Annotated in this window: 194 protein-coding genes, 4 tRNA genes, 1 pseudogene and 1 riboswitch; of the genes and pseudogenes, 115 read left to right on the forward strand and 84 right to left on the reverse strand. The window is 72.4% G+C overall.

Going from position 1 to position 224,578, the window contains the following annotated elements:
* The first annotated feature begins 198 nt into the window (after positions 1-198).
* Positions 199-1,284: a hypothetical protein gene (locus tag ACFQ9Z_RS30905; protein WP_383026556.1), complete on the forward strand. Its 1,086-nt coding sequence runs from the start codon at positions 199-201 to the stop codon at positions 1,282-1,284.
* A gap of 180 nt (positions 1,285-1,464) precedes the next feature.
* Here the strand turns inward: ACFQ9Z_RS30905 and ACFQ9Z_RS30910 are convergent, their stop codons facing one another.
* From ACFQ9Z_RS30910 to ACFQ9Z_RS30930, 5 genes are all read right to left on the reverse strand, one after another.
* Positions 1,465-1,794 carry a hypothetical protein gene (locus ACFQ9Z_RS30910; protein ID WP_383026559.1) on the reverse strand — a complete coding sequence of 110 codons (330 nt, stop codon included), beginning with the start codon at positions 1,792-1,794 and terminating at the stop codon, positions 1,465-1,467.
* Positions 1,795-2,099: 305 nt separating this feature from the next.
* Positions 2,100-2,306, reverse strand: a complete 207-nt coding sequence (locus ACFQ9Z_RS30915) for a hypothetical protein (protein ID WP_383026563.1) — start codon at positions 2,304-2,306, stop codon at positions 2,100-2,102.
* 308 nt (positions 2,307-2,614) lie between these two features.
* Positions 2,615-3,307, reverse strand: a complete 693-nt coding sequence (locus ACFQ9Z_RS30920) for a DUF6882 domain-containing protein (RefSeq protein ID WP_383026566.1) — start codon at positions 3,305-3,307, stop codon at positions 2,615-2,617.
* 557 nt (positions 3,308-3,864) lie between these two features.
* On the reverse strand, positions 3,865-4,242 hold the full coding sequence (locus ACFQ9Z_RS30925) for a hypothetical protein (protein WP_383027145.1): 378 nt from the start codon (positions 4,240-4,242) through the stop codon (positions 3,865-3,867).
* Positions 4,243-4,321: 79 nt separating this feature from the next.
* Positions 4,322-4,735: an ATP-binding protein gene (locus ACFQ9Z_RS30930; protein WP_383026569.1), complete on the reverse strand. Its 414-nt coding sequence runs from the start codon at positions 4,733-4,735 to the stop codon at positions 4,322-4,324.
* A 214-nt stretch (positions 4,736-4,949) separates the two neighbouring features.
* On the opposite strand from ACFQ9Z_RS30930, the gene ACFQ9Z_RS30935 reads away from it, so the two are divergent.
* Both ACFQ9Z_RS30935 and ACFQ9Z_RS30940 read left to right on the forward strand, forming a co-directional pair.
* Positions 4,950-5,264, forward strand: coding sequence for a putative quinol monooxygenase (locus ACFQ9Z_RS30935; RefSeq protein ID WP_383026572.1), 315 nt, complete (start codon positions 4,950-4,952; stop codon positions 5,262-5,264).
* A complete protein-coding gene (locus tag ACFQ9Z_RS30940) occupies positions 5,245-6,483 on the forward strand; it encodes a helix-turn-helix domain-containing protein (RefSeq protein ID WP_383026576.1) in 1,239 nt (412 codons plus the stop codon). The genes ACFQ9Z_RS30935 and ACFQ9Z_RS30940 overlap by 20 nt, the downstream gene beginning before the upstream one ends.
* A gap of 84 nt (positions 6,484-6,567) precedes the next feature.
* Here the strand turns inward: ACFQ9Z_RS30940 and ACFQ9Z_RS30945 are convergent.
* From ACFQ9Z_RS30945 to ACFQ9Z_RS30955, 3 genes are all read right to left on the reverse strand, one after another.
* Positions 6,568-6,643: transfer RNA gene (locus ACFQ9Z_RS30945), tRNA-Arg, on the reverse strand.
* Between the two features lie 45 nt (positions 6,644-6,688).
* Positions 6,689-8,305 carry an IclR family transcriptional regulator C-terminal domain-containing protein gene (locus ACFQ9Z_RS30950; RefSeq protein WP_383026579.1) on the reverse strand — a complete coding sequence of 539 codons (1,617 nt, stop codon included), beginning with the start codon at positions 8,303-8,305 and terminating at the stop codon, positions 6,689-6,691.
* A gap of 315 nt (positions 8,306-8,620) precedes the next feature.
* A complete protein-coding gene (locus ACFQ9Z_RS30955) occupies positions 8,621-9,898 on the reverse strand; it encodes a M6 family metalloprotease domain-containing protein (RefSeq protein ID WP_383026584.1) in 1,278 nt (425 codons plus the stop codon).
* Positions 9,899-10,157: 259 nt separating this feature from the next.
* On the opposite strand from ACFQ9Z_RS30955, the gene ACFQ9Z_RS30960 reads away from it, so the two are divergent.
* Positions 10,158-10,802, forward strand: a complete 645-nt coding sequence (locus ACFQ9Z_RS30960; RefSeq protein WP_383026587.1) for a TetR/AcrR family transcriptional regulator — start codon at positions 10,158-10,160, stop codon at positions 10,800-10,802.
* A 264-nt stretch (positions 10,803-11,066) separates the two neighbouring features.
* Complete coding sequence (locus tag ACFQ9Z_RS30965; RefSeq protein WP_383026590.1) at positions 11,067-12,605, forward strand: MFS transporter; 1,539 nt, start codon at positions 11,067-11,069, stop codon at positions 12,603-12,605.
* A gap of 40 nt (positions 12,606-12,645) precedes the next feature.
* Here the strand turns inward: ACFQ9Z_RS30965 and ACFQ9Z_RS30970 are convergent, their stop codons facing one another.
* Positions 12,646-13,155, reverse strand: a complete 510-nt coding sequence (locus tag ACFQ9Z_RS30970) for a MarR family winged helix-turn-helix transcriptional regulator (protein WP_383026593.1) — start codon at positions 13,153-13,155, stop codon at positions 12,646-12,648.
* Between the two features lie 129 nt (positions 13,156-13,284).
* On the opposite strand from ACFQ9Z_RS30970, the gene ACFQ9Z_RS30975 reads away from it, so the two are divergent.
* On the forward strand, positions 13,285-14,097 hold the full coding sequence (locus ACFQ9Z_RS30975) for a dioxygenase (RefSeq protein ID WP_383026596.1): 813 nt from the start codon (positions 13,285-13,287) through the stop codon (positions 14,095-14,097).
* A gap of 13 nt (positions 14,098-14,110) precedes the next feature.
* On the opposite strand, the gene ACFQ9Z_RS30980 is transcribed toward ACFQ9Z_RS30975, so the two are convergent.
* A complete protein-coding gene (locus ACFQ9Z_RS30980) occupies positions 14,111-14,653 on the reverse strand; it encodes a GNAT family N-acetyltransferase (RefSeq protein ID WP_383026600.1) in 543 nt (180 codons plus the stop codon).
* A gap of 203 nt (positions 14,654-14,856) precedes the next feature.
* Here ACFQ9Z_RS30980 and ACFQ9Z_RS30985 point away from each other — a divergent pair, with 203 nt between their 5' ends.
* On the forward strand, positions 14,857-15,855 hold the full coding sequence (locus ACFQ9Z_RS30985; protein ID WP_383026603.1) for an RNA polymerase sigma factor RpoD/SigA: 999 nt from the start codon (positions 14,857-14,859) through the stop codon (positions 15,853-15,855).
* A gap of 491 nt (positions 15,856-16,346) precedes the next feature.
* The gene (locus ACFQ9Z_RS30990) at positions 16,347-17,060 is read left to right on the forward strand and encodes a TetR/AcrR family transcriptional regulator (protein WP_383027148.1); all 714 of its coding nucleotides are present in this window, start codon (positions 16,347-16,349) and stop codon (positions 17,058-17,060) included.
* 35 nt (positions 17,061-17,095) lie between these two features.
* On the opposite strand, the gene ACFQ9Z_RS30995 is transcribed toward ACFQ9Z_RS30990, so the two are convergent.
* Positions 17,096-18,061: a helix-turn-helix transcriptional regulator gene (locus ACFQ9Z_RS30995; RefSeq protein ID WP_383026605.1), complete on the reverse strand. Its 966-nt coding sequence runs from the start codon at positions 18,059-18,061 to the stop codon at positions 17,096-17,098.
* A 62-nt stretch (positions 18,062-18,123) separates the two neighbouring features.
* On the opposite strand from ACFQ9Z_RS30995, the gene ACFQ9Z_RS31000 reads away from it, so the two are divergent.
* The 6 genes from ACFQ9Z_RS31000 to ACFQ9Z_RS31025 all read left to right on the forward strand — a co-directional run bounded on the left by ACFQ9Z_RS31000 (position 18,124) and on the right by ACFQ9Z_RS31025 (position 24,388).
* Positions 18,124-19,647, forward strand: coding sequence for an MFS transporter (locus ACFQ9Z_RS31000; protein WP_383026609.1), 1,524 nt, complete (start codon positions 18,124-18,126; stop codon positions 19,645-19,647).
* A gap of 267 nt (positions 19,648-19,914) precedes the next feature.
* Positions 19,915-20,676 carry a DeoR/GlpR family DNA-binding transcription regulator gene (locus tag ACFQ9Z_RS31005; RefSeq protein WP_383026612.1) on the forward strand — a complete coding sequence of 254 codons (762 nt, stop codon included), beginning with the start codon at positions 19,915-19,917 and terminating at the stop codon, positions 20,674-20,676.
* Positions 20,673-21,620, forward strand: coding sequence for a 1-phosphofructokinase (gene pfkB, locus ACFQ9Z_RS31010; RefSeq protein WP_383026615.1), 948 nt, complete (start codon positions 20,673-20,675; stop codon positions 21,618-21,620). The genes ACFQ9Z_RS31005 and pfkB overlap by 4 nt, the downstream gene beginning before the upstream one ends.
* A complete protein-coding gene (locus tag ACFQ9Z_RS31015; RefSeq protein WP_383026618.1) occupies positions 21,617-21,877 on the forward strand; it encodes a hypothetical protein in 261 nt (86 codons plus the stop codon). Before pfkB ends, ACFQ9Z_RS31015 begins: the two co-directional genes overlap by 4 nt.
* The gene (locus ACFQ9Z_RS31020; protein ID WP_383026621.1) at positions 21,874-23,994 is read left to right on the forward strand and encodes a fructose-specific PTS transporter subunit EIIC; all 2,121 of its coding nucleotides are present in this window, start codon (positions 21,874-21,876) and stop codon (positions 23,992-23,994) included. The genes ACFQ9Z_RS31015 and ACFQ9Z_RS31020 overlap by 4 nt, the downstream gene beginning before the upstream one ends.
* Before the next feature lie 112 nt (positions 23,995-24,106).
* Complete coding sequence (locus ACFQ9Z_RS31025; RefSeq protein ID WP_383026624.1) at positions 24,107-24,388, forward strand: hypothetical protein; 282 nt, start codon at positions 24,107-24,109, stop codon at positions 24,386-24,388.
* A gap of 77 nt (positions 24,389-24,465) precedes the next feature.
* Here ACFQ9Z_RS31025 and ACFQ9Z_RS31030 read toward each other — a convergent pair whose 3' ends face one another.
* The 4 genes from ACFQ9Z_RS31030 to ACFQ9Z_RS31045 all read right to left on the reverse strand — a co-directional run bounded on the left by ACFQ9Z_RS31030 (position 24,466) and on the right by ACFQ9Z_RS31045 (position 29,200).
* Positions 24,466-25,212 (reverse strand): DUF6227 family protein, encoded by a 747-nt coding sequence (locus ACFQ9Z_RS31030; protein WP_383026627.1) that lies wholly within the window; start codon positions 25,210-25,212, stop codon positions 24,466-24,468.
* A gap of 157 nt (positions 25,213-25,369) precedes the next feature.
* Positions 25,370-26,590: an Ig-like domain-containing protein gene (locus ACFQ9Z_RS31035; RefSeq protein WP_383026630.1), complete on the reverse strand. Its 1,221-nt coding sequence runs from the start codon at positions 26,588-26,590 to the stop codon at positions 25,370-25,372.
* 263 nt (positions 26,591-26,853) lie between these two features.
* Positions 26,854-27,894, reverse strand: a complete 1,041-nt coding sequence (locus tag ACFQ9Z_RS31040; protein WP_383026633.1) for a P1 family peptidase — start codon at positions 27,892-27,894, stop codon at positions 26,854-26,856.
* Between the two features lie 67 nt (positions 27,895-27,961).
* On the reverse strand, positions 27,962-29,200 hold the full coding sequence (locus tag ACFQ9Z_RS31045; RefSeq protein ID WP_383026636.1) for a low temperature requirement protein A: 1,239 nt from the start codon (positions 29,198-29,200) through the stop codon (positions 27,962-27,964).
* Between the two features lie 91 nt (positions 29,201-29,291).
* On the opposite strand from ACFQ9Z_RS31045, the gene ACFQ9Z_RS31050 reads away from it, so the two are divergent.
* The gene (locus tag ACFQ9Z_RS31050) at positions 29,292-29,468 is read left to right on the forward strand and encodes a hypothetical protein (RefSeq protein WP_383026639.1); all 177 of its coding nucleotides are present in this window, start codon (positions 29,292-29,294) and stop codon (positions 29,466-29,468) included.
* Positions 29,469-29,541: 73 nt separating this feature from the next.
* Here ACFQ9Z_RS31050 and mscL read toward each other — a convergent pair whose 3' ends face one another.
* The 6 genes from mscL to ACFQ9Z_RS31080 form a co-directional block, all read right to left on the reverse strand.
* Positions 29,542-30,018 carry a large conductance mechanosensitive channel protein MscL gene (gene mscL, locus ACFQ9Z_RS31055; RefSeq protein ID WP_383026643.1) on the reverse strand — a complete coding sequence of 159 codons (477 nt, stop codon included), beginning with the start codon at positions 30,016-30,018 and terminating at the stop codon, positions 29,542-29,544.
* A 138-nt stretch (positions 30,019-30,156) separates the two neighbouring features.
* Positions 30,157-30,681 (reverse strand): hypothetical protein, encoded by a 525-nt coding sequence (locus ACFQ9Z_RS31060; RefSeq protein WP_383026645.1) that lies wholly within the window; start codon positions 30,679-30,681, stop codon positions 30,157-30,159.
* A 299-nt stretch (positions 30,682-30,980) separates the two neighbouring features.
* A complete protein-coding gene (locus ACFQ9Z_RS31065) occupies positions 30,981-31,814 on the reverse strand; it encodes an S-methyl-5'-thioadenosine phosphorylase (protein ID WP_383026650.1) in 834 nt (277 codons plus the stop codon).
* Between the two features lie 100 nt (positions 31,815-31,914).
* Entirely contained in the window at positions 31,915-32,223 is a 309-nt protein-coding gene (locus ACFQ9Z_RS31070) for an FmdB family zinc ribbon protein (RefSeq protein WP_383026653.1), read from the reverse strand.
* 67 nt (positions 32,224-32,290) lie between these two features.
* Positions 32,291-33,589, reverse strand: a complete 1,299-nt coding sequence (locus ACFQ9Z_RS31075; RefSeq protein WP_383026656.1) for an MFS transporter — start codon at positions 33,587-33,589, stop codon at positions 32,291-32,293.
* 281 nt (positions 33,590-33,870) lie between these two features.
* Complete coding sequence (locus ACFQ9Z_RS31080) at positions 33,871-35,382, reverse strand: potassium/proton antiporter (protein ID WP_383027151.1); 1,512 nt, start codon at positions 35,380-35,382, stop codon at positions 33,871-33,873.
* Between the two features lie 202 nt (positions 35,383-35,584).
* Here ACFQ9Z_RS31080 and ACFQ9Z_RS31085 point away from each other — a divergent pair, with 202 nt between their 5' ends.
* Complete coding sequence (locus ACFQ9Z_RS31085; RefSeq protein ID WP_383026659.1) at positions 35,585-38,440, forward strand: penicillin acylase family protein; 2,856 nt, start codon at positions 35,585-35,587, stop codon at positions 38,438-38,440.
* Between the two features lie 62 nt (positions 38,441-38,502).
* Here the strand turns inward: ACFQ9Z_RS31085 and ACFQ9Z_RS31090 are convergent, their stop codons facing one another.
* Positions 38,503-39,123, reverse strand: coding sequence for a 5-formyltetrahydrofolate cyclo-ligase (locus ACFQ9Z_RS31090; RefSeq protein WP_383026663.1), 621 nt, complete (start codon positions 39,121-39,123; stop codon positions 38,503-38,505).
* Positions 39,124-39,218: 95 nt separating this feature from the next.
* On the opposite strand from ACFQ9Z_RS31090, the gene galU reads away from it, so the two are divergent.
* The 7 genes from galU to ACFQ9Z_RS31125 all read left to right on the forward strand — a co-directional run bounded on the left by galU (position 39,219) and on the right by ACFQ9Z_RS31125 (position 44,907).
* Positions 39,219-40,130 (forward strand): UTP--glucose-1-phosphate uridylyltransferase GalU, encoded by a 912-nt coding sequence (gene galU, locus ACFQ9Z_RS31095; protein ID WP_383026667.1) that lies wholly within the window; start codon positions 39,219-39,221, stop codon positions 40,128-40,130.
* The gene (glp, locus tag ACFQ9Z_RS31100) at positions 40,127-41,449 is read left to right on the forward strand and encodes a gephyrin-like molybdotransferase Glp (protein WP_383026672.1); all 1,323 of its coding nucleotides are present in this window, start codon (positions 40,127-40,129) and stop codon (positions 41,447-41,449) included. Before galU ends, glp begins: the two co-directional genes overlap by 4 nt.
* 114 nt (positions 41,450-41,563) lie before the next feature.
* Positions 41,564-42,076, forward strand: coding sequence for a cyclic pyranopterin monophosphate synthase MoaC (moaC, locus tag ACFQ9Z_RS31105; protein WP_143631129.1), 513 nt, complete (start codon positions 41,564-41,566; stop codon positions 42,074-42,076).
* Positions 42,073-42,588 carry a molybdenum cofactor biosynthesis protein B gene (locus tag ACFQ9Z_RS31110; protein WP_383026676.1) on the forward strand — a complete coding sequence of 172 codons (516 nt, stop codon included), beginning with the start codon at positions 42,073-42,075 and terminating at the stop codon, positions 42,586-42,588. Before moaC ends, ACFQ9Z_RS31110 begins: the two co-directional genes overlap by 4 nt.
* 20 nt (positions 42,589-42,608) lie before the next feature.
* Positions 42,609-43,235 carry a GNAT family N-acetyltransferase gene (locus ACFQ9Z_RS31115; RefSeq protein ID WP_383026680.1) on the forward strand — a complete coding sequence of 209 codons (627 nt, stop codon included), beginning with the start codon at positions 42,609-42,611 and terminating at the stop codon, positions 43,233-43,235.
* A 185-nt stretch (positions 43,236-43,420) separates the two neighbouring features.
* The gene (gene glpR / locus ACFQ9Z_RS31120) at positions 43,421-44,743 is read left to right on the forward strand and encodes a gephyrin-like molybdotransferase receptor GlpR (RefSeq protein ID WP_383026684.1); all 1,323 of its coding nucleotides are present in this window, start codon (positions 43,421-43,423) and stop codon (positions 44,741-44,743) included.
* Positions 44,744-44,833: 90 nt separating this feature from the next.
* Positions 44,834-44,907 (forward strand) — tRNA-Ala (locus ACFQ9Z_RS31125).
* Positions 44,908-44,956: 49 nt separating this feature from the next.
* Here ACFQ9Z_RS31125 and ACFQ9Z_RS31130 read toward each other — a convergent pair.
* Positions 44,957-45,433, reverse strand: a complete 477-nt coding sequence (locus ACFQ9Z_RS31130) for a GNAT family N-acetyltransferase (protein WP_383026687.1) — start codon at positions 45,431-45,433, stop codon at positions 44,957-44,959.
* A gap of 67 nt (positions 45,434-45,500) precedes the next feature.
* On the opposite strand from ACFQ9Z_RS31130, the gene ACFQ9Z_RS31135 reads away from it, so the two are divergent.
* Entirely contained in the window at positions 45,501-46,340 is an 840-nt protein-coding gene (locus tag ACFQ9Z_RS31135) for an exodeoxyribonuclease III (protein WP_383026693.1), read from the forward strand.
* Here the strand turns inward: ACFQ9Z_RS31135 and ACFQ9Z_RS31140 are convergent.
* On the reverse strand, positions 46,324-46,944 hold the full coding sequence (locus ACFQ9Z_RS31140; protein WP_383027155.1) for a MerR family transcriptional regulator: 621 nt from the start codon (positions 46,942-46,944) through the stop codon (positions 46,324-46,326). The two genes, ACFQ9Z_RS31135 and ACFQ9Z_RS31140, sit on opposite strands and share 17 nt — an antisense overlap.
* A 188-nt stretch (positions 46,945-47,132) precedes the next feature.
* On the opposite strand from ACFQ9Z_RS31140, the gene ACFQ9Z_RS31145 reads away from it, so the two are divergent.
* The 4 genes from ACFQ9Z_RS31145 (at position 47,133) to ACFQ9Z_RS31160 (ending at position 50,862) form a co-directional block, all read left to right on the forward strand.
* A complete protein-coding gene (locus ACFQ9Z_RS31145) occupies positions 47,133-48,662 on the forward strand; it encodes a flavin-containing monooxygenase (protein WP_383026696.1) in 1,530 nt (509 codons plus the stop codon).
* Positions 48,659-49,615, forward strand: coding sequence for an alpha/beta fold hydrolase (locus tag ACFQ9Z_RS31150; protein WP_383026701.1), 957 nt, complete (start codon positions 48,659-48,661; stop codon positions 49,613-49,615). Before ACFQ9Z_RS31145 ends, ACFQ9Z_RS31150 begins: the two co-directional genes overlap by 4 nt.
* Entirely contained in the window at positions 49,612-50,496 is an 885-nt protein-coding gene (locus ACFQ9Z_RS31155; protein WP_383026704.1) for an SDR family oxidoreductase, read from the forward strand. The genes ACFQ9Z_RS31150 and ACFQ9Z_RS31155 overlap by 4 nt, the downstream gene beginning before the upstream one ends.
* 87 nt (positions 50,497-50,583) lie before the next feature.
* Entirely contained in the window at positions 50,584-50,862 is a 279-nt protein-coding gene (locus ACFQ9Z_RS31160; protein WP_383026707.1) for a hypothetical protein, read from the forward strand.
* A gap of 410 nt (positions 50,863-51,272) precedes the next feature.
* Here the strand turns inward: ACFQ9Z_RS31160 and ACFQ9Z_RS31165 are convergent, their stop codons facing one another.
* Complete coding sequence (locus ACFQ9Z_RS31165) at positions 51,273-54,587, reverse strand: S41 family peptidase (protein ID WP_383026710.1); 3,315 nt, start codon at positions 54,585-54,587, stop codon at positions 51,273-51,275.
* A 196-nt stretch (positions 54,588-54,783) separates the two neighbouring features.
* On the opposite strand from ACFQ9Z_RS31165, the gene ACFQ9Z_RS31170 reads away from it, so the two are divergent.
* The 6 genes from ACFQ9Z_RS31170 to ACFQ9Z_RS31195 all read left to right on the forward strand — a co-directional run bounded on the left by ACFQ9Z_RS31170 (position 54,784) and on the right by ACFQ9Z_RS31195 (position 60,328).
* Positions 54,784-55,383, forward strand: a complete 600-nt coding sequence (locus ACFQ9Z_RS31170; protein ID WP_383026713.1) for a TetR/AcrR family transcriptional regulator — start codon at positions 54,784-54,786, stop codon at positions 55,381-55,383.
* A 122-nt stretch (positions 55,384-55,505) separates the two neighbouring features.
* Positions 55,506-57,710 (forward strand): MMPL family transporter, encoded by a 2,205-nt coding sequence (locus ACFQ9Z_RS31175; RefSeq protein ID WP_383026717.1) that lies wholly within the window; start codon positions 55,506-55,508, stop codon positions 57,708-57,710.
* Positions 57,711-57,860: 150 nt separating this feature from the next.
* On the forward strand, positions 57,861-58,373 hold the full coding sequence (locus ACFQ9Z_RS31180; protein WP_383026721.1) for a YbaK/EbsC family protein: 513 nt from the start codon (positions 57,861-57,863) through the stop codon (positions 58,371-58,373).
* Between the two features lie 172 nt (positions 58,374-58,545).
* Positions 58,546-59,436 (forward strand): NAD(P)-dependent oxidoreductase, encoded by an 891-nt coding sequence (locus tag ACFQ9Z_RS31185; protein ID WP_383026725.1) that lies wholly within the window; start codon positions 58,546-58,548, stop codon positions 59,434-59,436.
* A 127-nt stretch (positions 59,437-59,563) separates the two neighbouring features.
* Positions 59,564-59,989: a PPOX class F420-dependent oxidoreductase gene (locus tag ACFQ9Z_RS31190; protein WP_383026729.1), complete on the forward strand. Its 426-nt coding sequence runs from the start codon at positions 59,564-59,566 to the stop codon at positions 59,987-59,989.
* Positions 59,990-60,052: 63 nt separating this feature from the next.
* Positions 60,053-60,328: a DUF1876 domain-containing protein gene (locus ACFQ9Z_RS31195; RefSeq protein WP_383026732.1), complete on the forward strand. Its 276-nt coding sequence runs from the start codon at positions 60,053-60,055 to the stop codon at positions 60,326-60,328.
* Positions 60,329-60,341: 13 nt separating this feature from the next.
* Here ACFQ9Z_RS31195 and ACFQ9Z_RS31200 read toward each other — a convergent pair whose 3' ends face one another.
* From ACFQ9Z_RS31200 to ACFQ9Z_RS31215, 4 genes are all read right to left on the reverse strand, one after another.
* Positions 60,342-61,511, reverse strand: coding sequence for a serine hydrolase domain-containing protein (locus ACFQ9Z_RS31200; RefSeq protein ID WP_383026735.1), 1,170 nt, complete (start codon positions 61,509-61,511; stop codon positions 60,342-60,344).
* Positions 61,512-61,642: 131 nt separating this feature from the next.
* Positions 61,643-62,407 (reverse strand): energy-coupling factor ABC transporter ATP-binding protein, encoded by a 765-nt coding sequence (locus ACFQ9Z_RS31205; protein ID WP_383026739.1) that lies wholly within the window; start codon positions 62,405-62,407, stop codon positions 61,643-61,645.
* Positions 62,395-63,156, reverse strand: coding sequence for a cobalt ECF transporter T component CbiQ (cbiQ, locus tag ACFQ9Z_RS31210; protein WP_383026743.1), 762 nt, complete (start codon positions 63,154-63,156; stop codon positions 62,395-62,397). The genes ACFQ9Z_RS31205 and cbiQ overlap by 13 nt, the downstream gene beginning before the upstream one ends.
* A 1-nt stretch (position 63,157) precedes the next feature.
* On the reverse strand, positions 63,158-64,210 hold the full coding sequence (locus ACFQ9Z_RS31215) for an energy-coupling factor ABC transporter permease (RefSeq protein ID WP_383026749.1): 1,053 nt from the start codon (positions 64,208-64,210) through the stop codon (positions 63,158-63,160).
* A gap of 148 nt (positions 64,211-64,358) precedes the next feature.
* Between ACFQ9Z_RS31215 and ACFQ9Z_RS31220 the strand changes: the two genes are divergently transcribed.
* Complete coding sequence (locus tag ACFQ9Z_RS31220; RefSeq protein WP_383026752.1) at positions 64,359-64,697, forward strand: SsgA family sporulation/cell division regulator; 339 nt, start codon at positions 64,359-64,361, stop codon at positions 64,695-64,697.
* 25 nt (positions 64,698-64,722) lie between these two features.
* Here the strand turns inward: ACFQ9Z_RS31220 and ACFQ9Z_RS31225 are convergent, their stop codons facing one another.
* From ACFQ9Z_RS31225 to ACFQ9Z_RS31240, 4 genes are all read right to left on the reverse strand, one after another.
* Entirely contained in the window at positions 64,723-66,378 is a 1,656-nt protein-coding gene (locus ACFQ9Z_RS31225; RefSeq protein WP_383026757.1) for a penicillin-binding transpeptidase domain-containing protein, read from the reverse strand.
* Positions 66,379-66,473: 95 nt separating this feature from the next.
* The gene (locus ACFQ9Z_RS31230) at positions 66,474-68,102 is read right to left on the reverse strand and encodes a penicillin-binding transpeptidase domain-containing protein (RefSeq protein WP_383026760.1); all 1,629 of its coding nucleotides are present in this window, start codon (positions 68,100-68,102) and stop codon (positions 66,474-66,476) included.
* Positions 68,103-68,261: 159 nt separating this feature from the next.
* Positions 68,262-68,795, reverse strand: a complete 534-nt coding sequence (gene cpt / locus ACFQ9Z_RS31235) for a chloramphenicol phosphotransferase CPT (protein ID WP_383026763.1) — start codon at positions 68,793-68,795, stop codon at positions 68,262-68,264.
* A 162-nt stretch (positions 68,796-68,957) separates the two neighbouring features.
* Positions 68,958-70,706, reverse strand: coding sequence for a dolichyl-phosphate-mannose--protein mannosyltransferase (locus ACFQ9Z_RS31240; RefSeq protein ID WP_383026766.1), 1,749 nt, complete (start codon positions 70,704-70,706; stop codon positions 68,958-68,960).
* A gap of 105 nt (positions 70,707-70,811) precedes the next feature.
* On the opposite strand from ACFQ9Z_RS31240, the gene rsmI reads away from it, so the two are divergent.
* From rsmI to ACFQ9Z_RS31295, 11 genes are all read left to right on the forward strand, one after another.
* Positions 70,812-71,663: a 16S rRNA (cytidine(1402)-2'-O)-methyltransferase gene (rsmI, locus tag ACFQ9Z_RS31245; protein ID WP_383026769.1), complete on the forward strand. Its 852-nt coding sequence runs from the start codon at positions 70,812-70,814 to the stop codon at positions 71,661-71,663.
* Between the two features lie 126 nt (positions 71,664-71,789).
* The gene (locus tag ACFQ9Z_RS31250) at positions 71,790-73,355 is read left to right on the forward strand and encodes a N,N-dimethylformamidase beta subunit family domain-containing protein (protein WP_383026772.1); all 1,566 of its coding nucleotides are present in this window, start codon (positions 71,790-71,792) and stop codon (positions 73,353-73,355) included.
* 298 nt (positions 73,356-73,653) lie between these two features.
* Entirely contained in the window at positions 73,654-74,061 is a 408-nt protein-coding gene (locus ACFQ9Z_RS31255; RefSeq protein WP_143631184.1) for a hypothetical protein, read from the forward strand.
* Between the two features lie 47 nt (positions 74,062-74,108).
* A complete protein-coding gene (locus tag ACFQ9Z_RS31260; protein WP_383026776.1) occupies positions 74,109-74,987 on the forward strand; it encodes a TatD family hydrolase in 879 nt (292 codons plus the stop codon).
* A 131-nt stretch (positions 74,988-75,118) separates the two neighbouring features.
* Positions 75,119-76,489 (forward strand): ubiquitin-like domain-containing protein, encoded by a 1,371-nt coding sequence (locus ACFQ9Z_RS31265; protein ID WP_383026781.1) that lies wholly within the window; start codon positions 75,119-75,121, stop codon positions 76,487-76,489.
* A 49-nt stretch (positions 76,490-76,538) separates the two neighbouring features.
* Positions 76,539-77,444, forward strand: a complete 906-nt coding sequence (gene rsmA / locus ACFQ9Z_RS31270; protein WP_383026784.1) for a 16S rRNA (adenine(1518)-N(6)/adenine(1519)-N(6))-dimethyltransferase RsmA — start codon at positions 76,539-76,541, stop codon at positions 77,442-77,444.
* Positions 77,441-78,364, forward strand: a complete 924-nt coding sequence (locus ACFQ9Z_RS31275) for a 4-(cytidine 5'-diphospho)-2-C-methyl-D-erythritol kinase (protein ID WP_383026787.1) — start codon at positions 77,441-77,443, stop codon at positions 78,362-78,364. The genes rsmA and ACFQ9Z_RS31275 overlap by 4 nt, the downstream gene beginning before the upstream one ends.
* Before the next feature lie 60 nt (positions 78,365-78,424).
* Positions 78,425-80,230 carry an ABC-F family ATP-binding cassette domain-containing protein gene (locus ACFQ9Z_RS31280; RefSeq protein WP_383026792.1) on the forward strand — a complete coding sequence of 602 codons (1,806 nt, stop codon included), beginning with the start codon at positions 78,425-78,427 and terminating at the stop codon, positions 80,228-80,230.
* A 270-nt stretch (positions 80,231-80,500) separates the two neighbouring features.
* Positions 80,501-82,264 (forward strand): PQQ-binding-like beta-propeller repeat protein, encoded by a 1,764-nt coding sequence (locus ACFQ9Z_RS31285; protein WP_383026795.1) that lies wholly within the window; start codon positions 80,501-80,503, stop codon positions 82,262-82,264.
* Between the two features lie 67 nt (positions 82,265-82,331).
* The gene (locus ACFQ9Z_RS31290; RefSeq protein ID WP_383026798.1) at positions 82,332-84,206 is read left to right on the forward strand and encodes a PQQ-binding-like beta-propeller repeat protein; all 1,875 of its coding nucleotides are present in this window, start codon (positions 82,332-82,334) and stop codon (positions 84,204-84,206) included.
* 230 nt (positions 84,207-84,436) lie between these two features.
* Entirely contained in the window at positions 84,437-85,123 is a 687-nt protein-coding gene (locus ACFQ9Z_RS31295) for a LuxR C-terminal-related transcriptional regulator (RefSeq protein WP_383026801.1), read from the forward strand.
* Positions 85,124-85,410: 287 nt separating this feature from the next.
* Here the strand turns inward: ACFQ9Z_RS31295 and ACFQ9Z_RS31300 are convergent, their stop codons facing one another.
* Both ACFQ9Z_RS31300 and ACFQ9Z_RS31305 read right to left on the reverse strand, forming a co-directional pair.
* The gene (locus tag ACFQ9Z_RS31300) at positions 85,411-85,764 is read right to left on the reverse strand and encodes a hypothetical protein (protein WP_383026804.1); all 354 of its coding nucleotides are present in this window, start codon (positions 85,762-85,764) and stop codon (positions 85,411-85,413) included.
* 21 nt (positions 85,765-85,785) lie between these two features.
* A complete protein-coding gene (locus ACFQ9Z_RS31305) occupies positions 85,786-87,477 on the reverse strand; it encodes a sodium:solute symporter family protein (protein WP_383026808.1) in 1,692 nt (563 codons plus the stop codon).
* 197 nt (positions 87,478-87,674) lie between these two features.
* On the opposite strand from ACFQ9Z_RS31305, the gene galT reads away from it, so the two are divergent.
* The 4 genes from galT (at position 87,675) to ACFQ9Z_RS31325 (ending at position 91,600) form a co-directional block, all read left to right on the forward strand.
* Positions 87,675-88,736 carry a galactose-1-phosphate uridylyltransferase gene (gene galT, locus ACFQ9Z_RS31310; RefSeq protein ID WP_383026811.1) on the forward strand — a complete coding sequence of 354 codons (1,062 nt, stop codon included), beginning with the start codon at positions 87,675-87,677 and terminating at the stop codon, positions 88,734-88,736.
* On the forward strand, positions 88,733-89,695 hold the full coding sequence (gene galE / locus ACFQ9Z_RS31315; RefSeq protein ID WP_383026814.1) for a UDP-glucose 4-epimerase GalE: 963 nt from the start codon (positions 88,733-88,735) through the stop codon (positions 89,693-89,695). The genes galT and galE overlap by 4 nt, the downstream gene beginning before the upstream one ends.
* Positions 89,695-90,849: a galactokinase gene (gene galK / locus ACFQ9Z_RS31320; RefSeq protein WP_383026818.1), complete on the forward strand. Its 1,155-nt coding sequence runs from the start codon at positions 89,695-89,697 to the stop codon at positions 90,847-90,849. The genes galE and galK overlap by 1 nt, the downstream gene beginning before the upstream one ends.
* 70 nt (positions 90,850-90,919) lie before the next feature.
* Positions 90,920-91,600 (forward strand): adenosylcobinamide amidohydrolase, encoded by a 681-nt coding sequence (locus ACFQ9Z_RS31325; RefSeq protein WP_383026823.1) that lies wholly within the window; start codon positions 90,920-90,922, stop codon positions 91,598-91,600.
* Positions 91,601-91,976: 376 nt separating this feature from the next.
* Here the strand turns inward: ACFQ9Z_RS31325 and ACFQ9Z_RS31330 are convergent, their stop codons facing one another.
* A complete protein-coding gene (locus ACFQ9Z_RS31330; protein WP_383026826.1) occupies positions 91,977-92,420 on the reverse strand; it encodes a GNAT family N-acetyltransferase in 444 nt (147 codons plus the stop codon).
* Positions 92,421-92,696: 276 nt separating this feature from the next.
* Here ACFQ9Z_RS31330 and ACFQ9Z_RS31335 point away from each other — a divergent pair, with 276 nt between their 5' ends.
* Complete coding sequence (locus ACFQ9Z_RS31335) at positions 92,697-93,470, forward strand: LuxR C-terminal-related transcriptional regulator (protein WP_383026829.1); 774 nt, start codon at positions 92,697-92,699, stop codon at positions 93,468-93,470.
* A gap of 54 nt (positions 93,471-93,524) precedes the next feature.
* On the opposite strand, the gene tamR is transcribed toward ACFQ9Z_RS31335, so the two are convergent.
* The gene (tamR, locus tag ACFQ9Z_RS31340) at positions 93,525-94,022 is read right to left on the reverse strand and encodes a MarR family transcriptional regulator TamR (protein ID WP_069780386.1); all 498 of its coding nucleotides are present in this window, start codon (positions 94,020-94,022) and stop codon (positions 93,525-93,527) included.
* A gap of 89 nt (positions 94,023-94,111) precedes the next feature.
* Here tamR and ACFQ9Z_RS31345 point away from each other — a divergent pair, with 89 nt between their 5' ends.
* Positions 94,112-94,924: a trans-aconitate 2-methyltransferase gene (locus ACFQ9Z_RS31345; RefSeq protein ID WP_383026832.1), complete on the forward strand. Its 813-nt coding sequence runs from the start codon at positions 94,112-94,114 to the stop codon at positions 94,922-94,924.
* 68 nt (positions 94,925-94,992) lie between these two features.
* Here the strand turns inward: ACFQ9Z_RS31345 and ACFQ9Z_RS31350 are convergent, their stop codons facing one another.
* Positions 94,993-95,670, reverse strand: a complete 678-nt coding sequence (locus tag ACFQ9Z_RS31350; protein WP_143631221.1) for a TetR/AcrR family transcriptional regulator — start codon at positions 95,668-95,670, stop codon at positions 94,993-94,995.
* Complete coding sequence (locus ACFQ9Z_RS31355) at positions 95,667-96,674, reverse strand: acyl-CoA desaturase (protein ID WP_383026835.1); 1,008 nt, start codon at positions 96,672-96,674, stop codon at positions 95,667-95,669. Before ACFQ9Z_RS31355 ends, ACFQ9Z_RS31350 begins: the two co-directional genes overlap by 4 nt.
* Positions 96,675-96,978: 304 nt before the next feature.
* On the opposite strand from ACFQ9Z_RS31355, the gene ppc reads away from it, so the two are divergent.
* Positions 96,979-99,711: a phosphoenolpyruvate carboxylase gene (ppc, locus tag ACFQ9Z_RS31360; protein WP_383026838.1), complete on the forward strand. Its 2,733-nt coding sequence runs from the start codon at positions 96,979-96,981 to the stop codon at positions 99,709-99,711.
* A gap of 71 nt (positions 99,712-99,782) precedes the next feature.
* Here the strand turns inward: ppc and ACFQ9Z_RS31365 are convergent, their stop codons facing one another.
* The 8 genes and pseudogenes from ACFQ9Z_RS31365 to ACFQ9Z_RS31400 form a co-directional block, all read right to left on the reverse strand.
* Entirely contained in the window at positions 99,783-100,502 is a 720-nt protein-coding gene (locus tag ACFQ9Z_RS31365) for a hypothetical protein (RefSeq protein WP_383026841.1), read from the reverse strand.
* 136 nt (positions 100,503-100,638) lie between these two features.
* On the reverse strand, positions 100,639-101,142 hold the full coding sequence (locus ACFQ9Z_RS31370) for a hypothetical protein (protein ID WP_383026844.1): 504 nt from the start codon (positions 101,140-101,142) through the stop codon (positions 100,639-100,641).
* Positions 101,143-101,194: 52 nt separating this feature from the next.
* On the reverse strand, positions 101,195-101,797 hold the full coding sequence (gene pth, locus ACFQ9Z_RS31375; protein ID WP_383026847.1) for an aminoacyl-tRNA hydrolase: 603 nt from the start codon (positions 101,795-101,797) through the stop codon (positions 101,195-101,197).
* 70 nt (positions 101,798-101,867) lie between these two features.
* Entirely contained in the window at positions 101,868-102,467 is a 600-nt protein-coding gene (locus tag ACFQ9Z_RS31380) for a 50S ribosomal protein L25/general stress protein Ctc (RefSeq protein ID WP_383026850.1), read from the reverse strand.
* Positions 102,468-102,675: 208 nt separating this feature from the next.
* Positions 102,676-103,656 carry a ribose-phosphate diphosphokinase gene (locus ACFQ9Z_RS31385; protein ID WP_383026853.1) on the reverse strand — a complete coding sequence of 327 codons (981 nt, stop codon included), beginning with the start codon at positions 103,654-103,656 and terminating at the stop codon, positions 102,676-102,678.
* Positions 103,657-103,797: 141 nt separating this feature from the next.
* Positions 103,798-105,246, reverse strand: coding sequence for a bifunctional UDP-N-acetylglucosamine diphosphorylase/glucosamine-1-phosphate N-acetyltransferase GlmU (gene glmU / locus ACFQ9Z_RS31390; protein ID WP_383026856.1), 1,449 nt, complete (start codon positions 105,244-105,246; stop codon positions 103,798-103,800).
* A 131-nt stretch (positions 105,247-105,377) separates the two neighbouring features.
* Positions 105,378-105,453 (reverse strand) — tRNA-Gln (locus ACFQ9Z_RS31395).
* Positions 105,454-105,460: 7 nt separating this feature from the next.
* A pseudogene (locus tag ACFQ9Z_RS31400) lies at positions 105,461-106,352 on the reverse strand (hypothetical protein).
* A 166-nt stretch (positions 106,353-106,518) separates the two neighbouring features.
* On the opposite strand from ACFQ9Z_RS31400, the gene ACFQ9Z_RS31405 reads away from it, so the two are divergent.
* Positions 106,519-107,820, forward strand: coding sequence for a sensor histidine kinase (locus ACFQ9Z_RS31405; protein ID WP_383026859.1), 1,302 nt, complete (start codon positions 106,519-106,521; stop codon positions 107,818-107,820).
* Positions 107,821-107,869: 49 nt separating this feature from the next.
* Here the strand turns inward: ACFQ9Z_RS31405 and ACFQ9Z_RS31410 are convergent, their stop codons facing one another.
* Positions 107,870-108,364 carry an SUKH-3 domain-containing protein gene (locus ACFQ9Z_RS31410; protein ID WP_383026862.1) on the reverse strand — a complete coding sequence of 165 codons (495 nt, stop codon included), beginning with the start codon at positions 108,362-108,364 and terminating at the stop codon, positions 107,870-107,872.
* A 79-nt stretch (positions 108,365-108,443) separates the two neighbouring features.
* Positions 108,444-108,956 carry a YwqJ-related putative deaminase gene (locus ACFQ9Z_RS31415; RefSeq protein WP_383026865.1) on the reverse strand — a complete coding sequence of 171 codons (513 nt, stop codon included), beginning with the start codon at positions 108,954-108,956 and terminating at the stop codon, positions 108,444-108,446.
* A 262-nt stretch (positions 108,957-109,218) separates the two neighbouring features.
* On the opposite strand from ACFQ9Z_RS31415, the gene ACFQ9Z_RS31420 reads away from it, so the two are divergent.
* The 3 genes from ACFQ9Z_RS31420 (at position 109,219) to ACFQ9Z_RS31430 (ending at position 114,212) form a co-directional block, all read left to right on the forward strand.
* A complete protein-coding gene (locus ACFQ9Z_RS31420; protein ID WP_383026870.1) occupies positions 109,219-110,211 on the forward strand; it encodes an SMI1/KNR4 family protein in 993 nt (330 codons plus the stop codon).
* A 10-nt stretch (positions 110,212-110,221) separates the two neighbouring features.
* Positions 110,222-113,074, forward strand: coding sequence for an SUKH-4 family immunity protein (locus ACFQ9Z_RS31425; RefSeq protein WP_383026873.1), 2,853 nt, complete (start codon positions 110,222-110,224; stop codon positions 113,072-113,074).
* Positions 113,075-113,276: 202 nt separating this feature from the next.
* Positions 113,277-114,212 carry a cellulose-binding protein gene (locus tag ACFQ9Z_RS31430; RefSeq protein WP_383026876.1) on the forward strand — a complete coding sequence of 312 codons (936 nt, stop codon included), beginning with the start codon at positions 113,277-113,279 and terminating at the stop codon, positions 114,210-114,212.
* 31 nt (positions 114,213-114,243) lie between these two features.
* Here ACFQ9Z_RS31430 and ACFQ9Z_RS31435 read toward each other — a convergent pair whose 3' ends face one another.
* Both ACFQ9Z_RS31435 and ACFQ9Z_RS31440 read right to left on the reverse strand, forming a co-directional pair.
* The gene (locus tag ACFQ9Z_RS31435; RefSeq protein ID WP_383027159.1) at positions 114,244-115,824 is read right to left on the reverse strand and encodes a cation acetate symporter; all 1,581 of its coding nucleotides are present in this window, start codon (positions 115,822-115,824) and stop codon (positions 114,244-114,246) included.
* 53 nt (positions 115,825-115,877) lie between these two features.
* Positions 115,878-116,276 carry a DUF485 domain-containing protein gene (locus tag ACFQ9Z_RS31440; RefSeq protein WP_383026879.1) on the reverse strand — a complete coding sequence of 133 codons (399 nt, stop codon included), beginning with the start codon at positions 116,274-116,276 and terminating at the stop codon, positions 115,878-115,880.
* 608 nt (positions 116,277-116,884) lie between these two features.
* On the opposite strand from ACFQ9Z_RS31440, the gene ACFQ9Z_RS31445 reads away from it, so the two are divergent.
* The 5 genes from ACFQ9Z_RS31445 (at position 116,885) to ACFQ9Z_RS31465 (ending at position 126,258) form a co-directional block, all read left to right on the forward strand.
* On the forward strand, positions 116,885-117,673 hold the full coding sequence (locus tag ACFQ9Z_RS31445; RefSeq protein ID WP_383026882.1) for an ABC transporter ATP-binding protein: 789 nt from the start codon (positions 116,885-116,887) through the stop codon (positions 117,671-117,673).
* Positions 117,670-120,249 carry an ABC transporter permease gene (locus ACFQ9Z_RS31450; RefSeq protein ID WP_383026886.1) on the forward strand — a complete coding sequence of 860 codons (2,580 nt, stop codon included), beginning with the start codon at positions 117,670-117,672 and terminating at the stop codon, positions 120,247-120,249. Before ACFQ9Z_RS31445 ends, ACFQ9Z_RS31450 begins: the two co-directional genes overlap by 4 nt.
* Before the next feature lie 222 nt (positions 120,250-120,471).
* Complete coding sequence (mfd, locus tag ACFQ9Z_RS31455; protein ID WP_383026889.1) at positions 120,472-124,029, forward strand: transcription-repair coupling factor; 3,558 nt, start codon at positions 120,472-120,474, stop codon at positions 124,027-124,029.
* Between the two features lie 536 nt (positions 124,030-124,565).
* Complete coding sequence (locus tag ACFQ9Z_RS31460; RefSeq protein WP_383026892.1) at positions 124,566-125,348, forward strand: HNH endonuclease family protein; 783 nt, start codon at positions 124,566-124,568, stop codon at positions 125,346-125,348.
* Positions 125,349-125,514: 166 nt separating this feature from the next.
* Positions 125,515-126,258, forward strand: a complete 744-nt coding sequence (locus ACFQ9Z_RS31465; protein ID WP_383026895.1) for an N-acetyltransferase — start codon at positions 125,515-125,517, stop codon at positions 126,256-126,258.
* 24 nt (positions 126,259-126,282) lie between these two features.
* Here ACFQ9Z_RS31465 and ACFQ9Z_RS31470 read toward each other — a convergent pair whose 3' ends face one another.
* Positions 126,283-127,035 carry a hypothetical protein gene (locus ACFQ9Z_RS31470; RefSeq protein ID WP_383026898.1) on the reverse strand — a complete coding sequence of 251 codons (753 nt, stop codon included), beginning with the start codon at positions 127,033-127,035 and terminating at the stop codon, positions 126,283-126,285.
* 250 nt (positions 127,036-127,285) lie between these two features.
* Complete coding sequence (locus ACFQ9Z_RS31475) at positions 127,286-127,987, reverse strand: hypothetical protein (protein ID WP_383026901.1); 702 nt, start codon at positions 127,985-127,987, stop codon at positions 127,286-127,288.
* A 189-nt stretch (positions 127,988-128,176) separates the two neighbouring features.
* Between ACFQ9Z_RS31475 and ACFQ9Z_RS31480 the strand changes: the two genes are divergently transcribed.
* From ACFQ9Z_RS31480 to ACFQ9Z_RS31550, 15 genes are all read left to right on the forward strand, one after another.
* Entirely contained in the window at positions 128,177-130,246 is a 2,070-nt protein-coding gene (locus tag ACFQ9Z_RS31480) for an N-6 DNA methylase (protein WP_383026904.1), read from the forward strand.
* A gap of 147 nt (positions 130,247-130,393) precedes the next feature.
* The gene (locus ACFQ9Z_RS31485) at positions 130,394-130,990 is read left to right on the forward strand and encodes a hypothetical protein (RefSeq protein WP_383026908.1); all 597 of its coding nucleotides are present in this window, start codon (positions 130,394-130,396) and stop codon (positions 130,988-130,990) included.
* A 38-nt stretch (positions 130,991-131,028) separates the two neighbouring features.
* The gene (locus ACFQ9Z_RS31490) at positions 131,029-132,522 is read left to right on the forward strand and encodes a protein kinase (RefSeq protein ID WP_383027163.1); all 1,494 of its coding nucleotides are present in this window, start codon (positions 131,029-131,031) and stop codon (positions 132,520-132,522) included.
* Between the two features lie 122 nt (positions 132,523-132,644).
* Entirely contained in the window at positions 132,645-133,472 is an 828-nt protein-coding gene (locus ACFQ9Z_RS31495) for a glycoside hydrolase domain-containing protein (protein WP_383026912.1), read from the forward strand.
* Positions 133,473-133,618: 146 nt separating this feature from the next.
* Positions 133,619-134,266 (forward strand): SurA N-terminal domain-containing protein, encoded by a 648-nt coding sequence (locus ACFQ9Z_RS31500; RefSeq protein WP_383026916.1) that lies wholly within the window; start codon positions 133,619-133,621, stop codon positions 134,264-134,266.
* 121 nt (positions 134,267-134,387) lie between these two features.
* A complete protein-coding gene (locus tag ACFQ9Z_RS31505) occupies positions 134,388-135,356 on the forward strand; it encodes a nucleoside triphosphate pyrophosphohydrolase (RefSeq protein WP_383026919.1) in 969 nt (322 codons plus the stop codon).
* A gap of 168 nt (positions 135,357-135,524) precedes the next feature.
* Positions 135,525-136,823, forward strand: a complete 1,299-nt coding sequence (locus tag ACFQ9Z_RS31510; protein WP_383026922.1) for a cytochrome P450 — start codon at positions 135,525-135,527, stop codon at positions 136,821-136,823.
* A gap of 148 nt (positions 136,824-136,971) precedes the next feature.
* On the forward strand, positions 136,972-138,015 hold the full coding sequence (locus tag ACFQ9Z_RS31515) for a transglycosylase family protein (RefSeq protein WP_383026925.1): 1,044 nt from the start codon (positions 136,972-136,974) through the stop codon (positions 138,013-138,015).
* A gap of 175 nt (positions 138,016-138,190) precedes the next feature.
* A riboswitch (cyclic di-AMP (ydaO/yuaA leader) is annotated at positions 138,191-138,363 on the forward strand.
* Positions 138,364-138,367: 4 nt separating this feature from the next.
* On the forward strand, positions 138,368-139,075 hold the full coding sequence (locus tag ACFQ9Z_RS31520) for a transglycosylase family protein (RefSeq protein WP_383026929.1): 708 nt from the start codon (positions 138,368-138,370) through the stop codon (positions 139,073-139,075).
* Between the two features lie 339 nt (positions 139,076-139,414).
* On the forward strand, positions 139,415-140,722 hold the full coding sequence (gene eno, locus ACFQ9Z_RS31525; RefSeq protein WP_383026932.1) for a phosphopyruvate hydratase: 1,308 nt from the start codon (positions 139,415-139,417) through the stop codon (positions 140,720-140,722).
* 122 nt (positions 140,723-140,844) lie between these two features.
* Positions 140,845-141,321 (forward strand): septum formation initiator family protein, encoded by a 477-nt coding sequence (locus ACFQ9Z_RS31530; protein ID WP_383026936.1) that lies wholly within the window; start codon positions 140,845-140,847, stop codon positions 141,319-141,321.
* 85 nt (positions 141,322-141,406) lie between these two features.
* Positions 141,407-141,946: a DUF501 domain-containing protein gene (locus ACFQ9Z_RS31535; protein WP_383026939.1), complete on the forward strand. Its 540-nt coding sequence runs from the start codon at positions 141,407-141,409 to the stop codon at positions 141,944-141,946.
* Entirely contained in the window at positions 141,943-142,899 is a 957-nt protein-coding gene (locus ACFQ9Z_RS31540; protein ID WP_383026942.1) for an exopolyphosphatase, read from the forward strand. The genes ACFQ9Z_RS31535 and ACFQ9Z_RS31540 overlap by 4 nt, the downstream gene beginning before the upstream one ends.
* A 513-nt stretch (positions 142,900-143,412) precedes the next feature.
* Positions 143,413-144,792 carry an NAD(P)/FAD-dependent oxidoreductase gene (locus tag ACFQ9Z_RS31545; RefSeq protein WP_383026945.1) on the forward strand — a complete coding sequence of 460 codons (1,380 nt, stop codon included), beginning with the start codon at positions 143,413-143,415 and terminating at the stop codon, positions 144,790-144,792.
* A 212-nt stretch (positions 144,793-145,004) separates the two neighbouring features.
* The gene (locus tag ACFQ9Z_RS31550; RefSeq protein ID WP_383026948.1) at positions 145,005-146,294 is read left to right on the forward strand and encodes a class I SAM-dependent methyltransferase; all 1,290 of its coding nucleotides are present in this window, start codon (positions 145,005-145,007) and stop codon (positions 146,292-146,294) included.
* A 66-nt stretch (positions 146,295-146,360) separates the two neighbouring features.
* Here ACFQ9Z_RS31550 and ACFQ9Z_RS31555 read toward each other — a convergent pair whose 3' ends face one another.
* Together ACFQ9Z_RS31555 and ACFQ9Z_RS31560 are read right to left on the reverse strand one after the other, a co-directional pair.
* Positions 146,361-148,889, reverse strand: coding sequence for an ABC transporter permease (locus ACFQ9Z_RS31555; protein ID WP_383026951.1), 2,529 nt, complete (start codon positions 148,887-148,889; stop codon positions 146,361-146,363).
* Complete coding sequence (locus ACFQ9Z_RS31560; RefSeq protein WP_383026954.1) at positions 148,889-149,689, reverse strand: ABC transporter ATP-binding protein; 801 nt, start codon at positions 149,687-149,689, stop codon at positions 148,889-148,891. The genes ACFQ9Z_RS31555 and ACFQ9Z_RS31560 overlap by 1 nt, the downstream gene beginning before the upstream one ends.
* A 394-nt stretch (positions 149,690-150,083) precedes the next feature.
* On the opposite strand from ACFQ9Z_RS31560, the gene ACFQ9Z_RS31565 reads away from it, so the two are divergent.
* The 3 genes from ACFQ9Z_RS31565 to ACFQ9Z_RS31575 all read left to right on the forward strand — a co-directional run bounded on the left by ACFQ9Z_RS31565 (position 150,084) and on the right by ACFQ9Z_RS31575 (position 152,490).
* Positions 150,084-150,170 (forward strand) — tRNA-Leu (locus tag ACFQ9Z_RS31565).
* A 153-nt stretch (positions 150,171-150,323) separates the two neighbouring features.
* Positions 150,324-151,499, forward strand: a complete 1,176-nt coding sequence (locus ACFQ9Z_RS31570; RefSeq protein WP_383026957.1) for a 4-hydroxybenzoate 3-monooxygenase — start codon at positions 150,324-150,326, stop codon at positions 151,497-151,499.
* Between the two features lie 145 nt (positions 151,500-151,644).
* The gene (locus ACFQ9Z_RS31575) at positions 151,645-152,490 is read left to right on the forward strand and encodes a Bax inhibitor-1/YccA family protein (protein ID WP_143631299.1); all 846 of its coding nucleotides are present in this window, start codon (positions 151,645-151,647) and stop codon (positions 152,488-152,490) included.
* 110 nt (positions 152,491-152,600) lie between these two features.
* On the opposite strand, the gene ACFQ9Z_RS31580 is transcribed toward ACFQ9Z_RS31575, so the two are convergent.
* On the reverse strand, positions 152,601-152,831 hold the full coding sequence (locus ACFQ9Z_RS31580) for a DUF4287 domain-containing protein (protein ID WP_383026960.1): 231 nt from the start codon (positions 152,829-152,831) through the stop codon (positions 152,601-152,603).
* Between the two features lie 99 nt (positions 152,832-152,930).
* On the opposite strand from ACFQ9Z_RS31580, the gene ACFQ9Z_RS31585 reads away from it, so the two are divergent.
* Positions 152,931-153,242 carry a hypothetical protein gene (locus ACFQ9Z_RS31585; RefSeq protein ID WP_174266280.1) on the forward strand — a complete coding sequence of 104 codons (312 nt, stop codon included), beginning with the start codon at positions 152,931-152,933 and terminating at the stop codon, positions 153,240-153,242.
* A gap of 25 nt (positions 153,243-153,267) precedes the next feature.
* On the opposite strand, the gene ACFQ9Z_RS31590 is transcribed toward ACFQ9Z_RS31585, so the two are convergent.
* The 3 genes from ACFQ9Z_RS31590 to ACFQ9Z_RS31600 all read right to left on the reverse strand — a co-directional run bounded on the left by ACFQ9Z_RS31590 (position 153,268) and on the right by ACFQ9Z_RS31600 (position 156,835).
* Positions 153,268-154,068, reverse strand: a complete 801-nt coding sequence (locus ACFQ9Z_RS31590) for a hypothetical protein (RefSeq protein ID WP_383027167.1) — start codon at positions 154,066-154,068, stop codon at positions 153,268-153,270.
* A gap of 282 nt (positions 154,069-154,350) precedes the next feature.
* Positions 154,351-155,571 (reverse strand): acetyl-CoA C-acetyltransferase, encoded by a 1,221-nt coding sequence (locus ACFQ9Z_RS31595; protein WP_360661883.1) that lies wholly within the window; start codon positions 155,569-155,571, stop codon positions 154,351-154,353.
* Positions 155,572-155,815: 244 nt separating this feature from the next.
* Positions 155,816-156,835 (reverse strand): SGNH/GDSL hydrolase family protein, encoded by a 1,020-nt coding sequence (locus ACFQ9Z_RS31600; protein WP_383026965.1) that lies wholly within the window; start codon positions 156,833-156,835, stop codon positions 155,816-155,818.
* Positions 156,836-156,995: 160 nt separating this feature from the next.
* On the opposite strand from ACFQ9Z_RS31600, the gene ACFQ9Z_RS31605 reads away from it, so the two are divergent.
* Positions 156,996-158,387: a cystathionine beta-synthase gene (locus ACFQ9Z_RS31605; protein WP_383026967.1), complete on the forward strand. Its 1,392-nt coding sequence runs from the start codon at positions 156,996-156,998 to the stop codon at positions 158,385-158,387.
* A gap of 381 nt (positions 158,388-158,768) precedes the next feature.
* On the opposite strand, the gene ACFQ9Z_RS31610 is transcribed toward ACFQ9Z_RS31605, so the two are convergent.
* A complete protein-coding gene (locus tag ACFQ9Z_RS31610) occupies positions 158,769-159,200 on the reverse strand; it encodes a hypothetical protein (protein ID WP_383026971.1) in 432 nt (143 codons plus the stop codon).
* Positions 159,201-159,430: 230 nt separating this feature from the next.
* Between ACFQ9Z_RS31610 and ACFQ9Z_RS31615 the strand changes: the two genes are divergently transcribed.
* Positions 159,431-160,294, forward strand: a complete 864-nt coding sequence (locus ACFQ9Z_RS31615) for a MurR/RpiR family transcriptional regulator (RefSeq protein WP_383026974.1) — start codon at positions 159,431-159,433, stop codon at positions 160,292-160,294.
* A gap of 97 nt (positions 160,295-160,391) precedes the next feature.
* Positions 160,392-160,976 (forward strand): hypothetical protein, encoded by a 585-nt coding sequence (locus tag ACFQ9Z_RS31620; protein WP_383026977.1) that lies wholly within the window; start codon positions 160,392-160,394, stop codon positions 160,974-160,976.
* A 27-nt stretch (positions 160,977-161,003) separates the two neighbouring features.
* Here ACFQ9Z_RS31620 and ACFQ9Z_RS31625 read toward each other — a convergent pair whose 3' ends face one another.
* The 5 genes from ACFQ9Z_RS31625 to ACFQ9Z_RS31645 form a co-directional block, all read right to left on the reverse strand.
* Positions 161,004-161,378 (reverse strand): hypothetical protein, encoded by a 375-nt coding sequence (locus ACFQ9Z_RS31625; protein ID WP_143631312.1) that lies wholly within the window; start codon positions 161,376-161,378, stop codon positions 161,004-161,006.
* A 10-nt stretch (positions 161,379-161,388) separates the two neighbouring features.
* On the reverse strand, positions 161,389-161,889 hold the full coding sequence (locus tag ACFQ9Z_RS31630; RefSeq protein WP_383026980.1) for a roadblock/LC7 domain-containing protein: 501 nt from the start codon (positions 161,887-161,889) through the stop codon (positions 161,389-161,391).
* 34 nt (positions 161,890-161,923) lie between these two features.
* Positions 161,924-162,751: a transcriptional regulator gene (locus ACFQ9Z_RS31635; protein WP_383026983.1), complete on the reverse strand. Its 828-nt coding sequence runs from the start codon at positions 162,749-162,751 to the stop codon at positions 161,924-161,926.
* Complete coding sequence (locus ACFQ9Z_RS31640) at positions 162,748-163,137, reverse strand: hypothetical protein (RefSeq protein WP_383026986.1); 390 nt, start codon at positions 163,135-163,137, stop codon at positions 162,748-162,750. Before ACFQ9Z_RS31640 ends, ACFQ9Z_RS31635 begins: the two co-directional genes overlap by 4 nt.
* A gap of 179 nt (positions 163,138-163,316) precedes the next feature.
* Positions 163,317-164,690 carry a diaminopimelate decarboxylase gene (locus tag ACFQ9Z_RS31645; RefSeq protein ID WP_383026989.1) on the reverse strand — a complete coding sequence of 458 codons (1,374 nt, stop codon included), beginning with the start codon at positions 164,688-164,690 and terminating at the stop codon, positions 163,317-163,319.
* A gap of 139 nt (positions 164,691-164,829) precedes the next feature.
* Between ACFQ9Z_RS31645 and hutU the strand changes: the two genes are divergently transcribed.
* The 4 genes from hutU to hutI all read left to right on the forward strand — a co-directional run bounded on the left by hutU (position 164,830) and on the right by hutI (position 170,409).
* Entirely contained in the window at positions 164,830-166,494 is a 1,665-nt protein-coding gene (hutU, locus tag ACFQ9Z_RS31650; protein ID WP_383026991.1) for a urocanate hydratase, read from the forward strand.
* A gap of 134 nt (positions 166,495-166,628) precedes the next feature.
* A complete protein-coding gene (locus tag ACFQ9Z_RS31655; protein ID WP_383027171.1) occupies positions 166,629-167,831 on the forward strand; it encodes an allantoate amidohydrolase in 1,203 nt (400 codons plus the stop codon).
* Entirely contained in the window at positions 167,828-169,180 is a 1,353-nt protein-coding gene (locus ACFQ9Z_RS31660; RefSeq protein WP_383026995.1) for a formimidoylglutamate deiminase, read from the forward strand. Before ACFQ9Z_RS31655 ends, ACFQ9Z_RS31660 begins: the two co-directional genes overlap by 4 nt.
* Positions 169,181-169,233: 53 nt before the next feature.
* On the forward strand, positions 169,234-170,409 hold the full coding sequence (gene hutI / locus ACFQ9Z_RS31665; RefSeq protein ID WP_383026998.1) for an imidazolonepropionase: 1,176 nt from the start codon (positions 169,234-169,236) through the stop codon (positions 170,407-170,409).
* Positions 170,410-170,664: 255 nt separating this feature from the next.
* Here hutI and ACFQ9Z_RS31670 read toward each other — a convergent pair whose 3' ends face one another.
* Together ACFQ9Z_RS31670 and ACFQ9Z_RS31675 are read right to left on the reverse strand one after the other, a co-directional pair.
* Positions 170,665-172,215, reverse strand: a complete 1,551-nt coding sequence (locus ACFQ9Z_RS31670) for an RICIN domain-containing protein (protein ID WP_383027001.1) — start codon at positions 172,213-172,215, stop codon at positions 170,665-170,667.
* Positions 172,216-172,492: 277 nt separating this feature from the next.
* Complete coding sequence (locus ACFQ9Z_RS31675) at positions 172,493-173,386, reverse strand: RNA polymerase sigma factor SigF (RefSeq protein WP_383027003.1); 894 nt, start codon at positions 173,384-173,386, stop codon at positions 172,493-172,495.
* A 247-nt stretch (positions 173,387-173,633) separates the two neighbouring features.
* Here ACFQ9Z_RS31675 and ACFQ9Z_RS31680 point away from each other — a divergent pair, with 247 nt between their 5' ends.
* Both ACFQ9Z_RS31680 and ACFQ9Z_RS31685 read left to right on the forward strand, forming a co-directional pair.
* Positions 173,634-174,011 carry an STAS domain-containing protein gene (locus ACFQ9Z_RS31680; RefSeq protein WP_143631343.1) on the forward strand — a complete coding sequence of 126 codons (378 nt, stop codon included), beginning with the start codon at positions 173,634-173,636 and terminating at the stop codon, positions 174,009-174,011.
* Between the two features lie 281 nt (positions 174,012-174,292).
* Entirely contained in the window at positions 174,293-174,853 is a 561-nt protein-coding gene (locus ACFQ9Z_RS31685) for an ATP-binding protein (RefSeq protein WP_383027008.1), read from the forward strand.
* A gap of 520 nt (positions 174,854-175,373) precedes the next feature.
* Here the strand turns inward: ACFQ9Z_RS31685 and ACFQ9Z_RS31690 are convergent.
* Positions 175,374-176,912 carry a peptide MFS transporter gene (locus ACFQ9Z_RS31690; protein ID WP_383027011.1) on the reverse strand — a complete coding sequence of 513 codons (1,539 nt, stop codon included), beginning with the start codon at positions 176,910-176,912 and terminating at the stop codon, positions 175,374-175,376.
* A 490-nt stretch (positions 176,913-177,402) separates the two neighbouring features.
* Here ACFQ9Z_RS31690 and ACFQ9Z_RS31695 point away from each other — a divergent pair, with 490 nt between their 5' ends.
* Together ACFQ9Z_RS31695 and ACFQ9Z_RS31700 are read left to right on the forward strand one after the other, a co-directional pair.
* Entirely contained in the window at positions 177,403-178,080 is a 678-nt protein-coding gene (locus tag ACFQ9Z_RS31695) for a response regulator transcription factor (RefSeq protein ID WP_351664697.1), read from the forward strand.
* A 42-nt stretch (positions 178,081-178,122) separates the two neighbouring features.
* A complete protein-coding gene (locus tag ACFQ9Z_RS31700; protein ID WP_383027014.1) occupies positions 178,123-179,394 on the forward strand; it encodes an ATP-binding protein in 1,272 nt (423 codons plus the stop codon).
* A gap of 98 nt (positions 179,395-179,492) precedes the next feature.
* Here ACFQ9Z_RS31700 and ACFQ9Z_RS31705 read toward each other — a convergent pair whose 3' ends face one another.
* The gene (locus tag ACFQ9Z_RS31705; protein WP_383027017.1) at positions 179,493-179,999 is read right to left on the reverse strand and encodes a GtrA family protein; all 507 of its coding nucleotides are present in this window, start codon (positions 179,997-179,999) and stop codon (positions 179,493-179,495) included.
* Positions 180,000-180,181: 182 nt separating this feature from the next.
* On the opposite strand from ACFQ9Z_RS31705, the gene ACFQ9Z_RS31710 reads away from it, so the two are divergent.
* From ACFQ9Z_RS31710 to ACFQ9Z_RS31720, 3 genes are read left to right on the forward strand one after another with little or no spacing between them, the layout of a single operon-like run.
* A complete protein-coding gene (locus tag ACFQ9Z_RS31710; RefSeq protein ID WP_383027020.1) occupies positions 180,182-181,342 on the forward strand; it encodes a 5-(carboxyamino)imidazole ribonucleotide synthase in 1,161 nt (386 codons plus the stop codon).
* Entirely contained in the window at positions 181,339-181,863 is a 525-nt protein-coding gene (purE, locus tag ACFQ9Z_RS31715; RefSeq protein ID WP_383027024.1) for a 5-(carboxyamino)imidazole ribonucleotide mutase, read from the forward strand. The genes ACFQ9Z_RS31710 and purE overlap by 4 nt, the downstream gene beginning before the upstream one ends.
* Positions 181,864-181,868: 5 nt before the next feature.
* Positions 181,869-183,056 (forward strand): dipeptidase, encoded by a 1,188-nt coding sequence (locus tag ACFQ9Z_RS31720; protein WP_383027027.1) that lies wholly within the window; start codon positions 181,869-181,871, stop codon positions 183,054-183,056.
* A 109-nt stretch (positions 183,057-183,165) separates the two neighbouring features.
* Here the strand turns inward: ACFQ9Z_RS31720 and ACFQ9Z_RS31725 are convergent, their stop codons facing one another.
* Positions 183,166-183,567, reverse strand: coding sequence for a VOC family protein (locus tag ACFQ9Z_RS31725; RefSeq protein ID WP_383027030.1), 402 nt, complete (start codon positions 183,565-183,567; stop codon positions 183,166-183,168).
* 16 nt (positions 183,568-183,583) lie between these two features.
* Positions 183,584-183,940, reverse strand: a complete 357-nt coding sequence (locus ACFQ9Z_RS31730; RefSeq protein ID WP_383027034.1) for a VOC family protein — start codon at positions 183,938-183,940, stop codon at positions 183,584-183,586.
* Positions 183,941-184,055: 115 nt separating this feature from the next.
* On the opposite strand from ACFQ9Z_RS31730, the gene ACFQ9Z_RS31735 reads away from it, so the two are divergent.
* Entirely contained in the window at positions 184,056-184,589 is a 534-nt protein-coding gene (locus ACFQ9Z_RS31735; RefSeq protein WP_383027037.1) for a CGNR zinc finger domain-containing protein, read from the forward strand.
* A 99-nt stretch (positions 184,590-184,688) separates the two neighbouring features.
* Here ACFQ9Z_RS31735 and ACFQ9Z_RS31740 read toward each other — a convergent pair whose 3' ends face one another.
* A complete protein-coding gene (locus ACFQ9Z_RS31740; RefSeq protein ID WP_383027174.1) occupies positions 184,689-186,032 on the reverse strand; it encodes a UDP-glucose dehydrogenase family protein in 1,344 nt (447 codons plus the stop codon).
* A 180-nt stretch (positions 186,033-186,212) separates the two neighbouring features.
* Between ACFQ9Z_RS31740 and ACFQ9Z_RS31745 the strand changes: the two genes are divergently transcribed.
* The 3 genes from ACFQ9Z_RS31745 (at position 186,213) to ACFQ9Z_RS31755 (ending at position 188,785) form a co-directional block, all read left to right on the forward strand.
* The gene (locus ACFQ9Z_RS31745; protein WP_383027040.1) at positions 186,213-187,370 is read left to right on the forward strand and encodes an acyl-CoA dehydrogenase family protein; all 1,158 of its coding nucleotides are present in this window, start codon (positions 186,213-186,215) and stop codon (positions 187,368-187,370) included.
* 165 nt (positions 187,371-187,535) lie between these two features.
* Entirely contained in the window at positions 187,536-187,898 is a 363-nt protein-coding gene (locus ACFQ9Z_RS31750; protein ID WP_383027044.1) for a four-helix bundle copper-binding protein, read from the forward strand.
* Between the two features lie 71 nt (positions 187,899-187,969).
* Positions 187,970-188,785, forward strand: coding sequence for a class I SAM-dependent methyltransferase (locus ACFQ9Z_RS31755; RefSeq protein ID WP_383027047.1), 816 nt, complete (start codon positions 187,970-187,972; stop codon positions 188,783-188,785).
* On the opposite strand, the gene ACFQ9Z_RS31760 is transcribed toward ACFQ9Z_RS31755, so the two are convergent.
* Positions 188,782-190,077 carry an LCP family protein gene (locus tag ACFQ9Z_RS31760; RefSeq protein WP_383027050.1) on the reverse strand — a complete coding sequence of 432 codons (1,296 nt, stop codon included), beginning with the start codon at positions 190,075-190,077 and terminating at the stop codon, positions 188,782-188,784. The two genes, ACFQ9Z_RS31755 and ACFQ9Z_RS31760, sit on opposite strands and share 4 nt — an antisense overlap.
* 119 nt (positions 190,078-190,196) lie before the next feature.
* Between ACFQ9Z_RS31760 and ACFQ9Z_RS31765 the strand changes: the two genes are divergently transcribed.
* Entirely contained in the window at positions 190,197-190,745 is a 549-nt protein-coding gene (locus ACFQ9Z_RS31765) for an acyl-CoA thioesterase (protein WP_383027053.1), read from the forward strand.
* 113 nt (positions 190,746-190,858) lie between these two features.
* Here ACFQ9Z_RS31765 and ACFQ9Z_RS31770 read toward each other — a convergent pair whose 3' ends face one another.
* Positions 190,859-192,244 (reverse strand): LCP family protein, encoded by a 1,386-nt coding sequence (locus tag ACFQ9Z_RS31770; RefSeq protein ID WP_383027056.1) that lies wholly within the window; start codon positions 192,242-192,244, stop codon positions 190,859-190,861.
* A gap of 286 nt (positions 192,245-192,530) precedes the next feature.
* Between ACFQ9Z_RS31770 and ACFQ9Z_RS31775 the strand changes: the two genes are divergently transcribed.
* A complete protein-coding gene (locus ACFQ9Z_RS31775) occupies positions 192,531-193,559 on the forward strand; it encodes a glycosyltransferase family 2 protein (protein ID WP_383027059.1) in 1,029 nt (342 codons plus the stop codon).
* Positions 193,560-193,627: 68 nt separating this feature from the next.
* On the opposite strand, the gene ACFQ9Z_RS31780 is transcribed toward ACFQ9Z_RS31775, so the two are convergent.
* The 4 genes from ACFQ9Z_RS31780 to ACFQ9Z_RS31795 all read right to left on the reverse strand — a co-directional run bounded on the left by ACFQ9Z_RS31780 (position 193,628) and on the right by ACFQ9Z_RS31795 (position 199,542).
* Positions 193,628-195,223, reverse strand: a complete 1,596-nt coding sequence (locus ACFQ9Z_RS31780; RefSeq protein WP_383027062.1) for an LCP family protein — start codon at positions 195,221-195,223, stop codon at positions 193,628-193,630.
* 177 nt (positions 195,224-195,400) lie between these two features.
* Positions 195,401-197,170 carry an LCP family protein gene (locus ACFQ9Z_RS31785; protein ID WP_383027067.1) on the reverse strand — a complete coding sequence of 590 codons (1,770 nt, stop codon included), beginning with the start codon at positions 197,168-197,170 and terminating at the stop codon, positions 195,401-195,403.
* Positions 197,171-197,403: 233 nt separating this feature from the next.
* Entirely contained in the window at positions 197,404-198,582 is a 1,179-nt protein-coding gene (locus ACFQ9Z_RS31790) for an LCP family protein (protein WP_383027070.1), read from the reverse strand.
* Positions 198,583-198,786: 204 nt separating this feature from the next.
* Positions 198,787-199,542, reverse strand: coding sequence for a TIGR03089 family protein (locus ACFQ9Z_RS31795; RefSeq protein WP_383027073.1), 756 nt, complete (start codon positions 199,540-199,542; stop codon positions 198,787-198,789).
* A gap of 128 nt (positions 199,543-199,670) precedes the next feature.
* Between ACFQ9Z_RS31795 and ACFQ9Z_RS31800 the strand changes: the two genes are divergently transcribed.
* Positions 199,671-201,011, forward strand: a complete 1,341-nt coding sequence (locus tag ACFQ9Z_RS31800) for a peptidoglycan recognition protein (protein ID WP_383027177.1) — start codon at positions 199,671-199,673, stop codon at positions 201,009-201,011.
* Positions 201,012-201,179: 168 nt separating this feature from the next.
* On the forward strand, positions 201,180-202,262 hold the full coding sequence (locus tag ACFQ9Z_RS31805) for a sugar phosphate nucleotidyltransferase (protein WP_383027076.1): 1,083 nt from the start codon (positions 201,180-201,182) through the stop codon (positions 202,260-202,262).
* Positions 202,263-202,539: 277 nt separating this feature from the next.
* Here the strand turns inward: ACFQ9Z_RS31805 and ACFQ9Z_RS31810 are convergent, their stop codons facing one another.
* From ACFQ9Z_RS31810 to ACFQ9Z_RS31825, 4 genes are all read right to left on the reverse strand, one after another.
* Positions 202,540-203,568 carry a DNA-3-methyladenine glycosylase family protein gene (locus ACFQ9Z_RS31810; RefSeq protein ID WP_383027079.1) on the reverse strand — a complete coding sequence of 343 codons (1,029 nt, stop codon included), beginning with the start codon at positions 203,566-203,568 and terminating at the stop codon, positions 202,540-202,542.
* Positions 203,569-203,650: 82 nt separating this feature from the next.
* The gene (locus tag ACFQ9Z_RS31815; protein WP_383027082.1) at positions 203,651-204,964 is read right to left on the reverse strand and encodes a coenzyme F420-0:L-glutamate ligase; all 1,314 of its coding nucleotides are present in this window, start codon (positions 204,962-204,964) and stop codon (positions 203,651-203,653) included.
* Positions 204,961-205,914: a 2-phospho-L-lactate transferase gene (gene cofD / locus ACFQ9Z_RS31820; RefSeq protein ID WP_383027085.1), complete on the reverse strand. Its 954-nt coding sequence runs from the start codon at positions 205,912-205,914 to the stop codon at positions 204,961-204,963. The genes ACFQ9Z_RS31815 and cofD overlap by 4 nt, the downstream gene beginning before the upstream one ends.
* A 33-nt stretch (positions 205,915-205,947) precedes the next feature.
* Positions 205,948-206,454: a cysteine dioxygenase gene (locus ACFQ9Z_RS31825; RefSeq protein ID WP_383027089.1), complete on the reverse strand. Its 507-nt coding sequence runs from the start codon at positions 206,452-206,454 to the stop codon at positions 205,948-205,950.
* Between the two features lie 669 nt (positions 206,455-207,123).
* Here ACFQ9Z_RS31825 and ACFQ9Z_RS31830 point away from each other — a divergent pair.
* The 3 genes from ACFQ9Z_RS31830 to ACFQ9Z_RS31840 all read left to right on the forward strand — a co-directional run bounded on the left by ACFQ9Z_RS31830 (position 207,124) and on the right by ACFQ9Z_RS31840 (position 212,756).
* The gene (locus tag ACFQ9Z_RS31830; protein WP_003975777.1) at positions 207,124-207,387 is read left to right on the forward strand and encodes a WhiB family transcriptional regulator; all 264 of its coding nucleotides are present in this window, start codon (positions 207,124-207,126) and stop codon (positions 207,385-207,387) included.
* A gap of 213 nt (positions 207,388-207,600) precedes the next feature.
* On the forward strand, positions 207,601-211,251 hold the full coding sequence (locus ACFQ9Z_RS31835) for a glycosyltransferase (protein WP_383027099.1): 3,651 nt from the start codon (positions 207,601-207,603) through the stop codon (positions 211,249-211,251).
* Entirely contained in the window at positions 211,248-212,756 is a 1,509-nt protein-coding gene (locus ACFQ9Z_RS31840; protein ID WP_383027102.1) for a DUF5719 family protein, read from the forward strand. The genes ACFQ9Z_RS31835 and ACFQ9Z_RS31840 overlap by 4 nt, the downstream gene beginning before the upstream one ends.
* 102 nt (positions 212,757-212,858) lie before the next feature.
* On the opposite strand, the gene ACFQ9Z_RS31845 is transcribed toward ACFQ9Z_RS31840, so the two are convergent.
* Positions 212,859-213,242, reverse strand: a complete 384-nt coding sequence (locus tag ACFQ9Z_RS31845) for a metallopeptidase family protein (protein WP_383027107.1) — start codon at positions 213,240-213,242, stop codon at positions 212,859-212,861.
* Positions 213,243-213,676: 434 nt separating this feature from the next.
* On the opposite strand from ACFQ9Z_RS31845, the gene ACFQ9Z_RS31850 reads away from it, so the two are divergent.
* The 8 genes from ACFQ9Z_RS31850 to ACFQ9Z_RS31885 all read left to right on the forward strand — a co-directional run bounded on the left by ACFQ9Z_RS31850 (position 213,677) and on the right by ACFQ9Z_RS31885 (position 222,052).
* A complete protein-coding gene (locus tag ACFQ9Z_RS31850) occupies positions 213,677-214,051 on the forward strand; it encodes a DUF3499 domain-containing protein (protein WP_216856618.1) in 375 nt (124 codons plus the stop codon).
* Positions 214,052-214,210: 159 nt separating this feature from the next.
* Complete coding sequence (locus tag ACFQ9Z_RS31855; protein ID WP_383027113.1) at positions 214,211-215,575, forward strand: phosphomannomutase/phosphoglucomutase; 1,365 nt, start codon at positions 214,211-214,213, stop codon at positions 215,573-215,575.
* Positions 215,576-215,717: 142 nt separating this feature from the next.
* On the forward strand, positions 215,718-215,888 hold the full coding sequence (locus ACFQ9Z_RS31860) for a Trm112 family protein (protein WP_014673093.1): 171 nt from the start codon (positions 215,718-215,720) through the stop codon (positions 215,886-215,888).
* 85 nt (positions 215,889-215,973) lie between these two features.
* On the forward strand, positions 215,974-217,101 hold the full coding sequence (locus ACFQ9Z_RS31865) for an SIS domain-containing protein (protein ID WP_383027118.1): 1,128 nt from the start codon (positions 215,974-215,976) through the stop codon (positions 217,099-217,101).
* Between the two features lie 133 nt (positions 217,102-217,234).
* Complete coding sequence (gene manA, locus ACFQ9Z_RS31870) at positions 217,235-218,386, forward strand: mannose-6-phosphate isomerase, class I (protein ID WP_383027122.1); 1,152 nt, start codon at positions 217,235-217,237, stop codon at positions 218,384-218,386.
* A gap of 132 nt (positions 218,387-218,518) precedes the next feature.
* Positions 218,519-219,499, forward strand: a complete 981-nt coding sequence (locus ACFQ9Z_RS31875; protein ID WP_383027125.1) for a cation diffusion facilitator family transporter — start codon at positions 218,519-218,521, stop codon at positions 219,497-219,499.
* A 306-nt stretch (positions 219,500-219,805) separates the two neighbouring features.
* Positions 219,806-221,263, forward strand: a complete 1,458-nt coding sequence (gene ahcY, locus ACFQ9Z_RS31880; protein WP_383027129.1) for an adenosylhomocysteinase — start codon at positions 219,806-219,808, stop codon at positions 221,261-221,263.
* Positions 221,264-221,437: 174 nt separating this feature from the next.
* Entirely contained in the window at positions 221,438-222,052 is a 615-nt protein-coding gene (locus tag ACFQ9Z_RS31885) for a hypothetical protein (RefSeq protein ID WP_383027133.1), read from the forward strand.
* A 31-nt stretch (positions 222,053-222,083) separates the two neighbouring features.
* Here the strand turns inward: ACFQ9Z_RS31885 and ACFQ9Z_RS31890 are convergent, their stop codons facing one another.
* Positions 222,084-223,094: an RDD family protein gene (locus ACFQ9Z_RS31890; RefSeq protein ID WP_383027137.1), complete on the reverse strand. Its 1,011-nt coding sequence runs from the start codon at positions 223,092-223,094 to the stop codon at positions 222,084-222,086.
* A gap of 143 nt (positions 223,095-223,237) precedes the next feature.
* Here ACFQ9Z_RS31890 and ACFQ9Z_RS31895 point away from each other — a divergent pair, with 143 nt between their 5' ends.
* On the forward strand, positions 223,238-224,245 hold the full coding sequence (locus ACFQ9Z_RS31895) for a stage II sporulation protein M (RefSeq protein WP_383027142.1): 1,008 nt from the start codon (positions 223,238-223,240) through the stop codon (positions 224,243-224,245).
* The last annotated feature ends 333 nt before the right edge of the window (positions 224,246-224,578 follow it).

Consider the following 224,578-nt stretch of genomic DNA (forward strand, 5'->3'; position numbering starts at 1 on the left):
GTCGGCCGACATTTCATCAACAAGACAGCTCGCACGTCGGTCAGTTGGCGGGTCAGACCGCCTCGGGCGGCACCACCGACATCCTCACAGTCAGCCGTGGATGTCACCCCGGACGTCTGTCCGGCTTCACCTCGTCTGCCGCTTGGCTGGTCAAGGTGACGACTCTCGACGGACGATCACCCCTGCTAACGTCCCCTCGTGCCCTCGGATATACAGCGCCTGGTCAACGAACTCGTCACACAGATGAAGTCCGGCTCTGCTCCCGCCTACCGAACCGCGATAAAGCGGCTTGCGGATACCGCTCGGGCGGGAGGCCCCGAGAGCCTAACCGCCACCGTAGAAGCCCTCGCGCCCTTGCTGCCGCGTCTAAGCGGGGACTTCGCCAAGACCGCGGTTCTGGCCGGCGCCTGCGTCGAGTGGGGCGCTTCCCCCATGGCTCTCGCCGACGTGCTGCCCAAGCGTGCCTCGGAAGCCATGAAGTTCAACGAGCTGGTGCCGAAATTCTGGGACAAAGCAGCACGCGGCCGGTCCCTGCCCGAACCAGTAAGCGACAGCGCCCACCAACTGGTCCGGACGCTGACCGGACTACCCCGGTGGCACCGGGGCGTCAGCAAGAACACGATGACTCATATCGCCATGTCCTGGTTCGACATGGAGGATTGGCTTAAAGCCCTGATCACCGTAATGGCGGACGCAGGTTTCCGCGCGGCCGTCCCCCGCGACGTCAAGGCCCAGCTGCGCGAACACGCTGGCGCGGTCGCCCACCGGTCCCAGCGAGCTGCTTGGGCCGGCGCGCTGGCTGCCGTTCTTGACGACGAGCCGCTGGTCGTCATCGACCCTCGCGCACGCAGGGGATACGCCCTCACGATGAGTGGGATCGGGGACAACGGCCAGTTGCACATCCTCCTTGCGGATCGGCTCGTTGGGGATCCCGGACTAGGCATGGTCACTGGAGAACGCCCCGCGCGGTCCTGGGTCGAGGCGGCGACGGGCGGCGACCCCCACCTCGGCCCCGACAATCCAGCGATCCGCTGCTTCCGCCTCTTCGACGGTCAGGGAAGCTACATCAGCCCAGAAGGTATGCCAGCCGACATACACCCTCTCGACGGCACCCGCGTCCTCGTCCTGCATCCGCCGAACGGCACCTACGGCCTGACCGTGGGTCGAGTGTTCGAGCACATGATGCCAGCCCTCCGCTTCGACCGGATTCTGGAAGCGGCCGAGACACAACACTGGCTCGCCCGTCTGGCTCCCGCCGTTGAGAACGACCTGATGGCTGACTAGACACCGCTTGTGCCCTGGTCCCGCATATACCCGGCGTGCGTCTGGCACGGCCTCTTCGTCCCGAAGCAACTTGGCTGGGGGCTCTGCCTTGGGCTGGTTTGGGTCCCAGCTGCGCTGATGGTCCGCAGACGTTCGTGTGCGTCCGCCGCTGTTCGTCGGCATTGTCACGCAGTTAGACACTCATGCCTGTTGCGCAGCTTGCTTCGCCGCCGCGTTCCGGGCGTGAGCCTCGCGTCGCAGTCGGCGTTCGTAGTCCGCGATCTGGCGGGCTACGGGGACACTGATGGCAGTTCGGATCAACCGTTCGTTTTCACGATCCACCAGGAAAGGGCCGTTGCCTCCCAACCGAGGGCGCTGCCCGCTCTGACCGTCCCGGACTGCCCCCCAGTAGAAGATCCACCCGAACGGCAAGGCCTCCACGCGCAGGATCTGAAGGTCGTACGCGCTGTGGCTCCGCACGTCGTCGATCTCGGCAAGCACCAGTCGGCGCGCGTCCTCCTCGGTCAGCATTATCCGATGATGGCATGGCGCCTTCACGTGCTGGCTCGCGTACACCCGCTTTAGGAGCGAGGTTGGGGGACCTTGGGCTTGACCTGGGACTCCCTGCCTTGGGCGGTGTAGGGCCGTGCGCACCCTGGGCAACCTCGTTTCCCCGTGAGTCCCCGCCCGTTCTGGCACGGAAGTGGCACGCCCCGCGGCCTCCTCGATGCGAACTATGGGCACGGTGGTCGCTGAGGTCTGCCGGGCACGTCAGACGGTCGCTCAGGGCCCGTGGCGGTGAGGGCTGGTTGCTGTACTTCCCTGCTGTACGGCCTCTAGGCGCGGTCGCGCTGCGAACGTATCTGCCGGTAGATCCCGTGGCACGCGAGCAGCATCATGAGTCCGGCACCGAGTGGCCAGAACAGAGATGCGCCCTCCTGGTGCATCTCCACGCCCACCGCCAAGAGGTTCGCGGAGACGATGAGGCTCAGATAGGGCATCGCCTTGTCCGCCGGTCCGCCATCCCTGAATGGGTTCTCCATGCTCGCCCTCTCTGCCTATGGCGAGCGGAACTGTACCGCGCGGGCGGTGGAACGGCTTTGGGCTGGAGTTTCAATGACCGAGTCAAGGCGATGGGCGCCACCCCACGGTGAGGACGGTGCCCGCACGAGGTGGAGGCTTTGAGGTCTGGCCTCATCCTTATCAGGTCGATCACAGGGGTCTGTCAACATCGGCCAACGGCCCTTGCGCCTCGGCCGATCGTTCACTGAGGTCCGGCGCTGACCGCTGCGGTTCGTGCTTGTTGGTGTCAGCCGCTGGTGTCAGCCGCCGGACGCCGCCTTGACAAGGTTCAGCGCCTGCTCGCCGTAGCGTTGATCGCCGCGATCCGGCCAAGTGCATCGAAGGTGATCTCGGCTGTGCTGCCGTCGGGCAAGTGTCCGTGGATCCGGTCGGCTGCTACCTCGACGTGCACACCATGGTGAGCGAAGTAGCCGATCACCACATCATGCGCGGAGTGCTGCAACACTCCCGCGCCGGTCAGCAGAAAGCGCGGCATGGTGATCGGGTCCAGCGCCGCAGGCTGGATCTGCGGGTCGTCCGGGGCGAAGTAGACCCGAGTCCCGGGTCCAGCCGATTCCCCTATGTAGCCGGGTGCGCCCAGCACACCCATCCCGATGAGCGCGAGTGTCTCAGCGGCCAGGCGCGGATCACCGAAACCTGACAATTCCACACCCGGGTTTTGAAGTTCGGGCACGCCGTTGTCGCGCCCGAACTCGGCGATCCGCTCGCTGGCGGCCACCACCGCACTCCCACCCAGGCCTGGATTGGCCCATCCCCAGAGCCAGGTCTGCTCGGTGAGGTCGTAGGTGCCAAGGAGTCCGACCCGCATCGTGAGGTCAGCGCGCTGGTACACGCATTGGTCCAGGTCGGCAGTCCACGGGCCGCGCGACAACTTGTGGCCCAAGGCCTCGAGTTGCTCGGCTCCCCAAGCGGCGTGACGCTCGGCGGTACGAAGAAAGGCGTCGCTGAATGTCGATATCACGGGGGGAACTCTAGTGATCTCGTTCCGCGAGCGTCGGCCCCATACGTGATCGCCGGTAACGCTGCCCACGTGAGAGCCGCGATTTCGCAACGACGAAGGCTCCGCCTGCACCATCCAGAACAACCCACCACTCACCCCAGCTCCCATCCCGTCTGCCGTCGACCCACACACCGTGGAGCGGGCGTGGTCCATGGCGTCCAGGTGGAGCGCGCCACTGTACGAACGACCTGGACGCCATGGGCCGCGTCTGCTCGGCTCTGCCTGGGTCGATGGCAGACGGGATGGGAGCTCCCCGCGCACGCCACACTCGGCCGGCACACGCGAACGGCGCCCCTGCCATCTCGGAGCCTGAGCGCCCCCGCCGGAGGCTGCTTTGACCGCTGCCGCACTATGCAGTGATCGACTCATGGCCTCGGCCCTATCCACATGTGGGCGGGCGTCGGCGCAGCCGGGGCGGAGCGGGCCGAAGGCAGGAGCGGCGCCCCGAGCGGAGCCGGGAAGCCCGCCCGGCGGAGCGGAGCGCAGCCGGGGCTTGAACCAGTAGAGAAAGTTGTAACTCAGTCGGTCGTGTGGGGCTTGAAGGCGTATGCGCACTGCGGGAGTTCGACGCCCTGACGGTGCAAGAGCTGCAAGAAGATCACCGGCCGGATCGTCCACGTGATGCGCACGTCCTCATGAGTGACTGACACCGTGCAGGGCTCGCGGCGTAGGAGTGCTCGTCTGGTTTCGATGCGGCCGTCATACAGCCACTCCCATGCAGCGTCCGACGCGTCTGCGTCGAGGGCCGAGGAGATGGTTCGGAGGGTGACTGCCACCCATCGGTCCGCCTGAGGGGCCATGTAGGCATCGAACGATGCCACCAGCGCCGGCCGTTGCTGCTCGCTGAGGCTTTCCGTCCAGCATTCACACCAGTAGCCGCGTCGGGGTTGCTTCATCAGCACGGGTGGCCTCCTGCCGTGGCTCTGCGGCTGCCGTGGGCTTCCACGAACGTGCTGTGAGCGTCCAGCTCGGTGGTCAGGAACACGGTGCCGACTCCCTGAGACTCGCGTGAGCACGGAGTTCGGCCGTGACCGTGCGGCCGCAGTCGTCACCCTGGACCGTCACGTTGTCGGCGAGCGCGACGACCAGGCCCAGTCCGCGGCCGTGAGTGGCGTTGAGGGGCGGGTGCTGCACCTCGGGAACGGTCTCCGTGTGGCCGCCATCGGCTACCGCGACCGTGATCGTCTGTTCAGAGACGGTGAGGCTGACGTGGAAGGAGCCGGCGCCCTCGCCGCTGGCTGTGTGTGTCACGGCATTGGTGCCGAGTTCGGTGACGATCAGCTCGGCGTCTTCGGAGCGAGGGTGGCCGTTCAGGGTGGCGCGGGTCCATCGGCGCGCGGAGCTGAGTTCCCGGGGGTCTCCAGGGAAGGTGCGACCGTGGGTGGGCATGGCGTCCTCCATGGCGGTGACCTGCTGTCTTCCGTGCCAGCGATGCCGACCGGCTGACACAGACCCATGCAGAGCCGTACAATTAGTACTAGCACCGTACTGAATGTGTGCGTACCGAGAGTGCGGGATCGTACTTTTCGTGCGAGCGGTCGGCGCATAGCGTTCGCCGGGTGGTCTGGTGCTGGCCTGAAAGCCGATGGAGAGGGGACCCCGCATGTTCGGACTGATGGTGCGTTTCACCTGCAAGGACGAGGCGTCGGCGGCTGCGTTCGACGGCCTTGTGGCGCGGACCGGGGAGCTGATCCGGGCGAACGAGCCCGGGACGGTGATCTACACGGTGCACCGCGTTGACGGACGCCCGCTGGAGCGCGTGTTCTACGAGCTGTACCGGGACAGGGGTGCCTTCGAGGAGCATGAGTCGAAGGACTACGTGCGGGCCTTCCTGTCCGAGCGGGACCAGTACCTTTCCGCCACGGAGGTTGACCGTCTGGACTTCATGTCCGGCAAGGGTGTGGACGTTGAGCACTGAGTATCAGAAGGCTCTTGGTCGCAAGATCGCCTTCCATCGCAAGCGGCGTGGACTGTCGCAGAAGGAGTTCGCGGGCCTTCTGGGGCGATCGGAAGCGTGGGTGTCCCAGGTTGAGCGGGGCGTGCGACGTATCGACCGGATGACCGTGCTGGAAAAGGTCGCCGAGGTGCTGGAGGTGCCGGTCGCGGAGCTGGCGGCCGAGGCGCCCATCGTCGCCTCGGTGGCAGAGGGCGAGGCGCCGGGTGCGAGTCGGCTGCGGCTGGTGCTGAGTGCCGCGCATTCGCTCAAGGCGGTTCTCGACCGGCGAGACGCATCTCCTGACGTGCCGGCGCTTCGGGCCGAGGTCGACCGCGCCTGGTCGCTGACACACCAGGGCAACTATGCCGACCTGGCCGAGCTGCTCGAAAGGCTCGTTCCGCGGCTGGAGTCGGCCACCCGGTCTGTGCCGGAGGAGGATCGTCCCGAACTCTTCCAACTGCTGGCGGTCATGTACCACACGTGCAGTGGTGCGCTCGCGAATCTGGGGGAGCCCGAAGTGGCCTGGATTGCCGCCGACCGTGCTGTGGCCGCCGCCGAGCGGGCCAACGACCCGCTGCTGATGGCCGCTGGTGAGTTCAGGCTCTCGATCGTCTTCCTCGGTGCGCGTCACTTTGACCAGGCGGCGCAAGCGTCGGGAAGTGCGGCTGATGCCCTGCAGCCGCTGGCGGAGTCCGGGAAGGTCGAGGCGGTGGCACTGCGAGGTGCGCTGACCTTGCAGCGGGCGGTCGCTGCCGCACGGTTGAACCTGGCCGATGAGGCGTACGACTTCCTTGGTGACGCTCGCGCGATGGCCGATCAGGTCGGTGATGGGCGCAATGACTACAACACCGAGTTCGGTCCCACCAACGTCGGCCTGCATGAGGTGGCTGTCGCGGTCGACCTCGGAGACGCCGGCGTCGCCCTTCGAGCTGCGCAGGCCGTCGACGCGTCGGGCCTGTCCGCAGAACGCCAGACACGCTTTCAGGTCGACGTGGCCAGGGCCTATGCCCAGCGCCGCCAGGTGGCCGACGCGGTCTCGGCACTGTTCAAGGCCCGTGAGCAGTCACCGGAAATGGTGCGGTCCCTGCCGATGGTCAAGCAGCTCGTGGCGGACCTCCTGATCATGAGCCAGCCGCCGTCCGAGGAGTTGCGGGCGCTGGCAGAAGAGTTGGGTGTACCCGAAGTACGGGCTGGCATCTGAAGTACTGGGCAGTACTTGGAGACCCTTGGTGTCAGAAGTGGATGTCAAAGGCCCCGGACCGTGATCGGTCCGGGGCCTTTGCGCTGGTGCCCCCGGCAGGATTCGAACCTGCGACACCCGCTTTAGGAGAGCGGTGCTCTATCCCCTGAGCTACGAAGGCGCTGTACTCGGTCCACAGGGTACCGGATCAGGGCGGGGCCGTGGTTCAGGACGGGGGGACGTGGGTGAAGCGGGATGCGGTGTGGAGGTCCGTCTGGATGTGGTCGGCGGTGGTGCGCAGGGCGGGGAGCAGGTCCGTGACGCAGTTCTCCAGGGAGCGGCGGGCCGCGTGCGTGGCCACGTTCACCGCGGCGACCACCCGGCCGGTCCGGTCGCGTACCGGTACGGCGATGGAGCGCAGGCCCGACTCCAGTTCCTCGTCGACGAGGGCGTAGCCCTGGGCGCGGACCTCGGTGAGGGCCGGGGTCAGGTGGCCGCCGGCGTCGGCGAGCAGGACGCGGCCCAGGGAGGTGCCCGTGGCCGGGAGGCGTGCGCCGACCGCGATGTCCACGGTGAGGACCCGGCTCGTGCCCGCGCCGGCCGTGTACTGGATCTCCGTCCCGCTGCCCGGCGCCAGGACCGCCAGCGCCGTCGGCTCGTGGAGCAGGTCGGCGAGGGCTCTGAGGTGCGGCTCGGCGAGGCGGGGGAGCGTGGTGCGGGACAGGGCCGGGAAGCCCAGGTCCAGGACGCGGGGCGTGAGGGTGAAGGTGCGGGGGTCGGGGCCGGTGGCCACCAGGCCCAGGTGCTCGTAGGTGATCAGCGCCCGCCGGGCCGTGGCCCGGGCCAGGCCGGTCGCCCGGGCCACCTCGGTCAGCGGCAGCGCCGAGCGGCCCTCGCCGAACGCGGTCAGTACGGTCAGCCCCCTGGCCAGGGACTCGATGAACTCGCGGCCCAGTTCGTGCTTGGACGCCGTCGTCCAGGTCGCGAGGCCCGAGGGCGCCGGGCCCGGCTGCGGCGGGGGCGCCTGGCGCAGGTCGGCCTCCATGGCGGCCACCGCCGTGCGCAGGCGGGGCAGCAGTGTGCTGCGCAGGGTGGCCGCCGTGTGCCGGCTGGTGTGGCTCACCACGCTCGCCACGCACGCCGACCGGCCGGTAGCCGGGTGCCGCACCGGAACGGACACCGCGACCAGGCCCGGCTCGATCAACTGGTCGTCCACCGCCCAGCCGTGCCGGCGGGCCTGTGCGGCCCGGGTCTCGAAGTCCTCTGCGCCGGGGACGGGTTGGGGCGGGACGGCGGGGAAGGACGTGTTCGCCGGGTCGCCGGTCCGGCGGGTGCTCCAGCGCGCCCAGTCCGCCTGGTCCCACTCGGCCGCGAACAGCGCGCCCGGTGCGGTACGTTCGGCCGGGAGCAGGTCGCCGATGCGGAAGCTCACGGACATCGCGCGGCGGCGGGGGGCCTGGTGGATGAAGCGGATGCCGTCGAGATCGGCGACCGCCAGGGACACCGACTCGTCCAGCTCGTCGGCGAGGGCGTCGGCACGGGCGTCGAGCAGGGCGGGCAGGCGCAGCGCGGCCAGGTAGGCGTTGCCCAGCTCCATCACGCGGGGGGCGAGGACGACGTCCCGGCCGTCGAGGCGGACGTATCCCATGCGGGCCAGGGTGGCGGTGATCCGGTCGACCGTTGACCGGGCGAGCCCGGTGGCCCGTTCCAGCGCGCTGGGGCTGAGCGTCCCGCCCGCATCGGTCAGCTGCCGCAGTACGGCGATCCCGCGGATCAGCGGCGCGACCGCCTCGGCCGGCGGGCCGGGCACGGCATCCTGGTCCAGTGCGGTCTTCGGGGGCATCGGGTCGGTTCTCCGGTCCGGTACGGCATACGGCGTGCGGGAACGCCTACGGTAAACCGCCCGGTGCGGTGCGGTGCGGTGCGGTGCGGTGCGGTGCGGTGCGGTGCCCCTGAGGTGGGGTAAGGCGTGTTAGGTGCGGTGCGCGTGAGGGTGGGGTGCGCGTGAGTGCGGTCTGCGTGAGGTGCGGTGGGGTGCGCTGCCTGCGCGTGGGGCGGGCGGGGTGTGGAGTGCGTCGCCGTAGTGCCTGTGTCTCGTGTGCGGCGTCTGTGCGGTGCCTGGCCCGCGTCGGGGTGTGGCCGCTTCCCGCCGGTCCCGCTACCGCCGGGTGACCCGTATCTTGAAATCCCCGTCGCTCCCCGTGGCCCGTACCTCGACCGTGATCCTGTGCTTCGGGTCCTTGAAGGACTGGCCGCTGGCGAACGGGGCGTCGGAGAGTTCTGCCTGGACGTTGGGGCTGCGGGTGCAGCCGCCGCTGTGGCGGTGGGCGTCGTAGACCGTGATCGGGCCGCGTCCCGTGTCCACGGTGGCGTCGACCTTGTATATGAGGATGCCGGGCTCGCACACGGCCTCGTCGTTTCCCCCCGGCGCGCGCAGTTCCAGGGCGTACGCGCTCCGCCCGTCTATCGGTATCAGCACCAGCTTCCCGCCGCCCGGCCGGTACAGCGGTGTCAGGGTGTAGTCGGTGCGGCCGGGGCGGGCCGCGCAGCCGACCTGGGCGGCGTCCAGCCAGCCCAGTTTCCACTTGTGCCAGCCCAGGAGGTCGTTGTTGGCCCCCCAGTCCTCGCTCATGATGTCCCAGTGGCCCACCGCGGAGCCGCCCTCCTGGGTGTAGAGGTCGGGCAGCCCGAAGGTGTGGCCGTTCTCGTGCGGCAGTACCCGGTAGCCCGTGCGGCCGTAGGAGCCGGAGCCGTCGTCCTGGCGGGAGTAGATGAAGGACGCGTTGGCCACGACGACGCCGTCGGCGACCGGGGCGTCGGAGTTGCCGGCGAAGGTCACGGACAGCACCGTGTCCAGGGCGGAGGGGCCGGCGTTGGGGGTGACCAGCACGTTCAGCAGGTCGTACGAGCGGAAGTCCACGTCGGGGTCGGCGGTGGCCACCATGTCCTGCACGAGCTGGCGGTAGCCGGGGTCGAAGGGCGCGCCGCGCTCTATGCCGTACGCCTTGAACGGTTTCGGCATGCGCAGCCAGCCGGATATCGGGGTCTCGGGGCGGTAGTCGAGCCGGCCGTACGACGCCGTGCGGAACCACTCCTGGGTCTGGGGGAAGAACTCGTGGAAGCGGTCGAGGGCGCTGCCCTTCCCGGGGGCGTCGGAGAAGTCGATCATCAGGGTCAGGGCGCGGACCGTGCCGGTGGAGCGGGAGTAGCCGACCGGGGTGGGGACGCCCTCGGTCATCTGCACGTCCATGCCGCCGCGGATCATGCAGGGGGAGAGTGCGGACGAGCGGACCAGTCCGGCCGGCCCCGCGATGGAGGACGCCGTCAGCTGCCCGGTGCCGGCCGACGTGCTGACCGCCAGGGTCAGGACGGTCACCGAGGTCAGGGCGACCGCCCGGCGCGGGCGTATGCGGCGGCGGGGCGACGGCGGCTGCATGCATGGACCTCCCGCTCCACGGCAGCCGCGGGTTCGGACGACTGCACCCTTGTGATCACCCTGGGTGGAGGGGCCTGAGGGCGCGCGCTGGAGGAGCCGATCGTGGGAATCCCGGCGGCGGAAGGTGTGAGCCAGGTCACGGAGAAGTTTTGGGCGCGGGGGAAATAACCGGGGACCCGCTCCCCGTTTAGACCTGTGTCCGCGCGAAACGGGGAACCATTCCCCGGATCGCGAGAGTCACCCAGACCAGGAGTACGCCGTGCAGACCTCCCTCCCCGCACCGCGCAAGGTGTCCCGGCCTCGCGCCGACGCCCTGCGCAACCGGGAGCGGATCGTCACCGCTGCCCGGGAGATGTTCGTCGAGCACGGCCCGGACGTGCCGTTCGACGAGATCGCCCGCCGGGCCGGCGTCGGCAATGCCACGGTGTACCGCAACTTCCCGGACCGCGACGCCCTCGTCCGCGAGGTCGTCTGCTCGGTCCTCGACCGGACCGTACGGGTCGCCGAAGAGGCGCTGTCCGAGAGCGGCGACGCGTACGAGGCGCTGGAGCGCTTCGTGCACGCTTCCGCCGACGAGCGGCTCAGCGCCCTGTGCCCGATGGTCACCAGTACGTTCGACCGGCACCACCCCGACCTCGAGGCCGCCCGGGAGCGCGTCGAGCGCATCGTCGAGAGGCTCATGGACCGGGCCAAGGAGGCCGGGCTGCTCCGCACCGACGTGGGTGTCGGTGACCTGATGGTCGCCGTCGCCCAGCTCAGCCGGCCGCCGGCCGGCACCGCCTGCTGCAGCGTGGACCGCTTCGCCCACCGCCATCTTCAGCTCTTCCTGGACGGGTTGCGGGCTCCGGGCCGCTCCGTCCTGCCGGGTACGGCCGTCACCATGGAGGACCTCCGCCAAGCCTGACCGACCAGATCAGCCCTACCGATCAGCCCGGCCCATCAGGCCCGACCGATCAGCCTGACCGACCAGATCAGCGCGACCGATCAGCCCGGCCGACAGGTCGGGCGGACCAGCCCGACCGATCGCCCCGGGGCCGCGCGCCGGCCCTGGCCCTCAGCACGCACAGCACCCCAAGCACTCCGAGCTTCCGGCCGTCGCCGTCGCCGTCGCCGCGCCGTCCGATACCTACGTCTTTTTCCGTCACGAAGTCCCGAAGTGGGTACCTCCATGTCCGAAACAGCCCTCAAGGCTCCCGGCGTCACCGCGCCGCGCGGTGACGCCAACCGCTGGAAAGCGCTCGTCTTCATCGCGCTCGCCCAGCTGATGGTCGTCCTCGACGCGACCATCGTGAACATCGCCCTGCCCTCCGCCCAGACCGACCTGGGCATATCCGACGGCAACCGGCAGTGGGTCGTCACCGCCTACGCCCTCGCCTTCGGCGGTCTGCTGCTCTTCGGCGGCCGCGTAGCCGACCTGTGGGGCCGCAAGCGCGCCTTCGTGCTGGGTCTGGGCGGCTTCGCCGCCGCCTCCGCGCTCGGCGGCGCCGCCACCACCGGCGCGATGATGTTCGGCGCCCGCGCGCTGCAGGGTGTCTTCGGCGCCCTGCTCGCCCCGGCCGCGCTGTCCCTGCTCGCCGTGATGTTCACCGACGCCAAGGAGCGCGCCAAGGCGTTCGGCATCTACGGCGCGATCGCCGGCGGCGGCGGCGCCGTCGGTCTGATCCTCGGCGGCTTCCTCACCGAGTACCTGGACTGGCGCTGGACCTTCTTCGTCAACGTCCCGTTCGCCATCGTCGCCGCGCTCGGCGCCTGGTTCGTCATCCGCGAGCCGGAGGGCGGCCGCAACCGCTCCCCGCTCGACGTCCCCGGCGTGGTCCTGTCCAGCCTGGGCCTGTTCGCGCTCGTCTACGGCTTCACCCGCGCCGAGTCCGACGGCTGGGGCGACACCGTGACCGTCGCCATGTTCGTCGCGTCCGCGGTGCTGCTCGCCGCCTTCGTGCTGGTCGAGTCCCGGGTCAAGGCGCCGCTGCTGCCGCTGCGCGTGGTCACCGACCGCAACCGCGGTGGCATCTACCTCTCCCTCGGCCTCGCGATCATCGGCATGTTCGGCCTGTTCCTCTTCCTGACCTACTACCTGCAGGTCGTGAAGGGCTACTCGCCGGTCAAGACCGGCTTCGCGTTCCTTCCGATGGTGGCGGGCATGATCACCGGCTCGACCCAGATCGGCACCCGGCTGATGACCCGGGTCCCGGCCCGGCTGCTGATGGGCCCCGGCTTCCTGGTCGCCGGGTTCGGCATGCTGCTGCTGAGCCGGATGGAGATCGGCTCCTCGTACGCGACGCTGCTGCTGCCCGCGATGGTGCTGCTGGGCCTGGGCATGGGTACGGCGTTCATGCCGGCCATGTCCCTGGCCACCGCCGGGGTCGAGCCCCGGGACGCCGGTGTCGCCTCCGCGATGGTCAACACCTCGCAGCAGGTGGGCGGCGCGATCGGCACCGCCCTGCTGAACACCATCGCCGCGTCCGCGAAGACCTCGTACATCGATGACCACATCGCCGGTGCGGCCACCAAGCCCCAGCAGCAGCTCGTGGGACTGCAGGGCATGGTGCACGGCTACGGCACGGCGATCGGGTTCGCCGTCGGCATCCTGGCGCTCGCCGCGCTGATCGCCTTCACCTTCGTCAACGCCGGCCGCCCGGGCTCCGCCCCGGTCGCCTCCGGCGAGGGCGTCGAGGACGAGGTGCCGGTGCCGGTGGTGGCCCACTGACCGGCCGGACACCGGCCCGCCCGGGGTTCCACCGGGTGGGCTAGCGGAGCCAGGGCAGGTCCGCACCCGCTTCGTCGGGCTGGAGGCCCTCGGCGACGATCTCCATGATCTCGCCGAGGGTCTTCTGCTGTTGCGGGGACAGCCGCTCGAACAGCGCCTGGCGGACAGCGGCCACATGGCCGGGCGCGGTACGGGCCAGCACCTCGGCGCCCTCGTCGGTGAGGACGGCGAACTGCCCGCGCTTGTCGGAGGGGCAGTCCTCGCGGCGGACCCACCCGCTCTTCTCCAGCCGGGCGATGGCGTGGGACAGCCGGGAGCGCGTGATCTTGGACTTCATCGCCAGCTCGGTCATCCGCAGCCGGCGGCGCGGCGCCTCGGCCAGGCCGACGAGGAGGCCGTAGTAGATGTGCGGCATGCCCGCGTCACGCTGGAGCTGCCGGTCGAGGTGGTCCTCGAGCAGGGTGGTGGCGTGCAGGTAGGCGCGCCAGACGCGCTGCTCCTCGTCGGTGAGCCAGCGATGCCGGCCGGCGGAGTCCGTTGCCGTGTTCATGTGTCCCACTGTACGAGGCATCTCCTTGAAACTTGAACAAGTCGGTCGTACGCTGTACTCGTAAAGCTTGAGACTTAAAGCACCCTGCGCGGTGCGTCTCACAGGGACCGAGTACCGGGAGCCGCCGCCATGTCCGCCGCACCGCAGGAGACGTCCGCTGCCGGGCGGGAGCGCATGCCCGCCCTGTACCTCAGCCACGGCGCCCCGCCGCTCGCCGACGACCCCGTGTGGCCGGGCCAGCTCGCCGCCTGGTCGGCCGGTCTGCCGCGCCCCAAGGCGATCCTCATGGTCTCCGCCCACTGGGAGGAGGCCCCGCTCGCCCTCGGCGCCGTCGAGACCGTCCCCCTCGTCTACGACTTCTGGGGCTTCCCCGAGCACTACTACCAGGTCAGGTACGCCGCCCCCGGCGCGCCGGAACTGGCCGAATCCGTGCGCAAGCTGCTGCGCGCCCCCGGCATCCCCGTCCAGGACATCCCCGACCGCGGCCTCGACCACGGCGCCTACGTGCCGCTCGTCGAGATGTTCCCGGCCGCCGACATCCCGGTCCTGCAGATCTCCATGCCGACCCTCGACCCGGTCCGCCTGATGGACATCGGCCGCAAGCTCGCCCCGCTGCGCGACGAGGGCGTGCTGATCGTCGGCTCCGGCTTCTTCACCCACAACCTGGCGGCCCTGCGGCACGTCGGCGCCGGCGTGCCGACCTGGTCCGCCGAGTTCGACGACTGGGGCCGCCGCGCCCTGGAGAGCCGGGACTGGGACACCCTGCTGGACTTCCTCCACAAGGCCCCGGCCGGCCGCTACGCCCACCCGCGCACCGAGCACTTCGCCCCGCTCTTCGTCACCATGGGTGCAGCCGAGGCGGGCGGCGAGCTCGACGCCCAGAAGTCGGTGATCGACGGGTTCTGGATGGGGCTGGCCAAGAGGTCGCTGCAGTTCGGGTGAGCGCGCGCAGGAGCTACGAGGAGCCGGGAACGGCCTGGCCGAGGTCCTTCTCGTACCAGGCCACGTCCCAGTAGCGGCCGAACTTGCGGCCCACCTCCCGGTAGGTTCCGACGTGCCGGAAGCCGAAGCGGGCGTGCAGCCGCCGCGAGGCCTCGTTCGGCTGCGCGATGCCGGCGTAGGCGCGGTGCAGATCCTCACCGTCGAGCGCCTGGAAGAGGGCGCCGTAGAGCAGGGTGCCGACGCCGCGGCGGCCGGCGTCCGGGGCGACGTACACGGTGGTCTCCACCGACGTGGAGTACGCGGGCTTCGCGCGGTAAGGGCTGGATGTGGCGTACCCCAGAATTCGCTGTGAGCCCGCCGCCGTGGCAACCATCAGGCGGTACGGACCGTCTACCGGGTGGGAGAGCAGCCAAGGGCGGCGCTCTTCCGCGGTGAAGACCGCCGTGTCGAATGTGATGGCCGTCTCACGCACGTAGTGGTTGTAGATCTCCGTGAGGACGTCGAGATCCTCCTCGACCCCCGGCCTGACCTGCACCTCTTTGTGTGCCGACGGCATCACGCCTCCCCGTGTGGCCGACAGGGTACTGCATGATCAGAAAAATTGAGGGGTGGGTTGGGAATTCTGTCCGGATTCCAGTCGTTGTTTCCCTCGGATGCAGGGCACTCGAGGAGAGTCCCAGGAGACAGATCCGAGACATATCCGTTCGATGCCGAGCGTTCAAGGACCACCCGCCAGCCCACCATCGCAAGGGAGCACGCATGGCAACCCGTGCCGTCGCCCGTCGTAAGTCCGCCACCGGCGAGACGGCCGACTCGGCAGGCAGTGTTCGCGCCCACGCCGGCGAGATCGCCGATCGCGACCTGGTCGGCATGTACCTCGACGAGATCGCGCGTACGCCGCTGCTCGACGCCGCCAAGGAGGTCGAGCTGTCCCAGACCATCGAGGCGGGTGTGTTCGCACGGCAGGTCCTCGACGGCGAGGAGGAGTCGAAGTCGGACGCCACCCGCGAGGAACTGCAGGCCCTGGTCGACGCCGGTGAGCGGGCCAAGGACGTCTTCATCCGGTCCAACCTCCGCCTGGTCGTGGCGGTGGCCCGGCGCTACCCGCGCAGCGGCCTGCCGCTGCTCGACCTGATCCAGGAGGGCAACGCCGGCCTGGTGCGCGCCGTCGAGAAGTTCGACTACCGCAAGGGCTTCAAGTTCTCGACCTACGCCACCTGGTGGATCCGGCAGGCCATCACCCGTTCCATCGCCGACCAGTCCCGCACGATCCGGCTCCCCGTCCACCTGGTGGAGGAGCTGGGCCGCATCCGCCGTGTCCAGCGCGAGTTCAACCGCGAGCACGGGCGCGAGCCGGAGCCCGCGGAGATCGCCGCCGAGCTGGGTTCGACGCCGGAGCGCGTGACCGACGTGCTCGACTGGTCCCGTGACCCGGTCTCCCTGAACATGCCGGTGGACGACCAGGGCGAGACCCAGTTCGGCGACCTGCTGGAGGACACCTCGGCGGTCTCCCCGGAGCAGTCGGTCCTCACGCTCCTGCGCAGCGAGGAACTGGACGACCTGATCGGCCGCCTGGACCAGCGCACGGCCTCCATCATCAAGATGCGGTACGGCATCGATGACGGCCGCGAGCGCACGCTGACCGAGGTCGGCAAGGAGCACGGCCTGACCCGCGAACGCATCCGGCAGATCGAGAAGCACGCGCTGCTCGAACTGAAGAAGCTCGCCCGTGACACCGGGTTCGACGCGGCGGCCTGACCGGCCGGCGTACGACCGCGCGTCCGGTGGCGAAAGACGGCGCAAACATGGCGCGGTACCGTCGCTTCAACTCCGGGGCCGGAGGGAAAAACCCTTGCGGGCCCAGGAGTCGGACGCGAGGACCGAGGGACCGCACTCCCAGCGCAGTATCCACCCCCACATGTCGCACGACGAGCACGTGACAGGCAGCACCGTACTCACCGCGTCAATCCAGTGAGCCACGTTCCGACGTCATCCCCCCCGGCGTCGGAACATTCCAGAGCCGGGCTCCGGCGCCTCCCCCCCCCAGGCGCCGGGGCCCGGCTTCGTGCTGGATCGGCGGGCCACCCCGTACCTGAACCCCGGGGTGGCCCGCTCGAATGGCAGATTCTGCCACACCGGCATAGCCTGCCGAGGTGAGCACCCCCAGTAACACCGGTAACACCGCCCACCAGCCTGTTTCCGCCACCGCCCCCATGTCTCTGACCGAGCGACGCAAGGCGGAGACGCGCATGGAGATCGCCCGCGCGGCGGCCGCGCTCTTCGTGCGCCAGGGTCTGCGCGCCACCCGCGCGGAGGACATCGCCCAGGCCGCGGGCATCGCGCCGCGCACCTTCTACCGGTACTTCGCCTCCAAGGAGGAGGCGGTGGCGCCGTTGTACGCCGCGGGCGCCGAACTGTGCATCGAGGCGGTGCGGGACGCCCCGGCCGGCCTGTCGCTGCCGGAGGCGATCCGCCACGCGGTCGAGCACACCCTCGGCCCCGGCAAGGGGCTCTCGGAGGCCTCGTGGGAGTGGGTCCGCACCCTCATCCACCTGGCCGACGCGAGCCCCGCCCTCGGAAAGGTCTGGGCCGAGGTCTGCCGGACGTCCGAGTACGCGCTGGCGCAGACACTGGCGGAACGGCTGTCGCGCACGGGGGCCACGGGGTCCGCCGGAGCCACAGGGCCTGCCGGAGCCACAGGGCCTGCTGGAGCCGCGGGGTCCGCGGGGCCCACGGGATCAGCGGGGCCCGTGCGAGCCGCCGGGGACAACGTTGCCCAGCCGACGGCGATCCCCGCGCATCTCCGTCTCACGGCGGCGGTGGCCGGGGCGGCGATCCGCGTGGCCGTCGAGTCCTGGGCCGCCACCACCTCCGCGCCCACCGGCCCCGACGGCCCGGCGACCCTGGCCCTCCAGAACCTGACGGCCCTGGAGAACTACGCCTGGCCCGAGAACCCGACGTGACACCGGGCACGGCCCCACCAGCAGAGGGACCCCGCTCACCCCGCCCCCGCCCGGCTCAACCGCCCGCCCAACTCCCGTACACAAGCAACGAGTTCCTCCGGCCCCCGGACCGCGAACTCGCACCCCGCCATAGCCAGCCGTAGCGCCAGCCACTCCACCGGCTCCCCGCTCGTCCCCCGCACCACACACCCCCCGCCGTCGTCCGCCTCCGGCACCCCGGCCCACTCCGGCAGCCGCGCTGCCACCTCCTGCGCCGCCCCGGCGAACCGCACCTCGAAGGCGTAGGTGTCCTGGGTCCGCCGGATCGACCGCCGCAGGTACTCCGCCGCGTCCCCCTCCGGCAACTCCCGCGGAGTGAACCGCGCTCCGGTGGCGAACGGCTCCCGTACCCGGTCCACCCGGAACGTCCGCCAGTCGTCCCGCCCGAGGTCGTACGCGACGAGGTACCACCGCCGCCCCGTCGACACCAGCCGGTGCGGCTCCGTCAGCCGATGCGACTCGCCGCCCTCCTTGTCCCGGTAGGCGAACCGCAGCCGCTCCCGCCCCGCGACCGTCGACGCCATCACGGTCAGCGTCCCCGGCGCGATGCTCGGCCCGTCCCCGCTGGTCAGCGGCGTCGTGGCGGCCTGCAGCGTGGACACCCGGTGGCGCAGCCGGGCCGGCAGCACCTGCTCCAGCTTCGCCAGCGCCCGCACCGACGCCTCGTCCACCCCCTCCACCGCGTGTCCGGCCCCCGCCCGCAGCCCGACCGCGATCGCCACCGCCTCCTCGTCGTCCAGCACCAGCGGCGGCATGGCCTTGCCCGCGACCAGCCGGTACCCGCCGTCGGCGCCCTTCGTGGCCCGCACCGGATAGCCCAGTTCCCGCAACCGGTCGATGTCCCGCCGCACGGTCCGGCGGGACACGTTCAGCCGGTCCGCCAGCTCACCGCCGGGCCACTCGCGCGGCGTCTGCAGCAGGGACAGGAGCTGGAGGAGCCGGGCCGGTGTGTCCGTCGTCATGCCTGTGAGGATGCCGCAGAACTAGGACACGATCTGACCTACTGGGGTCCTAGCTTGGCCGCATGACCACCACGGAACAGACCCTCGGTGCCGGGCAGGCCCCGGTCCGCCCGGCCCCGGCCGACCGCCGCCGCTGGTACGCGCTCGCGATCGTGATGACGGCGGCCTTCATGGACCTGGTCGACGTCACGATCGTCAACATCGCCATCCCCTCGATCCAGCAGGACGCGGGAGCCTCGTTCGGCCAGATCCAGTGGATAACGGCGGGCTACGCCCTGGCCTTCGCGGCCGGACTGATCACCGGCGGCCGGCTCGGCGACATCCACGGCCGCAGGCGGCTGTTCCTGATCGGCATCGGCGGCTTCACCCTGGCCTCCGCCCTGTGCGGCTTCGCCGCCGGTCCGGAGATGCTGGTCGCCTCCCGCATCCTGCAGGGCGGCATGGCGGCCCTGATGGTCCCGCAGGTCCTGTCGATCGTGCACGCCACCTTCCCCGCCCGTGAACGCGGCAAGGTCTTCGGCCTGTTCGGCGCGATCGTCGGTCTGGGCGCGGTCTCCGGCCCGCTGCTCGGCGCCCTGCTGACGGAGTGGAACCTGTTCGGCCTCCAGTGGCGGCCGATCTTCCTGATCAACCTGCCGGTCGGCGTCGCCGCCCTCCTCCTGGGCCGCCGCTTCATCACCGAGTCGCGGGCGCCGAAGGCACTGAAGCTGGACCTCGTCGGCGTCGCGCTGGTGACCCTCGGCCTGCTGATGCTGCTCTACCCGCTGACCCGCGGCCGTGAGCTGGGCTGGCCGCTGTGGGGTTACGCGTGCATGGCCGGGGCGGTCGGCGTCTTCGCGGCGCTGGTGGCCTACGAGCGGCGCAAGGCGGCCCGTGACGGCTCGCCCCTGATCGAGCTGTCGCTGTTCCGGGTGAAGAGCTTCGCCGCCGGCATCGCCGTGCAGACCGTCTTCGGTGTCGCGCTCGGCATCTTCTTCCTGGTCTGGACGCTCTACATGCAGAGGGGCCTGGGCTGGAGCCCGCTGCGGGCGGGCCTGACCGGTGTGCCGTTCTCGCTCGCGGTGTCCACGGCGGCGGGGGTGTCGGTGCAGAAGCTGGTCCCGCGGTTCGGCCGGGAGGTGCTGCGGGCCGGCGCGCTGGTGATGGCCGTGGGTGTGCTCCTCTACATCTGGGAGTCGCACCGCTACGGCCTCGCCATCGCCTCCTGGCAGATGGCCCTGCCGCTGGTCGTGATGGGCGCGGGCATGGGCCTGATCGTCGCCCCGCTGACGGACGCGGTGCTCTCCGAGGTGCCGCGGGAGCACGCCGGGTCCGCCTCCGGCCTGATCAACACCGTGCAGCAGATGGGCAACGCGCTCGGCCTTGGCCTGGTGTCGGTCGTCTTCTTCGGGGTGATCGGCGACCGGCTGACCCCCGCCCAGGTGGGCCCCGCCTTCGTACACGGTTTCCAGCACGCCCTGTGGTGGGTCGCCGGGATCCTGGGCGCGATCTTCCTGCTGATGTCCGCCCTGCCGAAGCGTCCGGCGCAGCACGTGGAAGGGGCCGCCGCCGCGGTGGGGGAGAAGGAGCGCGAGCTGGTGGCCTGAGCCGCGGCGGCGAGGAAGGGCCCGGCACCGACCAGGCGCCGGGCCCTTCACCGTGCGGTCCCTGCCTGGCGGTCCCTGGCAGGGGTGCGGCTCCTGCCAGGGGTGCGGCCCCCTACCCGGCGTGCGGCCCCCGGCCGGCGTGGGCCGGACCTCGCGCAGAAGTCCGTTCGTGCCCGATTGCCGCCCGAACTTGTTTACTTTGCTGAAAACCGGGCGTAGCCTCAAATTGAAACCACACGTTCGGGCATGAGGTGGAGGCAAACGGGCATGTACGCACCGGAGCGGCAGCAGGAGATCCTCCGCCTCGCGCGCGACGGCGGCCGGGTGGACGTGCTGTCGCTGGCCGAGGAGTTCCAGGTGACGGCGGAGACGATCCGCCGCGATCTGAAGGCGCTCGACCGGGCCGGCCTCGTCCGCCGCGTGCACGGCGGAGCCATTCCCGTGGGCCGCCTCGACTTCGAGCCCGATCTCACCGAGCGCGAGTCGACCGCCGCCGGCGAGAAGGACCGCATCGCCAAGGCGGCCCTCGCCGAACTGCCCGCCGAGGGCACGGTGATCCTCGACGCCGGCACGACGGTGGCACGCGTGGCCGCCGCGATCCCGCTGGAGTCCGCCCTCACCGTCGTCACGCACAGCCTGCCCATCGCCGCCCGCCTGGCCGACCACCCCGGCATCCAGCTCCACCTGGTCGGCGGCCGGGTGCGGCACCGTACGCGGGCCGCCGTGGACGCCTGGGCGCTGCGCGCGTACGGGGAGATCCGCGCCGACGTGCTGTTCGTCGCCGCCAACGGATTCTCCGCCGAGCACGGACTGACCACCCCCGACCTCGCCGAGGCCGCGGTCAAGCGCGCGGCCGTCGCCGCCGCGCGCCGCGTGGTCCTCCTCGCCGACTCCGCCAAGCACGGCCAGGAGCACTTCGCCCGCTTCGGCGGCCTGAGCGACGTGGACCTGCTGATCACCGACAGCGGGCTGAGCCAAGAAGACGCCGGCGTCATCGAGCGCGGCGGCACGGAAGTAGTGCGCGCATGATCCTCACCGTCACCCCCAACCCGTCCCTCGACCGCACCTACGAGGTGCCCTCCCTGGAACGCGGCGACGTCATCCGCGCCACCGGTGAGCGCATGGACCCCGGCGGCAAGGGCGTCAACGTCTCGCGCGCCGTGGCGGCCGCCGGCCGGCGCACGGTCGCCGTCCTGCCCCTGGGCGGTGCGCCGGGCGCGCTGGTCGCCGAACTGCTCGACGCCCAGGGCATCGAGGTCGCGCCGGTGCCGGTCGCCGGGGCCACTCGTTCCAACATCGCGCTGGCCGAGGCGGACGGAGTGCTGACCAAGATCAACGCACCGGGCCCCGACCTGTCGCCCGCCGAGCAGGAACTGCTCCTGGACACCGTCCGCGAGCAGTCGCGCGACGCCGACTGGATCGCGTGCTGCGGCAGCCTCCCCCGTGGGCTGGCGCCCTCCTGGTACGCCGATGTCGTCACCCGGGCGCACGCCGGGGGCGCTCGCATCGCCCTGGACACCTCGGGGCGCGCGCTGCAGGAGGCGCTGCGCGCCCGGCCCGACGTGGTGAAGCCCAACGCCGAGGAGCTCGCGGAAGCCGTCGCGCGCCCCCTGGCGACCGTGGGCGACGCCCTGAAGGCGGCCGAGGAACTGCGCGGGATGGGCGCCGGCGCCGTGCTCGCCAGCCTGGGCGCCGACGGCCAGCTGCTGGTGGACGGCACCGGCGCCTGGTTCGGCAGCGCGCGGGTACGCTCCGTCCGCAGCAACGTGGGCGCGGGTGACTCCTGCCTCGCCGGTTTCCTGATCGCCGGCGGCAGCGGCCCGAGGGCCCTCGCCTCCGCAGTCGCCCACGGCGCCGCCGCCGTGCAGCTCCCCGGCAGCGTCATGCCGGCCCCCGCCGACCTGGACCCGGCGGCGGTCACGGTCACGGCCGACGTCCCCGTCGACCGCGAACTCACGGAGCCGGTGTCATGACCGCCTTGACGCTCCGCTGCACCCGCCCCGGCGGCAGGCACCTGGGCGGCAGCCCCCGGCCCAGCCACCCGGACCTCCCCGCCCCGACCGGGCCCGAACGGCAGGCCGCTCCGGCGTCCGCCGCGGCGGTCCCCCGGAGCCACGGCCTGCCCGGCCCCCGCTCCACCCGTCCCGAAGCCTCCCCCGACCGCACCCCCGTCCCCACCCTCGCCCACCCCACTCCCCGGGCGATACGCGTGCATTGGAGCCCGCGATGAGCGACATGATCACCGCGGACCTGGTCGACCTCGACCTGTCCGCCGACACCAAGGAAGCGGCGGCGCGCGCACTCGCCGAGCGCATGGTGGCCCTCGGCCGGGTGACCGACCTGGACGGCTTCCTCGCCGACGTGGCCGCCCGCGAGGCGCAGATGCCCACCGGCCTCGACGGCGGCATCGGCATCCCGCACTGCCGCAGCGGCCACGTCACCGAGCCGACGCTCGCCTTCGGCCGCAGCGCCGCCGGCATCGACTTCGGCGCGCCGGACGGCCCCGCCGACCTGATCTTCCTGATCGCCGCCCCGGCCGGCGCCGACGACGCCCATCTGACGATCCTGTCGTCGCTGGCCCGGCAGCTCATGAACGCCGAGTTCACCGACGCGCTGCGGTCGGTGGGCGCCGCGGACACGGCGGCGGCGCTCATCCGCGGTGACCGGGCGCCGGGCGACGTGACCCCCGAGGACACCGCCGCGGCGCCGGAGGCGGCCTCCTCCGGCGCCGCGGCGGGCAGCACGCCGGCCCCGGCGGACGCCGGTGCGCCGGCCCCGGCGGCCGCCGCGGCACCCGCATCCGCCCCCGGCACGGGTTCCGTCCCGGACGAGCCCGCCGGGCAGCGGCCCTTCCGCATCGTCGCCGTCACCTCCTGCCCGACCGGCATCGCCCACACCTACATGGCGGCCGAGTCGCTGGAGAACGCGGGCCGCGAGGCGGGCGCCGAGGTGGTCGTGGAGACGCAGGGCTCGGCCGGCTTCACCCGGCTGGACCCGGCGGTGATCGCGGCGGCGGACGGCGTGATCTTCGCGCACGACGTCCCCGTGCGCGACAAGGACCGCTTCGCGGGCAAGCCGACCGTCGACGTCGGGGTGAAGGCGGGCATCAACCGGCCCGGCGAACTCATCACCGAGGTGCGTCACAAGGCCGCGCGCGGCGAGGTCACCTCGGCCGCCCCCGCGGGCACGCCCGTCGAGCGGACCGGTGACTCGGGCGAGGGCTACGGCACCAAGCTCCGCAAGTGGCTGATGAGCGGGGTCAGTTACATGGTCCCGTTCGTCGCCGCGGGCGGTCTGCTGATCGCCCTCGGCTTCGCGATCGGCGGCTACAAGATCAACAAGGCGCCCTCGGTGATGGACCACTTCGTGTGGACCCAGGGCGACAGCTGGGGCGCCCTGCTGTTCCAGATCGGCGGCGTGGCCTTCGCCTTCCTCGTCCCGGTCCTGGCCGGCTACATCGCCTACGGCATGGCCGACCGCCCCGGTCTCGTGCCGGGCTTCGTGGGCGGGTCCATCGCGCTGACGATCAACGCGGGCTTCCTCGGCGGCCTCGTGGCCGGTCTGATCGCCGGCGGGGTGGTGATGGCGATCCAGCGGGTCAGGATCCCCGCGGCACTGCGCGGCATCATGCCGGTGGTGGTGATCCCGCTGATCTCCTCGGCGATCGTCGGATTCCTGATGTTCGTCGTGATCGGCAAGCCCATCGCCTCCGCGCAGAAGGGCATGACCGACTGGCTGACCGGCCTCACCGGCACCAACGCCGTCCTGCTCGGCGGGCTGCTCGGCCTGATGATGTGCTTCGACCTGGGCGGCCCGGTGAACAAGGTGGCCTACACCTTCGCCACGGCCGGCATCGCGGTCGCCGACCCGAGCGACTCCGCGATGAAGATCATGGCCGCCGTGATGGCCGCCGGCATGGTCCCGCCGCTGGCGATGGCCCTGGCCACGACCGTACGCGGCAAGCTCTTCACGCAGACCGAGCGCGAGAACGGCAAGGCCGCCTGGGTGCTGGGCGCCTCCTTCATCTCCGAGGGAGCGATCCCGTTCGCCGCGGCGGACCCGCTGCGGGTCATCCCGTCCGCCATGGTGGGCGGCGCGCTCACCGGCGCGCTGTCGATGACCTTCGGCGCCACCCTGCGCGCCCCGCACGGCGGCATCTTCGTGGTCCCGCTGATCGGCAACCCGTTCTTCTACCTGATCGCCGTCGCGGCCGGCGTCTGCGTCAGCGCGGCCCTGGTCGTCGTCCTCAAGGGCATGCGCCGGCCGGTTCCCGGGACCACCGCCGACGACACCGCCGCCGGTCCCGCCACGGCGGCCCGGGAGAGGAAGCAGGCGGTCGCCGCCTGACGGGGAGCGGGCACCTCTTGTCCCTTTGATGCGCTGTGAGTTGTTCACGGCACCTGCGAGATACGTCACGGTCCGGGGCCGAAGTCCCGGGCCGTGGTGTCTACTGGGGGACATGCCTGAGCACGCCTCGACACTCCAGCTGACCGGCGCGGCCGTCCTCACCGCCGCGGGCGTCGTCTGGGCCGTCATCGTGATGCGCCTGCTGCGCCGCTTCCGTTTCGAGGCAGCCGCCGAACGGCGCCGGGCCTTCGCCCTCCCCGTGCTCCCGGTCGTCCCGGCTCTCCCCGCCCTCCCGGACCAGCCGCAGGCCGGGCCCTCCCGGGAGTCCGTCGAGCTGACCCCGGAGGAACAGGACGCCTTCGCCGGCCTGGTACGGCGACTCGGCGGCCGCTGAGGGAGGCCGGCGCGGCCGGACCGCCGGGCCCGGGCCTTCCGTGCCGGGAAGCCGCGGACCCGTGGTGCCGGCGGGCCTCAGACCTGTCGGGCCGCCCGCCGCTCCATGGCGTCCCGGGCCGCGTCCTGAGTCGGGTAGACCTCGCACATGTGCCGCCCGTCCGGCGTCGCCGTGTGCTCCACCTCCCACAGGGAGACCTTGCCGCCGTCGGGCAGCAGGAACGCGTGCTCGTACAGCGCGAAGCTCAGCTGCGCCCGTCCGGCCCGGCCGGGGCGCCCGAAGGCCTGCGTGATCTGGTGCGCGGACGCCGTCGCCAGCAGGGCCGCCACATCCGCTCCCGGCCGGTCGGGGTTCTCCGCGCGGCGCAGCAGCCGGCGCGCGTGGTCCGCCGTGTCGTCCGGGGCGTACACGGGCCGGGGTTCGGGTATCGCGGACAGCTGCGTCACCACGGGCAGTTCGAAGTCCGGCGCCTCCGGCGGGAGCGTGAGCCGGCCGGTGGCGGTGTGCAGCTCCTCCTCGTCGACGTAGACCTCGTGCTGCGCCTCGCCGCCCGGCGCGGTGTTGTGCACGAGTTCCCACAGGGTCACCGCCGAGCCGTCCGCGAGCAGCCAGGTGTGCCGGTAGGTCTCCCGGTGCAGCCCCGCGCTGTGGTGGGCGGAGTGCAGGGAGCTGTCGTGCGCCAGGGCGCATTCCAGCAGCCGGAGCACCTCGTCGGGCAGCTCGAAGGAGTTCAGGGCGCGGCCGAGGAGCCGCGCGAGGTGCTCCTCCGGAGACTCGGGCGACTCGGCTGGTTCGTACGCTGCCGTCTCGTACGGAACGCTCAAGGTTTCTCCCGGCGTTGCTGCATGTCACCTAGTGGGTGCATACCGTAGCCCCTCGGTCGGACATCTTGTCCCCGATCCGAGAAAACGTATGTCTTGAAAACGCGAAAGCCGCGCGAAAAGTTCCCGCGCGGCCCCACGTACCGTCAAAACCCGCCCGTCACGCGGCACTTCCCGCGGTCCAGTCGCTCCACGACAGGTTCCAGCCGTTGAGGCCGTTGTCCGGCGCCACCGTCTTGTCGGGGGAGTTCTTCACTATCACGACGTCGCCGACGAGCGAGTTGTCGTAGAACCACTTGGCCGTGGTGTCGCCCTGCGCGCCCTGCACGTCCGCGAGGCCCACGCAGCCGTGGCTGGTGCCCTCCCGGCCGAACGGCGGGTTGCCCTTGTTGTACCAGTAGTTGCCGTGGATGAACGTGCCGGACGAGGTCAGCCGCATGGCGTGCGGCACGTCCGAGATGTCGTACTCCCCGCCGAAGCCGACCGTCGAGCCGTTCATCCGGGTCTGCACGAACTTCTCGGAGATCACCATCTGCCCGTTGTACGTGGTGTGCTGCGGGCTGCCCGCCGAGATCGGGAGGGTCTTGACCGTCCGGCCGTCCCGCACCACCGTCATGGTCTGGGTGCCGACGTCCACCGTCGAGACCTGTGAGCGCCCGAGGGTGAAGGTCACCGTCTTCTTCTGCACGCCGTAGACGCCGTTCGCGCCCCGCACCCCGTCCAGGTCGATCCTCATCGTGACCTTGGAGCCGGCCTTCCAGTACTCCTGCGGCCGGAAGTCCAGCCGGCGGTCCCCGAACCAGTGGCCCACGACCTGCTGACCGCTGCTGGAGGCGACCGTGATGTGCGACTGCACCGCCTTGCGGTCGGTGATCGACTTGTCGAAGGTGAAGGACACCGGCATGCCCGCACCGACCGTGGTGCCGTTGTCCGGCGTGTAGGTGCCGATGAAGCTGTTCGCCGAGGAGACGGTGGTGAAGATGGAGTTGGCCGCGGCCGTGCGCCCGTCGCCGTCCTTGGCGGTCGCCGCTATCCGGTACTTCGTGCCGCGCTCGAGCTGCTGCTTCGGCTGCCAGGTGTGGCCGTCCGCCGAGATCGCGCCCGGCACCGCCTGGCCGGACCCCGACACCGTCATCTTCACGTCGGTCAGCCGCCCGTCGCTGACCTTGACGCCGGTGGCGTTGATGGACGCGCCGGTCGAGCCGTCCTCGGCCGAGATCACGATGCTGGCGGCCGACGTCGTGGCCGGGCCCTTGCCGTCCTTCCCGTCCTCGCCGGCGGCGCTGGCGTCGCCGCCGCACGCCGTCAGGGTGAGGGCGCCGACCATCAGGGCGGCACAGGCCCCCAGTACGCGCCGCGTTGCGATGTCCGGCCTAGTCACGGGCTGCTCCCAGTTCGTGTGATGTGCTTGATCCGTTGCAGTGCGTGGGAGAAGAGCTCACCGGCGCCGGAGAGGTTCCCGCCGGACGCCCGTTGAGGTCACCCGGTGACGAAACCGCGACAATCCGCACCTGGAAGTCACGCTCGCGCGGCCCCGCCGCCGGCACGGCCGCGCCCGCCAGGGCCTGCTGCGACAGTGGCCTCCGCCGCGCGACGCCCGGCACGGCCGACCTTCGCGCGACGAGGCCACTTCCCGGACCTGCCCTAGGCGCCCGGCGCCCGCCGTCCGCCGTACAGCTCTCCGTACGACGGCCACGCTCCGCCCGGCCCCGAGAACGGCTCGGCGGCGCGCACGGCCCGGACGATGGCGCGCGTGACCGCGTCCGCGCCGGCCGCGAGGACGCCGTTCAGGTCCAGCGGGCGCCCGCCGAGCGGGCGGGCGCCCGTCGCCAGCGCGAACACCGTGTCGCCGTCGTGCAGCAGGTGCACCGGCCGCACGGCCCGCGCGATGCCGTCGTGCGAGGTGCCCGCCAGCTTCTGCGCCTGCGCCTTGGTGAGGTCCGCGTCGGTCGCGACCACCGCGAGCGTCGTGTTGAGCGGCGCGGGAGCGTTCCGCGTCGCCGCCTCCGCGAGGCGTCCGCGTGCCGCCTCGTGCACCCGCGCCTCCGGGTACTCCACCCGCCCCTGGAACAACTCCCCGTAGAGCACCCCCGTTCCGGGATCGGCCACGGACCCCACGGAGTTCACGACCACCAGCGCGGCCACGGTCACGCCCGAGTCCAGGACCGTGCTCGCGGTGCCCACCCCGCCCTTCAGCCCGCCCGCCACGGCGCCGGTACCGGCCCCGACCGACCCCTGTGCCACCGGGGCGCCCGGAGCGTTCGCCGCGGCGGCCTCCACCGCCGCCCGCCCCGTCGCCGCGTCCGGACGGGCCCGGAAGTTCCCGCCCCGGCCCAGGTCGAAGACGCAGGCGGCGGGCACCACCGGCACCACGTGCGCCGGATCCGCCCCCACCGGCACCCCGCGCCCCCGCTCCTCCAGCCAGGCCATCACCCCGGACGCCGCGTCGAGCCCGTACGCGCTGCCGCCGGTCAGCACCACGGCGTCCACCCGCTGCACCATGTTGCGCGGGTCGAGGGCGTCGGTCTCCTTGGTGCCGGGGCCGCCGCCGCGCACGTCCACGGCGGCGACGGCACCGCCCTCGGGAGCGAGGACGACCGTGGTGCCGGTGAGCCAGCCGTCCCCGACGCGGGTGGCGTGCCCCACCCGCAGTCCGGCGACATCCGTCAGAGCGTCGACTGTCATGCGGGCCAGTGTGTCCCACCCCGGCCCGGGTGCGGCCGCAGGCCGGGCGGGCCCGGGCGCGGCGGGGTCAGGCGGCCGGGGCGGTGGCGCCCGCCTCCCGCGCGCGGGAGGCGTGGCGGGCCGTCAGGGTCACCCCGGCCGCCACCGAGGCCGCGGACACCAGCCCCGCCGCGAGCACCGCCCACTCGCCCAGGAAGGTGCAGCAGATCACCAGCAGCGCCGTGACCGGGAGCACCAGCTGCTGGCTGATGCCGGCCTTGAAGTGCCGCGCGTGCAGCGCCCACACCGTCAGCAGGTACAGCGCGGTCGGCAGCGTCACGGCCGCCGAGGCGGACAGCGTCGAGATGTGCGCCTTGCCGACCGTCTGCTCCACCGCCACCTCGAGACCGGCGCCGATCGCGGCGGCCGAGGCGAAGATCAGGTAGTGGCCGTAGCCCCACAGGAACGCCTGGGCGCTGGAGCGCAGATGGCCGTGGATGGGCACCGCGAAGTAGATCCACCACGCGGAGAAGACGATCAGCAGGCCGCCCGCCGCGATGGGCAGCAGTTCACCCAGCGCGTCGTGCTCGTCCACCGCCGACTTGACGGCGACCGTGGCCGCCGCGACCGTCTCGCCCAGCACGATGATCGTGAACAGGCCGTAGCGCTCGGCGATGTGGTGCGCGTGCCAGGGCGTCCCGTGGTCCTTCTCCGCGTAGACCGGCACGCACAGCTCCGCGACGGCCATCACCAGGAACACCCAGAGCCGGGCGGGTTCGGGCAGCAGCACCAGTCCGAGCCAGCCGACCTGGCACAGCAGCACACCGCCCGCGTATCTGAGCGCCGTGGTCCGCTCCGCGCCCTCGGCCGCCCCGGCCGCCCTCAGCCACTGCGCGGTCATCGCGAGCCGCATGATCGCATAGCCCAGCCAGACCACCAGGTAGTCGTGGCGCTCGAACGCCGGGGCGACGCCCGCGGCCAGCACCAGCACACCGGCGATCTGCCCCAGGGTGACGACCCGGTAGAGCGCGTCGTCGTTGTCGTACGCCGAGGCGAACCAGGAGAAGTTCATCCAGGCCCACCAGATGGCGAAGAAGACCGTCGCGTAGTTCACGATCCCCTCGGCCACGTGCCCCGCGGTCCCCGTGTGCACGAGCTGGGCGCCCGCCTGGGCGATGGCCACGACGAAGCACAGGTCGAAGAGGAGCTCCAGCGGAGAGGAGACCCGGTGGGCCTCTTCGCGCCCGCGCGCGGTGAGCCGGCGCAGCAGCCCCTGGGGCTGCCGTGCGCCCGGTGGAGCGGGCGGTGGAGCGGAGCTCGGCATCATGTCTCCCAGGACAGCAGAAATCGGGGACGGAAGCTTGTGAACGGAGTCACGAGCGGGGGAGGGCGGCGGATCGGGGCCGTACCCTTGAGGCATGAGCAGCACCCCCGAGCCTGAGGAGCGCGAGCCCAAGGCCGCGCTGATCTTCGACGACCCGCTGAGCCGGCAGAGCTCGGACGACACCGACCGCGGGTGGGGGGAGCGCACCGACGGCGACAGCGCCGCCGACCTGAGGCGCTTCCTCGACGAGAAGCCTCCGCACCACATCTGATCCCCCGGCGGCCCGGCCGTCCGCGGCTGCGGGCAGTGCCCCGCCGCCGTCCAAGTCGCCCTGTAAGGCGCCGCTAGCGCACGTCGCGCCCCGCCGAGCGCTGCGCGACCAGCGTGTCGCGGATCTCCTTGAGCACCTCCAGCTCGGTCACGTCGATGACCTCCTGCGTGCCCTCGCGCGCCTTCTTGCGGGCCTCCTGCCGTGCCAGGTACTTCGCCATCGGCAGGACCATGAGGAAGTAGACCACCGCCGCGGTGATCAGGAAGCTGAGCGTCGCCCCGGCGACCGAGCCCCACATGATCGGCACACCGCTTCTCACCGACCCGTCCGCGTTCACCACGCACGGTGCCTTCAGGCAGGAGCTGTAGTGATCGAGGTTCTTCGTGCCGATCGCCCCGACCAGCGGGTTGATGAGCCCCCTCACCACCGCGTTGACGATGTTCGTGAACGCGGCGCCGATCACCACCGCGACCGCGAGGTCGACGACGTTCCCGCGCATCAGGAAGGCCTTGAAGCCCTGCCAGACGGTGGGTTCCTTCTTCTCGATCACCTCGGGGGCACTCCTCACGTGCACAGGGCGCGGAACGAAACGCTCCGCAACCTACGGCACGGTGGGGTCCCCATGTCCAATTCCGCAGCTTGTCCCAATGTGGGAAGAACCGACTGAAGGCACAACGGGTCGCACGGCTCAGCACAGCGTCACCGCCAGCCGCGCCGTGGCGCTCGCGCCGACCAGCCCCGCAGCGGCGGACCGCGGCACCGACAACACGACCAGGGCCCCGTTCTCGGCCGCTTCCGCCAGGGGCTCGGGCACCTCGGTCACCCGGACCCCCCGCACGAGCACCCGGGCGGCGCCCCCGGCCGACGTGTCCCCGGCGGCGATGACGTCCACCCGGTCGCCGGGCCGCAGCAGCCGCACGGTCGCGGCGTCGGCGATCCGCACCGGTGCCGTCACCGGATCCGGCGCGCGGGAGGCCGGTACGGAACGGGTGACCGGATGCCCACGGGCCCGGTCGACCCGGTGCGGCTCGCCCGCGGTCCGCGGACCCGCCGCCACCAGCGCCGCCGCGGTCACGACGAGCCCGGCCGCCAGGGCCCGCCCGCGGCGCCGCACCAGCCGCTCCAGCCCGCACCGCCCGCCGCCCACCCGCACCGGGGCGAAGGGCGGCACCTCACGAGTCGCCGGGGCGTCGGTGCCCAGCGGGCGGGGCATCCGGACGGCCGGCGGCGGGGCCGGGGAGGGCGGGGACAGGGGAGAGGGGGCGCAAGGAGCTGGGTAGGACGAGGCCAGAGCCATGGGGATCACCGCCGGCGACGAGGGAATCGGCTTGCGGTGCCACGATGACGCCTCGCGCCGGACCCTGCCGGCGCCGGTGGACGGACGGCGGACTGTGGACAACTCGCCCACCCGCACGGGTGATCGGCGCCGGCACCGTCCAGCGCGGCCGGCATCGTCAGCGCCGGGCACCGTCAGCGCGGCCGCACCGTCCAGCGCCGGGCACCGCCGTCAGCTCACGGCAGTTCGAAGCCCGGGTCCATACCGCCCAGCGCGTTCACGCACAGACAGTCCCGCACTCCGGTCTCCGGCAGCGCCGCCACCGCGTCGAACAGCACTTCCCGCAGCCGGTCGACGTTGGCCGCGAACACCTCGAGCACCTCCTCGTGCGAGACGCCCTCACCGCTCTCCGCACCCGCGTCCAGGTCGGTGACCAGGGTCAGCGAGGTGTAGCAGAGCTCCAGTTCACGGGCGAGCGCCGCCTCGGGATGACCGGTCATGCCCACCACCGACCAGCCCTGCGCCCGGTGCCACAGCGACTCGGCCCGGGTCGAGAAGCGCGGCCCCTCCACCACGACCAGCGTGCCGCCGTCCACCGGTTCCCAGTCCCGGCCGCGTGCCGCCTTGAGCGCGGCGGCGCGCCCGGCGGGGCAGTACGGGTCGGCCATGGACACGTGCACCACGTTGGGCACGGTGCCGTCGGGCAGCGGCAGCCCGTCGAAGTAGGTCTGCGTCCTGGACTTCGTACGGTCGACGAACTGGTCCGGCACCAGCAGGGTGCCCGGTCCGTACTCGGGGCGCAGCCCGCCCACCGCGCAGGGTCCGAGCACCTGGCGGACGCCGACCGAGCGCAGGGCCCAGAGGTTGGCCCGGTAGTTGATGCGGTGCGGCGGCAGGTGGTGGCCGCGGCCGTGCCGGGGCAGGAAGGCGACCCGCCGGCCGGCCAGCTCACCGAGGAAGAGGGAGTCGCTGGGCTGCCCGTAGGGGGTGTCCACCTGGACCTCGGTCACGTCCTCGAGGAAGGAGTAGAAGCCCGAGCCGCCGATTACGCCGATCTCTGCGTTCGCCATGACGAGCAGATTAGCCGCCCGCGGCGGGGCGGGAGACCCGGTGTCCGGGCACGCCGAAGGCCCCGCCGTCACTGGACGGCAGGGCTCGGGGAGTGGGTGCTCAGGCCGCGGAGCTGCTGGTGGAGCCGGACGACGACGTCGACGAGGACGCCGACGAGGCCGGCTTCGCGTCGGACGAGGAGCCGGCCGACGACGAGGACGACTTCGACGCCGGGCTGCTGCTCGACGAGGAGCCGCGGGAATCGTTGCGGTAGAAGCCGGAGCCCTTGAAGACGATGCCGACCGCGGAGAACACCTTCTTCAGGCGGCCACCACAGGCGGGGCACTCGGTCAGCGCGTCGTCGGTGAACTTCTGCACCGCCTCGAGGCCCTCGCCGCACTCGGTGCACTGGTACTGGTAGGTCGGCACTGTCTTCCTCCTGGCACTCTCACTCGATGAGTGCTAACGACAGTCCATAGTGACGTATTCCCCGGGATCAGTCCACCGTGACGGGGACTCGGTGACCGACGCCACGTGCGACCGTAAGGCTCTGCGGCCGGGTGGCCAGCCGCGAACGCAGGACCACCAGGGTGATCAGCGCGAGCACCGTGCCGGCCATCGGCACCAGGAACCCGGCGCCGTCCCACAGCCGGTCCTCCAGCTGGCCGGCGACCGTGACCGCCGCGGCCTGGCCGAGCGCGACCGCGCCGGTCAGCCAGGTGAACGCCTCGGTCCGGGACTCGGCCGGGACCAGGCCCTCGACCAGCGTGTAACCGGTGATCAGGGCCGGTGCGATGCACATGCCGACCAGCAGTCCGAGACCGGCCAGCGGCAGCGCCGAGTGCGCCGTCCACAGCGCGGACGCGGTCAGCGCGAGCGCGGCGTAGCCGAGGACCAGGCGGCGCTGCGGCGCGGCCTTCCAGGCGATCGCGCCGCAGACGATGCCGGAGAGCATGTTGCCCGCGGCGAAGACGCCGTACAGGACGCCGTTCATGCCGGGCTCGCCGATCGACTCGGTGAAGGCGGCCAGCGAGACCTGCATGCCGCCGAAGACCGAGCCGATGCCCAGGAAGGTCACGACCAGCACGCGCACGCCGGGCACGCGCAGGGCGGATTCGTGCCGTACGCGCGCGTGCCCGCTCCCGGCGCCCACCGATGGCTGCGTGCTCCGGCTCGCGGCGAAGAGCAGGCCGCCGACCAGGGTCAGCGCCGCCTCCGCGACCAGGCCGGCGGAGGGGGTCACGGCGGTGCACAGCGCGGTCGCGAGCAGCGGCCCGAAGACGAAGGTCAGCTCGTCCGTGACGGACTCGAACGCCGCCGCGGTGGACATCAGCGGGGAGCCCTGGAGCTTCACGCCCCAGCGGGCGCGCACCATGGGGCCGACCTGCGGCACCGAGGCGCCGGTCGGCACGGCCGCCGCGAACAGCGCCCACAGGGGCGCGTGCGCCAGCGCGAGCGCCGTCAGGGTCAGGCCCGACAGCGCGTGCACCAGGACACCGGGGATGAGGACGGCGCGCTGTCCGTAGCGGTCGGCGAGGCGGCCGCTGTAGGGGGCGAACAGCGCCATGGAGACGCCGGTGGCGGCCGCGGCGGCGCCGGCGGCGCCGTACGAGCCGGTGGTGTGCTGCACCAGCAGCACGATGGAGATCGTGAGCATCGCGAACGGCTGGCGCGCCGCGAAGCCGGGGAGCAGGAACGTCCAGGCGCCGCGGGTGCGCAGCAGCTGTCCGTATCCGGGGCGGGGCGGCGCCGGCGAGGTCTTCTCCGGGTCGGTGGTGGTGACCGTGGGTCCCACGGCCCGTGCCTTTCTGCCGCCTGGTAGCGCGGGTCCCGTGCGGGTCCGGGCGCCGAGAGCTGTCCTCTTGCGCGGAACTGCGGTAGATACCGGCGCCCACGATGGGTGGGGGCGACCCGGCCGCCATACGGTCGCGCCAGCTCTGCGTCAGGCAGAGTTGGTTCGATCAGGGTGCGCCTTCATCCTACAGGGATCACCGCCCGTCCGGCCTGTGAAAACGCGCACCACCCGGGCTTGTCGCCTGGGATCGGTGGCGGTGTGAACCGATACGGAACCCGCACTCAGCGGGAGCCGCCCGCCCCGGACCCGTCCGTGCCCAGCCAGTCCGCCAGCTTGCCGCCCTGCGTGACCGCGCGCAGCCGCCGTTCCGCGGCGTCGCGCACCGGGTCGGTGGCGACCACGAGGAGCTCGTCACCGTGCCGCAGCACGGTCGTGGGCAGCGGGACGAACGACTTGCCCTCGCGGACGACGAGCGTGACGGCGGCGCCCGGCGGCATCCGCAGCTCGCTCACCTCCACGCCGTGCATCCGGGAGCCCTCGGCGACCGCGAGCGACAGCAGATGGCCGCGCAGCCGCTCCAGGGGCGCCGACTCGATGCCGAGGTCGGAGGCCTCGCCCTGCTCGCCCAGGCGCAGCTTGCGCGCCAGCCAGGGCAGGGTGGGGCCCTGGATCAGGGTGTAGACGACGACCAGCACGAAGACGATGTTGAAGATGCGGCGGCTGCCCGCGACGCCGGTCACCATCGGGATGGTCGCCAGGATGATGGGCACGGCGCCGCGCAGCCCCGCCCACGACATCAGCACCTGCTCCTGCCACGGCACCCGGAACGGGGCGAGGCTCAGCACCACGCTCAGCGGGCGGGCCACCATGGTCAGCACCAGCCCGATGACCAGCGCCGGCCAGATGTCGTCGCCCAGGTCGTGCGGGGTGACGAGCAGACCGAGCAGGACGAACATGCCGATCTGGGCGATCCAGCCGAGCCCCTCGGCGAAACCGCGGGTGGCCGGCCAGTGCGGGAGCCGCGCGTTGCCGAGGATCATCGAGGCCAGGTAGACGGCGAGGAAGCCGCTGCCGTGGGCCAGCGCGCCGGCCGCGTAGGCCGTGACCGCGATGGCCATGACGGCGATCGGATAGAGACCGGAGGCGGGCAGCGCGACGTGCCGCAGGCCCCAGGCGCCGAACCAGCCCACCGCGAGGCCCACGGCGGCGCCGATGGCCAGTTCCAGGGCTATCTCGCCCACCAGCACGTACCAGTGCTCGACCGGGCCGGCCGCGGCGAAGGCGACGACCAGGATGACCACCGGGGCGTCGTTGAAGCCGGACTCGGCCTCCAGCGTGCCCGTCACGCGCGCGGGCAGCGGGATGCGCCGCAGCACCGAGAAGACCGCCGCCGCGTCCGTCGACGACACCACGGCGCCGATGATCAGCGCCATCCGCCAGTCCAGGCCCACCAGGTAGTGCGCGCCCGCCGCCGTGACGCCGACGCTGATGCCCACCCCCAGCAGGGCCAGCACGGACGCCGACGGCAGGACCGGCCGGATCTCCTTCCACTTCGTGCCGAGACCGCCCTCGGCGAGGATCACGACCAGGGCCGCGTACCCGATGACCTGGGTCAGGGCCGCGCTGTTGAAGCCCACGTGACCCAGGCCGTCCTGGCCCATGACGACGCCGATCCCCAGGTAGACGAGCAGGCTGGGGAGCCCGCTGCGCGAGGAGATCCGGACGGCCGCCACGGCGACGAGAAGGACGACGGAGCAGACGAGCAGGAGCTGGTTGAGGTGGTGAACGTTCAGCGGCGGTTCCTCCCCTTGGTTCTCCGGTTACTTCGTTACCTTACCTAACTCTTGACGCTTTCTTGACGCTTGCCAGGGCAAGATCGAACGTCCGTGCGTGCCGGTTCCCGACTCCGCGTCAAGTGCGATCGGGCCCTGCGCCTATGGTTGCTCCAGCACTCCAGGACCGCCTGCCGCTCGCGTTAGGACAGCAAGGACAGCGATGCCCCCCAACACCACCGCCACAACGGGTGACACCGCGACGACGGGTGTCGCGCCCAGTACGTCCGGGAGGAAGAAGGGGCGTAAGGCCAAGCTCCTCGTGCTGGTGCTCGTCCTGGCCCTCGTCGGCGGCATCGCCTACGGGTCGTACTGGTCGATCAGCACGGTCCGCGCCTCCTTCCCGCAGACCAAGGGCTCGATCACGCTCGACGGCCTGTCGGGCCCCGTCGACGTCGAACGGGACGGCAACGGCATCCCGCAGATCTACGCGTCCTCCGACGAGGACCTGTTCATGGCGCAGGGCTACGTCCAGGCGCAGGACCGGTTCTACGAGATGGACGTGCGCCGCCACCTGACCTCCGGACGCCTGTCGGAGATGTTCGGCAAGAGCCAGGTCAAGAACGACGAGTTCCTGCGCACGCTCGGCTGGGACCGGGTCGCGAAGCAGGAGTACGACTCAAAGCTGTCGGCCTCCACGAAGAAGTACCTCCAGGCCTACGCCAAGGGCGTCAACGCCTACCTCAAGGGCAAGGACGGCGCGGAGATCTCCCTCGAGTACGCCGCCCTCGGCTTCACCAACGACTACAGGCCCGCCCAGTGGACCCCGGTCGACTCGGTCTCCTGGCTGAAGGCGATGGCCTGGGACCTGCGCGGCAACATGCAGGACGAGATCGACCGCGCCCTGATGACCAGCCGCCTGGACGCCCAGCAGATCGCCGATCTCTACCCGGAGTACCCCTACAGCCGCAACAAGCCGATCGTGCAGGAGGGGCAGTACAGCGAGCTGTCCCGGGCCTTCCAGCAGAGCGGCGCCGCGGCCGGCTCCCAGGGCACGACGGGCACGGGCACGGCAGGCACGGGCACGACGGGCACGGGCACAGGCGGAACCCAGGGCACCACGGGCACGGGGACGGCCCGCACGGGCACGGCCGGGACGCAGGGCACCGCCGGCTCCGCCCTCACCAGCCAGCTGGAGGGCCTCTACAAGGTCCTGGACAACGTTCCCGCCGCCGTCGGCGTGAACGGCCAGGGCATCGGCTCCAACTCCTGGGTGGTCGCCGGGAAGTACACCATCACCAAGAAGCCGCTGCTCGCCAACGACCCGCACCTGTCGGCGTCGCTGCCGTCCGTCTGGTACCAGATGGGCCTGCACTGCCGCAGCGTCTCGGCCAAGTGCCAGTACGACGTCAGCGGCTACACCTTCGCCGGTATGCCCGGTGTGATCATCGGCCACAACGCGGACATCGCCTGGGGCATGACGAACTCCGGGGTCGACGTCAGCGACCTGTACCTGGAGAAGCTCTCCGGCCAGGGCTACCTGTACGACGGCAAGGTGCGGTCCTTCAAGACCCGCGAGGAGACCATCAGGGTCGCCGGCGGTGCGGCCAAGAAGATCGTCGTGCGCCAGACCGCCGACGGGATGCCTCTGCTGTCCGACCGCGACGACGAACTCGTCCAGGTCGGCCGGCGGGCCACGGTCAACACCGCGGCCCCCGACCGCGGCGACGGCTACGGCATCGCCCTGAGGTGGACCGCGCTCGACCCGGGCACCTCGATGGACGCCGTGTTCGCCCTCGACAAGGCGGCCGGCTGGAGTGACTTCCGCGCGGCGGCCGCCCTGTTCGACGTGCCCTCGCAGAACCTGATCTACGCCGACACCAAGGACAACATCGGCTACACGCTGCCCGGCAGGATCCCCACGCGCTCCTCGTCCACCGACGGCTCCGTCCCGGTGCCCGGCTGGGACGCCAAGTACCGCTGGACCGGCTTCATCAAGCAGGACGAGCTGCCCTACGAGTACAACCCCGAGCGCGGCTACATCGTCACCGCGAACCAGGCCGTGGTCGACAAGGACAAGTACCCGTACACGCTGACCACCGACTGGGGCTACGGCACCCGCAGCCAGCGCATCACCGACCTGATCGAGTCCAAGATCAAGGACGGCGGCAGGATCTCCACCGACGACATGCGCCAGATGCAGATGGACAACAGCAACCAGATCGCCAGCCGCCTGGTGCCCAAGCTGCTGAAGATCAACCTGGACGACAAGTCGGTCCGCGACGCCCAGAAGCTGCTGGAGGGCTGGGACTACACCCAGGACGCCGACTCCGCGGCCGCCGCATACTTCAACGCCGTCTGGCGCAACATCCTCAAGCTCGCCTTCGGCAACAAGCTTCCCAAGGAGCTGCGCGTCAAGGGCCAGTGCCTGTGGGTCGACAAGACCGACAGCACCGGGCCGGTCGACGACGACGGCAAGGTGCGCGAGTGCGGTGAGCGCGACGCCGACCAGGCGCAGCCCGACGGCGGCGACCGCTGGTTCGAGGTCGTGCGCAAGCTGATGGACAAGCCGGACAGCGACTGGTGGAAGACGCCCGAGCGCGGCACGCGTCCCGCGGCGACCGACCGTGACACCCTGTTCGCCCGCGCCATGATCGACGCCCGCTGGGAGCTGACCTCCAAGCTCGGCAAGGACATCGACACCTGGAGCTGGGGCCGGCTGCACCGCCTGTTCCTGAAGAACCAGACGCTCGGCACCGCGGGCCCCAAGGCCCTGCAGTACGTCCTCAACCGCGGTCCCTGGAAGCTCAGCGGCGGCGAGGCCACCGTCAACGCCTCCGGCTGGAACGCCGCCGGCGGCTACAACGTCGTGTGGGTCCCGTCCATGCGGATGGTGGTCAACCTCGCCGACCTCGACAAGTCCAAGTGGATCAACCTGACCGGCGCCTCCGGGCACGCCTTCAGCGCGCACTACACGGACCAGACCGGCAAGTGGGCCAAGGGCGAGCTGCTGCCCTGGGCCTTCTCGGACGCGGCGGTCGGCAAGAGCACGAAGGACACCCTCGTCCTCAGGCCGTGAGCCACTGACGCACGAACGGCCCTCCACGCGCGCGTGGAGGGCCGTTCCGCGTACCAGGGGTTCTAGGCCCCAGTGAAGCGGCGCACGCCCGACGGCGTCACCACCGCGTGCACGGGCCGGTCGTGGGCCTCGGCCGGAACCCGGTCGACCACCTCGGCGTCGTAGAGCAGCACCACCAGCGCCGGCCCCGCGCCCGCGCGCTCCAGGCGCGCGAGCACCCGGTCGTACGACCCTCCGCCGCGCCCCAGGCGCATCCCGCGCGCGTCGACCGCGAGCCCCGGCAGCAGGACGACGTCCGCGCCGGTCACCGCGGCCGGGCCGAGACGCTCGCCGGCGGGCTCGAACAGGGCCATTTTTCCGCCATGTTGAATCCGCGCGAGGGAGCCGGGACCGGTGTACTCGCCCCAGTCCAGGTCGTTGTCGGGCAGGAGCGCGGGAAGCAGCACGCGCACGCCCCGCGCGCGCAACGCGTCCAGCAGCGCGAGCGTGCCGGGCTCCCCGCCGACGGAGACGTAGGCTGCCACCATGCGCGCGTCCGCCAGTTCCGGCAGCTCCAGGGCGTGCCGGGCCAGCGCGTCGGCCGCCGCCCGGACGACATCCTCCGGCAACCCGTTCCTCACCGCGAGGAACCCCCGCCGCAACGTTCGCTTGTCAGGCTCGGCCGCGCGTCCGTCGTGTTCCACTGGTCGTTCTGCACCCTTCTCTTAATCTGCTCATATGAGGGCCAATTGGCCGGAGCCGCGGATTCCCCGCAAAGGCACCGGATAAGGTTGCGGCCATGACTCAGGCGCACCCCAGGATCAGCAAGGCTGTCATTCCCGCAGCAGGCCTCGGCACCCGGTTCCTGCCGGCCACCAAGGCCACTCCCAAGGAGATGCTGCCGGTCGTGGACAAGCCGGCGATCCAGTACGTGGTCGAGGAGGCCGTGTCGGCGGGGCTCGACGACGTCCTCATGATCACGGGACGCAACAAGCGTCCCCTCGAGGACCACTTCGACCGCAACTACGAGCTCGAATCGGCGCTCGAGAAGAAGGGCGACGCCGAGCGGCTCGCGAAGGTGCAGGAGTCCAGCGACCTGGCCACCATGCACTACGTGCGCCAGGGCGACCCCAGGGGCCTCGGCCACGCCGTGCTCTGCGCGGCCCCGCACGTCGGCCAGGAGCCCTTCGCCGTGCTCCTCGGCGACGACCTGATCGACCCCCGAGACCCGCTGCTCCAGCGCATGATCGAGGTCCAGGAGCAGCACGGCGGCAGTGTGATCGCGCTCATGGAGGTGGCGCCCGAGCAGATCCACCTCTACGGCAGCGCGGCCGTGGAGGCCACCCCCGACAGCGACGTGGTCAAGGTGACCGGACTGGTCGAGAAGCCCGACCCGGCCGATGCCCCGTCCAACTACGCGATCATCGGCCGCTACGTCCTCGACCCGCACGTCTTCGACATACTCCGCAAGACCGAGCCCGGCCGCGGCGGCGAGATCCAGCTCACCGACGCCCTCCAGCAGCTCACCGAGGACGAGAAGGTCGGCGGCCCGGTGCACGGCGTCGTCTTCGAGGGCCGCCGCTACGACACCGGCGACCGTGGCGACTACCTGCGTGCCATTGTCAGACTGGCGTGCGAACGTGAGGACCTGGGCCCGGACTTCCGGACCTGGCTCCGCAGTTACGTAGCCGAGGAGATGCAGCAACGTTGAGCAGCGCCGCGACCCGCCCCGCCGGCCCGGACGACCTGTGGTCGGTGGACGACCACCTGCAGGACATCCTCGGCAGCATCCGCCCCCTCGAACCCATCGAGCTGCAACTGCTCGACGCCCTGGGCTGCGTCCTCGTCGACGACATCACGGTGCCGGTCTCCCTGCCGCCGTTCGACAACAGCTCCATGGACGGGTACGCGGTGCGGGTCGCGGACGTCGAGGGCGCAAGTGAGGAGTTCCCGGCCGTCCTCGAGGTCGTCGGCGACGTCGCGGCGGGCCCGGGCGTGCCCGTGCGGATCGGGCCCGGCCAGGCCGCCCGCATCATGACCGGCGCCCCGCTGCCGCCCGGCGCCGAGGCCGTCGTCCCCGTCGAGTGGACCGACGGCGGGCTCGGCGCGGGACCCGTCACCGGGATGCGGTCGCGCAGCCTGGCGCCCGAGGGCGCCGAGGGGCAGGTGCGCGTGCACCGGCCCGCCGAGGCACGCGCGCACGTGCGGGCCAAGGGCAGCGACGTGAAGGCCGGCGCCCTGGCCCTGGAGGCCGGCACGGTCCTCGGCCCGCCCCAGATCGCCCTGCTGGCGGCGATCGGCCGGGGCACGGTGCGGGTCCGCCCGCGCCCGCGCGTGGTCGTGCTGTCCACCGGCAGCGAACTCGTCCAGCCCGGCGAGGCACTGGCCAACGGCCAGATCTACGACTCCAACAGCTTCGCCCTCACCGCGGCCGCCCGGGACGCCGGAGCCATCGCCTACCGGGTCGGCGCCGTCGCCGACGACGCCGACGTCCTCCGGTCCACCATCGAGGACCAGCTCATCCGCGCCGACCTGCTGGTCACCACCGGCGGGGTGAGCGTCGGGGCGTACGACGTCGTCAAGGAGGCGCTGTCGTACGCCGGGGACGAGGACGAGCCGGGCAGCGGGGTGGAGTTCCGCAAGCTCGCCATGCAGCCCGGCAAGCCCCAGGGCTTCGGCTCCATCGGCCCCGACCACACCCCGCTGCTGGCCCTGCCCGGCAACCCCGTCTCGTCGTACGTCTCCTTCGAGCTGTTCGTCCGCCCGGCCATCCGCACCCTGATGGGCCTGGACGACGTCCACCGGCCCCGGGCCAGGGCCACCCTCACGGCGGACGCGCCGCTGCGCTCGCCCAAGGGGCGGCGGCAGTTCCTGCGCGGCAGCTACGCCGACGGCAAGGTGACCCCCGTGGGCGGCGCCGGTTCCCACCTCGTCGCGGCGCTGGCGCACGCCGACGCGCTGATCGTCGTCCCCGAGGACGCGGACTCCGTCGAGCCGGGCGCCGAGGTCGAGGTCGTGCTGCTGGGCTGAGCGGCCCCCAGGGGTCCTGGCCCGGTGCCCGGTCCGGCTTGGCGGTACCGTGTCGCGCACAGCAGGCCCGTGCGACCGCACCGCCACGGGCCCGGACCGGGAGCGCCACACAGCATGACTGAGCCTTCCCGGGGGGACACCCCCGGAGCCGCCGCACAGGACCGACTGACGCACATCGACGAGGCGGGCGCGGCCCGCATGGTCGACGTCTCCGGCAAGGACGTGACCGCCCGCACCGCGCGCGCGAGCGGCCGGGTACTCGTCTCGCCCCGGGTGGTGGAACTGCTGCGCGGCGAGGGCGTCCCCAAGGGCGACGCCCTGGCCACCGCGCGCATCGCGGGCATCATGGGTGCCAAGCGCACCCCCGACCTCATCCCGCTGTGCCACCCGTTGTCGGTGTCCGGTGTGAAACTGGACCTGTCGGTCGCGGACGACGCCGTGCGGATCGAGGCCACCGTGAAGACCACGGACCGCACGGGCGTCGAGATGGAGGCCCTCACCGCGGTGACGGTCGCCGCGCTCACCGTGATCGACATGGTCAAGGCGGTCGACAAGGGAGCGGTCATCACGGACGTACGCGTGGAGGAGAAGACGGGCGGCAAGTCGGGCGACTGGGGCCGGGCATGAGCGGCGGAACGTACCGCGCGCTGGTCGTCACCGCCTCCAACCGGGCCGCCGCCGGGGTCTACGAGGACAAGGGCGGCCCACTGATCGCCGAGGCCCTCCGGGGTCTCGGGTTCGCCGTCGACGGGCCGCGGGTCGTGCCCGACGGGGACCCCATGGCGGCGGCGCTGCGGGAGGCCGTGGCGGCCGGCTACGACGTGGTCGTGACCACCGGCGGCACCGGCATCTCGCCCACCGACCGCACACCCGAGGCGACCCGCCTGGTGATCGACCGCGAGGTGCCCGGCATCGCCGAGGCCGTCCGGGCGTTCGGCCGGGAGAAGGTGCCCACCGCCGCGCTCTCCCGCGGGCTGGCCGGGGTGGCGGAGCGGACGCTGATCGTCAATCTGCCGGGTTCCAGCGGTGGGGTCCGGGACGGGCTCGCCGTCCTGGAGCCGCTGCTGGTGCACGCCGTCGACCAGCTCCGCGGCGGTGACCACCCCAGACCCGGGACCGGCACTGGGGGTGCGAGCTGAACAGCGCGTCCTGGCCCGTCGTGCTGGCGGACGGCGATGTCGTCCTCCGGCCGATAAAGCTGCGCGACCAGCGGGTCTGGCGTGAGGTCAACCGGCGCAACCGGGACTGGCTGCGCCCCTGGGAGGCCACCATCCCGCCGCCCACACCGAGCGGGCCGATCACCCACCGGCCGACGTACCGGCAGATGGTCCGGCACCTCAGGTCCGAGGCCAACGCGGGCCGGATGCTGCCGTTCGTCATCGAGTACCAGGGGCAGCTCGTCGGGCAGTTGACGGTCGCCGGGATCACCTGGGGGTCGATGTGCTCGGGGCACGTCGGGTACTGGGTGGACGAGGCGGTGGCCGGGCGCGGGGTGATGCCGACGGCGGTCGCGCTCGCGGTCGACCACTGTTTCCGCACCGTCGGCCTGCACCGCCTCGAGGTCTGCATTCGCCCGGAGAACCGGCCCAGCCGCCGGGTCGTGGAGAAACTCGGATTCCGCGAGGAGGGGCTGCGGCCGCGTTATCTGCACATCGACGGGGCCTGGCGCGACCACCTCGTCTACGCGCTCACGGCGGAGGAGGTGCCCGAGGGGCTGCTCGGGCGCTGGCAGCGGGCACGCTCCGGGCGGGGGCGGCACGAGAACACCCCTCGGAATCCCGCCTGACCCGGAAATTGAATATGTGTTCGAAATTGATCGCCGGGTGACCCTTCCGGGGTCATTCAATTCGCGACTTCCGTGGTCCACTGATCGCATCGGTCGCAAAAAAAGCTCGAAATATCAGCCTGATCGTGCGACACACCGCTCCAATTGGCGGATGGCCTCACGCAAACCCCTCTACCGTGTGAGACGTGAGCAGCAGCGGCCTCATCTACGCAGTCATCGTCGGGGCCTGGGCCGCCTACTTGGTGCCGATGTGGCTCCGTAGGCAGGACGAGCTGAACGAGGCCCGTCCGACGGAACGCTTCAGCACCGCCATCCGGCTGCTGTCCGGACGGGCGGGCATGGAGCGCCGGTACGCCAAGGACCTGCGGGCGCGCTCCACCCAGGAGGGGGAGCCGGACGCCGGTGAACCGGACGCCGTCACCGACTCGGTGGACGTCCGGGCCTTCGCCATGCCTCCGACCCGCCGTCAGGTCCACGCCGAGACCGGGCCCGAGCAGGCGGACCCGGCCGAGCAGGCGGACCCGGCGGAACCGGCACGCGACCGGCCCGACGGTCAGGCGCCCCAGTCGTCCACCTCCCCGCCCAGGTCCGCCGCCCCCGCGTCCGGCTCCGCGACGGGCTCCGTGTCCGTGCCCGCGCAGGCGCAGGCGCAAGGGGAGGCACAGGCCCAGGGGCAGGCGCGGGTGCCCGCCCCCCGGAACACGGCCTCGGCGCAGGCGGCCGCAGCGCGTGCCCGGCGCTCGAAGGTGCTCGCGCGCCGTCGGCGCACCACCGTGATGCTCTTCCTCGCCTTCACCGCCGGCGCCATCGTCGCCGCGGTCGGCGGCCTCGCCTTCCTCTGGGCGCCCGGCGTGCCCGCGCTCATGCTCAGCGGGTACATCGCCTACCTGCGCATCCAGGAACGCCGCCGGTTCGCCTACCAGATGGACCGCCGCCGCGCCGAGGACGCCGCCCGCAGCCTGCGCGAGCGTCAGCCGCGCCGGCGCGCGCCCCTGGACGCCGGCCCGGCCGCCGGCGAACCGGACGAGGAGCCGGCCACCGCGACCGACCCCGGCATGTCCGCGCTCGCCGCCGACCGCCGCGCCCTCGTCGAGCAGACCGACCACGCCGAGTGGGTCGACCAGCAGCGCGAGCGGCAGCGCCGGCCCGGCCAGGGCGACAGCTGGGACCCGGTCCCCGTGCCGCTGCCCACCTATGTGACCGCACCGGTCGCGCCCCGGGCCGCCTCCGGGGTCGACCTCGGCGCGCCCGACACCTGGAGTTCGGCGCGCTCCGGCCCCCTGGTGCCGGAGCAGGACGGCGCCGCTCCGGACGCCGGGGCGGACCGGCCGGCCGCCGCCGGGGGCGGGCCGGGGGACGGTCGCGGCGACTCCGTCCCGCACGCCCGGACCCACTCGCGCGGGACCGCCTCCGGGCCGGCCGCCGCGCGCCGGACGCGGGACCGCGGACGCACCCCGCTCTTCGACCAGTACGAGGACGGCGACCGTCCGCGCGCGGCCAACGAGTGACAGCCGTCACCCCGGGAAGTCCGCCCTGACCAGTCAGGGAACGGATTTCCAAGCACCCCGACGGGGATGCTAGAGTTTCACTCGTTGCAAGGGCCTGTGGCGCAGTCCGGTAGCGCACCTCGTTCGCATCGAGGGGGCCAGGGGTTCAAATCCCCTCAGGTCCACGCATCATGAAGCCCCAGTCGGCGAAAGCCGACTGGGGCTTCATCGTGTTCACAGCCGCTTCGCGTAGCAGAGGCTCTCCTCGTGGTGGCGGTAGTAGCCGAACTTGGCGCAGGGCTCGTAACCGCTCGACGTGTACAGGGCGATGGCCTCCGGCTGCTTGGTGCCGGTCTCCAGGACCATGCGGACGCGGCCGGCCATGCGGGCGTCCTCCTCCAGGGCCGCGAGGATGCGCCGTGCGAGGCCCCGGCCGCGCATCTGCACCACCACGAACATGCGCTTGAGCTCGGCGTCGCCGTCCTCGTTGCCCTCGCCGTTGCTGTCCTGGCTGCGCCAGCCGCCGGTGGCGACCGGCCGGTCGCGCTCGTCGTACGCGATCAGGTACGCGCCCCTGGGCGAGTCGAAGTCGGTGGCGTCGAGCACCGTGGCGTCGCCGCCGTCGCCGTAGCGCAGGTGGTACTCGGCCTGGACCTCGTCGTTGAGCTTGACGGCGTCGGGGTGGTCGAAACGGACACGACGAATATTCATACTGGGCATCGTACTTCTATGCATAGGGGAAGACTGACCTCGACCAGTGTGCCGGTAACCTGCCCTGGTGCTGACTGTGACCTCGGTGAACGTGAACGGACTGCGGGCCGCCGCCAAGAAGGGCTTCGTGGAGTGGCTGGCCCGGACCTCCGCGGACGTGGTCTGCCTGCAGGAGGTGCGCGCCGAGCCGCACCAGCTGCCGGAGGAGGTCCGGCAGCCCGACGGCTGGCACGTGGTGCACGCCCCGGCCGCCGCCAAGGGGCGCGCGGGCGTCTCCCTGTACACGCGCCGCGAACCCGACCGCGTGCGGATCGGCTTCGGCTCGGCCGAGTTCGACGGCAGCGGGCGCTACGTGGAGGCCGATCTGCCCGGTGTCACCGTCGCCTCCCTCTACCTCCCCTCCGGCGAGGTGGGCACCGAGCGCCAGGACGAGAAGCTCCGCTTCATGGGCGAGTTCCTCGCGCACCTCAAGGAGCTGCGCGAACGGGCCGCCGCCGACGGACGGCACGTGCTGGTCTGCGGTGACTGGAACATCGCCCACCAGCAGGCCGACCTCAGGAACTGGCGCGGCAACACCAAGAACTCGGGCTTCCTCCCGGAGGAGCGCCAGTGGCTCACCCGGGTCCTCGCCGCCGGGGACGGCGGCTACGTGGACGTCGTGCGCGCCCTGCACCCGGACGCCGAGGGCCCGTACACGTGGTGGTCGTACCGGGGGCGTGCCTTCGACAACGACTCCGGATGGCGGATCGACCTCCACGCGGCCACCCAGGGGCTCGCGGACCGGGCGGTCAAGGCGTTCGTCGAGCGCGCGGCCACGCACGCCGAGCGGTGGAGCGACCACGCGCCGGTGACCGTGGTGTACGACCTCCAGACGCCCGCCGGGGGCCCGCTCAGCCCCGCTTGCTGATCCGCCGGTCCAGGGCCAGGGAGAGTTCCGCCTCGACGACGCTGCGGGCCAGGGGGCGCAGGCGGTGGAGGTCCTCCTCGGGGGCGTGGCGGAGGATCATGTCGGTGAAGAGGGTGGCGAGGGCGTCGGCGTGTTCGCGGACGCGCTTGCCGGCCGCCAGGACCTCCGCCAGGGGTATGCCCTCGCGGACCAGGGCGGAGGAGACGTCCAGCAGGCGGCGGCTGATGTGCACGATCTCGTCGCCGTCGGTGCCCAGGTAGCCCAGGTCCATGGCGGCGGCCAGGTTCTCCGGGGTGACCTCGCCCTCGAAGCGGGCGGCGAGTTCCTCGGGGGTGAGGCGGACCGGCTCCTCCTCGGTGGGGGCGCCGACGCCGAGGAGGTCGGCGACGTCGCGGCCCTGGTCGAGGGCCTCGGCGAGTTCCGCGATGCCGGTGAGGGTGTGGCCGCGCTCCAGCAGGGCTGCGATGGTGCGCAGGCGGGCCAGGTGGTGGTCGTCGTACCAGGCGATGCGGCCCTCGCGGCGGGGCGGCGGGAGCAGCTTGCGTTCGCGGTAGAAGCGCAGGGTGCGCACGGTGATGCCGGCCAGGCGGGCCAGTTCCTCCATGCGGTACTCGCGCGCCGCGCCGCCCTGCTCGTCCTCGTGTCCGCCGTCGTCCGTCACGGTCGCAGCCTATGTTGTACCGCCGGTAACTTTCCCTTTCCCGCCCCCTACCGCTCGGTACGCCGCTGCTCTACAGTCCCATTGCGCCAGTGTTCACTGGCAGAGTCAAGGCGATGCGTGGAGGCTTCGGGATGGCCGAGCACGAGCATGTACGGGTGGCGGTGATCGGGTCCGGTTTCGGCGGACTCGGGGCCGCGGTGCGGCTGCGCCGCGAGGGGATCACCGACTTCGTCGTCCTGGAGCGGGCCGACAGCGTCGGCGGCACCTGGCGGGACAACAGCTACCCCGGGTGCGCCTGCGACGTGCCCTCCCACCTGTACTCCTTCTCCTTCGCGCCCAACCCCGACTGGCCGCGCACCTTCTCCGGGCAGCAGCACATCCGCGCCTACCTGGAGCACGTCACCGACCTCTTCGGGCTGCGCCCGCACATCCGCTTCGGCGCCGAGGTGAAGGTGATGCGGTGGGACGGCGAGCGGCTGCGCTGGGAGATCGAGACCGCGCGGGGCACGCTCACCGCCGACGTCGTGGTCTCCGCCACCGGGCCGCTGTCCGACCCGAAGATCCCCGAGATCCCCGGGCTGGAGTCCTTCCCCGGCAAGGTGTTCCACTCGGCCCGCTGGGACCACGACTACGACCTGCGGGGCAAGCGCGTCGCCATGGTCGGCACCGGGGCCTCCGCCATCCAGATCGTGCCCGCCATCCAGCGCCAGGTCGGCCGGCTCACGCTCTTCCAGCGCACCCCGCCCTGGGTGATGCCGCGCATGGACCGCGCCATCAGCGCGGCCGAACGCCGGCTGCACCAGGCGCTGCCGTTCACCACCCGGCTCAGGCGCGGGGTGCTGTGGGGCATCCGGGAGCTGCAGGTGCAGGCGTTCACCAAGCACCCCGACGAACTCGGCCTGGTCGAGCAGCTCGCCAAGCGGAACATGGGCCGCGCCGTGAAGGACCCGGCGCTGCGCGCCAAGCTGACCCCCGACTACCGCATCGGCTGCAAGCGGATCCTGCTCTCCAGCGAGTACTACCCGGCGCTGGCCCGGCCCAACGTGGACGTGGTCGCCAGCGGGCTCAGCGAGGTCCGCGGCTCCACGCTGGTCGCGGCCGACGGCAGCGAGGTGGAGGTCGACGCGATCGTCTTCGGCACGGGCTTCCACGTCACGGACATGCCCATCGCCGAGCGTGTCGTCGGGGCGGAGGGCGTCACGCTCGCCGAGACCTGGAAGGGCGGCATGCGGGCGCTGCGCGGCGCCTCGGCCGCCGGGTTCCCGAACTGGATGACGATCATCGGACCCAACACCGGCCTCGGCAACTCCTCGATGATCCTCATGATCGAGTCCCAGCTCAACTACATGGCGGACTACCTGCGCCAGCTCGACGTGCTCGGAGGCCGCGCCGCCCTCGACGCGCGGCCCGCCGCCGTCGACGCCTGGAACCACAAGGTCCAGGAGCGCATGAAGCGGACCGTGTGGAACACCGGCGGCTGCACGAGCTGGTACCTCGACCCGAGCGGCCGCAACACCACCATCTGGCCCGGTACGACGGCGGAGTTCCGGCGCGCGACCCGGCGGGTCGACCTGGCGGAGTACGAGGTCGTCCGGCGGTCCGGCGCCTCCGTCGCCGACGCCGGCCCCGTGACCGGGCGGCAGAGCGAGGCGGCCGTATGAGCCGGACCACCGCGACGGCCTCAGGACCCTACGCCCCGCCGGTCCCGGCCCGCACCCTCACCGTCGTCTCCGCCGACGGCGCCCGGCTGCACGCCGAGGTGCACGGCCCCGAGGACGCCCCGCCCGTCGTCCTCGCCCATGGCTGGACCTGCTCGACCGCCTTCTGGGCGGCGCAGATCAGGGAGCTGGCGGCCGACCACCGGGTGATCGCCTACGACCAGCGTGGGCACGGCCGCAGCCCGGCGAGCCACGCCTGCACCACCGAGGCGCTGGCGGACGACCTGGAGGCGGTGCTCGCCCGGACCCTGGCGCCGGGGGAGAAGGCCGTCGTCGTCGGCCACTCCATGGGCGGGATGACGGTCATGGCCGCCTCCGCGCGCCCCCGTTTCCGCGAGCACGCCGCGGCCGCCCTGCTGTGCAGCACGGGCAGCTCCCGGCTGGTCGCCGAGGCGCGCGTGGTGCCGCTGCGCGCCGGACGGGCCCGCACCTGGCTCACCGGGCGCGTGCTCAGCTCGCGCGCCCCGCTCGGCCCGGTCACGCCCCTGGCGATGCGCGTCCTCAAGTACGGGACCATGGGCGCCGGTTCGGCGCCGCACATGGTGGAGGCCTGCGCGCGGATCGTGCACGCCTGCCCGCGCACCGTGCGCCATGCCTGGGCGGGCGTGCTCGCGGCGCTCGACCTCGACCACGGGGTACGGCAGTTGCGGGTGCCCACCGCGGTCGTGCACGGCGCCGCCGACCGGCTCACACCCGTCGCGCACGCCCACGCGCTGGTCGCGGCCCTGCCGCGGTGCCTCGGTCTCACCGAGCTGCCCGGCGTCGGCCACATGTCTCCCGTCGAGGCCCCGGAGCAGGTGACCGGGCGGATCCGGGAGCTCGTCACCACCTACGTCACGGGGAACGCCCCCGACTCCCACCCCAACGTCGTGCAGCAGATCAAGGAGGGCGCATGAGCAGGGTCAGCCTCGAGGGACAGGTCGCCGTCGTCACCGGAGCGGCGCGCGGCGTCGGCGAGTTGCTCGCCCGCAAGCTCTCCGCGCGCGGCGCCAGGGTCGCGCTGGTCGGGCTGGAGGAGGACGCGCTCAAGGAGGTCTCCGGGCGGCTGCACGGCGAGAGCGCCCACTGGTACGCGGACGTCACCGACCACGAGGCGATGAGCCGGGTGGCGCGGGAGGTGAAGGCGCGGTTCGGCAAGGTCGACATCGTCGTCGCCAACGCCGGGGTGGCGACCGGGGGGCCCTTCATCGACTCCGACCCGGAGGCGTGGCGGCGGGTGATCGAGGTGAACCTGATCGGATCGGCGGTGACGGCCCGCGCGTTCCTGCCGGTGCTGGTCGAGAGCCGGGGGTATCTGCTGCAGATCGCCTCGCTCGCCGCCATCACCCCGGCGCCGATGATGTCGGCCTACTGCGCCTCCAAGTCGGGCGTGGAGGCCTACGCGCACAGTCTGCGGGCCGAGGTCGGCTACCAGGGCGTCCGGGTCGGCGTCGGGTACCTGTCCTGGACCGACACCGACATGGTGCGCGGCGCCGACCAGGACGACGTCATGCGGGAACTCAGGCAGCGGCTGCCGTGGCCGTCGAACAAGACGTACCCGCTGGGCCCTGCGGTGGACCGGATCGTCGCCGGCATCGAGCGGCGCTCCGCGCACGTGTACGGGCAGTGGTGGCTGCGCGGCATGCAGGGTGTGCGCGGGTACCTGCCGGCGCTCATCGGCACCGTGGGCCAGCGGGAGATGCGGCGGTTCGCGCCGCGGCTCCAGGGGATGCGTTCCGGGCTCGTCGGCGCAGGTGGGGAGGCGGACGAGGCAGCCCGGGCTACGCTGCGTAACTGATCGACATGCGCAGCGTGTTGGGCCGTGTGAATCTGGTCGAGGCCCCACCCGGGGGCCAACCCCCACCCACTTCGGGAGTGAACCCACATGGGTATGAAGGACCAGTTCACCGAGAAGACCAGCGAGAAGGTCGGCCAGGCCCGCGAGAAGGTCGGCCAGGCCCGGGAGAAGGCCGGCCAGGCCACCCGGGAGAAGGCCGGCCAGCGCGGTCCGCAGCAGGGCCAGCGTGGTCAGCAGCAGGGCCAGCACGGGCCGCAGCAGGGTCAGCGAGGCCACCAGCAGCCTGAGCGGGGCCGCAACATGCGCGACATCGACGACTCGCAGCGGGAGATGGACGACCGCTTCGACGCCGACTACGACGCGTAGCGCTGCGCTCGGCTCCGGCCGGGTCGGCAGCTTGGGGTGCCCTCCGAGGTCTTGGGGGGCACCCCTCCCTCTGTTGTTCTGGGGGCGGGGTGTTGGGGCGGTGTGCTGGACCGTTGGCGTTGGCGTTGGCGTTGGCGTTGGCGTTGGGGGCGGGGGTGTCGGGGGTGGGTTGTCGGGTGCGGGTAGTCGGGTGCGGGTTGTCGGGTGCGGGTGGGTGGGGGCTGGTCGCGCAGTTCCCCGCGCCCCTTAAAAGATCGCGCAGTTCCCCGCGCCCCTTTGGGCCGCGCTTCGTTCCCCGCGCCCCTTTGGGCCGCGCTTCGTTCCCCGCGCTCCTTTGGGCCGCGGTTCGTTCCCCGCGTCACTTGAAAGATCGCGCACGCGTCCCTTGGGGGGCGCGGGAGTGCACGCTTCTAGGGCCTCGGTGGGAGGGGCGGGCGGGGGGCGCAGGGGACGTCGCTGTAGTCCGGGGGGGGGGCGGCGGGGTTGGTCACTAGGAGTTCCAGGGCCAGTTGGACCGCTTCGTCGAGTTGGGCGTGGCGGCCTTCGGCCCAGTCCAGGGGGGTGCGCAGGACCTCCAGGTCCGGGGTGACGCCGTGGTTCTCCACGGACCAGCCGTAGGCGTCGAACCAGGCCGCGTTCATCGGCACCGTGATGACCGTGCCGTCGCCGAGCCGGTGCCGGCCCGTCATGCCGACCACGCCGCCCCAGGTGCGCTGCCCGACGACCGGCCCCAGCTTCAGCAGCTTGAAGGCGGCGGTGATCATGTCGCCGTCGGAGGAGGTCGCCTCGTCGGCCAGGGCCACGATCGGGCCCCGGGGCGCGTTCGAGGGATACGACACCGGCTGGGCGTTGCGGGTCAGGTCCCAGCCGAGGATCGTCCGGCTGAGGGTTTCGACGACGAGTTCGCTGATGTGCCCGCCCGCGTTGCCGCGCACGTCCACGATGAGCGCCGGCCGGGAGACCTCCATGCGCAGGTCCCGGTTGAACTGGGCCCAGCCGGAGCCGCCCATGTCGGGGATGTGCAGGTACCCGCACCGGCCGCCGCTCAACTCCCGCACGACCTCCCGGCGTTTGGCCACCCAGTCCTGGTAGCGCAGCGGCCGCTCGTCGACGAGCGGCACGATGGCGATCCGCCGGGGCCGCCCCGGCTCGCCCGGCGGCGGGGCGAAGGTCAGCTCCGTCGTCGTGCCGCCCGACCCGGCGAGCAGCGGGTAGGGCCCGGTGAGCGGATCGACGGGACGGCCGTCGACGTGGGTCAGCAGGGCGCCCTCGCGGATGCCCGTGCCGGCCAGCGGCGAGCGTGCCTTGGAGTCGGAGGAGTCGCCGGGCAGGATGCGCTTGACCGCCCAGCCGCCGTGCCGTTCCACCAGGTTGGCGCCGAGCAGGCCCTGCCAGCGCTGGTAGTGGGACGGGCCCTCGTTGCGGCGGGCGGCGGTGACGTAGGCGTGCGAGGTGCCCAGTTCGCCGAGGACCTCGCGCAGCAGGTCGGCGAAGTCGTCGGGGGAGGCGACCTGTTCGACCAGGGGGCGGTACTGGTCGAGCACCGCGTGCCAGTCGATGCCGCACATCCCGGGGTCCCAGAAGTATGCGCGGATGAGCCGGCCGGCCTCGTCGTAGGCCTGGCGCCACTCGGCGGGCGGGTCGGCGTGGTGCACGATGCGGCGCAGGTCGATCCAGACGGTCGTGTCGCCGTCGCCGGTCTCGGTCGACGGCACCGCCCGCAGGTCGCCCTCGTCGACCACCACCAGCCGGGTCCCGTCCCCGCTCACCGCGAACCAGTCCATGTGGTCGACGAGTTCGGCCTTCTTCGCCTTGGCGATGTTGAAGTACTCGAGCGTCGGCCGGCCGCTGATGTCGGCCGGGTTGGCGAAGGTCTCGCCGAGCGCCCCGGAGATGGGCCAGCGCAGCCAGACCAGGCCCCCGCCGGCCACCGGGTACAGCGCGGAGTACTTGGAGGCGACCACCGGGAACGGCGTCACCCGGTTCTCCAGACCCTCCACCTCCACCGTGACCGCGCCGCCCTCCCCGCCGCCCTCGTCCTCGAGCGGGTCGAGTCCCCCGGCGGCCGGGCGGCCCTCGGGGTTCAGGGCGAACGGGGAGGGCGTCGCCGAGGAGAGCGGGACCAGATAGGGGCGGCAGCCCAGCGGGAAGGACAGGTCGCCGGTGTGGACGTCGTACACCGGGTCGAAGCCGCGCCAGGACAGGAAGGCGAGGTAGCGGCCGTCGCGGGTGAAGACGGGGTTCTCGTCCTCGAAGCGGCCGTTGGTGACGTCCACGATGTGCCGGTCCTTGATGCGGGCCAGCTTGATCTGCCGCAGGGTGCGGCCGATCCCCGGGTGGGACCAGGTGATCCAGGAGCCGTCCGGGGAGAAGGCGAGGTCGCGGACGGGCCCGTTGTCGGACCGGATCAGCTCGGTGACCAGGCCGTCCGGGACGGCGGCCGCCGCCCCGCCGCCGGGGTCCCCGGAGTCCGCCGGACCCTCGGCGGCGCCCTCGCCGGCTGCCTCCTCCTGCGCGTCCCCGACGTCGATCAGCAGCAGCCGTCCGTCGTGGGAGGCGACGGCGAGCCGTTCGCCCAGCGGGTCGGAGACCATCTCCAGGACCCGGCCCAGCTCGCCCCGGGCGAGCCGGCGCGCGGCGCGGTCGCCGGAGGCCCGGGGCAGCCGGGCGATCTCGACGGCGTCCTCGCCCTCGGCGTCCGTCACGTACGCCACCTGCCCGGTCGTGCCGAGCATCTCCGGCAGACGGACCCGGACCCCGGGAGTGTCGGTGATGGTGCGGGACGGGCCGTCCCGGTGCGTGAGCCAGTACAGGCTGCCCCTCACCACGATCGCGCTGGCCCGTCCGGTCTCGTCCACGGAGATGCCGTCGACGTTCAGGGCGGCGGGCACCTGGTGCCGGCGGCGCCCGGCGCGCGGCCCGTCCAGCCGGATGTCGAGCCTGCGCGGCACGGCGTCCGGGGCGAAGTCGTCCACGAGCCACAGGTCGCCCGCGCACTGGTAGACCACCCGGGCGCCGTCGGTCGAGGCGTGCCGGGCGTAGAAGGCGTCGTGGTCGGAGTGGCGGCGCAGGTCGGAGCCGTCGTAGGCGCAGGAGTAGAGGTTGCCGACGCCCTCGTGGTCGGAGAGGAAGGCGATCCGTCCGCCGACGAACATGGGCGAGTGCAGGTGCCCGCCGATGTCCGGCAGCAGCCGCCGGCCGTGCAGCCAGAGCCGGCCCATGGCGCCGCCCCGGTAGCGCTTCCAGGAGGCCGGCTCGTGCGGCGGGGTGCCGGTGAGCAGCAGGCTCCGGCGTTCGCCTTCGATGTCGGCGACCTGGATGTCGGAGACCGGGCCCCAGGGCAGTCTGCGGCCGGGCGCGCCGTCCGTGGTCAGCTTGTAGGCCCAGGTGAAATAGGAGAAGGGCTCGCCGTGGGAGGTGACGGCGAGGATGTCGCCGTCCGGTGTCCAGCCGCAGACCCGGGTGTCGGCGCTGCCCCAGTACGTGAGCTGCCGCGACGGTCCGCCGTCGACGCCGACGAGGTGGATCTCGGGCACGAGGCCGCGCCAGGAGGCGTAGGCGATGCGGCCGCCGTCGGGCGAGAAGCGGGGGTGGCCGCACTTGGCGCGGTCCACGGTGAGCCGCCAGGCCCGGCCGGGGGTGCCGAGGGGGGCCAGCCAGAGGTCGTCCTCGGCCACGAAGCACAGCTGCTCGCCGTTGAGGTGGGGAAGGCGCAGATAGCTCACCCTTCCCATGCTTTTCCGGGTACGGGGGCCCAGCAACCGGAGCCGACCGGAAGCGCCCCGGCTCCTTATGGGAATCCGACAGGCGTGACCCAGCACACGAACGAAACCGTTTCGTTTCGCTTGGGGCCGGGGTACATTCGTCGTGTACGAAACCGTGTCGTTCCAAGCGGGCAGCCGCACCGGGAAGGTGAGAGACATGACTGAGGCCGCAACCGCGCGTCGCAGTCGGATCACGCCCGAACGCGAGGCCGAGTTGTACGCGGCCGTGCTCGGCCTGCTCCGCGAAGTCGGCTACGACGCCCTCACCATGGACGCCGTCGCCGCTCGCACCCGGTCCAGCAAGGCCACCCTCTACCGCCAGTGGGGCGGCAAGGCCGAGCTGGTGGTGAAGGCCATCCGGCACGGCAAACCCGACCGGATCGGTGAGATCGACACGGGCACGCTCCGTGGCGACCTGCACGCACTGGTACGGCTCGAGGACGACTGCACCATCGAGCAGAACTCGGCGCTCATGCGGGGCGTCGCCATGGCGATGCACAACAACCCCGACCTGCGCGAGGCCTTCCGGGCCCAGCTCGTGGAGCCGGAGATCTCCGGCTTCCACCAGGTGATCCGGCGCGCGATCGACCGGGGCGAGGTCCGCCCCGACTGTCCCGCGCTCGACTTCCTGCTGCACATGATGGTCGGCGGCTTCGCGACCCGCGCGCTGCTCGACGACCAGCCGCCCACCCGGGCCTTCCTCACCTCGTACATCGACGCCGTGGTCCTCCCCGCCCTCGGCGTCACCCCAGCCTGATCAGCTTGATCATCCCCTGATCGCTCTCCCCGCAAGCCCACCATCTGACGTCACCGCTCACGTCGTCGGGCTGATCGCCCCTGCCCTGATGAACCCCACGACCTGACCGGGAGTACGCCCTCGTGGCCACGTTCCTCTACAAACTCGGCCGGCTCGCCTTCCGGCGACGGCACTTCGTCGCCCTCGTATGGGTCGCGCTGCTCACCCTCGCCGGGGTGGGCGCGGCCTCCGCGCCGCCCGCCGGCAGCACCTCGTTCTCCATCCCCGGCACGGAGGCCCAGAAGGCCTTCGACCTGCTGGAACAGCGCTACCCCGGGATGAGCGCCGACGGCGCCACCGCGCGGGTCGTCTTCAAGGCGCCGGACGGCGAGAAGATGACGGACAAGGCGAACAAGGCGGCCGTGAACCAGGCGGTGAAGGAGCTGAGCAGCGGCTCCGAGGTCGCCTCGGTCGCCGACCCCTACGCCGGGCACGCCGTCAGCAAGGACGGCACCGTCGCGTACGCCTCGGTGAAGTACAAGGTCTCCGGCATGGAGCTGGAGGACTCCGCCAAGGACGCCCTGAAGGACGCCGCGCAGAACGCGCGCGACACCGGCCTGACCGTCGAGATCGGCGGTGACGCGCTGACCGCGACCCCCGAGACCGGCTCCAGCGAGGTCATCGGCATCGCGATCGCCGCGGTCGTCCTCGTCATCACCTTCGGCTCGCTGCTCGCGGCCGGGTTCCCGCTGCTGACCGCGATCATCGGCGTCGGCATCGGCGTCTCCACCATCACCGCGCTGGCCAACGCCCTGGACCTGGGCTCGACCACCTCCATCCTGGCCTCGATGATCGGCCTCGCCGTCGGCATCGACTACGCCCTGTTCATCGTCTCCCGCTACCGCGCCGAACTCACCGAGGGCCGCGAGCGCGAGGACGCGGCCGGCCGGGCCGTCGGCACGGCGGGCTCGGCGGTGGTCTTCGCCGGCCTGACCGTCGTCATCGCGCTCGTCGGCCTCTCCGTGGTCAACATCCCGATGCTGACCAAGATGGGCGTCGCCGCCGCCGGCACGGTCGCCATCGCGGTGCTGATCGCGCTCACCCTGATCCCGGCGCTGCTCGGCTACGCGGGCCGCAGGATCAAGCCGGCCGGCGAGAAGAGCAGGCTGCTCGGCGGAGGCCGGACGCCGAAGAGGCCGGGCCGCCCCAACATGGGCACGCGCTGGGCGAGCTTCGTCGTGCGCCGCCCGGTCGCCGTGCTGCTGCTCGGTGTGATCGGCCTCGGCGCGGCGGCCGTCCCGGCCGCCTCCCTGGAGCTGGGCCTGCCCGACGACGGCTCCCAGCCGGTCTCCACCACCCAGCGCCGCGCCTACGACCTCCTCTCCGACGGCTTCGGCCCCGGCTTCAACGGCCCCCTGATGGTCGTGGTCGACGCCAAGGGCAGCGACCACCCCAAGGCGGCCTTCACCGAGGTCGGTGACGAGATCAAGGGCCTGAAGGACGTCGTCACGGTCACCCCGGCCACGCCCAACAAGGCGGGCGACACCGCGACGATCACCGTCGTCCCCGACTCCAAGCCGTCGTCGGTCACCACCGAGGACCTGGTGCACGCCATCCGCGACAAGGGCGCGGACATCACCTCCGCCACCGACGCCAAGGTGCTGGTCACCGGCTCCACGGCGATGAACATCGACGTCTCGCAGAAGCTGAACGACGCCCTGCTGCCCTACCTCGCCCTCGTGGTCGGCCTCGCGTTCCTGCTGCTGATCGTGGTGTTCCGCTCGATCCTGGTCCCGCTGAAGGCGGCCCTCGGCTTCCTGCTCAGCGTGACGGCCGCCCTCGGCGCCGTGGTCGCGGTCTTCCAGTGGGGCTGGCTGTCGGGCCTGACGAACGTGGAGGAGACCGGCCCGGTCATGTCGATGATGCCGATCTTCATGGTCGGCGTGGTCTTCGGACTCGCGATGGACTACGAGGTGTTCCTCGTCACCCGGATGCGCGAGGCCTACGTCCACGGGGAGAAGCCCCAGCAGGCCGTCGTCACCGGCTTCAAGCACGGGGCGCGCGTGGTCACGGCCGCCGCCGTCATCATGATCGCCGTCTTCTCCGGCTTCATCGGCTCCAGCGAGTCGATGGTGAAGATGATCGGCTTCGGCCTCGCCGTGGCCGTCCTCTTCGACGCGTTCGTCGTCCGCATGGCCGTCGTCCCGGCGGTGCTCGCGCTGCTCGGCAAGCGGGCCTGGTGGCTGCCGAAGTGGCTGGACCGGGCGCTGCCCAACGTGGACGTCGAGGGCGACGGACTGCGCACCGGCGCGGACCGCGACGCGGGCAAGGAGCTGGTAAGCGCCTGACGTACCGCTTCTCGTGAAGACCGGCCGGTGAGGGTTCCGTGGGGACGGGGCTGCCCTCACCGGCCTCTTCCGTTCACCGCGGAGGGCGGGCGCGCCGGCCGGTGACAACCCGTTCGCGCGCGCCGTGCGGGCGCCGCTAGCGTGCGGGTCATGACGACAGCAGCCACTGACGCCGAAGAATCCGGAGCCCACCCCCGTTTCGCCGAGGCCCTGCGCGCCCTCGGCCTCGACGAGGTGCTCGCCCGCGCCCGCCGCTTCCCCGAGGGCACCCGGACCGCCGCCGAGGCCGCCGCGGCGGTCGGCTGCGCGCTGAGCCAGATCTGCAAGTTACTGGTCTTCGCGGCCGACGGGACGCCCGTCCTGGTCCTGATGGACGGGGCCTCGCGGGTGGACGTGGATCGGGTGCGCGCGGAGCTGGGAGCCGCGAAGGTCACCCGGGCCGACGCCGGCCTGGTCCGCGAGACCACCGGGTACGCCATCGGCGGCGTGCCGCCCTTCGGGCACCGCACCCGCACCCGGGTCCTCGCGGACCGCTCGCTGCTCGCGCACGAGGTGGTGTGGGCGGCGGCCGGGACCCCGCACACGGTCTTCCCGATCGAGCCGCGGGCACTCGTCGCCCACGCCGGCGCCGACCTGGTGGACGTGCGCGAGCGGACCGGGTGACGCCGCCGGTCACCACCGGCGCCCAGCTCCCCGCCGGCCGTGGCGTCGGACTGATGCCGCGGGCCGGAGAGGGTGGATAAGGAACGGCCCGGAGTGGAGACCCGTACGAAGACGACCGGGGACCACGAGGATGGGAACCCGGGGACACGAACCGTACGACAGGGAGCCGTCCATGACCGACAAGCCGACCGTCGCCGTGCTGGGCACCGGCATCATGGGTGCCGCGATGGCCCGCAACATCGCCCGCGCCGGACTCGGCGTCCGGGCCTGGAACCGCACCAGGGAGAAGGCCGAGCCGCTGGCCTCGGACGGCATCCGGGTCACCGGCACGCCCGCCGAGGCGGTCGAGGGCGCGGACGTCGTGCTCACCATGCTCTACGACGGCGGCACCGTCCTGGACGTCATGCGCGAGGCGGCGCCGGGGCTGCGCTCCGGGGTCTGCTGGGCGCAGTGCACCACCGTCGGCACCGAACTCGTCGCCGACCTGGCCCGGTTCGCGGGTGAGCACGGGCTGGTGTTCTACGACGCCCCCGTGCTCGGCACCCGCGAGCCCGCCGAGGCCGGTCAGCTCACCGTGCTGGCCGCCGGACCGGAGGAGGGCCGCGACACGCTCGCGCCCGTCTTCGACGCGGTCGGCGTCCGCACCGTGTGGACCGGCGACGACGGGGCCGCGGGCAGCGCCAGCCGGCTGAAGCTGGTCGCCAACAGCTGGGTCCTCGCGGTCACCGCGGCGGCCGGCGAGGCGCTGGCCCTGGCCAAGGCGCTGGACGTGGACCCGCACGACTTCTTCGGCCTCATCGAGGGCGGACCGCTCGACATGGGGTACCTGCGGGCCAAGGCCGCCCTGGTGCTGGAGGACAAGCTGAAGCCCGCCTCCTTCGCCGTGGCCACCGCGGAGAAGGACGCCCGGCTCATCGTCCAGGCGGGCGAACAGAGCGGCGTACGGCTCGACGTCGCCGCGGCGGCCGCCGAGCGGTTCGCCCGGGCCGCCGCCCAGGGCCACGCCGACGAGGACATGGCCGCCGCCTACTTCGCCAGCTTCGACGACGAGCCGGCGCGCTGAGGACCGCACCCGCAGCCGAGACCGGCACAGACCGGCCGAGGCGAACACCGTGAACACCGGCAGAGACCGGCCGAAGACCGACCGAGACGAACACCGGCCGAGACCGACGAACACCGAGGAGAGCACCATGTCGAAACCCCCGCTGCCGCCCGAGGCCCAGGAACTGCTGCGCCGCCCCAACCCCTGTGTCATGGCCACCGTGCGCTCCGACGGGGCGCCCGTCACCACGGCCACCTGGTACCTGTGGCAGGACGACGGCCGGGTGCTGGTCAACCTGGACGAGGGCCGGGTCAGGCTGCGCCACCTGCGCCGCGATCCGCGCATCAGCCTCACCGTCCTCGCCGACGACGACTGGTACAACCACGTCACCCTGATCGGGCGGGTCGCGGACCTGCGGGACGACGAGGACCTGACCGACATCGACCGGCTGTCGGAGCACTACACCGGCAAGCCCTACCCGGAGCGGTCCAGGCCCCGGGTCAGCGCGTACATCGAGGTCGAGCGCTGGCACGGCTGGGGCGAGTTCAGGGACAGCGACCAGGCCTCCACGTGACGTTCCGCCCGTGCGGGAGCACCCTGGAACCAGCGGGAATCACTGGTTCCGGAGGTGGCCGACATGATGAGCACCACGGTGGGATGGCACGTCGAGCTGGAGTTCCAGGAAGACGACACGCGCACCCGGGCGGCCGCCCTGGTGCGCCTGCCCGACGGCAGCGAGGTACGGGCGCACGGGCACGCCAGCCGGCACAACGTCGACTCGAACCAGCCCCGGGTGGGCGAGGAGATCGCGGGGGCCCGTGCTCTCAACGAACTGGCGATGCAGTTGCTGACCAAGGCGCACGGCGAGATCGACGCGGAGTCCGGGCGGAGCTCGCACCCGATCCACGTGTGACGCGGACGGCTCCTCAGCCGAGCGCCGACAGCCCCGCACGCACCGCCCGGACCAGCGCCTGCGCCCTCGGATCCGCCGTCACGCTCTTGCGGAAGCCGTTGGTCACGTAGCCGAAGGCGACACCGGACTCCGGGTCGGCGAAGCCGAGGGAGCCGCCGCGGCCCGGGTGGCCGAAGGAGCCGGGCGACAGCATCGGGGCGGCGCTGCCGTGCAGCATGGGGCCGAGGCCGAACCGGGTGCCCACCACGAGCACCCGGTCCGGTCCCGCCGACCGCTCGGCGCGGGCCAGTTCCACCGTCGCCGGGGTGAACAGCCGGGTGCCGCCGTCCACCTCGCCGATGAGCGAGGCGTAGAAGCGGGCCAGGCCGTCGGCGGTGGCGATGCCGTTGGAGGCGGGCAGGGCGGCCGCGCGGTAGGCGGGCTCGTTCTCGTCCGGCAGCGGGGTGATCGCCGCGAAGGCGCGGCGGGTGAGGGAATCCGGGTCGGCGTAGGCCTCGGACACGGCCCGCTTGGGGCGGGTGCGCAGCGTGCCGGCCGCCTGGGGCGCCTCCACGGGACCGACCCGGCCGACGCGCGCCTGCTCCGCCTCGGGCAGTCCGAGCCACAGCTCGGCGCCGGCGGGCCGGGCGATCTCCTCGGCGATGTACGCGCCCACCGGGCGCCCGGTGATCCGCCGGATCAGCTCGCCGGTGAGCCAGCTGTAGGTCTGCGCGTGGTAGCCGTGGTCCGTGCCCGGCTCCCACACCGGCGCCTGGGCGGCGACGGCCGCCGCGCCGAGGTCGGGGTCGGCCGCCTCCTCAGGGGTCAGCGGACGGTCCAGCACCGGAACCCCGGCCCGGTGCGCGAGCAGGTGCCTGACGAGGGTGCGCTCCTTGCCGGCCGCCTTGTACTCCGGCCAGTACTCGCCGACCGGGGCGTCCAGGTCCAGCTCGCCGCGCTGGTGCAGCAGCAGGAGCGCGGCGGCGGCGACGCCCTTGGTCGCCGAGCGCACGACCTGCGCGGTGCCCGGCGCCCAGGGGGCGGTGCCGTCCACGTCCCGGGTGCCGCCCCGGAGGTCGACGACCTTCCGGCCGTCCCGGTACACGGCGACGGCCGCGCCCCGCTCCCCGAGCAGCTCGAAGTTGGCGGCGAACGCCCGCCTGACCGGCTCGAAGCCCTCGGCCACTGTGCCGTGCACGTCCACGTCCGCCGTCCCTTCCGATTCAGCTGCGGCAGTGGGTGCAACGGGGTCCGCGGGCCTGCGATTCCTCGGCGGTGCCGCCCCCTGCGGAATCGTTACACCGACGTTGCCGCGGGGCGGCGGGCGCCGGGGGGTCAGGCGCCCGCCGTCACGGACCTCGGGTCGAAGCCGAACGGCAGCTCGAGGCGGTGCGCCCGCATCAGCGTGTCGTCGGACAGCAGCTCGCCGGTGGGTCCGTCCGCCGCGATCACGCCGTCGCTGAGGATCAGCGAGCGCGGGCACAGCTCCAGCGCGTAGGGCAGGTCGTGCGTGACCATCAGGACGGTGACGTCCAGGGAGCGCAGGATGTCGGCGAGCTCCCGCCGGGAGGCCGGGTCCAGGTTGGACGACGGCTCGTCCAGGACCAGGATCTCCGGCTCCATCGCGAGCACTGTCGCGACCGCGACCCGGCGGCGCTGCCCGAACGACAGGTGGTGCGGCGGGCGGTCGGCGAAGTCCCCCATCCCGACCCGGTCCAGCGCGGTGCGCACCCGCTCCTCCAGCGCCGCGCCCCTGATCCCGGCGGCCGCCGGCCCGAACGCCACGTCCTCCCGCACCGTCGGCATGAACAACTGGTCGTCCGGGTCCTGGAAGACGATGCCGACCTTCTGCCGGATCTCGGCCATGTGCCGCTTGCCGACCGGCAGCCCGGCCACGGTCACCGTGCCGGTGCCGCCGCCCAGGATGCCGTTCAGGTGCAGCACGAGCGTGGTCTTGCCGGCGCCGTTGGGACCGAGCAGCGCGACGCGTTCGCCGCGCGCGATGGAGAAGTCCACGCCGAACAGGGCCTGGTGGCCGTCGGGGTAGGCGAAGGCGAGGCCGGATACCTCCAGCGAGGCAGGTGTAGTCACAGGACCCATCCCAGCAGACAGACGACGAGGGCGGCGCAGGGGAGGGCGAGGGCGTGACGCCACTCGGCCCGGGACGCGGTCACCTCGTCGATGACCGGCATCGAGCCGGCGTACCCCCGGCTGACCATGGCCAGGTGCACCCGCTCCCCGCGCTCGTAGGAGCGGATGAACAGCGCGCCCGCCGACTTGGCGAGCACCCCCCAGTGCCGCACACCCCGCGCCTCGAAGCCGCGCGACTCGCGGGCGATCCGCATCCGGCGCATCTCGTCGGTGATGACGTCGCCGTAGCGGATCATGAACGAGGCGATCTGCACGAGCAGCGGCGGCAGCTTCAGCCGCTGCAGCCCGAGCAGCAGTTCGCGCAGCTCGGTGGTGGCGGCCAGGAGCACCGAGGCGGCGACGCCGAGGGTGCCCTTGGCGAGCACGTTCCAGGCGCCCCACAGTCCGTTGACGCTCAGCGACAGGCCGAGGACGTGCACCCGCTCGCCCTCGGCCACGAACGGCATGAGCACCGCGAAGGCCACGAACGGCACCTCGATCAGCAGCCGCTTCAGCAGGAACCCGGCGGGCACGCGGGCCAGGCCCGCCACGAGGGCGAGCAGCACGGCGTAGGCCGCGAAGGCCCACATCGCCTCCCGCGGGGTCGACACCACGACGACCACGAACGCGAAGGCGGCCGCCAGCTTGGCGTGCGGCGGCAGGGCGTGGACGGGCGAGTGCCCGTGCCGGTAGAGCCGGTGCGCGTGTCCCGCTCCCACGTCAGGCGCCCGTGTTCGCGGTCGAGGCGGGGGAGACGTCCGAGCCGCGGCGCCTGCGCACCGCCCAGAACACCGTGCTGCCGGCGACGACGGTGACGCCGACGCCGATCACGCCCGCGAGGCCGCCGGACAGCCGTGCGTCGGAGACGTCCTTGACGCCGTAGTCGGCGAGCGGGGAGTCGGACGAGGCGTGCTTCTCGGCCTTCTTGTCGATGCCCTGGTCGTGCGCGACCTTCTCCAGGCCGTCGGGGTTGGCGGAGGCGTAGAAGCTCACGAACCCGGCGAGGACCAGCGAGGTGACCAGGCCGGTCAGCCACAGGGTGCGCCGGGAGGCGCGCGCCGCCACGGGGACGGCGGGAGCGGGCGCGTCCACCAGTTCGCCGTTCACCCGCAGTCGCAGGCGCTGCCGCAGGCCGCGCGCACCGTGCACCAGGTCCGGGCGCACGGCGATCACGGCGCCCACGGTGAGCGCGGTGATCACCGCCTCGCCGAGGCCGATCAGCAGGTGGACGCCGATCATCGCGGTCGCCACCTTGCCGATGGAGACGTCGGTGGTGCCGCCGACCGCGTACATGAACGTGAAGGCGACGGCGGCGGCCGGCACCGAGACCAGCGCTGCGACGAAGGAGGCGACGGTGACCGAGCGGCGCTTGCGGGGCAGCACGGCGAGCAGCCCGCGGAAGACGGCGTAGGCCACGACGGTCGTGACGATCGCCATGTCGGTGATGTTCACGCCGAGCGCGGTGAGCCCGCCGTCCGCGAACAGCACACCCTGCATGAGCAGCACCACCGACACGCACAGCACCCCCGTGAAGGGACCGACGAGTATCGCGGCGAGCGCACCGCCCAGCAGATGACCGCTTGTTCCGGCCGCGACGGGGAAGTTGAGCATCTGTACGGCGAAGATGAACGCGGCCACCAGACCGGCCAGCGGGGCCGTGCGCTCGTCGAGTTCGCGGCGGGCGGCCCGCAGGCTCACCGCGATGGCGCCGGCGGCGACCACTCCGGTGACGGCGGAGACAGGGGCGTTGATGAATCCGTCAGGTACGTGCACCGTACGATTTTAGGGCCTTGTTGCGAAGGGTTTGCAAGAGAGACGTCGTTTCCGTCTCCCGGAGGTGCAAATCGGAAAATATGGGACATTAGGTAAGGAGCGGATGAGGCATTTCCGCTCGGGTCACTGAGCGTGAGAGGACGGTCCGATGCCTGTAGTCGAACAGTACGCACGCGCCCATATCGTCACGGACGAGGAGGATCCGGGGGCTGTGCCCGTCCTGCTGCGCTACGACCCCGAGGACGACCCGCGGTCGGTGCACATCGACCTGCCCGGCACGCACGAGTGGACCTGCTCCCGGGACCTGATCGAACAGGGTCTGACCGCGCCCGCGGCCAGCGGCGACGTGCGGGTGTGGCCGTGCGGACGCGTCCAGGCGGTCGTCGAGTTCCACTCCGACCGCGGTGTCTCGGTGGTGCAGTTCGAGGCGAAGGCGCTGATCGACTTCCTGCTCCGGACCTACCGGGCCGAGCCGGTGGTGTACTGAGCCGGGCCGCCGGCGGCCCGGGCGCTCAGCCCCCCTGCTTCAGCAGGGCCGCGACGATCGGCCCGGCCGTGTCACCGCCGTGACCGCCGGCCTGGACCACGCCCGCGGCCGCCAGGTCGCCCCGGTACGCGGTGAACCAGCCGTTGGGCTTCTTCTGACCGTCGACCTCCGCCGAACCGGTCTTGGCGCCGTAGTCCGGGCCGAGCCCCGACATCGCCTCCGCGGCGGTGCCGTACGCGGCCGTGTACCGCATCAGCTCGCGCAGCTGCGAGAGCGTCCTGATCGACAGGACGCGGGACGCCGTGGCCAGTTTCCGGTGGTCGAACGCGGGGGAGACCAGGTAGGGCTGGTGGAAGGCGCCCGACTGCACGGTGGCGGCGACCGACGCCATGTTCAGCGGATTCATGCGCACCCCGCCCTGTCCGATCAGCGAGGCGGCCATCTGCGCGGCCGACTGCACCGGCACCGAGCCGTCGACGGTCGGCACGCCGACCGCCCAGTTGTTCATGGACAGGCCGAAGACCTGCTGGGCCTGCTTGGTCAGGTCGTCGTTCTGCAGCTTCTTCGCCTGGCTGATGAAGGCGGTGTTGCAGGAGCGGGCGAAGCTCGCCTTGAACGTGCCCCCCTTGATCTCGAAGTCGTCGTCGTTGTGGAACTTCCAGCCGCCGTAGGTGAACGTCTTCGGGCACGGGTGCTTCTTGTCCGCCGAGGCGAGGCCCTTGTCGACCAGCAGCGACGAGGTGATGACCTTCATCGTGGAACCGGGCGCCAGCGAGCCCTGGAAGGCGGAGTTGAAGCCGTGCCCGCTGTTGGCGACCGCGAGGATCTCCCCGGTCGAGGGCCGCACGACCACCACCGAGGCGTGGTCCCGCTTGTCGACCTGCTGCTCGGCCGTCGCCTGCAGGGCCGGGCTGAGCGTGGTGCGCACCGTCCCCGGCGTGCCCTGGCTCAGCTCCAGCAGCGTCTTGTCCGACAGCTTGGCCGCCTTGGACTCCTTGCCGCGTACCACGCGCAGCTCCACGCCCGCCTTGCCGCCCGCCGTCTTGCCGTACTTCTCGCGCAGGCCGTCCAGCACGGTGCCGAGGGAGGGGTACTTCGCCGCCGTCAGCTTCCCGCCGTCGCGGTCGAGCGCCTTCACCGGCGGGGTGCCGGACTCACCGGTGACCAGCCGGTCGCCGTCCTTCAGGTCCGGGTGGACGACCGAGGAGTGCCAGCCGACCAGCGCCCTGCCGTCGCTCTTGCGCCGCACGACCGTGAGCGAGCTGTCGTAGCCGAGCGGCTTGCCGGTGCTCTTGTACGACACCGTCGCCCTGACCGAGAACGGCACTCTGGCGCCGGCGGCCTTGCCGGCGGTGAGCGTGACGTCCTTCAGGTGGGCGTCCTCGGCGGCGCCGGTGAGCAGTGCCGCGGCGGCGGACGGGTCGTCGGTGGCGGCGGCCGCCTCGGTCACCCTGCCGTGCTGCCAGGCGGTGAGGAAGGCGGTGGACGCCGAGCGGACCTCGGCGGCGCTGAGCGGGCCGGTCTTCACGGCCGGGCGGGAGGGCCGGTCGTCGGCCGCGGCCCCGCCGCCGTACAGCGCGTAGGCGCCGATCCCGGCGCCGCCGACGACCACGGCGATCATCCCGCCGAGCACCACGGGTCTGTTCTTCCGCCGCTCGGCGACGCGCCTTCTCTTGCCCACAGCCTCAGTTCCTCCGCGCCTTGCCCAGCGTTTCCCGCGACCCGCACACCCCAACGACGGCGACCAGCCTAAAGTCCCCGGCCGCGAGGGTGACGTCAGCCCGCGGTCCGTAGCACGCTTGCGACAATCGGACCGGCCGCGTCGACGCCGTGCCCGCCGTCCTGGACCATCGCGGCGGCGGCCACGTCGTCGCGGTACCCGGCGAACCAACTGTCCGACTTCGCCTGCCCGTCGGACTCGGCCGACCCCGTCTTCGCGCCGATGTTCCCGCCGAGCCCGGACATCACGCCGGCCGCGGTGCCGCTGGTCGCGGTGCGGTTCATCATGGCGCGCAGCTGCTGGACGGTGCCCTGCGACAGCCCGCGCGCGCGGGCCGGCTCGCGGTGGTCCAGGGACAGCGGCACGATCACCGGCTGCCGGAAGGCGCCGGTCATCGCGGTGGCGGTGACGGAGGCCATGTTCAGCGGGCTCATCTGCACCTGGCCCTGGCCGATCAGGTTGGCCGCCGTGTCCGGCCCGCCCGAGGCGGGCACCCGGCCGTCGAAGGACGGCACCCCGATCTTCCAGTCGTCGCGCCCGAGCCCGAACCGGTCCTGCGCCTCCTCGGTGAGGGCGTCCACCCCGAGGTCGTCCGCGAACTTCACGAACGCCGTGTTGCAGGAGCGGGCGAAGCTCTCCGAGAGGGTGGCGTTCTCGTTCGGCGGCAGGTTCTTGAGGTTGTGGAACGTCTGGCTCTGCCACACGGCGGACGGCGGGCAGGGAGCCTTTCCGTTCGCGCTGGTCAGGCCGGTGTCGATCAGGGTCGCCGCGCTGATGATCTTCATGGTCGAGCCGGGTGGGCGCTCCCCGAGCAGGGCCGCGTCGAAGCCGTCCTCCCGGTGGTCGGCGACGGCCAGGATCTCGCCCGTGCTGGGCTGCACGGCCGCGACGGACGCGTCCGGGTACTTCCGCACCGCCGTCTCCGCCGCCGCCTGCGCGCTCGCGCTGAGCGTGGTGCGGAGCCTGCCCGGCCTGCCCTTGGCGAGGGTGAGCAGGGTGGTGTCGGCCGGGCTCTCCCCGTCGGTGCCCTGGTGGCGTATCACCAGCTCGACACCCGGCCGGCCGCCCGCCGTGCCGCCGTACCGCTTGCGCAGCTCGTCCAGGACCGGTCCGAGCGAGGGGTACTTCTCCTTCGTCAGCACCTGCCCGTCGCGGTCCACGGCCTCGATCTCGGGCGTCGCCGACTCACCGGTCGCGAGGGTGTCGCCCTTGCGCAGCTGCGGGTGCACGACGGAGGGCCGCCAGTCGACCAGGGCGCGGTGCGAGGTCTCCCCGCGCACGACGGTCAACGTGCTCCGGTAGCTGAGCGGCTGGGACCTGCCCTGGTACGACACCGTTGTCCTGACCGTGAACGGCACGGTCGCCCCGGTGGCCGCACCGGGCCTGATGCGCACGTCGGTGAGGTGCGCGTCGCTCCGGTACGCCGTCAGCAACTCCCGGGCTGACTCAGGGAAATCGGTGTACGACGCGGCCGTGGCGGCGTCCCCCTTCTCCCACGCGGCGAAGAACCTCCCCGTGGTGTCCTTCACTTCGTCCCGGCTGGGCGGCCCGGTCCGCACGGCGGCCGAGCCCGTCCCCCCGTCACCGCTCAGCGCGGACAGGATGTTGTAGGCGCCGTAACCGGCGCCGCCCAGCATGGCCGCGCACACGCCGCCTATGATCCCGGCCTTCACTCCGCTGCGCATCAGGCGCTCCCTCTCCCCGTCTCCCCGTGGGACCTGTCGCGCCCGGAGGTTGCTGAACGCGTTCAAAACCAGGTCGCAGCGGAACTGTAAGCGGTTGCCGGGCTGTTGGGACCGGCGTTGCCGATTGTTGTCCGAACAGAGACGTCACCCTCCGGTCGATCACCCGACATGTGCGGCAATGGTTCGCGCACACTCCATCGACTCGGCGTGCGTGGTGTCCACCGCCAGGTCGTAGGTCACCCCCTGATGCACGAGCTCCGCCTGGGCGGCGGCCATCCCCGCGACCCGGTCCCCCCGGGCGACCTCACGCCCCGCCGCGACGGCGGCCTCGCACCGGACCCCGACCCACAGCACCCCGAGCCCGTCCAGCGCCTTGCGCCACCGCGCCTGCGAGTCGGCCCCGCCGAGGAACACCTCGTCCACGACGACCCGGGCGCCCGCCCGCGCCATCGCGGCGACGCCCTCGATCCAGGCCGCCTCCAACTCCCGGAACTCCGCCCCGACGACCACCTCGCCGTCCGCCGCGAACTCGATCCCCCCGTCCCCGGCCCGCATGGAGGCCGGCAAGGCGTCCACGAACGTGTCCGTCCCGAACGCCAGCCACGCCCCGGGCAACACCGCCTGCAGACACCGCACGATCCCGGACTTCCCCGAGCTGGACCCGCCGTTGAGCACGATCACCTGAGTCGTCACGGGGCCACGGTAGGGGCGGCGGGGCCGGGTGGAAACGGAATATCGGGGGGCGGTGGGGCGTCCGGCCGGCGGTGCCGCCGCCTCTCACCGGACGCCTCGACCGGTACGGGAACGGCCGCGAGGGCACGGCGCAGGCCGTGCCCTCGTCGTACGCCGCCCCGGCTAGACCCAGGTATCGAGCCACATCCGCGATCTCCAGGAGTCGATCGGGATCGCCGTGCCCGTGTACAGCGGCCAGAAGTAGATGAAGTTCCAGGCGATCAGCAGCACCAGCACGCCCGCCGCCGAGGCGCCGATCAGGCGGCGGGTGTCCGTCGAGCCCGGGGGGCCGATGATGGCGCCGACGAGCATGGCCAGGGCCAGGCAGATGAAGGGGAGGAAGACGACCGCGTAGAAGAGGAAGATCGTCCGCTCCTGGTACATGAACCAGGGCAGGTACCCGGCCGCGATGCCGCAGGCGATCGCGCCGGCCCGCCAGTCGCGGCGGAACGCCCAGCGCCACAGCACGTACACGATGGCGGCGCAGCCCGCCCACCACAGGACGGGGGTGCCGATGGCCAGGACCTCGCGGGCGCACTTCTCGCCCGCGTCGGCCGGGCAGCCGTCGGCGCCGGGGGAGGGGGACTCGTAGAAGTACGAGACGGGGCGGCCCAGGACCAGCCAGCTCCACGGGTTGGACTGGTAGGTGTGCGGGGTCGACAGGCCGACGTGGAACTTGTAGACCTCGTGCTCGTAGTGCCACAGGCTGCGCAGCCAGTCCGGCAGGAAGGCGAAGTGGCCGCCCCTGCCGTCGGTCGCCGCCCAGTTGCGGAAGTAGCCGCCGGTGCCGTCGGCCGGGGAGAGGATCCAGCCGAGCCAGGAGAGCAGGTAGACGCCGATCGCCACCGGGACCGTCGCGAGGAACGTGATGCCCGTGTCGTGCTTCAGCGCCGCCAGGTAGGGGCGGTGGGCGCCGGCCACCTTGCGGGCGCCGACGTCCCACAGCACCGCGAGCACGCAGAACGCGGCCAGGATGTAGAGCCCGTTCCACTTGGTGCCGATGGCCAGGCCCAGCATCAGCCCGGCGGCCCAGCGCCAGGGCCGCCACCCCAGGCGGAGGGTGTCGGCCACGCCCGCGTCCGGCCGCGCCCGCCCGTCCGCGTCGACCGGAAGCGCGGCGGCCAGTCGCGCGCGTGCCCTGTCGCGGTCGATGACCAGGCAGCCGAACGCGGCCACCACGAAGAACATCAGCACGCCGTCCAGCAGCGAGGTGCGGCTCATCACGAAGTGCAGGCCGTCCACCGCCATCAGCGCGCCCGCCAGGCAGCCGAGGAACGTCGAGCGGAACATCCGGCGCCCGATCCGGCACAGCATCAGCACCGACAGCGTCCCCAGCAGCGCCGTCATGAACCGCCAGCCGAACGGGTCGAACCCGAACAAAAGCTCGCCCAGGCCGATGACGTACTTGCCGACCGGCGGGTGCACGACGTACGCCGCGTCCGCCGGGATCGCGAGGTGCCCGTGGGTCTGCAGCACCGCGTCGTTGGCGTGCTTGTCCCAGTTGACCTCGAACCCGCGGTGGACGAGCGCCCAGGCGTCCTTGGCGTAGTACGTCTCGTCGAATATCACCGCACGCGGGCTGCCCAGGTGCCAGAAGCGCATCAGGCCCGCCATCAGCGTCACCAGCAGCGGACCGCCCCAGCCCGACCAGCGGGTGACCCGCTCGGCGAGGACCGGCGGCACGCCCAGCACCTGCCACAGGCGCGGGCTCGGCTCGTTGTACGGCGGAACCAGCCGGTCGCGCACGTCGCCCGCGGGCGCGTCCCCAGCGGGCGCGTACCCGAATCGGCGCAGCCGCTGCTGCCACGTCGGCCGCTGGTCGTGCGGTGCCTGGCCCGGCCGGAGGTCCATGGAGGACGCGGTACTGGTCACCGCGCCATCGTAGGGAAACGTTCTGTGTGAGTCCCGTGCATGGCGGTACCGGTCGGGACACGGTCGCCTTCCCGCCCGCCCCGCGGTCCCTGCGAGGATGGGGGCGTGACTGGAACCCTTGTCCTCGCAGGTACCCCCATCGGCGACATCGCGGACGCGCCGCCCCGGCTGGCCGAGGAGCTGGCGGGCGCCGACGTCGTCGCGGCCGAGGACACGCGGCGGCTGCGCCGGCTGACCCAGGCGCTGGGCGTCACGCCCAAGGGCCGCGTGGTGTCGTACTTCGAGGGCAACGAGTCCGCCCGCACGCCCGAGCTGGTGCAGGAGCTGCTCGGCGGCGCGCGTGTGCTGCTGGTGACGGACGCGGGCATGCCGTCGGTCTCCGACCCCGGCTACCGGCTGGTCGCCGCGGCGGTGGCGGAGGACGTCAAGGTCACCGCCGTGCCGGGGCCGTCCGCCGTGCTCACCGCCCTCGCCCTGTCCGGGCTGCCCGTCGACCGGTTCTGCTTCGAGGGCTTCCTGCCGCGCAAGGCGGGCGAGCGGCTGTCCCGGCTGCGCGAGGTGGCGGGCGAGCGGCGCACGCTCGTCTACTTCGAGGCCCCGCACCGGCTCGACGACACCCTCGCCGCGATGGCCGAGGTGTTCGGCGCGGACCGGCGGGCCGCCGTCTGCCGCGAGCTGACCAAGACGTACGAGGAGGTGCGGCGCGGTCCGCTGGCCGAGCTGGCCGAGTGGGCCGCCGAGGGCGTGCGCGGGGAGATCACCGTCGTGGTGGAGGGCGCCGCCGAGACGGGCCCCGAGGAGCTGGACGCCGGCGAACTGGTCCGCCGGGTGCGCATCCGCGAGGAGGCGGGCGAACGGCGCAAGGAGGCGATCGCGGCGGTGGCGGCGGAGGCAGGCCTGCCCAAGCGGGTGGTCTTCGACGCGGTGGTCGCCGCGAAGAAGGACGGCACGGCCTAGCCCGACCGCGGCCGGGCGCCCGGCGGGGGCCGCGGGCGAGGGCGCCACGCCGCGCGGGGTGCGGTTCCGCGTGCGAGGCTGGCTCGCGCAGTGGAGGGGCGTCGGCCGGACGCACTGGGAGGCGATGTGGGCCCCGATGAACGAGCGGCGCCGCTCCGGGCGGAGCTGCGGCGCAGGACCTTCCTCGGAGCGTGCGCGGGCGCCGGGCTCGTGTCGGCGACGGCCGCGGCCTGCGACCCGTCCCCGTCCGCCCGCGGCCGTCCCCACGACGCCGCCTCGCCCGCCCAGGACGCCGAGCGGGACCGCCCCGGGACACCCGACTGGCGCATCCGCTCGCGGGGCCCGGCCACGGCCGTCGCCGGTTACACCGACCGGGTGAGCGTGACACCGGGCGAGGAGTGCGCCCTGCACGTCTCGACGACCGCCGCCTCCTTCCGCGTCTCGGCCTTCCGCGCCGGCTGGTACGGCGGGGCCGGAGCCCGGCTGGTGTGGTCCTCCGGGCGGATACCCGGCCGCGTCCAGCCGGAGCCGCGCCTGCTGTCCGGCACCCGCACCGTCCGCGCGGACTGGCCCCGCACCCTGAGCTTCGGCACGGAGGGCTGGCCGGAGGGCGCCTACCTGCTGCGGCTGGACGCGGAGGACGGCCACCAGCGCTACGTCCCGCTGGTCGTGAGGTCCACGCGGGGCGCGGGCCGCACGGTGCTGATGCACGCCCCCGCCACCTGGCAGGCGTACAACCGGTGGGGCGGCTACAGCCTCTACGCGGGCGTCACCGGGGCGTACGCCGACCGGTCCCTCGCCGTCAGCTTCGACCGGCCCTACGACTCCAGCGGCGCGGAGAAGTTCCTGGTGTACGAGTGGGCCGCGGTGGCGCTGGCCGAGCGGCTCGGCATCCCGCTCGCCTACACCACCGGGTCGGACGTGCACCGCGACCCGGGCGTGCTGCGCGGCGCGAGGGCCGTCGTCTGCCTCGGACACGACGAGTACTGGACCCCGGAGCAGCGCCGGCACGTCACCCAGGCCCGCGACGCGGGCGCCAACGTGGCCTTCCTCGGCGCCAACACCTGCTTCCGCCGTGTCCGGCTGGAGCAGGGCGCGGCCCGGCCGGACCGCACGGTGGTCTGCTACAAGTCCTCCTTCCGCGCCGACCCCTGCTACTCCGACCGGCCCGCCCTGGTCACGACGGACTTCCGCCAGTCCCCGGGGGCCGACCCGGAGTCGTCGATGACGGGCGTGCTGTACGAGGGGTATCCGACGGACGCGCCGTACGTGGTGCACGCGGCGGACCACTGGGTGTACGAGGGGACGGGCGTACGCCCCGGCGACGGCTTCGGCCACCTGGTCGGCGTGGAGTACGACCGGGTCACCCCGGGCGCACCCACACCGGAACCCCTGGAGATCACCGCCCACTCGCCGCTGGTGTGCAACGGCAGGCGCAGCCACAGCGACTCGGCGTACTACACGGCCGGCAGCGGCGCGGGGGTCTTCGCGACCGGCACCATGCGCTGGGTGGAGGCCCTGATGGCCGGCACCCCGGCCGGGGGCCGCGACCACGGCATGGACGCCCGCACGCGTGTCTTCGTCACCCGGACGACGGAGAACGTGCTGCGCGCCTTCGCCCGGGGCCCCGCCGCCCGCCACCGGCCCGCACCGCGCCCGAACGCCGGCGAGGTGTACCGGGGCACGGCGTGACCCAACGGCCTCGGCGACCACCGGGACCAGGGGCGCACTCGCGCTCTGAGCAGGCCTCTTCTCCGCTGAGCGTGCGCCCCAACGCGGGGCAAAGGGGCGGCACGCAAGGCAAAGCCCGAAGTGCCCGCCCGGGCCCGTTTCGGCAAGGAGAGTCCAAGACGCCTCCAACACTCGGCAGGCCGGATGCGTTCGCGCCGGGCAGGGCGTCCACTGGTCGCAGGGACGCACCCGTCCCGCACCCCGGGACCGCAGGGGAACCCGCACCGGGGTGCCTGTCCAGCGCACAACTGGAGCCGGCATGAGCGAGATCGCAGCACGGACAGGCCTTCGCGGCACCGCCACCGCCGTCGTTCACGAGTCGTACGCCTTCGCCTGCATGAGGTGCGGGTTCGGCTGGGAGCAGTCGTACGAGATAGAGCACCACCGGGACGGCGACGGCCAGGAGTACGTGATGTACGTGGCCGAGGGCCGGATCGTGCCGTCCCCGCTGAGCCGCCCCGCCTGCCACAACTGCGACGGCCGCGTCGTGCGGATCATGCGCGCCGGCCAGGTCTCCTCGGTGCGCGGCGTGGCCGAGGGCCGCCACCACCGGGTGCCCGCGGCGGGTCCCGTCGAGGCGCCCCAGGTGCCGGGGCAGCCCGCCCGGCCGCACCACTGGCACCTGTCCGACCTCCTCCACCCCTTCCAGCGCAGGGCGGCGGGCTGATCGGACGGGCCGGCCGCCCGGGCACGCCCCTTTCGTAGGATCGGGGCATGCCTTCGAACGCCGACAAGAACGCGGCACCGCCGCTCCCGCCGCCGCTGCGGGTGCCCGTGGCCGACTCCCACACCCACCTCGACATGCAGTCGGGCACGGTCGAGGAGGGCCTCGCCAAGGCCGCGTCGGTGGGTGTGACGACGGTCGTCCAGGTCGGCTGCGACATCAAGGGCTCCCGGTGGGCCGCGGAGACCGCCGCGGCCCACGACAGCGTCCACGCCACCGTCGCCCTTCACCCCAACGAGGCCCCGCGCATCGTCCTCGGCGACCCCGACGGCTGGTCGCGGCAGGGGGCCCGCGAGCCCGGCGGCGACGCGGCGCTGGACGAGGCGCTCGCCGAGATCGACCGGCTCGCCGCGCTGCCCCAGGTCAAGGGCGTCGGCGAGACGGGGCTCGACCACTTCCGCACCGGGCCGGAGGGCAAGGAGGCGCAGGAGCGGTCGTTCCGCGCCCACATCGAGATCGCCAAGCGGCACGGCAAGGCCCTCGTCATCCACGACCGCGACGCCCACGCCGACGTCCTGCGCGTGCTGCGCGAGGAGGGCGCCCCGGAGCGCACCGTCTTCCACTGCTACTCCGGCGACGCCGACATGGCCCGGATCTGCGCCCGCGAGGGCTACTTCATGTCCTTCGCCGGCAACGTCACCTTCAAGAACGCCCAGAACCTGCGTGACGCCCTCGCCGTCGCCCCGCTGGAACTGGTCCTCGTGGAGACCGACGCCCCCTTCCTGACCCCGGCGCCGTACCGGGGGCGGCCCAACGCCCCCTATCTGGTCCCCGTCACGGTGCGCGCGATGGCCGCCGTGCGCGGCACCGACGAGGACGCCCTCGCCACGGCCCTCAGTGCGAACACCGCCCGCGCGTTCGGTTATTGATCACCCGGACAACCGCGTGTACGTTCGGATGCGCAACGGTACGTAGTCGCGTCGCTTTGGAGAGTGACGAACGCTCCGCTAGGTTCTGGTGGCCCGAACCGGACCCCTCTGGCCCCCTGGAGCGTGTCGGCGTGAGCAAGCCCCAGCACGAGACGTACGGCCCCTACGGCCCTGACGCCTCCGTCCACACGGCGGAGACGCTGCCGGCCGGCGTCCGCGAGGACACCGGCCGGCCCGCCCACGGGGCGGAGGCGAACTTCGCCGCCGAGCCGGCGCCGCCGGTCCGGACGCCGACCCTGGCGATGACGCTGAGTGACGAACCCGGGGCGGCACCGGAGCCCGAGGCGCCCGCCGCGCGCGGCCGGCGGGCCGCCCGCCGGCGCAAGGGGCGGTTCGGCGAGCGCCCGGACTCCGCCGTGCGCCGGCTGCTGCCGCAGGCACTGGTCGTCGCGTTCCTCGCCGGCGGCACCACCGCCTTCGTCGCCGAGGACAAGGCGGTCGAGCTGAGCGTCGACGGCCGGCAGCGCACCCTGCACACCTACGCCGACGACGTCTCCGGGCTGCTCGACGACCAGGGCCTGCGGGTGGGCCGGCACGACATGATCGCGCCCGCCCCCGGCACGGCACTCGCCAGCGGCGACGCGGTCGCGGTGCGCTACGGGCGCCCGGTACGGCTGAAGCTGGACGGCCAGGAGCGCCAGGTGTGGACCACGTCCCCGACCGTGGACGGCGCGCTGCGCGAGATGGGGGTGCGCGCCGAGGGCGCGTACCTGTCGGCCTCGCGCTCCCGGAGCATCGGACGCGCCGGACTCGCGCTGGACGTGCGCACCGAGCGCGCCGTCACCGTCGTGGCGGACGGCCGCGCCCGCACCATCCGCACCAACGCGGCCACCGTCCGCGAAGCCGTCGAGGAGGCCGGTGTCACCCTGCGCGGCCAGGACACCACCTCGGTCCCGCCCGACAGCTTCCCGCGTGACGGCCAGACGGTGACCGTGCTGCGGGTGCACGGCTTCCGCGAGGTGCGCGAGGAGCGCATCCCGTTCCACGTGAAGCGGGTGAAGGACCACTCCCTGTTCCGCGGCACCGAGGTCGTCGAACGGCCCGGGAGGCCCGGACTGCGCCAGGTCACCTACTACCTGCGCACCGTCAACGGCGTCCGGGAGAAGCCGCGCAAGGAGGCCTCGGAGGTGCTGCGCAAGCCGCGCACCCAGGTGGTGAAGGTGGGCACCAAGGCCCGCCCGGCCACCGTCCGGGGCGCCGAGGGCCTGAACTGGCGGGCCCTCGCCGCCTGCGAGTCCGGCGGCCGGCCCAACGCGGTCGACCCCTCGGGCACGTACGGCGGGCTCTACCAGTTCGACACCAGCACCTGGCGCAGCCTCGGCGGCAGCGGGCGCCCGCAGGACGCCTCGGCGGAGGAGCAGACGATCCGCGCCAAGAAGCTGTACGTGCGCCGTGGCGCCAGCCCCTGGCCGCACTGCGGGCCGCGGCTGCACCACCGCTGAGCACGGGGAGCCGGGCGAGGGCGTTCCGGCGGCCCCGTACCCTTGTCCCGTGACCAGCCCCACCTCCGACTCCCTCCTCGGCCCGGCCGACATCCGCGAGCTCGCCGCCGCGCTCGGTGTCCGTCCCACCAAGCAGCGCGGCCAGAACTTCGTGATCGACGCCAACACGGTCCGCCGTATCGTCCGCACCGCCGGGGTCCGCCCCGACGACGTGGTCGTCGAGGTCGGTCCGGGGCTCGGCTCCCTCACCCTCGCGCTGCTGGAGGCCGCCGACCGGGTCACCGCCGTCGAGATCGACGACGTGCTGGCCGCGGCCCTTCCGGCGACCATCGCCGCCCGCATGCCGGAGCGCGCCGACCGGTTCGCCCTGGTCCACTCCGACGCCATGCACGTCGCCGAGCTGCCCGGCCCCGCCCCGACGGCCCTGGTCGCGAACCTGCCGTACAACGTGGCCGTCCCCGTGCTGCTGCACATGCTCGACACCTTCCCCGGCATCGAGCGGACGCTGGTGATGGTGCAGGCCGAGGTCGCCGACCGGCTGGCCGCCGCGCCCGGCTCCAAGGTGTACGGCGTGCCGTCCGTGAAGGCCAACTGGTACGCCGAGGTCAAGCGGGCCGGAGCCATCGGACGCAACGTCTTCTGGCCCGCGCCCAACGTCGACAGCGGACTGGTGTCGCTGGTCCGGCGCACCGAGCCGATCCGGACCACGGCGTCCAAGGCGGAGGTCTTCGCCGTCGTCGACGCGGCGTTCGCCCAGCGCCGCAAGACCCTGCGGGCCGCACTCGCCGGCTGGGCGGGCTCCGCGGCGGCCGCCGAGGCCGCCCTGGTCGCGGCCGGCGTCTCGCCGCGGGCCCGGGGCGAGTCGCTGACGGTGGAGGAGTTCGCGCGGATCGCCGAGGCCGCACCGGCGCGGAACACGGCCCCCGCGGCCCCGAACGAGGAGTCCGGCGAGTGAGCGTCACCGTGCGCGTCCCCGCGAAGGTCAACGTCCAGCTCGCGGTCGGCGCCGCCAGACCCGACGGGTTCCACGACCTCGCCAACGTCTTCCTCGCCGTGGGCCTGTACGACGAGGTCACCGTCGCCCCGGCCGACGAGCTGCGCGTCACCTGCGAGGGGCCGGACGCGGACCAGGTCCCGCTGGACCGCGGCAACCTCGCCGCGCGTGCGGCGATCGCGCTGGCCGCGCGCCGGGGCATCGAACCGGCCGTGCACATCCACATCGCCAAGGACATCCCGGTGGCGGGCGGCATGGCGGGCGGCAGCGCGGACGGCGCGGGCGCGCTGCTCGCCTGCGACACGCTGTGGGGCGTGGGCGCCTCGCGCGCCGAGCTGCTCGCCATCTGCGCCGAACTGGGCAGCGACGTGCCGTTCAGCCTGGTCGGCGGCGCCGCCCTCGGCACCGGGCGCGGCGAACGCCTCACGGCGCTGGAGACCGGCGGCACCTTCCACTGGGTGTTCGCGATGGCCGGGCGGGGGCTTTCGACGCCCGCGGTGTTCCGCGAGTTCGACCGGCTGGCGGAGGGACGGCGGATCCCGGAGCCGGTGGCCTCCCCGGAGCTGCTGGCGGCCCTGGCCAAGGGCGACACCGACGCGCTGGCCGCCTCGCTCTCCAACGACCTCCAGCCGGCCGCCCTCTCCCTCTTCCCCGAGCTGGCCGACACCCTCGAAGCGGGGCGCCGGGCCGGCGCGCTCGCCACGCTGATCTCCGGCTCGGGCCCGACGACCGCGTTCCTCACCCGCGACGCCGGCGCGGCGGAGAAGACCGCCGAGGCGCTGCGCGCTTCGGGGACCTGCCGGACGGTACGGACGGCGGCGGGGCCGGTGCCCGGGGCGACGGTGCTTCGAGGAAACCGGCGCCTCGCCCCCAGGCCCTAGGCTAGAAGGCTGACAGGCGGCGCAGCCGCGTGTCGACACAGTCCCGCGCACAGGAGTGAAATGGCCGTCAACCTGGTCAATGTCGAGAACGTCAGCAAGGTGTACGGCACCCGTGCCCTGCTCGACGGCGTCTCGCTCGGTGTGTCCGAGGGGGACCGGATCGGGGTCGTCGGGCGCAACGGCGACGGCAAGACCACCCTCATCCGGATGCTGGCCAAGGCGGAGGAGGCTGACTCCGGGCGCGTGACCCACTCCGGCGGGCTGCGGCTCGGGGTGCTCACCCAGTACGACTCCCTCGATCCGTCCGCCACCGTCCGCCACGAGGTCATCGGTGACATGGCCGACCACGAGTGGGCCGGCAACGCCAAGGTGCGCGACGTGCTCACCGGGCTGTTCGGCGGGCTGGACCTGCCGGGCTTCCCCAAGGGGCTGGACACCGTCATCGGACCGCTCTCCGGTGGTGAGCGGCGCCGCATCGCGCTCGCCAAGCTGCTCATCGAGCAACAGGACCTCATCGTCCTGGACGAGCCCACCAACCACCTCGACGTCGAGGGCATCGCCTGGCTCGCCGAGCACCTGCGCAACCGGCGCTCGGCGCTGGTCTGCGTCACCCACGACCGGTGGTTCCTGGACCAGGTCTGCACCCGCATGTGGGACGTGCAGCGCGGCGACGTCTACGAGTACGAGGGCGGCTACTCCGACTACGTCTTCGCCCGCGCGGAGCGGGAGCGGATCGCCGCCACCGAGGAGGCCAAGCGGCAGAACCTGATCCGCAAGGAGCTCGCCTGGCTGCGGCGCGGAGCGCCCGCCCGCACCTCCAAGCCGCGCTTCCGGGTGGAGGCGGCCAACGAGCTGATCGCGGACGTGCCGGCGCCCCGGGACAGCAGCGAGCTGATGAAGTTCGCCTCCTCGCGGCTGGGCAAGACCGTCTTCGACCTCGAGGACGTCACCGTGCAGGCGGGCCCCAAGGTGCTGCTCAAGCACGTCACCTGGCAGCTCGGCCCCGGCGACCGCATCGGCCTGGTCGGCGTCAACGGCGCCGGCAAGACCTCGCTGCTGCGGGCCATGGCCGAAGCGGCGCGCACCGGCGGGGAGGCGCAGCCCGTCGGCGGGCGCATCGCCGTCGGCCGCACGGTCAAGCTCGCCTACCTCTCCCAGGAGGTCGCCGAACTCGACCCCGACTGGCGGGTCCTGGAGGCCGTGCAGCGGGTCCGCGAGCGCGTCGACCTCGGCAAGGGGCGCGAGATGACCGCGGGCCAGCTCTGCGAGACCTTCGGCTTCGGCAAGGAGAAGCAGTGGACGCCGGTCGGCGACCTCTCCGGTGGTGAGCGGCGCCGGCTCCAGCTCCTGCGGCTCCTCATGGACGAGCCCAACGTCCTCTTCCTCGACGAGCCCACCAACGACCTCGACATCGAGACCCTCACCCAGCTCGAGGACGTCCTCGACGGCTGGCCCGGCTCGATGATCGTCATCTCCCACGACCGGTTCTTCGTCGAGCGCACCACGGACCGGGTGTTCGCGCTCCTCGGCGACGGCGCCCTGCGGATGCTGCCGCGCGGCATCGACGAGTACCTGGAACGGCGCCGGCGCATGGAGGAGGCGGTCGCCGCCCAGCCCGCCGCCGCGGCCAAGCCGGCCACGCAGGAGAGGAGCGCCGCCGACCAGCGCGCGGCCAAGAAGGAACTCCAGAAGATCGAGCGCCAGTTGGACAAGGTCTCCGAGAAGGAGACCAGGCTGCACGCGCAGATCGCCGAGCACGCCACCGACTTCGCCAAGGTCGCCGAACTGGACGCCCAGTTGCGCGACCTGGCCGGCGAGCGCGAGGAACTGGAGCTGCGCTGGCTGGAACTGGCGGAGGACGCGTAAAGCGCGGACAGGGCGCACCCAGGCGGCGCGCGCGGCGTGAAAGCGCCGTGCGCGCCGCCTTCGCGTGCCCCGCGTGAAGAGGGCGTGAAGGCGCGTAACGGCGGCATCACGGCCCGGTTCTCCCTTGGGAACAGGCGTGGATACGTACGTCAGTGCCGTCGGCGCCGGGTGATAGAAAGAGCCGTCTGAGAACCGTATGAATACGACCTGGGTCCGTGAGCGAACCTCGGGGCGTGGCTAAGAATCAGTGAACGAGGGGGAAGAGCGCTGATGACCCAGCCGCCCAACCAACCGCCGCAGGGCGGCTTCGGAGCACCGCAGGACCAGCCGCCGCAGGGCGGCGGATTCGGCGCCCCGCAGTCACCGCCCCCGCCGCCGCAGGCACCGGCCCAGCCCCCGCAGCCCCAGCCCGGCTACGGCTACCCCCAGCAGCCCGGGCCCTACGCCCAGCCGGGCCCCTACGGGCAGCCCGCGCCCGGCGCCCCCGGCCCCTACGGGCAGCCCCAGCAGCCCGGCCCCTACGCCCCGCAGCCCGGCTACGGCTACCCGCAGCAGCCGCCGCAGTACCCCGGCGCCCCCGGCGGCGCCCCCTACGGCGGGCCGCCGGCGAACAGGAAGAAGACGGCGCTGATCATCGGCGCGGCCGCGGCCGCGCTGCTCGTCGTCGGCGGCACCGTGTACGCCGTCACCGGCGACGGCGGCGACGACGGCAAGAAGCCGGTCGCCCAGCAGAGCGGCGACGGCAAGCAGCCCGCCACCGACGCCCCGGTCAACCCCGGCGACGGCAGCGGCGACGGCGGCGCGGACCCGGAGAACCTCAACGAGGGCCGCAAGCCCGGCGAGGCCAAGGTGCTCTGGTACAAGACGGCGCCCGACGCCCCCGGCTCCGGCGCGGACGCGCCCGGCATGTGGATCACCGACAGGACCGCGGTGAAGGCCGCGTACAAGCAGCTCTTCGCCTACGACGTCGGTGACGGCAGGCCCACCTGGGACCCGATCTCCTTCCCCCAGAAGATCTGCGCTGTCACCCCGCACAAGTCGGCCGACGACAAGATCGTCGTGGCCTACATGAGCGGTGTCAGCGACCGCGCCAAGTGCAACCAGCTCCAGCAGGTGGACCTGGCCACCGGCAAGAAGGGCTGGAGCGCCCAGGTCGCCGACGGCGAGCTGTTCGACAGCGCCATCAGCGTCGAACTGAGCGTCAGCGGCAAGACGCTGATGGTGGGCCGCTCGCAGTCGGGCACGGCGTACGACCTAGACAGCGGCAAGAAGCTGTACGACAAGAAGAAGTACGGCGACGCCTGCTTCCCGACCGCGTTCGCGGGCGGCACGGACCGGCTGGTCCAGGTGGCCTCCTGCAACGCCGGCGGCAGCGACGCGCACGAGGAGATCCAGGAACTCGACCCGGCCACCGGCAAGGCCAGATGGACGCAGCCGGTCAAGAAGGGCTGGCGGGTCGCGCGGACCTACTCCCTGGACCCGCTCGTGGTCTACCTGACCAACGAGAACAAGAAGGCCTGGAACATCTCCACCTTCACCAAGGACGGCAAGTTCCGCTCCGAGGTCAAGGTGAACGAGAAGTTCGCCCCGCAGTGCGGCTGGGCGATCCTCGAACGCGACCTCCAGGGCTGCCAGGGCGTGGCCGTCGACGCCGACACGCTCTACCTGCCCACCAGCGCGACCAGCGGCGCCAACGAGATCGTCGCCATCGGCCTGGCCGACGGCAAGGAGAAGTGGCGGGTGAAGTCGCCGGCGGACGAGTCGATGTCCCCGCTGACGACGGAGAACGGCAAGCTCATCGCCTACGTGGACCCGTCGTACGACACGGGCGGCCAGATCGTGTCCGTGCCGACCGGCGGCGGTTCGCACACCACGACCAAGCTGCTGCAGAACCCGTCGGGCACGGCCCGGATCGAGAACGGCTTCTACGACGGCGCGGTGAGCTGGACCGGCGGGCGCTTCTACATCTCCACCACCCGGCTGTCCGGCAACGACGACTCGAAGGAGAAGCTGATGATGGCCTTCGGCAAGTGAGTCCAGGCCCTTCTCCCACCGTCCCCACGCCGCCAGGCCCCGACAGCTTCACCGAGGTACACCCGTCATGAGCCAGCCGCCCCCGCCGCCCAACCAGCCCCCGCAGCAGGGGGGTTTCGGTCCGCCCCAGGAACAGCCGCCCGCCGCCCCCCAGACCCCGGCCGCCCCGCAGGGCCCCGCCGCCCCGCCCGCGCCCCAGGCGCCGCCCAGCCTGCAGAAGGGTCCGCAGCCCGGCTACGGCTACCCGCAGCAGCCCCCGGCGCCGCAGCCGCCCCAGCCGGGCTACGGCTACCCGCAGGCCCCGCAGCCGGGTTACGGCTTCCCGCAGCCGCCCCAGCCGCAGGCCCCGCAGCCGCCCGGCTACGGCTACCCCGGCGCGCAGCCGAACCCGTACGGGCAGCCGACCCAGCCCGTGGGCCCGTACGCGCAGCAGCCGGGTTACGGCTACCCCGGCGGGCCCACGGTGGCGACGCAGGCGCAGCCCGGGCAGCCCGGCGGGGGCCGGAACAACGCCGCGCTCGTCATCATCGTCGCGGCGGTCGCCGCCATCGCGCTGATAGTCGGCGGCGGCGTCTGGTACGCCAAGTCCTCCGGCGGTGACGGCAAGAAGGACGACACCGCCAGCTCCAGCGGCGGCGAGGACGGCACCGGCGGCAAGGACGGCGCCACCGGCGGCACGCCGTCCGGCGGCACGGAGAAGGTGCCCTCGGACCCCGCGTCCAAGGTGCTCTTCCAGGTCGGGATGCCCCAGACGAAGGACACCGTCGTCACCTCGGGCTCCTGGCTGACCAATTCGGTGTACGCCAAGAGCGGCGTCGCCGAGATCGTCGGCTACAACCCCGCCGCGGGCACCAAGATGTGGACCATCAAGCTGCCCGGCCCGGTGTGCACGGCCAGCAAGCACGTCACCGAGGACAACAAGACGGCGGTCGTCTTCCAGCCGAAGATGCCCGAGAAGGGCTCCAGCGAGGGCTGCAGCCAGGTCGCCGCCATCGACCTCGACAAGGGCGCCAGGCTCTGGACCAAGACGGTCAAGAACGGTGACTACACCGCCAACCTGCAGAACGTGACGGTCTCCCAGCACACCGTCGCGGTCGGCAGCAGCAACGGCGGCGCGGCGTTCGACATCGGCACCGGCAAGGCGCTGTGGCAGCCCAAGCCGGAGGACTCCTGCTCGGACGCCGGCTACGGCGGCGGCCCGAAGCTGGTCGCGGTGCGCAAGTGCGGCAGCTACGGCGAGCGCCAGCTCCACATCCAGACCATCGACGCGGTCTCCGGAAAGGTGATATCCGACTACAAGATGGCCGCGGGCATCGAGTACGCCGGCATCGTCTCCACCGACCCGCTGGTGGTGGCCGCCGACGTCGGCGACAGCGCCGACGACGGCAGCGGCATCTCGGACTACTTCTCCATCGACAACAAGACCGGCAAGCTGCTCACCCGGATCTCCGCGCCGTCCGACACCTACGCCGGCCGCTGCGACAGCATCACCCGCGTCGAGGACTGCCGCGAGGTCGTCGCCGGCAACGGCAGGCTGTACGTACCGACGGAGGAGCACGACGGCAGCGGCGACTACAGCAAGACCAACGAGATCGTCGTCTTCGACCTCGCCACAGGCAAGCAGACCGGCCAGCGCGCCGAGGCCGGCGACGGCTACACGCTCTCCCCGCTGCGCATGGACGGCGGCAACCTGATCGCCTACAAGCACCCGCCGTACGACCAGGGCGGGCAGGTCGTCACCATCGGCGGCCCCTCCTTCAAGGCGACCACGCTGCTTAAGAACCCGTCCACCGAGAGCGTGCGGCGGGCCGAGACCACGATGCTGCCGGAGTACGCGGAGATCCTGTACGGGCAGGGCCGGCTCTACATGTCGGCCGTGTACGCGCACAAGTCCACGTACGGCAAGGAGTACCTGCTGCTCGCGTTCGGCTCGGGCGGCTGACCGTCCGCCCCGGCGCGCTCACGGGCGCCGGGGCCGATACAGGGGATGACCAGGCAGTGCCCCGGATTTCACCATCCGGGGCACTTCTGCCGCATAGGGGCAGCGCGACGTCGAACAAGCGTGTAGCTTCCGGGGGCATGAAGGGCGGGGTGCCGGGGGGCTCTCTGTCGTGGTGGACCGGTGGGCGTCCATAGTGGGGCATCCATGGGGGAGGGCTGGGGGGTTGCTCTATGGGAGCGCGGCTCATGGTCGTCGACGACCACCGGCTGCTCGCGGAGGCGCTGGCGTCGGCGCTGAAGCTGCGCGGGCACCGGGTGCTCGCCGCGGCGGCGCCGGCGGCGGGCGCGGCCGACCTGGTGATCTCGCGGGCGCCCGAGGTGTGCCTGCTGGGCACGGCGGCGCCGGCCGAGCCGGGGGCCTTCGACCCGGTGGTGAAGATCAAGCGGGAGCGGCCGCAGGTGGCGGTGCTGGTGCTGGGCCCGGTGCCGTCGCCGCGGGGCATCGCGGCCGCGTTCGCGGCGGGGGCCTCCGGCTACGTACGGCACGACGAGCGCATCGAGGGTGTCGAGCGGGCCATCATGAAGGCGCGGGCGGGCGAGGCGGCGGTGGCGCCGCAGCTCCTCCAGGGAGCCTTCGCCGAGCTGCTCAACCCGGCGGCCCAGCCGGACGACGAGGGACAGCGGCTGCTGGAGATGCTGACGCCCCGGGAGGTGGAGGTGCTGGTCCGGGTCGCCGACGGGGAGGACACCCGGGTGATCGCGGCAGGCATGGGCATCGCGCCGAGCACCGCGCGCACGCACGTCCAGCGGGTCCTGATGAAGCTGGGCGTGGGCTCCAGGCTCGAGGCGGCGGCCCTGGCGGCCCGCACCGGCCTGCTGGACCGGGCGGGCCCGTACCTGGAGACCGGTCCCGCCTAGGGCCTGTCCGACGATTCCCGCCGGGCCCGCGACGCCTGGCGCCGCACCTCGCCGCGTCGTCGGGTGCGCCCAGGTGCATCCAGTACGAGGGCGACCCTCCGCCTTGCGGTGCACGGCACCGGACGCCGCGGACCGATCCGGCGCGAACGGTCGGACAGGCCCAGTACCGTGCCGGCGTCGCGAGCCGGTGACGCTTTCCGGCCGCGGCACCGGGTGCTGCCGGGGAGCGGCGCGGCCGCGTGGGAGCGGTCGGCCCCCGCGCGGCCGCGGACGGATGAGACGCGCGACTACGCCTGCTCCTTCTCCTCCGGCAGCCCCTCCGGGGGAAGCGGCGGCGGAGTCGGCCGCAGCTTCAGCCAGGCCAGGAAGAAGACGCCCAGCAGCAGCATCCCGATCCCGGTCCAGAGGTTGATGTTGACGCCCTGCGCCTTGTCGATGGCGGACTGCGAGTCGGTGATGCCGACGATCGTGACGATGACGCCGTACAGGACGAACAGGCCGCCGATGATGCGGCGCAGGTCGAAGATGCGGGCGGCGGTCGCCGACTTGGACTCGAGGTCGGCGACGTCCCGCGAGAGGTCGCCCTCGGTGTAGTGGTGGTGCCGGCCGGGGTGGTCGGGCTGTCCAGGCTGTTCGGTCATGATTTCCTCGGTCCTCCCGCGTCAGAACGAGAACGGGATGTAGCAGGCGGCGGCGAGCACGACCGCGCCCCAGCCCAGCAGGGCCGGCTTGCGGTACCAGGCGTCGTCGCCCGGGGCGGGCGGCTCGGCCATGCCGGGGGAGCGGGTGCCGTAGACCAGCCCCTGCAGCTCCTCCGCCGGCTTGGGCTTGGTGAACAGGGACACGGCGAACATCACGATCGCGCCGGCGACGAAGCCGGCGATCGCGGAGACGAAGTTGGCGCCCTGGTCGGAGGGGATCGAGATGATGCCCTTCTTGTAGAACACGAAGTAGTTGACCATCGCGGTCACGGTGCCGGCGAGCAGACCCCAGAAGCCGGCCTTGGCGGACGCGCGCTTCCAGAACATGCCGACGATGAAGACGACGAACATCGGCACGTTGAAGAAGGAGAACAGCGTCTGCAGGTACGACATGATGTTCGAGAACGAGGACGCCAGGAACGCCGTGCCGATGGAGGCGCAGACACCGATGACGGTGATCAGGCGGCCGAAGCGGACGTAGTACCCGTCCTCACGGCCCGGCACCACGTACTTCTCCCAGATGTCGGTGGTGAACACCGTGTTGAACGACGACACGTTCGCCGCCATGCCCGCCATGAAGGCCGCCAGCAGGCCGGTGACCGCGATGCCGAGCACGCCGTTGGGCAGCAGCTCCTGCATCAGGTAGGGGATGGCGTCGTTGTACTGGTAACCGGAGCCCGCGGTGCCGAAGTTCGGGACGATCGCGGCGGCGACCAGGCCGGGGATCATCACCAGGAAGACGATGAAGATCTTCGGATAGGCGGCGATCAGCGGCGTCCGCCGGGCCGCCGAGAGGTTCTTGGCGGACAGGGCGCGCTGCACCTCGGCGAAGTTGGTGGTCCAGTAGCCGAAGGAGAGCACGAAGCCGAGGCCGAGCACGATGGTGAGCCAGTTGGCGCCCAGCGGGTTGGTGCTGCCGATGCCGGTGCCGCCCCAGGCGGTGGTGAAGTTCTGCCCGTGGGTGGCGGTCAGCTTTTCGGTCAGGCCGTTCCAGCCGCCGACCTTCTTCAGGCCGAGGATGGTGATCGGGATGAGGGCGGCGAGGATCACGAAGAACTGCAGCACCTCGTTGTAGATCGCCGAGGAGAGACCGCCGAGCGTGATGTACGCGAGCACGAAGGCGCCGGCGACCACGATGGCGACCCACTGCGGCCAGCCGAGCAGGGCCTCCACCACGATCGCGAGCGCGTAGAGGTTGACGCCCGCGATCAGGATGGCGGCGAAGGCGAACAGGATCGAACTGAGCAGGTGGGCGGCCCGGTCGAAGCGCAGCAGCAGGAACTCGGGGACCGAGCGGACCTTGCTGCCGTAGTAGAAGGGCATCATCACCAGGCCGAGGAAGACCATGGCGGGGATGGCGCCGATCCAGTACCAGTGCACGGTGTACGCGCCGTACTGGGCGCTGTTGGCGGCCATGCCCAGGATCTCGGTGGCCGCCAGGTTCGCCGAGATGAAGGCGAGGCCGGTGATCCAGGCGGGCAGCGAGCGTCCGGAAAGGAAGAAGTCGAGGCTGGTCTTGACGGACCGGCGGGCCGCGAAGCCGATACCGAGGACGACGAGGAAGTAGATCGCCAGGATCGTGTAGTCCAGCCAGTTGGTGGGGAGCCGTAGCTCCGCCGCCAGATAGGTGGGGGCGTATGTGGGGGTATGCATGAGCACTCGCTTCGTCGCGCGAACTGATCCAGAGCGGAACCTACGCCTCTGTGTTCAGCAATTGAACACTTCTGGTGGTGTTCTTTGTTTGATTGTGATCGTACGCGGTGCTGTGAGGTTGTGATCTGTTATGTTTGATTGTGTTGAGTGATTGAGTGCGGGCGCGCCTCATCGAGGCGCGGAACAAGGAGTCCGGCGTGAAGAAGACCTCGACCCGGCTGGCCGACGGTCGTGAGCTGATCTACTACGACCTCCGGGACGACACCGTGCGGGACGCCGTCGACCGCCGCCCCCTGGACGCCACGGTCACCACCTCCGAGATCCGCCGCGACCCGCTGCTCGGCGACTCGGTCGCCGTCGCCTCCCACCGCCAGGGCCGCACCTACCACCCGCCGGCCGACCAGTGCCCGCTGTGCCCGACGCGGGGCGAGCGGCTCAGCGAGATCCCGGACTCCTCGTACGACGTGGTCGTCTTCGAGAACCGCTTCCCCTCGCTCGCCGGCGACTCCGGCCGCTGCGAGGTGGTCTGCTTCACCTCCGACCACGACGCCTCCTTCGCCGGCCTCGGCGAGGAACAGGCGCGGCTGGTCCTGGACGCGTGGACGGACCGCACCTCCGAGCTTTCGCATCTGCCCTCCGTCGAGCAGGTGTTCTGCTTCGAGAACCGGGGTGCCGAGATCGGCGTGACCCTCCAGCACCCGCACGGACAGATCTACGCCTACCCCTTCACCACCCCCCGCACCGCGCTGATGCTCCGCTCGCTCGCCGCCCACAAGGAGGCCACCGGCGGGCGGAACCTGTTCGACGACGTCCTGGCGCGGGAACTCGCCGGGGAGCGCGTGGTACTCCAGGGTGAACACTGGGCGGCCTTCGTGCCCTACGCGGCGCACTGGCCCTACGAGGTCCACCTGTACCCCAAGCGGCGCGTGCCCGACCTGCTGGCCCTGGACGAGGCGGCGCGCACAGAGTTCCCCCAGGTCTATCTGGAACTCTTGAGGCGCTTCGACCGTATCTTCGGCGAGGGTGAACCTCCGACGCCGTACATCGCGGCCTGGCACCAGGCCCCGTTCGGCGCGCTGGAGGAGTTCGACGGTGTGACGCGGGACGACTTCGCGCTCCACCTCGAGCTTTTCACCATCCGCCGCACTTCCGGCAAGCTGAAGTTCCTCGCGGGTTCCGAGTCCGGCATGAACGTGTTCATCAACGACGTGCCGCCGGAAGCCGCGGCCGAGCGACTGCGAGAGGTAGCGAGTTCATGAAGTACCTGGTGACGGGCGGGGCGGGGTACGTCGGCAGCGTCGTGGCCCAGCACCTGCTGGAGGCCGGACACGAGGTCACGGTCCTCGACAACCTCTCCACCGGCTTCCGCGTGGGCGTGCCCGCCGGCGCCGCTTTCGTCGAGGGCGACATCCGGGACGCCGCGAAGTGGCTCGACCCCTCCTACGACGGCGTGCTGCACTTCGCCGCCTCCTCCCAGGTCGGCGAGTCCGTGGTGAAGCCGGAGAAGTACTGGGAGAACAACGTCGCCGGCAGCCTCGCGCTGCTCGGCGCGATGCGCGGGGCGGGCGTCCGCAAGCTGGTCTTCTCCTCCACGGCGGCCACCTACGGCGAACCGGAGCAGGTCCCGATCGTGGAGACCGCCCCGACCAGGCCGACCAATCCCTACGGAGCCACCAAGCTGGCCGTCGACCACATGATCACCAGCGAGGCGAACGCCCACGGCCTTGCCGCGGTGTCGCTGCGCTACTTCAACGTGGCCGGCGCCTACGGCACGTTCGGCGAGCGCCACGACCCCGAGTCGCACCTGATCCCGCTGGTGCTCCAGGTCGCCCAGGGCCGCCGCGACGCGATCTCCGTCTACGGCGACGACTACCCCACCCCGGACGGCACCTGCGTCCGCGACTACATCCACGTCGCCGACCTCGCCGACGCACACCTGCTGGCCCTGAAGGCCGCCCGGCCGGGCGAGCACCTGATCTGCAACCTCGGCAACGGCAGCGGCTTCTCCGTCCGCGAGGTCGTCGAGACCGTCCGCAAGGTCACCGGGCACCCGATCCCCGAGGTCGTCGCGCCGCGCCGCGGCGGCGACCCGGCGGTCCTGGTGGCCTCGGCGGACACGGCCCGCGAGAAGCTGGGCTGGAACCCGTCCCGCGCGGACCTCGCGGGCATCGTCGCGGACGCCTGGGAGTTCGCACAGCACATCTCGAAGGAGCGGTAGTGGGGGCTGAGCAGGTCACCGGGCGTTTCACCGAGCTGTACGGCGCCGCCCCGGAAGGGGTGTGGGCGGCGCCCGGCCGGGTCAACCTCATCGGTGAGCACACGGACTACAACGACGGCTTCGTGATGCCGTTCGCCCTGCCGCACCGGACCACGGCCGCGGTCTCCAGCCGCACCGACGGCGTGCTGCGGCTGCACTCGGCGGACATCGGCGGCGAGGCCGTCGAACTCGCGCTGGACGCGCTCGCACCGCAGAGCGACAAGGACTGGACGGCGTACCCGGCGGGCGTCGTCTGGGCGCTGCGCGAAGCCGGCCACCCGGTCACCGGCGCCGACGTCCACCTCGCCTCCACGGTCCCCACCGGCGCCGGACTGTCCTCCTCCGCCGCCCTCGAAGTCGTCGTCGCCCTCGCCCTGAACGACCTGTACGGCCTCGGCCTGCAGCGCTGGCAGCTCGCCCGCCTGTGCCAGCGCGCCGAGAACGTCTACGTCGGGGCGCCCACCGGGATCATGGACCAGACCGCCTCGGCGTGCTGCGAGCCGGGCCACGCCCTGTTCCTGGACACCCGCGACCTGTCGCAGCGGCAGATCCCCTTCGACCTGGCGGCCGAGGGCCTGCGGCTGCTGGTCGTCGACACCCAGGTCAAGCACGCGCACAGCGGCGGCGAGTACGGCAAGCGCCGGGCCGGCTGCGAGAAGGGCGCGGCCCTGCTCGGCGTCGACGCCCTGCGCGACATCCCCTACGCCGAACTGGACGCGGCCCTCGCCCGCCTCGGCGACGACGAGGAGGTCGTCCGCCTGGTCCGGCACGTGGTGACCGAGGACGAGCGGGTCGAGCGGACGATCGCCCTGCTGCACTCCGGCGAGACCCGCGCGATCGGCGCGGTCCTCACCGAGGGCCACGCCTCCCTGCGCGACGACTTCCGCATCTCCTGCCCGGAGCTGGACCTGGTCGTCGACTCGGCCCTGACCGCGGGCGCCCTCGGCGCCCGGATGACCGGCGGCGGCTTCGGCGGCTCGGCGATCGTCCTCGCGGAGGCGGCGGACGTGGACACGGTGACGAAGGCGGTGCGGGAGGCCTTCGCCGCGGCCGGCTTCACGGCCCCGCGGGTCTTCGAGGCGGTGCCTTCACCGGGAGCGCGCCGGCTGGACTGACGTCCGGGCGGGGCGGCGGTACGCCTGCGGATACGATCGGCCGGTTCTCACCCCGAGGAGCGAAGAACCGGTGACCGCCGTCCTGCCCCCGTCCACCACGACCGCCGGACCGCACGACGTGCGGCTGCTGACCCGCACCGAGGACGGCGAGCCGCTGCACGCGCTGCTGTGGAGGGCGGGCCTGGGCTGGCGCATGATCAGCAGCGCGGTGCTCGGCGGCGGCATCGGCGAGCGCGGCTGGGTCCTGAACGCCCAGGTGGCGCACGGCTACCGGCGTACCGACCCGGAGCGCCACCTCGCCGGACTGGCCACCGCCGCGGGCGCGGCCGGACCGGGCGTCGGGCTGATGACGGCGGCCGACGTCTCCCGCCACGGCCGCGCGGCGGACGGCGGGGCGGAAGCGGTCGTCACGGCGGGCATCAGCGTGCGCGGCTGGGCCGCGGCCGAGGCGGAGGGCACCGTGCTGCCCGCGCAGCCGGGCACCATCAACATCGTCGCCGTCCTCCCCGTGGCGCTGACCGACGCGGCCCTGGTCAACGCGGTCGCCACCGTCACCGAAGCCAAGGTCCAGGCCCTGCTCGACGCCGGCCACGACTGCTCCGGCACCCCTACGGACGCCGTCTGCGTGGCCTCCCGAACCCCGGCCCCCGACACCCCCCTCCACCCCTTCGCCGGCCCCCGCTCCCTCTGGGGCGCCCGCCTGGCCCGGGCGGTCCACCGGGCGGTGGGCGAGGCGTTGGCTCCCGGGTGAGGCCAGCGGCAGCCACCGGCCGGCACCGGCGACACGTGACTACCAGGCCCTGGGTATCCCCCGCTACCTGATCATCGACCCGCGCGACGGAACGTGGACCTACCAGTGGGGTACCGGCCGCAACGACGGCCGCCCCGCTTACGAGAACCGGCTGCACCTCCCCTACTGCGATCCGGTCACCGTTTCCACGGACCTGGGCACCTGGTCGATCGGCACCACCGGCCTGCCCCGGTACAGCGCCGAGGACATGGGGCTGCCCCAGGAGCCGTAGCGGGCCGGTGGGCCGGTGCCGGCGGACGGCGAGCCGCGCCTGCCGCGCCGGGTCCGGCCGCCCCGGCCGGCATGTCCGCCTCCGCCGCCCCGGAATGACCCGCCGTCAGGCGATCCGCTTGGTCAGGGTGTACTCCGTGAGGCCCGGGGGATAGTCGGGGATCACGCAGACCACGTCGTAGCCCTGCTTCCTGTAGAAGTCCGGGGCCTGGAAGTCCCAGGTCTCCAGGCGGGCCGTGGTGCAGGCGCGGGCGGTGCGGGCGGTGTGTTCGGCGTGGGCGAGGAGGCGGGAGCCGAGGCCCGCGCCGCGATGGGGGGTGTCGACCCACAGGTAGGTGACGTGCAGCCAGGTCGTCCAGGTGTGGCCGACCAGGCCGCCCGCCAGGTCCCCGGACTCGTCCAGCGCCCACACGTGCAGCGGGACTTCGCGCTCGTCGGGCGTGCCGCGCAGGGCCGCCAGTACCGGGGACGCCGCCGTGTTGGTGTCCCGCAGCCGGGAGCGGAGCAGATCGCGTCGGGCTCTGTCGACTTCCGCCTCAATACGAAACATGCGGCACACCATAAACGGGCCGGGCGGCCAGTTCCGTAAATCGACTTCCGCCGCGTGCCCGTATCCGTACTCTGTGGAGCAGCGCCGGTGGGGGCCGGTGCTGATCAGGGGGCGAGACAGACGGGTACGGCGCCCGTGGTGGGGGTAGCAGTGTTCGCAACGGCGGCGGCCGTGCGGTCGGCGTTCCTCACCGCGTTGTGTCGTGTCCGCGCGGGTCGTCGTTCTCCGGACCTTGGCTATCCCCTGCTCCGCGTGGAGCCCGGGGAAGGGGGTTTCGTGGTTCGCATCCGAGTCCTGGTCGTCGACGACCACCGAATCTTCGCCGAGTCGCTGGCGGCCGCGCTGGCCGCCGAGCCCGACGTCGACGTCTTCGCCGCCGGCAGCGGCCCGGCCGCGCTGCGCTGCCTGGAGCGCGCGGCCGCCGAGGGCCGCCGCTACGACGTCCTCCTCGTGGACGCCGACCTGGGGACCGCCCTGCCCGGCGGCCGCCCGGCCGTGCCCGTGCACGACGGCGACGAGGAGGGGCTGGTCGACGGGATCTCGCTGGTCGCGGGCGTCCGCGCCGCGCAGTCGGCGGTGCGCACGGTGGTCCTCGCCGAGCGGGACGACCCCCGGCGGGCCGCCCTCGCCCTGCAGGCCGGCGCCTCCGGCTGGGTCGCCAAGGACTGCTCGCTGTCCCGGCTGCTGACGGTGATCCGGGGGGTGCTGCGCGACGAGACGCATCTGCCGCCCGCCCTGCTCACCGGTGTCCTCAAGGAGCTGACGGCCGCCCGCAAGCACCGCACCGAGAGCGAGCGGCTGGTGGAGTCGCTGACCCCGAGGGAGCGGGAGGTGCTGCGGTGCATGGTCGCGGGACTCGGCCGCAAGGCCGTGGCCGAGCGGCTGTTCCTCTCCCCGCACACCGTGCGCACCCACATGCAGAACGTCCTCGGCAAACTGGGCGTCCACTCGACCCTCGCCGCCGTGGCGCTCGCCCGCAGGGCCGGGGTCGGTCCGGCCGACCTGGGGGCCGCCGGGCCCATCGGGGTGGAGGAGAGCAGCAGCGCCTGACCGGCCCACGCGTGCCGGACCCCGCGTCCGGGCCACGGCGAGCCCGGCGGGACCTCAGCCGGGGATGTTGTCGAACGGGGCGGTCAACTGACGCAGCAGGCCGGCCAGTTCGGCACGCTGAGCGCGGGACAGCTCGGCGAGGATCGCCCGCTCCTGCTCCAGCAGGCCCGCCAGTGCCTGGTCCGCGCGGTCCCGGCCGGTGTCGGTCAGCCGGACCAGCACACCCCGCCGGTCGCTCGGATCCGGCAGCCGCTCCACCAGGCCCTTCTTGGCGAGCCGGTCGATCCGGTTGGTCATCGTGCCCGAGGTGACCAGGGTCTGGGTCAGCAACTGCCCGGGTGAGAGCTGGTAAGGGGTTCCCGCGCGCCGCAGCGCGGTCAGCACGTCGAACTCCCAGGGTTCGAGCTGGTGTTCGGCGAATGCGAGCCGGCGTGCGCGGTCCAGGTGCCGGGCCAGCCTGCTCACCCGGCTGAGCACCTCGAGCGGCTCCACGTCGAGGTCCGGGCGCTCCCGGCGCCACGCTGCGACCAGTCGATCGACCTCGTCCTCCATGGAGATCAGTGTAGTGGTTGTGTCGACATGAAGTCTCTTGATGTCGAGTGTCTTGACATCAAGACAAGCTCCTCGGGAGAGTGAACCCCATGACGACACCCGCCTGGGACCCCGCCCAGTACCTCCGCCACGCCGGCCACCGCGCCCGCCCCTTCACCGACCTCCTCGCCCGCGTCCCGGACCTCCCCTCCCCTCGGCCCCGGATCGCCGACCTCGGCTGCGGCCCCGGCAACGTCACCGCGCTGATCGCCGGCCGCTGGCCCACCGCCCACATCACCGGCCACGACAACTCGGCCGAGATGCTCGACAAGGCGCACGTCGACCACGAGGGCCCCACGGCCCGCGGCGGACGGCTCGACTTCGCCCACGCCGACGTCCGCTCCTGGACGCCCTCCGAGCCGTACGACCTGATCGTCTCGAACGCCACCCTGCAGTGGGTGCCCGGGCACGCCGACCGCTTCGCCGACTGGATCGCGGGCCTGAAGCCGGGCGGCGTCTTCGCCTTCCAGGTCCCCGACAACACCGACGCCCCGCTGCACGCCCTGATGCGCGAACTGGCCGCCGGCCCCCGCTGGAAGCCCCTCCTCGGCGGCGTCCTGCGCGACCAGGACTCCGTGCACACCCCCGGCGCCTACCTGGACCGCCTCGCCCGCCTCGGCTGCGCGACCGACGTGTGGCAGACGACCTACCTGCACGTCCTGGCCGGCGAGGACCCCGTCCTCGACTGGGTCAAGGGCACCGGGCTGCGCCCCGCCCTGACCGCGCTCGCCGACGACCCCGAGGCCCGTGACGCCTTCGTCGCCGAGTACCGCGACCTGCTCCGCGCCGCCTACCCGAGCGCGCCCTACGGCACGGTCCTGCCGTTCCGCCGGCTGTTCGCGGTGGCCGTGAAGGAGACGTGACGGGAGGCGAGCGGCCACCCGGCGCCCCGGGCCCGCACTGCCCGCGGCCCGGAGCACGGGAAAGCCCGCTAGGCCTTCCGGTGCCCGATCAGCCGCGGCTTCTGCTCCAGGCCGTCCAGACCGTGCCAGGCCAGGTTCACCAGGTGCGCCGCGACCTCCGCCTTCTTCGGCCGGCGCACGTCCAGCCACCACTGGCCGGTCAGTGCGACCATGCCGACCAGCGCCTGGGCGTACAGCGGGGCCAGCTTCGGGTCGAAGCCGCGGGACTTGAACTCGCGGCCCAGGATGTCCTCCACCTGGGTGGCGATGTCGGAGATGAGGGAGGCGAAGGTCCCGGTCGACTGGGGGATGGGCGAGTCCCGGACCAGGATGCGGAAGCCGTCCGTGTACTCCTCGATGTAGTCCAGCAGCGCGAACGCCGCCTGCTCGCACAGCTCACGCGGGTGCCCCGCGGTCAGCGAGCCGGTCACCATGTCCAGCAGCCGCCGCATCTCGCGGTCCACCACCACCGCGTACAGCCCCTCCTTGCCGCCGAAGTGCTCGTACACCACCGGCTTGGAAACCCCGGCCTTCGCCGCGATCTCCTCCACCGACGTGCCCTCGAAGCCCTTCGCCGCGAAAAGGGTGCGACCGATCTCCAGCAGCTGCTGGCGGCGCTCGGCACCGGTCATACGGGTCCGGCGGGTCCGCCGCTGCTTGTCGTTGCCGGGAGTGCTGCTGGAGTCGGTCGCCACGGCGTCAATCATGCCGCCTCGGCCGCTTCCTTCCGGCGGCGGGAGCCGTCATCGCCGGTGTTGCGCCGCGAATCGATACGCGAGCGTGACGGCCAGCGCACGTCGTACGCCCAGCCGAGCAGCTCGAACCAGCGGATGAACCGCGCGGAGGAGTCGATCTGGCCGCGCATCACCCCGTGCCGGGCCGACGTCGGGTCGGCGTGGTGCAGGTTGTGCCAGGACTCCCCGCACGACAGCACCGCCAGCCACCACACGTTGCCCGAACGGTCCCGCGACTTGAACGGCCGCTTGCCCACCGCGTGGCAGATCGAGTTGATCGACCACGTGACGTGGTGCAGCAGCGCCACCCGGACGAGTGAACCCCAGAAGAGGGCGGTGACCGCGCCCCACCAGGACATCGTCACCAGACCGCCGATCAGCGGCGGCAGCAGCAGGGACACGGCCGTCCAGAGCACGAACTGGCGGGAGATCGCCCGGATCGCCCCGTCCTTGATCAGGTCCGGCGCGTACTTCTCCTGCGGGGTCTGCTCCTCGTCGAACATCCAGGCGATGTGCGCCCACCACAGGCCCTTGATCAGCGCCGGGACCGTCTCCCCGAACCGCCACGGCGAGTGCGGATCACCCTCCGCGTCCGAGAACTTGTGGTGCCTGCGGTGGTCGGCCACCCAGCGCACCAGCGGCCCCTCCACCGCGAGCGAGCCCATGATCGCCAGCGCGATCCGCAGGGGCCGCTTCGCCTTGAAGGAGCCGTGGGTGAAGTACCGGTGGAAACCGATCGTGATGCCGTGGCACCCCAGGAAGTAGAAGAACACCAGCAGGCCCAGATCGAGCCAGCTCACCCCCCAGCCCCAGGCCAGCGGCACGGCCGCCACCAGTGCCACGAACGGCACGGTGATGAACAGGAGCAGCGTGATCTGTTCGATCGAACGCTTCTGCTCGCCGCCCAGCGTGGCGGAGGGGATGGAGGTGTCGTTGGCCTTACGGGCTTCGTCGATCACATCGGAACTTGAGGTCATGCGCGTCCCCTGTGGGGTCTAGGGTCGAGGCAGATGCCGGGCCGCCGGGACCGGTGGGACATGGAACGACCTTCCCTACGGTCCCGTAACCTACGGCATCGTAAGTATGTCAGCGTGCCGTCCGGCGGCAAGAGCCCGAGAGCCTGCGCGTCCGAGTGGACACCTATCCTTGAAGTCGGTCGGACAGCGCGGTCCGCTCTGATTCCTTCCCGGACGCCCAGGCCCGTAAGCGGCACCCGCCGCGCGGTGGACGGACGCCCGGGTTCCCTCCAGACGAGCTTCAACACTGCAAGGAGCCGCACCTGTGAGCAGTGCCGACGACCAGACCACCACGGCCGGCAGCGAGCTGCGCGCCGACATCCGCCGGCTGGGCGACCTCCTGGGCGAGACCCTCGTGCGCCAGGAAGGCCCCGAGCTCCTCGACCTCGTGGAAAAGGTCCGCCGCCTCACCCGGGAGGACGGCGAAGCCGCCGCGGAGCTGCTGCGCGGCACCGAACTGCAGACCGCCGCCAAGCTGGTCCGCGCCTTCTCCACCTACTTCCACCTCGCCAACGTCACCGAACAGGTCCACCGCGGCCGCGAGCTGCGCGCCCGCCGCGCCGCCGAGGGCGGCCTGCTCAGCCGCACCGCGGACCGCCTGAAGGACGCCGACCCCGAGCACCTGCGGCAGACCGTCGAACACCTCAACGTCCGCCCCGTGTTCACCGCGCACCCCACCGAGGCCGCCCGCCGGTCCGTCCTCAACAAGCTCCGGCGCATCGCCGCGCTCCTGGACACCCCCGTCCTCGACTCCGACCGCCGCCGCCACGACATCCGCCTCGCCGAGAACATCGACCTCGTCTGGCAGACCGACGAACTGCGCGTCGTCCGCCCGGAACCCGCCGACGAGGCCCGCAACGCCATCTACTACCTCGACGAACTCCACGCCGGCGCCGTCGGCGACGTCCTCGAGGACCTCACCGCCGAACTCGAACGCGTCGGCGTCAAGCTCCCCGACGCCACCCGCCCCCTCACCTTCGGCACCTGGATCGGCGGCGACCGCGACGGCAACCCGAACGTCACCCCCCAGGTGACCTGGGACGTCCTCATCCTCCAGCACGAGCACGGCATCAACGACGCCCTGGAGATGATCGACGAGCTGCGCGGCCTGCTCTCCAACTCCATCCGCTACGCCGGGGCCACCGAGGAACTGCTCGAGTCCCTGCACAGCGACCTCGAGCAGCTCCCCGAGATCAGCCCCCGCTACAAGCGCCTCAACGCCGAGGAGCCCTACCGGCTCAAGGCCACCTGCATCCGGCAGAAGCTGGAGAACACCAAGCGGCGCCTCGCCAACGGCACCCCCCACCAGGACGGCCGCGACTACCTCGGCACCGGCGAACTCCTCGCCGACCTGCGCATCATCCAGACCTCCCTGCGCGAGCACCGCGGCACCCTCTTCGCCGACGGCCGCCTCGCCCGCACCATCCGCACCCTCGCCGCCTTCGGCCTCCAGCTCGCCACCATGGACGTCCGCGAACACGCCGACGCCCACCACCACGCCCTCGGCCAGCTCTTCGACCGCCTCGGCGAGGAGTCCTGGCGCTACGCGGACATGCCCCGCGACTACCGCGCCAGGCTCCTCGCCAAGGAACTGCGCTCCCGCAGGCCCCTCGCCCCCAGCCCGGCCCCCGTCGACGCCGCCGGCGCCAAGACCCTCGGCGTCTTCGAGACCGTCAAGAAGGCCCTCGAGGTCTTCGGGCCCGAGGTCATCGAGTCCTACATCATCTCCATGTGCCAGGGCGCCGACGACGTCTTCGCCGCCGCCGTCCTCGCCCGCGAGGCGGGCCTGGTCGACCTGCACGCCGGCTGGGCGAAGATCGGCATTGTGCCGCTGCTGGAGACCACCGACGAGCTGCGCGCCGCCGACACCATCCTCGAGGACATGCTCTCCGACCCGTCCTACCGGCGCCTGGTCGCGCTGCGCGGCGACGTCCAGGAGGTCATGCTCGGCTACTCCGACTCCTCCAAGTTCGGCGGCATCACCACCAGCCAGTGGGAGATCCACCGCGCCCAGCGCCGGCTGCGCGACGTCGCCCACCGCTACGGCGTACGGCTGCGCCTCTTCCACGGCCGCGGCGGCACCGTCGGCCGCGGCGGCGGCCCCTCCCACGACGCCATCCTCGCCCAGCCCTGGGGCACCCTGGAGGGCGAGATCAAGGTGACCGAGCAGGGCGAGGTCATCTCCGACAAGTACCTGATCCCCTCCCTCGCCCGGGAGAACCTGGAGCTGACGGTCGCGGCCACCCTGCAGGCCTCCGCCCTGCACACCGCGCCCCGCCAGTCGGACGAGGCCCTCGCCCGCTGGGACGCCGCCATGGACGTCGTCTCCGACGCCGCCCACGCCGCCTACCGCCGCCTCGTCGAGAACCCCGACCTGCCGACGTACTTCCTCGCCTCCACGCCCGTCGACCAGCTCGCCGAGCTGCACCTGGGCTCGCGGCCCTCCCGCCGCCCCGGCTCGGGCGTCTCGCTCGACGGTCTGCGCGCGATCCCGTGGGTGTTCGGCTGGACCCAGTCCCGGCAGATCGTGCCCGGCTGGTTCGGCGTCGGCTCCGGCCTCAAGGCGCTGCGGGAAACCGGTCTGGACACCGTGCTCGGCGAGATGCACGAACAGTGGCACTTCTTCCGCAACTTCATCTCCAACGTCGAGATGACCCTCGCCAAGACCGATCTGCGCATCGCCCAGCACTACGTCGACACCCTCGTCCCCGACGAGCTGAAGCACGTCTTCGACACCATCAAGGCCGAACACGAGCTGACCGTCCGCGAGGTCCTCAGGGTCACCGGCGAGGACGAACTCCTCGACGCCGCCCCCGTCCTCAAGCAGACCTTCGCCATCCGCGACGCCTACCTCGACCCGATCTCCTACCTCCAGGTCGCCCTGCTCAAGCGCCAGCGCGACGCGGCCGCCGCCGGCGCCCCCGCCGACCCGCTGCTCGCCCGCGCCCTGCTCCTCACCGTCAACGGCGTGGCGGCGGGCCTGCGCAACACTGGCTGACGCTCCCACCGCACACACGGGTGCCCCCGTGGTCGCACGACCACGGGGGCACCCGTTCGTCCACCGCGGTCTCAGCCGCGCCGCACCCGCCGGGCCACCAGGTAGCCACCCGCGCCGACCAGCGCCGCGGCGGCGGCCGACAGCAGGCCCACCGGGGCGCCGTTGCCCGTCTCCGCCAGGTCGCCGCCGGCGCCCTGGGCGGACGGCGACGAGGACACCACCGCGGACGGCGAGCCGGACACCGCCGCGGACGGCGAGCCCGACGCCGGCGCGCCCGGCACCGAGCCGGACGAGGACGACGGCGAAGCGGCGGACGAGGAGCCCGGCGCCGAAGCGGACGGCGACGCCGGACCGGACGGCGCGCCCGCGCCCCCCTCGGAGCCGGCGCAGTCCGTCCAGAACACCTTGTGCTTGGCCGCGCCCTTCTCGCCCTCGAAGTTCCAGAACAGCTTGTAGTGACCGTCGGGCAGCGACAGGTCCTCCGTACGGCCATGACCGCCGGCGTCCAGCGTGAGCGCACCGGACTTCACCGTCTCGCCCTTCACGGACGCCGTCGGCGCCCAGGCCTCGATGTGCCAGTCGACGCGCTGCACGCCGTCGAAGCCGAAGGCGTCCAGGTAGAACGTGCACACGTGCGGCTCGTTGCGGCGCAGCTCCTCGCCGGTCCGGGCATCGTGGATCTTGACGGTGCCGTTGTCGCCGGGAGCGGTGGCGTGAGCGGCGGTGGGGACGGCGAAGAGCGCCGCCGAGGCGACGGCGGTCAGTACGCCGACGCGAGTGGGGGTGGGCATGGGGCAGTCCATCTACGCGACAGGAACGGGAAGACGTGGAGGGGGCGGTTCAGCTTCCGGCCCGGCTCGGCTCCCGGTCAATCACGAACGGACAACACACAAGGTCCCCACGCATGTGAAGAACGGACCGACGCCGTCACAGCGACACGAACGCCGCCGTCAGCAGCGCCGCCCCCGCCCCCGCCAGCGTCCACGCCACCCGCGTCAGCCGCATACCGCCCGCCACCACCACCGACGCCAGCAGCAGCGCCCCGCCGAACGGCACCCACGCGTACAGCACGCCCGCCGCGCCCGACCGCACCACCTCGGCCGATCCCGGCTTCACCACCACGTCGTACGTCCGCCCCTTGCGCACCGCGACCGTCCGCGCGATCTCCACGCGCGCGCGTGCCCCGGCATCCGCCGGAACCGGCGTGAACGGACCGGTGCACACGTCCCCCGCGCAGTCCGCCACCCGCATCGTGCCCCGCTCGCGTCCCTTGGTCAGCATCACGTGCTGCGCGGTCCCCCAGGAACCCCACACCCCGGCGAACAGGATCAGCGCGGCGACGGCACCCGTCGCCGCGACCCGCCCGAACCGCAGCGCGGTCACGGAGGCCTGGCGGGCAGTGGTGGCTGAGGCAGGCATGGCCGGGATCATTGGCCATACCCATACTCCCGGTCAACTCGCCCGCGGACCAAGACCGGACAAGTCAGGAGTTGTACGTGCTCTGCGCCCGCTCCAGTCCCTCCGTCACCAGGCACTCCACCGCATCGGCCGCCCGGTCCACGAAGTAGTCCAGCTCCTTGCGCTCCGACGACGAGAAGTCCTTCAGCACGAAGTCCGCCACCTGCATCCGCCCCGGCGGCCGGCCGATCCCGAACCGCACCCGGTGGTAGTCCGCGCCCATCGCCTTCGTCATCGACTTCAGCCCGTTGTGCCCGTTGTCCCCGCCGCCCAGCTTCAGCCGCAGCACCCCGTAGTCGATGTCCAGCTCGTCGTGGACCGCCACGATGTTCGCCGCCGGCACCTTGTAGAAGTCCCGCAGCGCGTTCACCGGACCGCCCGACAGGTTCATGTACGACATCGGCTTCGCCAGGATCACCCGGCGGTTCGCCGGCCCCACCGGACCGATCCGCCCCTCCAGCACCTGCGCCTGTGCCTTGCCCGCCCGCTTGAACTTCCCCCCGATCCGCCCGGCGAGCAGGTCCACCACCATGAACCCGACGTTGTGCCGGTTCATCGCGTACTCCGGCCCCGGATTGCCGAGCCCCACGATCAGCCAGGGGGCACCTGCGGGAGTGCTCACGTCCATGTCTCCTTGATACGCGCCAGCCGCCGTCCCCCACGGGGAACAGCGGCTGACGAAACGACGACTACGAGGATCAGGCCTCGGCGACCTCTTCGGCGCCCTCGGTCTCCTCGCCCTCCGCGGCCTCCTCGGCCTGCGCGGCCAGGACCTGCAGGACGACCGCGTCCTCCTCGACGGCCAGGGTCACGCCGGACGGCAGGGCGATGTCCTTGGCGTGGATGGAGGCGCCGGCCTCCAGGCCCTCGACGGAGACGGTGACGGCCTCGGGGATGTGCGTGGCCTCGGCCTCGACCGGCAGCGCGTTCAGCACGTGCTCGAGCAGGTTGCCGCCCGGGGCCAGCTCGCCCTCGGTCTGCACCGGGATCTCGACCGTGACCTTCTCGCCGCGCTTGACCAGCAGCAGATCGACGTGCTCCAGGAAGCCCTTGATCGGATCGCGCTGCACGGACTTCGGGATCGCCAGCTCGTTGGTCTTGCCGTCGATGTCCAGCGAGATCAGGACGTTCGGCGTACGCAGCGCCAGCAGCAGCTCGTGGCCCGGCAGGGTCAGGTGCAGCGGGTCGGAACCGTGGCCGTACAGGACACCCGGAACCTTGTTGTCACGACGGATACGACGGGCGGCACCCTTGCCGAACTCGTTGCGCGTCGCGGCGGTGAGCTTCACCTCGGACATGTTGATCACTCCTCGGAAAACAGAGACGGACGTGGTCACCCGGCCACGAACGGCCTGCTACGAAGAGCGCGTCGATAACGGACCGCCGTACCCCGTCAACAAACGGGAAACGGCCTCCCTCGCCGAGCAACTGCAGCAGTCTACTCGGCAGGGGAGGCCGCACCCAAAAGGATCTTCAGCTAGCCCGCCGCGGCGGACAGCAGAAACCTCACTGCTCGTCGAAGAGGCTGGTCACCGACCCGTCCTCGAACACCTCACGCACCGCACTCGCGATCGTCGGAGCGATCGACAGGACCTTGATCTTGTCCAGGTCGCCGGCCAGCTCACCCGGCGTCGGCAGCGTGTTCGTGAGCACGAACTCGCTCACCCGCGAGTTCTTCAGCCGGTCCGCCGCCGGACCCGACAGCACGCCGTGCGTCGCCGTCACGATGACGTCCTCCGCACCGTGCGCGAACAGCGCGTCCGCCGCCGCGCAGATCGTGCCACCGGTGTCGATCATGTCGTCCACCAGGACGCAGATACGGCCCTTCACATCACCGACGACCTCGTGCACCGTGACCTGGTTCGCCACGTCCTTGTCCCGCCGCTTGTGCACGATCGCCAGCGGCGCGCCCAGCCGGTCGCACCACCGGTCCGCCACCCGCACCCGGCCCGCGTCCGGCGACACCACGGTCAGCTTCTGCCGGTCCACCTTGCCGCCCACGTAGTCCGCCAGCAGCGGCAGCGCGAACAGGTGGTCCACCGGACCGTCGAAGAAGCCCTGGATCTGGTCCGTGTGCAGATCCACGGTCAGGATCCGGTCCGCACCCGCGGTCTTCATCAGATCCGCGATCAGACGCGCCGAGATCGGTTCACGGCCCCGGTGCTTCTTGTCCTGCCGCGCGTAACCGTAGAACGGCACGATCACCGTGATGGACCGGGCCGACGCGCGCTTCAGCGCGTCGATCATGATCAACTGCTCCATGATCCACTTGTTGATCGGCGCCGTGTGGCTCTGGATCAGGAAGCAGTCGGCACCACGCGCCGACTCCTGGTAACGCACATAGATCTCGCCGTTGGCGAAGTCGAAGGCCTTCGTCGGGACAACCCCGATACCCAGCTGGTGGGCGACCTCCTCGGCAAGCTCGGGGTGGGCGCGGCCGGAGAAGAACATCATCTTCTTCTCGCCGGTCGTCTTGATCCCGGTCACAGCACAGTCTCCTCAGAGGTCTCTAAAAGCCAGCCGGCTGCTCAAGCCGCCACTCGGCTGGGCGCGAGAGGCCGAATCAGCTGGTAGGGGTGCGGTTGTCCACTTATCACGGTACGCCGTGTTCGAGGCGCCCGTTTCCCGTCAGTCTTCGTCACGGCCCTGCCGGGACGCCGCCTCGGCCGCCTTCGCGGCCGCGCTCCCCGGACGCTTACGGGCCACCCAACCCTCGATATTCCGCTGCTGACCACGGGCCACGGCCAGCGAACCGGGCGGCACATCCTTGGTGATCACGGACCCGGCGGCGGTGTAGGCACCGTCCCCGACCGTGACAGGAGCCACAAACATGTTGTCCGACCCCGTCTTGCAGTGCGACCCGACGGTCGTGTGGTGCTTGCTCTGGCCGTCGTAGTTCACGAACACGCTCGCCGCACCGATGTTCGAGAAATCACCGATCGTCGCGTCACCGACGTACGACAGGTGCGGAACCTTCGTCCCCTCGCCGATCGACGCGTTCTTCGTCTCCACGTACGTGCCGATCTTGGCCTTCGCGCCCAGACGCGTACCGGGCCGCAGATACGCGTACGGACCCACCGACGCGCCCGCGCCGATCCGCGCGCCGTCCGACACCGTGTTGTCCACCCGCGCCCCCGCACCCACCCGGGTGTCGTTCAGCCGGCTGTTCGGACCCACCTCGGCGCCCTCGCCGATCAGCGTCGTGCCCGACAGCAGCGTGTTCGGATGCACCACCGAGTCCCGCTCGAACGTCACCGTCACGTCCACCCACGTCGACGCCGGATCCACGACCGTCACGCCGTCCAGCATCGCCCGCGTCAGCAGACGGTCGTTCAGGATGCGACGCGCCTCCGCGAGCTGCACCCGGTTGTTGATCCCCGCGATCTCCCGGTGGTCACCGGCGACCGACGCGCCGACCCGGTGCCCCGCCTCACGCAGGATCCCGAGCACGTCCGTCAGGTACTCCTCGCCCTGGCTGTTGTTCGTGCGCACCTTCTTCAGCGCGTCCGCCAGCAGCCGGCCGTCGAACGCGAACACCCCGCTGTTGATCTCACGGATCGACCGCTGGGCCGGCGACGCGTCCTTGTGCTCCACGATCGCCGTCACGGCGCCCGACGCCTCGTCGCGCACGATCCGGCCGTAACCGGTCGCGTCCGGGACCTCCGCGGTGAGGACCGTCACGGCGTTGCCGTCAGCGGCGTGCGTCTCCGCGAGCCGCCGCAGCGTGTCCGTGGTCAGCAGCGGAGTGTCCCCGCACACCACGACCACGGTCCCGTCGACCGGCCCGCCCAGCTCCTCGAGACCCATCCGCACCGCGTGCCCGGTGCCGTTCTGCTGCTCCTGCACGGCCGTGCGGACGCCGGGGTCGACCTCGGCCAGGTGCGCGGTGACCTGCTCACGGGCGTGCCCCACGACGACGACCAGGTTCGACGGGTCCAACTCACGGGCGGCGGCCAGCACATGGCCCACCAGGGAACGGCCGCAGATCTGATGCAGGACCTTCGGTGTGGCCGACTTCATACGGGTGCCCTCACCCGCTGCGAGAACGACGACGGCTGCCGGGCGAATGGCGCTCACGGAGTTGCCCTTCGGCTCTGGATGGGTGGGGGTGACAGCCGCAGGATACCGGGGCGCGTTGTGGCGGATATGAGCGCGGGCCCTGACGGTGCTGTCACCGGTCAGGGCCCGAACCTGGATCGTGTGTGCTGTGGCTCCCCCGCAAGGATTCGAACCTTGTCCTGCTGGTACCAAAAACCAGTGTGCTGCCAGTTACACCACGGGGGACAGCGTCTCAGACCATACCCGAGGAGGGTGGTGGCGTGATCCCGGATACACCCATCACGATGCCTCTCCACCAGCCGTCGATGCGACGGTACAGCTCTGCCCCCTGCAGAACACTGATCACAAGACAGCCCCGGTAGTCCTCGCTCACGTTCTTGCGAACGGTCTTCGGGTTGTGCTTCTTGATGGTCGTCCGCTGGAAGGTGTCGGGTTGGACGCCCGCGAGGTCGGCCCAGAACTGCTTGGCGCCCTCGGCGTCACCTGTTGCGTGAATCATGAGGCGGTACCGGAGCCGCTCTCGCTCCACGCCGAGCAGATCCAGCCAGGCGAGATAGACCCGGATCACCCCCGGATCGCTGTTGACGAATTGCACGCTCTCGCGCCGGGCGTACGGCTTGTCCTTGGCACCCTCGGCCCAGTAGAGAGCGACGCCTGTCAGGAACAGATCCCGTTCGGACAGCTCATCGACCGAGCGGGCCGCGGCCCGCTTCGTCGCTTCACGCTCGCGGTCCACGGCTGCGTATTTGTGTGCCGGTCCGGCACCCATCAGCTCTTGTTGCTCCTCCGGCGTGTAGCGCGGAGCCGGCCTCGGCAGGTCGCGCACCCATAGCGACACCGAGCTCCTGGAGCAGCCCAGTGCCGTCTGGCTCCGGTCGTACGTCCACCCCTGGAGGCGCAGTTCCCGTGCCTTCTCCCGGAGGTCGTCCTTGGCGTTCGGGCGTTTCGTCCATTCCGGGGGCGGTTCGCCCTTCACCAGCCGGTTGAGCATGTCGTTGTTGAAGACCTTCGGCTCGTCCCGGATCTGCCGGAGGCTGTACCCCCTCCCGGCGCAGTGCGACCGCTCGCTTCCGCAACGTCTCGAAGTCGTCGTGCCGGGTGTTCTTGCCGGGGGAATGCGTCATACGCATACCGTCCGGGCGGAATGATCGGCTCCGGAGTCGAACGGGCGGGGTTCAGCTGTTCGAGGGATTCCGGTGGGTTCCGGTGTCGTCCGATTACGGAGTGTGGTGTGTGGAGGTAGGCGAAAGTCACCGGAAATGGCACGGCCGCCGCCCGTAGGCTGGGGGCATGACCACGACGGGGGAAGAGCACGCCAGGGCCCTGACCGGCCCATGGTGGTGGGCCAGGTGGCGCAGTGCGGTGCTCGACGGGAGTCTCGCGCTGGTGTCGGCCGTGGAGTGCGGTGCGGAGGGGATTCCCTTCGCCCGGGACGCGGGCGTCCCGGTGTCGGTGGGCATCGTGTTCGGGCTGGTCGCCGGTTCGGTGCTGCTGGTGCGCAGGAAGTGGCCGATCGCCGTCGTGCTGGTCGCGATCGCGATCACGCCGGCCCAGATGGGCTTCCTGATGGGCATCGTCGGGCTGTACACGCTGGCCGCGTGCGAGCTGCCGCGGCGGATCATCGTGGCGCTGGCGGGGATGTCGCTGGTGGGCACGATGATCGTGACGTTCGTGCGGGTGCGGCAGGACATGGCGCGGGGCGATCTGACCCTGGGTGACTGGTTCGTGCCGTTCGCCTCGATCACGACGTCGCTGGGGCTGACGGCTCCGCCGGTGCTGCTGGGTCTGTACGTGGGTGCGCGGCGCCGGTTGATGGAGAGCCTGCGGGAGCGGGCGGACTCGCTGGAGCGGGAGCTGCAGTTGCTCGCGGAGCGGGCGGAGGAGCGGGCCGAGTGGGCGCGCAACGAGGAGCGGACGCGGATCGCCCGGGAGATGCACGACGTGGTCGCGCACCGGGTGAGTCTGATGGTGGTGCACGCGGCGGCGTTGCAGGCGGTGGCGCGCAAGGATCCGGAGAAGGCGGTGAAGAACGCGGCGCTGGTGGGGGACATGGGGCGGCAGGCGCTGACGGAGCTGCGCGAGATGCTCGGGGTGCTGCGGGCCGGGGAGAGTGCCGGGCGGCGGGCCGCGGCGGTGCCGTTGGCCGCGGTGGGGCTGGCTGCGGCGCGGGCGGCTTCGGGGGCGGTCGAGGAGGAGGGGCCGTCTCTGGAGGAGCTGGAGGAGCTGGTGGGGCAGTCGGCCGCGGCGGGGATGGTGGTCGATCTGTCGGTGGAGGGGGAGGTGCGCTCGTACGCGGCTGAGGTGGAGCAGACGGCGTACCGGGTGGTGCAGGAGGCGCTGACGAACGTGCACAAGCACGCGGCGGGTGCGAAGACGTACGTGCGGCTCGCGCATCGGGGCGGGGAGATCGCGATGCAGGTGGAGAACGGGCCGCCGCCGGAGCCGGGTTCGGCGTCGGCGGCCGGGTTGCCGTCGGGCGGCAACGGCCTGGTGGGGATGCGGGAGCGGGTGCTGGCGCTGGGCGGGGTGTTCGTGTCGGGGCCGACGGACGTGGGGGGTTTCCGGGTGTCGGCGGTGATCCCGGCGGTCTGAGGCGGGGGCCGTGGCGGGGCGGGCGTGCGGAGGCCGGGGTGTTGACGGCTCAGGCCGTGGTGAGGCGGGCGGGTTCGGTGCCTGCTACGAGGGTCGACAGGGCGTGGTCGATGTCGGGGCCGAGGTACCAGTCGCCGGTGTGGTCGAGGGCGTAGACGCGGCCTTCGGCGTCGATGGCGAGGACCGCGGCGGTGGCGGTCTCCTCGCCGAGGGGGCTGACCTCGGTGCCGAGGGCGCGGCCGAGGTCGCCGAGGGTGCGGGCGAGGTGCAGGCCGTGCAGCGGGTCGAGGTGCACGGTGGCCGGGGCGACCTGGCGGCCGGGGCCGGTCGGGGCGATGCGCAGTCCGCCGAATTCGGCCCAGGCTTCCACGGCGGCGGGGGAGACGGTGTGCTGGTGTCCGGCGGGTGAGGTGTGCTCGCGCAGGGTGTCGGCCCAGTACTCCGCCTGCTTTATGTCCCAGCGCCCGGGTTGCCAGCCGGCGGCGCGCAGGGCGGCGTCGACGGGTACGGGGAAGCGGGTGGTGGAGGTGCGGTCGGGGTGCATCTGCCCTTCGATCGTCGTGCGTGCTGTGCGGGTGGTGCGGGTGGTTCTTCGGGTCGTCGTCGTGCGGGGGTGCGGGGGCTCAGTCGTCGGCGGTGGGGTCGACGACGCGGACGCCGAAGTGGGCGCTCAGGGCGGTGCAGGCGCGGCAGGGTGCGGCGAAGCTGCCGTGGAGGGGGTCGCCGTCCTCGCGTATGCGGCGGGTGGTGAGCTTGGCCTGTTTGAGGGCTTTGCGGGCTTCGCCGTTGGTCATGGGCTTGCGGGCGGCGCGTTTGCTGCGGGCGGCGTCGGCGGCGGTGATGTGCCGTGAGATGAGGATGGTCTCGGCGCAGCGGCCGGTGAAGCGGTCGCGCTGGGCGCTGGTGAGGGTGTCGAGGAAGTCCTGTACGAGGGGGTGCAGGGCGGGGGGCTGGTCGCCGCGGGCGGGGGTGCCGGTGAGGATGGTGCCGCGGACGGAGAGGGCGGCGGCGATGGTGGGCAGGATGCCGTCGCGGCGGTGCCGGAGGGCGGGGGCGGGGGCCTGGTGGGTGCCGCTCCAGCCGATGCGTGGGTCGCCGGCGCGCACGTCGGTACCTCCGGTCTGCATCGCGTTCATGTGCGTTTTCCCTCCCCGGGAGTGCCCCGAAGGACACAGAGTGCCAAATGCCCTGGCTGCTGCGGAAGCTGGGGCGGCGCGACACGCCCTGGTCGGGTGGTGTCGTCACGGTGGGGTGACGGCCGGTCACGCTGGCGGGGCCTGGATGTGGAGGGGTGGGGCGGCGGGCCGGTGACCGGTGTGCGCGTACCGCTTAGGCTGTCGGCATCCGCGATCGACACCGCCGTTCAGGCCAGAGAGAACGCCGCAGGGGGCAACCGCCATGACGACAGGTCGGCTCGGGCAGGCCGCGCCGCCGAACGCGGCTTATGCCGGGCAGGTCGTGCACTTCCCGGATCCGGTTCGGGCGGCGCGTCACCCGAGAGGGGTACGGGTCGATGAGCATGGTTACCCGGATTTCTCCGCGTACGCGCGCGCGGCGGCGGAGATCGCCGAGCCGCCGGAGGGTTTCGGGGTCGACGAGCTGCGGCTGACGGACTACGTGTCGGCGAACGCGGCGCTGGCGGCGACGGGGCACGAGTTGTGGGACACGGTGCCGGACGTGGCGACGCCGCACGGCTGGACGTGGCATCACGTGGTGGGTTCGCGGCGGCTGGAGTTGGTGCCGGTCGAGGTGAAGGCGCTGCTGCGGCATCACGGCGGGGTGGCGACGGCCCGGGTGGACCACGGCAAGCGCGGTACGCGGCCGTTGCAGGAGACGCGTCCGGCGCACTTCGGGCTGCCGAAGTCGGGTGTGGCGGTGACGGAGTCGCAGGTGCAGGGCGTGGAGGAGGACCTGGGGTATCGCCTTCCGGGCGCGTACCGCTCGTTCCTGAAGGCCGCGGGTGGCTGTGCGCCGGTGGGCGCGGCGCTGGACGCGGAGTTGGGGCTGCTGCTGGACCAGCCGTTCTTCACGGTGCGGGACGAGGCCGCGGTCAACGACCTGGTGTACGTCAACAAGTGTCTGCGCGACCACCTGACGAAGGACTACCTGGGCGTCGGTTTCGTGCAGGGTGGTCTGCTCGCGGTGAAGGTGCGCGGTGAGCGGGTCGGTTCGGTGTGGTTCTGCGCGTACGACGACGCGCGGGACGTGGACCCGTCGTGGTCGCCCGCCGAGCGGGTGGAGCGGTTGCTGCTGCCGTGCGGGGCGGACTTCGACGTGTTCCTGTCGCGGCTGGCGGGCAATCCGCCGGAGTTGGAGACGGTGGCGAGTCTGATGGTGGACGGCGGTTTCGCGCGTGCCGTTCCGGTGTCTTCCGTGCCGGTGGGGGAGTGAGCTGCGAGCGATGGTGACCTTTGCGCAGGCGCAGGAGCGCGCCGAGGAGTGGATCAACGGTGACGTTCCCGCGTACCAGCATCGCGAGGTGCGGGTGCGGGAGTTCGAGCTGGGCTTCGTGGTGTGGGGCGAGGACCGTGCGGAGGGGCCGCGGTCGGACGCGGGCGGGCAGCGCCTGGTCATCGCGCGGGACAGCGGTGAGGCGACGTTGTGGCCGGCGTTGCCGGTGGGTGAGGTGATCCGCCGGTACGAGGAGGAGTACGGGCGGGTCGACGAGGTGCGGGACGCGGTGCCGGCGCCGGCCGCGGCCCGGGTGGATCTGAACCAGACGTCGTTCCTGCTGAGTCCGCCGGAGTGGTTGCAGGAGGCGGCGGACAAGCTGGGCATTCCGGATCGCCGGTCGGGGGAGTCGTCCGGTGCGGTGGCCGCGGTCGCGGATTCCGGGGCCGGCGCCGCCGGTCCGGGTGCGGCCGGCGGGGCGCTCGCGGAGACGCAGGCGGGGGTGCCGGCCGCGGCGGTGCCGTCGGACGCGGTTCCCGGGGCGCCGGCCGGTGCGGCCGGCGCCGGCGTGGCGGGTGGTCAGGGGAGCGGTGCCGCGTGGCCGGCTCCGGGGTCCGGTGCCACGCCGGGCGCGGGGCTGACGGGTGCGCCCGCCGGTCCGGAGGCGCCCGTAGCGCCGGGGGCGCCCGCGGGGGCCACTCCGTGGGCGGGTACGGACACCAACGCGGATGCCGGTGAGGATCGTTCGGTGCCGTTGCCGGCGACCGTGTTCGCGCCGCCGCTGAGCGAGCCGGGCGGCCACGCGCCGCGGCCGCCGGCGGCCGCCGCGGACGCCAAGACGGCGTTGATGTCGGGGGGCAGTCACCTTCCGCCCACGGCGGTAGCGCCGGCGCTGGGTGCCCAGGACCAGCGGGGCGCGGGAAACGTTCCGCCGGGTGCGCCGGGTCGCGCGCCCGGCGCCCCCGGTGCGCCGGCCGTCGGCGCGGGCGCCGCGCCCGCGCCGCCCGGCGTGCCGCCGTACGGCCCTCCGCAGGCGCCGGCGGCACCGGGTACGCCGCCCCCGCCCGCGGCCGGGCCGGGCGGCACCCCGCCCCCGCCGCCTCCGGGCGCCATGCCTCCGCCGCCCCCCGGCGGCACTCCCGCTCCGCCTCCGTACGGCCGTCCGCAGGCGCCGGACGCGCCGCGGCCGCCGGCCGGCACGGAGCGGCCGCTCGCGCCGAACGCGGGGGACATCGCGGACGCGGCGACGAGCAAGGCCGCGCCGCCGCCGCGCAGGCCGCATGCCGGACTGGGCGCGCCGCCTCCGCCGCCGGGCGCTCCGGGTACGCCGGGCGCACGGCCGGGGAGCACGCCTCCGCCGCCGGGTGCTCCGGGTGCTCCAGGTGCGCCCGCCGGCGGGTACGTGCCGACCCAGCTCGTCTCGGCGCTCGGTCCTGAGGGCCCCGGCGCCGCCCCCGGCGCTCCCCAGCCGCCCGGTGCGCCGGGCGCCGCCGGGGGCACGCCGCCCGGGGACGCCCCGCACGCGGCCACGGTGCTGGCGACCCCCGGCATGCCGATGCCCCCGCCCCCCGGTGCTCCTCAGCCTCCGGGCGCCCCGGGTGTCCCCGGCGCGCCCGCCGCCCCGGGCGCCCCTGGGGCTCCCGGCGGTGGGCGTGGTGCGGTGCACCATGCGGAGACCGTGCTGGCGGCGCCGCCCGTGGGCGGTCCGGGAGCGCCTCCGCCTCCTCCGCCGCCGGCGGCCGGTCCGCCCGGCATGCCGCCGGGCGTCCCGGGTGCGCCGCAGCCGATGCCGCCGGGCGCGATGCCGCCGGGGGCCATGCCGCCCCCGCCGCCGCCCGGTGGTCCGATGCCGGGCCGGCCCGCGGCGTACGGCTATCCGCAGCAGGGGCAGCCGACGGTGGGTCCGGGGTACCAGGCGGTGCTGCGCTACCGGGCGCAGGACGGTTCGGAGCAGCAGCTGATCCGGCGTTCGGCGCCGGGCACGCCGCATCCGGAGTGGCAGATCTTCCACGAGCTGCGGGCGATGAACGTGCCGCCGGACCAGGTGCTGGAGCTGCACACGGAGCTGGAGTCGTGCGAGCTGCCGGGGGCGTACTGCGCGCGGATGATCCGGGAGCAGTGGCCGCAGGCGAGGATCACGAGCATCGCGCCGTACGGCACGGACCACGCGAGCCGGCAGCAGGGCATGCACCAGTTGCTGGCGCACCAGGGCGAGCTGCACCAGGTCGCCGACGGTCCGGCGCGTCCGGCGCCGGTGCGGGCGCCGCTGCCGCCGGTGCAGCCGGCGCCGCCGATCCCGCCGGAGGGGATCGCGCAGGAGCTGGCGGCGGTGTTCGGGCCGGGGGTGTTCCGGTTCGAGCAGCAGGCGGTGTCGCGGCAGGGCGTGCCGCCGATCGTGGCGCACACGCTTGTGGTGGCCGGGCTGCCGGTGGATCTGGGCCCGTTCTTCTGGGCGCAGGCCCAGCCGGGCCGTCCGGTGCCGACGCTGGCGGAGCTGGCGGCGGAGCGCGGGGTGCAGCCGGCGGCGGACGCGGGCTCGTACCTGGTGATGGGCACCGACTTCGGCAAGGCGCTCTGTGTGCAGTACGGGACGGCGAACATCGTGGCCGTTCCGGTGGAGGCCGGGCCGGGCGGGGCGCCGGTGCCGCCGCAGTTCGTGAACACCGGGCTGCCGGAGTTCGCGCGGTGCCTGGCGCTGCTGGGCCGGATGTGGCGGCTCCGGCACGGGCTGAACCAGGAGCAGGCGGGCCGCTGGACGGTGGACTTCCAGGCGCAGCTGGCCGCTCTGGACCCGGCGGCGCTGGGTTCGCCGGAGAGCTGGTGGTCGGTGCTGCTGGAGCAGATGTGGGACGGGCTGCTGTAGCCCGGGCCCGCTGAGTCCCGCTTCTCTCATGCCCTCCACGCGCACGCGTGGGGGGCATGAGTCCTTCTCGCGCGCGGCGACGCGTGCGATCTCGGCCGTGACGTGTCTGCGGAGTGTCGGTTTATGCATACTTACGTCCTGTCTAGCAGGATATGCGCGAAATCATTATGTCGTGTATGTCCGGCGGAGAGGGGCTCCCAGGGTGAGCAGCGCATCGACGACGCCGTACGGGTTCGAGACCGTCCGGGGGCGCGGCTACCGCCCCGACCAGGTCGACGCGTATCTGGAGGCGCTGTCGCTGGACCGGGACGCCGCCTGGGAGCGCGCCGCGCGGCTGACCGTGCTCGCCAAGGACATGGAGGCGGAGGCGGCGCGGCTGCGCGAGGCGGTCGCGGAGCTGGTGCCGCAGACGTACGAGTCGCTCGGGGAGCGGGCGGCGCACCTGTACCAGCTCGTGCTGCGGGAGGCGGCCGAACTGCGCGAGGGGGCGCGGCGGGCGGCACAGGAGGAGATCGCCGAGGCCGAGGCGTACGCCCGGGACGTGCACCAGGCGGCGCGGGAGGCGGCGGACGCGTCGCGTGCGGAGGCCGTGGAGCACGCCCGACGGATCGTCCTCGCCGCGCGGGCGGCGGCCGACGAGCTGCGGATCGGCGCGCGGCGCGGGGTGAAGGAACGGCGCGGGGAGGCGCTCGCCGCGCTGCGCGAGGTGCGCGGGCGCATCGACGGACTGTCCGCCTCGCAGGCCGGGGAGCAGGCGGAGCGGCTGGCCGCGGTGGAGCGCGAGCTGGCCGAGCGGCTGGCCGCGGCGGAGGCCCGGGAGGTGGAGCGGATCGCGGGGGCGCAGGGCAGGGTCGCGGAGGCGGAGCGGGCGCTCGTCGAGGCCGGGGAGGCCGCGCGGCGCTGCGAGGAGCAGGCGCGGGTGCGGGCCGTCGAGATCGTGGACGAGGCGCACACCCAGGCGAAGCGCATCGCCCAGGAGACGGAGCGGGTGCTGCGCGAGCACAGCGAGATGTGGGACGAGGTCCAGACGCAGATGGACTCCGTGCGCAACAGCCTCCTCATCCTGACGGGCAGGGTGGAACTGGAGCAGGGGGTGCCGTCCGGGCCGGGGCTGCGCGAGCCGGAGGACACCCCCTGACGCGGTGGCGGGGGCGCCGCGCCGGGCCGGCTCAGTCGCCCCTGCGGACCGCGCCCGCCAGGATCCAGCCCTCCACCGCCTCGTACTGGCGCCGCTGTTCCTCCGCCTTGCGGCGGCCGGAGACGACCGTGCCCAGCCAGCCGAAGAAGAAGCCGGCCGGGATGGAGACGATGCCGGTCGTGGTGAACGGGAACCAGTTGAAGTCGGCGTCGGGGAAGGCCGAGACGGGCGAGCCGGAGACGAGGTTGGTGCCCGGCATGAGCAGCAGCACCGTCAGCGAGCCGCCGAGCATGGTGCCCAGCAGCCCGGCGCGGGTGTAGCGGCGCCAGAAGAGGCCGTAGACGAGCGCCGGCGCGAGGGCGGAGGCGCCCAGGCAGAAGGAGAGCGTCACCAGCGGCTGCAGGCTGTGGTGCTGCACCAGGGTGGCCAGCAGGATCGTGGGCGCTCCGACGGCGAGCGCGGAGAGGCGGGCCAGGGCCATCTCCCGGCGGGCCGGCATCTCCCGCACCCGGGCGGCGAACACGTCGTGGGCGAGGGAGTTGGCGCAGGCGAGGATCATCCCGGCGACCGAGGCGAGCAGGGTCAGGAAGAGCGCCGTGGTGACCGTGGTGAACAGGAAGCTCTCCGCCGTGGAGACGTCCGCGCCGAACGCGGCCCGTGAGCCCAGCAGGTAGGCGGTGTTGCCCTGCCTGTCGGCCGCCGCGATCGCCGGTCCGCCGACCAGGGCGGTGGCGCCGACTGCGACCACCGTGATGACCAGGACGAACAGCGCCACCAGCGACACCGCCCAGGACAGCGAGCGGCGGACCTGGCGGGCACTGGAGGCGGTGTACATGCGCATGGTGACGTGGGGCAGGCAGGCGCCGCCGAGGACGATGGTCAGCTCCGAGGTGATCATGTCGAGGCGGGCGCCTGGGTGCCCGGCGAACTGCAGCCCGGAGTGCAGGAAGGCCGGTCCCGCGCCGCTCTGCCGCGCCGCCGCCTGGAACAGGGCGCCCGGGTCCCAGTCGAAGCGGTGCAGGATCAGCAGGGCGACGATGGCGCCGGAGCCGATCAGCATCACGATCTTCAGGATCTGGATGAGCGCGGTGCCCTTCATGCCGCCGATGGCCGCGTAGGCGATCATCAGCGTGCCGAGACCCACGACGCAGCCGGTCTTCAGGGACTCGTTGGTGAAGCCCAGGATGAACGCCAAGAGCTGCCCGGTGCCGGCGAGCTGCACCAGCATCAGCGGCAGCAGCGAGGCGATCGTCACGGCGCAGGCCGCGATCCGCACGGACCGGCCCGGCATCCGGCGGGCCAGCGCGTCGCCCATGGTGAACCGGCCCGCGTTGCGCAGCGGTTCGGCCAGCAGGAACATCAGCAGCAGCAGTGACAGGGCGGTGCTGAGGGCGAGTACGACCCCGTCGTAGCCGCACAGCGCGATCACCCCGCCGGTGCCGAGGACGGTGGCGGCGGAGATGTAGTCCCCGGCGATGGCCAGGCCGTTGCGCAGCGGGGACAGGGTGCCGTAGCCGGTGTAGAACTCGTCGAGGTCGTCGCGGTCCGGGCCGCTCATCACGCACAGCAGCAGGGTGAGGGTGGCCACGGCGGAGAAGGCGACCAGCGACATGGCCTGGGCGGAGCCGCTGAAGCCGGAGACGGCCGGCGGGAGGGCGTGGGCGGTCACCGCAGCGCTCCCCGCCGCGCGTCCAGTTCGGCCTCCTTGCGGATGCGGTCGGCGAGCGGGTCGACATGGCGGCGGGCGGTGTGCTCGTACAGGGCGATCGCCAGCCAGGTGACCGGGAGTTGGAGCAGGGCGAGCAGCAGGCCGGCCGGGATGCCGTCGGCGAGGTCCCGCGTCATGACGTGCGGGGCGTACGCGGACAGCACCAGGAACAGCGTGAAGTAGCCGAGCGCGGTGAGGGTGGCGGTGCGCCGCTGCCAGCGGTAGGCGCCGCGCAGCACGCGCAGGTCGCTGTGGTGGCCGAGGGGTGCGCGGGGCGGGGTGCGGTACGGGCGCACCGGCTCGGGCGGCGCCGGCTGCCAGGGGTAGGGCGGGGGGTGCGGGGAGTCGTAGGACATCCCGGGGCTCCTTGCGTGGCTCGGGTCCGCGGCGGCGGACCGCAGGGAGGTAGGGGGGTGGGTAAACGGAGTCACGCACGCTACTCGCGGGTCCGGCGGCGCGTGGGCTTTTCACCAAACTGGCCGGTCGGTATGCGCTTACTGCACCGAACCGTGTCCCGCCCGTGCTGTCACCCCTCGTCAACCAGCGCGTTCGCGGCGCCGCGCCCCGCGCCCGTCAGGCGCGGGACCGCCTCGCCGGCCCGTGACTTGATCCTGACGCCACGGGAGGGCGGAGCCTTGCCGGGCCGGAGGGTGGAGCGGACCCCGAGAGGGACTCCACCCAGCGGTGGACGACCCCTAGGGGTATCTCCGTACTCCGGGTCGGGGCGGGTTCGTCCCCCCGGAGGACGAGGAGGGGCCCGCCCCGTCCTTAACCTGGCTTTATGCCGCCGGGGGGGGGGCGGCTGACCGAACCGACGGGGGTGGGGTTTACCCCCGTACAACAGGGGGCTCCGCACCAGCGCGCGGCACGTGTGCCGCACGCCAGACTCAGCGGCGTACCCGGAAGCGGCGCACCGCAACGACGGGGCACCCACCGACCTGTCGACCGACATAGGAGACATACCGTGACATCGGCTGTGACCATTCCCAGGCACGGGGGCACTGGAGGGCCTACGGCCGTTGCCGCGCGGGCCCGGCAGGTCGTCAAGGCGTACGGGTCCGGCGAGACCCGCGTCGTCGCCCTGGACCACGTCGACGTGGACATCGCCCGCGGCGAGTTCACCGCGATCATGGGCCCCTCCGGGTCCGGCAAGTCCACCCTGATGCACTGCCTCGCCGGTCTCGACACCGTGACGAGCGGTCGGATCCACCTGGACGAGACCGAGATCACCGGCCTGAAGGACAAGAAGCTCACCAAGCTGCGCCGGGACCGCATCGGGTTCATCTTCCAGGCGTTCAACCTCCTGCCGACGCTGAACGCGCTGGAGAACATCACGCTGCCCATGGACATCGCCGGCCGCAAGCCCGACCGGGCGTGGCTGGACCGGGTGGTGGAGACCGTCGGGCTGGCCGGCCGGCTCAAGCACCGGCCCACCCAGCTCTCCGGCGGCCAGCAGCAGCGCGTCGCCGTGGCCCGCGCGCTCGCCGCCCGACCCGAGATCATCTTCGGCGACGAGCCGACCGGAAACCTCGACTCGCGCGCCGGCGCCGAGGTGCTGGGCTTCCTGCGCCGCTCGGTGACCGAACTCGGGCAGACCATCGTCATGGTCACCCACGACCCCGTCGCCGCCTCCTACGCCGACCGTGTGCTCTACCTCGCCGACGGCCGGATCGTCGACGAGATGCACCAGCCGACCGCCGAGCAGGTCCTGGACCGCATGAAGGACTTCGACGCCCGGGGGCGCACGTCATGACCGTGCTGAAGACCTCGATGCGCAACTTCGTCGCCCACAAGGGCCGGATGGCGCTGTCGGCGATCGCGGTGCTGCTGTCGGTGGCATTCGTCTGCGGGACGCTGGTGTTCACCGACACGATGAACACCACCTTCGACAAGCTGTTCCAGAGCACCTCCTCGGACGTCCAGGTCAGCGCCAAGGGCTCCTCCGACACCGGCGAGACGACCTCCCGCACCGGCAAGCCGCCGGTCATGCCGGCCTCCGTGGTCGACGAGGTGCGCGGCGCCCGGGGCGTCGCCGAGGCCGAGGGGACGGTGTTCTCCACCTCGGTCACCGTCGTCGACCGCGACCTGGACAAGCTCTCCCCGTCCAGCGGCGCCCCGACCATCGTCGGCAGCTGGAACGGCAACGACGCCCGCACCATGAAGATCACCTCCGGCGCGGCGCCCAAGGGCCCGGGCCAGGTCATGGTCGACGCGGACACCGCCGACAAGCACCACCTCGCCCTCGGCGACGAGATCGGCGTCATCACCGCCGTCGGCACGCACCACGCGCGCGTGTCCGGCATCGCCGCCTTCACCGTCACCAACCCCGGCGCGGCCATCTTCTACCTGGACACGAAGACCGCCCAGCGGACCCTGATCGGCCGGACCGGCGTGTACACCAACGTCAACGTCACCGCCGCCGAGGGCGTCAGCGACGCGCAGCTCAAGCGCGACGTCACCGCCGCGCTCGGCCGGGGCTACAAGGTGCAGACCGCCAAGGAGGTCGCCGACGCCAACCAGAAGAGCGTCCAGAGCTTCCTGAACGTCATGAAGTACGCGATGCTCGGCTTCGCCGGGATCGCCTTCCTCGTCGGCATCTTCCTGATCATCAACACCTTCTCCATGCTGGTCGCCCAGCGCACCCGCGAGATCGGCCTGATGCGCGCCATCGGCTCCTCGCGCGGCCAGGTCAACCGGTCGGTGCTCGTCGAGGCGCTGCTGCTCGGCGTGCTCGGGTCCGTGCTCGGCGTCGGCGCGGGTGTCGGCATCGCGGTCGGCCTGATGAAGCTGATGGGCCAGATCGGCATGCACCTGTCCACCGACGACCTGACCGTCGCCTGGACCACCCCCGCCCTCGGCCTGCTGCTCGGGGTGGTCGTCACCGTCCTGTCCGCCTACCTGCCCGCCCGGCGCGCCGGCAAGGTCTCCCCGATGGCCGCGCTGCGCGACGTGGGCGCCCCGGCCGACGCCAGGGCCGGGATCGTGCGCGCCGTCATCGGCCTGGTCCTGACCGGCGCCGGCGCCGCCAGCCTCTACGCGGCCGCTGACGCCGACCAGGCCAAGGGCGGCTCCGGCTGGCTGGGCCTCGGCGTGGTGCTCACCCTGATCGGCTTCGTCGTCATCGGCCCGCTGCTGGCCGGCGGCCTGATCCGCGTCCTCGGCGCGGTCCTGCTGCGGATCTTCGGCCCGGTCGGCCGGATGGCCGAGCGCAACGCGCTGCGCAACCCGCGCCGCACCGGCGCCACCGGTGCCGCGCTGATGATCGGCCTGGCCCTGGTTGCCTGCCTGTCGGTGGTCGGCTCCTCCATGGTGGCCTCCGCCACCGACCAGCTCGACAAGACCGTCGGCACCGACTTCATCGTCCAGAACGACAACGGGACCCCCGTCGTCCCGCAGGCGGTGCGGGCCATCAAGTCGACGCCGGGCCTGGCGCGGGTCACCGAGTACCGTCCGACCCTGGCCGACTTCACCACCCCCGACGGCAAGACGCTCAAGGACACCGACATCACCGCGGCCGACCCGACCTACGCGACGGACCTGCGCAAGAAGACCGTCGCCGGTGACCTCAAGGACGCCTACCTGCCCGACTCGATGTCGGTGCACGAGAAGTTCGCCGAGGCGCACGGCATCCACGTCGGCTCGAAGATAAAGGTCGCCTTCAAGGACGGCTCCGCCGCCCGCCTGACGGTCCGCGCCATCACCAGCAGCGACGACGTGATCGACCAGGGCGCCAAGTACACCTCCATCGCCACGCTCGCCAAGTACGTGCCGGCCGACCGGATGCCGCTGGACCAGCTCGTCTTCGCCAGCGCGAAGGACGGTCAGCAGGACGCCGCCTACAAGGCGCTCCGCTCGGCCCTGCACGAGTACCCGCAGTACACCGTCCGCGACCAGACCGACTACAAGCAGGCGCTGAAGGACCAGATCGGCCAGCTCCTCAACATGATCTACGGCCTGCTGGCGCTCGCGATCATCGTCGCCGTCCTCGGCGTGGTGAACACCCTGGCCCTGTCGGTGGTCGAGCGGACCCGGGAGATCGGCCTGATGCGGGCCATCGGACTCTCCCGCCGGCAGCTCCGCCGCATGATCCGCCTGGAGTCCGTGGTGATCGCGGTCTTCGGCGCCCTGCTCGGCCTCGGCCTGGGCATGGGCTGGGGCGCGACCGCGCAGAAGCTGCTGGCGCTGGAGGGCCTGAAGGTCCTGGAGATCCCCTGGCCGACGATCGTCACGGTCTTCGTCGCCTCGGCCTTCGTGGGCCTGTTCGCCGCCCTGATCCCGGCCTTCCGGGCGGGCCGGATGAACGTCCTGAACGCGATCGCGACCGAGTAGCCGCCCCGGACGGGGGAGACGGGGCACGGGGGAGCCCGGCGCCGAGAAGTCACGGGGGACTTCTCGGCGCCGGGCGCCGTCGTGCCGCGCCGCGTCCCCGAACCGGGCCGCCGTGTTCACTCCGCCGGGTGACGGGGACGCGGGCGACGTACCCTGGGAACCCCCGGCCCGCTCCGCGTGTCGGGTCATTCGCGTTGCCATACCCGGACGGAAAGCCTCCCCATGAGCCTGCACGGTCTGCTCGACGCCGTAGTCAAGGACCCCGCCCTCGCCGAAGCGATCGAGGCGGCGGCGGACGGCAACCGCATGCACGTCGACCTGGTCGGTCCCCCCGCGGCCCGCCCCTTCGCGGTCGCCGCCCTGGCCCGCGAGACCGGCCGTCCGGTGCTGGCGGTCACCGCCACCGGACGGGAGGCCGAGGACCTGGCCGCCGCCCTGCGCACCCTGCTGCCCCCGCAGACGGTGGTGGAATACCCCTCCTGGGAGACGCTGCCCCACGAGCGCCTCAGCCCGCGCAGCGACACCGTCGGCCGCCGCCTCGCCGTGCTGCGCCGCCTCGCCCACCCCAGCGCCGACGACCCCGAGACCGGCCCCGTCTCCGTCGTCGTCGCCCCCGTGCGCTCCGTGCTCCAGCCGCAGGTCAAGGGCCTGGGCGACCTGGAGCCGGTGGCCCTGAGAACCGGCTGGAACGCCGACCTGAACCAGGTCGTCGAAGCCCTCGCGGCCGCCGCCTACGCACGCGTGGAACTGGTCGAGAAGCGCGGCGAGTTCGCCGTGCGCGGCGGCATCCTGGACGTCTTCCCGCCCACCGAGGAACACCCGCTGCGCGTGGAGTTCTGGGGCGACGACGTCGAGGAGATCCGCTACTTCAAGGTCGCCGACCAGCGCTCCCTCGAGGTCGCCGAACACGGTCTGTGGGCCCCGCCCTGCCGCGAGCTGCTGCTCACCGAGGACGTCCGCACGCGCGCGCGTGCCCTCGCCGAGGAGCACCCGGAACTGGGCGAACTGCTGAACAAGATCGCCGAGGGCATCGCGGTCGAGGGCATGGAGTCCCTCGCCCCCGTCCTGGTCGACGACATGGAGCTGCTGCTCGACGTGCTCCCCCGCGGCGCCATGGCCGTCGTCTGCGACCCGGAGCGGGTCCGTACCCGCGCCGCCGACCTCGTCGCCACCTCCCAGGAGTTCCTGCAGGCCTCCTGGGCCGCCACGGCGGGCGGCGGCCAGGCGCCGATCGACGTCGGCGCGGCCTCCCTGTGGTCCATCGCCGACGTCCGGGAACGCGCGCGCGAGCTGGACATGATGTGGTGGTCGGTGTCGCCGTTCGCGGCCGACGAGACGCTCGCCTCCGCCGCCGACACGGCGGGCGACGCGGACACCCTCAAGCTCGGCATGCACGCCACCGAGACCTACCGCGGCGACACCGCCCGGGCCCTCGCCGACACCAAGGGCTGGCTCGCCGACGGCTGGCGCACCGTCTTCGTCACCGAGGGCCACGGTCCGGCCGCCCGCACCGTCGAGGTGCTCGGCGGCGAGGGCATCGCCGCCCGCCTGGACGTCGACCTCGGCGAGCTGAGCCCCTCCGTGGTCCACGTCGCGTGCGGCTGCATCGACTACGGCTTCGTGGACCCGGCGCTGAAGCTGGCCGTCCTCACCGAGACCGACCTCTCCGGCCAGAAGGCATCAGGCCGCGACGGCGCCCGGATGCCGGCCCGCCGCCGCAAGACCATCGACCCGCTCACCCTGGAGTCGGGCGACTACATCGTCCACGAGCAGCACGGCGTCGGCCGCTACATCGAGATGGTGCAGCGCACCGTGCAGGGCGCCACCCGCGAGTACCTGGTCGTGGAGTACGCCCCCGCCAAGCGCGGCCAGCCCGGCGACCGCCTCTACATCCCCACCGACCAGCTGGAGCAGATCACCAAGTACGTCGGAGGCGAGGCGCCCACCCTGCACCGCCTCGGCGGCGCCGACTGGACGAAGACCAAGGCGCGCGCGAAGAAGGCCGTCAAGGAGATCGCCGCCGACCTGATCAGGCTCTACAGCGCCCGCATGGCCGCCCCCGGCCACGCCTTCGGCGCCGACTCGCCCTGGCAGCGCGAACTGGAGGACGCCTTCCCCTACGTCGAGACCCCCGACCAGCTCACCACCATCGCCGAGGTCAAGGAGGACATGGAGAAGTCCATCCCCATGGACCGCCTGATCTGCGGCGACGTCGGCTACGGCAAGACCGAGATCGCGGTGCGCGCCGCCTTCAAGGCCGTGCAGGACGGCAAGCAGGTCGCCGTGCTGGTGCCCACCACCCTGCTGGTGCAGCAGCACTTCGGCACCTTCTCCGAGCGGTACGCGCAGTTCCCGGTGAGCGTGAAGGCACTCTCCCGCTTCCAGACCGACACCGAGGCCAAGGCCGTGCTGGAGGGGCTGAAGGAGGGCTCGGTGGACGTCGTCATCGGCACCCACCGCCTGTTCTCCTCCGAGACCAGGTTCAAGGACCTCGGACTGGTCATCGTCGACGAGGAGCAGCGCTTCGGCGTCGAGCACAAGGAGCAGCTCAAGAAGCTCCGCGCCAACGTCGACGTCCTGACCATGTCGGCCACCCCGATCCCGCGCACCCTGGAGATGGCGGTCACCGGCATCCGGGAGATGTCCACCATCACCACCCCGCCCGAGGAGCGGCACCCCGTCCTCACCTTCGTCGGGCCGTACGAGGAGAAGCAGATCGGCGCCGCCGTCCGCCGTGAACTGCTGCGCGAGGGCCAGGTCTTCTACATCCACAACCGGGTCGAGTCGATCGACCGGGCGGCGGCGCGCCTGCGCGAGATCGTCCCCGAGGCGCGGATCGCCACGGCCCACGGCCAGATGTCGGAGTCCGCGCTGGAGCAGGTCGTCGTCGACTTCTGGGAGAAGAAGTTCGACGTGCTGGTCTCGACCACCATCGTCGAGTCCGGCATCGACATCTCCAACGCCAACACCCTCATCGTGGAGCGCGGCGACAACTTCGGCCTGTCCCAGCTCCACCAGCTCCGCGGCCGCGTGGGCCGGGGCCGGGAGCGGGGCTACGCCTACTTCCTGTACCCGCCGGAGAAGCCGCTGACGGAGACCGCGCACGAGCGTCTCGCCACCATCGCCCAGCACACCGAGATGGGCGCGGGCATGTACGTCGCCATGAAGGACCTGGAGATCCGCGGCGCCGGGAACCTGCTCGGCGGCGAGCAGTCCGGGCACATCGCGGGCGTCGGCTTCGACCTGTACGTGCGCATGGTCGGCGAGGCCGTCGCCGACTACCGGCGGCAGCTGGAGACCGGCGAGATCGAGGAGGAGCCGCCGCTCGAGGTCAAGGTCGAGCTGCCGGTCGACGCGCACGTCCCGCACGACTACGCCCCCGGCGAGCGGCTGCGCCTGCAGGCGTACCGCGCCATCGCCTCCGCCAACTCGGAGGAGGACGTCAAGGCGGTCCGCGAGGAGCTCACCGACCGCTACGGCAAGCTGCCCGAGCCGGTGGAGAACCTGCTGCTGGTGGCCGGACTGAGGATGCTCGCGCGGGCGTGCGGCGTCGACGAGATCGTGCTGCAGGGCAACAACATCCGCTTCGCGCCGGTCGAGCTGCGCGAGTCGCAGGAGCTGCGGCTGAAGCGGCTGTACCCGGGCACGGTCATCAAGCCGGCCGCCCACCAGGTCCTGGTGCCCCGCCCGAAGACCGCGAAGGTCGGCGGCAAGCCGCTCGTCGGCCGCGAACTGCTGGGCTGGGTCGGCGAGTTCCTGGCCTCGATCCTGGGGTCGTAGCCGCCCGACCGCGGGACGGGAGCGGTCGGGCCCCCGGTCCCGCGGCCGGCTTTCCGTCCCGCGGCCGGTCTCCCATGCGGTGGCCGGGCTCCCGTGCGGCGGCCGGGCTCCCGTCCCACGGCCGTGCTCGCGGGCGGCGGCCGGTGACGTCCCGCCGAGTCGCGCGAACATCGCCCCGACAACGGCAGTCACGCCCCTTTGAGTCCCATCTGCTGTGCGCCGAAGGCCCGTTACGGTGGACGCGGACACGATCCGCCCACACATCAGGGCGGACAGGGCGGACAGGGCGAGCAAGGGGGACGCACCGTGACGCGTCTGAGGGGCGGGGCGGCCATCGCCGCGGCGGTCGTCATGGCGGTCTCCGCAAGTACCGGGAGCCCAGCAGGCGCATAGCCCTCGCCAACGACCTTGTGTTGGCGGCGTAGATGTCTCACGGTGAAGTGCCTCATGACTGGGGTATGCGTTCCGCCAAGCTGTGTCTCACGGGTGACGGGTTCCGGCTCGGTGGACGAACGGGCCGGTGGAAGGGCGGGGAAATGACAGAGCGCGCGAACCGGGCCGTTCGTGCGGCGGCGGCCGGCTGTGCGGCGTTGGTGCTCGGTGCGGGGCTGGCGGGGTGCAAAGCGAGCGATCTGCCGGAAGCGAAGAACTCGCCGGGCGGCGGATCAGCGACGTCGGCGGGCGCGCACGGCACCAGCCCCCTCGTAGACCCTGACGGAACGAAGCCGGGGCTGGCCGCGATCACCTCCCGGAAGGACAAGGACGCGGCGCGGGAACTGATTTCCGAGCTGGCCACCAAAGGGCGCGGCCCGAAGACGGGCTACGAGCGCGAGAAGTTCGGTTACGCATGGATGGACACGGCGGACGGCGTACCACTGGCGCACAACGGCTGTGACACCCGGAACGACTTGCTGAAACGCGATGGCCAGAAGGTCACCTTCCGGTCCGGTTCGGACTGCGTGGTCGTCTCGATGACCCTGTACGACCCGTACACCGGCAAGGACATCGCCTGGAAGAAGGCGAAGGCCACCGAGGTACAGATAGATCATGTGGTGCCGTTGTCGTACGCCTGGCAGATGGGGGCTTCCCGCTGGAGCAAGGACAAGCGGGAGCAGCTGGCCAACGACGTGCTGAACCTCTTGCCGGTCTCGGGCTCCCTCAACGCCTCCAAGAGCGACTCCGGGCCTGCGTCCTGGCTGCCGCCGAATAGGGCGATCCGCTGCTCGTACGCGGTGCGGTTCGCGCAGGTCGCGGAGAAGTACAAGCTCCCGGTAACGAGTCCTGACAAGAGCATGATGCTGCGGCAATGCGGAGCCTGAGCCTGCCGTTCCCGGAAATGAGACCTGTTCGCCTCCGTGCCGGCCGACCGCAGGGTCACGCACATGTGGGAGGGGCTGGACACGGTCGACCGGGCAGGTCTTGAGCACGACTACGGGTCCGCCAACCGGTTCCCCGGGGCGGTCCGCACCGCCTACGGTGACCGGCATGGACGTGAAGGTGACCAGCCTCGCCGAGCGGCCCGACCGGCTCGCGGCGGTGCTCGCGATGGCCGACACCTGGCCCGAGTTCGTGACCAACGACCCCGTGGGCAACGCCCACTACGGCCGCATCCCCACCGAGCTGCCCGAGTACGCGCTGTTCGCGCAGGACGGGCGCGGCGAGGTCGTCGCCCACGCCTACAGCGTCCCCTTCCGCCTGGACGCCGAGGGCCGCGGGACCCTGCCCGCCCGGGGCTGGGACCAGATCCTGCTGTGGGCCTTCGCCGACCTGCGCCGCGGCACCCGCCCCGACACGGTCGGCGCGATCTCCGTCGTCGTCGCCCCGCACGCCCAGGGGCGCGGCCTGTCCGCCGTCATGCTCTCGGCGATGCGGGACAACGCCCGCGCCCGGGGCTTCCGCGAGGTCGTCGCCCCGGTGCGGCCCAGCGCCAAGCACCGCGAACCGCGCACGCCGATCGCCGAGTACGCCCACCGGGTCCGCCCCGACGGCCTGCCGGAGGACCCGTGGCTGCGCGTGCACGTCCGCGCCGGCGCCACCGTGGACCGCGTCGCCACGGCCTCCATGACCGTCGGCGCCTCCCTGGAGGAGTGGCGCCGCTGGACCGGACTGCCCTTCGACACCCGGGGGGACGTGGAGGTGCCCGGCGCGCTGGTCCCGGTCCACTGCGAACCGGAGCGCGGGTACGCCGTCTACGTCGAGCCCAACGTGTGGATGCGGCACCCGCTGTGATCCGGCGCCGGGCCCGGCCCGGACTCAGCCGCCCATGGCGTCCAGGTCGATGATCTTCCCGGCGGGCTTGCGCGCCGGCACCGGCTTGTCGTAGTCGCTGAAGGACAGGCGCACCGGCTCCTTGGCGCCGGGCGCGCTGTCGACCCGCAGCAGGTACGGCTTGCCCTCGGTCGCCACGTACAGCGTGTAGCGGTCCTTGCCGTCCTTCTCGTGCAGCACGATCGCCGGGGTGCCGTCGACGGAGGTGGTCCCGCCGCGGGTGGCGTCCGAGCTGACGTCACCCGCGCCCGCCAGCACGGAGTTCAGGTCGCAGAAGCCGGCGATGTCCTTGGCGTCCTGCCCCTTCACCGCCATCTTGGTCCACTTCCCGGCCAGCATGTTCACCGCCGCGTCCGTGTCGGCCTTGGACTCGCCCTTGCTCTGGGCGCGCAGGAACGCCTCGTCGTACTTCATGTAGACGGTGCTGCCGGTCTTGATCAGGTCGGCCTTGCCCTGGCCGCCCATGCTCATCGTCCCGGCGCACTCGCCCTTCTTGTCCAGGGCCATGTCGAGCCCGATCGTGCCCTTGCTCTCGTCGTCGGCGACCTCGCCCTTCATCCGCAGCGACGCGGCCCCGGTGGTCGCCTTCAGGGCGCGGTCGGCGATCTGGCCGCCGCTCAGCCCCGCGAACGGGCCCTTCGGCTTGCTGTCCGCCTTGTCCTGCCCCGGCAGACAGCCGGTGATTCCCGCGGTGGCCGCGGTGATGAGGCAGATGGCGGCAAGTGCGGTTCGGCGCATGACAGTTCCTTGCTGGGAGAAGTGGAGTGGGTGGTGGTGACGCGTGGTGCGGTGCGCGCGTGGTGCGGTGCGCGCGTGGTGCGGTGCGCGCGTGGTGTGGTGCGCGCGTGGTGCGGTGCGGTGCACCGGCGCGGGGCCGCGACGGTGGGGGGTGGCGACGGTGCGGCCGGTGGTGCGGGCCGGTGCCGGTCCCGGTGCCGGTCTCAGTCTCGGTCCCGGTCCGGCGCGGCGGCGGTGGTGAACGGGACGGTCAGGCCGTCTTCTTCCAGTTCCCGCAGCCGGTGGTCTTGAAGTAGGCGTCGCCGGCGGCGATGGTGACGACGGCCGTGCCCTTCACGTTGTTGTTGGCGATGATCGAGTCGAGCCCGTGCTCGGCGTCCTTGGCGCGCTCCCAGTAGCAGGAGCCGTCGCTGTTGCCGGCCGACCGGTAGGTGCCGGGCGCGATGTCGGCGCCGACCTCGAACATGCCGCCGTCGCCGTCCATGGAGGAGGCGGGCGAGCCCTTCGCCTTCGCGGCGACGGCCTCCCAGTCGGCGCAGCCGTTCGACTTGAACAGCTTGTCGCCGGCCTTGACGGTGACGTAACTCGTGCCCGAGACGTTGTCGTTGGCCAGGATCGAGTCCATCTCGCCCGAGGCGTCCTTGGCCCGCTCCCAGTAGCACATGCCGTCGGTGTTGCCGGTCGTGCGGTAGGTGCCGGGCTTGATGTCGGAGCCGACCCGGAACTCGCCGTCGCCCTCGAAGGCGGCCTTCTTCTTCGCGTCGGCCCTGCCGCCGGAGTCCTTCCCGGCGACCGGGTCCCGCTCGGCGCCGGGCCGGTGCGCGGCGGACGCCGAGGCGTCCCCGCCGCTGCCGGAACCGCCGTCCTTGCCGTCGTCGGCGTTGGCGGACACGGCGGCGATGACGGCAACCCCTACGACCGCGCCCAGCGCGATCTTGCCCTTCATGCCCATGGCGGAACCCCTCCCCGGTACGGCGACCGCCCCCTCCGGCTGGCCGCTCGTTCGCTGGGTCAATAAGACCAGAGCGTGTGAACCGAGTCAACACGATTCACAGATGTCGAGCGATACACGTCCGTGAATGCGGTTTCCCCGTGTACGTCGGTATGCTCGGCGCACAACGGGACGAGGGGAGTCGGGCCGGTGCAGGACAACGCGACAGAGGTGACCGCCGCCGGTATCGCGCGGCTCGCCGGAGTGGGCCGCGCCGCCGTCAGCAACTGGCGCCGCCGCCACGCCGACTTCCCCAAACCGGTCGGCGGCACCGAGACCAGCCCGTCCTTCGCGCTCGCCGAGGTGGAGGCCTGGCTGCGCGAGCAGGGCAAGCTCGCCGAGGTCCCGCTGCGCGAACGCGTCTGGCAGCAGCTCGCCGGGCACCCCGAGGGACCGGTCACCGCGCTGGTGCACGCGGGCTGCGTGCTGCTGCTCATCCACGAGAGGCACACCGCCTGGCTGGACGTGAGCGCCGGTTCCGACGAGCGGCTGGCCGCGATGCTTCCGGGTGCGCTAGAGCGGGTGCTGGGTGTGAACACACCGCTTCCCGCGAACACCGGCGCCCCCGCTCACAGCCCGCCTCCTGCCCACACGCCCGCGCTGCGCACCCCGACCGGCCCCCAGCTCCTGCCGTCCGTCCCCCTCCTTCGCGGTGCCGCCGAACTGGCCGCCGAGACGGGCACGCGGCAGACCTTCGAGTTCCTGCTGGGCCGGCACCTGGACGCCAGCCCGCGCCAGTACACGCTCACCCCGGCCGAACTGGCCCGGCTGATGGCCGACCTCGCCGGCCCCGCCCGCACCGTCCTCGACCCGGCCTGCGGCACCGGCGCCCTGCTGTGCGCCGTGGGCGACCGCCCCGGCCAGGAGCTGTACGCCCAGGACGGCGCCCCCGACCTCGCCGCCCTCACCGCGCTGCGCCTGAGACTGCGGTCACGCGCCACCGTGCACGCCGCCGCGGGCGACACCCTGCGCGCCGACGCCCACCCGGAGCTGCGCGCCGGCGCCGTGCTGTGCCACCCGCCGTTCAACGAGCGCAACTGGGGCCACGACGAACTCGCCTACGACGCGCGCTGGGAGTACGGCTTCCCGGCGCGCACCGAGTCGGAGCTGGCCTGGGTGCAGCACGCGCTGGCCCGGCTGGCCGACGGCGGCACCGCCGTGCTGCTCATGCCGCCGGCCGCCGCCTCCCGGCGCTCCGGGCGCCGGATCCGCGCCGACCTGCTGCGCCGGGGCGCGCTGCGCGCCGTGGTCGCGCTGCCGGCCGGGGCGGCGCCGCCGTACAACATCCCGCTCCACGTGTGGGTGCTGCGCCGGCCCGACCGGACGCCCGCCGCGCCCGAGGTGCTGCTGGCCGACACCGGACGGTTCGCCGGCGGGGCGCGCGGCGGCCCGGACTGGCAGGCGGTGCGGGAGGCCGTGCTCGACGCCTGGCACGGCTTCGAACGCGCCGGGCGGCTGGCGGAGCGGCCGGGGCTCGCCCGGTCCGTGCCGGTCATCGAACTCCTCGACGACGACGTGGACCTGGCCCCCGCCCGCCATCTGCCGCCCGCCGCGGCCGCCGACGGCGCCGAGCAGCTCACGGCCGTGCGCGAGCGCCTCGGCGAGACCCTGCGGCTGACCGCCGACCTCACCCCGCCCCCGGTCGACCCGGCGCCGCCCGCGCGCTGGCCGCTCACCACCGTCGGCGAACTCGCGCGCGGTGGCACGCTGGTGCTGCGCACCGGCGGGACCGGCGGCCGTGCGCGCGTGCCCGTGCTCACCGACCACGACGTGCTCGCCGGAACGGCGCCCTCCGGGACGCTGCCGGAGAGCGACGAGGAAGCCGTGCTGACGGAACCGGGCGACGTCGTCGTGCCGGTGCTCGGCGGCGGCTCGGTGGCGCGGGTGATCGACGAGTCGACGCGGGGCGCCGCGCTGGGCCGCAACCTGGTGCTGCTGCGGCCCGATCCGGCGGCGCTCGACCCGTGGTTCCTGGCCGGCTTCCTGCGCGGCACCGCCAACCACCGCCAGGCCAGCAGCTACGCCTCCACGGCCACCCGACTGGACGTGCGCCGCCTGCAGCTTCCCCGGCTGCCGTTCGGTGAACAGCGGCGCTACGGCGAGCGGTTCCGCGCCCTCGACGAGTTCGAGCGGGCCGTACGGCACGCGAGCCGGCTCGGCGAGCAGCTGGTGCGCGGGATGTACGACGGGCTCACGGACGGCACCGTCGCGCCGGATTGACGGTGTGGCCGGACAACGGTTCGGTACAACCCGGACCACTTGTCCGTGCCTGGCCATATGCTCGAAGCGACCATCGCACGAGTGGTGTCAGCCCGGCGGAGCACACCGGGCGGACAGGCACGCCCATTTCAGGCATCAGGAGCAGCCATGCAAGGCCACGGCTACGCACAGCCGGTGAAGCAGCCGCCGCACAACGCGTGGCTGGTCCTCGTGCGGGTGCTGCTGGTGGCGTTCGGTGTCCTCAGCGCCGGCTTCCTGGCCTGGGCGATGCTGCTGCGGCTGGCCGCAGTCACGCGCAGGTCCCTGGACTGGGGCCTGTTCGTGGCCGGACTGGCGGCGGACATCCTCGCCGTCGCCCTGGTGGGCAGCGAGCCCGGTGACGAGGTCCACACCCCCGGCGGCTACGTGGGCATGACGCTGCTGCTCGGCGGCCTGGTGGTGATCACCGTCTACTACCTGGTCGCGGAGATCCGCCACTACCAGCGGCTGCGCCAGACGTACGTGAGCGGAACGGTCTCCGGCTACGGATACCCGGGGCCGGCGTCGCCCTTCCTCGCGACGAGCGTGCCGCAGACCCCCGTACCCGTGCCGCCCCCGGCGCACCACACGCCCGTGCCGCAGCATCCGCCGGTCGCCCCGCCGCCGCAGCGCCCGGCGCCCGCCCGCATCGACCAGGTGCGTGCCGAACTGGACGAGCTGAGCGACTACCTGCGCAAGCAGGACGGCCACGAGGGCGGACGGTGAGCGTGGCGGCGGGACGTGTCGTCGCCGGACGCTACGAACTGTCCACGCTCATCGGCCAGGGCGGCATGGGCCAGGTGTGGACGGCGTACGACCAGCGGCTGGACCGGCGGGTGGCGGTGAAGCTGCTGCGCCCGGACAAGGTCGCCGGGCAGGAGGCCGAAGAACTGCGCCGCCGCTTCGTGCGCGAGTGCCGGGTGACCGCGCAGGTCGACCACCCCGGCCTGGTCACGGTGCACGACGCGGGCAGCGAGGGCGAGGAGCTGTTCCTCGTCATGCAGTACGTCGACGGCGCCGACCTCTCCGACCACCTCGCCGAACACGACCCGTACCCGTGGCAGTGGGCGGTGGCGGTGGCCGCGCAGCTGTGCGCGGTGCTGAGCGCGGTGCACGCCGTGCCGATCGTGCACCGGGACCTGAAACCGCGCAACGTCATGGTCAAGCAGGACGGCACGGTCACCGTCCTCGACCTCGGCGTGGCCTCCGTCATGGACACCGACACCACCCGCCTCACCCACACCGGCTCCCCGATCGGATCGCCCGCCTACATGGCGCCCGAGCAGGCCATGGGCGGCGCGGTCGGCCCGTACACCGACCTGTACGCGCTCGGCGTGCTGATGCACGAACTGCTCAGCGGAGACGTGCCGTTCGCCGGCTCCACCGCGCTCGGCGTGCTGCACCGGCACCTGTACGAGCCGCCGGTGCCGGTGCGCCGCATCCGCCCCGAGGTACCCGAGGCGCTGGAGTCGCTCGTGCTGCGCCTGCTGGCGAAGGACCCGCAGCACCGGCCGGACTCCGCGCAGGAGGTCTACGAGCACCTGTCGCTGCTGCTGCCCGCGCGCGGCATGCCCACCGGGGCGCCACTGGACCCGACGCGTCCCTTCCTGCGCCCGCACGCCCCCTGGCCGGACCGCGCGCGCACGCCCGCGCCGCGGCCCGCTCCCGTCACGCCCGCGCCGGCCGTGGCCGGGAAGCCCGACGTCGCCGCCGCCGTCGACGAGGTCAAGCGCCTGCTGGGGGAGGGCCGCATCACCCAGGCCGTGGACATACTCGGCGCGATCCTGCCCGCCGCGGCCGAACAGCACGGCGAGCGCTCCCCGGTGGTGCGCACCCTGCGCAAGCAGTACGCGGCCACCCTGCTGGACGACGGCCAGTACCGGCGCGCGCTGCCCGAACTGCGCCGCCTCGCCGACGAACGCGCCGCCGAGGCCGGCCAGGCCGACCCGCAGTCGCTGCGCTTCCGCTACGAGGCGGCCCAGTGCCTGGAGCAGCTCGGCGAACCGGCGGCGGCGCTCGCCGAGTACCGCGCGCTGCTGCCGTACTACGAGAACCAGTACGTCTCCGGCGACCCGGAGCTCGCCCACGACGTACGCCGCCGCATCGGCCATCTGCTGCTCGCCCTCGGCGACCGCCCGGCCGCCCACGACACGCTGGCGCGGCTGCTGATGGACGTCGAGCGCTTCCGCGGCCCCGGTGACCCGCTGGCCGCGGAGATCCGCCGGACCCTGCAGTGGCTGGGGCAGGTGCGGGGCTAGTCTTTGCCGTTGCCTGAGGGATTCTTGTGCACTGCACGGGATCATGTTTCCCGAACGCATGACCGGCACCGAGTACGTTGCCGTTCGTTTTTCCACGCACTTTTGAGCAGGGGTGGGGTTCCATGGCCGGTCACCGGCAGTCGAAGAGGCGCAGGTACATCACGTGGGGCGTGGCGGGGGCCGCCGTCGTCGCCGGCGCCGGCATCGCCGCGCAGACCTCGATGGCCGCCACCTCCTGGCCCGCGCAGAAGACGTTCACCGGCCGCGCCTTCGACACCTGCACCGCGCCCTCCAAGGCGACGATGAAGGCCTGGCACACCGGTTTCTACGGCGCGGCCGCCGTCTACGTGGGCGGCAAGAACCGCGGCTGCGCCCAGCCCAACCTGACCTCGTCCTGGGTGACGTACGTCAGCGGCCTCGGCTGGAAGCTCATACCGATCTACGTCGGCGCCCAGCCGCCGTGCCAGACCGGCTCCAACCCGGAGAAGCTCACCGCGTCCACCGCCGCGGCCCTCGGCACCAGCGACGCCGAGGACGCCGTGGCCAAGGCCGCCGCGCTCGGCATGAAGCCCGGCAGCGCGATCTACCTGGACATGGAGCCGTACGACGTCACGAACAAGTCGTGCAACGACGCCGTGCTCACCTACGTCCGCGCCTTCGACAAGGAGCTGCGGGTCAAGACGTACCGCGCCGGCTACTACGGCTTCACCAGCTCCAGCGCCAAGGCCGTCGCCACCGCGAGCGACAAGACCGACCTGCCGGGCAACCTCTGGTACGCGCTGTGGGACAAGAAGAACACCACGACCTCGGACTGGCCCTGGGGTGCCACCCAGTTCACCGGCCACAGCCGCGCCCATCAGTACATGGTCAACAGCAAGGAGTCGCACGGCGGCGTCACGCTCACCGTCGACCGTGACGCCTGGGACGCGCCGGTGGCCATCACCGGCTGACCCGCGCCCCGGCCCGGGGCGGCGCGGCGGTGCCCGAAGCGGGCGCGAATCGTTGGTCGAATGGGTTGGCCACAGGCTGCCCACTGCCTAACATCGATCACCGCAAGACTTTGTGCACCGCCGCACAAGCTCCCTGGGAGGTCTCCTTGCACCGCCGCCGTCGCACCGCGCTCCTCCTCTCCGCCGCGATCGCCGCCGCGGCACCCGTCCTCACCGCCTGCGGGAGCGAGGCGCACCCGGGCGCCGCCGCGGTCGTGGGCGGACAGCGGATCACCGTCGCCCAGCTCGAGGGCCGGGTCGGCGAGGTACGCCGGGCGCAGCGGGCCGCGGTGCAGGACGAGACCCAGTACCAGCAGGTCCTCGCCTCCACCGGCAGCCTCACCCGGGACACCCTGCACAACATGGTCCTGGACCAGGTGCTGCACCGTGCCGCACAGGACGAGGGGATCGCGGTCACCCGCAAGGAGGTCTCCCGGATGCGGGCCGGCCTGGAGCAGCAGGCCGGCGGCGCCAAGGGCCTGGAGACCGCCTGGCTGCAGAAGTACGGCATCGCGCCCGGCCGCCTGGACGACAACCTCCGGCTGCAGCTGGAGGCGCAGAAGCTCGCCGCGAAGCTCGGCACCGACACCACGCAGCCCGCCTTCTGGAAGGCCCTGTCCCGGGCCTCGCAGGAGCTCCACGTCGACCTCAACCCGCGCTACGGCTCCTGGGACGTGCGCAAGAGCACCCGCGTGGACGCCAAGACGCCCTGGGTGCGGGAGGTCACGACGACCGGGGCGGGGCAGCAGGCCTAGCGGGCCGGCGGAACGGTACGGCAGCGGGCCGGCGGGTGCTGGTCGGTCATACGATCACACGCCGTCCCTGCCCTGTGGACAACCGATCCCGCCGTTCCCGCCGGTGGGTTACGTTCGGATCGTGAACGCAACCAGCCCCGAGCCCGCCCCCGGCCGCATCGTCCTGCTCACCACCAGCCACCGTGTCGCGCCCGGCCTGCTGTCCTGGCCCGCCTGGCAGGCGCTGCGCGCCGCCGACGCCGTGCTGTGCGCGGACGGCGCCCATCCGCAGCTTCCGTATCTGCGGGAGGCCGGGATAGCCGTGGCGCAGGCGTCGCCCACCGCGCAGGAGCTGGTCGACGCCTGCGCGGGCGGGCGGACGGTGGTGGTCGTGGCCACGGGCGAGGGGGAGCCCGCACTCACCGACGGCCTCGCCCGCCTCGCCGGTTCCGGCCGGTTCCGGATGCCCGAGCTGGAGCTGCTGCCCGCCTCCTACGACCTGCCCGGCGCCCGCTTCCTCGACCTCGTCCAGGTCATGGACCGCATCCGCCTGGAGTGCCCCTGGTCGTCCCGGCAGACCCACCTGGGCCTGGCGAAGTACGGCATCGAGGAGGCGTACGAGCTGGTCGAGGCGATCGAGGCCGGTGACCGCGAGGAGCTCCGCGAGGAACTGGGCGACGTCCTGCTCCAGGTCGTCTTCCACTCCCGCATCGCCGAGGAGGACCCCGAGGCGCCGTTCTCCGTCGACGACGTGGCCGGCGGCATCGTCGCCAAGCTGATCCACCGCCACCCGCACGTCTTCGGCGACGAGACGGCCGAGACCCCGGAGGACGTCAAGGAGCACTGGCTGCGCACCAAGGCCGAGGAGAAGCGGCGCACCTCGGTCACCGAGGGCGTCCCCCTCGGCCAGCCCGGTCTCGCCCTCGCCGCCAAGCTCGCCTCCCGCACCCGCACGGCGGGCCTGGAGGTGCCGCTGCCCGAGGGCGAGGGCATCGGCTACGAGCTGCTCGCCCTGGCCGTCCGGGCGGAGGCGGACGGCGTGGACCCGGAGGCGGCACTGCGGGCGGCGGCACGGGTGTACCGGGACGCGATACGGGCCGCCGAGAGCTGACCCCCGCCCCGGACCGCCGCGCGCCGGGGACGCGGCCCGCCCTCTCCGTCCCGTGCGCGGGCGGCCGGGGGGCGTGCGGGAAGCGGTGGTTGAGCGAGGGTGCGGGCGGGCACGGGTGCGGGCGGTGGCCGGGGCGGAGCGGCCGTCCGCGACCGGTACCGTCGGGGAGTGACCCACCAGCCCGACCAGCCCAACCCGCCCAGCGCCGCCCCGGAACTGTTCACCTGGGAGTTCGCCGCCGACCCCTACCCCGCCTACGCCTGGCTGCGCGAGCACGAGCCCGTGCGCCGGACGCGGCTGCCCAGCGGGGTCGAGGCCTGGCTGGTCACCCGGTACGCCGACGCCCGGCAGGCCCTCGCCGACCAGCGGCTGAGCAAGAACCCCGCGCACCACGACGAGCCCGAGCACGCCAAGGGCAAGACCGGCATCCCGGGCGAGCGCAAGGCCGACCTGATGACGCACCTGCTGAACATCGACCCGCCGGACCACACCCGGCTGCGCAGGCTGGTCAGCAAGGCGTTCACGCCCCGCAGGGTGGCCGAGTTCGCGCCCCGCGTGCAGGAGCTGACCGACGACCTGATCGACCGGTTCGCCAGGACGGGCTCCGCCGACCTCATCCACGAGTTCGCCTTCCCGCTGCCCATCTACGCTATCTGCGACCTGCTCGGCGTCCCGCGCGAGGACCAGGACGACTTCCGCGACTGGGCCGGCATGATGATCAGGCACGGGGGAGGGCCGCGCGGCGGGGTCGCGCGGTCGGTGAAGAAGATGCGCGGCTACCTCGCCGAGCTGATCCACCGCAAGCGTGCGGCGCTGCCGGCCGAGCCCACCCCGGGGGAGGACCTGATCTCCGGCCTCATCCGCGCCTCCGACCACGGTGAGCACCTCACCGAGAACGAGGCCGCCGCGATGGCCTTCATCCTCCTGTTCGCCGGCTTCGAGACGACCGTCAACCTCATCGGCAACGGCACCTACGCCCTGCTCACCCACCCCGGACAGCGCCGGCGGCTGCAGGACTCCCTGGCCCGCGGCGAACAGGGCCTGCTGGAGACCGGCGTCGAGGAACTGCTGCGCTACGACGGCCCGGTCGAGCTGGCAACGTGGCGGTTCGCCACCCGGCCGCTCACTCTCGGCGGGCAGGAGATCGCGGCCGGCGACCCGGTGCTCGTCGTCCTGGCCGCCGCCGACCGGGACCCGGAGCGGTTCGCCGGCCCGGACGTCCTCGACCTCGCCCGCGGGGACAACCAGCACCTCGGCTACGGCCACGGCATCCACTACTGCCTGGGCGCCCCACTCGCCCGCCTGGAGGGCCGGACCGCACTCGCCACGCTGCTCACCCGCCTGCCCGACCTGCGGCTCGCGGCCGATCCGGCCGATCTGCGCTGGCGCGGCGGGCTCATCATGCGCGGGCTGCGCACCCTGCCCGTGGAGTTCACCCCGGCCACGGAAAAGGTCGTACGACCTTGAACATGACGGGCGTTCAACTTCGTGATCTTCATGTGATCTGCGCGGCATGAACTTGTGACAAGTGATCGTGTGCCTATACGTTCACCCATCAGCGCGGCCCGAGCACCATGCGCCGCGCCGGTCCCGTTGTCGCACGAAAGGCTTCCGCATGCTCTCCGGGAACGGTCGTCACCGTCGCCCCCGTCAGGCTCCGGCTCTTCTCGTCGCGGCCGGAGTGACCGGCTCAGCCATCGCCATCCCGCTCCTCGGCGCCGCGAGCGCCAACGCGGCCGACGGCACCACCTGGGACAAGGTGGCCGAGTGCGAGAGCGGCGGCTCCTGGAGCGCCGACACCGCCAACGGCTACTACGGCGGACTGCAGATATCCCAGGAGGACTGGGCCGCCTACGGCGGCACCGAGTTCGCCGCCACCGCCGACCTGGCCAGCCGCTCGCAGCAGATCGCCGTCGCCGAGAGGATCCTCGCCGACAAGGGCACCACGCCCTGGGCCACCTGCGCCCTGCTCTCCGGCCTGACCTCCGACTCCGGGTCCCTGAACGTCGACACGGGCGTCGGAGGCTCCGGGAAGTCCGACACGGGCAAGCCGGACTCCGGCGACGAATCCGGCTCCACGGACCCGTCCGGTTCCGCCGGTGACTCCGAATCATCCGGTCTGCCGGACTCCTCCTCGTCCGGCACCCCCTCGTCCGACCCCTCCTCGGACGCGGCCGGCAAGACGTCCTCGGACGCGGGCAAGCACACCGGCTCCCAGAAGCAGGACAAGGGTGCGAACACCCCCGATCCCGGCGAATCCACCTCCCCGCGCGTCGGGGGGTCGCAGGCGAGCGAGTCCGCGACTACCGACCCTGTCGAGGAGGAGTCGGACAATTCGTTGCAGGCGGGCGGTTCTTGGAGCCTCGTCGACACCGGGGCGCTCGGTAGTGGCGGACGTCACCGCGGTGAAAGTGCGGACGAAAGCGTGACAAACGGTCAGGAGGTCGCCTCGTCGGGCAAACACGCCTCCGGGGGTGCGGACACCTACACGGTCCGCCAGGGCGACACCCTCGCCTCCATCGCCGACTCCCTTCACGTGGACGGCGGATGGCACCGTCTGTACACGCTGAACGAGAAGGCGGTCGGCGGCGACCCGGACAACATCTCCGCCGGTCAGACCCTGGTAGTCGGTAACGAAACGGGCGAAAAGCAGGGGTAGTTGACGCCCGGATTGATCACTGATGTCCGTTTCGGTGAAAGTGTGGGATGAGTCTCAGAAGCCCTGATCGTCTTTGAAATTCCGTCGATCACGTGTCTACGGTCGTGACTGCTCGTCACCACGAGCCCCGGCTGTCGCAACGCCGAATCCTGCCAGCGGCCGCCCGGGAACAGTCGTCGCGCAAGCGCCGTAGGCAGGAGCGGGGGACCCAAGGTAAGTGCCGGAACGGCCGTCAGCGCCGGAACCGGCTAGGGGTGGAGCCGCGGCCCGCGAGAGCGGGCACGCGGCCGGGCAACTCAACCGGCCCGAACCCGACAGCTCACCTCGCAGGCGTCGGTGAGGGGATCCATCCATGCTGTTCTCCAGCAAGGGCAAGCACCGTCGTCCGTCCAAGGCCACCCGGGCCATCGCGCTCGCCGGTGTGACCGGCGCCGCCGTCGCCGCCCCGCTGATGGCGGCCGGCAACGCCTCCGCCGCCACCACCTCCGAGTGGGACGCGGTCGCCCAGTGCGAGTCCGGTGGCAACTGGTCCATCAACACCGGCAACGGCTACTACGGCGGTCTGCAGTTCTCCGCCTCCACCTGGGCCGCCTACGGCGGCACGCAGTACGCCGCGCAGGCCAACCAGGCGGGCAAGGCCCAGCAGATAGCCGTCGCCGAGAAGGTCCTCGCCTCCCAGGGCAAGGGCGCCTGGCCGGTGTGCGGCAAGGGCCTTTCGGGCACCCCCTACAACGGTTCCGCCCCGAGCGGCTCCTCGCAGGGCACCTCCTCGCAGGGCACCTCCTCGGGCGGCACCGCCACCCGCTCCACCGACCAGCAGGCCGCCTCCCGCTCCAGCGAGCGGCCGGCCGCGAGCGCCAAGAAGACCGTCACCACCCCGACCGGCAAGAAGGTCAAGAAGGGCGACGGCGAGTACAAGGTGGTCAAGGGCGACACCCTCGGCACCATCGCCGACAAGCACCACGTCCAGGGCGGCTGGCAGAAGCTCTTCGAGCTGAACAAGGACATCGTCGACGACGCCGACCTCATCTACCCGGGCCAGCAGCTCCACCTGAAGTGACACCTGGCTCCTGACGGAACCACAGTGCCCTCACAAGGCCGTCCCCCAAGCAGAACGCCTCGTGAGGGCCGTTCCTCCCGTCCCCCACGGGCTCCCCGCCCCGGTGCGTTCTCCCCCGTACGCACCGGGGTGGGGCTGTTTTCGTCCCCGCTCTCGCCGGGCGTGTTCGCGGTACCCCGCCCGGACCCCTTTGTTCCGGGCAGGAACAATGGGTACCGTCTCCTTGTCCACGGGGCGGTCGGTCGGTGGCCGACGCCCCCTGGACGGTTAGGCTCTAGTCGCAAGGCGCAGCCGTGAGGCAGCCCGCCCCGCACTTCCAGCGTCACATCCAAGAAGGAGATGCTCGTGCCGTCCATCGACGTCGTCGTAGCCCGGGAAATCCTGGACTCCCGAGGCAACCCCACGGTCGAGGTCGAGGTCGGCCTCGACGACGGCAGCACGGGTCGTGCCGCCGTTCCGTCCGGTGCCTCCACCGGTGCCTTCGAGGCCATCGAGCTCCGTGACGGCGACCCCAACCGCTACCAGGGCAAGGGCGTCGAGAAGGCCGTCCTCGCCGTCATCGAGCAGATCGGCCCGGAGCTGGTCGGCTACGACGCCACCGAGCAGCGCCTGATCGACCAGGCCATGTTCGACCTGGACGCCACCGACAACAAGGGCTCGCTCGGCGCCAACGCCATCCTCGGCGTCTCCCTCGCCGTCGCGCACGCCGCCTCCGAGGCCAGCGACCTGCCGCTGTTCCGCTACCTGGGCGGCCCGAACGCGCACCTGCTGCCGGTGCCGATGATGAACATCCTGAACGGCGGCTCGCACGCCGACTCCAACGTGGACATCCAGGAGTTCATGATCGCGCCCGTGGGCGCCGAGTCCTTCTCCGAGGCCCTGCGCTGGGGCACCGAGGTCTACCACACCCTGAAGAAGGTCCTGAAGAGCAAGGGCCTGTCCACCGGCCTCGGCGACGAGGGCGGCTTCGCCCCGAACCTCGGCTCCAACCGCGAGGCCCTCGACCTCATCCTGGAGGCGATCAAGGAAGCCGGTTACGCGCCCGGCGAGCAGATCGCCCTCGCGCTCGACGTCGCCGCCTCCGAGTTCTACAAGGACGGCAAGTACCTCTTCGAGGGCAAGGACCGCTCCGCCGCCGAGATGACGGAGTACTACGAGGAGCTCGTCGCGGCCTACCCGCTCGTCTCCATCGAGGACCCGCTGTTCGAGGACGACTGGGCCGGCTGGAAGGTCATCACCGACAAGCTCGGCGACAAGGTCCAGCTCGTCGGCGACGACCTGTTCGTCACCAACCCCGAGCGCCTCGCCCGCGGCATCGACGAGGGCGCCGCCAACGCGCTGCTGGTCAAGGTGAACCAGATCGGCTCGCTGACCGAGACCCTGGACGCCGTGGAGCTGGCCCAGCGCAACGGCTACAAGTGCATGATGTCCCACCGCTCCGGCGAGACCGAGGACGTCACCATCGCCGACCTGGCCGTCGCCACCAACTGCGGCCAGATCAAGACCGGCGCCCCGGCCCGCTCCGAGCGCGTCGCCAAGTACAACCAGCTCCTGCGCATCGAGGAGATCCTGGACGACGCGGCGGTGTACGCCGGCCGCAGCGCGTTCCCGCGCTTCCGCGGTCACACCGAGGTCTCCAAGGGCTGACCCCCACCGGGCCGATCCGAACCGGACGGCCGGGTTGTCAGCCAGTCGTACGTACGTCCCCGTACCCGGTCCCGTACCGTGTGCGGGGACGTACGCACGTGGAAGGGGAGGCGGAGAGCCAGATGGCCGTCAAGGACCGGGACCGTTTCTCCACCGCGACCAGGCTGCGCGCGCTCGGCGAGCAGACCGCGGCCAGGGTCTACCGCTCCCAGACCAAACGGCAGGCCCGCCGCTCCCGGCTCACCGGCCGCGCGGCCCTGCTGGCTCTGGTGCTGTGCTCGATGATCGTCGCCCTCGCCTACCCGATGCGGCAGTACGTCTCCCAGCGCGCCCAGATCTCGGACCTCCAGCGGGAGCGGGAACAGGCCAGGCAGCGCGTCGAACAGCTGCGTGACCTCAAGGCGCGCTGGCAGGACGACGCCTACGCCGAGCAGCAGATCCGGCGCCGGCTGCACTACGTGATGCCCGGGGAGACCGGCTACGTCGTCGTCGACCCGGGCGCGGCCAAGCAGTCCCGCGCGGACCTCCGGGCCGCCCGCCGGCCCTGGTACGCCAACGTCTGGGACGGGGTCGACAAGGCCGACGCCGCCGGCCGGTGACCCGTCCTCCCCGGCCGGCCACCGGCCGCCACCAGCAACCGGCCCGCGGGCCGGCCACCGACAGAAAGCCACTCTGAAAGCAGTCATGGAAACGCCTCCGCCGCCCACTTCGCGCTCCGAGCCCACCGACGCGGACGTAGCGGCCTTCAAGCAGCAGCTGGGCCGTCCGCCGCGGGGCCTGCGGGCCATCGCGCACCGCTGCCCCTGCGGCCAGCCGGACGTCGTGGAGACGGCGCCCCGGCTGCCCGACGGCACGCCCTTCCCGACGACGTACTACCTCACGTGCCCGCGCGCCAACTCCGCGATCGGCACGCTGGAGGCCAACGGCGTCATGAAGGAGATGACCGAGCGGCTGGCGGCCGACCCGGAGCTGGCCGCCGCCTACCGGGCCGCCCACGAGGACTACATCCGGCGCCGGGACGAGATCGAGGTGCTGGCGGGCTTCCCGAGCGCCGGCGGCATGCCGGACCGGGTGAAGTGCCTGCACGTGCTGGTGGCCCACTCGCTGGCCGCCGGACCGGGCGTGAACCCGCTCGGCGACGAGGCGATCGCGATGCTCCCCGAGTGGTGGAGCAAGGGACCGTGCGTGACACCGTGCGAGCCGGCCGGGGAGGACGACAAGTGACCCGCGTGGCCGCCGTCGACTGCGGTACGAACTCCATCCGGCTGCTGGTCGCCGACGCCGATCCGGCGACCGGTGAACTCGTGGAGCTGGACCGGCGGATGACGATCGTGCGGCTCGGCCAGGGGGTCGACCGCACCGGCCGGCTCGCCCCCGAGGCGCTGGAGCGGACCTTCGCCGCCTGCCGCGAGTACGCCGGGGTCATCAAGGAGCACGGCGCGGAGCGGATCCGCTTCGTGGCCACCTCCGCCTCCCGCGACGCCGAGAACCGGGACGAGTTCGTGCGCGGTGTGGTCGACATCCTCGGCGTCGAGCCCGAGGTCATCACCGGCGACCAGGAGGCCGAGTTCTCCTTCACCGGCGCGACCAGCGAGCTCAAGGGCCGCGACGACCTGCCCGGCCCCCGCCTCGTCGTGGACATCGGCGGCGGCTCCACCGAGTTCGTCGTCGGCGACGACCACGTGCGGGCCGCGCGGTCGGTGGACATCGGCTGCGTGCGGATGACCGAACGGCACCTGGTGCACGAGGGCGAGGTCACCGATCCGCCCACCGAGGAGCAGATCGCCGCCATGCGGGCGGACATCGAGGCCGCCCTCGACCTCGCCGAGCGGACGGTCCCGCTGCGCGAGGCGCGCACCCTGGTCGGCCTGGCCGGCTCGGTCACCACGGTGTCGGCGATCGCCCAGGAACTGCCCGAGTACGACTCCGAGCGCATCCACCACTCCCGCGTCACCCGCGAGCGCGTCCGCGAGATCACGAACGCGCTGCTGCACTCCACGCACGCCGAGCGCGCGGCGATCCCGGCCATGCACCCGGGACGTGTCGACGTGATCGGAGCCGGCGCCCTCGTCCTGCTCGCGATCATGGAGCGGATCGGGGCCGAGGAGGTCGTCGTCAGTGAGCACGACATCCTCGACGGGATCGCCTTCAGCGCGGCTGAGACCCCGGCGTCGTAGCCCGGGGCGGTGCGCGAGCGGACGCCGACGGCCCCGTGCCGCCGGCGTCCGCGGTCCGGCACCCCTTCCAGGGGCTCTGCCCACCTCTTTGCTACTGGCGAGTAGCCTCTGTTGAGCAGCTCGGATAACGTGTGAGCGAGCCGTTCGCCGCCTCCGGTGACATCCCGTCGGCAAAGTTCGTGAAGTTCTTCACAAGAGATTCCGTCCCGTACGGCCGGGAAACGGGGCCGGTTGGCCCTTCCGGGGGTCGATCTCCTGTTTGAACATGTTCAGGTGGCGGACGCACGAGAGGTTCGGAGGGGGCGTTCCAGGGGTGTTTCCGGCCCCTCGCGGACGCCCTGAATCGGCAGAGAGGCAGCTCACGCGGCCTTGACAACGGGTCAGACCGTCCAGCGGTTCCACTCTCGCGACATGAACTGCGTCACGCGGGCCGCGGAGTTTAGCACAGGGTGTGTCAGAGCTTGTGAAGGGGCGCACGAGCAACCCCCCTGAGGCGGGTGGATACTCGATGCCATGAGCACCACGGAGCGTCCCAGGATCCTCGTAGTAGGCGGTGGGTACGTAGGCCTGTACGCAGCTCGGCGCATCCTCAAGAAGATGCGCTACGGCGAGGCGACCGTCACGGTCGTCGACCCCCGGTCGTACATGACCTACCAGCCCTTCCTCCCCGAAGCCGCCGCCGGCAGCATCTCCCCCCGGCACGTCGTCGTCCCGCTGCGACGCGTGCTGCCGAAGGCGGAGGTCCTCACCGGCCGGGTCACCACCATCGACCAGGACCGCAAGGTCGCCACGATCGCCCCGCTCGTGGGCGAGGCGTACGAGCTGCCCTTCGACTACCTGGTCATCGCGATGGGCGCGGTCTCCCGCACCTTCCCGATCCCCGGCCTCGCCGAGCAGGGCATCGGCATGAAGGGCATCGAGGAGTCCATCGGCCTGCGCAACCACGTCCTGGAGCAGCTCGACAAGGCCGACTCCACGACCGACGAGGAGATCCGCCGCAAGGCGCTCACCTTCGTCTTCATCGGCGGCGGCTTCGCGGGTGCGGAGACCATCGGCGAGGTCGAGGACATGGCCCGGGACGCGGCCAAGTACTACAAGAACGTCTCCCGCGAGGACATGCGGTTCGTCCTCGTCGACGCCGCCGACAAGATCCTCCCCGAGGTCGGCCCCAAGCTCGGCCAGTACGGCAAGGAGCACCTGGAGAGCCGCGGCGTGGAGATCTACCTCTCCACCTCCATGGACTCCTGCGTGGACGGCCACGTCGTGCTGAAGAACGGCCTCGAGGTCGACTCCAACACGATCGTCTGGACCGCGGGCGTCAAGCCGAACCCGGCCCTGTCCCGCTTCGGCCTGCCCCTCGGCCCGCGCGGCCACGTCGACTGCGAGCCGACCCTCCAGGTCAAGGGCACCGACTACATCTGGGCCGCCGGCGACAACGCCCAGGTCCCGGACCTCGTCGGCCGCAAGGCCGGCAACGAGAACGCCTGGTGCCCGCCGAACGCCCAGCACGCGCTGCGCCAGGCCCGTACCCTCGGCGACAACGTGATCTCCGGCATGCGGGGCTTCCCGCAGAAGGAGTACGAGCACGCCAACAAGGGCGCGGTGGCCGGTCTCGGCCTGCACAAGGGCGTGGCGATGATCGTCATGGGCAAGATGAAGATCAAGCTCAAGGGCCGCCTCGCCTGGTACATGCACCGCGGCTACCACGGCATGGCCATGCCGACCTGGAACCGCAAGATCCGCGTGTTCGCGGACTGGACCCTCGGCATGTTCCTCAAGCGCGAGGTCGTCTCCCTGGGCGCCATGGAGAACCCGCGCGAGGAGTTCTACGAGGCCGCCAAGCCGGCCCCGGTCGCCGCGAGCAAGACCGGCGAGAAGGCCAAGGCCTCCTGACCCACCGGCTCCACCGCCGGCCGCCGGGCCGCTGACGGAACCATCCGAGAGACCTCCCGCCATCCGTGGTGCGGGAGGTCTCTCGGCGTTTCCGGACGGTCGGTGGAGGGGGAGTTTGCCCTCCTGTAACTCCTTTGCGGGACTGCGCCGGAGGCTTCCCGGTGTTTACGTGGTATCGGACATCCGGGATCGTCGTCTTGGAGGTGTGCGCCATGGCCGACGCCGCGTCGCGGCTGAGGAGTCTCGCCGAGCAGTTGCTGGGATCGCCGCTACCCGTGCGGATCCGCGCCTGGGACGGTTCGCAGTCCGGCCCGCCGGACGCCCCGGCCCTCGTCGTCCGCAACCGCCGGGCCCTGCGCCGGCTGCTCTTCAAGCCCGGCGAACTGGGGCTGGCCCGGGCCTGGGTCGCCGGGGACCTGGACGTCGAGGGCGACCTCTACGCCGTCCTCGAGGTCATGGCGGGCCAGGTGTGGGAGCGCGGTGAGGACGCCCGGAGCCTCGTCGAGGCGCTGCGCGACCGGGAGGTGCGGGCCGCCGGGCGCGAACTGCTGAGACTCGCCGGGCCGCCGATCCCGCCCGCCCCGCCCCGCGAGGAGGTCCGCAGACGCCGTCACCTGCACACCCGGCACAGCGACCGGCGGGCCATCAGCCACCACTACGACGTGGGCAACGACTTCTACGAGCTGGTCCTCGGCCCGTCGATGGTCTACTCGTGCGCCTACTGGCAGGACGGCGGCACCCTGGAGTCCGCCCAGCGCGACAAGCTCGAACTCGTCAGCGCCAAGCTCGGCCTGACGGAGGGACGGCGGCTGCTGGACGTCGGCTGCGGCTGGGGCTCCATGGCCATCCACGCGGCCCGCGAGCACGGCGCGCGGGTCGTCGGCGTCACCCTCTCCCAGGAGCAGGCGGCGTACGCCCGCAAGCGCGTCGCGGACGAGGGACTGACCGACCGCGTGGAGATCCGGGTCCAGGACTACCGGGACGTCAACGACGGCCCCTACGACGCCATCTCCTCCATCGGGATGGCCGAACACGTCGGCGCCGAGCGCTACCTGGAGTACGCGAGCGTCCTGTACGGCCTGCTGAAGCCCGGCGGGCGGCTGCTCAACCACCAGATCGCCCGCCGCCCGCAGCGCGACGAATCCTCCTACGAGGTCGACGGCTTCATCGACGCCTACGTCTTCCCCGACGGTGAACTCGCCCCGATCGGCACCACCGTCACCCAACTGGAGCGGGCCGGATTCGAGGTCCGGGACGTGGAGTCGATCCGCGAGCACTACGCCCGCACCCTGCGCCAGTGGGTGGAGCGGCTGGAGACCGGCTGGGACCGCGCGGTCCGGCTCACCAGCCCGGGCCGGGCGCGCGTCTGGCGGCTCTACATGGCCGCCTCCGCCCTCGCCTTCGAACGCAACCGCATCGGCGTCAACCAGGTCCTGGCCGTCCGCACCCCCGACTCGGGCGCCTCCGGGCTGCCGCTGCGCACCCGCACCTGGAACACCTGACACGGCGGGACACGAGGAGGGGCCCCGTTCCGGTCACATGGAACGGGGCCCCGGCTGTGCCCGCGGCTACTCGGCCTTGATCGCCGCCAGCATGTTCAGCCGGGCCGCGCGCCGGGCCGGCCACAGGGCGGCCAGCACACCGACCACCCCGGCCAGCAGCAGGAAGAGCGCCATCCGGCCCCAGGGCAGGACCAGTTCGTACGTCGGCATCTTCGTGCCCAGCAGCTCACCGGCCGCCCAGCCGAAGAACACGCCGAGACCGATGCCGAGCACCCCGCCGAACAGGGAGATCACCAGCGACTCCAGGCGCACCATCCGCTTGACCGACCTGCGGTCCAGGCCGATGGCGCGCAGCATGCCGATCTCCTGGGAGCGCTCGAAGACCGACATGGCCAGGGTGTTGATGACGCCCAGGACCGCGACGACCACCGCCATGCCGAGCAGGCCGTAGACCATGTTCAGCATCAGCGTGAACATCTTCGCGATGTCGTTGGAGATGTCCTTCTTGTCCTGGACCAGGATCGCCGGGTTGGAGCCGAGGGCCTTCTCCAGCCGGTCCTTCGCCCCGTCGGACGCGCCGCCCTCGGTCTTCACCATCACCCGCATGTCGGCCGGGTCGGTCAGATGCGGGGTGAGGACCTTGTTGTCGAGCATGATGCCGTTGAACATGTCGTTGCCCTCGTAGATCCCGGCGACCGTGAGGCCGCGCGCCGCGCCGTCCTCGAAGTGCGCGGTGAACCGGGAGCCGACCCGCCAGCCGTGCTCCGCGGCCCGGTCCTTGTCCACGACGATCCGCGAGCCGCCCACGGTGAAGGAACCGTCGTCCACCTTCAGGTCCGTCAGCCGGCCGATCGCCGGGCCGTCGACGCCGGTCAGGTACTCCGTCTCACCGCCGATCCGGGAGGCGCCGTTGCGCAGCGGGCTGCTGGCGGTGACGCCGTCGGCGGCGGCGAGCCTGCGCGCCACGTCGGGCGAGAGCGGGCCGCGGTTGGCCATCGACACGACGTAGTCCGCGCGGATCGCCGATCCGGCCATCCGGTCGATCGACGTCTGCAGGCTGCCCGCCATCACCGTCATACCGGTGATCAGGGTCAGTCCGATCATCAGCGCGGACGCCGTGGCCGCCGTACGGCGCGGGTTGCGCACCGAGTTCTGGCGGGCCAGCTTGCCCGAGACGCCGAACAGGCGCAGCACCGGGGCGGCGGCCGCGATCAGCGGGCGGGACAGCAGCGGGGTCAGGATGAACACGCCGATGATGAGCAGGACCGCGCCGAGCCCCATCGGGCCCTGGGCGGAGTCGGCGTCCATCGTGGTGGCCGCGAGGACCACCGCGACGCCGGCCGCCGAGAACAGCGCGCCGAGCGTGTTGCGCAGCACCAGCGACTTGGTGGTCGCCTTGGCGTGCACGCTGCTCATCGCCGCGACCGGCGGGATCTTCGCCGCGCGCCGGCCGGGCAGCCAGGCGGCCAGCACGGTGATGACGATGCCGACGGCGAGGGCGGCCAGCACGGTGCCCGGGGTGATCACCAGGGGCCCGTCGGGCACGCTCGCGCCGAAGGAGCCGAGCAGCGACCGCAGGCCCGCGCCGATGCCGACACCGGCGGCCAGGCCGGTCACTCCGGCGACCGTGCCGACGACCAGCGCCTCGATCAGCACCGAGCGGGTGACCTGACGGCGGGAGGCGCCGACCGCCCGCAGCAGGGCCAGCTCCCTGGTCCGCTGGGCGACCAGCATGGTGAAGGTGTTGGCGATGATGAACGTGCCGACGAACAGGGCGATGCCGGCGAACACCAGCAGGCTCTGCCTCAGCCCGCTCATCGAGGAGGAGATCGCCTCCGCCTGGTCGTCGGCCAGCCGTTTGCCGGTGGTGGTCTCCACCAGGCGGGTCGGCAGCGCCTTGTCCAGCGCCGTCTTCAGCGCGCTCTGGCTGGTTCCCGCCGCCGCCTTCACGTCGATCTCGTCGTACGTGCCCTTCTTGCCGAACAGGGCCTGCGCGGTGGGCGTGTCGAACAGGGCGAGGCTGCCGCCGGCGGCCACGTTGCCGTCGTCGGTGCTGAAGACGCCGCTGACGCGCGGGGTGAGGACCGGGCCGTCCACCGAGAGGCGGACGGTGTCGCCGACCTCGTAGCCGGCCCGTTCGGCGGTCCTCGCGTCGATCAGCACCTCGCCCCGGCCGCGCGGCGCGTGTCCGCCGACCAGCGGATAGCGGGCGTCCTTGGCGCCCCAGTAGTTGCCGCCCTCGGACTGCCAGCCGTCGCCGAGCAGCTTGCCGTCCTTGCCGGCGATCGCGGTGAAGCCGGTGACGACGCCGGTGGCGGAGGCGGCGCCGGGCGCCTTGGCGGCCCGGTCGAGCAGCGCCTGGGTCAGCTCGGGGGTCCTGCCGACCTGGTCGCCCTTGGAGTCCTGGTACTTGGGCCGTACGGCGACGTCGACCTGGTCGAACCCCTTGGCGGAGCTCTTCTGGTAGGCGTCGGAGACCGTGTTGGTGAAGACGAGCGTCCCGGAGACGAAGGCCACGCCGAGCATGACGGCGAGCACGGTCATCAGGAGCCGGGCCTTGTGCGCGGAGACGTTGCGCAGGGCGGTGCGGAACATCAGCCGGCGCTGCCCTTCGCGTCGAGGCCGGCTTCCCGCTGGTTGCCCCCGGGAAGGCCGCGCATGAGGTCGAGGACGGAACCGGCGGTCGGGCCGTGGATCTCGTCGACGATCCGGCCGTCGGCGAGGAAGACCACGCGGTCCGCGTACGCCGCCGCCACCGGGTCGTGGGTCACCATGACCACCGTCTGGCCCAGTTCGCGCACGGAGTTGCGCAGGAAGCCCAGCACCTCGGCGCCGGAGCGGGAGTCCAGGTTGCCGGTCGGCTCGTCACCGAAGATGATCTCCGGCTTGGAAGCGAGCGCACGGGCGACCGCCACGCGCTGCTGCTGGCCGCCGGAGAGCTGCGAGGGCCGGTGTCCGAGCCGCCCGGAGAGTCCGACCATCTGGATGACCTGGTCGAGCCAGGCCCTGTCGGCCTTCCGGCCTGCGATGTCCATCGGAAGGGTGATGTTCTCCAGCGCGGTCAGCGTCGGGAGCAGGTTGAAGGCCTGGAAGATGAAGCCGATCTTGTCCCGGCGGAGCTTGGTGAGCTGCTTGTCCTTCAGGGAGCCGAGCTCGGTCTCGCCGATCCGCACGGATCCCGAGGAGAAGGTGTCCAGGCCCGCCACGCAGTGCATCAGCGTGGACTTGCCGGAGCCGGACGGCCCCATGATCGCGGTGAACTCCGCCTCCCGGAAGTCGACCGAGACCCGGTCGAGGGCGACCACCCGGGTCTCGCCCTGCCCGTAGATCTTCGACAGCTCGGTGGCGCGTGCTGCCACGGCCGTGGTCCGGCCGGCGGTGGGTGTGGTGGTCAAGGGAGGGTGCTCCTGTCGGGACGACGATCGGTTTCGGGGACTCGGTCCATCGTCCCGGCCACCGGCGCGCCTGGAGTCAGCCGCTGTTCCGGTTCCCGGGGGCGACTGCGGTCGGACGGAGCGGGCTCGTGTCATACCTGGGGAGGACGGGCGGCCCTGACACGCGTGGTGGCCAGAACGGGCCGGGCGCCCTCGTTCGGCAGGTGAAATTACGTCATTCCGCGTGCGTGCGCACCCGCGCGCCGTCACGCTGGTGGCAAGTGCGGATGGCGAGTTCCGCGTGCTGATGCACCCTCAGACATCAATAAAATAAGACAACATCGGGTCCCCGCCCCGCCCGACCGAGGGGCGCGCCCCGATAGGGTCGGAGCCCTCGTAGCGGTGCCCATGGCCTGCCCGGATGGTGGAATGCAGACACGGCGAGCTTAAACCTCGCTGCCCCTTCGCGGGCGTGCCGGTTCAAGTCCGGCTCCGGGCACCAATCCCCCTCAGATCCGGCCCGCTCCTCTCTTTCCCGCGCGTTCTCCCGGGTGACCGTTGACAGCGGCACGCGTGCGGCCGGAGACTCCTCGCAAGAAAGTGAAAGAAAGTTCACCACGCGAACGCCAGTGGGGCAGAGACAAGGGAGCGACCGATGCGCACCACCGTCGGGATCATCGGAGCCGGCCCGGCCGGGCTGCTTCTGGCGCGGCTGCTGCACCGCGCCGGCATCGACTCGGTCGTCCTGGAGAGCCGCGACCGCGCCTACGTCGAGCAGCGGCAGCGGGCCGGAATCCTGGAGCAGGGCACCGTGGACGTGCTGCGGGAGGCCGGCGCCGGCGAGCGGATGGACCGCGAGGGGCTGCGGCACGACGGGATCGAACTGCGCTTCGGCCGGCGCCGCCACCGCGTCGACTTCCCCGGCCTCACCGGCGGGCGTTCCGTGACGGTCTACGCCCAGACGGAGGTCTGCAAGGACCTCATCGCCCTCCAGCTGGCCGAAGGGGGCCCGCTGCTGTTCGAGGCGGAGGCGCTGGCCGTCGAGGGCGCGGAGGGCGACCGGCCCCGGGTGCCGTTCCGGCACCAGGGGCGCGAGGACGTCCTGGAGTGCGACTGGGTCGTCGGGTGCGACGGCTTCTGGGGTGTGGCCCGCAAGGCCTTTCCGGCCGGCGTCTCCCGGGTGTTCGAGCGGACCTACCCCTATGCCTGGCTCGGCATCCTCGCCGACGTCGCGCCCTCGCACGACGAACTCGTCTACGCCCGGCACGACCGCGGCTTCGCCCTGCTGTCCATGCGCTCGCCCTCCGTCTCCCGCCTCTACCTCCAGGTGCCCGCCGGCACCGAGGCCGACCGGTGGGGCGACGAGGAGATCTGGGCCGAACTGGACCGGCGCCTGGAGACCGGCGACGGCTGGAAGCTGGAGCGCGGTCCGATCACCCAGAAGTCGGTCACCCCCATGCGGTCCTTCGTCCACGAGCCGATGCGCCACGGCCGGCTCCTCCTCGCCGGTGACGCCGCCCACATCGTGCCGCCGACCGGCGCCAAGGGCCTGAACCTCGCAGTCGGTGACGTCGCGACCCTCGCCCGCGCGCTCGTCCACGAACGGCGCAGCGGGTCGCCGGAACTCCTCGACGCCTACTCCGCCACCTGCCTGCGCCGGGTGTGGCAGGCCGAGCGGTTCTCGTACGACATGACGACCATGCTGCACAGCGCCCCCGACGCCACCGCCTTCGACGCCCGGCTGCAGCTGGCCCGGCTGGAACGCGTCGCCTCCTCGCGCGCGGCCGAGACCGATCTGGCCGAGGCCTACACCGGCTTCCCGCTGGAGTGAGCGGTTCCCCGGGGGGAATCAGTGGTTCGCGTGGCGTGTTGGGCAACACCGCGGGGGAAAGATCCCCCTCAAGTAGTACGGACGTTCTTTTGCCAATCCATTACTCTTGAGCCAAGGCCGCGCACGGTGGCCATGGAGGAGTGAAATGAGGAGCAGCAACCCGGTCTTCTCGCGACGGGGGTTCAGCCGCGACAACGGCTACGCCGGCTTCAACACCGCAGCGCAGGCCGGGTACGCACAGGGCAACCCGTACGCGCAGAACCCCTACGCCCAGCAGGACCTCCAGCAGGGAGCCCCGCCGCAGGCTCCGGCCGCCACCGGCCGGATGACGATGGACGACGTCGTCACGCGCTCGGCCATCACGCTCGGCACGGTCGCCGTCGGCGCCGCCCTCGCCTGGATCCTGCTGCCGGTCTCCACGACCAGCTACGGCCTGGCCTTCGGCGCCGCGATCGTCGCGATGGTCCTGGCGCTGGTGCAGAGCTTCAAGCGCACGCCGTCGCCCGCGCTGATCCTGGGTTACGCCGCCTTCGAGGGCGTCTTCCTGGGCGTCATCAGCGAGATGTACAACAGCCGCTGGAGCGGGGCGCCCTTCCAGGCGGTGCTCGGCACCATGGCCGTCTCGGCCGCCACCCTGCTCGTCTACAAGGCGGGCTGGATCCGTGTGACGGCCCGCTACGCGCGCATCGGCATGGCAATCGCCATGGCCTTCATCGTGGTGATGGCGGTCAACCTGCTGCTGGTCGCGTTCGGTGTCGCCGAGGACGGCGGCCTGCGCAGCTTCGGCCCGCTCGGCGCGATCGTCGGCATCATCGCCATCGTGCTCGGCGCCTTCTTCCTCACCCTGGACTTCAAGCAGATCGAGGACGGCATCGCCTACGGCGCCCCGCGCAGCGAGTCCTGGCTCGCCGCGTTCGGCCTGACCCTCACCCTGGTGTGGATCTACGTGGAGATGCTGCGGCTGGTGGCGATCTTCAGCAGCAACGACTAGCGCGACCGGCCCGTGACCGGGCCGCCGTTCGCGTGAAGTCATGGGAAAGGGCCCCGCATCCGGTGAAGACGGATGGCAGGGGCCCTTCGCCGTGTCCGGGCGGCGCGCCGCTACAGCAGCCTGCGCGCGGCCCTCCTCAGGTCGTACTCGTGGACGATCGCCTTGGCGTGGCCGTACGCGAGGTCGTACTCGTGCCGGAGCCAGCTGACCTTCTCCTCGAAGCGGAACAGGGCGGGGCCTTCTTCGACGGTGCGCAGCCAGTCGGAGACTTCACGACCGGTGCAGTGCGGAATGCGGGCGAGCAGGTTGCGGTGGGTCTCCTCGGAGAAGAGTTGGGACATCGGCGCCTCCGGACGCAAAGGGGATGTAAGCCGGTCCTTCACGTCACCGTGCCTGAGCGTTCGCGTATTGGCAACAGTGCGGCGCGTTACGCTCAGTCCGTGGTTGATACGACGCCCTTGACCCGAGCAGTGGATCACTTCGCCGACCGTCTGCGGGCCGCCCCGCAGAGCCGGCTGCAGCGGGGGGCCGCAGCGGAGGCGCTGGCCCTGGCCAACGAGTTGGCCCAGTGGGCGCAGCGCGTGGAGGATCCGGCCGCCGAGCCCCGGCGGATGCCGGACGCGGGGATGTTCGCCGCGGCCGACCAGATCCTGGTGGCGGCGCACGACTTGGCGCTGGTGCTGCGCACCGACGACGAGGTCGGCGAGGCGGTCGGGCTGGTGGAGCAGGCGCGGAAGCGGGCGGGCGTCTGAGCGTCGCGCCGGTTTCCGCCGGCGCTCACAGGGACGCGATGACCCGGTCCGCCAGGATGTAGACCATGTCGTCGCCGCACGCGAACGTCAGCGTATAGGCGCCGGAGATGCCCGAGCCGCCCAGCAGGTAGGGCGTCTCGCCCTCCCGAACGGCCGCGGCCAGCCGCTCCGCCGTCTCCCGGTGACCGGGCGTCATGCACAGGGTGGTGCCGTCGGCGAAGACGTAGACGTCCAGGGTGCCCAGCGGTCCGGGCCGGACGTCGGACAGCTCGACCTGGTCGGCGGCCAGCTGCTCCAGAGTGGTCACGGTGCGCTCGTGGTCGTTCACCACCGGCGACTGCACCGGCACGAAGTCCGGGTGCGAGGGGTGACGGCGGCGGGCGGCGGCCAGCTCGGGGGACTCGCTCCCGGCAGGGGCGCCCCCGGAGAACTCGTCGGTCTCCGTGGCCGGCTCGGCGACCGGCTCCAGCGAGTCCAGGCCCGCGAAGTCGGCCTGCCGCGGCAGGAACAGGTCGTTCTCGGCGAAGTTGAGCAAGGACGGCGCGTCGGAGGCGTCCCGGGCCTCCTGCGCGGCCCAGAACGCACGGGCCTCGGCCAGTTCCCGCTCCCGCTCCTCGGCCAGCGCCTCGGCCACGGCCGCGCGTATCTCCTCCGCGCCGGCGGAGGCGCGGGCGGCGGGCAGCGGCGCGCCCCGCCCGGCGGCCTGGTTCTCGGCGAGCTGTGCCTGCAACTCGGTGAGCTGGCGGCGCAGCTTGAGAACGGTCCGCAGGACGGCGACGCCCACGGCGCCCGTGGCGGCCGTGGTGAGCAGCAGGGCGATCGGCATGGCGCTCACTGACGTACTCCCAGGTTCAAAGTCGACCCCCGACTTCCTACATCAGCTTGAAGGGCGGACTAACCAGCTGTCAGTGCGTAACGTCACGAAACGGACAGGGCTTTGCGGGCGTCGTTTCCTGACTCACGGCGCTGACCTGCAAGGACACTCCCGCGAGGGACATAGGTCACATCCTGAGGGAGATTGGATCACAAAACGGCCCGGAACCCGGGGTTTTCCCGGGTTCCGGGCCAGCGTCCGACGCAGGGTGCCGTGCCCGCTACCGAGGGTGCGTCAGCTCAGGCGCTCGATGACCATGGCCATGCCCTGGCCGCCGCCGACGCACATCGTCTCCAGGCCGAACTGCTTGTCGTGGAACTGCAGCGAGTTGATCAGCGTGCCGGTGATGCGCGCGCCGGTCATGCCGAAGGGGTGGCCGACGGCGATGGCGCCGCCGTTGACGTTCAGCTTCTCCAGCGGGATGCCGAGGTCGCGGTAGGAGGGGATGACCTGGGCGGCGAACGCCTCGTTGATCTCGACGAGGTCGATGTCGTCGATGGTCAGCCCGGCCCGGCGCAGGGCCTGCTGGGACGCCTCGACCGGGCCGAGGCCCATGATCTCCGGGGAGAGGCCGGAGACGCCGGTGGAGACGATGCGGGCGAGCGGGGTGAGGCCGAGTTCGCGCGCCTTGGTGTCGGACATGATCACGACGGCGGCGGCGCCGTCGTTGAGCGGGCAGCAGTTGCCCGCGGTGACGAGCCCGTCCGGGCGGAACACCGGCTTGAGGCCCTGCACGCCCTCAAGGGTGACGCCGGCCCGCGGGCCGTCGTCCTTGGCGACGACCGTGCCGTCCGGCAGGGTCACCGGGGTGATCTCGCGCTCCCAGAAGCCGTTCTTGATGGCCTCTTCGGCCAGGTTCTGCGAGCGGACGCCGAACTCGTCCATGTCCTGCCGGGTCACGCCCTTCCAGCGGGCGAGGTTCTCCGCGGTCTGGCCCATCGCGATGTAGGCGTCCGGGACCAGGCCGTCCTCGCGCGGGTCGTGCCAGGTGGTGCCCTCCTGCGCGGCCACGGTGGCGGTACGGGCCTCGGCCTCGGCGAAGAACGGGTTGTGCGTGTCCGGCAGGCTGTCGGAGTTGCCCTTGGTGAAGCGGGAGACCATCTCGACGCCGGCCGAGATGAAGACGTCGCCCTCGCCCGCCTTGATGGCGTGCAGCGCCATGCGGCTGGTCTGCAGCGAGGAGGAGCAGTAGCGGGTGATCGTGCAGCCGGGCAGGTGGTCCATGCCCATCTGCACGGCCACGATGCGGCCGAGGTTGTTGCCCTGCTCGCCGCCCGGCAGGCCGCAGCCGAGCATCAGGTCGTCGATGTCCCGGGGGTCCAGCTCGGGGACCTTGGCCAGCGCCGCCTGGATGATCGTGGCGGTCAGGTCGTCCGGGCGCAGGTCCTTCAGGGAGCCCTTGAAGGCGCGGCCGATGGGGGAGCGGGCGGTCGAGACGATCACGGCTTCGGGCATCACGGCTCCAGAGGACGGAGTTTGGGCAGGACCGGTTGGGAAGTTACCCGGCCGTATGGTTCAGGTCACCGGTGTCGCGGTGTGACACTGGCCGCAATTTACTAAGCGCTTGCTTTGGCTGCCGGCGGTTCGGCGGGGGCGTGCGCGCGGGCGGGGGTGACGGTTTCCGGCGCGCGGTGCCCCCGGACCACGCGGGTTCCTGCCCGCCGACCCACCCGACTCGGCTTGCGGCTGCCTCGGGTGTTCATACCGATGGGCGGGCCGGTTCCGCCTCGCTGACGCGGCGCCGGCGGCGGCGTTTGAGGAGGGCCCAGGGGCCGCGGGGGCCCGTGGGCATGGCCGCCGTGACCTCGGTGCCCGCCTCCGAGGCGGCCTCAGCGGCCGCCCTGGCCACGGGCAGGAAGCCCTCGCGCCGGGACGCGTCCGGCCGCTCCTCCTCGGCCGGCCACAGGCCGAGCGCCGCGCAGACCGTGGGCAGGACCGCCATCGCCGCGGTCGCGTAGCCCTCGGCCGACGGGTGGTAGTTGTCGGGGCCGAACAGCTCCCGGGGATTCGCCTCGAACTCCGGGCCCAGCAGGTCGCCCAGCGACACCGTCCGCCCGCCCTGCTCCACCGCCCCGATCGTCTGCGCCGCCGCCAGCTGCCGCGAGGCCCGGCGGGCCAGCCAGCGCAGCGGCTGCTGCACCGGCTCGATGGTGCCGAGGTCCGGGCACGTGCCGACGACCACCTCCGCGCCGGCCGTGCGCAGCCGCCGCACCGCCGCCGACAGGTGCCGCACCGAACGCGTCGGCGGCATCCGGTGGGTCACGTCGTTCGCGCCGATCATGATCACGCACACGTCCGGGACCGGGTCCGCGGCCGACAGCACCAGCGCCACCTGCCGGTCCAGGTCGTTCGACTGGGCGCCCGGCAGCGCCACGTTGCGCAGTTCCACCGGCCGCTCCGCCACCGCGGCCAGGCCCGAGGCCAGCAGCGCTCCCGGCGTCTGGCCGGCCCGGTGCACGCCCTGCCCCGCGGCCGTCGAATCGCCGAGCAGGGCCAGCCGCAGCGGCGGTTCACCGGGGATGTCGTACGCGTGCCCGTACACCCCGTCGGCCACCGGCACCCGGCCCACGCTGCCGTTGCCCACGTGGCGCCGGGCCAGCCGCAGCTCCGCCAGCAGCAGGCCGACGGCCGCCGCTCCGACGAGCCCCACCCCGCCGCCGCCGTACGCCGCTCCGGCCGCGATGCGCCGGGCCACTCTCGCCCTCGACATGCTCGTCATGCGTCGCCGCCACCTCCTCGTAGCCGTACACCCACTCCTTGCCCCGTACAGCCCGTGTGCCAATCTTGACGGGGAGTGAACGCCCGACCCACCTCACTCCGGGGCCGTAGGCTGGCGGAACCACTACGACCAATGTTTTTGCAAGCAACCGGAGACAACGGTGCGATTCCACGACTCGATGATCAGCCTCGTCGGCGACACCCCGCTGGTGCGGCTCAACAACGTGACCAAGGGCATCCAGGCGACCGTCCTGGCCAAGGTGGAGTACTTCAACCCGGGCGGTTCCGTGAAGGACCGCATCGCCCTGCGCATGATCGAGGCCGCCGAGCAGAGCGGGGAGCTCAAGCCGGGCGGCACGATCGTCGAGCCGACCAGCGGCAACACCGGCGTGGGCCTGGCCATCGTGGCCCAGCAGAAGGGCTACAAGTGCATCTTCGTCTGCCCTGACAAGGTCTCGACCGACAAGATCAACGTGCTGCGCGCCTACGGCGCCGAGGTCGTGGTCTGCCCGACCGCTGTGGACCCCGAGCACCCGGACTCGTACTACAACGTCTCCGACCGCCTCGTCCGCGAGACCCCGGGCGCCTGGAAGCCCGACCAGTACTCCAACCCCAACAACCCGCTCTCGCACTATCACTCGACCGGCCCCGAGCTGTGGGAGCAGACCGAGGGGAAGATCACCCACTTCGTGGCGGGCGTCGGCACCGGCGGCACCATCTCCGGCACCGGCAACTACCTGAAGGAGGCCAGCCAGGGGAAGGTCAAGGTCATCGGCGCCGACCCCGAGGGCTCGGTGTACTCCGGCGGCTCCGGGCGGCCGTACCTGATCGAGGGCGTCGGCGAGGACTTCTGGCCGACCGCCTACGACCCCACCGTGGCGGATGAGATCGTGGCCGTCTCCGACAAGGACGCCTTCCAGATGACCCGTCGGCTGGCCAAGGAGGAGGGCCTGCTGGTGGGCGGCTCCTGCGGCATGGCCGTCGTGGCCGCGCTGAAGGTCGCCGAGCGGCTCGGCCCGGACGACGTCGTGGTGGTGCTGCTGCCGGACAGCGGCCGCGGTTACCTGTCCAAGATCTTCAACGACGAGTGGATGGCCGACTACGGCTTCCTCGAGGACGAGGGCCCCAGCGCCCGCGTCGGCGACGTCCTGCAGGACAAGGCGGCCGGCACCATCCCGTCCCTGGTGCACATGCACCCCGAGGAGACCGTGGGCCAGGCCATCGAGGTGCTGCGCGAGTACGGCGTGTCGCAGATGCCGGTCGTCAAGCCGGGCGCCGGCCACCCGGACGTGATGGCCGCCGAGGTCGTCGGCTCGGTGGTGGAGCGCGAGCTGCTGGACGCCCTGTTCTCCAAGCGGGCCTCGCTGGAGGACCCGCTGGAGAAGCACATGAGCGCCCCGCTGCCCCAGGTGGGCTCCGGCGAGCCGGTCGGCGACCTGATGTCGGTGCTGGGCTCCGCGGACGCCGCGATCGTCCTGGTCGAGGGCAAGCCGACCGGAGTGGTCAGCCGCCAGGACCTGCTGGCCTTTCTGGCCAAGGGCGGCAACAAGTAGCCGTACCCCCGGCGAACCGCCGGTGACGGCGGCGAACCGGCCGTGACCTGGGCGGGCCTGGCCGTTCCACAACTGGTACGAGCGTGTCACGTGCGCGCAGCACCCGCTTAACACGGGTCCGGCACATTAGTGGTGTCGGCCACGGCGGGAGCGGCTCCCCGCCCGGGCCGGCGCCGTGCGGCGCCAAGGACCTCCGGAGCGGCTCCCGGACTCTCCATGGACGCCAAGGACGCGCAAGCCCGGTCCTGACCCGGCCCGCGTCCCTGCGCGGGGACCGCCGTCGTCCCGCCCCCCGGCAACGGGGGTGCGGCGGTCCCCGCGCACAACCCTTCCCGGGGCCTGACGCCCCACCGGCGCCCCCGCGCCTCGGTCCCCGGCGCCTCAGTCGTCCCCGGCGGACCGCCGGGCATCGCGTCGGCCGGTCATCAGCTCGGGGTTGAGCCGCACCGCCTGGGCCGCGTTCACGCCGACGATGCCGAGCCAGGTCGCCACGATCCCGGTCATCCCGGCCAGGGCGCCGGAGATGGCGGAGAGCGGGACGGCCAGCACCAGCGACGCGACGGCGAGGCCGAAGCGGTCCACCCACGACCCGGCCGACCTGGGCCGCCTGGTGCCACGGGCGTCGGCCATCCGCTGCTCGGCCAGGTGCCGGCGCACCCTGCGCTCCACCGTGTCGTCGATCCGCTGCTCGACCCTCTCCAGGAAGGAGTCCACGAGCGCGGAGTCGTACTCCTCGCCCAGCTCCCCGCGCGCCCGTACGGTGGCGTCCAGGTCCTTCTTGAGGTCGGTGTCCCGCGAGTCCAGTGCGCTCATGCGCTTCACGGTAGGGAGCACCGGGGGCCGGCGCACTGGGGGAAACCCCCCTCTTTCGCGCCATGGGAAACCCGGTCCTGCCGGAAACCCGGTCCTGCCGGAAACCCGGTCCTGCCGGGAACCCGGTCCCGCCGGATGGCGGGACGGGCCTTGTCCCGGCTGTATAGGCTCATGCAGAGTTCTAGATGACTGAATAATCCGAGGGTCCGCATGCGGAGGGGGAGCACATCATGAGCGTCGACCGGAGCACGGGCGTGACGGACACCCCGGCGACCCGTCTGCAGGCGCTCTTCGAGGGGCACCGGCTCACGCCGACCCAGCGCCGCATCGCACACAGCATGGTGCGGCGGGCCGCCGACGTCCCCTTCCTGTCCAGCGTGGAGCTGGCCGAGCTGGCCGGGGTCAGCCAGCCGTCGGTGACCCGGTTCGCGGTCGCCCTCGGCTTCGACGGCTACCCGGCGCTGCGCAGGCACCTGCGCGAGGTCGTGCCCGCCGAGCAGGCCGCCGCCGGGCCGGGGCCGTACAACGAGTACCAGCAGGCCGTCGAGGCCGAGATCGAGAACCTGAAGCACCTCGCGGAGCTGCTCGCCGACCCCAGGCCGGTGCGGAAGGCCGGCCGGATCCTGGCCGCCTCGCGCCCGCTGCCGGTGCTCGGACTGCGCGCCGCCGCCTCCCAGGCGTACGGCTTCGCGTACTTCGCCGCCAAGGTGCACCCGGACGTCCGGCTGCTCGACGAGGGCGGGACGATGATCCAGGACCGCATCGACGCGGCCGTCCGCGCCGGCGCCACGGCCCTGCTGTGCTTCGCGCTGCCCCGGCACCCGCGCGAGGTGGTCGACACCCTCGCCTACGCAAGGGAGGCGGGTCTGACCGTCGTCACGGTCGCCGACTCCGCCTTCGCGCCCGTCGCCCGCCACTCCGATCTGCTGCTGCCCGCCGCGGTCGGCACTGGGCTCGCCTTCGACACCGCGTGCGCGCCGATGCTGCTCGGACGGGTGCTGCTGGAGGCCCTGTGCGACGATCTGCCGGACGCCCAGGCCCGGTTGGAGCAGTTCGACGCGAACGCGGCCGCCCGCGGGCTGTTCGTGGAGTGACCCGACGCCTTCTCAGACTCGTCTCAGGTTCCGCCGCTAGCGTCGTGCCCGGACCCAGGGGCTGGGTCGACACGTGGACGTGACACGGGAGGCTGACGTGGCGCGCGGAGGACATGGACTGGCCAGGGTGGCCGTCGTCGTACGAGCGGGGGCCGCGCCCCTGTGGTGGTCCGGAGCGGTGGCCGCCGGTGCCGGAGTACTGCCGCCCGGGCTGACCGGGCGCCGGATCGGGGTGTCGGCGGGAGCCGCGCTGTTCCTGATCGCCCTGGCCGTGGTGGCGCTGGTGCGCCGCAAGCGGTACATCGCGCTGGCCGGCGGGGCCGCCAGGGCGGGCAAGTACGACGTGCTGCAGGACCGGGCGGTGACCGTGCGCAACTGGCGCCGGGGGCACCGGTGGTGGCTGCTGCTGGCGTTCGCCGTGGCGCTCGGCGGCTCGTTCGCGCTGCCCGCGACCGGGGGCATGCTGCTGGCCGGGGCCGGCGCCGGGCTCAGGCTGAAGGCCGCCTGGCTGGGGCGCCGGGAGCAGGCCGGGCAGACGCTGCTGTGGGTGCGGGTCGACTGGCTCGACCGGCGCGGCGGCGGTCCGGCGGGCAAGGCCGTCAAGGGCCTGCGCGCCACGGGCGTCGCGGCCGGCGACGCGACCCCCGGCGGGTCCCGCCGCCGCACCGCGGCACTGGTCTGACCTCCTGCGGGCTCCGGGCCCCGGGGGCTAGACCTCCAGCTCCTCCTCGATCCGCTTGAGCTGGTGCCGGGCCATCGCCAGGTTGGCCCGGTTCTGCTCCAGGACGAGGTAGAGGAACAGGCCGTTCCCGCCGCGTCCCTTGAGCAGGCGGATCAGGTGGTACTGGTCCGTCAGCGTGATCAGGATGTCGTCGATCTCGGCCTTGAGGCCCAGCATCTCCATCGTGCGCATCTTGGCGCGGATCACGTCCGTGTTGCCCGCCGCGGCCACGTTGAGGTCGAAGGTCTTGCTGCCGCCCATCGTGCCCAGCGCCATGCCGCTGGTGTAGTCGACGAGTGCGACGCCGGTGGCGCCCTCGATGGAGGTCAGGGCCTCTTTCAGGGCGGTCTCGGTGTTGGCCATGGTGGTCCTCTCAGTTGTCGGTTGCGGTGCGCGCTTCGGTGGCCGTGGTGCGTGGCGCGCGCACGGTGCGCGTACGTGCGGGTGCGGTTCGGGCGGGCCGTGCGGCGGGCGCCGCGGCCCGGGCGGCGGCCTCGGCGGCGTCGAGCAGCTCCCCGATGCGGGCGCCGGACCGGCGGCCCTCCAGGTGGAGCCGGCCGACGTTGACCCGGTCCCGGGTGAGCAGGGTCAGCACGGCGGTGCGGCCGGCCGCGTAGGTGGCGACGTAACCGTGCTCGCCGCGCACCAGCAGCTCGCGGAAGCCGCCGTTGCCGGTGGCGTCGGCGACCCGTACGGCCACGCCGAGCGAGGCCGCGGTGAGCGCCGCGAGGCCCTCCGGGTCGACGCCGGGTGTGTCGTGGGCGACGACGAGTCCGTCGACGCCGGCTGCGAGGGCGCCGGTGAGCTGCGGGACGCGGGTACGCAGCCGGCGCAGCTCGTCCAGCACGCTCTCCAGGTCCTGTTCGGGCACCATCAGCTCTCTCCTCTCGGCGGCGGGGCGGTGCCGTTCAAAGCGCCTCCAGCGCATCCCTGAGCCTCTTCAGCAGCGCGATGTCGGGGTCGGTGACCGTCAGCGGGGGAGCCGACGGGACCGGCGGGACCGGCGGGAGGCCGGGTGCCCCGGGCGCCGCCCGGACGAGTCCGGCCGCCGCGAGCCGGCGCACGTCCACCAGTGTGTGGAACGCCTGTCTGCCCAGGTCGCGGGCGATCTCCGGGGCAGTGCGGGCACCGTCCACCCGGTCCAGGACGGCCCGTCGGCGCGAGGTGACCTGCGTTCCCGCGGCGGGATCGGCGCGGATCAGCGGGGCGCTGTCGGCCGCCGGGTCCGGCCACAGCCGGTGCAGCAGCAGCCGCCGGCGCAGCGTCTCGCGCTCAAGGGCGACGACCGGCACCGAGGGCAGCGGGCCGACGCGAGGGGTGCCGTCGTACCGGAACCGGCCGGGGGTGCTGCTCGGGGTCAGGGCGAAGTACCCCGCGTCGTACAGCGCGTCCAGGTGGCACAGCTCCAGCGCGCCCGCGGGCAGCACCCCGGCGTCGAGCAGCAACCGGGCGGCGTCCGCCGTGCCGCCGGCCCGCTCTGCCGCCCGCTGCCAGGCGGCCGCCGCGAGGGTGCCGTGAGCGGTGAGCAGCACCCCCAGGCCGGGCGCGAGGGGACTCTCGGCGTGCACGACCCGGCCCCGCGCGAGGTACAGGGTGCCGTGTTCGCGGACGAGCACGCCGGTGGCCTGCTCCTCGGCGAGCCGCCGGAGCATCGGGGACAGCGCGCCCGCGGTCCGGTCGGCCGCGGCCGACCTGGCCCGCACCGGCAGCGGCGGAGGTGTGCCGACCATGGTCATCCCAGCACCAGCCGGTCGGCCATCTCGCCCAGCCGGATGCGGGCGAGGGCGAGGTTGCCCTCCGCGCGGCCCAGCCACAGGTGCAGGAAGACGCTGCTGTCGAAGGACGTGACCACGAACCGCAGCAGGTGGTAGCTGTCGCGGTTGCTGATGATCACGTCTTCGACGGGCGGGCGTCCGTCCTCGGCGTCCCCGGCCGTGAAGGCGCCGTGCTCGGCGGCCAGCCTGGCCAGTTCCGCGGCTTCGGCCGCGGTGGTCTCGTGGTCACCGCCGGGGGCCTCCCCGACGGATCCAAGGGCCAGTCCGCTCGTCCAGTCCACCAGTGCGGCTCCCCGGGCGCCGGGCAGCCGCATCGCATCCAGTAGGCACTCGTCGATTCCGGGCACGCCGGTTCCCCTCCCCGCCTGTACTCCGGTTGAGTGACAGCGACACTACGCAACGTGTGCGTCGCGAGTGAGGGCTTTGGCATTTTCCGTTGGAACATGCGTCCGGCGTACTAGGGTGGGTCAACTGACTGCCGTCTCCCGCCAGTTGATCCATTTGTTCGAGCGAACTCAGGGGCGTGTCAACGGCTCCCGGACGCGCCCAGGGTGGTGAGTGCGGACGCGTGCGCCCCTCCGGACTCGGCCACCACCTCCGCCACCGTCTGCGGCTCCCGCACGGTCGCGAAGGCGACGCCCCCGGAAGCGTCCGGCGCGAAGCCGTAGACGCCGGGCCTGGTCAGGGAGTTGTAGGCGTAGTGGTGCGCGAAGTAGTACGCGCCCGTGTCCAGCGCCGCCGCGTAGTCGCCCTGCTCCAGCGGGGGCATGGAGCGTCCCTCGGCGAGCAGGTCGCCCGAGAAGCAGGCCGGGCCCGCCACGTCCTGCGTCACCTCCGGGCCTAGCTTCGGGCGGCCCTTGGCGTCGTACGCGGCGATCCGCAGCGGCCAGGCCCCCGGCGCGTACACCGTCCGCGTGGCCACCTGCACGCCCGCGTGCGTCACCGCGATCCGCCGCCCGCCGGAGCTCTTGGCGTACTCCACCCGCGCCACCACCGTGCCGTGCTTGGCCAGCAGCGACCGGCCGAACTCGGTCACCAGCCCGTACCGCCCGTCGAACAGCCCCGGCACCTCCGCCTTCAGCGTGCGTGCGTACTGGGCGTACGTGGGCGCGGTCGCCTCCGACCCGAAGTTGACCGGCAGGCCGCCGCCGATGTCGAGCGTGTCGATCTGCCGCCGCCCGATCCGCGCGTTGATCTCCTCCGCCAGCGCGTACGTCTCCGCCACACCTCGCGCCAGCAGCGCCAGCGGGATGCCCTGGGAGCCGGTGTGCGCGTGCAGCCGGGTCAGCCACGGCCGGTCCGCGTAGGCCTGGACCACCCACTCGCGGGCCCCCTCGTCGCGCAGCGCCACCCCGAACTTCGAGGTCTCGGTCGCGGTCGAGGTGGCCCCGATGGTGCCGCCGCCGATCTGCGGGTTGACCCGGATGCCGAGCGGGGACCGGGTGGCCGCCGCTGCGACCAGCGCGTCGAGCCGGTCCAGCTCCTGCGGGTTGTCCGCGTTCACGGCGACGCCCAGCGCCAGCGCCTCGCGCAGCTCGGCCGGCGTCTTGGCGGGGGAGTCGAGCACCGTGTTCTCCGGCGGCAGCCCCGCGGCCCGCGCCAGCGCCAGTTCGCCCGGGCTCGCCACCTCGGCGCCGATGCCCTCCTCGTGCAGCAGCCGCAGCACCGGCACCAGCGGGCTCGCCTTCACCGCGAAGGCGTGCAGCACCGGCGTGCCCGGCGCCACGACCGCGTCGAACGCGGCGCGCAGCGCGGACGCCGACTTACGGATGCCGGTGACGTCCAGCAACCCCACCACGGCCGCGTCCGGCCCCAGCAGCCCCTGCTCCACCGCGCCGCGTACCGCCTCGTCGCGCCGGGCCGCCCGCTCCCGGGCCTCACCGTCGGTGTCGTGGTCCACGACCTCTCCCCTCCTGTCGGCCTTCGTGTGCTTCCAGCCAAACACCCAGGTGGCGCGAGTGTGCGGGCGGGGAGGTGTTGACTAGTTCTATTCAGGAAGTAAGGATGTGAATAGACGTAGTAACAGGAGGAGGCAGACGATGTCGGGACCCCGCCCCGTACGAGCACCGCGCGGCACGGAACTGAGCGCCCTGGGATGGCAGCAGGAAGCCGCCCTGCGGATGCTGCAGAACAACCTCGACCCCGAGGTGGCCGAGCACCCCGACAAGCTCGTCGTCTACGGCGGCACCGGCAAGGCCGCCCGCGACTGGCGCTCCTTCGACGCCATGGTCCGCACGCTGCGCACGCTGAAGCAGGACGAGACCATGCTGGTCCAGTCCGGCCGCCCGGTCGGCGTGATGCAGACCCACGAGTGGGCCCCGCGCGTCCTCATCGCCAACTCCAATCTCGTCGGCGACTGGGCCAACTGGGAGGAGTTCCGCCGTCTGGAGGCCCTGGGCCTGACCATGTACGGGCAGATGACCGCCGGCTCCTGGATCTACATCGGCACCCAGGGCATCCTCCAGGGCACCTACGAGACCTTCGCCGCCGTCGCCGCGAAGAAGTTCGGCGGCACCCTCGCCGGGACCATCACCCTCACCGCCGGCCTCGGCGGCATGGGCGGCGCCCAGCCCCTCGCCGTGACCATGAACGACGGCGTCGCCATCTGCGTCGACTGCGACCCGCGCGCCATCGAGCGCCGCATCGAGCACCGGTACCTGGACGTCAGGGCCGACTCCCTCGACCACGCGCTGCGGCTCGCCACCGAGGCCCGCGACGCCCGCCGCCCGCTGTCCATCGGCGTCCTCGGCAACGCGGCCGAACTGGTCCCGCAACTGCTGGCGATGAACGCCCCGATCGACATCGTCACCGATCAGACCTCCGCCCACGACCCGCTGTCGTACCTGCCCGTCGGCGTCGCCTTCGAGGACATGGCCGACGCCGCCGCGAAGGACCCGGCCGGCTTCACCACGCGGGCGCGCGAGTCCATGGCGAAGCACGTGGAGGCCATGGTCGGCTTCATGGACGCCGGCGCCGAGGTCTTCGACTACGGCAACTCCATCCGCGGCGAGGCACAGCTCGCCGGGTACGACCGCGCGTTCGCCTTCCCCGGCTTCGTCCCCGCCTACATCCGGCCCCTGTTCTGCGAGGGCAAGGGACCGTTCCGCTGGGCGGCGCTGTCCGGCGACCCGGCCGACATCGCCAGGACCGACAAGGCGATCCTCGACCTCTTCCCCGAGAACGAGTCCCTGGCCCGCTGGATCAAGCTGGCCGGCGAGCGCGTCCACTTCCAGGGCCTGCCCGCGCGCATCTGCTGGCTGGGCTACGGCGAGCGGGACAAGGCCGGCGAGCGCTTCAACGACATGGTGGCCTCCGGTGAGCTGGCCGCCCCGCTGGCCATCGGCCGCGACCACCTCGACTGCGGCTCCGTCGCCTCCCCGTACCGCGAGACCGAGGCCATGCTCGACGGCTCCGACGCGATCGCCGACTGGCCGCTGCTGAACGCCATGGTCAACGTGGCCTCCGGCGCCTCCTGGGTGTCCATCCACCACGGCGGCGGTGTGGGCATGGGGCGCTCCATCCACGCCGGCCAGGTGACGGTGGCCGACGGCACGAAGCTGGGCGGGGAGAAGATCCGGCGGGTGCTCACCAACGACCCCGGCATGGGTGTCATCCGGCACGTCGACGCCGGGTACGACATCGCGGAGTCCGTGGCGGACGAGCGGGGGGTCCGGGTGCCCATGCGTGAGGGTGACGAGGCGTGAGTCCGCGAGCAGGCGGCGGCGACGCCCCGGCGCGAGCCGAGGTCCCGCCGCCGGGCGCGGCCGCGGCCGCACCCGCCCGTTCCGCCCCGCGGGACGACCGCCCACGGCCTGTGGGCGCCAGCTCCTTCCAGGAGATGTGGCGCGAGCTGCTGCCCGTCGGGCGGCACCCCGGATCCGGGGGGTACCGGCGGTACGCCTGGACCGGGGCCGACGGCGAGTGCCGGGCCTGGTTCCGCGAGCAGGCCGAGACGCGCGGGCTGGTGTACGAGGTGGACCGCAACGGCAATCAGTGGGCCTGGCTGGGCGACCCGGCCGCCGGGGACGCCGTGGTCACCGGATCGCACCTGGACTCGGTGCCGGACGGGGGCGCCTTCGACGGCCCCCTCGGCGTCGTGTCCTCCTTCGCGGCCCTCGACGAACTGCGCGCCAGGGGGACGCGGTTCACCAGGCCCCTTGCCGTCGTCAACTTCGGCGACGAGGAGGGCGCCCGGTTCGGGCTCGCCTGTGTCGGCTCCCGGCTCACCGCCGGACAGCTCACCGTCGAGCAGGCCCACCGCCTCACCGACGCGGACGGCGTCAGCCTCCCCCGGGCCATGGAGGCCGCCGGCCACGACCCCGAGGCCATCGGGGCCGACCCGGAACGGCTGGCCAGGATCGGCGCCTTCGTCGAACTCCACGTCGAACAGGGCCGCGCGCTGGACCTGTCCGGCGACCCGGTCGGCATCGCCAGCGCCATCTGGCCGCACGGCCGCTGGCGCTTCGACTTCCGCGGCGAGGCCAACCACGCCGGCACCACCCGCCTGGCCGACCGGCGCGACCCGATGCTGTCGTACGCCGAGACGGTGCTCGCCGCCCGCCGCGAGGCCGAACTCGCCGGCGCCGTCGCCACCTTCGGCAAGATCTCCGTCGAGCCGAACGGCGTCAACGCCATCCCCTCCCTGGTGCGCGGCTGGCTCGACTCCCGCGCCGCCGACCAGGCGACCCTGGACACGGTCGTGGGCGGCGTCGAGAAGGCGGCGCGCGAGTACGCCGACGCCCACGGCATCGACCTGGACGTCGTCCGGGAGTCCTTCACCCCGGTGGTCGAGTTCGACCACGCGCTGCGCGACGAACTCGGCCGCATCCTGGGGAAGGACACCGGCCTCGAAGTGCCCGTACTGGGTACCGGCGCCGGACACGACGCCGGAATCCTGTCCGGGCGCATCCCGACCGCCATGCTGTTCGTGCGCAACCCCACCGGCGTCTCGCACTCCCCGGCCGAGTCCGCGGCCGAGGACGACTGCCTCGCCGGGGTGCGCGCGCTCGCCGACGTACTGGAAGGGCTGGCCCGCACGTGACCGACACGACCTACTGGCTGGAGCACGCCTGGCTCGGCACCCATGTCGAGCCCGGCGTCGTCGTCACGGCCGCGGACGGCCGGATCAGCGCCGTCCACACCGGAGCGGCCACCCCGCCGCCCGGCGCCGAGGTGCTGCGCGGCCTGACCCTCCCGGGTCTGGCGAACGCCCACTCGCACGCCTTCCACCGGGCGCTGCGCGGCACGGTCCAGGTCGGCAGCGGCACCTTCTGGACCTGGCGCGAGGTGATGTACTCCGTCGCCGACCGGCTGACGCCGGAGACCTACCACGCCCTCGCCCGCGCCGTGTACGCCGAGATGGCGCTGGCCGGCATCACCTGCGTCGGCGAGTTCCACTACGTGCACCACGCCCCCGGCGGCACCCCCTACGGCGAGCCCAACGCCATGGGCGAGGCGCTGATCGCGGCCGCCGCCGAGGCCGGGATCCGCATCACCCTCCTGGACACCGCCTACTTCTCCTCCGCCATCCGCGACAAGCACAGCGGGGAGCCGCTCAACACCCACCAGCGGCGCTTCTCCGACGGCGACGCGGAGGCCTGGGCCGAACGCTGTTCAGTTCTCAAGGAACGGGATCACGCGCGGATCGGAGCGGCGATCCACTCCGTACGGGCCGTGCCCGCCGACCAGTTGGCGACCGTGGCGCGCTGGGCGGAGGAACGGCGGGCCCCGCTGCACGTGCACCTGTCGGAGCAGACCGCCGAGAACGACGCCTGCCTGGCCGCGCACGGCTGCACCCCGACCCGGCTGCTCGCCGACCACGGCGTGCTCGGGCCGCGCACCACCGGTGTGCACAACACCCACCTCACCGACGAGGACATCGCGCTGCTCGGCGGCTCGCGCACCGGCACCTGCATGTGCCCCACCACCGAGCGCGACCTGGCGGACGGCATCGGTCCCGCCGTCGCCCTGCAGCGGGCGGGCTCCCCGCTCTCCCTCGGCTCCGACAGCCACGCCGTCATCGACCTGTTCGAAGAGGCGCGCGCGATGGAGCTGAACGAGCGGCTGCGCACCCGCACCCGGGGCCACTGGACGGCCGCGGCACTGCTGCGGGCCGCCACCGCCGACGGCCACGCGGCCCTCGGCTGGCAGGGCGCCGGCGCCATCGAGACGGGCGCGCTCGCCGACCTGACGACGATCGCCCTCGACTCGGTCAGGACGGCCGGACCGGCACCCCGGCTGGGCGCCGAGACGGCCGTATTCGCGGCGACCGCGGCGGACGTGCGGCACACGATCGTGAGCGGCCGTCATGTCGTACGGGACGGGACGCACGCCCTCGTCCCCGACGTGCCGTCAGCGCTCGCGGACGCGATCGAAGCCCTGCGCGGCTGAGGCCCGCGCGGACGAAGCCCGCCGACCCCCGACCGGCCACCCACGAGGACACCATGAGCAGCAGCACCGTCATCACCAACATCGCCACGCTGGTCACCAACGACCCCTCCTCCGGTGACGGATCCCCCCTCGGCCTGATCCAGGACGCGGCCCTCGTCATCGACGGCGACCGCGTCGCGTGGACCGGTGAATCCAGGAAAGCACCCGCCACTGACAACCGGGTCGACGCGGGCGGCCGGGCGGTGCTGCCGGGCTTCGTGGACTCCCACTCCCACCTGGTCTTCGCCGGTGACCGCACGCAGGAGTTCAACGCCCGGATGTCCGGCCGCTCCTACACCGCGGGCGGCATCCGCACCACGGTCGCGGCCACCCGCGCCGCCACCGACGCGGAGCTGGAGGCCAACCTCACCCGCTACCTGGCGGAAGCCCTCCGCCAGGGCACCACCACCTTCGAGACGAAGTCGGGCTACGGCCTCACGGTCGAGGACGAGGCCCGCGCCCTGCGCGTCGCGGCCCGGCACACCGACGAGGTGACGTTCCTCGGCGCCCACATCGTCGCCCCCGAGCACGCCGACGACCCGGCGGCCTACGTCGCCCTGGTCACCGGCGAGATGCTGGACGCCTGCGCCCCGCACGCCCGCTGGATCGACGTCTTCTGCGAGAAGGGCGCCTTCGACGGCGACCAGGCCCGCGCGATCCTCACCGCCGGCCGGGCCAGGGGCCTGCACCCCCGGATCCACGCCAACCAGCTCTCCTACGGCCCCGGCGTCCAGCTCGCCGTCGAGCTGGACGCGGCCAGCGCCGACCACTGCACCCACCTCACCGACGCGGACGTCGACGCCCTCGCCCACAGCGACACGGTCGCCACCCTGCTGCCCGGCGCCGAGTTCTCCACCCGCGCCGAGTGGCCCGACGCCCGCCGGCTGCTGGACGCGGGCGTCACCGTGGCCCTGTCGACCGACTGCAACCCGGGTTCGTCGTTCACGTCCTCGGTCCCCTTCTGCGTCGCGCTCGCGGTGCGGGACATGGGCATGACCCCGGACGAGGCGGTCTGGTCGGCCACGGCCGGCGGCGCGGCGGCCCTGCGCCGCACGGACATCGGCCGTCTCGCCCCGGGAGCCCGCGCCGACCTGCTGCTGCTCGACGCCCCGAGCCATGTGCACCTGGCCTACCGGCCGGGCGTGCCGCTGGTCGCCGGCGTCTGGCGACGCGGCGTGCACGAGATCTGAGCCGGACGCGGGCGAGGACGGTCACTCGGGCCCGGACGCCCGCGAGGACGGCCGGACGGCCCGGGCGCGGGCGCGGAGGGTCAGGTGGGCCCGGGCCGTCCGCGCGGACGTTCAGGCGGGCGGCGACGCGGTGTGCGCGAGATCTGAGCCGGACGCGGGCGAGGACGGCCAGACGGCCAGATGCCCGCGCGGACGGTCAGGCGGCCCGGATGCCCGCGCGGACGGTCAGACGGGCCCGGAGGCCCGCGTGGACGGTCAGTCGGACCCGGCCCGCCACCGCTGCGTCGGCCCCCCGCCCAGCGGCGCCAGTCGGACCCCGTCGCCGTCGTCCGGTGTCACCGCCGTCCCGGTGTCGATCGCCGGGCGGATCGTGCCGTCGGGGTCGACGGCGAAGCGGAGGTTCCGGCCGTTGCGGCCGTAGACCGAGTCGCACTCCCAGATGCCCACGCCACGGTCGGTCGAGCCGCGGCTGTCCAGGCAGAAGCCGGAGTCGGCGGCCGAGCGCAGGACGCCCGGGCCGGTGTCGACCCGCCAGCGCTGGCTGGCGGAGGAGTCGCAGGGCGCCATGACGACGTCGTTGCCCTTCCACAGTTCGCCGTCCCGGATGTCCAGGCAGCGGCCCGTGGCCAGGTTCACCACCTGTGCGAAGGCGCTGCCCGGCGGCGCGGGCGGCGGGGACGGGGACGGGGTGCGGCGGCCGGGCGGCGCGGAGGTGGCGGGGCGGTGCGAAGTCCTCGACGGTGACGGTGACGGCGACCCGGCGGTGCGGGAGGGCGTCGGGGCGGGCGGCGGGGACAGCGAGACCGTGGCCGTCACCGTAACCGGCGGGGGAGCGGGCGTCGCCGTGACCGCCTGCCGGCCGGAGGACCCGGACGGTGTGAGCAGGAAGACCAGCATGGGGGCCAGGGCCACGCCCAGGGCCGTGGACGCCAGCAGGTAACGGCGGCCGGGCGGCCGGGTCCGGGCGGCGGCACGCGGGCCGGGAGCGGGGGCCGGAGCCGGAGCCGGACCGGAGGCGCGCAGGTATGAGGTCCCGTGCCAGGGGAGCAGGCCGTCCGCCAGGGTCTGCCGCGGGGCGTCCCGCAGCGCGGTCAGCTCCTCGACGGCGGCCGAGCAGTGCGGGCAGCGGGCCCGGTGGGCGTCCAGGTCGGCGCTGCGGCGGGGCGTGCCGGGCCGTACGGCCTCCTCGATCAGCCGGCGGAAGTCCGCGCAGCGCGGGTCGTCGGAACCGGCCAGACGGTGCCGCAGGACGGCCTGGGCCAGCGTCTGCACGGCCTGCGGGGTGTCGTGATGCACATCGACACGGCTCAGGCCGAGGTAGGCGGCGGTGCGCTCGACGGGCCCGGCTTCGAGGACGCCGTACCAGATCAGGCCCTGGGCGCGGGACGGGAGCGTCTGGAACGCCGGGAGGAGCGGTGGCGTGGGGCCGTCCGGCACACCGCTCGTGTTCAGCACCAGCAGCAGGCCCGCGTCGACGCCCGCGGCGCGTTCGTCGGCCGCCCAGGAGGCCGCCAGCCGGGCGGTGAGCAGCAGGAGCTGGTGGCGCAGGGGCACGTTCGGCTCCCGGCCGCGGGCCGTCTCGCGGGCCGCGGCGGTCAGGGTCTCCGCGGCCAGCCGGCGGGCCGCCGACTCGCTCGCGGTGCACAGCCGGGCGTAGGCGAGGACCGCCGGGTGGTGCCGGCGGCGCAGCTCCTGCAGCGCCGGGTAGGCCGTCGGGGAGGAGGCGCACAGCAGCGCCGTCAGCCGTGCGTCCGGCGCGTCGGCGAGTCCCGTGTCCGCCTCGGCCGCGTCGCCGCCCTGAGCCATCGCGTCCCCTCCGTTCCCCCGAACTCTCCGCCCTACCGGCCGGTTTGGGGGCTCATCGTGGTGGAGCGGCGCGGTCCGGGAAAGACGTTTCCCCGGGTAACCCCGATAACGGTTCGCGCATGGCGCCGGTGTGCGCGCGTCACGCCGGTTGCGCACGGCGCCGGTGTGCGTGAGGGCTGCGGCGCCGGGTACTCGCCACTCGGGCAGATCCGTCCCGGTAACGGCGAAGCGGCCCGGCGCCTGTGGCCGGACCGCCTGGCACGCGGCGACAATGGGATCACTCCTCGATGGTCAGCCCCTTGCGCAGCCGCACCAGCGTCCGCGACAGCAGCCGGGAGACGTGCATCTGGGAGATGCCGAGTTCCTCGCCGATCTCGGACTGGGTCATGCCGGCGACGAAGCGCAGGGAGAGGATCTTCCGGTCCCGGGAGGGGAGTTCGGCGATCAGCGGCTTCAGCGACTCGACGTACTCGATGCCCTCGAGCCCGTGGTCCTCGTACCCGATGCGGTCCGCGAGAGCGCCCTCGGAGTCGTCCTCCTCGGGCTGGGCGTCCAGCGAGGAGGCGGTGTAGGCGTTGGAGGCGGCCATGCCCTCGACGACCTCCTCGTTGGAGAGGCCGAGCCGCTCGGCGAGTTCCGCCACCGTCGGGGCGCGGTCCAGCTTCTGGGCCAGTTCGTCCCCGGCCTTTGCCAGGTCCAGCCGCAGTTCCTGGAGCCGGCGCGGCACGCGCACGGACCACGAGGTGTCACGGAAGAAGCGCTTGATCTCGCCGATGATGGTCGGCATCGCGAAAGTGGGGAACTCCACACCGCGCGAGAGCTCGAAGCGGTCGATCGCCTTGATCAGGCCGATGGTGCCGACCTGGATGATGTCCTCCATCGGCTCGCTGCGGGAGCGGAAGCGGGAGGCGGCGAACTTGACCAGGGCGAGGTTCAGCTCGACGAGGGTGTTGCGTACGTAGGCGTAGTCGGGCGTCCCCTCCTCGAGCGACTCGAGGCGCTCGAAGAGCGTCCGGGACAGCGCCCGGGCGTCCACCGCGTCCACCTCGTCGAAGGGCGGGATCTCCGGGAGTCCCTCGAGTGCCTCGAGGGGATTGATGGGATGATCCAGTTCCGGTGGGGGTGTCGACGTCGCGATCGGGGTATGCGATTCGTCGAGCCGGGGTGACATGGGTGTCCTCCATCGTTCTCGGCATATGGCTGCCGAAGCCAAAAAGGGTGCACTGCGGTGTGCGGCGCCTCCGAAGCCGGCTGTAGGGCTGTGTGTCCTTACTAGCCCTACCCGCTCGACAGAGGACGTCGCAAGTGCGTTCTGTGCAGATATGTCCGTTTGTGGGAAGTTGTTCGGGTGTCGGAGTGCGATTGAAAGGCGTAATGTTCGAGGGCATCAGCAGCCACGACCTCGGGAGAGAGACGGCATGGACCACGGGACGGTCGGCAGCGCACAGTCGGGCCGGCTTCTGGTGGAGGTGCGGGAAGAAGGTCCCAGCGCCGTAGTGACACCTGCGGGTGAACTGGACCACCACACCGCCGATCTTCTGCGCGAGCCGCTCGACGATCTCCTCGACAAGGGGTTCTCACGGCTGGTGGTGGACTGCTCGCGCCTTGAGTTCTGCGACTCCACGGGACTGAACGTCCTGCTCGGGGCGCGGCTGAAGGCGGAGGCCGCCGGAGGCGGGGTCCACCTGGCGGGCATGCTGCCGGTGGTGGCCCGCGTCTTCGAGATCACCGGGGCGGAGGCGGTCTTCACCGTCCACGACTCCGTAGAGGCCGCACTGGCCGGCGAATCCGACTGAGCCGGTGCTCGCCCGCTCCTGGGCGGCCGATGCCTGTACGGGGCAACGGTATGTCCAAACGGGGGGTGTTCCGCTGGATCCGTCGGGCAGGAGTCATCCTGGAAGCCGTCGACCGCGAGCACGCCGAACCGTCGGGGAACCGATGAACGGCCTGGGTGCGACGTACGTGCGAACGGCGGACGACGGAGGAGTCGTGGGCGGACTTGTGTACGGACCGCCCGGCACCGACCGGTGCCGGAATGTTGAACTGTGAACTGGTGGATCGGTGAGGTGAAGCGCTGATGAGCACCACCCGGCCTTACTCGCCGGGCGACCGCGGCCCGGAGCCCAGCGGCGCTTCCGGGGCGTCCGAAGGGGGTGCGCCGGAGCCGGGCGCGTCCGTGGGGGCAGCCGCGCCGTCCGTGCCGTCCGAGGGCGCTCCTCCGGGGCGGGGGCGGCAGGTACGCTCGCTGCGCCTGGACGGCGAGAGCGGTGTCGTCCCGCTCGCCCGTGACTTCACCCGCCAGGCGCTGTACGCGTGGGGCTGGCTGCCCGCGGCCGGCGCCGATCAGCGTGCCGCCGCCGAGGACGTGCTGCTCGTGGTGTCCGAGCTGGTCACCAACGCCTGTCTGCACGCCGAGGGCCCGGACGAACTGCTCCTGTCCTGCGACAACAAGGTGATCCGGCTGGAGGTCTCAGACCGGGGCGCCGGCCAGCCGGCCCCGCGCACCCCGCACCGCGCCGGCCGCCCCGGCGGCCACGGCATGTTCATCGTGCAGCGGCTGTGCCTGGACTGGGGCGTCCTGCGCGTCCCCGGCCGCGACGGCAAGACCGTATGGGCGGAACTGGGCGCCCCGGCGTGATCCGCCGGGCCCGGGCCACCCACCCGAGCGCGCCGGCCCTCGCACCGGCGCGCCCCCGGCAGAGCACACCAGCCCGCCCCTGACAGACCCGCCGGCCCACCCGCACCACACCCGGCCGAGCCGACCGACCCGCTCACCGCACCCCACGCCCGGCCGAGAACACTCGCCGCGCCGCCCGTCCGGCTGAGCCCGCCCGCTCGGCGCGCAGCACCAGTTCGCTGAGCGCCTCCGCTCGCCGTACGGCTCGACCCAGCGCGTGTACTCCTTCGCCGCGCCGCCCGTCCGGCCGCGCCCGCGCGCCCCCCCGCTCGTCCAGCTGACGCCACCCGCTCGCCGCGCAGCACTTGAGCCCACCCGCTCGCCGCACCCGCGCCCCGGTGTGCCAGCCGGGTCTCGTCTGCCCATCCGCTCCGGGCCGGTCGGGACGAAGGCCTGACCCGGTGGAGCAGGGACCGACAAGACGACGGAGGGCCGCCGCACATGATGTGCGGCGGCCCTCCGCCCTGCGCGTGGGGGTGCGTCAGCGCACGTCGCCCATGAGCGACTTGACCTTCCGGCGGTACATCCACACCGCGAACCCGGCGAGCGCCGCGAGGACCGCCTCCCCGAAGACCGCGCCCGTGCCGCCGAGGTCGACCCCGGCGATGGCCGGGTTGGACAGCAGGCTGGTGATGGAGTCGCCCGCGGTGACCGCGAGGAACCACACGCCCATCATCTGGCTGGCGTACTTGGCCGGGGCCATCTTCGTCGTCACCGACAGGCCCACCGGCGACAGGCACAGCTCGCCGACGGTCTGGATGAAGTAGATGCCGACCAGCCACATCGGGCTGACCGCGGTCCCGTTGGCGGCCATGCCCAGCGGGATCAGGAAGAAGAAGAACGACGCGCCGACCAGGACCAGGCCCATCGAGAACTTCACGATGGTGCTGGGCTCCCTGCCCTGGCGGTTCAGCCACATCCAGACCCAGGCGAAGACCGGGGCCAGCGCCATGATGAACAGCGGGTTCAGCGACTGGTACCAGGAGGACGGGAAGCCGAAGCCCAGCAGCGAGCCGGAGGCCTTGCCCTCACCGAACGCCTGCACGGTGGACGCGCCCTGGTCGTAGATCATCCAGAACACGGCGGCCGCGACGAAGAACCAGATGTAGCCGGTCATCTTCGACTGCTCGGTGGACGACAGCTCCTTGTCCCGCTTGATGCGCATCAGCACACCGGCCGGGATGATCAGACCGATGACGGTCAGCGGGATCATCGCCCAGTTCAGGGTGAAGTGGCCGGTGACGCCCACGACGCCGTAGAACACGGCCGCGATGATCAGCCAGGTGAGGCCCTTGCGCAGCCAGGTGGTCCGCTCCTCGGTGCTCAGCGGCTTCGGGACGACGTTGCTCTGCGGGTTCAGGTGGCGGGTGCCGAGCAGGAACGAGGCCAGACCGATCGCCATGCCGACCGCGGCCAAGCCGAAGCCGAGGTGCCAGTTGACCTCCTGGCCGACGGTGCCGATGACCAGCGGGGCGAAGAAGGCGCCCGCGTTGATGCCCATGTAGAAGATCGTGAAGCCACCGTCGCGGCGCGGGTCGTCCGGACCCTTGTACAGGTGGCCCACCATCGTGGAGATGTTGGCCTTCAGCAGACCCGAACCGGCCGCGACCAGCGCCAGACCGGCGAAGAACGGAGCCTGGCCGCCGGGCAGCGCCAGCACGATGTGACCGGACATGATCGTCACGGCGGCGATCGCCACCGTCTTGCGCGGGCCCCAGACGCGGTCGCCGAGCCAGCCGCCGGGCATGGCGAGCAGGTACACCATCGCCGAGTAGACGGACACGATCACCGTGGTGGTGGCCACGTCCATGGCCAGGCCGCCGCCCATGCTGCCCTTGCCGGCATCGGGACCGCCGGAGAGCAGGTAGACGGTGAGCAGGGCCTTCATGCCGTAGTAGGAGAAACGCTCCCACATCTCGGTCATGAAGAGAGTGGCCAGTCCGCGGGGGTGGCCGAAGAAGGTCTTCTCGGAACCGGGGGTGCCCGGGCGGACCGAGTCCTTCGTCAGGCTGGACGCCATGGTCGTTCCTTGCTGGTCGGGACGCGCGCTGGAGCGTTGCGCGCCCGGTGGGGGGTGGCCGGCACCGGCGGGGTCGGTCGTCCACCCCCACGCCCAGGGGGAGTCCACCCCGGATCGCGGAGCGGCGGACGGCGACCACCGGGATCCACGCCCCGTGCGCGTCGCTGCGCGCGGAGCCCGGCCAGAGGTCGTTCCTTTCAGGGCTGATCTTCGTCAGCCCGCACACGAAAGAGACCTTCAGCGACAGTTGCCCGCCAAAGGTCCCCGGTGTGCTACAGGCGTTCACGTCACTCTACGTCAGGACACTGCCTGATATGGAAGGACTTGAGACACGGATCACAGGTTTCGGGGGAACCGCGCGACCTGTTTCGAAGGTCTCCTCTACGATCCCATCCCCCAGGCAATGGTTCGTACCACTGGGCCGCCAAGGTAAGAATCCCGGGAAGCGATCACACCCCGGCACCGAGCGCGGGCGGTCTACCATCACCTCATGACCCGTGTACTGCTCGCCGAGGACGACGCGTCCATCTCGGAGCCGCTGGCCCGCGCACTGCGCCGGGAAGGTTACGAGGTCGAGGTGCGCGAGGACGGACCCACCGCGCTCGACGCCGGAGTCCAGGGCGGTGTCGATCTGGTCGTGCTGGACCTGGGCCTGCCCGGCATGGACGGCCTGGAGGTCGCCCGCCGGCTCCGCGCCGACGGGCAGTCCGTGCCGATCCTCATCCTGACCGCGCGCGCCGACGAGGTGGACACCGTCGTCGGCCTGGACGCGGGCGCCGACGACTACGTCACCAAGCCCTTCCGGCTCGCCGAACTTCTCGCCCGTGTCCGGGCCCTGCTGCGACGCGGCGCCGCCGAGCCCCAGCAGCCGCCGGCCACACACGGGGTGCGCATCGACGTCGAGTCCCACCGGGCCTGGATGGGCGAGGAGGAACTCCAGCTCACCGCCAAGGAGTTCGACCTGCTGCGGGTGCTGGTGCGGGACGCCGGACGCGTGGTCACCCGGGACCAGTTGATGCGCGAAGTCTGGGACACCACCTGGTGGTCCTCGACCAAGACCCTCGACATGCACATCTCCTGGCTGCGCAAGAAGCTCGGCGACGACGCGGCGAACCCCCGCTACATCGCCACCGTGCGCGGGGTCGGGTTCCGCTTCGAGAAGAGCTGAGCCCCGCCCCGGGGGCCCGGCACCGCTTCAGGTAACAGGGACATGCGCCGACGCCTCATCCAGTCCACCCTCGCCGTCGTCCTCGTGGTGATCGCCGTCTTCGGGGTCTCCCTGGTGATCGTGGAGACGCGGACCATCACCAGCAGCGCCCAGGAGCGGGTCGAGTCCGAGGCGGTGCGGCTGGCGAGCATCGTGGACAGCCGCATCCTCGCGCAGGAGAACGTCAACTCCGAGGTCCTGCGCAACCCGGTCAGCAAGGACCAGTACGCGGTGATCAGCGTCCCCGGCCGGGCGCCGATCGAGATCGGCAGCCGGCCCGAGGGCGACGTCATCCACGCCACGCAGAGGGGCGAGGAGGGCGAGACGGTCACCGTGCAGGAGCCGCGCTCCGCGGTCACCCGCGAGGTCGGCCGCACCCTGCTGATCATCGGCCTGGTCGCGCTGCTCGCGGTGGTCGCCGCGGTGCTGCTCGCCGTCCGCCAGGCCAACCGCCTCGCCTCCCCGCTGACCGACCTCGCCGAGACAGCCGAACGCCTCGGCTCCGGCGATCCGCGCCCCCGGCACAAGCGGTACGGCGTCCCCGAGCTGGACCGGGTCGCCGACGTCCTGGACTCCTCCGCCGAGCGGATCGGCCGCATGCTGACCGCCGAGCGGCGCCTGGCCGCCGACGCCTCCCACCAGCTCCGCACACCGCTGACCGCGCTGTCCATGCGGCTCGAGGAGATCACCCTCACCGACGACCCGGACACGGTGAAGGACGAGGCGACGATCGCGCTGACCCAGGTCGAGCGGCTCACGGACGTCGTGGAGCGGCTGCTGACCAACGCGCGCGACCCGCGCACCGGCTCCGCCGTCTCCTTCGACCTCGACGAGGTCATCCAGCAGCAGCTCGCCGAGTGGCGGCCCGCCTACCGCAGCGCCGGCCGGGCCGTCGTCGCCTCCGGCAAGCGGCACCTGCACGCCGTCGGCACTCCGGGCGCGGTCGCGCAGGTGCTGGCGGCGCTGATCGAGAACTCCCTGATGCACGGCGGCGGGACCGTGGCCCTGCGCACCCGGGTCACCGGCAACCAGGCGGTCGTGGAGGTCACCGACGAGGGCCCCGGCGTACCGGCCGACCTCGGCGCGCGGATCTTCGAGCGCGCCATCAGCGGGCGCAACTCCACGGGCATCGGGCTGGCCGTGGCCCGCGACCTCGCGGAGGCCGACGGGGGCCGCCTGGAGCTGCTCCAGACCCAGCCGCCGGTGTTCGGCCTGTTCCTGTCCCGCACGCCGCCTGCCCGCAAAACGGACGACAGCCGCCCCACGGTCCGTTAGGGCCTGTCTGACGATTCCCGCCGGGCCCGCGACGCCTGGCACCAGACCGCCGCGGGCTGATCCGACGCGAATCGTCAGACAGGCCCTGGCGCGACCGGCTACGGAACGCGCTGCCGGGGCTTGGACGCGGGCTTCCTCGACTGCCGCGCCACGATCGACTCCGCCGCCACCGCCTCCCGGGCGGGCATGGCGCGGAACACCCAGCTGCGGTACGACCAGAAGCGGAACAGGGTGGCGACGCCGATGCCGACGAACTTGAAGACGTTGCTCTGCAGCGGGCTGTCCCAGCCGAAGCCGTAGGTCGCCAGGTAGAGCACACCGTTCTCGATCACCAGGCCGATCGCGCTGAACAGCAGGAAGAGCGTGAGCTCACGGGTGCGGCCGCCCTTGTCGCGGTCCCGGTAGGTCCAGTAGCGGAAGCCGACGTAGTTGAAGGCGATCGCCACGACGGTCGCGATGATGCTGGCGCGCACCACCGGCAGGTCGGAGACGTGCCGGACCAGGTTGAACACACCCAGATTGACGAGGACGCCGGCGCCGCCCACGGCGCCGAACTTGGCCATCTCGCGTACGAGCCGTTGCAGCCCCGAGGAACGATGTTCCATGGCTGTGCAGCTCCCGTCCGTAGGCGTCGTCAACCCAGCCATGCTATCCAGGCGGCACCCCCGGCGCCTGCGGACCAGGCCACAGCTTGGGAACGGGTCGGAAAGAGGCGGGAAAGCCCGGGGTAAGACGGGGTGCGAGGCCGGTAATCAGGGCGGGTCGGCGTGGCCGATACGCTAGGGGGGTGACGTTCCCGGTAGTCGGCATGGTCGGCGGGGGGCAGCTCGCGCGTATGACGCACGAAGCCGGCATCCCGTTGGGCATCAGGTTCAAGCTCCTCAGTGACACCCCTCAGGATTCCGCGGCGCAGGTCGTGAACGATGTCGTCGTCGGCGACTATCGCGACCTCGACACGCTGCGTGAGTTCGCGCGCGGGTGCGATGTGATCACTTTCGATCACGAACATGTACCCACCGAGCACCTCCGGGCCCTGGAGGCGGACGGCATCCCCGTGCGCCCGGGGCCCGACGCGCTCGTGCACGCCCAGGACAAGGGCGTGATGCGGGCGAGGCTCGACTCGATCGGCATCCCGTGCCCGCGGCACCGGATCGTGAGCGATCCGCAGGACGTGGCCGCCTTCGCGCGTGAAGGCCTCGCCGACGGAGAGGCGGGCGACGGCTTCCCCGTCGTCCTGAAGACCGTCCGCGGCGGGTACGACGGCAAGGGCGTGTGGGTCGTCGACTCCGTCGAGGAGGCCGCCGCCCCGTTCCGGGCGGGCGTGCCCGTCCTCGCCGAGGAGAAGGTCGACTACGTCCGCGAGCTCGCCGCCAACGTCGTGCGCTCCCCGCACGGCCAGGCCGTCGCCTACCCGGTGGTCGAGTCGCAGCAGGTCAACGGCGTCTGCGACACCGTCATCGCGCCCGCCCCCGACCTCGACGAGGACCTCGCGCTGCGCGCCGAGGAGATGGCCCTGACCATCGCCAAGGAACTCGGCGTCGTCGGCCACCTCGCCGTGGAGCTGTTCCAGACCCGCGACGGCCGCATCCTCGTCAACGAACTGGCGATGCGCCCGCACAACTCCGGCCACTGGACCCAGGACGGCGCGGTCACCTCCCAGTTCGCCAACCACGTCCGGGCCGTCCTCGACCTCCCGCTCGGTGACCCGCGCCCGCGCGCCCCGTGGACCGTCATGGTCAACGTCCTGGGCGGCGACTACCCGGACATGTACTCCGCGTACTTGCACTGCATGGCCCGCGACCCCAAGCTCAAGATCCACATGTACGGCAAGGGCGTGAAGCCGGGCCGCAAGGTCGGACACGTCAACACCTACGGCGACGACCTGGACGACGTGCTGGAGCGCGCCCGTCACGCTGCCGGCTACCTGAGAGGCACCATCACCGAATGAGCCCTGTTGTTGGCATCGTCATGGGGTCGGACTCCGACTGGCCCGTCATGGAGGCAGCCGCCAAGGCGCTGGACGAGTTCGAGATCGCCTACGAGGTCGACGTCGTGTCCGCGCACCGCATGCCCCGCGAGATGATCACTTACGGCGAGCAGGCCGCCGAGCGCGGCCTGAAGGCGATCATCGCCGGCGCCGGCGGAGCCGCGCACCTCCCCGGCATGCTCGCCTCCGTCACCCCGCTGCCGGTCATCGGCGTCCCGGTCCCGCTGAAGTACCTCGACGGCATGGACTCCCTGCTGTCGATCGTGCAGATGCCGGCCGGTGTCCCGGTCGCCACCGTCTCCGTCGCCGGTGCCCGCAACGCCGGGCTGCTCGCGGCCCGCATGCTCGCCGCGCACGACGAGGAGCTGCTGCAGAAGATGCGCGACTTCCAGCAGGACCTCAACGACCAGGCCACCGAGAAGGGCAAGCGGCTGCGGACCAAGGTCGAGGGCGCGGGCAGCGGCTTCGGCTTCGGGAAGTGACGCGCATGCCCTCCCTGGACGAGGCCCGCGAACTGCTCCGCGAGTTCCCGGTCGTCGACGGCCACAACGACCTGCCCTGGGCCCTGCGCGAGCAGGTCGGCTACGACCTCGACGCCCGTGACATCGCCGAGGCGCAGAACGAGCACCTGCACACCGACCTCCGCCGGCTGCGCGCGGGCGGGGTCGGCGCCCAGTACTGGTCGGTGTACGTGCCCTCGGACCGGCCCGGCGCGGTGCCCGCGACCCTGGAGCAGATCGACTGCGTACGGCGGCTGATCGAGCGCTACCCGGCCGATCTGGCCCCCGCGCTGACCGCCGCGGACATGGTGGCGGCGCGGCAGGGCGGCCGGATCGCCTCCCTGATGGGCGCCGAGGGCGGCCACTCCATCGCCAACTCGCTCGGCACCCTGCGCGGCCTGTACGAGCTGGGCGTGCGCTACATGACGCTCACGCACAACGACAACAACGACTGGGCGGACTCCGCGACCGACGAGCCGAACGTCGGCGGCCTGTCGGCCTTCGGCCACGAGGTCGTGCGCGAGATGAACCGGCTCGGCATGCTCGTCGACCTCTCCCACGTGGCGGCGACGACCATGCGCGACGCGCTGGACACCACCGCAGCGCCGGTGATCTTCTCGCACTCCTCCTCCCGGGCCGTCTGCGACCACCCGCGCAACATCCCGGACGACGTCCTGGAGCGGCTGCCCGCCAACGGCGGCATGGCGATGGTGACGTTCGTGCCGAAGTTCGTGCTCCAGGCGGCGGTCGACTGGACGGTGGCGGCCGACGCGAACCTGCGCGCCCACGGCTTCCACCACCTCGACACCACCGCCGAGGCGATGAAGGTGCACCGCGCCTTCGAGGAGAGCAACCCGCGCCCGGTCGCCACGGTGTCCACGGTCGCCGACCACCTCGACCACATGCGCGAGGTCGCGGGCGTCGACCACCTCGGCATCGGCGGCGACTACGACGGCACGGCGTTCACCCCGGACGGCCTGGAGGATGTCTCCGGCTACCCGAACCTGCTCGCCGAGCTGCTCGACCGCGGCTGGTCCCGCGCCGACCTGGCCAAGCTGACCTGGCAGAACGCGGTACGGGTGCTGGGCGCCGCGGAGGACGTCGCCCGCGGCCTGCGGGCCACCCGCGCCCCGTCCAACGCCACGATCAAGTCCCTGGACGGCTCCGCGGCCTGACGCCCGCCCGCGTCCGGTCCGTCCGCTCGGCCGGTCCGTCCTCCCGGCACGACGGCGGGCCCGTGCGGCGGACGGCCCGGAGCCTTCCCTCAGCCCCGGTCCGCCGGCCTCAGTCGAGCCCCTCGGGCCGTTCGATCCGGCACAGGCAGAAGGGGTGTCCGGCCGGATCGGCGTACACCGCGAAGTCCTTCTTCTCCCGGTCCTCCACGTCCAGCGGCCGGGCCCCCAGCGCGAGCACCTTCTCGTGGGCGGCGTCGACCTCCGCCCAGGTCGGCCCCGCGTCGAAGTCCAGGTGGAACTGCTGCGAGTCCCGGTCGGCGCGCGGCCACTGGGGCGGGGTGAACCCCTCGGCGCGCTGGAAGGACAGCCGCGGCCCGTCCGGCACCCGCAGGACGACCCAGTCGTCGTCCTCGGCCTCCGGAGTGCCGCCCGCGACCGCCGCGTAGAACGCGGCGAGCGCGTGCGGGTCGGGGCAGTCGAGCACGACGCTGCGCAGACGGGCCACGGCCATGGGTCCTCCCGGGATGTCAGCAGGCACAGAGGCAGAACGGGTGCCCCGCCGGGTCGGCGTAAACCCGGAAGGTGCCGCCGGGCTCCGCGGCCAGCGGCTTCGCGCCCAGCGCCAGCACCCCCTTCTCGGCGTCGTCCAGGTCCTCCACCACCAGGTCCAGGTGGAACTGCTGCGAGGCGTCGGCCGCCGGCCAGCGTGGCGGCACGTGACCGGGGGCCCGCTGGAAGGCGAGCGCCTGCCCGCCCGGCACCTTCAGGTCCACCCACTCCCCTTCTCCCTCGACGCTGCCGCCGAGCACCTCGGCGTAGAAACCGGCGAGCGCCTGCGGATCGGGGCAGTCCAGGACGACCACACCCAGCTTGGCGAGAGCCATGACTTCCTCCAAGAGCGTCTGAGTTACCGTTGAAGCCGGTTATCCGGTAACGGTTACCGCATGCTCCCGCATGGCGGGTAACGTCGCAACCGGATTGCGGAGGTGAACGGCGGACATGAGTGAGCGAACGCCCGCCCCGGAAGGACTGGCGCTGATCGAGTCCCTGGTGAACACGGTGGACCTCGGCAGCGGCCGGGACGCGCTCGACACGGCCGAGGGCCGGGAGCGCTTCGGGCTCACCGAGGACGACCTGCCCGGCGCCCTCGCCCTGCGCGAGTCGCTGCGGGCCGCCTTGCTCGCCCACGCCGGCCACCCGCCGCACCGCGAGGTCACCCCGCTCGGCGAGCTGCTGGCCCACGCCCCCCTGTACGTCACCGTCGACCCCGCCGACGGCTCAGCGGCCCTCGCCCCCGCCGACACCGGCCCGCTGCTCTCCCGAGTCGCCGCGGCCGTCGCCGGCGCCCTGACCGCGGGCACCTGGACCCGCCTGAAGGCCTGCGCCGCCGAGACCTGCCACTGGGCGTACTACGACCGCAGCCCCGCCGGCCGCGGCCGCTGGTGCTCCATGCAGGTCTGCGGAGCGCGCGCCAAGATGCGCCGCTACCGGGCGAAGGAGCCGAACACCACAGGACGTTCGGCGGCCACGTAGGCCCCCCGTGGGGCAGAATGCGCAAGGGCGCCGGTTCGGCCGACTGAGCCTCGGCCGAACCGGCGTCCTCTTCTTGGAGTACTCCGAGGGCGCGGCGCGCTACGCGGTCGGGCGTCCCATCGCCCGGTACGTCCACCCGGCCCGCCGCCACAGCTCCGGGTCGAGCGCGTTGCGGCCGTCCAGGATCAGCCGGGCCGCCGCCGCCTCGCCGAGCGCCGCCGGGTCCAGCTCGCGGAACTCCCGCCACTCCGTCAGGTGCAGCACCACGTCGGCCCCCCGGACCGCCTCCAGCGCGGAGTCGGCGTAACCCAGCGTCGGGAAGACCTTGCGGGCGTTCACCATGCCCTTGGGGTCGTACACCGTCACCTGACCGCCCTGCAGATGGATCTGCCCGGCCACGTTCAGCGCCGGCGAGTCGCGCACGTCGTCCGAGTCGGGCTTGAAGGCGGCGCCCAGCACCGCGACCCGCTTGCCCAGGAACGAGCCGCCCCCGAGCGCCTCGCGGGCCATCTCGACCATCTGGCCGCGCCGGCGCATGTTGATCGAGTCGATCTCCCGCAGGAAGGTCAGCGCCTGGTCCGCGCCCAGCTCACCGGCCCGCGCCATGAACGCCCGGATGTCCTTCGGCAGACAGCCGCCGCCGAACCCGATTCCCGCCCGCAGGAACTTCCGCCCGATCCGGTCGTCGTACCCGATGGCCTCCGCCAGCTTCGCCACGTCACCGCCGCCCGCCTCGCAGACCTCGGCCATCGCGTTGATGAACGAGATCTTCGTCGCGAGGAACGAGTTCGCCGCCGTCTTCACCAGTTCGGCCGTCGGGAAGTCCGTCACCACGAACGGGGTGCCCTCGCCGACCGGCGTCGCGTACACCTCGCGCAGCAGCTTCTCCGCCCGCTCGCTGCGCACCCCGACAACGATCCGGTCCGGGTGCAGCGTGTCCTGCACCGCGAAGCCCTCACGCAGGAACTCCGGGTTCCAGGCCAGCTCCGCGTCCGCGCCGGCCGGCGCGTGCTCCGCGAGATAGCGGGCCAGCCGGTCGGCGGAGCCCACCGGCACGGTCGACTTGCCGACCACCAGCGCCGGACCGCGCAGGTGCGGGGCGAGGGAGGCGACGGCCGCGTCGACGTACGACATGTCCGCCGCGTAGTCCCCGTGGCGCTGCGGGGTGTTCACGCAGACGAAGTGCACGTCGCCGAACTCGGCCACCTCGGCCCAGTCCGTGGTGAACCGCAGCCGCTGCGAGGAGCCCTCGAAACCCGCCACGTGCCTGCGCAGCAGCTCCTCGAGCCCCGGCTCGTACATGGGGGTCTCGCCGCGCTCCAGCATGGCGATCTTCTCGGGCACGACGTCCAGTCCCAGCACCTCGAAGCCCAGCTCGGCCATGGCCGCGGCGTGCGTGGCGCCGAGATAGCCGGTGCCGATCACGGTGATCTTCAGGCTCATGGGTGCGCTCCAGCTCGGGGACTCGGTCATGCGGTGCCTGAGCATAGTCGGGCCGCCCACCGGGCAATTTCCCCGCTGTCGCCAAGCTCACGTAGGCGGGTACCAGGTGGCCTACTAAAATTTGAGTTACTTAACGGTAATTAGCGTCAGTATCACTGCGTCTTTGGAGCGTGAGAGACCGTGGCCGGAACGGCTGACTTCGACCTGTACCGCCCGTCCGAGGAGCACGACATGCTCCGGGACGCCGTCCGTTCGCTGGTCGAGGCGAAGATCGCGCCGTTCGCCGCGGCGGTCGACGAGGAGGCCCGCTTCCCCCAGGAGGCCCTGGACGCGCTGGTCGCGAACGACCTCGCCGCCGTGCACGTGCCCGAGGAGTACGGCGGCGCCGGCGCCGACGCGCTCGCCACGGTCATCGTGATCGAGGAAGTGGCCCGCGCCTGCGTCTCCTCCTCCCTGATTCCCGCGGTGAACAAGCTGGGCTCCCTGCCGGTGATCCTCTCCGGCGGCGAGGAGCTGAAGAAGAAGTACCTGACGCCGCTCGCCAAGGGCGAAGCGATGTTCTCGTACTGCCTCTCCGAGCCGGACGCGGGCTCGGACGCGGCCGGCATGAAGACCAAGGCCGTCCGCGACGGCGACCACTGGATCCTCAACGGCGTGAAGCGCTGGATCACCAACGCGGGCGTCTCCGAGTACTACACGGTGATGGCGGTCACCGACCCGACGAAGCGCTCCAAGGGCATCTCGGCGTTCGTCGTGGAGAAGTCGGACGAGGGCGTCTCGTTCGGCGCCCCCGAGAAGAAGCTCGGCATCAAGGGCTCCCCGACCCGCGAGGTCTACTTCGACAACGTCCGCATCCCCGCCGACCGCATGATCGGCGAGGAGGGCACCGGCTTCGCCACGGCCATGAAGACCCTGGACCACACCCGCATCACCATCGCCGCCCAGGCGCTCGGTGTCGCCCAGGGCGCCCTCGACTACGCCAAGGGCTACGTCCAGGAGCGCAAGCAGTTCGGCAAGCCGATCGCCGACTTCCAGGGCGTCCAGTTCATGCTCGCCGACATGTCCATGAAGATCTCGGCGGCCCGCGCCCTCACCTACCAGGCCGCCGCCGCCTCCGAGCGCGGTGACGCCGACCTCACCTACCTCGGCGCCGCCGCCAAGTGCTTCGCCTCGGACACGGCGATGGAGGTCACCACCGACGCCGTCCAGCTCCTCGGCGGCTACGGCTACACCCGGGACTACCCGGTGGAGCGCATGATGCGCGACGCGAAGATCACCCAGATCTATGAAGGCACCAACCAGGTCCAGCGCATCGTCATGGCGCGCAACCTGCCGTAGCGGGTCACGGGCCGAGGCTCACCGGAAGGCGCCCCGCGGGGCGCCTTCCGGCTTTTCCGGGGCGCCTTACGACCGGTCGGTCACATGCGGGCGGGGGTGGGACGGCGTAGGACGGAAGCACACGGGGCCCGACCCGGGTCCCATCCTTCCCCAGGAGGAGCAGCCATGGCCGAGTCCGGAACGATGACCCCGATGAGCAAGCAGATGCAGGACTGCGTCGAGGCCTGCATGACGGCGCACACCATGTGCGAGGAGGCCATGAGCTCCTGCCTGCACATGGGCGGCCAGCCCCAGATGCAGATCATGCGCGCGCTCATGGACTGCTCCGAGATGACCCGCATGTGCTCCGACATGATGATGCGCCGCTCGCCCATGGCGCAGGAGATGTGCGCCATGTGCGCCAAGGCCTGCGACATGTGCGCCGACGCGTGTATGTCCATGCCCGACGACGAGCAGCTCGTGCGCTGCGCCGAGGCGTGTCGCCGCTGCGCGGAGATGTGCCGCGCGATGGCGGGCGCCCGGATGTGACCCGGCGCCCCCGCGTGTGATCAAGGGCACCCCCGCGGTGCCCTTGATCCTCCGTACGGCAGGCTGGGCGCATGACGACGGATGCGACGGCGGCCTTCGACGCCGCCGAGCGGTCCATGTGGGCCGGACGGACCGAGGCGTACGCCAGGAGCTTCGGACGGCTGTGCGCGCACACCGTGCCCGCCCTGCTGGACGCCGCCGGCGTCGGCGCGGGGGCCCGGGTGCTCGACGTCGGCACCGGGACCGGCACGGCCGCGCTGGCGGCGGGGGAGCGGGGCGCGCTGGTGCGGGCCGTGGACGCCGATGCCGGGATGGCCGCCGAGGCACGCCGGCGGGGAGTGGCCGCCGAGGTGGCGGTGCTGCCGGAACTGCCCTTCCCGGACGCCGCGTTCGACGCGGTGGTCGGCAACTTCGTACTCAACCACGTGGGCCGTCCGCGCACCGCCCTCGCCGAGCTGCGGCGGGTGCTGCGGCCGGGCGGGCGGATCGCGGTGACGCTGTGGGGCGCCCGGCGCGGCGGCGGCCAGGACCTGCTCGGCGCCGCGTGCGCGGCGGGCGGCGCGGTGCCGCCGTCCTACCTGCCCCGCCTCGCCCCGGACGAGGACTTCGAACGCACTCCCGGGGGGCTGGCCGCGCTGCTCGCGGAGGCCGGCTTCGGCGACGCCGCGGCGCGGGAGCTGGAGTGGGACCACCGGGCGAGCGCCGAGGAGTGGTGGGGCGGCGCGGCGGGCGGGGTCGCCACCGTCGGCCTGGTGGTGACCTCGCAGGACGCGGAGACCACCGGCCGCATCCGGCGGGAGTACGAGCGGCTGTGCGCCCGGTACGACGACGGGGAAGGGCTGCTCGCCCTCCCCCATGTCGCGCTGCTGGCCTCCGGGACCGCCTAGTTGCCGGAGACGGTCACCTTCTGGTCGTTCTTCAGCTCGTCCACGAGGGTCTTCACCTTCGCCTTGTCCCAGACGAGGTTGCCGCCCGTGGATCCGGAGATCGGCATGTTCATGGACTTGCCGTCACCGCTGCTGACGCCCTTCATCGCCCAGAACATCGACGCCAGGTCCCACAGGCTCATGTCCTTGTCGACGGTGAGGGAGTCCAGGCCGGCGCCCATGGTCGGGTAGAACTTGAACGGGTTGAGGACCGTCGACGGGGTGGCCACCTGGTGGGCCAGCGCGGCCAGGAACTTCTGCTGGTTCTTGGTGCGCTGCAGGTCGCTCGCCGCGAACGCGTGCCGGGTGCGGACGAAGGCCAGGGCCTGCTCGCCGTTGAGGGTCTGCTTGCCGGCCTTGAAGTCGGCGCCGGACCACTTGTCCTTGAAGCCCTGGTCGAGGGTCATCTCGACACCGCCGACCGCGTCGACGATCTTCGCGAAGCCGCCGAAGCCGATCTCCACGTAGTGGTCTATGTGCAGGCCGGTGTTGTACTCGACGGTGCGGACCAGCAGGGTCGGGCCGTCCTCGGCGTAGGCCGCGTTCAGCTTCGTGTGGCGTCCCTGGTTCGGGTAGACCTTGCCGGACGTCGACCCCTTGTACGAGGGGATCGCCACGTCGGAGTCGCGCGGCAGCGAGACGAGGGTGTCGCCGTTGCTGCCGACGTGCAGGATCATCATCGAGTCGGTGCGCTGGCCCTGGGCGGAGCCGGTGTGGAGCTTCTTCTTGTCCTCGGCCGACATGCCCTTGCGGCTGTCGGAGCCGACGATCAGGTAGTTGGTGCCCTCGCCGGTCTCGGGCCGGTCGATGACCCTGGAGAGGTCGACGTCCCGGTTCAGCTTGGAGTCGGCCCAGAAGTAGGTGGCCACGGAGGTGACGATGAGCACGGTGACGAGCGTCAGGGCCGTCAGCTTGATCCGCCGCCGCCAGTTCGGGGCGGGGCGCGGCCCTCTGCCGTAGGTCTCGCCCGGGCCGCCCGGGCCGCCTCCGCCGTAGACCTGGCCGGTGTTGTAGCCGCCGTCGTAGTCGTCGTATCCCTGGCCGTCGACGTACGACGGCTGCTGCGGGACCCCGGCGCCGCGGGGCGGCGCCGACGGGCCGGGCGTACCGTACGAACGCTGGCCGGGCGGTACCGCCGGGCCGCGCTGCACCTGACGCATCACGCGGGCGCCTTCCGGCTGCACGCCACCGCTGCCGCGTCCGTAGCGCGGGCCGCGGTTGTCGTCGGACCATCCCTGGGGCCAGTCATTCATGCGCCCCAGTGTGCAGGCCGACGGCGTGCCTCTTACAAGGCCTGTCGGAAAATAAGGGCGGCGCTGTTGCGAAGCTGACACAAATTCCGTGAATGTCGCTTCGTCATAAGGTAGGGGTCATGACAGATCAGGCCCCGGACGCGGATCCGGACATCCCGGGCAAGCCCACATCCGCTTCCCGCACCACGCTCAGCCACATCATGACCCACAACGACACCAACCTGCTCGGGACGGTGCACGGCGGGGTGATCATGAAACTGGTCGACGACGCCGCGGGCGCGGTGGCCGGCCGGCATTCCGGCGGCCCCGCCGTCACCGCGTCCATGGACGAGATGGTGTTCCTGGAGCCGGTGCGCGTGGGGGATCTGGTGCATGTGAAGGCCCAGGTGAACTGGACCGGCCGGACCTCGATGGAGATCGGCGTGCGGGTGCTCGCCGAGCGCTGGAACGAGTCGGCCCCGGCGACCCAGGTCGGCTCGGCCTACCTGGTCTTCGCGGCCGTGGACGCCGACGGCAAGCCGCGCCGGGTGCCGCAGGTGTGTCCGGAGACCGACCGCGACCGCCGCCGCAACCAGGAGGCGCAGATCCGCCGCACCCACCGCCTGGCCCGGCGCCGCGCGATCCGCGAGCTGCGCGAGCAGCGGGCGGCGGAGGGCTTCGAGGACTGACCCGCCCGCACCGGCGCGGCGGACCCGGCACCGGCCGGCCCCCCGCGCCGTCGGCACCGGCCGGCCGGCGCGGACCCCGCGCTGCCGGCCGTACGCCGCTCCTGACGCGCCGGTCAGGCGTCCCGCGAGCACACCACCTCGTTGCCGCGGACCACGCTGTGCTCCGGCCGGTCCGGGTTCTCGGCCCGCACCGCGCGCACCTTGCGGGCGTCCAGGAAGTCGGCGCCGGTGGTCACCTTCATCAGCGGTCCCTGGCCGCGCACCGCGCGCAGCTCGCTGCCGGGCAGGGCGGCGGCCAGGGACCGCGCCGAGCGGTCCCAGCGGGGGTCGTAGGAGATCACCGTGCGCGAGACGTCGCGGGCGGCGGCGGTGACCGGCCGGTGGGTGGCGGCGAAGCCGGCCGTGCCGAGCGCCGCGTCGAGCCGCTTGGCGGCCCCTTCCGTGCGGGTGCCGTTCTCCACCTGGACCCGGATCTGCCGCGGGTCCACCTCCACCGGGACCGGTCCCGGGGCGGGCCGCCGCCGTTCCGCGCTGAGCGGCTTGTCGTCGCGCAGCGCGGCGAAGAGCCGGCCGGACGCCGCCTCGTCCCACTTCAGGGTCGAGCCGAGCCCCTTGACCTGGTAGTCCATCTGGCCGATCGGCACGGTGGTGAACTCGGACGAGGAGGGGGAGAAGTTCCGCATCGCCCGGCCGAGGTCGAGCAGTTCGTCGGTGCCGAAGCCCACGTCCGCGCGCACCGAGCCGAGCACCGCGCGGGTCACGTCCCGGAACCGCATGGGGTTCAGCAGCACCCCGGAGGAGGTGGCCCGGTCGATCAGCGCGGCCAGGAAGTGCTGCTGCCGCTTCATCCGTCCCAGGTCGCTCGCCCCGTCGACGTGCCGGGCGCGCACGTACTGCAGCGCCTGCCCGCCCATCAGGGTGTGGGTGCCGGACGCGAGGTCGAGCCCGGTGTACGAGTCCTTCAGCGGTGTGGCCGTGCAGACCCGGACGCCGCCGAGCACGTCGACGGTCCTCATGAAGCTGGTGAAGTCGACCTCCAGATAGTGGTCGATCTTCACGTGGCTCATGTTCTCCACCGTGCTGATGGTCAGCCGCGGGCCGCCCTCGGCGTAGGCGGCGTTCAGCCGGGCGGGATGCGCGGCGTGCTGCCGGCCGGTGGCCGGGTCGGTGTGCGCGGGCACCTCGGCGTAGGAGTCGCGGGGCAGGCTCACCACGCTCGCCCGCTCCCGGTCCCCCGAGATGTGGACGATCATCATGGTGTCGGTGCAGTGGCAGGGCTGGCCGCCGAGGTGGTAGGCCCGCCGCTCCCGCTCGCCGATCTTGTCTCGGCCGTCGGTGCCGACCAGCAGGACGTTCATGCCGTGCCCCGCCTGGGGCCGGTTCTTCATGTCCTTGAAGGCGTCGACCCGGGTGATGCCGGCGTCCAGGCTGGTGACGACCGCGTGGCCGATCCCGGCCGAGGCGAGGACGACCACGGACAGCGTGGTCGCCGCACGCATGGCCCAGCGCGGTCGCCTGGGCCGCACCGTCCGCCGGGCCGGCCGGCCCGGCCCGGGCGGCCGGGGCACGCGGGGGGACGGCTGCGGCCGGCGTTGCGGCCTTGCAGTTTCTCCCACGACCTTGGCGGCGGGGGAGGGGGACCGTGGCGGGCTGGGCAAAGGGAACCTCCGGACGACGGCCGTACGTGGGATCCGTGAGCACGGTAGGCCGATACGATCCTCAGCCCGCCGATCGGCCCCCGCGGCGCGCACCGGTGTCCCCCGTTCGCGGTAACGTGAGCCACCTATGAACACCAAGCCCGACGTGCGGCACCCCGCCGTGTCTGTGATCATGCCCGTCCTCAACGAGGAGCGGCATCTGCGCGGGGCCGTCCAAGCGATCCTCGCGCAGGAGTACGCCGGTGAGCTGGAGGTCGTGATCGCCCTCGGTCCGTCCACGGACCGCACGGACGAGATCGCCGCCGAGCTGGTCGCGGAGCATCCCCGCGTGCACACCGTCCCGAACCCGACCGGCCGCACCCCCGCCGCGCTGAACGCGGCGATCAAGGCCTCCCGGCATCCGATCGTGGTCCGCGTCGACGGCCACGGCATGCTCTCGCCGAACTACATCGCCACCGCCGTCCGCCTCCTGGAGGAGACCGGCGCGCAGAACGTCGGCGGTGTCATGCACGCCGAGGGCGAGAACGACTGGGAGCACGCCGTCGCCGCCGCGATGACCTCGAAGATCGGCGTCGGCAACGCGGCCTTCCACACCGGCGGCCAGGCGGGCCCCGCAGAGACGGTCTACCTCGGGGTCTTCCGCCGCGAGGCCCTGGAGCAGCAGGGCGGCTACAACGAGGAGTTCATCCGCGCCCAGGACTGGGAGCTGAACTTCCGCATCCGCGAGGCGGGCGGCCTGATCTGGTTCTCGCCGGAGCTGAGGGTGTCGTACCGGCCGCGGCCCAGCGTGAAGGCGCTCGCCAAGCAGTACAAGGACTACGGCCGCTGGCGCCACGTCGTGGCCCGTTACCACGAGGGCTCCATCAACCTGCGCTACCTCGCCCCGCCCACGGCGGTGTGCGCGATCGCCGCGGGGCTCGTGGTGGGCGTCGCCCTGACCCCGTGGGGCCTGGTGGTACCCGGCGGCTACCTGGCGGCGATACTCGCGGGCTCGGTCCCGGCGGGCAGGGGGCTGCCCCTCAAGGCCCGGCTGCAGATCCCGGTGGCCCTGACGACCATGCACATGTCGTGGGGCTGGGGCTTCCTGACGAGCCCCAGGTCGCTGGCGAAGCGGGTCATCGCCTCGCGGCGCCCGGCGGTGCTCGAACCCCGCTGACGACGGAACACGGAGAGGGCCCCGCCTGTGAGCAGGCGGGGCCCTCTTCGTGTTCCGTCGTCAGCGCGCTACCACTGGTAGGGCTTGTAGACGTCCATGCACTTGGAGGTGTCCGAGCCGTTGATGGCGTCGGAGTTGCTCGGCAGGTCACCGGCCTTCGGGGCCGACTTCTTCGGGTAGGCGGCGCCCGTGCGCCAGTCCGCGCCCACCACGACGGTGACCCCGGACACGTCGGTCGACCGCTTCACCTGGCTCGCCGGGACGCCCAGCGCCTTGGCCACGGCCTGTGCGTCGCCCTCCAGTTCGGCACTCGGGTAGCGCACGACCGTCTCGTCCGCCGAGACCGGCGCCGAGGTGTCGGTGTCCGCCATGCCGTACCCGTGCCGCACGAGGACCTGGGCGACCGCGCGCGCCCGGCCCTGCACCGCGGTCTCGGTCGAGGACCGGGTGGCGTTCTGCACCAGCACCCCGAGCCGTGACGCGTCCGTCGAGGGATCCTTGGCCGGCTCGGGCCCGTCCTTCTTCGCCGCGTCCGGCTTCTTGCCGTTCTTGTCGAAGGGCACGTCCTCGCGGAGCATCTGCCACATCTTGTCGGCGCCGCTCTTCTCCGGCACCACGTGCTCCCCGTTCACCGGGTCCTGGACGTTGGGCATCGTCACCGACGTGATGCGGTCGGTCGGCACCGACTTCAGCTCCATGCCGAGGTCGTAGAGCTTCTTGACGGTGCCGATCTCCTCCGACACGGTCAGTGACTTGGTGGCCGCCTCGGCCAGGTCGGTCAGTCGACCGGTGTCGGTGAAGATGTTCTGCTGCTTCAGCGTCCGGAGCATCGAGTTCAGGTACATGTGCTGGGCGCGGGCCCGCATCAGGTCGCTGCCCCAGGCGTGCCGGGTACGCAGCCACTGAAGCGCCTGCACGCCCTTGACCTTGTTGCGGCCGGCCTTCATCTTCAGCCCCGAGCCGCCCGGCTGATCGGGCGTCGGACGGTCCCAGACGTTCTGGTTCACACACACCTCGACGCCGCCGATGGCGTCCGCCATCCGTACCACGCCCGCGAAGTCGATCGTCATCCAGTGGTCGATGTAGACCCCGGTGAGGTTCTCCCAGGTGGCCAGCGTGCAGCCGGCGCCACCCCGGGCCAGCGAGGTGTTGATGATGCCGTTGGTCGCCGGGTACGTCCTGCCGGTCTTCGGGTCCTCGCACTTGGGGATGTCGACGCGGGTGTCGCGGGGGATGCTCACCATCGCGGCGCTCTTGCGGTCCGCGGAGAGGTGGATGAGCATCTGCACGTCGCCGAGCGGCGGGTTGCCCCGGTTGTCCTTGCTGCCGCCGAGCTTGACGTTCTCGTCGGAGTTCCGGCTGTCGGAGCCGATCAGCAGGATGTTCAGCGGGGTCTGGCCGGCCGCGTTCGGACGGGTCCGCTGCGCCTTGGAGTCGTCGGCGCTGGTGCGCCGGCCCTTCTGGATGTTTCCGTTCAGATGCTCGTAGTAGAGACAGCCGGCGCCAGCGGTGCCGAGTATCACCACGGACAGCACGATCGCCGACCAGCGCAGCGCGCGCCGCCGGCGGGGCCGCCGGTCCGTCCTCGGGCCGCCGCCGCGACGCCCGCCACCGTGCCGTACGGGCCCCTCCGGGGCGCCCGCCGTCCGCGGTGCGAGTGACATCGTGTCCTCGACCGCGGGAGGCTCACCCCGCACACCGCTCTGCGCCAACTCCCTGCCTCCCCCACCTGCGCCATGCAACGGGCCCGTCCCGCGTCGGGTTAGACGCACGACGGACCCGTTGGGTTACCTGTGAACCGCGCTCGGCCGTGAACCGCCCGAAACGCGGACCGCCAGGGACTACGAAGCGCACTCCACCTTGTCCGCCGTGTGCCGGCCGTCCACCTCGGGCGCCTTCGTCGGAGCGGTCAGCGACACGCCCGCGCCCTTGAAGTCCTTGCCCAGGGTCAGCGTCATCTCGGGCAGCCCCTGCGCGTTGGTCACGCTCTTGCCCGGCTTCAGGGCCGCGCCGGGCAGACCCATGACGGCGGCCAGCCTGCGTGCCTGGGCCGCCTGGTCGGGCGCGTACTCCAGCGTGGTCCTGCTCAGCTGGGCGGGGGCGTTGCCCCCGTTCTCCGACTTGAGCACGCCCGCGTTGTTCTGCAGCCAGTTGAGCTCGGCCTGGGCACTGCCCTGCGCGGCGCCGCCGTTGAGGATCCGCACCCGCACCTCGGAGGGGTCGGACTTGGCGCCCTTGAGCCGGGCGGCCTCCTTGTCCTTGGCCGCGTCCTTGGCCGCCTTCTGCTTCTTCTTCACCTCGGTGAAGGAGACGTCGTTCTTGATGGCGTCGAAGACCGCCGGGCCCTTGTTCTCGTTGACGATCACCGTCTTGTGGACGGGCCCGTCGGCCGGGTTGTCGAGGACGGGCACCGTCATGAACGAGATGTTCTTCGGCGGCACCTTCTTCAGCTGGAGCGCCACGTCCTTGAGCGTGCTCACCGAGCCGATGCCCTGGTCCACGGTGAGCGCCTTGGTGGCGGCCTCCGCGAGCTTCACCAGCTTGGTCGGGCTGGTGAGGGTGTCGCTGGAGGACATCTTGCGCATCAGCGAGGCCATGAACTGCTGCTGCACCTTGATGCGGTCCAGGTCGCCCTGGTTGCCCCAGCTGTGCCGGGTGCGGACGAACGCCAGGGCCTGCTCGCCCTCCACCTTCGAGGGGCCGGCGGGCAGGTCGAGGTGCGAGTCCGCGTCCTTGACGGCGTGCTTGAGGCACACGTCGACACCGCCGACCGCCGTCGTCAGCGTCTTCACCGCGTTGAAGTCGACCATCATGAAGTGGTCCGGCGTGATCCCGGTGACCGCCTTCACCGTGTTCATGGTGCAGCCCGGGTCCCGGCCGTCCTGTCCCAGGCTGGTGTTGAACCGGACGCCGCTGGTGCCGGCGATGACCTTCTTGCTGCCGTCGGGCTGGATGGTCTCGCAGTCCGGGACGTCCACGATCAGGTCGCGCGGGATGCTCAGCGCGGTGGCGTTCGTCCGGTCCTTGGAGACGTGCAGCAGGATGTTGGTGTCCGCGTGGCCGACGCTGCCCTTGTCGCCGTAGCCCTCGTTGCCCTTGCCGGTCCGCTTGTCGGTGCCGATGATCAGGATGTTGAAGGCGTCGTCCTTGCTGAAGCCGTCCTTGGCCGCACTGGTGTCCGTCGTGGTGACGTTGCCCTCGAGGTGCTTGAGGTACAGGTAACCGGCCGTGCCGACGGCGACGAGCACGAACGCCGTACCGCCCGCGGTCCAGGCCAGCACCTTCTTCGCCGTCGACTTTTTCTTCACCGGCCGGCGGTTGCGCCGCCCCTGCGGCGGCTCCGGCTCCGGTTCGGCTGCCCGGCGCCGGCGCGGAGCCGGCACGTCCGCGCCGCGCGCCTGGCGCATCTCGCGCGTCCCGCCCCCCGCCGAGTCGTCCCGGCCCCGTTCCCTGCCGCCTGAGTCCCGGGGACCCGGTCTGCGGGGGCCGGGGACCGCCGACTGCGGAGCGGAAGGGCCCAGTCGCAATTCGTATTCGCCGGTGTTCGGATTGAGCACCCACTGGTCTGCGGGGTCGATGTTGTCCGCCCGCCCACGGCCTTGCGCGTCCACGGTTGTCCGAATCCTCCGTCGGGGCCACGCGGCGCCTTTCCCCTCGAAGGCGCTCGGGTCTCGGTGAAACAGTGCACGACCCCAGGACTGACCTCGCGGCCGGGTGCACCGGATCGCTCACACTATCCGCCCAGTTCAGCGTCGAGCGACGGCGGTGACAAATTCCACGTTCCTACAACCGGGCAATCCCCCTCATATTTCTGAACAAAAGTTTGTCGGCCCGGCCGCGTGCCCTACTCGCAGGTGTGCTCGTCGGCGGTGTTCCCGCGGAAGGTCGGGACCGGAGAGGGGCCTTTCTTACTGGTTTCTTGCCCGTTGTCGCCCGAAACCTGCCGCGTATCGGCCTTCACCGCCACCGGCTGGTCCGCCCGCAGCCGGGCGAACAGCTTCTCGGCCTCGGGTTCCACCAGTTGGTCGCGGTTGGCGTCGTAGACGTACGACTTCCGCGGCACCGTCAGGAACTGGACGTCTTCCGTCCGGATGTCGCGCAGTCCACGCACCAACTGGTACAGACCGCGCAGGCTCGCCAGCGCGGGATCGGTGGTGAGCGAGGAGGTCGCCGCCTCCAGCAGCGGGTAGAGCTTCACCGGGTTCAGCAGCACGTCGTCGCTCTGCACCTTGTTCACGAGCGCGCCGAGGAACCGCTGCTGCCGGTCGATGCGGTCGGTGTCACTGCCGTTGCCGAGCGACTCGCGGGCCCGTACGAAACCGAGCGCCTGCTCCCCGTCCAGCGTCACCTTCCCGGCCGGCAGTTTGAGCCTGGCGGCCTTGTCGTCGATAGGCTCCCGCAGGCACACCCGTACCCCGTCGACGGCGTCCACCATCTCCTTGAACCCGCTGAAGTCGACCACCATGTGATGGTCGACGCGAATGTCCGTCAGCTTCTCGACGGTGCGGATGGTGCAGGCCGAACCGCCCGCCTCGAAGGCCCGGTTGAACATCGCGAACACTGGCTCGCTGCGGCTGCCGTCCGCCCTGCGGCAGCCGGGGATGTCCACCATCAGGTCCCGCGGCAGCGAGACGGCGGTGGCGCTGTGCCGGTCGGCGGCCAGGTGCAGCAGGATCGTGGTGTCGGACCGCTCGCCGCTCACGTCCCGCCCGTACTGCCGGTTGCCCTGCCCGGCCCGGGTGTCGGAGCCGATCAGCAGGATGTTCTGGGCGCCCCGCACCAGCGATGTGGGCCGCTCCCGCTCGTAGCGGGCGAGTTCGGCGGCGGCCGCCTCGTCGGCGGTGATGTTGCCGTTGAGCTTGGCGTAGACGACCCAGCCGATCCCCGCCGAGGCCATCAGGAACACGGCCGCCCCGAGCGCCGTGCCCCGCACCCAGCGCCGCCGGCGCCGCCGCGCCAGTCCCTCCCCGCCGGCCGAGCACCCGAGACCCGGGCCGAGGGGCTTTCCTGCGCTGTCGGGCACGTCCGGACACACCCCTCCGATGGCGTACGAGCGTCACGTGCTGCTCCTACGACGATGGCGGGGAGCAGCCGGGGGAGCCGCCCTTTGCTGCTCCGTCCGGGTGACGGCCGCGCGGCCCCGCGGGCGCGGGCGCGGACACGGGTGGGCGCGGTGCCGGTGTCCGGCCGGCTCGGTGGCGGGGCGCGGTGCCGGTGTCCGGCCGGCTCAGTGGCGGGAGGCGGTCACCCGTTCGCTCTCGATCCGCTTGGCCAGGCCCTCCCCGTCCAGCCGGTCCAGGTGACGGCACAGCACCACGGACCCGCCGACCGCCAGCGGCGCGTAGAGCCCCGCGCTGAGTCCGTCCCACGTGTCGTACGGCAGCCCCGACAGCAGCCGTGACCCAGGCCCCGTGAGGTCCAGCGCCGCCGCCTCGGACAGCGCCCGCTCGACCACCTCGGCCCCGCTGTACTCCGCCCCGGCGACGATCAGCGCGGGCTCCTCGGGGTCCACGGGGGCGAACGGAGCGAACCGGTCCCCCTGGCTCGGCGCCTCCACGGCGTAGTCGACGAAACCCTCCGGCGGCTGCGGGAACCGCCCGCCGAGCGGCCGCAGCGCGAGCGCGACCCGCTCGCCGCGGCAGGCCCGCGCCGCCTCCAGGGTGTCGGGCCCGCTCACCACGACGTCGGCGGCGGCAGGGTCGCCCGCCATGTCGGCGACCGCTCCCACCGACGAGCAGGCGACCAGCCACACCGCCGTCTGCCAGTGGGCGGGCAGCAGCAGCGCGACCCGGTCGCCGGGGCCGGCGGCCAGGTCGCCCTGCAACAGGTTCGCGGTCTTGGCCACCCAATTGGCGAAGGTGGCCACGGACAGTTCCACGCGCTCGCCCGTGGCGTCGTCGTAGAAAGTCACCAAGGGGCGTCCGGCGTCCGCGGCGAGCGCGGAACGCAGCAGGTCGGCAGGGGTGCGATCGGTGGCGTTCACCCGCGCAAGACTACGCCGGGGCGGCCCCGCGCACCGAGCGCCGAGGCCACCGGTTCGGCGCAACGGCCGCGGCGGAACCCCCAGTTCCCCGATGGCGGGCCGCGATGAGCGTGTTCAGGATCAAGGGCATGCGTGGATTCCTCAGCTCCCCGGTCGGCGCCACCTCGATCGGCGTCACCTGCGCGGCCGCCCTCGTCGTCCCGGCGGCACCGCCCGCGGCCGCCGCCGCCCCGCGCGCCGAGCGGCCGGCCGCCGCGGTAGGGGCGGCCGGGGCCGCGGTCCCGGGCAGCACCCAGTCACTGCCCCTGGCCCCGCTCGACCAGGAGCGCAGCCCCGGAACCACACCCGCGCAGGGCCTGTACCGCGCGGACGTACGGCACTTCTCGCTCGTCGGCGTCATCTGGGACGACCCCGACGCCGCGCTGCGCGGCACGGTGCAGGTGCGCACCCGGTCGGCCGCGTCCGGTAAGTGGTCCGGCTGGCAGGACGTCGAGACGCACAACGAGGACCACGGCGCCGACCCGACCACCGCCGAACGCGCCTCCGGCCGGGTACGCGGGGCCACCGCGCCGCTGTGGGTGGGGGACTCCAGCGGCGTGGACGTGCGGGTGCGCGCCGACCCCGCGCCGGACAAGGCGGCCCCCGGCCGCGGCCGGGACGGCGACCCGCGCCCGTCCCTGCCGTCCGGTCTGCGCCTGGAACTCGTCGACCCCGGCGGCGGGACGGGGACGCAGGGATCGCAGGCGGACGCCCCCCGCACCCTCCCCGCGCTGAACCGGCGCGACACCGAGCGGGAACTGGACCGCCTGCGGGCCGACGGCGACCTCGATTCCGCCGACGACGGCGCGCCCCGGGTCAAGCCCTACATCGGCCCACGCCCGGGCATCGTGACGCGCCGGGGCTGGGGCGCGGACGAGTCGCTGCGCGCACGCGGGTTCGTCTACACGAAGAAGATCAAGGCCGCCTTCGTGCACCACACGTCCACGGGCAACAGCTACTCCTGCTCCCAGGCGCCGTCCGTCATCCGCGGCATCTACCGCTACCACGTCAAGAGCATGGGCTGGCGGGACATCGGCTACAACTTCCTCGTCGACAAGTGCGGGACCATCTACGAGGGCCGGGCCGGCGGCGTGACCAAGGCCGTCCTCGGCGCCCACACCCTCGGGTTCAACAGCAACAGCATGGGCGTCGCCGTCATCGGCAGCTACAGCTCCCGCAAGCCGTCCAGCGCCGCGGTGAAGGCCGTCGCCAAGCTCACCGCCTGGAAACTCGGCCTCTACGGTGTCAATCCACGCGGGAAGACATACCTGACGTCGGGTGGCGGCAATCTCTACCCGAAGGGGAAAAGCGTACGACTGAACGTCATTTCCGGACACAGGGACGGATTCGCCACCGACTGCCCGGGCAAGCGGCTGTACGCCAAGCTCGGTTCGGCCCGTTCGAGCGCGGCGAAGTACCAGGGCCGCTGAGGCCACAGGTGTGTTCACCGTCACCGGGACGGTCACGCGGGCGGGGGAATCCGGGCACCGGTCCCCCTTCCGCAGCGCGGCCGGCGAAGGCGCCGCCGGCCGGCCTGCATACACTGACCGGCCGAAACGACAAGTTCGGCCGGTCGCGGCAGGAAGCAGAGACGACAGGTGACAGAAGCGATCCTCCTGGTCGGCGGCAAAGGCACGCGGCTGCGTCCGCTCACGGTGCACACGCCCAAGCCCATGGTCCCGGCGGCCGGAGTGCCGTTCCTCACCCACCAGCTCGCGAGAGCCAGGGCGGCGGGCGTGGAGCACATCGTCCTCGCCACGAGCTACCTCGCCGAGGTCTTCGAGCCCTACTTCGGCGACGGCGCCGCGCTGGGCCTGCACATCGAGTACGTCACCGAGGAGGAGCCCCTCGGCACGGGCGGCGCCATCCGCAACGTGGCCTCGCGCCTGCGCTGCGGGCCCGACGACCCGGTCCTGATCTTCAACGGCGACATCCTGACCGGCCTGGACATCCGGGCCCTGGTGGACACCCACGAGTCGACCGGCGCTGACGTGTCCCTGCACCTGACGAAGGTGACGGACCCGCGCGCCTACGGTCTGGTCCCGACCGACGAGACCGGCCGCGTGCTCGCCTTCCTGGAGAAGCCGCAGACGCCGGAGGAGATCGTCACCGACCAGATCAACGCGGGGGCGTACGTCTTCCGGCGCTCCGTGATCGACACCATCCCGGCGGGCCGGCCGGTCTCCGTCGAGCGCGAGACCTTCCCGGACCTGCTGTCCGCCGGGGCCCATCTGCAGGGCATGGTGGACTCGACGTACTGGCTCGACCTCGGCACCCCCGCGGCCTTCGTGCGCGGCTCCGCGGACCTGGTGCTCGGCCGGGCCCCGTCCCCGGCCGTCCCCGGCCGCTGCGGGGACCGGCTGGTCCTGCCCACGGCCGTCGTCGCCCCGGACGCGAAGCTGACCGGCGGCACGGTGGTCGGCGAGGGCGCGTTCGTCGCGGACGGCGCCCGGGTCTCCGGCTCGACGATCCTGCCCGGCGCGGTCATCGAGCCCGGCGCCGTCATCACCGACTCCCTCATCGGCAACCGGGCCCGGATCGGCGAACGCTCCGTCCTCACCGGCACGGTCGTCGGCGACGGCGCGGTGGTCGGCCCCGACAACGAACTCCGCGAGGGCGTCCGTGTCTGGTGCGACGCCCACATCCCCCCAGCCGCCCTCCGCTTCTCCTCGGACCAGTAGACACCCCCGACCCCAGCCGGCCCCGGGCATGCGTGCCGCTGTGGCCGACGGCACCGAGTGGGTGCAGCGGCAGGCACCGGGGCCCGCATAGCTGCGGGCATGCGTGCCGCCAGGGGCGGCACGGGTGGGCGCAGCGGCACCCCGCCGGCGCGGGCCGGCGAAACACCTCCCGGCCCAGCACGAACGCCGAGCACCTGCCGACATGCGCCCGCCCCAGCCGGCCCGACTGAGGCAGCCCGCTCAGCCGGCCGGCGAGCCAGTCCAGCCGGGCAGAGCCCTACAGCAACCCGATATCCACCCGAGGCATCTTCGGCATCCGCCGCGCCGGCACCTGCCCACTCAGCAGAATCAACCGCGCCGCCCGATGCCGCTGCCCCGCGTACGGCTCCAGCAACCGCAGCATCTCCGCGTCATCGGCGTTCCGGTTCCGGGCCAGCGCCCACCCCACGATCCCCGGCAGATGCAGATCCCCGACGGTCACCGCGTCCGCCGCCCCATGACTGCGCTGCACCACCTCCGCCGACGTCCACGGCCCGATCCCCGGCACGACCTCCAGCCGCGCCCGCGCCTCGGCCGCCGGCATCCCCACCGCCTGCTCGAGCCGCGCGGCGACCCGCACGGCGCGCAGGATCGTCGAGGCCCGCTTGTCGTCGACGCCGGCCCGGTGCCACTCCCAGGAGGGAATCAGCGCCCACGTCCGCGCAGCGGGCATCACCCACATCGGCCGCTCGGACACCCCCGCGGGCCCGGGCGCCGGCTCCCCGAACCGCCGCACCAGCAACCGCCACGCCCGGTACGCCTCGTCGGTGGTGACCTTCTGCTCCAGCACCGACGGAATCAGCGACTCCAGCACCAGCCCGGTCCGCGTCAGCCGCAGCCCCGGCCGCCGGTGCCGCGCCAGCGCCACCACCCGGTGCCGGGGCACGAACGCGTCCGGGTCGTCGTCGGCGCCCAGCAGCCGGGGCAGGCGCTCCAGCAGCCACTGCGCACCGGGCCCCCACGCCTCGCCGAGCACCTCACCGCCGTACGCGCGCACCCGCAGCGTGCCCGGGCCGGCCGGTGTCCGGGCGGCCCGCCACACGGACCCGTCCGGTGTGGTCCGGAACGTCGGGTCGCCGGGCCCGCGCCGCAGCGGACCCAGCACCAGTGCGAGATCGAGCGGCCCCTCCGGGACCCAGCGCCGCACGCGCGCGGGTGTCGGCCCCGCGGCCTGCCGGGGCATCCCGGCGGCGGCACCGGCGGGTACACCGACGTGCCCGCCGCGCACGGTCGTACGCGTGGGACGCGGAGCGAATCGTCCTGCCACTGGTGGGTTCCTCGGATGCCGGCGGTGTCCTACGAGACTAGGCGGTCACCCGGGGCGCCAGGCGCCACTCCGCCCACGGAACTCACCGCACCTCGATGAACGCCCCCGGGTCCCGCTCCGGCCGTGCCTTCGGCTCCTCGGCGGGATGGCCCACAGCCACCGCGCCCATGGGGTCCCAGTCCGCCGGCAGCTCCAGCACCTCGCGCACCACGTCCCGGCAGAACATCGTCGACGAGACCCAGGCCGAGCCCAGCCGCTCCCCGGCCAGCGCGACCAGCAGGTTCTGCACGCCCGCGCCCGTCGCGACGACGAACATCTCCCGCTCGGCGCCGTCCCGCCGGGGGTCCCCGTAGGTGTGCGAGCCGTCCATGACGAGGCAGGGCACGACCAGGTACGGGGCGTTGCGGAGCACGTCCCCGCGCCGGACCCGCTTGGCGATGGACTCCTCGCTCTTGCCGTCACGGCGCAGATCGGCGATCCAGGCGTCCCGCATCGCGTCGAGCAGCCGCGCCCGCGACCGGGCGGACTCCAGCAGCACGAACCGCCAGGGCGTGGTGTGGTGGGGCGCGGGCGCGGTGACCGCCGCGGCCACCGCACGCCGGACCGACCCCGGGTCCACGGGCTCGTCGGTGAAGGCCCGCACGGTACGGCGCCGGGTCACGGCCTCCCGCACGGCCTCGGACGTGCCGAGCCGGAACATGTCGTCCCGCGCGGTGCGCACCAGCGCCCGCGCTCCCTCGCCGTCCGCGCCGTCCACCACGTGCGGCAGCCCGCGCACCACGGCGACCGGGAGTCCGGCGGCCTTGCCCTTGACCAGGTCGCCCGCCGCGGCCAGTTCGTCGGCGGTGGCGACGACGGTGGCGCTCAGCGGGTTGCCGTGCGCGTCCGTGCCGCCGCGCAGGTCGTCCAGCACGCGCACCCCGGCGGCGCCGATGGCGACGTCCGTGAGGCCCGCGCGCCAGGGCCGGCCGAAGGTGTCGGTGACGACGACGCCGACCCGCACGCCGAGGGCGTCGCGCACCCCGTCGCGGATCGCGCGCGCGGACGCGTCCGGGTCCTCCGGGAGCAGCAGCACGGTGCCCGACGGGGTGTTGGAGGCGTCGACCCCGGCGGCCGCCATCACCAGGCCCTGCCGGTTCTCGACGATGCGCAGGGCGCCGCGCCGGGCCACCACCCGCACGGTCTCCGCGTCGATCGCGGACTCGCGGTCGTCCGCCCGGACGACACGGCCCTCCGCCTTGGACACGATCTTGGACGTGACCAGCAGCACGTCGCCGTCGGCAAGTCCGGGTTCGGCGGCGGCGATCAGCTTGGCGAGGTCGTCACCGGGCTGCACCTCGCCGATCCCGGACGGGGCCCAGACCCGGTACTCCGGGCGCTCACCGCTCACGCTCACCGCACCTCCTCGGCCAGCGCCAGCGCCTCGCGCGCCATCTGCGCGGCCGCGTCGACGTCGGTCATCATCAGGGGCACGGCCCGGCAGCGGATCCCGTCCGCCTCGACGCGGCCGACCACGCCCGCGTCGACCGTGTCGACGAGCCAGCCGTCCAGCAGCCCCGAGCCGTAGTGCTCGGCGACCGCGGCGGCCGTGGACTCCACGCCGACCGCGGCGAGCACCTTGTCGGCCATCCCGCGCACCGGCGCGTCCCCGACGATGGGGGACAGGCCGACCACGGGCACGCCGGCCTCCGCGATCGCCTCGCGGATGCCCGGCACGGCCAGGATGGTGCCGATGGACACGACCGGGTTGGACGGCGGGAAGAGGATGACGTCCGCCTCCGCGATGGCCTCCAGCACGCCCGGCGCCGGCTTGGCCTGCTCGGCGCCGACCGGCACGACCGCCTCGGCCGTGACCGAGGCGCGCAGCCGCACCCAGTACTCCTGGAAGTGGATCGCCTTGCGCTCGCCGTCGACCACCGCGGCCACATGGGTCTCCACGCGGTCGTCGGTCATCGGGATCAGCCGTACCCCCGGCTTCCAGCGGTCGCAGAGCGCCTCGGTGACCGCGCTCAGCGGATAGCCCGCGCCCAGCATCTGCGTCCGCACTATGTGCGTGGCGAAGTCACGGTCGCCGAGCCCGAACCACTCCGGGCCGACCCCGTAGGCCGCCAGCTCCTCCTTGAGGTGGAAGGTCTCGTCCGTCCGCCCCCAGCCCTGTTCCTCGTTGATGCCGCCGCCCAGCGTGTACATCACCGTGTCGAGGTCGGGGCAGACCTTCAGCCCGAAAAGGTGGATGTCGTCGCCGGTGTTGCCGATCACCGTGACGTCCGCGTCCGGCACGGCCCGCTTCAGACCGCGCAGGAACCGGGCACCACCGATGCCGCCTGCCAGAACCACAATGCGCATGGCCCAAGTCTCGCAGGCGGGTAGGACATCGTGTCAGGCAGTCACCGGACGCGGCTCGGTCCGGGCCTCGCAGTGCGGTGAGGAGTGCATGGGCATCTCGGTCAGGCCCGGGTAGTAGACGTGCAGGCTGACCGCGGGCTCCAGGGCGTCGTTCACCACCTCGTGCGCGTAACCCGGCGCGAACACCCGCTGGGCGCCGGCCGCCAGCGCGCGCGTGCCCCGCTCCGTGCGCTCGGTCAGCTTCCCCTCCAGGACGGTGAGGACGCCGGAGGAGCGGCCGTGGTCGTGCGTCCCGCTGCCCTGGCCGGGCACCCAGGACAGCAGCCACACCTCGTAGCCGGGGCCGGTGCGCAGCCGGTGGTACCAGCGGGTGGTGGCGTCGTAGCGGACGAGGTGCGCCCACTGGGCGCGGTCGGCGGCGATGGCGCGGGCGAGGCCCACGAACTCGGCGACGGTGGCGGGGTGCTCGCGCGGCGGCTGGAGCAGGTGCGGGACTTCGAGGATGTCGCCGGCGATCTGGAGGTCGTTGTCGCTGTTCATCGGGTGAGGGGGTTCCTCGGCGGGAGTGGGGGCTGGGTGTCGCTCTGCGTCCGCCCGGGTCACGGGCGAGGAGAGGTGTCCCGGGTGGAGTTCAGGGACAGGGGAACGCGGCCGAGCCGGGATGGGCTCGGGAGCAGCCGGAGCGCGATGGGCTCAACAGCTGGGACAGCAACAACAGCTACAGCGCGCGCGTGCGGCACCGAGGGGCCCGGCGGTGCGGGTCGATGCGGGTGCCAAGTTCGCGAGCATGCCCACTAGGACACCGGTTCACACTCGGGCTGTCAACTCGACGCCCGGAAAGTGCGACATGGTTCACCTCATCCGGTTCATCTGTCAGGTGAAAGGTTTGTTCACCCGGATCCCGGGACACATGGCGCACAACCGAGCGCTCGAGCCTCGCCGGAACGAGATCGAACGCGGGGGCGTCCTTCTTCGTACAGAGGCCTGTGCGGGTTCGCCGCCCCTCTGGCCCTCGTTCTGCGTGTCAGGGTTTATGCCGATTTGAACACTTTCCGCATGGCCTTGGTTCCGCAGAGTGAATAACGGGCTCAATAGCAGATCTCGGCTTGACTCGCCCGGAGCAGCACACTTGTAATTTCACTCGTGTCGTTCAGCCGAAATCGGTAGCGGCTACGCACGGGGAGACGTGAAGACAGACGAGGGGCGCACATGACCGAGCTGGTGCAGCAACTGCTGGTCGACGACGCGGACGAGGAACTCGGCTGGCAGGAGCGCGCACTGTGCGCCCAGACCGACCCCGAGTCCTTCTTTCCGGAGAAGGGCGGCTCGACCAGAGAGGCGAAGAAGGTCTGCCTCGCCTGCGAGGTGCGCTCCGAATGCCTCGAGTACGCCCTCGCCAACGACGAGCGCTTCGGCATCTGGGGCGGTCTGTCCGAGCGTGAGCGCCGCCGGCTGAAGAAGGCCGCCGTCTGACCGGCGGCCGGTCACCCTCCGGTCACCGCACCGCCGAGCGGCCGGACCGCGGCCCCGCACACGTCACGAACGGCCCGTCGCCCGTGGGTTGTCCACAGGCGGCGGGCCGTCGTCATGGTCAGCCGATAGTGTGGTCGCTCGTCCGAGACGCACCGCTGTCCCCTCGGGGCACAGGCGTCCACCGCAGTCCATCGAACCGGGGCCCGTACCTCGATGTCCGTGCACAGCCAAACAGCAGCTCAAGACCCGGCTGCCCACCCTGAGTTCCCGCGTCATGTGGTGACCGCGGTCCTCGTCTCCCACGACGGCGCCCGCTGGCTGCCCGACGCGCTGGCCGGGCTGCTCGGCCAGGAACGCCCCGTCCAGAACGCGGTGGCGGCCGACACCGGCAGCGCGGACGACTCCGCCCGGCTGGTCGCCGAGGCCCTCGGCGACGACCGCGTGCTGCACCTGGCCCGCCGTACCGGCTTCGGACAGGCGGTGGAGGAGGCGACCCGCGTCGCCCCCCTCCTCACCCCCGACGAACTGCCGTACCTCAGGCGCCCCAGCGGCTGGGACCCGGTCACGCGCTCGTGGCGCGACGACGCCTACGACCTGCCCGAACTGCCCCACGGCGAACCCATCCAGTGGCTGTGGCTGCTGCACGACGACTGCGCCCCCGAACCCGACGCCCTCGCCCAGCTGCTCAGGGTCGTCGACAACGAACTCGAACTCGGCCGCGACGACGTGGCGATCGTCGGCCCCAAGCTGCGCGGCTGGTACGACCGCAGGCAACTGCTGGAGGTCGGCGTCTCCATCGCCAACTCCGGCCGCCGCTGGACGGGTCTCGACCGCCGGGAACAGGACCAGGGCCAGCACGACCACGTCCGCACCGTGCTGTCCGTGTCCACCGCCGGCATGCTCGTGCGCCGCGACGTCTTCGAGCAGCTCGGCGGATTCGACCGCCGACTGCCCCTGATGCGCGACGACGTCGACCTGTGCTGGCGGGCGCACGCGGCCGGCCACCGGGTCCTCGTCGCCCCCGAGGCGGTCGTACGGCACGCCGAGGCGGCCTCCCGCGAGCGCCGCACCGTCGACTGCGTGGGCCGCACCGCCGCCTCCCCGCACAAGGTCGACAAGGCCGGCGCCATCTACACCCTGCTCGTCAACGTCCGCACGGCCGCGCTGCCCTGGGTGCTGCTGCGGCTCGTCCTCGGCACCCTCCTCAGGACCGTCGCCTACCTCGTGGGCAAGGTCCCCGGGCAGGCCGTCGACGAGATCCGGGGTCTGCTGGGAACCCTGCTGCGGCCCGAGCGGATCCTCGCCGGACGGCGCCGCCGCGGCCCCTCCCGGATCGACAGGACGGAGCTGCGCCGACTCTTCCCGCCCCCGGGCGCGACCATCCGCGCCACCGTGGAGCAGATCGCGGGCAACTTCTCCAACGGCTCCGACACCGACACCTCCTCCGCCGGCCGGCACGGCGGCGCCGTGGAGTCCGGGCCCGGCGGCGACGACGCCGACTTCCTGGAGATCGAGCAGTTCGCCCGGCTGAAGCGGATCGCCCGCAAGCCGGGCCCGGTCCTCTTCCTGGGGCTGCTCCTGGTCTCCCTCGTCGCCTGCCGCGCCCTGCTCGGCGGCGGCGCCCTCGCGGGCGGCGCCCTGCTGCCCGCCCCGGCGAGCGCCGGCGACCTCTGGTCCCGCTACCTGGACGCCTGGCACCCGGTGGGCGCCGGCGGCACCGCCGCCGCACCGCCCTACCTCGCCATCGTCGCCACGCTCGCCTCGATCCTGTTCGGCTCCACCGGGCTCGCCGTCACCGTGCTGCTGGTCTGCTCGGTCCCGCTGGCCGGCCTCACCGCCTACTTCGCCTCCCGGCCCCTCGTCACCTCCCGCCTGCTGCGCGCCTGGGCCGCGATCGCCTACGCCTTCCTGCCCGCCGCCACCGGCGCGCTGGCCGGCGGCCGGATCGGCACCGCCGTCCTCGCCGTGCTGCTGCCGCTCATCGCGCGCGCGGGCATCGCCGCGAGCGGTCTCACCCACGCCTCCGGCGCGCGCGGGAGCTGGCGCGCCACCTGGGCGTACGCGCTGCTGCTGACCATCACCACCGCGTTCACCCCGATCGTCTGGCCCATCGCGCTGATCCTCGGCATCGGCGTGCTGGTCCTGCGCCGCGGCGACCTCGTCGCCCACCTCCTGCGTTTCCTGGCCCAGCTCGGCACCCCGCTGCTGATCCTCGCCCCCTGGTCGCTGACCCTGCTCCCGACCGGCTTCTTCACCGAGGCGGGCCTGGAGTACGGCGCCTCCAGCGCCTCCGCGCTCGACCTGCTCGGCGCCGGTCCCGGCGGTCCCGGCACCGTCGACGGCCTGATGCTCATCGGCATCGTCCTGGCCGCCCTGGCCGCACTGCTGCGCTCCGAGCGCCAGTTGGGCATCCGGACCGCCTGGGCCGCCGCCCTGGTCGGCCTGGTCTTCGCCGTCCTGTCCAACCGCTCCACCTGGGCCGGACCGGCCACCCTCGTCTACGGCATCGCCCTGCTGGCCGCCGCGGCCCTGGGCGCCGACGGGGCACGCGCGCGCGTGGCCGAGCAGAGCTTCGGCTGGCGCCAGCCCGTCGCCGCCCTGATCGCCTTCGCCTCCGCCGCGGGCCCGCTGCTCGTCGCCGCCGGCTGGATGATCGGCGGCGCCGACGGCCCGCTGGAGCGCCGCGATCCGGTGCAGGTCCCCGCGTTCGTCGCCGAGGACGCCACCACCCGCGACCAGGCCCGCACCCTGGTCCTGGACAGCGAATCCACCGCACACGTGCGCTACAGCCTGGTCCGCGGCTCCGGCGCCCGCATGGGAGACGCCGAACTCGCCGCCACCGACGGGGAGAACGCCAGGCTCGACAAGGTCGTCGCCAACCTGGTCGCGGGCTCCGGCGCCGACCAGGCGGGCCAGCTCGGCGGCTTCGCCGTGCGGTACGTCCTCGTCCACAAGGGCGCACCCCGCGAGATCACCCGCGTCCTCGACGCCACCCCCGGGCTCAGCCGGCTCAGCCAGCAGGACGGCAGCGCCCTGTGGCGCGTCGGCCGGCAGGTCTCCCGCGCCACCATCGTGCCCGCGGGCGGCACCGGCGCCGCCCAGTCCGTCGCCGCCGGACCGGTGGAGATCCACACCACCGTTCCCGCAGGACCCGGCGGCCGCGTCCTGCGCCTGGCCGACGCCGTCTCCGACGGCTGGACGGCCACCCTGGACGGCAGGCCGCTCACCCGCACCACGGTCGACGGCTGGGCCCAGGGCTTCCAACTGCCGGCCGACGGCGGCCGGCTGGACGTCGTGCACGACGACCCGGTCACCCACACCGCATGGCTGTGGGTCCAGGGCGCGCTCGCCGTCGTCCTGGTCGTCCTCGCCCTGCCCGGCCGCCGCCGCGACATCGACGACGACCTGCCCGAGGAGCAGCCGCTGCCCGCCCAGGACGCCTCCGGCGAGGGCCGCCGCGCCCGCCGGCTGCGCGCCCAGGCCGAGGAGGCGGCCGTCCCGGAGCAGCCCGGCCCCGACAGCATGCCGCCCGCTCCGCAGGAGGCCCCCGCGGCCGTTCCCCAGGAGACCCCGGCGGCCGCCGTCCCCCAGCAGCCGGCGTACGGCGACTGGGACTACGCGGGCGGCGAGTACACCGGTTACGGCACCGGCCAGTACCAGGACGCCGGCCAGTACCAGACCGAGGGCTACGACCAGCAGGCGTACCAGCCCGACCCCTACCAGAACGGCCAGTACGACCCCTACGCCTACGGCGGCACGCCCGAGCAGCAGGCGTACGACCAGCAGGCGTACCAGCAGGGTTACGACCCGGCCCAGCAGCAGTACGGCACCGGCAGCGAGCGCCCCGACGGGAGCCAGCAGTGAACCGCACCACCCTGTCCCTGATCGCCTGCACGACCGCGCTGGCCGCCGTCACCGCCTTCGCCGCGCTCGACACCCCGGCCGCCTCCGGCGCGGACCCGGCCACGGCGGCCGCCGAGCTGCCTGTGGAGCGCACCAGCCTGCTGTGCCCGGCGCCGAGCTCCTCCGACATCGCCGACACCTCGTACACGTCGTTCACGCCCGTCACCAAGGGCACCGCGAGCGGCGGCAAGGCCCAACTCCAGGCGGCCGCCGAGCAGTCGGCGGACGCTACGAGCGGGTCCAAGAAGGGCGCGGGCGCCAAGAAGAAGCCCGCCGCGCCGGTCCTCACCCCCAAGAGCCCCGGCACCCCGGCCACCGGCGACACCTCCGGCGCCGACACTCCCGCACAGGTCGGCACCGCCGACGGCAGGTACGCCCCCGGCTGGACCGTGCAGGAGACCACCGAAGTGGTCGCGGGCACGGGCCGGGGACTGCAGGGCGTCAACTGCACCGCCCCCGACACCGAGTTCTGGTTCCCGGGCGCCAGCACGGCCGCCGACCGCACCGACTACGTGCACCTGACCAACCCCGAGGACTCCGCCGCCGTCGTCGACATCGAGCTGTACGGCAAGGAGGGCGCGATCAAGTCCTCGGTGGCGGACGGCTTCACGATCCCGCCGCACGGGAGCGAGCCGATCCTGCTGTCCACGCTCACCGACGAACGGCAGACGGACCTCACCGTCCACGTCAGCGTGCGCAGCGGCCGGGTCGGCGCGGCGGTGCAGGCCCTGGACGACAAGGTGGGCGGCGACTGGCTGGCCGCCGCCGACGACCCGTCCGCCGGCCTGGTGCTGCCCGGCATCCCCAAGGACGCCACCGACGTCCGCCTGATCGCCTTCACTCCCGGCGACGCAGACGCGGACCTCAAGATCCGGCTGGCATCGCCCGACGGCCTGATCACCCCGGCGGGCAACGAGACGCTGCACGTCAAGGCCGGTATGACGACCGCGGCCGACCTCGGCGACGTCACCCGAGGCGAAGCGGGCTCCCTGGTGCTCACGCCCACCGACCAGTCCGTGCCCGTGGTGGCGGCGCTGCGGGTGGTCCGGGGCAAGGGAGCCAAGCAGGAGACGGCCTTCATCCCCGCCACGGCCCCGGTCGGCAAGCGGGCGACCTCGGCGGACAACCGCGGCAAGACCTCGACCCTCTCGCTGACCGCCCCCACGGCCACCAGCACGGTCAAGATCACGGCCTCGGCGGGCAGCGAGGGCGGCGCGCCCGTCACGAAGACCTACACCGTCAAGTCCGGCACCACGCTGGACGTCCCTGCTCCCACGCCGTCCGGCCTCAAGGGCACCTACGCCCTGACCGTGGAACCCGTCTCCGGAGGCCCCCTCTACGCCTCCCGCACCCTCACCTCCACGGCGGCCGGCGTCCCCGCCTTCACCATCCAGACCCTCCCCACCGACCGGGGCCTGGTCTCAGTCCCCCGGACGACCGAGGACCTGTCCCTCCTCCAGAAGTGACGGCCCGGCCACGGCGGCCCGACGCGTGCACGGGGCCGCCGTGGCCGGGCGCCGGTGCGGACCCGGGCGTCCACAGGACAGGCCCCCGGCAGGCAGCCCCGCTCAATCCTCCCCGTACCGAGGATCGACCGTCTCGGGCGTCAGCCCCAACAACTCAGCCACCTGCTCCACCACGATCTCGTGCACCAACGCGGCCCGCTCGTCCCGCCCCTTGGTCCGGATCTCCACCGGCCGCCGGTACACCACCACCCGGGCGCGCCGTCCCTCCTGCGCGGGAACGACCCCGCCCAGCGGAACGGCCTCGTCGCTCCACACGTCCGTGCCGCGCCCCTCGAGCCGGGGCACCTCGAGCACCAGGAAGTCCATGTCGGCCAACTGCGGCCACCGCCGCTCGAGACGCTCCACGGAGTCCTGCACCAGGTCCGCGAACACCTCGGCGCGGCTGGCCGCCAGCGGCACCTGAGGCGGCGCGATCGGCCCTCGCATGCCCCGCCCGTGGCGATCACGGCGACGGGGCCCGGGGCCGGCGGCACGGGGCGGTACACGGTTGTCCATCACCGCAGAAGCCTAGTCCCCGCACGCTCCACCCGCCCGGCCCCACGCGGCAACCGGCCACCGACGTCCCCCGTCCCGCGGCAGGACGAGCACGCGTCACCGGACGTGACACAGGTTGACCATTCCAGCCAAGGTCTGGCTCGTTTCCGTAACCCTCCGAGACCGGTGAACTCAAGGCAATTGACGGTGTTTGTGCCGACTCATGACCGGAACGTTCCCCGCCCGGACCTCCGCGCGACCCCGTCCGCGCAGGTCAGCACGGCCTGTTCGGGGAGGCCCGCGTGACGTCTCAAAGTACGACACGGTGGCGTGACCTGGAGCAGAGTCGTCGCGGCCCGCTCAAGAGTGCGGTACCGTCCATCAGCGTGAGCCCTGTACGTCGCTGTTCGCGCACCGCCTGCGGCCGACCCGCCGTCGCGACGCTGACGTACGTCTACGCCGACTCGACCGCGGTCCTCGGCCCGCTCGCCACCTACGCCGAACCCCACTGCTACGACCTGTGCGCCGAGCACTCCGAGCGCCTCACCGCGCCCCGTGGCTGGGAGGTCGTGCGCCTCCTCGACGGCTCCGCTCCCGCGCGGCCCAGTGGAGACGACCTGGAAGCGCTTGCCAACGCCGTGCGCGAGGCGGCCCGCCCCCAGCAGCGGGCGGCCGAGGCGGGCGGCGGAGCCCGCACCCCGGACCCCATGGAAGTGGCCCGCCGCGGGCATCTGCGCATCCTGCGCTCGCCGGACAACTGACTCCGCATCCGGCGGAGAACCGATCCCGCACCCACCGGGGCGACCCACGGCCACCAGTCGCCGACCGTCGGCCACTTGCCCGCCCGGGTGTCCGCACACCTGCCTCTCACCACCGACGGGTAGTTTGTGGGCACCCATAGGACTTCAGGAAGGTTGGCCGTGACTGCTGATCTGTCGCAGATCGTGAAGGCGTACGACGTACGCGGAGTGGTCCCGGACCAGTGGGACGAGCCGCTGGCCGCCCTCTTCGGCGCCGCCTTCGCCGAGGTGACGGACGCGACGGCCATCGTCGTCGGCCACGACATGCGCCCCTCGTCCCCCGGCCTCTCCCGCGCCTTCGCGCGCGGGGCGGCCGACCGCGGGGTGGACGTCACCGAGATCGGCCTGTGCTCGACGGACCAGCTCTACTACGCCTCCGGCGCGCTGAACCTCCCGGGCGCGATGTTCACCGCCTCGCACAACCCCGCGCGGTACAACGGCATCAAGATGTGCCGCGCCGGCGCCGCACCGGTCGGTCAGGACACGGGCCTGGCGCAGATCCGCGAACTCGTCGAGCGGTGGCTGGAGTCGGGCGCTCCGGAACCGGCCGCCGAGCCGGGAGCCCTCACCACGCGCGAGACGCTGCAGGACTACGCGGCCCACCTCCGCTCCCTCGTCGACCTGACCGCCGTCCGCCCCCTGAAGGTCGTCGTCGACGCGGGCAACGGCATGGGCGGCCACACCGTCCCCACGGTCTTCGCCGGTCTGCCGCTGACCCTCGTCCCGATGTACTTCGAACTGGACGGCACCTTCCCGAACCACGAGGCCAACCCCCTCGACCCGGCCAACCTCGTGGACCTGCAGAAGCGGGTCCCGGCGGAGGGCGCGGACCTCGGGATCGCCTTCGACGGCGACGCCGACCGCTGCTTCGTCGTGGACGAGAACGGCGACCCCGTCTCCCCGTCCGCGATCACCGCGCTGGTCGCGGCACGCGAACTGGCCCGCTCCGGCGGCCGGGGCACCGTCATCCACAACCTGATCACCTCCCGCACCGTTCCTGAGGTGGTGCGGGAGAACGGCGGCACCCCGGTCCGCACCCGCGTCGGGCACTCCTTCATCAAGGCCGAGATGGCACGCTCCGGCGCGATCTTCGGCGGCGAGCACTCCGCCCACTACTACTTCAAGGACTTCTGGAACGCCGACACGGGCATGCTGGCCGCCCTCCACGTCCTCGCGGCCCTCGGCGGCCAGGAGGGCCCCCTCTCCGCCCTGACCGCCCAGTACGACCGCTACGCGGGCTCTGGCGAGATCAACTCCACCGTCGCGGACCAGGCCGCCCGCCTCGCCGCGATCCGCGCCGCCTACGAGGGCCGCCCGGGCGTCACCCTCGACGACCTCGACGGCCTCACGGTCTCCACCGCCGCCTGGTGGTTCAACGTCCGCCCGTCCAACACCGAACCGCTGCTGCGCCTGAACGCGGAGGCGAAGGACGAGGCGACGATGACCAGGATCCGCGACGAGGCCCTCGCGATCATCAGGGCCTGAGCCACCCGCCCGGCCCGGGCGGACGGCCGCGCAGCGGGCGCGGCGGCCCCGGCCGCGCCCGCGGGCCCGCCCCGCCCCCGCCACCAGCGGTACGCTGACCAGCACATCGGCAATAGAACATCCGCCCCGAAGGGACACCCTCATGCCGCTCGAAGCCGGCCTTCTGGAGATCCTCGCCTGCCCCGCCTGTCACGCCCCCCTCAAGGAGCAGGACACCGAGCTGATCTGCACCGGCCAGGACTGCGGCCTGGCCTACCCGGTCCGCGACGGCATCCCGGTCCTGCTCGTCGACGAGGCCCGCCGCCCCGAGTAACCGGGCCACCGCCGCGCCGCGGCGAGGCGCCCACCCCCGCGTTCGAACCCCCGCACAGGATCCCGGCGACCGGAGGCTGCCGCCCATGCTCGACGAATCGCTGCTCGACAGCCCGGAGGGCCTCGCCGACGCCGACCGCCGCGGCCTGCTGCGCGGCGCGGCCGAGGCCGGTGCCCGCGTCCGCACCTCCCTCCGGCACGCCGCCGAGGCCGGCGTGGCCGGCCTCGAGCCCGACGGCCGCCCCCGCGCCGTGCTGATCGCGGGCCCCGGCGCCGCCGCCACCCACACCGCCGACCTGCTCGGCACCCTGGCGGGCCCCGGCAGCCCCGTCATCAGGCTGGCCCCCACCGGCGTCGCCCCCGCCGCCGGCGCCCTGCGCTGGGAGATCCCGGGCTGGGTCGGCTCCGTCGACCTGCTGCTCATCGCCACCCCGGACGGCAGCGAACCCAGCCTCTCCCTGCTCGCCGAGCAGGCCTACCGCCGAGGCTGCTCGGTCGTCGCCGTCGCCCCGGCCAAGACCCCGCTCGCCGAGGCGATCGCCGCCGCGCACGGGATGTTCGTGCCGATGGCGACGGCGCCCTACGACCAGGAAGAACCCCTCGCCGCGTCCTCCCCGGGCGTCTTCTGGGCCCTGTTCACCCCGCTGCTCGCACTGCTGGACCGCATCGGCCTGCTCAGCGCGGCGCCGGACGACCTGGAGAAGGTCGCCGACCGCCTGGACCACATCGCCGAGCGCTGCGGCCCGGCCATCGCGGCCTACAGCAACCCGGCCAAGACCCTCGCCGCCGAACTCGCCGACGCGCTCCCGGTGGTGTGGACGGAAGGCGCCGCGACCGGACCCGCCGGCCGCCGCTTCGCCGCCGCCCTCGCCGAACTCGCCGGCCGCCCCGCGCTCGTGGCCGAACTCCCCGAGGCGCTCGCCGCGCACAGCGCCCTGCTGGCCGGCCCGCTCGCCGCCAGCGCCGACCCGGACGACTTCTTCCGCGACCGCGTTGAGGAGCCGCCCGCGATGCACGCGCGCGTGGTGCTGCTCCGGGACCGTCCGATCGGCGGCCTGACCGCCGCTCCCGCCGCCCGTGACCTCGCACTCAGCCACGACACGCCGATCAGCGAGCTCGAACCGGAGGAGGGCGGCGACCTGGAGACCCTCGCGGAACTGATCGCCGTCACTGATTTCGCCGCCGTTTACCTGGCGCTCGCTTCCGGGGCCTGATCTTGCTCAGGGCGCCGGCCCCGGGTCCGCCCGGACCGACCGGCCCGCGCCCCGCCACCGGCACACCGGCCGGAACCGGCACACCACCCGGCGCCGGCGCCGAGCAGCGTACGTACGGAGACAGAGAAACCACATGGACCGCCTCGACAACACCGTCCGCCCCTACGCCTGGGGTTCCACCACCGCCATCCCGCACCTCCTCGGCGTCGAACCGAGCGGCGAACCACAGGCGGAGATGTGGATGGGCGCCCACCCGGGCGCTCCCTCGCGCACCGCGCGCGGGACGCTCGTCGAGGTGATCGACGCGGACCCGGAGCGCGAACTGGGCCCCGCGGCGGTCGCGAGGTTCGGCCCCCGGCTGCCGTTCCTGCTCAAGATCCTCGCCGCCGGCGCGCCCCTCTCCCTCCAGGTGCACCCCGACCTGGAGCAGGCCCGGGAGGGCTACGCCGACGAGGAGCGGCGCGGCGTGCCCGTCGACGCCCCGCACCGCAACTACAAGGACGCCAACCACAAGCCCGAACTGATCTGCGCGCTCACCGAGTTCGACGGGCTGTGCGGCTTCCGCGCCCCGGCCGAGGCGGCCGGCCTGCTCGAAGGGCTCGGCGTCGACACCCTGAAGCCGTACGCCGACCTGCTGCGCACGCACCCCGGGGAAGCGGCCCTGCGGGAGGTCCTCACCGCCGTCCTCAGCGCCGACCCTGAGGAGATGGCGCACACGGTCGCCGAGGCCGCCGCCGCCTGCACCCGCCTCGGCGGCGACTACGCCCCCTACGCCGGCATCGCCCACCACTACCCGGGCGACCCCGGCGTCATAGCGGCCATGCTCCTCAACCACGTCCGCCTGGAGCCCGGCGAGGCCCTGTTCCTCGGCGCCGGCATCCCGCACGCCTACCTCGACGGCCTCGGCGTCGAGATCATGGCCAACTCCGACAACGTGCTGCGCTGCGGTCTCACCCCGAAGCACGTCGACGTCCCCGAACTGCTGCGCGTCGTCCGCTTCGAGGCGGGCGACCCCGGCGTGCTGCGCCCCGAGGCCTCCCCGGACGGCGAGGAGGTCTACGAGACCCCGATCGACGAGTTCCGGCTCTCCCGGTACGTCCTGTCCGAGGGCGGCACCGCCCACGACCTCACCCTCGACACCCCGCAGATCCTGCTCTGCACGGCCGGGTCCGTCCAGGCCGGCGAGCACGAGCTGGCCCCCGGTCAGTCGGTCTTCGTCCCGGCGGGGGAGAAGGCCGAAGTCTCCGGTGCGGGCACCGTCTTCCGCGCCACTGTGATCGTATGACCGGGCCTGTGGACACCTGACGCGGCGCCGCCCGGGCGGGCTGCAACAATGGCCCACCGGCAAAGCACGGGCAAAAACGGGCACACGCCTGGACGGCGTAGACGGACGAGGGCGAAGGGACATCGCGGACACATGAGCGCGTCAGGCGGTAACAAGGCGATCGTGGCGGCGCTGGGCGCCAACCTCGCGATCGCAGCATCGAAGTTCGTGGCCTTCGCGTTCAGCGGCTCGTCGTCGATGCTCGCCGAAGGCGTCCACTCGGTCGCCGACTCCGGCAACCAGTTCCTGCTGCTGATCGGCGGCAAGAAGGCACAGCGCGAGGCGACCCCCCAGCACCCCTTCGGCTACGGCCGCGAGCGCTACATCTACGCGTTCCTCGTCTCGATCGTCCTGTTCTCCGTCGGCGGCATGTTCGCCATCTACGAGGGCTACGAGAAGATCACCCACCCCCACGAGATCGAGCACTGGTACTGGCCGGTGGGCGTCCTGGTCTTCGCGATCATCGCCGAGGGCTTCTCCTTCCGCACGGCCATGAAGGAGTCCAACGAACTGCGCGGCAAGCTGTCCTGGTCACAGTTCATCCGCCGCGCCAAGGCGCCCGAGCTGCCCGTCGTCCTGCTGGAGGACTTCGGCGCGCTCATCGGCCTGGTCCTCGCCCTCGGCGGCGTCGGCCTCGCCCTGCTCACCGGCGACGGCGTCTGGGACGGCATCGGCACCGTCTGCATCGGTGTCCTGCTGGTCGGCATCGCCCTGGTGCTCGCCGCCGAGACCAAGTCGCTGCTGCTCGGCGAGGCCGCGGGCACCGAGGAGGTCAAGAAGATCGAGGCCGCGATGGTCGACGGCGACACCGTCACCGGCGTCATCCACATGCGCACACTCCACCTCGGCCCCGAGGAGCTGCTGGTCGCCGCCAAGATCGCCGTCCAGCACGACGACACGGCCACCGAGGTCGCCAACGCCATCAACGCGGCCGAGGCCCGCATCCGCGCCGCCGTCCCCATCGCCCGCGTGATCTACCTCGAACCCGACATCTACAGCGAGGCCGAGGCCGCCAAGGGCCCGGACCCGGAGGCGACCCCGGGCGGCCCCAACCCGCACGCGGCCGGCCACTGACTCCCGCCCCGGTGAGCGGGGCCGCCCTCACCGGGGAAGACCCGTCCACCCCCCGAATGACGTGACCTCTTCGAAGGCGGACTGGGGGCCGCCCCGCTTCCCGGTGTAGCTTGGGACGGAGCCAGACGTCGCTGCTGATGGCGGTCGGGCGGTCCCCAAGCGGACCGGCCGAGGGAGAGAGGGCCTCCGACGGACTGCGCTGCGCGCACGTGGGCATGCCTGTGTCCTCTTCTCGGGTACCCCTGTGTCCGCCGCCGCGCAGACCAGCCGTACCCACCTCGACCCAACCCCGAGGAGCAGCTCGCAATGACGACTGTCGACAGCCGACAGGACTTCAAGGTCGCCGACCTCTCCCTGGCCGAGTTCGGCCGCAAGGAGATCACCCTCGCCGAGCACGAGATGCCGGGCCTGATGGCGATCCGCAAGGAGTACGCCGAGGCCCAGCCCCTCGCCGGCGCCCGCATCACCGGCTCGCTGCACATGACCGTGCAGACCGCCGTCCTCATCGAGACCCTGGTCGCCCTCGGCGCCCGGGTCCGCTGGGCCTCCTGCAACATCTTCTCCACCCAGGACCACGCGGCCGCCGCCGTCGCCGTGGGCCCCGACGGCACCCCCGACGACCCGCGGGGCGTCCCGGTCTTCGCCTGGAAGGGCGAGACCCTGGAGGAGTACTGGTGGTGCACCGAGCAGGCGCTGACCTGGCCGGACAGCGCCACCGGCGGCCCCAACATGATCCTGGACGACGGCGGCGACGCCACCCTCCTCGTCCACAAGGGCGTCGAGTACGAGAAGGACGGCAAGGTCCCCGGCCTGGAGACCGCCGAGTCCGACGAGCACCGCGTCATCCTCCAGCTGCTGCACCGCACCCTGGGTGAGAACCCCCAGAAGTGGACCCAGCTCGCCTCGGAGATCCGCGGCGTGACCGAGGAGACCACCACCGGCGTCCACCGCCTGTACGAGATGCAGCGCGACGGCGTCCTCCTCTTCCCGGCGATCAACGTCAACGACTCCGTCACCAAGTCGAAGTTCGACAACAAGTACGGCTGCCGCCACTCCCTGGTCGACGGCATCAACCGCGCCACCGACGTCCTCATCGGCGGCAAGACCGCCGTCGTCTGCGGCTACGGCGACGTGGGCAAGGGCTGCGCGGAGTCCCTGCGCGGCCAGGGCGCCCGAGTGATCATCACCGAGATCGACCCGATCTGCGCCCTGCAGGCCGCGATGGACGGCTACCAGGTCACCACCCTGGACGAGGTCGTCGAGACCGCCGACATCTTCGTCACCACCACCGGCAACAAGGACATCATCCTCGCGTCGGACATGGCGAAGATGAAGCACCAGGCGATCGTCGGCAACATCGGCCACTTCGACAACGAGATCGACATGGCCGGCCTCGCCCAGATCCCGGGCATCGTCAAGGACGAGGTCAAGCCGCAGGTCCACACCTGGAAGTTCCCCGACGGCAAGGTCATCATCGTGCTGTCCGAGGGCCGCCTGCTGAACCTGGGCAACGCCACCGGTCACCCGTCGTTCGTGATGTCCAACTCCTTCGCGGACCAGACCCTGGCCCAGATCGAGCTGTTCACCAAGCCCGACGAGTACCCGACCGGCGTCTACGTGCTGCCCAAGCACCTCGACGAGAAGGTCGCCCGCCTCCACCTGGACGCGCTCGGCGTGAAGCTCACCAAGCTGCGTCCCGAGCAGGCCTCCTACATCGGCGTGGAGGTCGACGGCCCGTACAAGTCGGACCACTACCGCTACTGAGTCCACGGTCCCGCCCGCCGGGGAGCACACCGGTGCACCGCCCCGCTCCCCGGCAGGTCCGCAGATCCGCAGAGGCAGGCCCCCGCACCCCCGTGCCGGGGGCCTGCCTCTTTGGCCTCGGACCGGACCAGCAGCCGTAGCCGGACCGCCGGCCCGTCAAGACCCAGGACCCCCATGCCCCGCGGCCGATATTCGCTCCACGATCCGCACGATCACACCCCCTTCGCCGAAGAACACTTCCAGTGCGCGCCCGGCCCGTCCGGCTGGCGCTACGTCTCCCAGCTGACCACCCCCACCGGCGACCACCGGGGCTCGGTCGACCTCGCCCTGGACGACCTCGGCCGCCCCATCCGCCTCGAGATGCACGCGGGAGGCTGGCAGGTGCGAGGCGCCGCCCTCGACGGCGTCACCTGGGTCCGCACCGACGCCACCGGAACCCATGCCACCGAAGGCAATGTGCGCGCCCACGCCTTCACCGGCACGTCCCCCGCGTTTCTGGTCGCCACCGCCCGTCTCCTGCGCCTCACCCCCTCCTCCGCCGAGACCCGCGTGCGCCTGGTGGCCTTCACCGACCCGGTCCTCGCCCCCCGCACCCTGGACCAGTCCTGGACCTTGCTGAACAGCGAAGCACACGCCACTGACAACGGCCCCCTGACCGTGGACGAGTACCAGGTCACAGCCCTGGACACGGGCGAACGGCACACCGTGCACATCGCCGGGGACGTGGTCCTGTCCGCGCCCGGCATCGAGCTGGAGGACCTCCAGTCACCGCCGTCGACGTTCGACTGAGCTGCCGGCCCGCCGGTCCGCCGACGGCCGCTCAGGCGGGCGGCGCGAATCCGGTGGCCGGCCGGTCGGCCGGCGGCTCCTCCGGGCGCACCGGGGCGGACGCCGCGGAGGGCGTCACAGGAACCTGCGGCCGACCGCCGGCCGGAGCCTGACGCGTGTCCGGCGCGGACGGCCGCGGCCAGGGCGGAGGGTAACCACCGGGCACACCGCCGCCGCCCGCCGAGGCGCCTGCGGCCCCGGCGGGATCCCCGGCTACTAGAGGCGCGGGAGAGCCCGCCGGAGCAACGGACCCGGCCCCGCCGAAGGCCTGCCTGGCCTCGCGGGACTGCCGTTCCTGGACCACCGCGGCCAGAAAGGCCGCAGGATGCTCGCCGTGTGGCACGGAGGCCCCCGTGCGCGCCGCGACGTCGGCCCCGAGCCGCTGCGCCATCTCCCAGGAGACCTGGTGATCGAGCTGCTGCATCCGCGTCAGGTACTGCCGGACCGCGAGCCACAGCCCGTCCGGCACGGCCGACAGATCGAGCTCGGCGAACCGCCCCGCGAGCCACGGCGGCGGGGGAGGCACCTGACCGGTGCGCCCGGCGGGAATCCGCTCGCGCACGACGAGGGTGCCCGCGAACACGTCGCCGAGCCGCCGCCCCCGCGCCGACACCAGCGAGGCGATGCAGGCCACCACCCCGAACGTCATCAGGATCTCGACCACGCCGATCGCGCCCCGGACCAGCGCGTGCCGGAACCGGACGGGGCCACCGTCGTCCCGCACGACGCGCAGCCCGAACACCAGCTTCCCCAGCGAACGGCCATGACTGAGCGTCTCCACCGCGATCGGCCCACCGACCAGTACCAGCAGGAAGGTGGCGATCGACAGCGCGACCTGAGCGGCCTCGTCGAGGGACGACGTCGCCGCCACCAGCGCCAGCGACGCGCCGATGTACACGGACACGGCCACGACCAGGTCGAGCAGCACCGCAAGCGCCCTGCTCGGCAGCTTCGCGGGCCGCAGTTCGAGCGCCACCGCCTCGCCGGTCACCAGCTCACTCACGCCCGTCGTCCTTCCCCTGGCCTGCCCCGTGAACCGCAAGTCTGCCAAGCTGAGGGCGCATCGCGCCGCAGTACGACAAGCTGACGGCATAAAGAGCATCCACGACGAGCAGTGGACGACCAGCCGAGGAGCATTCGGACCCCATGGACCTGGACGTCTTCGTCTCCGCACACCGAGCCGAGTGGGACCGCCTCGACGCCCTGCTCCGCCGCGGCCGTCGGCTCAACGGGGCCGAGGCGGACGAGCTCGTCGCCCTGTACCAGCGCACCGCCACCCACCTCTCCCTCATCCAGTCCAGCGCCCCCGATCCCCAGCTGACGGGCCGGCTCAGCCAGTTGGTGGCACGCGCGCGCAGCGCCGTTACCGGCGCCCGCCGCGCGTCATGGCGGGACGTCACGAGGTTCCTGGGCCAGGGCTTCCCCGCCGCGGTCTACCGCGCGCGGCACTGGTGGGTGCCCACCGCGCTCGTCTCCATCGCCGTCGCGATCCTTCTGGGCTGGTGGATAGGCGCCCATCCGGAGGTGCAGTCGGCCATCGCCGCCCCGAGCCACCTGCGCGAGCTGACCCGGCCCGGCGGCGAGTACGAGACCTACTACTCGAGCCACCCCGCGGCGTCCTTCGCAGCCCAGGTGTGGACGAACAACGCCGAGGCAGCCGCGATGTGCCTGGTCCTGGGCGTCTTCCTCGGCCTGCCGGTGCTCTTCATCCTCTTCGAGAACATGCTCAACCTGGGCGTCGGCTTCGGCCTGATGTCGTCCGCCGGCCGTCTCGACACGTTCCTGGGGCTGGTCCTTCCGCACGGTCTGCTCGAACTGACCGCGGTCTTCGTGGCCGCCGGCACCGGTCTTCGCCTGGGCTGGACCCTCATCGACCCGGGGCCGCGCAGTCGCCGGGCCGCACTCGCCGAGGAGGGCAGGGCCGCGATCGGCATGGCCATCGGCCTGGCGCTGGTCCTCTTCGTCTCCGGGGCCATCGAAGGCTTCGTCACGCCGTCCGGCCTGCCCACCTGGGCGCGGATCGGCATCGGGATCGCGGCTGAGCTGGCATTCCTCGCGTACGTCTTCGTCCTGGGCCGTCGCGCGGTACGGGCCGGCCAGACGGGTGACATCGAGGCGGCTGAGCGCAGCTCCACCGTGCCCACGGCCGCCTGATGTGCATCCACGGTCTGTGAGCTGCTAGTCTCTCCATCACCCCGCAAGAGCCGTTGACACGGCGGGCGTGGGGAGGTAGATTCAAACAGTTGCCTAGAGCTGGACAAGTTCGGGGCGGATCGTTAGAATCTAGCTTGCTTCCAGAGAGTCGCAGACGCGATCGAGTGAAGCACCCATCCGAATTACTCAGAAATGAGCAGCCGGTCTGACCGGCCGAAATCTTCTGATAAAGTCGGAACCGCCGGAAAGGGAAACGCGGAAGCGGGAACCTGGAAAGCGCCGAGGAAATCGGGTCGAGAAAAGATCTGATAGAGTCGGAAACGCAAGAACGAA

The organism is Streptomyces sp. NPDC056580 (genome assembly GCF_042793175.1).
Taxonomy (GTDB): Bacteria; Actinomycetota; Actinomycetes; order Streptomycetales; family Streptomycetaceae; genus Streptomyces.

Bases quoted from the DNA above. Each gene is read 5' to 3' on its own strand.
- ACFQ9Z_RS31765 (WP_383027053.1), top strand. From the start codon at position 190,197: ATGACAGATCAGGCCCCGGACGCGGATCCGGACATCCCGGGCAAGCCC.
- ACFQ9Z_RS31625 (WP_143631312.1), bottom strand. From the start codon at position 161,378: ATGGCCAACACCGAGACCGCCCTGAAAGAGGCCCTGACCTCCATCGAG.
- ACFQ9Z_RS31015 (WP_383026618.1), top strand. From the start codon at position 21,617: ATGACCGCCTTGACGCTCCGCTGCACCCGCCCCGGCGGCAGGCACCTG.
- ACFQ9Z_RS31025 (WP_383026624.1), top strand. From the start codon at position 24,107: ATGCCTGAGCACGCCTCGACACTCCAGCTGACCGGCGCGGCCGTCCTC.
- ACFQ9Z_RS30910 (WP_383026559.1), bottom strand. From the start codon at position 1,794: ATGCTGACCGAGGAGGACGCGCGCCGACTGGTGCTTGCCGAGATCGAC.
- ACFQ9Z_RS31545 (WP_383026945.1), top strand. From the start codon at position 143,413: ATGAGCACCACGGAGCGTCCCAGGATCCTCGTAGTAGGCGGTGGGTAC.
- ACFQ9Z_RS31495 (WP_383026912.1), top strand. From the start codon at position 132,645: ATGGCCGGTCACCGGCAGTCGAAGAGGCGCAGGTACATCACGTGGGGC.
- ACFQ9Z_RS30970 (WP_383026593.1), bottom strand. From the start codon at position 13,155: ATGAACACGGCAACGGACTCCGCCGGCCGGCATCGCTGGCTCACCGAC.
- ACFQ9Z_RS31800 (WP_383027177.1), top strand. From the start codon at position 199,671: ATGCGTGGATTCCTCAGCTCCCCGGTCGGCGCCACCTCGATCGGCGTC.
- ACFQ9Z_RS31885 (WP_383027133.1), top strand. From the start codon at position 221,438: ATGCCCCGCGGCCGATATTCGCTCCACGATCCGCACGATCACACCCCC.
- ACFQ9Z_RS31170 (WP_383026713.1), top strand. From the start codon at position 54,784: ATGACTGAGGCCGCAACCGCGCGTCGCAGTCGGATCACGCCCGAACGC.
- ACFQ9Z_RS31680 (WP_143631343.1), top strand. From the start codon at position 173,634: ATGGACCACGGGACGGTCGGCAGCGCACAGTCGGGCCGGCTTCTGGTG.
- cofD (WP_383027085.1), bottom strand. From the start codon at position 205,914: ATGCGCATTGTGGTTCTGGCAGGCGGCATCGGTGGTGCCCGGTTCCTG.
- ACFQ9Z_RS31300 (WP_383026804.1), bottom strand. From the start codon at position 85,764: ATGACCGAACAGCCTGGACAGCCCGACCACCCCGGCCGGCACCACCAC.
- ACFQ9Z_RS31255 (WP_143631184.1), top strand. From the start codon at position 73,654: ATGAGCGAGATCGCAGCACGGACAGGCCTTCGCGGCACCGCCACCGCC.
- ACFQ9Z_RS31185 (WP_383026725.1), top strand. From the start codon at position 58,546: ATGACCGACAAGCCGACCGTCGCCGTGCTGGGCACCGGCATCATGGGT.
- ACFQ9Z_RS31825 (WP_383027089.1), bottom strand. From the start codon at position 206,454: ATGAACAGCGACAACGACCTCCAGATCGCCGGCGACATCCTCGAAGTC.
- ACFQ9Z_RS30935 (WP_383026572.1), top strand. From the start codon at position 4,950: ATGTTCGGACTGATGGTGCGTTTCACCTGCAAGGACGAGGCGTCGGCG.
- ACFQ9Z_RS31405 (WP_383026859.1), top strand. From the start codon at position 106,519: ATGACCACGACGGGGGAAGAGCACGCCAGGGCCCTGACCGGCCCATGG.
- ACFQ9Z_RS31065 (WP_383026650.1), bottom strand. From the start codon at position 31,814: ATGGCGAACGCAGAGATCGGCGTAATCGGCGGCTCGGGCTTCTACTCC.
- ACFQ9Z_RS31415 (WP_383026865.1), bottom strand. From the start codon at position 108,956: ATGAACGCGATGCAGACCGGAGGTACCGACGTGCGCGCCGGCGACCCA.
- ACFQ9Z_RS31155 (WP_383026704.1), top strand. From the start codon at position 49,612: ATGAGCAGGGTCAGCCTCGAGGGACAGGTCGCCGTCGTCACCGGAGCG.
- ACFQ9Z_RS31590 (WP_383027167.1), bottom strand. From the start codon at position 154,068: ATGCCGATCGCCCTGCTGCTCACCACGGCCGCCACGGGCGCCGTGGGC.
- ACFQ9Z_RS31875 (WP_383027125.1), top strand. From the start codon at position 218,519: ATGAGCGCGTCAGGCGGTAACAAGGCGATCGTGGCGGCGCTGGGCGCC.
- ACFQ9Z_RS31725 (WP_383027030.1), bottom strand. From the start codon at position 183,567: ATGGCCGTGGCCCGTCTGCGCAGCGTCGTGCTCGACTGCCCCGACCCG.
- ACFQ9Z_RS31280 (WP_383026792.1), top strand. From the start codon at position 78,425: ATGGCCGTCAACCTGGTCAATGTCGAGAACGTCAGCAAGGTGTACGGC.
- ACFQ9Z_RS31690 (WP_383027011.1), bottom strand. From the start codon at position 176,912: ATGGCGTCCAGCCTGACGAAGGACTCGGTCCGCCCGGGCACCCCCGGT.
- ACFQ9Z_RS31705 (WP_383027017.1), bottom strand. From the start codon at position 179,999: ATGGAACATCGTTCCTCGGGGCTGCAACGGCTCGTACGCGAGATGGCC.
- ACFQ9Z_RS30965 (WP_383026590.1), top strand. From the start codon at position 11,067: ATGTCCGAAACAGCCCTCAAGGCTCCCGGCGTCACCGCGCCGCGCGGT.
- ACFQ9Z_RS30955 (WP_383026584.1), bottom strand. From the start codon at position 9,898: ATGCAGCCGCCGTCGCCCCGCCGCCGCATACGCCCGCGCCGGGCGGTC.
- ACFQ9Z_RS31355 (WP_383026835.1), bottom strand. From the start codon at position 96,674: ATGACCTCAAGTTCCGATGTGATCGACGAAGCCCGTAAGGCCAACGAC.
- ACFQ9Z_RS31020 (WP_383026621.1), top strand. From the start codon at position 21,874: ATGAGCGACATGATCACCGCGGACCTGGTCGACCTCGACCTGTCCGCC.
- ACFQ9Z_RS31700 (WP_383027014.1), top strand. From the start codon at position 178,123: ATGCGCCGACGCCTCATCCAGTCCACCCTCGCCGTCGTCCTCGTGGTG.
- ACFQ9Z_RS31835 (WP_383027099.1), top strand. From the start codon at position 207,601: ATGTCCGTGCACAGCCAAACAGCAGCTCAAGACCCGGCTGCCCACCCT.
- ACFQ9Z_RS31730 (WP_383027034.1), bottom strand. From the start codon at position 183,940: ATGGCTCTCGCCAAGCTGGGTGTGGTCGTCCTGGACTGCCCCGATCCG.
- ACFQ9Z_RS30950 (WP_383026579.1), bottom strand. From the start codon at position 8,305: ATGCCCCCGAAGACCGCACTGGACCAGGATGCCGTGCCCGGCCCGCCG.
- ACFQ9Z_RS31695 (WP_351664697.1), top strand. From the start codon at position 177,403: ATGACCCGTGTACTGCTCGCCGAGGACGACGCGTCCATCTCGGAGCCG.
- ACFQ9Z_RS31295 (WP_383026801.1), top strand. From the start codon at position 84,437: ATGGGAGCGCGGCTCATGGTCGTCGACGACCACCGGCTGCTCGCGGAG.
- ACFQ9Z_RS31205 (WP_383026739.1), bottom strand. From the start codon at position 62,407: ATGGGTCCTGTGACTACACCTGCCTCGCTGGAGGTATCCGGCCTCGCC.
- ACFQ9Z_RS31735 (WP_383027037.1), top strand. From the start codon at position 184,056: ATGAGTGAGCGAACGCCCGCCCCGGAAGGACTGGCGCTGATCGAGTCC.
- ACFQ9Z_RS31575 (WP_143631299.1), top strand. From the start codon at position 151,645: ATGAGGAGCAGCAACCCGGTCTTCTCGCGACGGGGGTTCAGCCGCGAC.
- ACFQ9Z_RS30925 (WP_383027145.1), bottom strand. From the start codon at position 4,242: ATGAAGCAACCCCGACGCGGCTACTGGTGTGAATGCTGGACGGAAAGC.
- ACFQ9Z_RS31655 (WP_383027171.1), top strand. From the start codon at position 166,629: ATGTGGCGCGAGCTGCTGCCCGTCGGGCGGCACCCCGGATCCGGGGGG.
- ACFQ9Z_RS31440 (WP_383026879.1), bottom strand. From the start codon at position 116,276: ATGTCCTACGACTCCCCGCACCCCCCGCCCTACCCCTGGCAGCCGGCG.
- ACFQ9Z_RS31130 (WP_383026687.1), bottom strand. From the start codon at position 45,433: ATGAATATTCGTCGTGTCCGTTTCGACCACCCCGACGCCGTCAAGCTC.
- ACFQ9Z_RS31350 (WP_143631221.1), bottom strand. From the start codon at position 95,670: ATGATTGACGCCGTGGCGACCGACTCCAGCAGCACTCCCGGCAACGAC.
- ACFQ9Z_RS31435 (WP_383027159.1), bottom strand. From the start codon at position 115,824: ATGTCGCTGGTCGCCTTCTCCGCCGTGGCCACCCTCACCCTGCTGCTG.
- ACFQ9Z_RS30930 (WP_383026569.1), bottom strand. From the start codon at position 4,735: ATGCCCACCCACGGTCGCACCTTCCCTGGAGACCCCCGGGAACTCAGC.
- ACFQ9Z_RS31370 (WP_383026844.1), bottom strand. From the start codon at position 101,142: ATGATCCCGGCCATGCCTGCCTCAGCCACCACTGCCCGCCAGGCCTCC.
- ACFQ9Z_RS30990 (WP_383027148.1), top strand. From the start codon at position 16,347: ATGGAGATCGCCCGCGCGGCGGCCGCGCTCTTCGTGCGCCAGGGTCTG.
- ACFQ9Z_RS31290 (WP_383026798.1), top strand. From the start codon at position 82,332: ATGAGCCAGCCGCCCCCGCCGCCCAACCAGCCCCCGCAGCAGGGGGGT.
- ACFQ9Z_RS31845 (WP_383027107.1), bottom strand. From the start codon at position 213,242: ATGCGAGGGCCGATCGCGCCGCCTCAGGTGCCGCTGGCGGCCAGCCGC.
- ACFQ9Z_RS31410 (WP_383026862.1), bottom strand. From the start codon at position 108,364: ATGCACCCCGACCGCACCTCCACCACCCGCTTCCCCGTACCCGTCGAC.
- ACFQ9Z_RS31520 (WP_383026929.1), top strand. From the start codon at position 138,368: ATGCTGTTCTCCAGCAAGGGCAAGCACCGTCGTCCGTCCAAGGCCACC.
- ACFQ9Z_RS31600 (WP_383026965.1), bottom strand. From the start codon at position 156,835: ATGACGAGCATGTCGAGGGCGAGAGTGGCCCGGCGCATCGCGGCCGGA.
- ACFQ9Z_RS31595 (WP_360661883.1), bottom strand. From the start codon at position 155,571: ATGCCCGAAGCCGTGATCGTCTCGACCGCCCGCTCCCCCATCGGCCGC.
- ACFQ9Z_RS30980 (WP_383026600.1), bottom strand. From the start codon at position 14,653: ATGCCGTCGGCACACAAAGAGGTGCAGGTCAGGCCGGGGGTCGAGGAG.
- galE (WP_383026814.1), top strand. From the start codon at position 88,733: ATGAAGTACCTGGTGACGGGCGGGGCGGGGTACGTCGGCAGCGTCGTG.
- ACFQ9Z_RS31830 (WP_003975777.1), top strand. From the start codon at position 207,124: ATGACCGAGCTGGTGCAGCAACTGCTGGTCGACGACGCGGACGAGGAA.
- ACFQ9Z_RS31145 (WP_383026696.1), top strand. From the start codon at position 47,133: ATGGCCGAGCACGAGCATGTACGGGTGGCGGTGATCGGGTCCGGTTTC.
- pfkB (WP_383026615.1), top strand. From the start codon at position 20,673: ATGATCCTCACCGTCACCCCCAACCCGTCCCTCGACCGCACCTACGAG.
- ACFQ9Z_RS31460 (WP_383026892.1), top strand. From the start codon at position 124,566: ATGACAGAGCGCGCGAACCGGGCCGTTCGTGCGGCGGCGGCCGGCTGT.
- ACFQ9Z_RS31365 (WP_383026841.1), bottom strand. From the start codon at position 100,502: ATGCCCACCCCCACTCGCGTCGGCGTACTGACCGCCGTCGCCTCGGCG.
- ACFQ9Z_RS31180 (WP_383026721.1), top strand. From the start codon at position 57,861: ATGACGACAGCAGCCACTGACGCCGAAGAATCCGGAGCCCACCCCCGT.
- ACFQ9Z_RS31195 (WP_383026732.1), top strand. From the start codon at position 60,053: ATGATGAGCACCACGGTGGGATGGCACGTCGAGCTGGAGTTCCAGGAA.
- ACFQ9Z_RS31550 (WP_383026948.1), top strand. From the start codon at position 145,005: ATGGCCGACGCCGCGTCGCGGCTGAGGAGTCTCGCCGAGCAGTTGCTG.
- ACFQ9Z_RS31770 (WP_383027056.1), bottom strand. From the start codon at position 192,244: ATGCGTGCGGCGACCACGCTGTCCGTGGTCGTCCTCGCCTCGGCCGGG.
- ACFQ9Z_RS31040 (WP_383026633.1), bottom strand. From the start codon at position 27,894: ATGACAGTCGACGCTCTGACGGATGTCGCCGGACTGCGGGTGGGGCAC.
- ACFQ9Z_RS31470 (WP_383026898.1), bottom strand. From the start codon at position 127,035: ATGCGCCGAACCGCACTTGCCGCCATCTGCCTCATCACCGCGGCCACC.
- hutU (WP_383026991.1), top strand. From the start codon at position 164,830: ATGTCGGGACCCCGCCCCGTACGAGCACCGCGCGGCACGGAACTGAGC.
- ACFQ9Z_RS31230 (WP_383026760.1), bottom strand. From the start codon at position 68,102: ATGCGCAGCGGAGTGAAGGCCGGGATCATAGGCGGCGTGTGCGCGGCC.
- ACFQ9Z_RS31570 (WP_383026957.1), top strand. From the start codon at position 150,324: ATGCGCACCACCGTCGGGATCATCGGAGCCGGCCCGGCCGGGCTGCTT.
- ACFQ9Z_RS31110 (WP_383026676.1), top strand. From the start codon at position 42,073: ATGAGCGGCGGAACGTACCGCGCGCTGGTCGTCACCGCCTCCAACCGG.
- ACFQ9Z_RS31160 (WP_383026707.1), top strand. From the start codon at position 50,584: ATGGGTATGAAGGACCAGTTCACCGAGAAGACCAGCGAGAAGGTCGGC.
- ACFQ9Z_RS31895 (WP_383027142.1), top strand. From the start codon at position 223,238: ATGGACCTGGACGTCTTCGTCTCCGCACACCGAGCCGAGTGGGACCGC.
- purE (WP_383027024.1), top strand. From the start codon at position 181,339: ATGAGCCCTGTTGTTGGCATCGTCATGGGGTCGGACTCCGACTGGCCC.
- ACFQ9Z_RS31285 (WP_383026795.1), top strand. From the start codon at position 80,501: ATGACCCAGCCGCCCAACCAACCGCCGCAGGGCGGCTTCGGAGCACCG.
- galU (WP_383026667.1), top strand. From the start codon at position 39,219: ATGACTCAGGCGCACCCCAGGATCAGCAAGGCTGTCATTCCCGCAGCA.
- hutI (WP_383026998.1), top strand. From the start codon at position 169,234: ATGAGCAGCAGCACCGTCATCACCAACATCGCCACGCTGGTCACCAAC.
- ACFQ9Z_RS31515 (WP_383026925.1), top strand. From the start codon at position 136,972: ATGCTCTCCGGGAACGGTCGTCACCGTCGCCCCCGTCAGGCTCCGGCT.
- ACFQ9Z_RS31190 (WP_383026729.1), top strand. From the start codon at position 59,564: ATGTCGAAACCCCCGCTGCCGCCCGAGGCCCAGGAACTGCTGCGCCGC.
- ACFQ9Z_RS31150 (WP_383026701.1), top strand. From the start codon at position 48,659: ATGAGCCGGACCACCGCGACGGCCTCAGGACCCTACGCCCCGCCGGTC.
- ACFQ9Z_RS31475 (WP_383026901.1), bottom strand. From the start codon at position 127,987: ATGGGCATGAAGGGCAAGATCGCGCTGGGCGCGGTCGTAGGGGTTGCC.
- ACFQ9Z_RS31530 (WP_383026936.1), top strand. From the start codon at position 140,845: ATGGCCGTCAAGGACCGGGACCGTTTCTCCACCGCGACCAGGCTGCGC.
- ACFQ9Z_RS31610 (WP_383026971.1), bottom strand. From the start codon at position 159,200: ATGAGCGCACTGGACTCGCGGGACACCGACCTCAAGAAGGACCTGGAC.
- ACFQ9Z_RS31220 (WP_383026752.1), top strand. From the start codon at position 64,359: ATGCCTGTAGTCGAACAGTACGCACGCGCCCATATCGTCACGGACGAG.
- ACFQ9Z_RS31630 (WP_383026980.1), bottom strand. From the start codon at position 161,889: ATGGTGCCCGAACAGGACCTGGAGAGCGTGCTGGACGAGCTGCGCCGG.
- ACFQ9Z_RS31685 (WP_383027008.1), top strand. From the start codon at position 174,293: ATGAGCACCACCCGGCCTTACTCGCCGGGCGACCGCGGCCCGGAGCCC.
- ACFQ9Z_RS31425 (WP_383026873.1), top strand. From the start codon at position 110,222: ATGGTGACCTTTGCGCAGGCGCAGGAGCGCGCCGAGGAGTGGATCAAC.
- eno (WP_383026932.1), top strand. From the start codon at position 139,415: ATGCTCGTGCCGTCCATCGACGTCGTCGTAGCCCGGGAAATCCTGGAC.
- moaC (WP_143631129.1), top strand. From the start codon at position 41,564: ATGACTGAGCCTTCCCGGGGGGACACCCCCGGAGCCGCCGCACAGGAC.
- ACFQ9Z_RS31865 (WP_383027118.1), top strand. From the start codon at position 215,974: ATGCTCGACGAATCGCTGCTCGACAGCCCGGAGGGCCTCGCCGACGCC.
- ACFQ9Z_RS31760 (WP_383027050.1), bottom strand. From the start codon at position 190,077: ATGAATGACTGGCCCCAGGGATGGTCCGACGACAACCGCGGCCCGCGC.
- mfd (WP_383026889.1), top strand. From the start codon at position 120,472: ATGAGCCTGCACGGTCTGCTCGACGCCGTAGTCAAGGACCCCGCCCTC.
- ACFQ9Z_RS31260 (WP_383026776.1), top strand. From the start codon at position 74,109: ATGCCTTCGAACGCCGACAAGAACGCGGCACCGCCGCTCCCGCCGCCG.
- ACFQ9Z_RS31050 (WP_383026639.1), top strand. From the start codon at position 29,292: ATGAGCAGCACCCCCGAGCCTGAGGAGCGCGAGCCCAAGGCCGCGCTG.
- ACFQ9Z_RS30985 (WP_383026603.1), top strand. From the start codon at position 14,857: ATGGCAACCCGTGCCGTCGCCCGTCGTAAGTCCGCCACCGGCGAGACG.
- ACFQ9Z_RS31535 (WP_383026939.1), top strand. From the start codon at position 141,407: ATGGAAACGCCTCCGCCGCCCACTTCGCGCTCCGAGCCCACCGACGCG.
- ACFQ9Z_RS31780 (WP_383027062.1), bottom strand. From the start codon at position 195,223: ATGTCACTCGCACCGCGGACGGCGGGCGCCCCGGAGGGGCCCGTACGG.
- ACFQ9Z_RS31635 (WP_383026983.1), bottom strand. From the start codon at position 162,751: ATGACCATGGTCGGCACACCTCCGCCGCTGCCGGTGCGGGCCAGGTCG.
- ACFQ9Z_RS30915 (WP_383026563.1), bottom strand. From the start codon at position 2,306: ATGGAGAACCCATTCAGGGATGGCGGACCGGCGGACAAGGCGATGCCC.
- manA (WP_383027122.1), top strand. From the start codon at position 217,235: ATGGACCGCCTCGACAACACCGTCCGCCCCTACGCCTGGGGTTCCACC.
- ACFQ9Z_RS31450 (WP_383026886.1), top strand. From the start codon at position 117,670: ATGACCGTGCTGAAGACCTCGATGCGCAACTTCGTCGCCCACAAGGGC.
- tamR (WP_069780386.1), bottom strand. From the start codon at position 94,022: ATGGAGGACGAGGTCGATCGACTGGTCGCAGCGTGGCGCCGGGAGCGC.
- ACFQ9Z_RS30975 (WP_383026596.1), top strand. From the start codon at position 13,285: ATGTCCGCCGCACCGCAGGAGACGTCCGCTGCCGGGCGGGAGCGCATG.
- ACFQ9Z_RS31615 (WP_383026974.1), top strand. From the start codon at position 159,431: ATGAGCGTCGACCGGAGCACGGGCGTGACGGACACCCCGGCGACCCGT.
- ACFQ9Z_RS31670 (WP_383027001.1), bottom strand. From the start codon at position 172,215: ATGGCTCAGGGCGGCGACGCGGCCGAGGCGGACACGGGACTCGCCGAC.
- ACFQ9Z_RS31305 (WP_383026808.1), bottom strand. From the start codon at position 87,477: ATGCATACCCCCACATACGCCCCCACCTATCTGGCGGCGGAGCTACGG.
- ACFQ9Z_RS31675 (WP_383027003.1), bottom strand. From the start codon at position 173,386: ATGTCACCCCGGCTCGACGAATCGCATACCCCGATCGCGACGTCGACA.
- ACFQ9Z_RS31060 (WP_383026645.1), bottom strand. From the start codon at position 30,681: ATGCCCCGCCCGCTGGGCACCGACGCCCCGGCGACTCGTGAGGTGCCG.
- ACFQ9Z_RS31755 (WP_383027047.1), top strand. From the start codon at position 187,970: ATGACGACGGATGCGACGGCGGCCTTCGACGCCGCCGAGCGGTCCATG.
- ACFQ9Z_RS31330 (WP_383026826.1), bottom strand. From the start codon at position 92,420: ATGTTTCGTATTGAGGCGGAAGTCGACAGAGCCCGACGCGATCTGCTC.
- ACFQ9Z_RS31380 (WP_383026850.1), bottom strand. From the start codon at position 102,467: ATGTCCGAGGTGAAGCTCACCGCCGCGACGCGCAACGAGTTCGGCAAG.
- ACFQ9Z_RS31860 (WP_014673093.1), top strand. From the start codon at position 215,718: ATGCCGCTCGAAGCCGGCCTTCTGGAGATCCTCGCCTGCCCCGCCTGT.
- ACFQ9Z_RS31140 (WP_383027155.1), bottom strand. From the start codon at position 46,944: ATGGAGGAACTGGCCCGCCTGGCCGGCATCACCGTGCGCACCCTGCGC.
- ACFQ9Z_RS31085 (WP_383026659.1), top strand. From the start codon at position 35,585: ATGCCCCCCAACACCACCGCCACAACGGGTGACACCGCGACGACGGGT.
- ACFQ9Z_RS31580 (WP_383026960.1), bottom strand. From the start codon at position 152,831: ATGTCCCAACTCTTCTCCGAGGAGACCCACCGCAACCTGCTCGCCCGC.
- ACFQ9Z_RS31485 (WP_383026908.1), top strand. From the start codon at position 130,394: ATGCAAGGCCACGGCTACGCACAGCCGGTGAAGCAGCCGCCGCACAAC.
- ACFQ9Z_RS31420 (WP_383026870.1), top strand. From the start codon at position 109,219: ATGACGACAGGTCGGCTCGGGCAGGCCGCGCCGCCGAACGCGGCTTAT.
- ACFQ9Z_RS31345 (WP_383026832.1), top strand. From the start codon at position 94,112: ATGACGACACCCGCCTGGGACCCCGCCCAGTACCTCCGCCACGCCGGC.
- ACFQ9Z_RS31045 (WP_383026636.1), bottom strand. From the start codon at position 29,200: ATGATGCCGAGCTCCGCTCCACCGCCCGCTCCACCGGGCGCACGGCAG.
- ahcY (WP_383027129.1), top strand. From the start codon at position 219,806: ATGACGACTGTCGACAGCCGACAGGACTTCAAGGTCGCCGACCTCTCC.
- ACFQ9Z_RS31775 (WP_383027059.1), top strand. From the start codon at position 192,531: ATGAACACCAAGCCCGACGTGCGGCACCCCGCCGTGTCTGTGATCATG.
- ACFQ9Z_RS31555 (WP_383026951.1), bottom strand. From the start codon at position 148,889: ATGTTCCGCACCGCCCTGCGCAACGTCTCCGCGCACAAGGCCCGGCTC.
- ACFQ9Z_RS31740 (WP_383027174.1), bottom strand. From the start codon at position 186,032: ATGAGCCTGAAGATCACCGTGATCGGCACCGGCTATCTCGGCGCCACG.
- ACFQ9Z_RS30995 (WP_383026605.1), bottom strand. From the start codon at position 18,061: ATGACGACGGACACACCGGCCCGGCTCCTCCAGCTCCTGTCCCTGCTG.
- ACFQ9Z_RS31005 (WP_383026612.1), top strand. From the start codon at position 19,915: ATGTACGCACCGGAGCGGCAGCAGGAGATCCTCCGCCTCGCGCGCGAC.
- ACFQ9Z_RS31720 (WP_383027027.1), top strand. From the start codon at position 181,869: ATGCCCTCCCTGGACGAGGCCCGCGAACTGCTCCGCGAGTTCCCGGTC.
- ACFQ9Z_RS31465 (WP_383026895.1), top strand. From the start codon at position 125,515: ATGGACGTGAAGGTGACCAGCCTCGCCGAGCGGCCCGACCGGCTCGCG.
- ACFQ9Z_RS31750 (WP_383027044.1), top strand. From the start codon at position 187,536: ATGGCCGAGTCCGGAACGATGACCCCGATGAGCAAGCAGATGCAGGAC.
- ACFQ9Z_RS31000 (WP_383026609.1), top strand. From the start codon at position 18,124: ATGACCACCACGGAACAGACCCTCGGTGCCGGGCAGGCCCCGGTCCGC.
- pth (WP_383026847.1), bottom strand. From the start codon at position 101,797: ATGGACGTGAGCACTCCCGCAGGTGCCCCCTGGCTGATCGTGGGGCTC.